General features: G+C 68.6%; 221 protein-coding genes, 2 pseudogenes and 1 riboswitch (2 of these 224 running past the window's edge). Of the genes and pseudogenes, 115 read left to right on the top strand and 108 right to left on the bottom strand.

The annotated features are described in order from the left end of the window. The 7 genes from ACLJOO_RS24500 to ACLJOO_RS24530 form a co-directional block, all read left to right on the top strand. Positions 1-609, top strand: the 3' portion of a protein-coding gene (locus ACLJOO_RS24500; protein WP_410789692.1) for an ABC transporter permease. It extends 348 nt beyond the left edge of the window; only the last 609 of its 957 coding nucleotides appear in the window; its start codon lies beyond the left edge, outside the window; it ends in the stop codon at positions 607-609. Further along, positions 606-1,481: a carbohydrate ABC transporter permease gene (locus ACLJOO_RS24505; RefSeq protein WP_410789694.1), complete on the top strand. Its 876-nt coding sequence runs from the start codon at positions 606-608 to the stop codon at positions 1,479-1,481. Before ACLJOO_RS24500 ends, ACLJOO_RS24505 begins: the two co-directional genes overlap by 4 nt. 17 nt (positions 1,482-1,498) lie before the next feature. Beyond that, entirely contained in the window at positions 1,499-2,491 is a 993-nt protein-coding gene (locus ACLJOO_RS24510; RefSeq protein ID WP_410789695.1) for a LacI family DNA-binding transcriptional regulator, read from the top strand. After that, positions 2,488-3,957, top strand: a complete 1,470-nt coding sequence (locus tag ACLJOO_RS24515) for an arylsulfatase (RefSeq protein ID WP_410789697.1) — start codon at positions 2,488-2,490, stop codon at positions 3,955-3,957. Before ACLJOO_RS24510 ends, ACLJOO_RS24515 begins: the two co-directional genes overlap by 4 nt. Then, entirely contained in the window at positions 3,938-4,690 is a 753-nt protein-coding gene (locus ACLJOO_RS24520; RefSeq protein WP_410789699.1) for a phosphotransferase, read from the top strand. Before ACLJOO_RS24515 ends, ACLJOO_RS24520 begins: the two co-directional genes overlap by 20 nt. Before the next feature lie 3 nt (positions 4,691-4,693). Continuing rightward, positions 4,694-5,218 carry an MOSC domain-containing protein gene (locus ACLJOO_RS24525; RefSeq protein ID WP_410789701.1) on the top strand — a complete coding sequence of 175 codons (525 nt, stop codon included), beginning with the start codon at positions 4,694-4,696 and terminating at the stop codon, positions 5,216-5,218. A 328-nt stretch (positions 5,219-5,546) separates the two neighbouring features. After that, positions 5,547-6,035 (top strand): class E sortase, encoded by a 489-nt coding sequence (locus tag ACLJOO_RS24530; RefSeq protein ID WP_410789960.1) that lies wholly within the window; start codon positions 5,547-5,549, stop codon positions 6,033-6,035. A gap of 16 nt (positions 6,036-6,051) precedes the next feature. On the opposite strand, the gene ACLJOO_RS24535 is transcribed toward ACLJOO_RS24530, so the two are convergent. Together ACLJOO_RS24535 and ACLJOO_RS24540 are read right to left on the bottom strand one after the other, a co-directional pair. After that, positions 6,052-6,474: a hypothetical protein gene (locus ACLJOO_RS24535; RefSeq protein ID WP_410789703.1), complete on the bottom strand. Its 423-nt coding sequence runs from the start codon at positions 6,472-6,474 to the stop codon at positions 6,052-6,054. Between the two features lie 21 nt (positions 6,475-6,495). Continuing rightward, on the bottom strand, positions 6,496-7,224 hold the full coding sequence (locus ACLJOO_RS24540) for an SAM-dependent methyltransferase (protein WP_410789705.1): 729 nt from the start codon (positions 7,222-7,224) through the stop codon (positions 6,496-6,498). A gap of 63 nt (positions 7,225-7,287) precedes the next feature. Between ACLJOO_RS24540 and ACLJOO_RS24545 the strand changes: the two genes are divergently transcribed. The 5 genes from ACLJOO_RS24545 to ACLJOO_RS24565 all read left to right on the top strand — a co-directional run bounded on the left by ACLJOO_RS24545 (position 7,288) and on the right by ACLJOO_RS24565 (position 12,592). Then, positions 7,288-8,079 carry a class I SAM-dependent methyltransferase gene (locus tag ACLJOO_RS24545; RefSeq protein ID WP_410789707.1) on the top strand — a complete coding sequence of 264 codons (792 nt, stop codon included), beginning with the start codon at positions 7,288-7,290 and terminating at the stop codon, positions 8,077-8,079. 154 nt (positions 8,080-8,233) lie between these two features. After that, complete coding sequence (locus ACLJOO_RS24550; RefSeq protein WP_410789709.1) at positions 8,234-9,481, top strand: neutral zinc metallopeptidase; 1,248 nt, start codon at positions 8,234-8,236, stop codon at positions 9,479-9,481. An 18-nt stretch (positions 9,482-9,499) separates the two neighbouring features. Continuing rightward, a complete protein-coding gene (locus ACLJOO_RS24555) occupies positions 9,500-10,771 on the top strand; it encodes a neutral zinc metallopeptidase (RefSeq protein ID WP_410789711.1) in 1,272 nt (423 codons plus the stop codon). A 203-nt stretch (positions 10,772-10,974) separates the two neighbouring features. Further along, positions 10,975-11,727: a neutral zinc metallopeptidase gene (locus tag ACLJOO_RS24560; RefSeq protein WP_410789713.1), complete on the top strand. Its 753-nt coding sequence runs from the start codon at positions 10,975-10,977 to the stop codon at positions 11,725-11,727. 196 nt (positions 11,728-11,923) lie between these two features. Further along, positions 11,924-12,592: a neutral zinc metallopeptidase gene (locus ACLJOO_RS24565; RefSeq protein ID WP_410789714.1), complete on the top strand. Its 669-nt coding sequence runs from the start codon at positions 11,924-11,926 to the stop codon at positions 12,590-12,592. Here the strand turns inward: ACLJOO_RS24565 and ACLJOO_RS24570 are convergent. After that, positions 12,579-13,034: a GNAT family N-acetyltransferase gene (locus ACLJOO_RS24570; RefSeq protein ID WP_410789715.1), complete on the bottom strand. Its 456-nt coding sequence runs from the start codon at positions 13,032-13,034 to the stop codon at positions 12,579-12,581. The genes ACLJOO_RS24565 and ACLJOO_RS24570 overlap by 14 nt on opposite strands. Before the next feature lie 234 nt (positions 13,035-13,268). Between ACLJOO_RS24570 and ACLJOO_RS24575 the strand changes: the two genes are divergently transcribed. Further along, positions 13,269-14,144 carry a mechanosensitive ion channel family protein gene (locus ACLJOO_RS24575; RefSeq protein ID WP_410789716.1) on the top strand — a complete coding sequence of 292 codons (876 nt, stop codon included), beginning with the start codon at positions 13,269-13,271 and terminating at the stop codon, positions 14,142-14,144. A gap of 211 nt (positions 14,145-14,355) precedes the next feature. On the opposite strand, the gene ACLJOO_RS24580 is transcribed toward ACLJOO_RS24575, so the two are convergent. The 5 genes from ACLJOO_RS24580 to ACLJOO_RS24600 all read right to left on the bottom strand — a co-directional run bounded on the left by ACLJOO_RS24580 (position 14,356) and on the right by ACLJOO_RS24600 (position 19,175). Further along, positions 14,356-14,880: a hypothetical protein gene (locus ACLJOO_RS24580; RefSeq protein ID WP_410789717.1), complete on the bottom strand. Its 525-nt coding sequence runs from the start codon at positions 14,878-14,880 to the stop codon at positions 14,356-14,358. A 40-nt stretch (positions 14,881-14,920) separates the two neighbouring features. Then, positions 14,921-15,634 carry a hypothetical protein gene (locus ACLJOO_RS24585; protein ID WP_410789718.1) on the bottom strand — a complete coding sequence of 238 codons (714 nt, stop codon included), beginning with the start codon at positions 15,632-15,634 and terminating at the stop codon, positions 14,921-14,923. A 90-nt stretch (positions 15,635-15,724) separates the two neighbouring features. Then, the gene (locus ACLJOO_RS24590) at positions 15,725-16,729 is read right to left on the bottom strand and encodes an N-acetylglucosamine kinase (RefSeq protein WP_410789719.1); all 1,005 of its coding nucleotides are present in this window, start codon (positions 16,727-16,729) and stop codon (positions 15,725-15,727) included. Then, a complete protein-coding gene (locus ACLJOO_RS24595; RefSeq protein ID WP_410789720.1) occupies positions 16,717-17,973 on the bottom strand; it encodes a 6-phospho-beta-glucosidase in 1,257 nt (418 codons plus the stop codon). The genes ACLJOO_RS24590 and ACLJOO_RS24595 overlap by 13 nt, the downstream gene beginning before the upstream one ends. Positions 17,974-17,987: 14 nt before the next feature. Continuing rightward, positions 17,988-19,175 (bottom strand): ROK family protein, encoded by a 1,188-nt coding sequence (locus ACLJOO_RS24600; RefSeq protein WP_410789721.1) that lies wholly within the window; start codon positions 19,173-19,175, stop codon positions 17,988-17,990. Positions 19,176-19,320: 145 nt separating this feature from the next. Between ACLJOO_RS24600 and ACLJOO_RS24605 the strand changes: the two genes are divergently transcribed. Both ACLJOO_RS24605 and ACLJOO_RS24610 read left to right on the top strand, forming a co-directional pair. Continuing rightward, a complete protein-coding gene (locus tag ACLJOO_RS24605; RefSeq protein ID WP_410789722.1) occupies positions 19,321-20,589 on the top strand; it encodes an ABC transporter transmembrane domain-containing protein in 1,269 nt (422 codons plus the stop codon). Beyond that, positions 20,586-22,364, top strand: coding sequence for an ABC transporter ATP-binding protein (locus ACLJOO_RS24610; protein WP_410789723.1), 1,779 nt, complete (start codon positions 20,586-20,588; stop codon positions 22,362-22,364). The genes ACLJOO_RS24605 and ACLJOO_RS24610 overlap by 4 nt, the downstream gene beginning before the upstream one ends. Here the strand turns inward: ACLJOO_RS24610 and ACLJOO_RS24615 are convergent. The 8 genes from ACLJOO_RS24615 to ACLJOO_RS24650 all read right to left on the bottom strand — a co-directional run bounded on the left by ACLJOO_RS24615 (position 22,312) and on the right by ACLJOO_RS24650 (position 29,148). Next, positions 22,312-23,277, bottom strand: a complete 966-nt coding sequence (locus ACLJOO_RS24615; protein ID WP_410789724.1) for a DUF2891 domain-containing protein — start codon at positions 23,275-23,277, stop codon at positions 22,312-22,314. The genes ACLJOO_RS24610 and ACLJOO_RS24615 overlap by 53 nt on opposite strands. A gap of 8 nt (positions 23,278-23,285) precedes the next feature. Further along, the gene (locus ACLJOO_RS24620) at positions 23,286-24,257 is read right to left on the bottom strand and encodes a DUF979 domain-containing protein (RefSeq protein ID WP_410789725.1); all 972 of its coding nucleotides are present in this window, start codon (positions 24,255-24,257) and stop codon (positions 23,286-23,288) included. Beyond that, entirely contained in the window at positions 24,254-24,955 is a 702-nt protein-coding gene (locus ACLJOO_RS24625) for a DUF969 domain-containing protein (protein ID WP_410789726.1), read from the bottom strand. Before ACLJOO_RS24625 ends, ACLJOO_RS24620 begins: the two co-directional genes overlap by 4 nt. A gap of 151 nt (positions 24,956-25,106) precedes the next feature. Next, positions 25,107-25,784 carry a uracil-DNA glycosylase gene (locus tag ACLJOO_RS24630; RefSeq protein WP_410789727.1) on the bottom strand — a complete coding sequence of 226 codons (678 nt, stop codon included), beginning with the start codon at positions 25,782-25,784 and terminating at the stop codon, positions 25,107-25,109. A 141-nt stretch (positions 25,785-25,925) separates the two neighbouring features. Further along, positions 25,926-26,471 carry a DUF1990 family protein gene (locus ACLJOO_RS24635; RefSeq protein ID WP_410789728.1) on the bottom strand — a complete coding sequence of 182 codons (546 nt, stop codon included), beginning with the start codon at positions 26,469-26,471 and terminating at the stop codon, positions 25,926-25,928. Continuing rightward, positions 26,468-27,247, bottom strand: a complete 780-nt coding sequence (locus ACLJOO_RS24640) for a YndJ family protein (RefSeq protein WP_410789729.1) — start codon at positions 27,245-27,247, stop codon at positions 26,468-26,470. The genes ACLJOO_RS24635 and ACLJOO_RS24640 overlap by 4 nt, the downstream gene beginning before the upstream one ends. Further along, entirely contained in the window at positions 27,244-28,260 is a 1,017-nt protein-coding gene (locus ACLJOO_RS24645; protein ID WP_410789730.1) for an LCP family protein, read from the bottom strand. Before ACLJOO_RS24645 ends, ACLJOO_RS24640 begins: the two co-directional genes overlap by 4 nt. 84 nt (positions 28,261-28,344) lie before the next feature. Next, the gene (locus tag ACLJOO_RS24650; RefSeq protein WP_410789731.1) at positions 28,345-29,148 is read right to left on the bottom strand and encodes a helix-turn-helix domain-containing protein; all 804 of its coding nucleotides are present in this window, start codon (positions 29,146-29,148) and stop codon (positions 28,345-28,347) included. Positions 29,149-29,240: 92 nt separating this feature from the next. Between ACLJOO_RS24650 and ACLJOO_RS24655 the strand changes: the two genes are divergently transcribed. Together ACLJOO_RS24655 and ACLJOO_RS24660 are read left to right on the top strand one after the other, a co-directional pair. Next, positions 29,241-30,005, top strand: a complete 765-nt coding sequence (locus ACLJOO_RS24655; RefSeq protein ID WP_410789732.1) for a phytanoyl-CoA dioxygenase family protein — start codon at positions 29,241-29,243, stop codon at positions 30,003-30,005. 83 nt (positions 30,006-30,088) lie between these two features. Next, complete coding sequence (locus ACLJOO_RS24660; RefSeq protein ID WP_130383055.1) at positions 30,089-30,382, top strand: HU family DNA-binding protein; 294 nt, start codon at positions 30,089-30,091, stop codon at positions 30,380-30,382. 3 nt (positions 30,383-30,385) lie between these two features. Here ACLJOO_RS24660 and ACLJOO_RS24665 read toward each other — a convergent pair whose 3' ends face one another. Together ACLJOO_RS24665 and ACLJOO_RS24670 are read right to left on the bottom strand one after the other, a co-directional pair. Continuing rightward, positions 30,386-31,405 (bottom strand): SMP-30/gluconolactonase/LRE family protein, encoded by a 1,020-nt coding sequence (locus ACLJOO_RS24665; RefSeq protein ID WP_410789733.1) that lies wholly within the window; start codon positions 31,403-31,405, stop codon positions 30,386-30,388. 52 nt (positions 31,406-31,457) lie between these two features. After that, entirely contained in the window at positions 31,458-32,372 is a 915-nt protein-coding gene (locus tag ACLJOO_RS24670; RefSeq protein ID WP_410789734.1) for an SMP-30/gluconolactonase/LRE family protein, read from the bottom strand. Positions 32,373-32,496: 124 nt separating this feature from the next. Here ACLJOO_RS24670 and ACLJOO_RS24675 point away from each other — a divergent pair, with 124 nt between their 5' ends. From ACLJOO_RS24675 to ACLJOO_RS24690, 4 genes are all read left to right on the top strand, one after another. Further along, complete coding sequence (locus ACLJOO_RS24675) at positions 32,497-34,434, top strand: M13 family metallopeptidase (protein WP_410789735.1); 1,938 nt, start codon at positions 32,497-32,499, stop codon at positions 34,432-34,434. Positions 34,435-34,545: 111 nt separating this feature from the next. Next, on the top strand, positions 34,546-35,250 hold the full coding sequence (locus ACLJOO_RS24680; RefSeq protein ID WP_410789736.1) for a GntR family transcriptional regulator: 705 nt from the start codon (positions 34,546-34,548) through the stop codon (positions 35,248-35,250). Between the two features lie 148 nt (positions 35,251-35,398). After that, complete coding sequence (locus ACLJOO_RS24685) at positions 35,399-36,892, top strand: NCS1 family nucleobase:cation symporter-1 (RefSeq protein ID WP_410789737.1); 1,494 nt, start codon at positions 35,399-35,401, stop codon at positions 36,890-36,892. Between the two features lie 5 nt (positions 36,893-36,897). Next, the gene (locus ACLJOO_RS24690) at positions 36,898-37,605 is read left to right on the top strand and encodes an aspartate/glutamate racemase family protein (RefSeq protein ID WP_410789738.1); all 708 of its coding nucleotides are present in this window, start codon (positions 36,898-36,900) and stop codon (positions 37,603-37,605) included. On the opposite strand, the gene ACLJOO_RS24695 is transcribed toward ACLJOO_RS24690, so the two are convergent. The 10 genes from ACLJOO_RS24695 to ACLJOO_RS24740 all read right to left on the bottom strand — a co-directional run bounded on the left by ACLJOO_RS24695 (position 37,602) and on the right by ACLJOO_RS24740 (position 49,262). Next, the gene (locus ACLJOO_RS24695) at positions 37,602-39,041 is read right to left on the bottom strand and encodes an aminopeptidase P family protein (RefSeq protein WP_410789739.1); all 1,440 of its coding nucleotides are present in this window, start codon (positions 39,039-39,041) and stop codon (positions 37,602-37,604) included. The two genes, ACLJOO_RS24690 and ACLJOO_RS24695, sit on opposite strands and share 4 nt — an antisense overlap. An 18-nt stretch (positions 39,042-39,059) precedes the next feature. Beyond that, positions 39,060-39,482: an aspartate 1-decarboxylase gene (gene panD, locus ACLJOO_RS24700; RefSeq protein ID WP_410789740.1), complete on the bottom strand. Its 423-nt coding sequence runs from the start codon at positions 39,480-39,482 to the stop codon at positions 39,060-39,062. Positions 39,483-39,527: 45 nt separating this feature from the next. After that, positions 39,528-41,702, bottom strand: coding sequence for an MMPL family transporter (locus ACLJOO_RS24705; protein WP_410789741.1), 2,175 nt, complete (start codon positions 41,700-41,702; stop codon positions 39,528-39,530). Between the two features lie 81 nt (positions 41,703-41,783). Then, positions 41,784-42,464: a response regulator transcription factor gene (locus ACLJOO_RS24710; protein WP_410789742.1), complete on the bottom strand. Its 681-nt coding sequence runs from the start codon at positions 42,462-42,464 to the stop codon at positions 41,784-41,786. Then, complete coding sequence (locus ACLJOO_RS24715) at positions 42,367-43,635, bottom strand: sensor histidine kinase (RefSeq protein ID WP_410789743.1); 1,269 nt, start codon at positions 43,633-43,635, stop codon at positions 42,367-42,369. The genes ACLJOO_RS24710 and ACLJOO_RS24715 overlap by 98 nt, the downstream gene beginning before the upstream one ends. A gap of 79 nt (positions 43,636-43,714) precedes the next feature. Further along, positions 43,715-44,047 carry a hypothetical protein gene (locus tag ACLJOO_RS24720; protein WP_410789744.1) on the bottom strand — a complete coding sequence of 111 codons (333 nt, stop codon included), beginning with the start codon at positions 44,045-44,047 and terminating at the stop codon, positions 43,715-43,717. Beyond that, entirely contained in the window at positions 44,047-45,474 is a 1,428-nt protein-coding gene (locus tag ACLJOO_RS24725; RefSeq protein ID WP_410789745.1) for an FGGY family carbohydrate kinase, read from the bottom strand. The genes ACLJOO_RS24720 and ACLJOO_RS24725 overlap by 1 nt, the downstream gene beginning before the upstream one ends. Further along, positions 45,461-46,858 carry a trehalose-6-phosphate synthase gene (locus ACLJOO_RS24730; protein ID WP_410789746.1) on the bottom strand — a complete coding sequence of 466 codons (1,398 nt, stop codon included), beginning with the start codon at positions 46,856-46,858 and terminating at the stop codon, positions 45,461-45,463. The genes ACLJOO_RS24725 and ACLJOO_RS24730 overlap by 14 nt, the downstream gene beginning before the upstream one ends. Positions 46,859-46,866: 8 nt before the next feature. Then, positions 46,867-47,868, bottom strand: coding sequence for a Gfo/Idh/MocA family protein (locus tag ACLJOO_RS24735; protein ID WP_410789747.1), 1,002 nt, complete (start codon positions 47,866-47,868; stop codon positions 46,867-46,869). Continuing rightward, positions 47,859-49,262, bottom strand: coding sequence for an amidase (locus ACLJOO_RS24740; protein WP_410789748.1), 1,404 nt, complete (start codon positions 49,260-49,262; stop codon positions 47,859-47,861). Before ACLJOO_RS24740 ends, ACLJOO_RS24735 begins: the two co-directional genes overlap by 10 nt. Before the next feature lie 149 nt (positions 49,263-49,411). Here ACLJOO_RS24740 and ACLJOO_RS24745 point away from each other — a divergent pair, with 149 nt between their 5' ends. The 3 genes from ACLJOO_RS24745 to otsB all read left to right on the top strand — a co-directional run bounded on the left by ACLJOO_RS24745 (position 49,412) and on the right by otsB (position 51,215). Then, positions 49,412-49,720, top strand: a complete 309-nt coding sequence (locus ACLJOO_RS24745; RefSeq protein ID WP_130443900.1) for a DUF3263 domain-containing protein — start codon at positions 49,412-49,414, stop codon at positions 49,718-49,720. 62 nt (positions 49,721-49,782) lie between these two features. Continuing rightward, positions 49,783-50,385, top strand: coding sequence for a LytR C-terminal domain-containing protein (locus ACLJOO_RS24750; RefSeq protein ID WP_410789749.1), 603 nt, complete (start codon positions 49,783-49,785; stop codon positions 50,383-50,385). Beyond that, on the top strand, positions 50,382-51,215 hold the full coding sequence (gene otsB, locus ACLJOO_RS24755; protein ID WP_410789750.1) for a trehalose-phosphatase: 834 nt from the start codon (positions 50,382-50,384) through the stop codon (positions 51,213-51,215). The genes ACLJOO_RS24750 and otsB overlap by 4 nt, the downstream gene beginning before the upstream one ends. Here otsB and ACLJOO_RS24760 read toward each other — a convergent pair. Next, positions 51,181-51,648: a hypothetical protein gene (locus ACLJOO_RS24760; RefSeq protein ID WP_410789751.1), complete on the bottom strand. Its 468-nt coding sequence runs from the start codon at positions 51,646-51,648 to the stop codon at positions 51,181-51,183. The two genes, otsB and ACLJOO_RS24760, sit on opposite strands and share 35 nt — an antisense overlap. A gap of 228 nt (positions 51,649-51,876) precedes the next feature. Between ACLJOO_RS24760 and ACLJOO_RS24765 the strand changes: the two genes are divergently transcribed. The 8 genes from ACLJOO_RS24765 to ACLJOO_RS24800 all read left to right on the top strand — a co-directional run bounded on the left by ACLJOO_RS24765 (position 51,877) and on the right by ACLJOO_RS24800 (position 59,267). Then, positions 51,877-52,824, top strand: a complete 948-nt coding sequence (locus ACLJOO_RS24765) for a DNA-3-methyladenine glycosylase family protein (RefSeq protein WP_410789752.1) — start codon at positions 51,877-51,879, stop codon at positions 52,822-52,824. A gap of 22 nt (positions 52,825-52,846) precedes the next feature. After that, entirely contained in the window at positions 52,847-54,085 is a 1,239-nt protein-coding gene (locus ACLJOO_RS24770) for a cation:proton antiporter (RefSeq protein WP_410789753.1), read from the top strand. Between the two features lie 155 nt (positions 54,086-54,240). Beyond that, a complete protein-coding gene (locus tag ACLJOO_RS24775) occupies positions 54,241-55,206 on the top strand; it encodes a helix-turn-helix domain-containing protein (protein ID WP_410789754.1) in 966 nt (321 codons plus the stop codon). A gap of 65 nt (positions 55,207-55,271) precedes the next feature. Beyond that, positions 55,272-55,415: riboswitch (SAM riboswitch) on the top strand. 13 nt (positions 55,416-55,428) lie between these two features. Next, complete coding sequence (gene thrC, locus ACLJOO_RS24780) at positions 55,429-56,691, top strand: threonine synthase (protein ID WP_130383009.1); 1,263 nt, start codon at positions 55,429-55,431, stop codon at positions 56,689-56,691. Next, positions 56,688-56,963, top strand: coding sequence for a ubiquitin-like small modifier protein 1 (locus ACLJOO_RS24785; RefSeq protein WP_130383007.1), 276 nt, complete (start codon positions 56,688-56,690; stop codon positions 56,961-56,963). The genes thrC and ACLJOO_RS24785 overlap by 4 nt, the downstream gene beginning before the upstream one ends. Before the next feature lie 55 nt (positions 56,964-57,018). Further along, complete coding sequence (locus ACLJOO_RS24790) at positions 57,019-57,402, top strand: VOC family protein (RefSeq protein ID WP_410789755.1); 384 nt, start codon at positions 57,019-57,021, stop codon at positions 57,400-57,402. A 13-nt stretch (positions 57,403-57,415) separates the two neighbouring features. Next, positions 57,416-58,432: a zinc-dependent alcohol dehydrogenase family protein gene (locus ACLJOO_RS24795; RefSeq protein ID WP_410789756.1), complete on the top strand. Its 1,017-nt coding sequence runs from the start codon at positions 57,416-57,418 to the stop codon at positions 58,430-58,432. A gap of 67 nt (positions 58,433-58,499) precedes the next feature. Next, on the top strand, positions 58,500-59,267 hold the full coding sequence (locus tag ACLJOO_RS24800; RefSeq protein WP_410789757.1) for an alpha/beta hydrolase fold domain-containing protein: 768 nt from the start codon (positions 58,500-58,502) through the stop codon (positions 59,265-59,267). A 55-nt stretch (positions 59,268-59,322) separates the two neighbouring features. On the opposite strand, the gene ACLJOO_RS24805 is transcribed toward ACLJOO_RS24800, so the two are convergent. The 3 genes from ACLJOO_RS24805 to ACLJOO_RS24815 all read right to left on the bottom strand — a co-directional run bounded on the left by ACLJOO_RS24805 (position 59,323) and on the right by ACLJOO_RS24815 (position 62,871). Further along, positions 59,323-60,546: a hypothetical protein gene (locus ACLJOO_RS24805; RefSeq protein ID WP_410789758.1), complete on the bottom strand. Its 1,224-nt coding sequence runs from the start codon at positions 60,544-60,546 to the stop codon at positions 59,323-59,325. Positions 60,547-60,770: 224 nt separating this feature from the next. Beyond that, a complete protein-coding gene (locus tag ACLJOO_RS24810) occupies positions 60,771-61,724 on the bottom strand; it encodes a dihydrodipicolinate synthase family protein (RefSeq protein WP_410789759.1) in 954 nt (317 codons plus the stop codon). Between the two features lie 16 nt (positions 61,725-61,740). Further along, entirely contained in the window at positions 61,741-62,871 is a 1,131-nt protein-coding gene (locus tag ACLJOO_RS24815; RefSeq protein WP_134003779.1) for a mandelate racemase/muconate lactonizing enzyme family protein, read from the bottom strand. A 95-nt stretch (positions 62,872-62,966) separates the two neighbouring features. Between ACLJOO_RS24815 and ACLJOO_RS24820 the strand changes: the two genes are divergently transcribed. Next, complete coding sequence (locus tag ACLJOO_RS24820; RefSeq protein ID WP_410789760.1) at positions 62,967-63,932, top strand: LLM class flavin-dependent oxidoreductase; 966 nt, start codon at positions 62,967-62,969, stop codon at positions 63,930-63,932. A 4-nt stretch (positions 63,933-63,936) separates the two neighbouring features. On the opposite strand, the gene ACLJOO_RS24825 is transcribed toward ACLJOO_RS24820, so the two are convergent. The 9 genes from ACLJOO_RS24825 to ACLJOO_RS24865 form a co-directional block, all read right to left on the bottom strand. Then, a complete protein-coding gene (locus ACLJOO_RS24825) occupies positions 63,937-64,809 on the bottom strand; it encodes a carbohydrate ABC transporter permease (protein ID WP_410789761.1) in 873 nt (290 codons plus the stop codon). Beyond that, on the bottom strand, positions 64,810-65,748 hold the full coding sequence (locus tag ACLJOO_RS24830) for a carbohydrate ABC transporter permease (RefSeq protein ID WP_410789762.1): 939 nt from the start codon (positions 65,746-65,748) through the stop codon (positions 64,810-64,812). Continuing rightward, positions 65,745-67,010 (bottom strand): extracellular solute-binding protein, encoded by a 1,266-nt coding sequence (locus tag ACLJOO_RS24835; protein ID WP_410789763.1) that lies wholly within the window; start codon positions 67,008-67,010, stop codon positions 65,745-65,747. The genes ACLJOO_RS24830 and ACLJOO_RS24835 overlap by 4 nt, the downstream gene beginning before the upstream one ends. 90 nt (positions 67,011-67,100) lie before the next feature. Then, a complete protein-coding gene (locus ACLJOO_RS24840) occupies positions 67,101-69,116 on the bottom strand; it encodes a hypothetical protein (RefSeq protein ID WP_410789764.1) in 2,016 nt (671 codons plus the stop codon). A 129-nt stretch (positions 69,117-69,245) separates the two neighbouring features. Beyond that, on the bottom strand, positions 69,246-69,806 hold the full coding sequence (locus ACLJOO_RS24845) for a hypothetical protein (RefSeq protein ID WP_410789765.1): 561 nt from the start codon (positions 69,804-69,806) through the stop codon (positions 69,246-69,248). Then, positions 69,803-70,951 carry an L-histidine N(alpha)-methyltransferase gene (locus ACLJOO_RS24850; RefSeq protein WP_410789766.1) on the bottom strand — a complete coding sequence of 383 codons (1,149 nt, stop codon included), beginning with the start codon at positions 70,949-70,951 and terminating at the stop codon, positions 69,803-69,805. Before ACLJOO_RS24850 ends, ACLJOO_RS24845 begins: the two co-directional genes overlap by 4 nt. A gap of 57 nt (positions 70,952-71,008) precedes the next feature. Then, positions 71,009-71,209: a cold-shock protein gene (locus tag ACLJOO_RS24855; RefSeq protein WP_130382983.1), complete on the bottom strand. Its 201-nt coding sequence runs from the start codon at positions 71,207-71,209 to the stop codon at positions 71,009-71,011. 27 nt (positions 71,210-71,236) lie between these two features. Then, positions 71,237-72,376, bottom strand: coding sequence for a Cmx/CmrA family chloramphenicol efflux MFS transporter (locus ACLJOO_RS24860; RefSeq protein WP_410789767.1), 1,140 nt, complete (start codon positions 72,374-72,376; stop codon positions 71,237-71,239). 151 nt (positions 72,377-72,527) lie between these two features. Next, positions 72,528-72,707: a hypothetical protein gene (locus tag ACLJOO_RS24865; RefSeq protein WP_410789768.1), complete on the bottom strand. Its 180-nt coding sequence runs from the start codon at positions 72,705-72,707 to the stop codon at positions 72,528-72,530. A gap of 104 nt (positions 72,708-72,811) precedes the next feature. Between ACLJOO_RS24865 and ACLJOO_RS24870 the strand changes: the two genes are divergently transcribed. Further along, positions 72,812-74,008, top strand: coding sequence for an RNA-guided endonuclease InsQ/TnpB family protein (locus tag ACLJOO_RS24870; RefSeq protein ID WP_410789769.1), 1,197 nt, complete (start codon positions 72,812-72,814; stop codon positions 74,006-74,008). Positions 74,009-74,043: 35 nt separating this feature from the next. Here ACLJOO_RS24870 and ACLJOO_RS24875 read toward each other — a convergent pair whose 3' ends face one another. Beyond that, the gene (locus ACLJOO_RS24875; RefSeq protein WP_410789770.1) at positions 74,044-75,333 is read right to left on the bottom strand and encodes a PspC domain-containing protein; all 1,290 of its coding nucleotides are present in this window, start codon (positions 75,331-75,333) and stop codon (positions 74,044-74,046) included. Positions 75,334-75,516: 183 nt separating this feature from the next. Here ACLJOO_RS24875 and ACLJOO_RS24880 point away from each other — a divergent pair, with 183 nt between their 5' ends. The 3 genes from ACLJOO_RS24880 to ACLJOO_RS24890 all read left to right on the top strand — a co-directional run bounded on the left by ACLJOO_RS24880 (position 75,517) and on the right by ACLJOO_RS24890 (position 78,309). Further along, positions 75,517-77,010 (top strand): PspC domain-containing protein, encoded by a 1,494-nt coding sequence (locus ACLJOO_RS24880; protein ID WP_410789771.1) that lies wholly within the window; start codon positions 75,517-75,519, stop codon positions 77,008-77,010. Next, positions 77,007-77,648, top strand: coding sequence for a response regulator (locus ACLJOO_RS24885; protein WP_131286012.1), 642 nt, complete (start codon positions 77,007-77,009; stop codon positions 77,646-77,648). The genes ACLJOO_RS24880 and ACLJOO_RS24885 overlap by 4 nt, the downstream gene beginning before the upstream one ends. A gap of 172 nt (positions 77,649-77,820) precedes the next feature. Then, positions 77,821-78,309, top strand: a complete 489-nt coding sequence (locus ACLJOO_RS24890; protein ID WP_410789772.1) for a GNAT family N-acetyltransferase — start codon at positions 77,821-77,823, stop codon at positions 78,307-78,309. Here ACLJOO_RS24890 and ACLJOO_RS24895 read toward each other — a convergent pair. The 4 genes from ACLJOO_RS24895 to ACLJOO_RS24910 form a co-directional block, all read right to left on the bottom strand. Next, positions 78,287-79,726, bottom strand: a complete 1,440-nt coding sequence (locus tag ACLJOO_RS24895) for an META domain-containing protein (RefSeq protein WP_410789773.1) — start codon at positions 79,724-79,726, stop codon at positions 78,287-78,289. The genes ACLJOO_RS24890 and ACLJOO_RS24895 overlap by 23 nt on opposite strands. A gap of 219 nt (positions 79,727-79,945) precedes the next feature. After that, on the bottom strand, positions 79,946-80,299 hold the full coding sequence (locus ACLJOO_RS24900; protein ID WP_410789774.1) for a TraR/DksA family transcriptional regulator: 354 nt from the start codon (positions 80,297-80,299) through the stop codon (positions 79,946-79,948). A gap of 69 nt (positions 80,300-80,368) precedes the next feature. Beyond that, positions 80,369-80,848 (bottom strand): VOC family protein, encoded by a 480-nt coding sequence (locus tag ACLJOO_RS24905; RefSeq protein ID WP_410789775.1) that lies wholly within the window; start codon positions 80,846-80,848, stop codon positions 80,369-80,371. A gap of 64 nt (positions 80,849-80,912) precedes the next feature. Beyond that, entirely contained in the window at positions 80,913-81,731 is an 819-nt protein-coding gene (locus tag ACLJOO_RS24910; protein ID WP_410789776.1) for an LLM class flavin-dependent oxidoreductase, read from the bottom strand. Between the two features lie 293 nt (positions 81,732-82,024). Between ACLJOO_RS24910 and ACLJOO_RS24915 the strand changes: the two genes are divergently transcribed. Next, positions 82,025-83,008 (top strand): hypothetical protein, encoded by a 984-nt coding sequence (locus ACLJOO_RS24915; protein WP_410789777.1) that lies wholly within the window; start codon positions 82,025-82,027, stop codon positions 83,006-83,008. Between the two features lie 83 nt (positions 83,009-83,091). Here the strand turns inward: ACLJOO_RS24915 and rpsR are convergent, their stop codons facing one another. Next, complete coding sequence (gene rpsR, locus ACLJOO_RS24920) at positions 83,092-83,334, bottom strand: 30S ribosomal protein S18 (RefSeq protein ID WP_130382967.1); 243 nt, start codon at positions 83,332-83,334, stop codon at positions 83,092-83,094. 136 nt (positions 83,335-83,470) lie between these two features. On the opposite strand from rpsR, the gene ACLJOO_RS24925 reads away from it, so the two are divergent. Continuing rightward, positions 83,471-84,799 (top strand): aminopeptidase C, encoded by a 1,329-nt coding sequence (locus tag ACLJOO_RS24925; RefSeq protein ID WP_410789778.1) that lies wholly within the window; start codon positions 83,471-83,473, stop codon positions 84,797-84,799. Here ACLJOO_RS24925 and ACLJOO_RS24930 read toward each other — a convergent pair. After that, complete coding sequence (locus ACLJOO_RS24930; protein WP_410789779.1) at positions 84,782-85,507, bottom strand: alpha/beta fold hydrolase; 726 nt, start codon at positions 85,505-85,507, stop codon at positions 84,782-84,784. The two genes, ACLJOO_RS24925 and ACLJOO_RS24930, sit on opposite strands and share 18 nt — an antisense overlap. Positions 85,508-85,548: 41 nt before the next feature. Further along, a complete protein-coding gene (locus ACLJOO_RS24935; protein WP_410789780.1) occupies positions 85,549-86,268 on the bottom strand; it encodes a PIG-L deacetylase family protein in 720 nt (239 codons plus the stop codon). Positions 86,269-86,317: 49 nt separating this feature from the next. On the opposite strand from ACLJOO_RS24935, the gene ACLJOO_RS24940 reads away from it, so the two are divergent. Next, entirely contained in the window at positions 86,318-87,388 is a 1,071-nt protein-coding gene (locus tag ACLJOO_RS24940; RefSeq protein ID WP_410789781.1) for a serine hydrolase domain-containing protein, read from the top strand. On the opposite strand, the gene ACLJOO_RS24945 is transcribed toward ACLJOO_RS24940, so the two are convergent. Beyond that, positions 87,385-87,993, bottom strand: coding sequence for a ClpP family protease (locus ACLJOO_RS24945; protein ID WP_410789782.1), 609 nt, complete (start codon positions 87,991-87,993; stop codon positions 87,385-87,387). The genes ACLJOO_RS24940 and ACLJOO_RS24945 overlap by 4 nt on opposite strands. Next, a complete protein-coding gene (locus ACLJOO_RS24950) occupies positions 87,990-88,583 on the bottom strand; it encodes a ClpP family protease (RefSeq protein ID WP_131344588.1) in 594 nt (197 codons plus the stop codon). Before ACLJOO_RS24950 ends, ACLJOO_RS24945 begins: the two co-directional genes overlap by 4 nt. Before the next feature lie 97 nt (positions 88,584-88,680). Here ACLJOO_RS24950 and ACLJOO_RS24955 point away from each other — a divergent pair, with 97 nt between their 5' ends. Continuing rightward, entirely contained in the window at positions 88,681-89,037 is a 357-nt protein-coding gene (locus ACLJOO_RS24955) for a hypothetical protein (protein WP_410789783.1), read from the top strand. On the opposite strand, the gene ACLJOO_RS24960 is transcribed toward ACLJOO_RS24955, so the two are convergent. Next, complete coding sequence (locus tag ACLJOO_RS24960) at positions 89,034-89,957, bottom strand: alpha/beta hydrolase (RefSeq protein WP_410789784.1); 924 nt, start codon at positions 89,955-89,957, stop codon at positions 89,034-89,036. The genes ACLJOO_RS24955 and ACLJOO_RS24960 overlap by 4 nt on opposite strands. Before the next feature lie 82 nt (positions 89,958-90,039). Here ACLJOO_RS24960 and pcrA point away from each other — a divergent pair, with 82 nt between their 5' ends. From pcrA to ACLJOO_RS24975, 3 genes are all read left to right on the top strand, one after another. Continuing rightward, positions 90,040-92,358, top strand: coding sequence for a DNA helicase PcrA (gene pcrA, locus ACLJOO_RS24965; RefSeq protein WP_410789785.1), 2,319 nt, complete (start codon positions 90,040-90,042; stop codon positions 92,356-92,358). A gap of 20 nt (positions 92,359-92,378) precedes the next feature. Next, on the top strand, positions 92,379-93,380 hold the full coding sequence (locus ACLJOO_RS24970) for a glycosyltransferase (protein WP_410789786.1): 1,002 nt from the start codon (positions 92,379-92,381) through the stop codon (positions 93,378-93,380). Positions 93,381-93,480: 100 nt separating this feature from the next. Continuing rightward, complete coding sequence (locus ACLJOO_RS24975; RefSeq protein WP_410789787.1) at positions 93,481-94,041, top strand: hypothetical protein; 561 nt, start codon at positions 93,481-93,483, stop codon at positions 94,039-94,041. Here ACLJOO_RS24975 and ACLJOO_RS24980 read toward each other — a convergent pair. The 4 genes from ACLJOO_RS24980 to ACLJOO_RS24995 form a co-directional block, all read right to left on the bottom strand. Continuing rightward, complete coding sequence (locus ACLJOO_RS24980; protein ID WP_410789788.1) at positions 94,013-95,341, bottom strand: lanthionine synthetase LanC family protein; 1,329 nt, start codon at positions 95,339-95,341, stop codon at positions 94,013-94,015. The two genes, ACLJOO_RS24975 and ACLJOO_RS24980, sit on opposite strands and share 29 nt — an antisense overlap. Continuing rightward, entirely contained in the window at positions 95,305-95,823 is a 519-nt protein-coding gene (locus ACLJOO_RS24985; RefSeq protein ID WP_410789789.1) for a DUF6886 family protein, read from the bottom strand. The genes ACLJOO_RS24980 and ACLJOO_RS24985 overlap by 37 nt, the downstream gene beginning before the upstream one ends. A gap of 42 nt (positions 95,824-95,865) precedes the next feature. Beyond that, entirely contained in the window at positions 95,866-96,627 is a 762-nt protein-coding gene (locus ACLJOO_RS24990) for a M23 family metallopeptidase (RefSeq protein ID WP_410789790.1), read from the bottom strand. Between the two features lie 350 nt (positions 96,628-96,977). Continuing rightward, complete coding sequence (locus tag ACLJOO_RS24995) at positions 96,978-97,829, bottom strand: esterase/lipase family protein (protein WP_410789791.1); 852 nt, start codon at positions 97,827-97,829, stop codon at positions 96,978-96,980. A gap of 133 nt (positions 97,830-97,962) precedes the next feature. Between ACLJOO_RS24995 and ACLJOO_RS25000 the strand changes: the two genes are divergently transcribed. The 5 genes from ACLJOO_RS25000 (at position 97,963) to ACLJOO_RS25020 (ending at position 102,226) form a co-directional block, all read left to right on the top strand. Further along, on the top strand, positions 97,963-98,382 hold the full coding sequence (locus ACLJOO_RS25000; RefSeq protein WP_410789792.1) for a cobalamin B12-binding domain-containing protein: 420 nt from the start codon (positions 97,963-97,965) through the stop codon (positions 98,380-98,382). Positions 98,383-98,723: 341 nt separating this feature from the next. Continuing rightward, positions 98,724-100,052, top strand: a complete 1,329-nt coding sequence (locus tag ACLJOO_RS25005) for an ABC transporter substrate-binding protein (protein ID WP_410789793.1) — start codon at positions 98,724-98,726, stop codon at positions 100,050-100,052. A gap of 97 nt (positions 100,053-100,149) precedes the next feature. Next, a complete protein-coding gene (locus ACLJOO_RS25010; RefSeq protein ID WP_410789794.1) occupies positions 100,150-101,196 on the top strand; it encodes a carbohydrate ABC transporter permease in 1,047 nt (348 codons plus the stop codon). Continuing rightward, a complete protein-coding gene (locus tag ACLJOO_RS25015) occupies positions 101,196-102,077 on the top strand; it encodes a carbohydrate ABC transporter permease (RefSeq protein WP_410789795.1) in 882 nt (293 codons plus the stop codon). The genes ACLJOO_RS25010 and ACLJOO_RS25015 overlap by 1 nt, the downstream gene beginning before the upstream one ends. Then, on the top strand, positions 102,074-102,226 hold the full coding sequence (locus ACLJOO_RS25020; protein ID WP_202873766.1) for a hypothetical protein: 153 nt from the start codon (positions 102,074-102,076) through the stop codon (positions 102,224-102,226). The genes ACLJOO_RS25015 and ACLJOO_RS25020 overlap by 4 nt, the downstream gene beginning before the upstream one ends. Before the next feature lie 51 nt (positions 102,227-102,277). On the opposite strand, the gene ACLJOO_RS25025 is transcribed toward ACLJOO_RS25020, so the two are convergent. Then, positions 102,278-103,915 (bottom strand): glycoside hydrolase family 13 protein, encoded by a 1,638-nt coding sequence (locus ACLJOO_RS25025; protein WP_410789796.1) that lies wholly within the window; start codon positions 103,913-103,915, stop codon positions 102,278-102,280. Positions 103,916-104,044: 129 nt separating this feature from the next. Here ACLJOO_RS25025 and sucC point away from each other — a divergent pair, with 129 nt between their 5' ends. Next, the gene (gene sucC, locus ACLJOO_RS25030) at positions 104,045-105,217 is read left to right on the top strand and encodes an ADP-forming succinate--CoA ligase subunit beta (protein ID WP_410789797.1); all 1,173 of its coding nucleotides are present in this window, start codon (positions 104,045-104,047) and stop codon (positions 105,215-105,217) included. A gap of 14 nt (positions 105,218-105,231) precedes the next feature. Further along, a complete protein-coding gene (gene sucD, locus ACLJOO_RS25035; RefSeq protein WP_410789798.1) occupies positions 105,232-106,122 on the top strand; it encodes a succinate--CoA ligase subunit alpha in 891 nt (296 codons plus the stop codon). A gap of 45 nt (positions 106,123-106,167) precedes the next feature. Here the strand turns inward: sucD and ACLJOO_RS25040 are convergent, their stop codons facing one another. Continuing rightward, entirely contained in the window at positions 106,168-107,499 is a 1,332-nt protein-coding gene (locus ACLJOO_RS25040) for a hypothetical protein (protein ID WP_410789799.1), read from the bottom strand. Between the two features lie 175 nt (positions 107,500-107,674). Between ACLJOO_RS25040 and ACLJOO_RS25045 the strand changes: the two genes are divergently transcribed. From ACLJOO_RS25045 to fes, 4 genes are read left to right on the top strand one after another with little or no spacing between them, the layout of a single operon-like run. Beyond that, entirely contained in the window at positions 107,675-108,919 is a 1,245-nt protein-coding gene (locus tag ACLJOO_RS25045; RefSeq protein WP_410789800.1) for a DUF6350 family protein, read from the top strand. Between the two features lie 31 nt (positions 108,920-108,950). Then, complete coding sequence (purN, locus tag ACLJOO_RS25050) at positions 108,951-109,589, top strand: phosphoribosylglycinamide formyltransferase (RefSeq protein ID WP_410789801.1); 639 nt, start codon at positions 108,951-108,953, stop codon at positions 109,587-109,589. Beyond that, entirely contained in the window at positions 109,586-111,145 is a 1,560-nt protein-coding gene (gene purH, locus ACLJOO_RS25055; protein ID WP_410789802.1) for a bifunctional phosphoribosylaminoimidazolecarboxamide formyltransferase/IMP cyclohydrolase, read from the top strand. The genes purN and purH overlap by 4 nt, the downstream gene beginning before the upstream one ends. Before the next feature lie 8 nt (positions 111,146-111,153). Then, a complete protein-coding gene (fes, locus tag ACLJOO_RS25060; RefSeq protein ID WP_410789803.1) occupies positions 111,154-112,374 on the top strand; it encodes an enterochelin esterase in 1,221 nt (406 codons plus the stop codon). Between the two features lie 87 nt (positions 112,375-112,461). On the opposite strand, the gene ACLJOO_RS25065 is transcribed toward fes, so the two are convergent. From ACLJOO_RS25065 to ACLJOO_RS25080, 4 genes and pseudogenes are all read right to left on the bottom strand, one after another. Beyond that, entirely contained in the window at positions 112,462-112,731 is a 270-nt protein-coding gene (locus ACLJOO_RS25065) for a DUF3017 domain-containing protein (protein ID WP_410789804.1), read from the bottom strand. A gap of 46 nt (positions 112,732-112,777) precedes the next feature. After that, the gene (locus ACLJOO_RS25070; RefSeq protein ID WP_410789805.1) at positions 112,778-113,635 is read right to left on the bottom strand and encodes a bifunctional methylenetetrahydrofolate dehydrogenase/methenyltetrahydrofolate cyclohydrolase; all 858 of its coding nucleotides are present in this window, start codon (positions 113,633-113,635) and stop codon (positions 112,778-112,780) included. Positions 113,636-113,762: 127 nt separating this feature from the next. Continuing rightward, a complete protein-coding gene (locus ACLJOO_RS25075) occupies positions 113,763-114,107 on the bottom strand; it encodes a hypothetical protein (RefSeq protein WP_410789964.1) in 345 nt (114 codons plus the stop codon). A gap of 332 nt (positions 114,108-114,439) precedes the next feature. Next, positions 114,440-114,643, bottom strand: a pseudogene (locus tag ACLJOO_RS25080) (glycosyltransferase family 39 protein); the annotation flags it as partial. Positions 114,644-114,816: 173 nt separating this feature from the next. Here ACLJOO_RS25080 and ACLJOO_RS25085 point away from each other — a divergent pair. Together ACLJOO_RS25085 and ACLJOO_RS25090 are read left to right on the top strand one after the other, a co-directional pair. Next, entirely contained in the window at positions 114,817-115,797 is a 981-nt protein-coding gene (locus ACLJOO_RS25085) for a pirin family protein (protein ID WP_410789806.1), read from the top strand. 73 nt (positions 115,798-115,870) lie between these two features. Continuing rightward, positions 115,871-116,812 (top strand): SMP-30/gluconolactonase/LRE family protein, encoded by a 942-nt coding sequence (locus ACLJOO_RS25090; RefSeq protein ID WP_410789807.1) that lies wholly within the window; start codon positions 115,871-115,873, stop codon positions 116,810-116,812. On the opposite strand, the gene ACLJOO_RS25095 is transcribed toward ACLJOO_RS25090, so the two are convergent. Beyond that, positions 116,813-117,124 (bottom strand): cupin domain-containing protein, encoded by a 312-nt coding sequence (locus tag ACLJOO_RS25095; RefSeq protein WP_410789808.1) that lies wholly within the window; start codon positions 117,122-117,124, stop codon positions 116,813-116,815. A gap of 71 nt (positions 117,125-117,195) precedes the next feature. Here ACLJOO_RS25095 and ACLJOO_RS25100 point away from each other — a divergent pair, with 71 nt between their 5' ends. Further along, positions 117,196-118,167 carry a helix-turn-helix domain-containing protein gene (locus ACLJOO_RS25100; protein WP_410789809.1) on the top strand — a complete coding sequence of 324 codons (972 nt, stop codon included), beginning with the start codon at positions 117,196-117,198 and terminating at the stop codon, positions 118,165-118,167. Here the strand turns inward: ACLJOO_RS25100 and ACLJOO_RS25105 are convergent. Together ACLJOO_RS25105 and ACLJOO_RS25110 are read right to left on the bottom strand one after the other, a co-directional pair. Next, a complete protein-coding gene (locus ACLJOO_RS25105; RefSeq protein WP_410789810.1) occupies positions 118,155-118,796 on the bottom strand; it encodes a phosphotransferase in 642 nt (213 codons plus the stop codon). The two genes, ACLJOO_RS25100 and ACLJOO_RS25105, sit on opposite strands and share 13 nt — an antisense overlap. Further along, complete coding sequence (locus ACLJOO_RS25110) at positions 118,797-120,059, bottom strand: glycoside hydrolase family 18 protein (RefSeq protein WP_410789811.1); 1,263 nt, start codon at positions 120,057-120,059, stop codon at positions 118,797-118,799. Positions 120,060-120,224: 165 nt separating this feature from the next. Between ACLJOO_RS25110 and ACLJOO_RS25115 the strand changes: the two genes are divergently transcribed. The 3 genes and pseudogenes from ACLJOO_RS25115 to ACLJOO_RS25125 all read left to right on the top strand — a co-directional run bounded on the left by ACLJOO_RS25115 (position 120,225) and on the right by ACLJOO_RS25125 (position 127,693). Next, positions 120,225-120,935, top strand: coding sequence for a transporter substrate-binding domain-containing protein (locus ACLJOO_RS25115; RefSeq protein ID WP_410789812.1), 711 nt, complete (start codon positions 120,225-120,227; stop codon positions 120,933-120,935). A gap of 376 nt (positions 120,936-121,311) precedes the next feature. Further along, positions 121,312-124,394, top strand: a pseudogene (locus ACLJOO_RS25120) (S8 family serine peptidase). A 71-nt stretch (positions 124,395-124,465) separates the two neighbouring features. Beyond that, positions 124,466-127,693 (top strand): S8 family serine peptidase, encoded by a 3,228-nt coding sequence (locus ACLJOO_RS25125; RefSeq protein ID WP_410789813.1) that lies wholly within the window; start codon positions 124,466-124,468, stop codon positions 127,691-127,693. A 54-nt stretch (positions 127,694-127,747) separates the two neighbouring features. Here ACLJOO_RS25125 and ACLJOO_RS25130 read toward each other — a convergent pair whose 3' ends face one another. Further along, complete coding sequence (locus ACLJOO_RS25130) at positions 127,748-128,740, bottom strand: malate dehydrogenase (RefSeq protein ID WP_410789814.1); 993 nt, start codon at positions 128,738-128,740, stop codon at positions 127,748-127,750. A 192-nt stretch (positions 128,741-128,932) separates the two neighbouring features. Here ACLJOO_RS25130 and ACLJOO_RS25135 point away from each other — a divergent pair, with 192 nt between their 5' ends. After that, positions 128,933-130,072, top strand: coding sequence for a glycerophosphodiester phosphodiesterase (locus ACLJOO_RS25135; protein WP_410789815.1), 1,140 nt, complete (start codon positions 128,933-128,935; stop codon positions 130,070-130,072). Between the two features lie 16 nt (positions 130,073-130,088). After that, positions 130,089-130,895, top strand: a complete 807-nt coding sequence (locus ACLJOO_RS25140; RefSeq protein WP_410789816.1) for a spermidine synthase — start codon at positions 130,089-130,091, stop codon at positions 130,893-130,895. Here the strand turns inward: ACLJOO_RS25140 and ACLJOO_RS25145 are convergent. Next, positions 130,858-131,376, bottom strand: coding sequence for a helix-turn-helix domain-containing protein (locus tag ACLJOO_RS25145; protein ID WP_410789817.1), 519 nt, complete (start codon positions 131,374-131,376; stop codon positions 130,858-130,860). The two genes, ACLJOO_RS25140 and ACLJOO_RS25145, sit on opposite strands and share 38 nt — an antisense overlap. 56 nt (positions 131,377-131,432) lie before the next feature. Between ACLJOO_RS25145 and ACLJOO_RS25150 the strand changes: the two genes are divergently transcribed. Next, positions 131,433-132,293, top strand: a complete 861-nt coding sequence (locus ACLJOO_RS25150) for an MOSC domain-containing protein (protein ID WP_410789818.1) — start codon at positions 131,433-131,435, stop codon at positions 132,291-132,293. Here the strand turns inward: ACLJOO_RS25150 and ACLJOO_RS25155 are convergent. Next, positions 132,290-132,760, bottom strand: coding sequence for a lamin tail domain-containing protein (locus tag ACLJOO_RS25155; protein WP_410789819.1), 471 nt, complete (start codon positions 132,758-132,760; stop codon positions 132,290-132,292). The two genes, ACLJOO_RS25150 and ACLJOO_RS25155, sit on opposite strands and share 4 nt — an antisense overlap. 112 nt (positions 132,761-132,872) lie before the next feature. Further along, positions 132,873-133,634, bottom strand: a complete 762-nt coding sequence (locus ACLJOO_RS25160; RefSeq protein ID WP_410789820.1) for an MBL fold metallo-hydrolase — start codon at positions 133,632-133,634, stop codon at positions 132,873-132,875. An 82-nt stretch (positions 133,635-133,716) separates the two neighbouring features. On the opposite strand from ACLJOO_RS25160, the gene ACLJOO_RS25165 reads away from it, so the two are divergent. Next, entirely contained in the window at positions 133,717-134,667 is a 951-nt protein-coding gene (locus tag ACLJOO_RS25165) for a GlxA family transcriptional regulator (protein WP_410789821.1), read from the top strand. On the opposite strand, the gene ACLJOO_RS25170 is transcribed toward ACLJOO_RS25165, so the two are convergent. The 5 genes from ACLJOO_RS25170 to ACLJOO_RS25190 all read right to left on the bottom strand — a co-directional run bounded on the left by ACLJOO_RS25170 (position 134,646) and on the right by ACLJOO_RS25190 (position 138,644). After that, on the bottom strand, positions 134,646-134,900 hold the full coding sequence (locus ACLJOO_RS25170) for a hypothetical protein (protein WP_410789822.1): 255 nt from the start codon (positions 134,898-134,900) through the stop codon (positions 134,646-134,648). The genes ACLJOO_RS25165 and ACLJOO_RS25170 overlap by 22 nt on opposite strands. Positions 134,901-135,028: 128 nt before the next feature. Then, positions 135,029-135,799 carry a hypothetical protein gene (locus ACLJOO_RS25175; protein ID WP_410789823.1) on the bottom strand — a complete coding sequence of 257 codons (771 nt, stop codon included), beginning with the start codon at positions 135,797-135,799 and terminating at the stop codon, positions 135,029-135,031. A gap of 14 nt (positions 135,800-135,813) precedes the next feature. Continuing rightward, positions 135,814-136,023 carry a hypothetical protein gene (locus ACLJOO_RS25180; RefSeq protein WP_410789824.1) on the bottom strand — a complete coding sequence of 70 codons (210 nt, stop codon included), beginning with the start codon at positions 136,021-136,023 and terminating at the stop codon, positions 135,814-135,816. A gap of 1,077 nt (positions 136,024-137,100) precedes the next feature. Beyond that, entirely contained in the window at positions 137,101-138,084 is a 984-nt protein-coding gene (locus tag ACLJOO_RS25185; RefSeq protein WP_410789825.1) for a CAP domain-containing protein, read from the bottom strand. Positions 138,085-138,272: 188 nt separating this feature from the next. Further along, on the bottom strand, positions 138,273-138,644 hold the full coding sequence (locus ACLJOO_RS25190) for a CAP domain-containing protein (protein ID WP_410789961.1): 372 nt from the start codon (positions 138,642-138,644) through the stop codon (positions 138,273-138,275). 25 nt (positions 138,645-138,669) lie between these two features. Between ACLJOO_RS25190 and ACLJOO_RS25195 the strand changes: the two genes are divergently transcribed. Beyond that, on the top strand, positions 138,670-138,975 hold the full coding sequence (locus tag ACLJOO_RS25195; RefSeq protein WP_410789965.1) for a hypothetical protein: 306 nt from the start codon (positions 138,670-138,672) through the stop codon (positions 138,973-138,975). Positions 138,976-139,177: 202 nt separating this feature from the next. On the opposite strand, the gene ACLJOO_RS25200 is transcribed toward ACLJOO_RS25195, so the two are convergent. Both ACLJOO_RS25200 and ACLJOO_RS25205 read right to left on the bottom strand, forming a co-directional pair. Further along, entirely contained in the window at positions 139,178-139,840 is a 663-nt protein-coding gene (locus ACLJOO_RS25200) for a GNAT family N-acetyltransferase (RefSeq protein WP_410789826.1), read from the bottom strand. 109 nt (positions 139,841-139,949) lie between these two features. After that, entirely contained in the window at positions 139,950-141,080 is a 1,131-nt protein-coding gene (locus ACLJOO_RS25205) for a GNAT family N-acetyltransferase (protein ID WP_410789827.1), read from the bottom strand. Positions 141,081-141,148: 68 nt separating this feature from the next. On the opposite strand from ACLJOO_RS25205, the gene ACLJOO_RS25210 reads away from it, so the two are divergent. Further along, positions 141,149-141,961 carry a DeoR/GlpR family DNA-binding transcription regulator gene (locus ACLJOO_RS25210; RefSeq protein ID WP_130382873.1) on the top strand — a complete coding sequence of 271 codons (813 nt, stop codon included), beginning with the start codon at positions 141,149-141,151 and terminating at the stop codon, positions 141,959-141,961. Between the two features lie 21 nt (positions 141,962-141,982). On the opposite strand, the gene galK is transcribed toward ACLJOO_RS25210, so the two are convergent. Then, positions 141,983-143,110 (bottom strand): galactokinase, encoded by a 1,128-nt coding sequence (gene galK / locus ACLJOO_RS25215; RefSeq protein ID WP_410789828.1) that lies wholly within the window; start codon positions 143,108-143,110, stop codon positions 141,983-141,985. After that, complete coding sequence (gene galT, locus ACLJOO_RS25220) at positions 143,107-144,153, bottom strand: galactose-1-phosphate uridylyltransferase (protein ID WP_410789829.1); 1,047 nt, start codon at positions 144,151-144,153, stop codon at positions 143,107-143,109. The genes galK and galT overlap by 4 nt, the downstream gene beginning before the upstream one ends. 166 nt (positions 144,154-144,319) lie before the next feature. Here galT and ACLJOO_RS25225 point away from each other — a divergent pair, with 166 nt between their 5' ends. Continuing rightward, positions 144,320-145,642 carry a hemolysin family protein gene (locus ACLJOO_RS25225; protein ID WP_410789830.1) on the top strand — a complete coding sequence of 441 codons (1,323 nt, stop codon included), beginning with the start codon at positions 144,320-144,322 and terminating at the stop codon, positions 145,640-145,642. Here ACLJOO_RS25225 and ACLJOO_RS25230 read toward each other — a convergent pair. Together ACLJOO_RS25230 and ACLJOO_RS25235 are read right to left on the bottom strand one after the other, a co-directional pair. Beyond that, positions 145,590-146,846, bottom strand: a complete 1,257-nt coding sequence (locus tag ACLJOO_RS25230; protein ID WP_410789831.1) for an MFS transporter — start codon at positions 146,844-146,846, stop codon at positions 145,590-145,592. The two genes, ACLJOO_RS25225 and ACLJOO_RS25230, sit on opposite strands and share 53 nt — an antisense overlap. 4 nt (positions 146,847-146,850) lie before the next feature. After that, positions 146,851-147,447 carry an ArsR/SmtB family transcription factor gene (locus ACLJOO_RS25235; protein ID WP_410789832.1) on the bottom strand — a complete coding sequence of 199 codons (597 nt, stop codon included), beginning with the start codon at positions 147,445-147,447 and terminating at the stop codon, positions 146,851-146,853. Between the two features lie 318 nt (positions 147,448-147,765). Here ACLJOO_RS25235 and ACLJOO_RS25240 point away from each other — a divergent pair, with 318 nt between their 5' ends. Continuing rightward, positions 147,766-148,149: a YciI family protein gene (locus ACLJOO_RS25240; RefSeq protein ID WP_410789833.1), complete on the top strand. Its 384-nt coding sequence runs from the start codon at positions 147,766-147,768 to the stop codon at positions 148,147-148,149. A 3-nt stretch (positions 148,150-148,152) separates the two neighbouring features. Here the strand turns inward: ACLJOO_RS25240 and ACLJOO_RS25245 are convergent, their stop codons facing one another. Beyond that, on the bottom strand, positions 148,153-149,193 hold the full coding sequence (locus ACLJOO_RS25245) for an N-acetylglucosamine kinase (protein ID WP_410789834.1): 1,041 nt from the start codon (positions 149,191-149,193) through the stop codon (positions 148,153-148,155). A gap of 208 nt (positions 149,194-149,401) precedes the next feature. On the opposite strand from ACLJOO_RS25245, the gene ACLJOO_RS25250 reads away from it, so the two are divergent. The 10 genes from ACLJOO_RS25250 (at position 149,402) to ACLJOO_RS25295 (ending at position 159,378) form a co-directional block, all read left to right on the top strand. After that, a complete protein-coding gene (locus ACLJOO_RS25250; protein ID WP_410789835.1) occupies positions 149,402-150,184 on the top strand; it encodes a sugar isomerase domain-containing protein in 783 nt (260 codons plus the stop codon). Positions 150,185-150,206: 22 nt separating this feature from the next. Beyond that, entirely contained in the window at positions 150,207-151,625 is a 1,419-nt protein-coding gene (gene ngcE, locus ACLJOO_RS25255) for an N-acetylglucosamine/diacetylchitobiose ABC transporter substrate-binding protein (RefSeq protein ID WP_410789836.1), read from the top strand. A 2-nt stretch (positions 151,626-151,627) separates the two neighbouring features. Next, a complete protein-coding gene (locus ACLJOO_RS25260) occupies positions 151,628-152,626 on the top strand; it encodes a carbohydrate ABC transporter permease (RefSeq protein ID WP_410789837.1) in 999 nt (332 codons plus the stop codon). Then, on the top strand, positions 152,623-153,516 hold the full coding sequence (locus tag ACLJOO_RS25265; protein WP_410789838.1) for a carbohydrate ABC transporter permease: 894 nt from the start codon (positions 152,623-152,625) through the stop codon (positions 153,514-153,516). The genes ACLJOO_RS25260 and ACLJOO_RS25265 overlap by 4 nt, the downstream gene beginning before the upstream one ends. A gap of 12 nt (positions 153,517-153,528) precedes the next feature. After that, the gene (ngcE, locus tag ACLJOO_RS25270; RefSeq protein WP_410789839.1) at positions 153,529-154,872 is read left to right on the top strand and encodes an N-acetylglucosamine/diacetylchitobiose ABC transporter substrate-binding protein; all 1,344 of its coding nucleotides are present in this window, start codon (positions 153,529-153,531) and stop codon (positions 154,870-154,872) included. A 48-nt stretch (positions 154,873-154,920) separates the two neighbouring features. Then, the gene (locus ACLJOO_RS25275) at positions 154,921-155,928 is read left to right on the top strand and encodes an iron-siderophore ABC transporter substrate-binding protein (protein ID WP_410789840.1); all 1,008 of its coding nucleotides are present in this window, start codon (positions 154,921-154,923) and stop codon (positions 155,926-155,928) included. Between the two features lie 213 nt (positions 155,929-156,141). Beyond that, entirely contained in the window at positions 156,142-156,546 is a 405-nt protein-coding gene (locus ACLJOO_RS25280) for a hypothetical protein (protein WP_410789841.1), read from the top strand. 172 nt (positions 156,547-156,718) lie between these two features. Further along, positions 156,719-157,774 (top strand): tryptophan--tRNA ligase, encoded by a 1,056-nt coding sequence (gene trpS, locus ACLJOO_RS25285; protein WP_410789842.1) that lies wholly within the window; start codon positions 156,719-156,721, stop codon positions 157,772-157,774. Between the two features lie 7 nt (positions 157,775-157,781). Next, the gene (locus ACLJOO_RS25290) at positions 157,782-158,294 is read left to right on the top strand and encodes a 2'-5' RNA ligase family protein (RefSeq protein WP_327640230.1); all 513 of its coding nucleotides are present in this window, start codon (positions 157,782-157,784) and stop codon (positions 158,292-158,294) included. A gap of 28 nt (positions 158,295-158,322) precedes the next feature. Next, complete coding sequence (locus ACLJOO_RS25295) at positions 158,323-159,378, top strand: YihY/virulence factor BrkB family protein (protein ID WP_410789843.1); 1,056 nt, start codon at positions 158,323-158,325, stop codon at positions 159,376-159,378. Here the strand turns inward: ACLJOO_RS25295 and ACLJOO_RS25300 are convergent. Next, positions 159,372-160,502 (bottom strand): D-alanyl-D-alanine carboxypeptidase family protein, encoded by a 1,131-nt coding sequence (locus ACLJOO_RS25300; protein WP_410789844.1) that lies wholly within the window; start codon positions 160,500-160,502, stop codon positions 159,372-159,374. The two genes, ACLJOO_RS25295 and ACLJOO_RS25300, sit on opposite strands and share 7 nt — an antisense overlap. Before the next feature lie 58 nt (positions 160,503-160,560). Then, positions 160,561-161,505, bottom strand: coding sequence for a zinc metalloprotease (locus ACLJOO_RS25305; protein WP_410789845.1), 945 nt, complete (start codon positions 161,503-161,505; stop codon positions 160,561-160,563). A 181-nt stretch (positions 161,506-161,686) separates the two neighbouring features. Between ACLJOO_RS25305 and ACLJOO_RS25310 the strand changes: the two genes are divergently transcribed. From ACLJOO_RS25310 to ACLJOO_RS25345, 8 genes are all read left to right on the top strand, one after another. Beyond that, a complete protein-coding gene (locus ACLJOO_RS25310) occupies positions 161,687-163,039 on the top strand; it encodes a glutamine synthetase family protein (RefSeq protein ID WP_410789846.1) in 1,353 nt (450 codons plus the stop codon). After that, complete coding sequence (locus tag ACLJOO_RS25315) at positions 163,020-163,739, top strand: gamma-glutamyl-gamma-aminobutyrate hydrolase family protein (RefSeq protein ID WP_410789847.1); 720 nt, start codon at positions 163,020-163,022, stop codon at positions 163,737-163,739. The genes ACLJOO_RS25310 and ACLJOO_RS25315 overlap by 20 nt, the downstream gene beginning before the upstream one ends. Beyond that, positions 163,736-165,082 (top strand): aldehyde dehydrogenase family protein, encoded by a 1,347-nt coding sequence (locus tag ACLJOO_RS25320; protein ID WP_410789848.1) that lies wholly within the window; start codon positions 163,736-163,738, stop codon positions 165,080-165,082. Before ACLJOO_RS25315 ends, ACLJOO_RS25320 begins: the two co-directional genes overlap by 4 nt. After that, positions 165,083-165,871, top strand: coding sequence for a 3-oxoacyl-ACP reductase (locus tag ACLJOO_RS25325; protein ID WP_410789849.1), 789 nt, complete (start codon positions 165,083-165,085; stop codon positions 165,869-165,871). A 9-nt stretch (positions 165,872-165,880) separates the two neighbouring features. Further along, positions 165,881-166,600 (top strand): FadR/GntR family transcriptional regulator, encoded by a 720-nt coding sequence (locus ACLJOO_RS25330; RefSeq protein WP_410789850.1) that lies wholly within the window; start codon positions 165,881-165,883, stop codon positions 166,598-166,600. A gap of 95 nt (positions 166,601-166,695) precedes the next feature. Beyond that, on the top strand, positions 166,696-168,231 hold the full coding sequence (locus tag ACLJOO_RS25335; protein ID WP_410789851.1) for an amino acid permease: 1,536 nt from the start codon (positions 166,696-166,698) through the stop codon (positions 168,229-168,231). A gap of 232 nt (positions 168,232-168,463) precedes the next feature. Next, positions 168,464-171,226, top strand: a complete 2,763-nt coding sequence (locus ACLJOO_RS25340) for an AAA family ATPase (RefSeq protein WP_410789852.1) — start codon at positions 168,464-168,466, stop codon at positions 171,224-171,226. After that, the gene (locus ACLJOO_RS25345) at positions 171,227-171,457 is read left to right on the top strand and encodes an SCO4848 family membrane protein (protein WP_410789853.1); all 231 of its coding nucleotides are present in this window, start codon (positions 171,227-171,229) and stop codon (positions 171,455-171,457) included. Here the strand turns inward: ACLJOO_RS25345 and ACLJOO_RS25350 are convergent. Beyond that, on the bottom strand, positions 171,429-172,220 hold the full coding sequence (locus ACLJOO_RS25350; RefSeq protein ID WP_410789854.1) for an AraC family transcriptional regulator: 792 nt from the start codon (positions 172,218-172,220) through the stop codon (positions 171,429-171,431). The genes ACLJOO_RS25345 and ACLJOO_RS25350 overlap by 29 nt on opposite strands. Before the next feature lie 23 nt (positions 172,221-172,243). On the opposite strand from ACLJOO_RS25350, the gene ACLJOO_RS25355 reads away from it, so the two are divergent. Continuing rightward, a complete protein-coding gene (locus ACLJOO_RS25355; RefSeq protein WP_410789855.1) occupies positions 172,244-173,071 on the top strand; it encodes a M55 family metallopeptidase in 828 nt (275 codons plus the stop codon). A gap of 45 nt (positions 173,072-173,116) precedes the next feature. Further along, positions 173,117-173,530, top strand: a complete 414-nt coding sequence (locus ACLJOO_RS25360; protein WP_410789856.1) for a DUF2000 family protein — start codon at positions 173,117-173,119, stop codon at positions 173,528-173,530. On the opposite strand, the gene ACLJOO_RS25365 is transcribed toward ACLJOO_RS25360, so the two are convergent. The 4 genes from ACLJOO_RS25365 to ACLJOO_RS25380 are packed head-to-tail and all read right to left on the bottom strand — an operon-like array spanning position 173,505 to position 177,170. Further along, positions 173,505-174,752, bottom strand: coding sequence for an NAD(P)/FAD-dependent oxidoreductase (locus tag ACLJOO_RS25365; RefSeq protein ID WP_410789857.1), 1,248 nt, complete (start codon positions 174,750-174,752; stop codon positions 173,505-173,507). The two genes, ACLJOO_RS25360 and ACLJOO_RS25365, sit on opposite strands and share 26 nt — an antisense overlap. Positions 174,753-174,755: 3 nt before the next feature. After that, positions 174,756-175,523, bottom strand: coding sequence for an amino acid ABC transporter ATP-binding protein (locus tag ACLJOO_RS25370; RefSeq protein WP_410789858.1), 768 nt, complete (start codon positions 175,521-175,523; stop codon positions 174,756-174,758). Beyond that, positions 175,520-176,236: an amino acid ABC transporter permease gene (locus ACLJOO_RS25375; protein ID WP_410789859.1), complete on the bottom strand. Its 717-nt coding sequence runs from the start codon at positions 176,234-176,236 to the stop codon at positions 175,520-175,522. The genes ACLJOO_RS25370 and ACLJOO_RS25375 overlap by 4 nt, the downstream gene beginning before the upstream one ends. Before the next feature lie 10 nt (positions 176,237-176,246). Then, a complete protein-coding gene (locus ACLJOO_RS25380; RefSeq protein WP_410789860.1) occupies positions 176,247-177,170 on the bottom strand; it encodes a substrate-binding periplasmic protein in 924 nt (307 codons plus the stop codon). A gap of 128 nt (positions 177,171-177,298) precedes the next feature. On the opposite strand from ACLJOO_RS25380, the gene ACLJOO_RS25385 reads away from it, so the two are divergent. Next, positions 177,299-178,450: a CdaR family transcriptional regulator gene (locus tag ACLJOO_RS25385; RefSeq protein ID WP_410789861.1), complete on the top strand. Its 1,152-nt coding sequence runs from the start codon at positions 177,299-177,301 to the stop codon at positions 178,448-178,450. Here ACLJOO_RS25385 and ACLJOO_RS25390 read toward each other — a convergent pair. The 5 genes from ACLJOO_RS25390 to sdhC all read right to left on the bottom strand — a co-directional run bounded on the left by ACLJOO_RS25390 (position 178,447) and on the right by sdhC (position 182,930). Next, a complete protein-coding gene (locus ACLJOO_RS25390) occupies positions 178,447-179,559 on the bottom strand; it encodes a WD40/YVTN/BNR-like repeat-containing protein (protein WP_410789862.1) in 1,113 nt (370 codons plus the stop codon). The two genes, ACLJOO_RS25385 and ACLJOO_RS25390, sit on opposite strands and share 4 nt — an antisense overlap. 127 nt (positions 179,560-179,686) lie before the next feature. Then, positions 179,687-180,391 (bottom strand): succinate dehydrogenase iron-sulfur subunit, encoded by a 705-nt coding sequence (locus ACLJOO_RS25395; RefSeq protein WP_131344446.1) that lies wholly within the window; start codon positions 180,389-180,391, stop codon positions 179,687-179,689. Beyond that, a complete protein-coding gene (sdhA, locus tag ACLJOO_RS25400; RefSeq protein ID WP_410789863.1) occupies positions 180,391-182,133 on the bottom strand; it encodes a succinate dehydrogenase flavoprotein subunit in 1,743 nt (580 codons plus the stop codon). The genes ACLJOO_RS25395 and sdhA overlap by 1 nt, the downstream gene beginning before the upstream one ends. Positions 182,134-182,140: 7 nt before the next feature. Then, positions 182,141-182,596, bottom strand: coding sequence for a succinate dehydrogenase hydrophobic membrane anchor subunit (locus ACLJOO_RS25405; RefSeq protein WP_410789864.1), 456 nt, complete (start codon positions 182,594-182,596; stop codon positions 182,141-182,143). A gap of 1 nt (position 182,597) precedes the next feature. Next, the gene (sdhC, locus tag ACLJOO_RS25410) at positions 182,598-182,930 is read right to left on the bottom strand and encodes a succinate dehydrogenase, cytochrome b556 subunit (protein WP_410789962.1); all 333 of its coding nucleotides are present in this window, start codon (positions 182,928-182,930) and stop codon (positions 182,598-182,600) included. A gap of 186 nt (positions 182,931-183,116) precedes the next feature. Here sdhC and ACLJOO_RS25415 point away from each other — a divergent pair, with 186 nt between their 5' ends. After that, positions 183,117-183,932: an MBL fold metallo-hydrolase gene (locus ACLJOO_RS25415; RefSeq protein WP_410789865.1), complete on the top strand. Its 816-nt coding sequence runs from the start codon at positions 183,117-183,119 to the stop codon at positions 183,930-183,932. Between the two features lie 105 nt (positions 183,933-184,037). Here ACLJOO_RS25415 and ACLJOO_RS25420 read toward each other — a convergent pair whose 3' ends face one another. The 3 genes from ACLJOO_RS25420 to ACLJOO_RS25430 form a co-directional block, all read right to left on the bottom strand. Next, on the bottom strand, positions 184,038-187,052 hold the full coding sequence (locus tag ACLJOO_RS25420; protein WP_410789866.1) for a hypothetical protein: 3,015 nt from the start codon (positions 187,050-187,052) through the stop codon (positions 184,038-184,040). Between the two features lie 136 nt (positions 187,053-187,188). Continuing rightward, a complete protein-coding gene (locus ACLJOO_RS25425; protein ID WP_410789867.1) occupies positions 187,189-188,430 on the bottom strand; it encodes a glycosyltransferase in 1,242 nt (413 codons plus the stop codon). Then, positions 188,427-189,551 (bottom strand): glycosyltransferase family 4 protein, encoded by a 1,125-nt coding sequence (locus ACLJOO_RS25430; RefSeq protein WP_410789868.1) that lies wholly within the window; start codon positions 189,549-189,551, stop codon positions 188,427-188,429. Before ACLJOO_RS25430 ends, ACLJOO_RS25425 begins: the two co-directional genes overlap by 4 nt. A 130-nt stretch (positions 189,552-189,681) precedes the next feature. Between ACLJOO_RS25430 and ACLJOO_RS25435 the strand changes: the two genes are divergently transcribed. Then, positions 189,682-190,188, top strand: coding sequence for a hypothetical protein (locus ACLJOO_RS25435; RefSeq protein ID WP_410789869.1), 507 nt, complete (start codon positions 189,682-189,684; stop codon positions 190,186-190,188). Between the two features lie 149 nt (positions 190,189-190,337). Here ACLJOO_RS25435 and ACLJOO_RS25440 read toward each other — a convergent pair whose 3' ends face one another. Further along, positions 190,338-193,427, bottom strand: a complete 3,090-nt coding sequence (locus ACLJOO_RS25440) for a M14 family zinc carboxypeptidase (protein ID WP_410789870.1) — start codon at positions 193,425-193,427, stop codon at positions 190,338-190,340. A 154-nt stretch (positions 193,428-193,581) separates the two neighbouring features. Here ACLJOO_RS25440 and ACLJOO_RS25445 point away from each other — a divergent pair, with 154 nt between their 5' ends. After that, positions 193,582-195,156, top strand: coding sequence for a methylmalonyl-CoA mutase (locus ACLJOO_RS25445; protein ID WP_410789871.1), 1,575 nt, complete (start codon positions 193,582-193,584; stop codon positions 195,154-195,156). A gap of 66 nt (positions 195,157-195,222) precedes the next feature. After that, complete coding sequence (locus ACLJOO_RS25450; RefSeq protein ID WP_410789872.1) at positions 195,223-195,882, top strand: hypothetical protein; 660 nt, start codon at positions 195,223-195,225, stop codon at positions 195,880-195,882. Between the two features lie 257 nt (positions 195,883-196,139). On the opposite strand, the gene ACLJOO_RS25455 is transcribed toward ACLJOO_RS25450, so the two are convergent. After that, positions 196,140-197,321, bottom strand: coding sequence for an amidohydrolase (locus tag ACLJOO_RS25455; RefSeq protein WP_410789873.1), 1,182 nt, complete (start codon positions 197,319-197,321; stop codon positions 196,140-196,142). A gap of 303 nt (positions 197,322-197,624) precedes the next feature. Here ACLJOO_RS25455 and ACLJOO_RS25460 point away from each other — a divergent pair, with 303 nt between their 5' ends. The 7 genes from ACLJOO_RS25460 to ACLJOO_RS25490 all read left to right on the top strand — a co-directional run bounded on the left by ACLJOO_RS25460 (position 197,625) and on the right by ACLJOO_RS25490 (position 204,927). Then, on the top strand, positions 197,625-198,713 hold the full coding sequence (locus ACLJOO_RS25460; protein WP_410789874.1) for a BMP family lipoprotein: 1,089 nt from the start codon (positions 197,625-197,627) through the stop codon (positions 198,711-198,713). A gap of 116 nt (positions 198,714-198,829) precedes the next feature. Next, positions 198,830-200,380 (top strand): ABC transporter ATP-binding protein, encoded by a 1,551-nt coding sequence (locus tag ACLJOO_RS25465; RefSeq protein WP_410789875.1) that lies wholly within the window; start codon positions 198,830-198,832, stop codon positions 200,378-200,380. Beyond that, a complete protein-coding gene (locus ACLJOO_RS25470) occupies positions 200,380-201,585 on the top strand; it encodes an ABC transporter permease (protein ID WP_410789876.1) in 1,206 nt (401 codons plus the stop codon). Before ACLJOO_RS25465 ends, ACLJOO_RS25470 begins: the two co-directional genes overlap by 1 nt. Further along, a complete protein-coding gene (locus ACLJOO_RS25475; protein ID WP_410789877.1) occupies positions 201,582-202,871 on the top strand; it encodes an ABC transporter permease in 1,290 nt (429 codons plus the stop codon). Before ACLJOO_RS25470 ends, ACLJOO_RS25475 begins: the two co-directional genes overlap by 4 nt. Beyond that, positions 202,849-203,256 (top strand): cytidine deaminase, encoded by a 408-nt coding sequence (locus ACLJOO_RS25480; protein WP_410789878.1) that lies wholly within the window; start codon positions 202,849-202,851, stop codon positions 203,254-203,256. Before ACLJOO_RS25475 ends, ACLJOO_RS25480 begins: the two co-directional genes overlap by 23 nt. Next, positions 203,253-204,530, top strand: a complete 1,278-nt coding sequence (locus tag ACLJOO_RS25485) for a thymidine phosphorylase (RefSeq protein ID WP_410789879.1) — start codon at positions 203,253-203,255, stop codon at positions 204,528-204,530. Before ACLJOO_RS25480 ends, ACLJOO_RS25485 begins: the two co-directional genes overlap by 4 nt. A gap of 40 nt (positions 204,531-204,570) precedes the next feature. Beyond that, on the top strand, positions 204,571-204,927 hold the full coding sequence (locus ACLJOO_RS25490) for a hypothetical protein (RefSeq protein WP_410789880.1): 357 nt from the start codon (positions 204,571-204,573) through the stop codon (positions 204,925-204,927). Positions 204,928-204,941: 14 nt separating this feature from the next. On the opposite strand, the gene ACLJOO_RS25495 is transcribed toward ACLJOO_RS25490, so the two are convergent. Then, a complete protein-coding gene (locus ACLJOO_RS25495) occupies positions 204,942-205,562 on the bottom strand; it encodes a hypothetical protein (RefSeq protein WP_410789881.1) in 621 nt (206 codons plus the stop codon). A 139-nt stretch (positions 205,563-205,701) separates the two neighbouring features. Beyond that, positions 205,702-206,301 (bottom strand): uridine kinase, encoded by a 600-nt coding sequence (locus ACLJOO_RS25500; RefSeq protein ID WP_410789882.1) that lies wholly within the window; start codon positions 206,299-206,301, stop codon positions 205,702-205,704. 59 nt (positions 206,302-206,360) lie between these two features. On the opposite strand from ACLJOO_RS25500, the gene ACLJOO_RS25505 reads away from it, so the two are divergent. Further along, a complete protein-coding gene (locus tag ACLJOO_RS25505) occupies positions 206,361-206,795 on the top strand; it encodes a hypothetical protein (RefSeq protein WP_410789883.1) in 435 nt (144 codons plus the stop codon). Here the strand turns inward: ACLJOO_RS25505 and ACLJOO_RS25510 are convergent. Both ACLJOO_RS25510 and ACLJOO_RS25515 read right to left on the bottom strand, forming a co-directional pair. Next, positions 206,752-207,540, bottom strand: a complete 789-nt coding sequence (locus ACLJOO_RS25510; RefSeq protein ID WP_410789884.1) for a phosphotransferase enzyme family protein — start codon at positions 207,538-207,540, stop codon at positions 206,752-206,754. The genes ACLJOO_RS25505 and ACLJOO_RS25510 overlap by 44 nt on opposite strands. Before the next feature lie 6 nt (positions 207,541-207,546). Then, a complete protein-coding gene (locus ACLJOO_RS25515) occupies positions 207,547-208,494 on the bottom strand; it encodes a sugar-binding transcriptional regulator (RefSeq protein ID WP_410789885.1) in 948 nt (315 codons plus the stop codon). A gap of 182 nt (positions 208,495-208,676) precedes the next feature. Between ACLJOO_RS25515 and ACLJOO_RS25520 the strand changes: the two genes are divergently transcribed. The 7 genes from ACLJOO_RS25520 to ACLJOO_RS25550 are packed head-to-tail and all read left to right on the top strand — an operon-like array spanning position 208,677 to position 215,665. Beyond that, positions 208,677-209,987, top strand: a complete 1,311-nt coding sequence (locus ACLJOO_RS25520; protein ID WP_410789886.1) for an ABC transporter substrate-binding protein — start codon at positions 208,677-208,679, stop codon at positions 209,985-209,987. Positions 209,988-209,998: 11 nt separating this feature from the next. After that, positions 209,999-210,964, top strand: coding sequence for a carbohydrate ABC transporter permease (locus ACLJOO_RS25525; protein WP_410789887.1), 966 nt, complete (start codon positions 209,999-210,001; stop codon positions 210,962-210,964). Continuing rightward, complete coding sequence (locus ACLJOO_RS25530) at positions 210,961-211,806, top strand: carbohydrate ABC transporter permease (protein WP_410789888.1); 846 nt, start codon at positions 210,961-210,963, stop codon at positions 211,804-211,806. The genes ACLJOO_RS25525 and ACLJOO_RS25530 overlap by 4 nt, the downstream gene beginning before the upstream one ends. After that, positions 211,803-213,269, top strand: a complete 1,467-nt coding sequence (locus tag ACLJOO_RS25535; RefSeq protein ID WP_410789889.1) for a mannitol dehydrogenase family protein — start codon at positions 211,803-211,805, stop codon at positions 213,267-213,269. Before ACLJOO_RS25530 ends, ACLJOO_RS25535 begins: the two co-directional genes overlap by 4 nt. A gap of 10 nt (positions 213,270-213,279) precedes the next feature. After that, complete coding sequence (xylB, locus tag ACLJOO_RS25540) at positions 213,280-214,728, top strand: xylulokinase (RefSeq protein WP_410789890.1); 1,449 nt, start codon at positions 213,280-213,282, stop codon at positions 214,726-214,728. Beyond that, complete coding sequence (locus tag ACLJOO_RS25545; RefSeq protein WP_410789891.1) at positions 214,729-215,145, top strand: DUF3592 domain-containing protein; 417 nt, start codon at positions 214,729-214,731, stop codon at positions 215,143-215,145. It begins immediately after the preceding gene. 22 nt (positions 215,146-215,167) lie between these two features. Next, positions 215,168-215,665, top strand: coding sequence for a YkvA family protein (locus ACLJOO_RS25550; RefSeq protein ID WP_410789892.1), 498 nt, complete (start codon positions 215,168-215,170; stop codon positions 215,663-215,665). Here the strand turns inward: ACLJOO_RS25550 and ACLJOO_RS25555 are convergent. After that, entirely contained in the window at positions 215,649-215,906 is a 258-nt protein-coding gene (locus ACLJOO_RS25555; protein WP_410789893.1) for a hypothetical protein, read from the bottom strand. The two genes, ACLJOO_RS25550 and ACLJOO_RS25555, sit on opposite strands and share 17 nt — an antisense overlap. After that, complete coding sequence (locus ACLJOO_RS25560; RefSeq protein ID WP_410789894.1) at positions 215,903-216,646, bottom strand: sulfite exporter TauE/SafE family protein; 744 nt, start codon at positions 216,644-216,646, stop codon at positions 215,903-215,905. Before ACLJOO_RS25560 ends, ACLJOO_RS25555 begins: the two co-directional genes overlap by 4 nt. Positions 216,647-216,728: 82 nt before the next feature. On the opposite strand from ACLJOO_RS25560, the gene ACLJOO_RS25565 reads away from it, so the two are divergent. After that, positions 216,729-217,604 carry a LysR family transcriptional regulator gene (locus ACLJOO_RS25565; RefSeq protein WP_410789895.1) on the top strand — a complete coding sequence of 292 codons (876 nt, stop codon included), beginning with the start codon at positions 216,729-216,731 and terminating at the stop codon, positions 217,602-217,604. On the opposite strand, the gene ACLJOO_RS25570 is transcribed toward ACLJOO_RS25565, so the two are convergent. Continuing rightward, positions 217,601-218,305, bottom strand: coding sequence for a TetR/AcrR family transcriptional regulator (locus ACLJOO_RS25570; protein WP_410789896.1), 705 nt, complete (start codon positions 218,303-218,305; stop codon positions 217,601-217,603). The two genes, ACLJOO_RS25565 and ACLJOO_RS25570, sit on opposite strands and share 4 nt — an antisense overlap. A gap of 71 nt (positions 218,306-218,376) precedes the next feature. Between ACLJOO_RS25570 and ACLJOO_RS25575 the strand changes: the two genes are divergently transcribed. The 3 genes from ACLJOO_RS25575 to pepN are packed head-to-tail and all read left to right on the top strand — an operon-like array spanning position 218,377 to position 222,332. Beyond that, positions 218,377-219,477, top strand: a complete 1,101-nt coding sequence (locus ACLJOO_RS25575; RefSeq protein WP_410789897.1) for an FAD-dependent oxidoreductase — start codon at positions 218,377-218,379, stop codon at positions 219,475-219,477. A 10-nt stretch (positions 219,478-219,487) separates the two neighbouring features. Next, positions 219,488-219,871 carry a hypothetical protein gene (locus ACLJOO_RS25580; RefSeq protein ID WP_410789898.1) on the top strand — a complete coding sequence of 128 codons (384 nt, stop codon included), beginning with the start codon at positions 219,488-219,490 and terminating at the stop codon, positions 219,869-219,871. A 16-nt stretch (positions 219,872-219,887) separates the two neighbouring features. After that, positions 219,888-222,332, top strand: coding sequence for an aminopeptidase N (gene pepN / locus ACLJOO_RS25585; protein ID WP_410789899.1), 2,445 nt, complete (start codon positions 219,888-219,890; stop codon positions 222,330-222,332). On the opposite strand, the gene ACLJOO_RS25590 is transcribed toward pepN, so the two are convergent. Continuing rightward, positions 222,322-222,861: an RNA polymerase sigma factor gene (locus ACLJOO_RS25590; protein ID WP_410789900.1), complete on the bottom strand. Its 540-nt coding sequence runs from the start codon at positions 222,859-222,861 to the stop codon at positions 222,322-222,324. The genes pepN and ACLJOO_RS25590 overlap by 11 nt on opposite strands. A gap of 41 nt (positions 222,862-222,902) precedes the next feature. On the opposite strand from ACLJOO_RS25590, the gene ACLJOO_RS25595 reads away from it, so the two are divergent. Both ACLJOO_RS25595 and ACLJOO_RS25600 read left to right on the top strand, forming a co-directional pair. Continuing rightward, positions 222,903-223,913 carry a serine/threonine-protein kinase gene (locus tag ACLJOO_RS25595; RefSeq protein ID WP_410789901.1) on the top strand — a complete coding sequence of 337 codons (1,011 nt, stop codon included), beginning with the start codon at positions 222,903-222,905 and terminating at the stop codon, positions 223,911-223,913. Positions 223,914-223,930: 17 nt separating this feature from the next. Beyond that, positions 223,931-224,530, top strand: coding sequence for a hypothetical protein (locus tag ACLJOO_RS25600; protein WP_410789902.1), 600 nt, complete (start codon positions 223,931-223,933; stop codon positions 224,528-224,530). On the opposite strand, the gene ACLJOO_RS25605 is transcribed toward ACLJOO_RS25600, so the two are convergent. Continuing rightward, entirely contained in the window at positions 224,520-225,533 is a 1,014-nt protein-coding gene (locus tag ACLJOO_RS25605; RefSeq protein ID WP_410789903.1) for a S66 peptidase family protein, read from the bottom strand. The two genes, ACLJOO_RS25600 and ACLJOO_RS25605, sit on opposite strands and share 11 nt — an antisense overlap. Further along, positions 225,534-225,946, bottom strand: the 3' end of a protein-coding gene (locus tag ACLJOO_RS25610) for an aldehyde dehydrogenase family protein (RefSeq protein ID WP_131344378.1). The gene runs 460 nt beyond the window's last position; only the last 413 of its 873 coding nucleotides appear in the window; its start codon lies beyond the right edge, outside the window — the gene reads right to left on this strand; its stop codon occupies positions 225,534-225,536.

Raw genomic sequence — 225,946 nt, forward strand, 5'->3', positions numbered from 1 at the left:
AACCGTTTTCGGCGCTGGTTCCAGACGATCGCGTACCTGCCGCACTTCCTGTCCTGGGTGCTGGTCGTGACGTTGTTCCAGCAGTCGCTCGGCGGGGCGGGGTTCGTCAACAACCTGCTCCGGCAGGCCGGCCTGGACCCGATCCCGTTCATGACCAACCCGGACACCTTCCCGCTGCTCGTCGTCGCGCAGCTGATCTGGAAGGACGCCGGGTGGGCGATGATCATCTTCCTCGCGGCACTCACCACGGTCGATGTGTCTTTGTACGAAGCGGCCGCGGCGGACGGCGCCGGGCGCTGGCGGCGGCTGTGGCACATCACGCTGCCGTCGCTGCGGACGGTCATCGTGCTGCTGCTGATCCTGCGGATCGGCGACATCCTCAGCGTCGGGTTCGAGCAGTTCATCCTGCAACGCGACTCGGTCGGTCCAGGTGCTGCCGAAGTACTGGACACGTTCACGTACTACGCCGGCGTGGTCGGCGGCGACTGGAGCAGCGGGGCCGCGGCCGGGCTGGCCAAGGGCGTCGTTGGAGCCCTCCTGTTGTGGGGCGCCAACTCGCTTGCCCACCGCTTGGGTGAGCCCGGGATCTTTCAAAGGCGAGGCGCATGAGACCGATCTGGAAAGAGAACCCATCTCCGGGGTACCAGGCAATCAAAGCGGTCATCCTGGGCGGATTCGCACTCGTCATCGTCATCCCGATCCTGGTCGTCATCTCGACCTCGCTCGCCAGTGACAAGGACATCATCGACGCGGGCGGGTACGTGCTGTGGCCGTCACATCCGACGGTGAAGGCGTACCAGACGCTCTTCTCCGGCGGGCTGATGGGACGGGCGATCCTCGTCAGCGTGTTCGTGACGCTGGTCGGTACGGCGATTGCGCTGGCTGTCACCATCGCGCTCGCGTACGCGACGTCGCGGCCGGTGCTGTTCGGGCGGCCGGTGCTGCTGATGGTGCTGTTCACGTTGCTGTTCGCGCCGGGCATCATCCCGATGTTCCTGGTGGTGAAGCAGCTCGGGCTGCTCGACAGCCTGTGGTCGCTGATCCTGCCGGGCGCGTTGGGGGCCTTCAACTTCGTCGTACTGCGCACGTTCTTCATGAACGTGCCGGGCGAGTTGCTGGAGAGCGCCCGGATCGACGGCGCGAGTGACTTCACCATCCTGCGCCGGATCATCATGCCGCTGTCGAAGGCGGTGATCGCGGTCGTCGGGCTGTTCTACGCGGTCGGTTTCTGGAACGCGTTCTTCAACGCTTTGCTGTACCTGAACGACACGTCGAAGTGGCCGGTCCAGGTGATCCTGCGGACCTACGTCCTGCAGGGCAAGTCGCTGTCCGCCGACCAACTCGGCGTCCACCCGCCGCCGCAACCCCAGTCCCTGCAGATGGCCGTCGTCGTGGTCGCGCTGGTACCGATCGCCATGGTGTACCCGTTCCTCCAACGCCACTTCACCAAGGGTGTAATCACCGGCGCGGTTAAAGGCTGATCTGCAAGAATCGATATATGTCCTCACCTTTGGCTGAGCGGCCGACGCTGCGGATGGTGGCGAAGGAGGCCGGTGTCTCCGTCGCGACCGTGTCGTACGTGCTGTCCGGACGGCACCGCAGCCACACGATCAAGGACTCGACCGCGGACCGGGTCCGCGAGGCCGCGTCGCGCTTGGGGTACCGGCGCAACGATGCGGCCCGCGCAATCCGGACCGGCAAGTCCGATCTCGTACTGCTCTCGCTGAACGTGCTCGCGGACCCGTGGTCGCAGGCGGTCGCGGCCACGGTCAGTGCGGCGGTGAGCCCGCTCGGAAAGACCGCGCTGATCGTCGCGGACGGCGACTGGCGGACCGTGCTGTCCAACCGGACGCCGGACGTGATCTTCATCGACAGCATCAAACCGGACCCGGAACAGATCGCCGAGCTGGAGGCGTTCGCGGCGCAGGGCGTGCAGATCGTGGCGTTCAGCGAAACCCTGGAACCGCAGGGCTTCGACGTGATCCGGTCCGGCGCCGAGCCGCGCTGTCACCTCGCGGTGGAGCATCTGCTGGAGCACCACGACCGGGTCGGCGCACTCACCTCGCGGATCACGGGATTCGCGCGTTTCGATGCCTATGTCAACACGTTGCGCGCAGCCGGCAAGCCGATTAGCAGCGACCACATCGAGGTCTTCGAGCAGCACCCGGAGGGCGCGTACCGGGCCGCGATGGCGCTGCTGTCCAAGCCCGATCGGCCGACCGGGCTCTACTGCACCACCGATTTCGCAGCGATCGCGGCCGTCCGGGCGGCGCACCGGCTGCGCATCGACGTACCGGGGGATCTGGCGATCGTGGGGGTCGGGAACACGCCCGAAGGCGAGCACCTGGACCCGTCACTGTCCACCGTCGGACCGGTCGGGTTCAACGAGGCGCTCGCCCGGATCATCGTGAGCAGGCTGACCGACCGGGAGGGCGCACCCGGTGAGGTGTTCGACTTCCCCTGGCAACTGATCGTCCGGGAGTCTTCTTGAGGCCTAACGTCGTACTGATCTGTGTCGACGAGTGGCGGGGTGACGCGATGTCGTGCGCCGGTCATCCGTACGTCGAGACGCCGCATCTGGACGAACTGGCGCGGAACGGGGTGCGGTTCAGCCGTGGGTACTCCGCGACGCCGACGTGTGTTCCGGCTCGGGTGGCGTTGTTCACCGGGCAGTCGCAGGAGCGGCACGGGCGCGTCGGGTACACGGACGGCGTACCGTTCGACGCGGCGCATCCGGTGACGGTGCAGGGTGAATTCCGGCGGGCGGGGTACCACACGCAGGCGATCGGGAAGATGCACGTGTGGCCGGAGCGGGCGCGGCTCGGGTTCGACGACGTGATCCTGCATGACGGGTTCCTGCACCACTCGCGGCGTGCTTACCGGCAGCAGTTCGGGTTCTTCGACGACTATGTGCCGTGGTTGCGGCGGCAGCCGGGCGTCTCGCCGGACGCGGAGTACTTCGACCACGGGGTGAACTGCAACTCGGTGGTCGCGCGGCCGTGGGACAAGGCGGAGGAGTTGCATCCGACGCACTGGATCGGCACGCAGACGATCGACCGGCTGTACCGGCGGGATCCGACGCGGCCGTTCTTTCTGTACTTGTCGTTCCATCGGCCGCATCCGCCGTACGACCCGCCGGCGTGGGCCTACGACCAGTACAACGCGTTGCCGCCGTACGAACGTCGTCTGGGTGATTGGGAGGACGACTGGGACGAGTTCCGGCGGGACGGGGACTATCAGGCGGCGATCGGGGACCTGCCGGATCGCGTCGTGCATCGCGCGCGGGCCGGGTACTACGGGCTGATGGCGCAGATCGACCTGCAGATCAACCGGATCCGTGAGGCGCTCGTCGACTTCGGGGTGTACGACGACACGATCATCGCGTTCACGTCCGACCACGGCGAGATGATGGGAGACCACCGGATGTTCCGGAAGTCGGTGCCGTACGAGGGATCGGCGCGGGTGCCGTTCATCGTTGCGGATCGCGCTGCGGCCGATGGTGCTGTGCGCGGCGGGGTCGTGGATCAAGTGGTCGAGTTGCGGGACGTGATGCCTACATTGCTGGATCTCGCTGGGGTGCCGATCCCGTCGTCGGTGGACGGGGTGTCGCTGGCGCCGTTCCTGCGTGGCGAGTCGGTGCCGGTGCGGGAGTGGTTGCACGGTGAGCATCTGCATTTCGGGCAGTCGATCCAGTGGGTGACGGACGGGAAGATCAAGTACGTCTGGGGTTCTTCGCTTGGCGTGGAGCAGTTGTTCGATCTCGTCGAGGATCCGGGGGAGTTGCGGAACCTGGTGCAGTCCGAGCCCGAGCTTCGGGCGTTGTGGCGGTCGCGGTTGATCCAGGACCTGACCGGGCGCGAGGAAGGGTTCGTTGCTGACGGCAAGCTGGTGACCGGGCGTCCGGTGACCGCGATCCTCAACCACACCAGGGAACGCCTTGCACGCGCCGCCGTCTGACGACTGGGAGCCGGTCGACATCGGCGAATCCGACACGTCTGTCTACCGCCTGGCCAACACCTTCGCCAAGTGCTGCGCGCCATCCGGCATCGCCGACCTGGCCGCCGAGCGCGACCGCATCACCTGGTTCGCAGCAACAGGCTTCCCCGGCGCAACAGTCATGGACTGGCTCGAGTCTGCCTCGGGTGGGGCGTGTTTGGTTACTTCGGCGGTGGCGGGGGTTCCTGGGGACAGTCTCCCGCCGGCGTCCCGCGATCGTGCGATGCGGCGGCTCGGGGCGATCCTGCGTGAGCTGCATTCGCTCACCGACTGCCCGTTCGAGCGGCCGCTGGCGGACGTGATCGCGACGGCGGCTGACGTCGTACGGCGTGGTGCTGTGAACCCGGCATACCTCACCGACGAATGGCGCCGGCTGCAGCCGACCGAGCTGCTCGCCCAAGTGGTTGCCGAGCGCCCCTATGTCGAGAGCGTGCTGGACCCGGTCGTCTGTCACGGCGACGCCTGCCTGCCGAACATCTTCTTCGACCCCGACACCCTCGAAGTCACCGGCCTCATCGACCTCGGACGCCTCGGAATCGCCGACCGGTACAGCGACCTCGCGCTCACCACGATCCAGCTCCACGACGAGTGGTCCGCCGACCCGGCGCCGTTCCACCAGGCGTACGGCGTACCGAACCCGGACCCGCGCCGCCTGTACTTCTTCCGCCTCCTCGACCCGCTCACCTGGGGCTGAACCATGAGAGTCGAACTCGTCGCCCTGGTCGTCTCCCGCGAACACGCCTACGAAGGACGCCCGCAGGACGGCCCGCGCCCCGACCCCGAACCGGTCGCGCGCACCGAGATCGAGGTCCGCGCAGGCCTCGGCATCGTCGGCGACCGCTACTACGCCCAAGCAATCCACAAGGACGCCGCCGTCACCCTCATCGACGCCGCCTCCCTCGACGAGGTCGAGCGCCGCCTCGACCTGGACGCGCCGCTGGACCCGCACCTCACCCGGCGCAACATCGCCCTGCGTGGCTTCCCGATCGACGAACTCGCCGCCCACCGCGCCGCCGACGGCACCCGCGTACTCGGCCGTCGCTTCACCCTCGGGTCGATCATGTTCCAGGCGAACCGCCCGGCGAACCCGTGCGCGTGGATGGACGAGGTCCTGGCCCCCGGTGCGATGAAGGCATTGCGCGGGCACGGCGGCATCCGCGCAACCCCACTGACCTCCGGCGTACTCCGCCTAGGCCCCACCGAACTCACCATCCTGACCTGATCCCCAGGACTTGGGGAGGATCTTGTGCCCGAAAGGGCATGAAATCCTCCCCAGCCGGCACTGAACGAGGGGAGGCGGTTTTCGGGTCTCTTTCGGTCGGGGCGTTTAGCGTTGAGGTGTGAGGCTGGTGGGCGCTCTCGTCGTGTTGGCGGCGCTGGCCGGATGCAGCGACACGGCTCCGACCAGTGGCTCAGCCGTGCCATCCAACCGAACCAGCCCAACCTCACCCACAGGACCCGCCGCGACCCCCTCGCCCACCCGCACCACGACCCGCCCGATCCCCTCGCCCACGCCCCGCCAGACGCCTACCGTGTCCGGGCCGGTGAGTATGTCGATCCCCGCGATCGGCGTGCGGAACCTGCGGGTCGTCGCCTACACCGGCACCGCCGACGACCGGCCAGGCACCCGGATCCAGGACCGCGGCGTCGCGGCGAGCCCCCGTGGCAGCGCCGGCGGCGTCGGACCCGGCGAGATCGGGAACTTCATCGTGACCGGCCACCGCGTCAGCCACGGACGACCGCTGGTGCGCGCGCCGGAGTTGAAGAACGGCGACCACGTCCTGATCAGGGCCGGCGGAACGGTGTACGACTACGTGATCACCCGGACGATGACGATCTCCTTCCGAAAGCCCGCCGAGAAGGCCCAACAGAACGCCGCCGTACCCGGAAACCCCGGCGCCACGCCGACCCAGCCGATGCTCACCATCTCCACCTGCGCCACCCTCGAAGACCACGCAGCCGGCAACTACTGGCACGACGAACTAGGCAACCCCGAACACCGAATCAACAAAATCGGCACCCTGGTCACCACCAGCTAACCTCCCGCCAGTGGCGCTACTTGCGGCCGAATTTCCACCACTTGGGTTTGTTCATCTTGATTTCGTCGGGCTCCATCGGCGGTGGGACCGGGGGGCGGGACTCCTCGGTGAGGAAGTTGCCGGATTCGGTGTCGTACGGCGTGACGCCGAGGAGGCGGCTGATCTCCATCACGATCGGGATCGACCGCGGGCCGTCGTTCAGGTAGAAGGTGATGTCGCGGACCTCGACGCCCTTGCCGATCGTCATCTCGACGTCGTACTCCGGACTTCGCAGCGCCAGCCAGGACGGTTTGCTCGTGTCCACGTCCGGCACCACTTCCCGGACCTTGTCCACCACGTCGGTCGCCAAACCGACGGCCGGCGGCTCGTAGTCCACCGGAATATCGTCAAGGCGCCGTACGCCTCCTGGCCCGCGCATCGCATAGACAGCCCAACTCATGCCCCCAGCATGCCAGGCGGCCTAGTGCTTGCGGGCGGCGAGGATGGCGAAGGTCAGGTATTGGCCGTTGTCGGCCTCGAGCATGTCGAGGTGGCCGTCGCGTTCGCCGCGGTACTCCGAGAGCGCGCGGGACCACTTGATCCAGTCGGACCAGCCGTTCTCCTGCAGGCGCGCGGCGGTGACGTCGACGAGTTCGGTGATCTCCCACTGGAACCGCCACCAGTCCGCGGTGTGCCAGGCGAGCGCCTCCCAGCCGACCATTTTCTTGATGTGCTCCGGGATGTGGCCGAGCTCGCGGACCTCCTGGGTCATCGCCGGTGTCGCGACGCCGAGCTGCCCGCCGGGTTTGAGGAAGCTCGTGATGTAGGGCAGGTAGTTGTCCGCGGTGCCGAAGTACTCGTACGCGTCGACGCAGACGATCGCGTCGAAGAACCCTTTCGCGAACGGCAGTGTATGGGCCTCCGCCTTCAGGGTCACGACGTCCGGGTTGCCGATGTTGGCGGCCGCGTCCGTGGGGTCTACCCACAGGTCGGCGGCCCAGACCTGTACGCCGTACTCCTTCGCCAGGAAGACCGCGGTGGCGCCCTTGCCGGAACCGAGGTCGAGCACCCGCATCCCCGGCCGCAGATCGAGGTCACGGGCGAGATCCTCCAGCAACCACAGGGGATTCGGGCCCATGTCCCCGGCCAGGATCCAGTTCGCGTCGTACTCGTTGGCCCGCGGGTAGTCGTCGTGCTTCAGGTCCGCCACTGGCACAGGGTAGCGAGATCAAAACGGGATGTGCCTGGGATTTTTGTCGAGCACAGTGAGGGGATGACTGAACTTGATCCGGTGATTCGCTCCTTCTATCGGGACCGGTACGTCGAGGACGATCGGCTGGTCGTCCGCGGGCACGGCCGGCTCGAGTTCCTGCGTACCCAGGAGTTGCTGCGGCGCTGGCTGCCGCCCGCGTCCGACGTACTGGATGTCGGTGGTGCGACTGGCGTCCATGCGCGATGGCTTGCGGCGGACGGGCATCGGGTCACGCTGGTGGATCCGGTTCCGGAGCATGTGGAGCAGGCGGCGACGGTCGGAACCTTCGCGGCGGAGGAGGGCGATGCGCGGGCGCTCCAGCAGGCGGATGCGAGCGTGGACGTGACGCTGCTGCTCGGTCCGCTCTACCACCTGGTCGATGCGGCAGATCGTGCGCGGGCGTTGGCGGAGGCGGTACGGGTGACGCGTCCCGGTGGGGTGGTGGTCGCCGCGGGCATCAATCGGTACGGCGGCCTGCTCGAGGCCGGCAGCAACGGCACCCTCACCGAGGAGCGACTGCCCCTGTTCCTCGACGCCTTCGCGTCCGGCAGCATCGACGGCTCCAGCGGCTTCACTGTCGCCTACTTCCACCACGCCGACGAACTCGCCACCGAACTCACCACCGCCGGCCTCACCGACGTAGAGGTCCTCGGCGTCGAGGGCCCCGCCAGCAACATCCTCGAGAACGCCGCTCCCGGCACCATCGAAACCCTCCTCCCGTCCGCCGTCCTCCTCGCCCGCCATGTCGAATCCGACCCCAACCTCCGAGCCGCCAGCCCGCACTTCCTCGCCCACGGCCGCGTAGTCGACTGAACACGGTGTGTATCCGGCCGGTTCCGGGCGAGTCGCGGAATGATGTCAATAGCTGCAATCCGGTTCACCGGGTGGCGGTCCAGGCCGTAATATCATCCGGCGGCCGGCACTGGGGGTGTTCCGGCCCTTCTGATGCATCGGGGTGGGACCGGCGATGACCGGTACTGGGGAGAAGCGGGAAGTTATGGCGGACAAGCCGGCACCCAAGCCTGGGCACTTCCTGCCGGGCGGCGACGGTGACCAGATCTCGAGCGACGACCGGAAACCGGGGGTTTCCGCACCGTCGGCGGCGCCGTCGGGCGCACCGTTGGCGGCACCCACGCCGCGGCTCGGTGGGGAAGCACCGCCGACACCGCCGCAGTTGAGCGGGTCCCGGATCGACTCCCGCCGTACGACGCTTTCCGGCAGCCGGCTCGGCCCGCCGCCGGCCGACGACCGCGCCGCCGCGGCGTACCGGGAGGTGTTCCACCCGGAGCCGGTGCCGTTCGTGCCGAAGAAGCGGTCCAAGGGCCTCATCGCGCTGATGGTCGCCGCGGTGCTGCTGTTCCTCGGTGGCGGCGCGACGTTCGCGGTCAAGGTGCTCTCGTCGCCCAGCTTCAACCTGCCGAGCCCGAACGGCACGCCGTCCGCGAAGCCGAGCGGCGGGCCGACGACCAAGCCACCCGTCGGCAAGGGCACCCCGGACACCGACATCGTCGGCAAGAACGCGATCTACTCCGCCGGGGCGCTGGCCGCGGCGAACTGCCCGGAACCCGCCTTCCGTCCGACGTCCAAGGAAAACGTCCGCTCGTACTACCAGGCGCTGACCGCGTGCATGGACAAGGCCTGGGAGCCGATCGTCACCAAGGCCGGGTTCGAGTTCCGGTCCCCGAACCTGATCATCTTCGACGACGGCGACGAGACAGCGTGCGGCGTCCAGCAGGACCTCGCCCTGTACTGCCAGGACGAGCACGGCGGCAGCGCGACGATGCCGTGGCAGACGATCGTCGAGGACTACCCGAAGAACAAGGCCGCGGTGCGCGCGGAGATGGCGCAGTCCTTCGGCTTCGTGTACGGCGTACACGTGCAGAACCTGACCGGGATGGCCGAGGCCTCCGACAACCTCGCCGACACCGCGGCGAGCAAGACCGCGCAGCTCGAGGTGAACCGGCGCGCCGCGCTGCAGGCCTACTGCTTCGGCGCGGTGTTCTTCGGCGCGGCCAAGGCGAGCTTCCCGTTGCGCGGCGAACTGCTCCGGCAGTGGAACGGACTGATCCAGCGTCGCGGCGACGAGTTCACCAAGGACAAGGTCCGCGACCACGGTTCCAGCAAGAGCCTCGCGCTGTGGATGAACCAGGGCCTCGCGACAACCAACCCCGGCTCCTGCAACACTTTCGTCGCAGCATCCGCCAAGGTCAGCTGAGCGAGATGGGAACAATCGATGCCTGACTCCGAGGAAGGTGTGCCGGGGCCCGGGCACTTCGCGTCCGGTGAACCGGCAGCCGGCACACGCCCGCTGACCCTGAAGAGCGCGCAGCCCGGCGGCCTGGGCCGAGCCCGCTCGGTGTCGCTCGACGACACCCCGGTACGCCGCAAGGCACGTCCGCTACCGACCGAACCGGGTACGACGAGTGAGTACAGCGGCCCGCCCGTCGCACCGCAGACCGGCGTACCGCTGACACCGCTGACCGGCACCCGTCGCGTCGGCGGCCCCCGCCCGAGCGGCTGGCACTCGAACCCGTCCCGCTCCGGCGCCCAGTTCACGACCGAACCACCACCGGCCGCCCCGCCGCGCCAGTACTCCCGCCCGGTCATCGCCGGCCTGTCGATCCTGGTCATCCTGCTGCTCACCGGCGCCACCATCGCCGGCTTCCGCCTCGTCGACTCCTACGGCAACGTGGAAAACCCCCTCGCCCAACCCTCGGTGCGGAAGTCCCAGGCCCCGCTCCCGGTCCCGCCCAACCCCACCGTCACCGTCACGGCCTCGGTGGTACCGGACCTCGTCCGCCTCCGCCAGAACGAGATCTACGCCGCCGGCAAGGTGGCGAGCGTCAGCTGCAAGGAGCCGGCGATCAAGCCGGACTCCCAGTCGGCGATCCTCAGGTACTACCGGGCTCTGCTGCCTTGTCTGGACAAGGCATGGGCGCCGGTGCTGAAGAAGGCGCACTACCCGTTCCGCTCGCCGAAGGTGGTGCTGCAGACGAACCAGACCACCGCCGCGAGCTGCACCGGTGAGAAGAACGTCGCGTACTACTGCCCGTCCGACGAGAGCATCTACGTCAGCTGGAAGGCGGATCTCAAGGACTACAAGGACGATCCGCTGTCGGCACGGGTGTGGATGATCGACACGATGGCGCACGAGTACGGCCACCACGTGCAGAACCTCACCGAGATGCTCACCGCTTCCTGGTCCCGCGAGGGCTGGGCGAAGACGAAGGCCGAGGAACTCGAGTGGAGCCGGCGTACCGAGCTGCAGGCGAGCTGCTTCGGCGCGGCCTTCCTCGGCGCGAACCGGAAGGCCCTCGGCCTGAGCGGCCGGAAGCTGGAGCTCTGGGAGTGGCAGACCCAGCACAGCGGCGACGAGTACAACCCGAAGAAGATCCGCGACCACGGCTCCCGCAAGAACCACTGGCTCTGGTCCGAACCCGCCTTCAAATCCGCCGACCCCAAACTCTGCAACACCTTCACCGCCCCCGCCGCCAAGGTGAGTTGACCGTGCGCCGGGCGGCTCTGGTCGGGGTCGCAGGCGTGCTCGTTGCACTTACCGCTGGGTGCGAGCGGACGGATGGAGCGCTTCCGGACCCGGCGACGTCCAGTGTGACACCGACGCCGAGTCCGAGCCCGACACCGAGTCCGACACCGAGTCCGACACCGAGTCCGACACCGAGTCCGAAAGTGAGTCCGAAGCCGCGAGTTGTGCCGAGCAAGGCTCCGGTGACTCCGACGTACAACCAGCGGGGACAGAAGCAGCTGGTGCGCAACAAGATCTACTCGGCGGGAGAGGTGCCGGCCGTGGCGTGCGTACTGCCGGACGTTGCGTTGCGATCGCAGAAGGCGGTGCAGCAGTACTTGAACGCGTTCCAGGGCTGTCTGCAGCGAGCATGGAAGCCAGTGGTCGTGCGTGCGGGCGTCAAGTTCCGAACGTCGGCCGTGTACGCCGTCCGCGAGGGATCGAAGACGGCCTGCGGCACCTTCGCCAAGAAGGACCACGCGTACTACTGCCCCGAGGACTCAGGGATCTACTTCGACTGGGCCGAGCTCGTCGACTGGGAGGAGTACGGCCACGTGGCGGCGCAGCTGTACACCCAGGTCACGATGGCGCACGAGTTCGGGCACCACGTGCAGCAGCTCGTCGGGATCTCGACGTACTACGACGATCGATGGGGCGAGGTCACCGGCGCGGCTCACCTCGAGCCGATGCGCCGCCACGAACTGCAGGCGTCCTGCTTCGGCTCCGCCTTCCTCGGCGCCAACCAGACCTCGCTCGACCTGTACGGCGCCAGGTACGAGGCGTACCGGTCGGAGGCGTCGTACGGTGACCACCCGCCGGCGACCGAACGGGATCACGGATCGCCCCAAAGCAACGCCGAGTGGGCCTCGGCCGCTTTCGGCGCCGAGTCGCCGGCCGCCTGCAACACGTGGGTCGCACCCGCGGAGTGGGTGAGCTGAGATGCGTCGTACGGCATGTGTAGTGGCGGTGTTCGTCGCCGTGGTGTTGGCCGCCGGCTGCACTCGACAGGTTGCCGCGCCGGAGACGACCCCCACCTCGACTCCGACTGCGACCACGGCTCCGGTACGTGCGCCGGTCGGGCGGGTGGTGCAGGCTCCGGAGCCGGTCAAGGATGGGTTTTTGCTCGATAACCAGATGTACAGGTCGGGGCAGATTGCGGCGGTCAGTTGCTCGCTGCCGACAGCGAAGCTGGCGAACAAGCAGGCGATGATCCGCTACGCGAACGCCTTTGTGGCCTGCTTGGACAGGGCTTGGGCCCCGGTGATCACCCGCGCGGGATTCGACTTCGTCCGGCCGTCCGCCGTGTACTCGTCGCCGGCGGGAACGAAAACGGACTGCACGGTGATGGACAAGGAGTACTACGGTCTCTACTGCTCCTCCAACCACGGCATCTACTTCAACTGGCCGGAGTACGTCGTCGAGGGAGCGTCTCAGGAAGCCACGCGGGCGTCGGTGCAGTGGCTGATCGCGCACGAGTACGGCCACCATGTGCAGGAATTGACGGGCATCCTGGACCAGTACGGCGAGCGCTACTCCTCGGCTCGGGATGCAGCGCAGGAGAAGGTGGAGGAGAACCGCAGCGAGATGCAGGCGCACTGTTTCGCGGCGGCGTTCTTCGGCGCCAACCGGGAGACGTTCCGGATCCGGGGTGAGCGGCTCGAGCACTACGGCCACCCAGGGTACGACCGGCGCGACGACGACATGGTCAACTTCGACCGGTGGTTGCGGCAGGCGTTCAAGGCGAAGGGCCCGAGCGGCTGCAACACCTGGGCGGCGCCGGCGGGCAGTGTTACCGGAGTTTGAGCTTGAAGCCCTCGTGGGTGTTGGCGAAACCCAGGTTCGTGTAGAAGCGGTGGGCGTTGGTGCGGGACTTGTCCGAGGTGAGTTGGACGAGGGTGCAGCCGCGGGTGCGGGATTCTTCGACGGCCCACTGGACGAGGGTGGTGCCGAGGCCGGAGCCGCGGGCGGGGGCGGCGACGCGGACGGCCTCGATCAGGCCGCGGGTGGAGCCGCGCCGGGACAGGCCGGGGATGATCGTGAGCTGGAGCGTGCCGATCACCTCGTCGTTGCGATCAGCAACTACCAGCAGCTGGTTGGGGTCGGCATCGATCTGCTCGAACGCCGCCAGGTACGGCGTCAGGTCGTCGAGCGACTCGCGGGTGGCGCCGAGCTGGTCGTCGGCGATCATCGCGACGATCGCGGCGACGTCGGAAGCGGTGGCGCGGCGGATCACGACATCGTTCATGCGTACAGGATCGCAAACGCCTGAAGCGGTTCAGTCGGCAGGGTAAGCACCGAAGTACCGCCACGGTGATTGCCTTATGCAAACACTTTTCGTTGCCCGCCGCGCCTGGAACGCTGTTTGCCCAAGGCATCTGAGGGTACGAGTGATACTGGACACCACTGCATCCGCCCGTGCCGGGGTTGGTGCAGGCATGTGCCGACAGCGGATGCGGGCCCAGTCCGGAAGGAACATCCGATGTCAGCGTTAGCTATCGACTTCACTCAGCCGTTCGAGGATGCGTTCAGCAAACTGCTGTCGTTCATCCCGAACCTGCTGGGCGGCCTGGTCATCCTGGTCGTCGGCTACTTCGTCGCCAAGGTTCTCGGCAATCTCGTCGGCCGGCTGCTCGGCAAGGTCGGCTTCGACGGCTGGATGGAACGGGCCGGCGTCTCCGGTGTGCTGCAACGGTCGGGCACGGGGCTGACCGCTTCGGCGATGCTGGGCAAGGTCGTGTTCTGGTTCGTCTTCCTGATCAGCTTCACGATGTTCGCCTCCGCACTCGGCGTACCGGAGATCTCGAACTTCATGAGCGACATGCTCGGCTACATCCCGCGGATCTTCGCCGCGATCGTGATCGTCTGCCTGGCGGCGCTGTTCGCCAACTTCCTGGCCGCGGTCATCCGCGGTGCGACCGGCAACGAGACCCTGGCCAAGGTGGCCCGGTACGCCGTCCTCGTGTACGCCGCGTTCGCCGCGCTGACCCAGCTCGGTGTGGCGGTCCAGCTCACCGGCAACACGCTGCTGATCGTCCTCGCGGGCGCCGCGCTGGCTCTCGGTCTCGCTTTCGGCCTCGGGGGCCGCGAGATGGCCGGCCGGGCCCTGGGCAACCTGTTCGACAAGGACAAGATGGTCAAGCCGGCCGCGCAGAACGGCATGGACAACGGTACGGCGGCGTACCCGCAGCAGGGCGGCTACCAGGGCAACTACGAGGGCGGCTACCAGCAGCCCACCCAGCCCACGCCCACGCAGCCCATGCCGACCCAGCCCGAGCAGCACCCGGCCGCGCACAGTGCGCCCGGCACCTGGTCCAACGGCACCCCGCAGAACGGCAACTGGCAGCAGGGCCAGTAACCGAGCAGCTCTGGTTTCTCCTCAGGCGGGCGGCAATCCAACAGGGTTGCCGCCCGCTGGTGTGCAGCTGGACAGGATGTGTCAGGTGGCCGGCTAGTGCACCTGAGCGTGAACGTGCCCGCGCGTACAGCGTCTCACCGGTGCTCTACCTGTCGAGCTGCAGATCGCGAGCCGGACCCTTTCCCTCGAACCCGTTGTAGGTGGGCACCTGTTAGTTGTTGTCGGGGCCGGCCTTGCGGACCTCTTCGACCTTGGTCATGGCGTCGCGGAGGTCGGCCAGCCAGGTCTCGCTGTGCTGGGCGACGAGTTTGACGCACCAGCCGAGGGCGTCGCTGCGGGAGCGGGCCACGCCGGCGTCGACGAGGGTGTCGAGGACCTGGCGTTCGGGCTGGCGGAGGCGGGTCATGACCGGCGCGGACAGCGAGGTGAAGACGGTACGGGTCTCGCCGCAGCGCACACCCCAGGCGACCTTCCGGCGGGTGGCGTGCTCGAGTTCGCGGGCGATCTCGATCCGGCGCTCGCGGGTGTCCTCGCGGAACTGCTTGATCCGGCCGTCCTCGGCGGCGGAGCGCTCGGCCGCGCTCACGTCCTTGTTCTGCTCGGGTGCGGGGATCCGGCCGACGATCAGGATCTCGTCCCGGTCGATCTCCAGCTCGGTCTCACCCTCGAACCAGTCGCCCGGCAACCGTCCGGTCAGCCAGCCCCGCACCTTCTCCTGCTCGGTCTGCGTACTCATGTAATCATGATTACACCGAAACAGGTCGAGCTCAAGGCGGTCAGTGGTACCGCACCGTGTACGCCGCGTGTGCGTCGCCCTGTGACAGGCCCATATTCGACACCCCGATCACCAGCGTGTGCCGGGTGACGTCGTTCCGGTAAGTCACGAACGTCGTACCGGCCGCGCCTTCGGTCGCGATCCGGGTCCAGTGCGGTCCGCCCTTCGCGGCGACCTTGTGCAGCTCCCGTACGGCGGTCGGCGTCGCGTAGTACGCCGTCCACTTCGCGTCGCCGCGTCCCCAGGCCCGGACGAGATTGTCCGACCACTGCACCGCGTTCCACGCCTTCGGTTCACCGCTGAACTTCGCGGCGTACGCCGCGTGCCAGCCGTCCGCCGCGCGCAGGCCGACGTTCTGTACGCCGATCGTGAGGTTCCCGCCGCGTGCGTCGTCGTGGTACGTCACGTAGATCGTCCCCGCGGCGCCTTCGGTGGAGACGCGCCGCCAGTGGATCCCTCCGGGCAGAGCCTGTCCGTAGAGCGTGCGCGCGGTCGCTGTCGTCGCGTAGCAGTTGGCGGTCGCGGTGGCACCGCTACCCCACGCCCGGACGAGCCGGTCGGCGTACGTGGCCGCCGAGATGTTGGTTGCGGATGCCAGTTTGCTGCAACTAGCGGTGGTGCCGGCGTTGGCCGGCGTGGCGCCGGTGAGAAGCAGCGGTGCGGTGACCGCGAGTGCTGTCGTACTACCTAGACCAATGATCCTGCGAATCATCATCGACCTCCCGAGTGGATGTGGTCCTACTGATGGGACGCCACACCGCACTCGGGAGTTTGCATCGGACTCCAATGAAACAGGTCTGCAATATCAAGCAGCCGGTGGCGGAGCGAACGCGGCGCGTAACCGTTCCTGAGCGCTCGTTCCAGCGGCCGTATGGTCAAGACCGAGCAGGGCCGCGCCAACGACCGGCGGTACGTCGACCACGCGCGGGATCGCCTTCGGGGCAACGTCGGCGAGCAGTTTCGTGACCCGGTCGAGAAGGACCGAGTGTCCTGCCGTCAGCACGCCGCCGCCGAGGACCACGGTGACCCGTTCGCCGAGCAGGTCGAGCCGCCGCAACGCACTCAGGGCCATCGCGACGATCTCCTCGGCCTGCTGCTGAATGATGCCCAGGGCAACGACGTCGCCGGCGGCCGCGACCTGGAACAGCACCGGCGCCGCCTCCAACTGCCGCTCGGCCGGCAGCTCACCGAGATGGAACGCCTCGATCACCGCGGTCAGCGACGGCCGTCCGTAGTGCATCGGCAATGCGGTGAGCAGTGCGGTGGCCGGACCACGACCGTCGTCGGCTCGCGACGCCGACCAGAACGCCTCCTCGGCCAGCTGTGCGCCACCGCCCCAGTCGCCGGTCAGCTTCCCAAGTGCCGGGAATCGTGCGGTCCGCCCGTCCGGCAGCATTCCGGAGCAGTTGATGCCCGCGCCGCACACGACAGCGACACCACGCGGCTCGTCCACTCCGGAGCGCAGTAGCGCGAAGGTGTCGTTGGTGACGTACACCGACTCGGCCCAGCCGCGGTCCTCGAAGACAGCGGTCAGTTGCTCGACCTCGATGGGCAGGTCGGCGTTGGCCAGGCACGCCGAGATCTGCTGCACCAGCGGTACGTCGCCAACGCGCAGCCCGGCCGCCGCCGCCGCGGCTCGGACCAGTGGCTCCAGTCCGTCCACAGCGGCCGCGGCGCCGATCCGCTGCGGTTCGAACCCGCCGCCACGCGCCGTACCGAGTACTGTCCCGTCGGCTGCGACGAGAGCGACGTCGGTCTTGCTGTTGCCGGCGTCGAAGGCGAGAACACCGCCTGGGACTAGCGCGCCCACGGGAGGTAGTCCTTGTTGTGCGCCAGCAGCTTGTCCGTCAGCTCCTGTGCGATGGAGATCTGCCCGACCAGGGGATGCGCCAGCAGAGCTTGGAACACACGCTCGGATCCGCCCTTCACGGCAGCCTCCAAGGCCAGGTCCTCGTACGCCGTTACGTGGGCGACCAGTCCGGCGTACAAGGGCTCCAGTGGGGACACCGGCTCCGGCTTCGTGCCCTGTGCGTTGACCGTGGCCGGTACTTCGATGACAGCGTCATCAGGCAGGAACGGGAAGGTGCCGTTGTTGAGAGTGTTCACGACCTGCACGTCGCCGGTGTCGTTCAGCAGAGAGGATGCGAGTGCGACGGCTGCCTCCGAGTAGTACGCGCCGCCGCGCTTCTCGAGTAGTGCGGGCTTCTCGTCGAGCTGCGGGTCGGCGTACATGTCCAGCAGCTCTTTCTCGAGTGCAGCGACCTCAGCGGCTCGGGACGGCTTTGTCAGCAGCTCCTGCACCACGGCGTCGTGTGCGTAGTAGTAGCGCAGGTAGTACGACGGCACGACGCCCAGCTGTCGCACCAGGTCCGGCGGGAGGTGCAGGTCATCCGACAGCTCGCCCAGGTGCTTGGAAAGCAATTGAGGCAGCATGTCGTCCCCGTTGACGCGGACCCCGCGCTCCCAGGTGAGGTGGTTCAGCCCGACGTGGTCGAGCGACACCTCCTCCGGCGTGACTCCCAGCATCGCGGCGAACCGGCGCTGGAACCCGATAGCCACGTTGCACAGCCCGACAGCCTTGTGCCCGTGGGACAGCAGGGCCCGCGTCACGATCCCGACCGGGTTGGTGAAGTCAATGATCCACGCGTTCGGGTTGGTACGCCGTACTCGCTCGGCAATGTCCAGCACGACAGGTACCGTCCGCAGCGCCTTCGCGAGACCGCCGGCACCTGTGGTCTCCTGACCGACGCAACCGCACTCCAGCGGCCATGTCTCGTCCTCGTTGCGTGCAGCCTGCCCACCGACGCGCAGCTGCAGCAGTACGGCGTCCGCGCCGTCGATCCCCGCGTCCAGGTCGGACGTGGTGATCACCCGGCCGGCATGTCCTTGTTTCGCGAAGATGCGCCGCGCCAGACCGCCGACCAGTTCGAGCCGGTCGGCCATCGGGTCGACCAGCACCAGTTCCGACACCGGCAACGTGTCCCGCAACCGCGCGAACCCGTCGACGAGCTCTGGCGTGTAGGTGGATCCGCCACCAACGACTGTGAGTTTCACGCTGCAGGCTCCTACTAGGTAATTGGTGGACCCGCCGTGTCGAAGACCTCGTCGCGGGTGGTGCTCAGGGCGGACTGCAGTGCTCCGGAGAGCACGGGGTCGGTGCTGATCGCGGTCATCAACAGCTGCGGCCGCGGTACGGCGAGATCGGCGAGCTCGTCCTGGACCAGGCCGCGCAGGCGTTCGCCGCCCGCGGTGATCACGCCACCGGCCAGCACGATCAGCTCCGGGTCGACGACCGCGACGATCGCGGCCAGGCCGACCGCGAGCCGGTGCGCGAACTCGTTCAGTACGGCGTCGCCCGCGCCCTCGGTCTGGAGCGCGGTCGCGATCGCGGCCTCCGGCGTACGGGCCTTGAGGCCGTGCGCACGGGCGAGCTCCAGGACCGGTTCGCCGCCGGCGAGTTCCTGGAAACCGCCGGCGTTGTTGCGGCCGACGTTGCGGACCAGCGGCGTACCCGGAAGTGGCAGGAACGCCACCTCACCGGCGCCGCCGGTCGCGCCGCGGTGCAGGCGGCCGTTGATGACGATCGCGGCGCCGATGCCTTCCTCGCCCCAGAGCAGCACGAAGTTGTCGTGCTCCTGGGCGTGGCCGACCCGTTGCTCCGCGATCGCGGCCAGGTTGACGTCGTTCTCGACCTCGAGCGGTACGGCGATCGCCGCCGCCAGCTCCTCGAGCAGGTGCGGGGCGTGCCAACCGGGCAGGTGGGTCGCGTACCGCAGCCGGCCGGTCGTCGGGTCGAAACCGCCAGGTGTGCCGATCGAGACCCGGTGCAGGCGCTCACGGCTCAGGCCCGCCTCGCCGGCCGCGCCCTCGATCGCCTTGACGACCCGGTCGACCGTGCCCTTGGCGCTGCGGCCCGGGGTCGCCAGCTCGTAGTGGCCGACCACCGTGCCGGTCAGGTCGGCGACCGCGGCACGGATCCGGGCCGGCGTGACGTCCAGCCCGCCGACGTACGCGATGCCGCCGTTGATCTCGTACAGCTGCGCATTCGGACCGGGACGGCCCGCCGTGGTGCCGCTCGGGCGGACCAGGTGGGCGGCCTCCAGCCGCGCGAGCAGCTGGGACGCGGTCGGCTTGGACAGCCCGGTCAGGTTGCCCAGCGTGGTGCGGGAGAGCGGGCCCTGGCTGAGCAGCAGGTCCAGGGCGGCGCGGTCGTTCATCGCGCGCAGCAGGCGCGGCGTTCCGGGTGTTGTTGCCATGAGCCAACCCTGCCTCCCTTCGCCGCCCGCGGGTACTCGCCGCGCTGGTGATCTCAACTGTTAGGAAAGTTTCCTATTAGCCCGAGACCGTACGGCGGACGGGCTCGGGTGTCAATCACTGCGATTGAGTTAGGGTTGCCTAACTATGTCCACTGGGGAGCTGTTGAGGCGGGCGATTCGGCGGCATCGGGGCCGCATGGTGGCGGGGGTGCTGGTGCTGTCGTTGCACCAGGCGACCGAGGCGGCGGTGCCGGTCGCGATCGGGTTCTTCGTGGACCGCGCGGTGGCGACCGGCCGGGTCCAGCCGCTGCTCTGGTGCGTGCTGATGATGGTCGTGCTGTTCGCCGTACTGTCGAATGCCTGGAAGACCGGTGCGCGCCAGGTGGTGTGGGCGATCGAGTACGAGACGCACCTGCTCCGGCTGGAGATCGCGCAGCGCGTGCTGGACCCACGTGGTCACCGGACCGGGCTGCGGTCCGGGGAGCTGTTGTCGATCGCCACCTCGGACGCCGAGAAGGCTGCGCTGGTCATGCGGGCCGTCTCGATGGGAGCGGCGGCGTGTACGGCGTTGATCGTGTCGTCGGTGTCGTTGCTCTTGGTCGACGTACCGCTGGGGCTCGGGGTGCTGATCGGCGTACCGCTGCTGGTGCTGGGGATTCAGGCGCTGTCGCCGTTGCTGACACGTCGTACGTCGAGCCAGCAGGAGGCGGTCGCTCAGACGACCGCACTGGCGACTGATCTGGTCAGCGGGCTGCGGACGTTGCGGGGGATCGGAGCGCAGCACAACGCGGCCGCGCGGTACCGGCGATCGAGTCAGGCGACGCTGCGGGCCACACTGCGCGCTGCGTCGACGAACGGCGCCCTGCTCGCGGTGGTTGGTGGCCGCGCACCTGAGCACACCGGCTCAGTGCTGGTCGGTGGCACTCGTCTCGAAGAGCTGGACGTCGATGCGGTACGCCGGACCGTGTTGCTGGAGCAGCACGAGACGGACCTGTTCGAGGGATCGCTGCGCAGCAACCTCCTTGCGGACGCAGGGCTGGAGCGCGTGATGACGGCTGCCGGTGCGGCCGACCTGATCGAAGAACTCGACCGGCCGTTGGCCGACCGGGGGCAGACGTTGTCCGGCGGCCAGCGGCAGCGGCTCGGACTGGCGCGTGCGCTGCTGGCTGAGCCACCACTGCTAGTGCTGCACGATCCGAGTACGGCCGTGGACGCCGTGACCGAGGAGTTGCTGGCGGAGGGACTTGCCGATGAGCGGGCCGGCCGGACCACGATGGTGTTGACGAGCAGTCCAGCACTGCTGGGAAAGATGGACCGCGTGGTCGTCATCGCCGACGGGTCGGTGGTTGCTGAGGGCATCCACTCCGAGCTGGCCGCGTCAGACCCGGCCTACCAGGAGGCGGTCCTGCGATGAACCTGTTGCCGATCGCGGGCCCGCGCGCGACGTGGGCCGTTCTGTGGCGAGAGCTACGGCGGCTGCCGGTGCTGTCGATTGTCGCGGCTGTGGTGATCACGGGTGCCAGCACGGCCGGTCTGGTCGCGCCGTGGGCACTAGGTGTGCTGATTGACAACATCGGCGACAAGTCGGCCATTGTGCGCGTGGTCGTGCTGATCGGGCTGGCGGCGGTGTTGGCCGGCGTACTGACGGCTCTCGGCGTGACGCTGGTGGCACGGGTCGGTGAGACCGTGCTGGCGCGGATCCGTGAGCAGGTCCTCGACCGGGTGCTGCAACTGCCCGCGCCGGTGCTGGAGAAGGTGCGTACCGGTGACCTGCTCTCGCGGGTCGGTGACGATGTGGCGTCGGTGGCGTCCGCACTGACCGAGGTCGGGCCGTCGGTACTCGGTGCGGCGTTGACGATCGTGCTGACTGTCGGCGGGATGTTCGCGCTCGACTGGCGGCTCGGTCTGGCCGGTCTGCTCGCCGTACCCATGTACTACCTGGCGCTGCGGTGGTACCTGCGGCGGTCCGCGCCGTACTACAAGCAGGAACGGGTGGCGATGGGCGAGCGGTCCGAGGCGATCATCGCGTCGCTGCGGGGCAGCGCGACGGTCCGGGCGTACCGGCTGGAGGATCGGCAGCTCGCGACCATCGGGGAGACCTCCGGTACGGCGCGGGACATCTCGATCACGGTGTTCCGCTTGTTCAGCTTCTTCTCGTCGCGGATCAACCATGCCGAGTTCACCGGGCTCACGGCGATCCTGGTCACCGGGTTCTACCTGGTCCGGGAGGACTCGGTGAGCGTCGGTGCGGTGACGGCGGCAGCCCTGTACTTCCACCGGTTGTTCAACCCGGTGAACGTCGTACTGATGGAGTTCGACCAGATCCAGACGGCCGCGGCCGGGATGTCGCGGCTGGCCGGCGTACTGGAGATCGAGCCGGCTCCGGAGCCACCCGCGAGCCCAGACCCGGCTGACGCGTCACTGGAACTGCGCCACATCACCCACCACTACGACGGTCCTGAGGTCCTCACTGAAGTCTCGTTGCGGCTGGAGCCAGGAGAACGGGTCGCACTGGTCGGTGCGAGTGGTGCTGGGAAGACCACGTTGGCGGCGATCGCGGCTGGTGTTCTCGCGCCGTCGGCCGGTGTTGTGAAGCTCGGTGGCGTCGACATCCGTGACCTGGGTGAGGACCGGACGCGCGCACAGGTCGCTCTGCTCAGCCAAGAGGTGCATGTCTTCTCCGGAACGCTGCTGGAGGATGTGCAGCTGGCGTGTCCTCGGTCGGCGGCGGCCGATGTGGAAGCAGCCCTGGACCGCGTCGGGGCGTTGGCGTGGGTACGTGCGCTGCCGGACGGGCTGGACACCGTCGTGGGGGAGAGTGGCCATCCGTTGACAGGTGCGCAGGCGCAGCAGCTCGCCTTCGCCAGACTGGTGCTTGCTGACCCGCCGGTCGCCGTACTGGACGAAGCGACGGCTGAGGCGGGTAGTGCCGGTGCGCGTGAGCTTGAGCGTGCCAGTGCGGCGGCCACGACCGGACGGACCACGCTCGTCGTCGCACATCGGTTGACTCAAGCTGAGCAGGCGGACCGGATCGTCGTACTCGACCATGGGCGAGTGGCCGAGTCAGGGACGCATGAGGCGTTGCTGGCAAGCGGTGGTCGCTATGCGCAGCTCTGGCGTAGCTGGACTGGTACGTCTACGCCTGGTCGGCCAGGAGGGCGAACGACACCAGCCAGTGCGTCGACATGAAGTCCCCGTCGGTGACCGTCGGCAGCACCGCGTCGACCTGACGGTCCGCACCAGCCCGCAGTACGTCGGCCACATCCGGCAGCGCCGGCGCGATCGTCCGCAGCTGCCATGCCCTACTCAGCGCCAGACCGGACAGGTGCGCCAACTGCCCGTCGCCTGAGTCGTCGGTCACCGGCACCTCGAGCAGATGCTGATGCGCGTCTCCACCCAGTCCCGGGAGGAACGCGGACAGCCAGCTGACGAACTCGGCGTCCAGCAGCACCCGGCGCATCAACTCCGCCTCGGACAGCGCGGGTGACAAGAAGTCGGTTCCCGACGGCTCGAACCGAGTGTCGTACGCCGTGTCGCTGCCGAACCACTGCAGTGCGCGAGCCCGGATCGCCTCCACTACATCAGCGCGACCCAGCTCGCCGTACGCCTCGTGGAGCAAGGCGAGAGCGAACGCCGAGTTGAGGTGTACGCCGTGCCGCACCGGGTACGCCTGCTTCGGCAACCAGGCGAGGACGAGGTCTGCGATCACATCGCCGAGCGGAGTGAGTGCGTCTGCCCACTGGGTCTTCCGGGTGGCGGCGACCAGCATGGCCGCCCAGGCCCAGCCGTACGGGCGTTCGTACGACGGCCGCTCCCGCAGATACGCGGCCTCGGTGGCGATCGCTTCGGGCGTCAAGCGCTGGTCGAGGACCTCGATCGGGCGGCGGCCGACCTGGTCCGGCGCCAGCGTCAGCAACCGGACCAGGGACCACTGCATGTGTGCGCTGGAGTGCCAGTCGTACGAACCGTGGAACGCCGGGTGCAGGCGATCCGGGGTCACGTCGACGTCGTCCGGGCCCTTCGACGCGTGGGCCGTGCCGTACGGGTACGGCGTCTCGAGCACCTCGCAGGCGATGTCTGCCCAGGCGGCGGCGTACTTCATGGAACTCCTTAGAATGCGAAGAAATACATGATCAGGATGTTGCAGCCCAGCAGCGGGATCGCGGTCGGGATCTGCGCCTTGATCGGCCCGTACTGGTCCTTCATCTCCAGCAGTGCTGCCGGCACCAGGTTGAAGTTGGCCGCCATCGGCGTGCACAAGGTGCCGCAGAAGCCGGCCAGCATGCCGACTGCGAACACGACCGCCGGGTTGCCGTCGAACTGCTGCACCAGCAGCGGCCAGCCGACCGCGGCCGTCATCACCGGGAACGCGGCGAACGCGTTGCCCATGATGATCGTGAAGATCGCCATACCGATGCAGTACAGCGCGACCGCGGCGATCAACGAGCCCTTCGGTACCAGGTGATCCGTGACCCGGCCGACGGCCTTGCCGACGCCGGATGTGTTGAAAAGCAGGCCGAGTGTGGCGAGCATCTGCGGCAGGATCGCCGCCCAGCCGATGTGCTCGAGCAGTCGCCGGCCCTCATGCAGTGGGACACCCGGGTTCTTCGGCTTGAGGAGCACCATGCCGACGACCAGTGCGAGGATCGACGCGACGCCGAGCCCGATGATCGTGGCGGATCCGGTCTGCAGCAGCAGCTTGCCGTCGCCAAGTTTCACCTTCGCGAGCCAGGCCCCGAAGATCGCCGCGACCACCGGGATCACCAACGCCGGCAGGAACAGCTTGTTGCCGAACCGGTCGGCGAAGTGCACGCGCTCGGCGGGTGTCGTCGTACGCTCCTGGCCCTTGCCTGGGAAGCCCGAGCCGGCCAGGACCGCCAGGCCGATCACCGCGATCCCGAGCAGCCAGGACGGCGCCTGCTTGTTCACCACGAACGTGCCGTAGCCGAACGAGAGGCCGAGGATGCCCCAGAACGCCGCGCTGCCGACCCGCTTCGGGTTGCTGCGGTCGTTGAGCACCTGCAGCGCGATCAGGACGAAGAAGATGCCGCACAGCCAGTAGAACCACTCGACCTTGATCATCGCGCGGCCTCCTTCGCGGCGGCCTTGTCCTCGGCCGCGAGCTTGTCCAGCTGGCGATCGAGGAGCAGCAGCCGGGTGCCGTGGATGAGCAGCGCACAGATACCGGTCGGGATCGCCCAGAGCGCGATGTCGATCGCCTCCAGGTGCAGGCCGTACGTCGTGTCGACGAAGCCGGTGATCAGCAGGATCGAGCCGATCGCGACGAAGATGTCCTCACCGAAGAACAGCCCGATGGTGTCGGCGCTGGCCGCGAAGCCCTTGATCTTCTCCTGGAGCTTCTCCGGCAGCTTGCCGTAGCGGCGTTCCGCGGCGCCGGCGGCCATCGGGTGGATGAGCGGCCGGACCGCCTGCGCGGGACCGCCGATGCTGGTCAGGCCGAGGGCCGCGGTGCCTTGCCGGATCAGCAGGTAGATAGCCAGCAAGCGGCCGGTCGTGACGACCTTGAGCTTGCCGATCAGCTTGCGGGCCTGGTGTTGCAGGCCGTAGCGCTCGATCAGCCCGATGACGGGCAGCGTGACGATGAAGACGGTGACGGACCGGCTGCCGGCGAAGCCGTCGCCGAACGCGTTCAGGATCTTGACCGGAGACAATCCGCCGATCAGGCCGGCCACGACACCGGCCGCCGTGACGACCAGCATCGAGTTGATCCGGAGGGCGAACCCGACGACCACCACCGCGATGGCGAGCAGAACCCACATGGTTCCTCCCGGGAGGGACAGGGCGATTCCGCTCACCATAGGAGATTGTTGAACGATCCTGCAATGGATCATTCGAACAAATCTTTCGAAACATGACAACGCGCCGTGACCACATGGGCCCGGCGCGTCGTCGTACTGCTGGAAAGTGGGGTTAGGGCAGGCGCCAGTCGACCGGCTCGGCGCCCTGCTCGGCCAGGAGAGCGTTGACGCGGCTGAACGGGCGGGAGCCGAAGAAGCCGCGGTCGGCGGACATCGGGCTCGGGTGCGCGCTCTCGACGTACGGCGTGCTGCCCAGCATCGGCTTGAGCGTCTGGGCGTCGCGGCCCCAGAGGATCGCGACCAACGGGCCGCCGCGGTTCACCAGCGCGTGGATCGCCTGCTCGGTGACGATCTCCCAGCCCTTGCCGCGGTGCGCACCGGACTTGCCCGGCTGCACGGTCAGCACTCTGTTGAGCATCAGCACGCCCTGGTCGGCCCAGGGAGTCAGGTCGCCGTTGGACGGCGCCGGTACGCCGACGTCCGCCATCAGCTCGCGGTAGATGTTCGCGAGGCTGCGTGGAATCGGCCGTACGTCGGGGGCCACCGAGAAGCTGAGCCCGACCGGGTGACCCGGTGTCGGGTACGGGTCCTGCCCGACGACGAGCACCTTCACCTGTTGCAGCGGCCGGTGGAACGCCCGCAGCACGTTCTCCCCGGCGGGCAGATAGGCCCGGCCTGCGGTGATCTCCCCACGGAGGAACTCACCCATCTGCGTCACAGTGCCTTCGACCGGAGCCAACGCCTCAGCCCAGTCCGGCGCCACCAGATCCGACAACGTCTTAGGACTCACCCGCCACAGTCTCGCAGTACTGCGGCTCGCAGTGCACCCCGGGTTGTCGCCGGTTGTTTGCGTGTCGCTCAAACGCTGGTGTGGCTACAGACGGTACAAAGGTCGCGGCCCCGCATAGGTATGAGCTCTGCGGGGCCTTTGCTATGCGGCGAGGCGGCGGAGGGCTGCGGTGTAGCGCGTGGCGGCGTAGTGCTGGGCCTTGCGGGTGATGGGGCCTGCCAGGTGGGTGTACCAGGTGGCAGGGCGGCTGTAGGCGCGGACGGTGGCGTGGATGCCGTCCGGGTCGCGGGTGATGAGGAAGGACTCCTCGCCGGCCTCGGGGTGGCCCTCCAAGGTGCCGTACGCGAAGCCGATGCGGTCCGGTTCGTTGACGACCCAGACAACCCGGCACGGGACCGGAAGCCCTACCTGCGTCCGGAGGCGACGGATCAGCATGCCAGGTCCGAGGCGGGCCAGCGAGTCGGTGCCGACCTGCGGTGGTGTAGCGGTCGCTGTCACCGGGATGCCGGCGCCGCGGTGCATGCGCCACGTCAGCAACGCATCAGCAGCCCGCTGAAACACCTCGTCTCCCTCGCCGATCCGCTCCCGGTACTCCAGTCGGTGGTAGCCCTCGGGCGTCTCGTCGTACTGCGTCGAGCCCACGTCGTCGTACGTGAACCGCAACCCCGCCAGGTCTTCCAGCTTCATCGGGCCCCTTCCCGTCGCATCGCCAGTACGCCGCACAGCGCAAAGCCAACCGCATTCGCCACACCGTGCGTGGCGACCATCCACTCCAACGGTAGGTACGGCGTGTCCACCACATGTCCCAACGCCCAGCTGACGGCGAGCAGCATCGTGACCACCAGCACTGATCCCGAGATGACTAGGAGTGCCGCAGTACCTCGGTCTGTGTGCCGCGACCGCTTCCACAGGTTCCAGCCGACCAGCCACATACCTGTGGTCAGTACGACCGCTCCTGCGAGCTCCACCGGGTCACCTAGGAAGAACCCGAGCAGAACGATCGCAGTACCCAGCGGAACGCTCACTGCTGCTAAGCCGTCCGCAGCCAGGTAGGCCATCAGTGCGGCAGCGAAGCCCGCGAAATGGAAGTGGGCGACCGTCAGCGACAGCACGGTCAGGTTGAAGCCGAACAGCTCGTACGACGAACGCTCGGCGACCAGTGCGAGCGCTGCGATCGACGGCGTGGCCAGCGCGGTGTAGAGCGCCACCTGTCGCGTGCTGACGGTCCTGTGCTGAAAGAAGTGCCGTGCGGCCAGTGCGATGAGGACGAGCGTGCCGACGAAGTAGACCGACGCCAGCACGATCGACACCGCACCACGTGGCAGCCACAGAGCCGCCGCACCAGGAACGGCAAACGCGAACCACCAGCGATTGCTGGCGGTTCGCGTCGGCAGGAGAGTGAGTCCGAGAGGTACGACGATGAGCATCCCCAGGCTCACCACCGCGTGGACGAGGACGGTCAACTGCTCTTCAGGCCGCTGGTGTTGTCTTCCTTGAGCGCGTCGAAGAGCGCCTTCGCCTTCTTGGTGTCCCACTTCACCGCGTCACCGCGGTCGCAGCACAGCTGGAAGTTGTCGTCGCTGGTCGGCACGCTCAGCGCGACGCCGCCGCTGCCGGAGATCGCCTGCATGCCGCGGGCGAACCGGATGAAGTCGAACAGGCTCATGTCCTTGTCCACGGTCAGCGCGTCGACGCCCTTGGTCGCGACGTTGTAGTACCGCACCGGGTTCAGGAACGTCGACGGCGAGGCCGCCTTCTTCGCGACCGCGCCGACCATTTGCCGCTGCCGCTCGGTCCGGCCGAAGTCGTTCTGGCCGTCGGCCTTCCGGGACCGCACGTAGCCGAGCGCGTTGACGCCGTCCAGCTCCTGGCAGCCGGCCGGCAGATCGATGTGCGCGTCCTTGTCCTTCATTGCCTTGGGCAAACACATCTTGATGCCGCCGACACTGTCGATGACGCTGGCGAAACCGCCGAAGCCGACCTCGACGTAGTGGTCGATGCGCAGCCCGGTGTTGTTCTCGATCGTCTGGATCAGGGCCGCCGGGCCCCTGTTGAAGGCGGCGTTGATCTTCTGCTTGCCCTCGACGCCGGGAATGTTCACCGCGCTGTCGCGCGGGATGCTGATCAGCACCGTCGGCCCGGACTTCGGGACGTGCATCAGCATGATCGAGTCGGTCCGCGGCGGGCCGGCGTCGCCGCCGGTGTGCAGCCGGGCGCGCTCGGCCCGGCTGAGGTCCTCGCGGGCGTCCGATCCGACCATCAGGTACGTCGTACCCGGGGTCTCGGCCGGCCGCTCGCCGGTGGGCATCGCGTCGAGCTTGTCGATCCGGCTCCAGGCGTAGAGCGGGACCGCGATCAGCATCAGAACGAACAGCAGGACGATCAGTCCGACGGTCCGGAGGAACCAGTTGCGGCGCTTCTTCGGGCGTCGCGCCGGGTTCGCCTGTCGCGGGTCGATGGGCTGCGTTTCACTCATAGCCATGACCGTATCGGTGACCGGCCCTCGAACACGTCACCCCAGTGAATGGTTTTACACGTCGGAAAGTCGATGGCGCCTCCTTCAAAGGGAGGAAATCGGCCCGGAGATCGAACCGGATCGCCGGAACGCGATCGGCGACATCCCAACTCTGGCGGCGAACAGGCGGCTGAAGTACGCCGGGTCGTCGTAGCCGACCCTCCGTGCGACAGCGGCCACGGACAGGTCCTCCTCGGCGAGCAAAACCTTTGCAGAGCTGAGTCTGGCGCTCAGAACGAGCTCCTGCGGTGTTGAACCCGTCGTACGGCGTACTGCGTCGCGTAACTCGTTCACGGTGAGTCCTAGCTCACTGGCGTAGTCCTGAATGCTCATCGGTGTACACGCGAGCTCAGCGAGCCGTGCGGCGACTCCGTCACCAGAATTCGTTCCAGCCTGACCGATCAGGTCGTAGAGCGCTCCCGTGAGCTGTACGGCGTTGTGCTGCGTGCTGATGCGGAGGAGCCGGGTGAACGCGCGGTCGATCGGACGCGGGTCGCCGTACCGGCGGACTGGTTGGCTGGGATCGAGGTGTCCGAGTGAGGTGAGTGCTGCGGTCGCAGGTCCGCTGAACAGGGTCCATGCCTGACGCCAGCGTGTTGCGGGGCGGTAGCCGTGCAGAACGCCGGGGAAGAGCCAGAGCATCGCAGGTGCGCGTACCTCGTGCAGTTGACGATCCGGACCGTGCAGCAGGTGGCCGCGGCCTTCTCTCAGCCAGACGAGAGCGTGACAGCCGAGCGCCCGGTCCGGTGCGGGCTCGGCGCCATGCGTCTGTTCGCCGGCGCCGAGACAGAAGAGTCCAAGTTGGCTCTCGACAGCGCCTGGTGTCAGGTAGGTCGACCAGTTCTGCACGGCTACAAGAGTCCAAGAAGCCGGAGCGGGTGTCCATTCCGTTGAGCGCCGTACGCCGGTGGAATGGCGGTGTGCTGACGTCTAACGGATACGTGCTCGATGAACGACGGTTGGGTGAACTGGTTGCGGTGCCCGCCGGGGAGCGGGGAGATCGGTCGCTGCTGCGGAAGCGGTTGCAGCGGGACGGGTATCTGTTCCTGACCGGTCTGCTGGACCCTGCGGTGGTACGGGCGTTCCGGGAGTACTACCTCGGGTTGACGGGGGCTGCTGCGGACAGAGCGTCGTACCGGAAGGTGCTGTTCGAGGAGATCGTGCCGGGGCCCGAGTACGCGGCCTTCTGCGCGCAGCCGGCGTTGAAGGGCTGGTTCGAGTGGTTCCTCGGTGGTGAGCCGTTCCTGCACCGCCGGAAGATCATCCGGCAGACAGCGCCGGGTGAGAACGGCATCGGTACGGCGACACAGGCCCACTACGACCTCGTCTACCTGCGCGGCGGCAGTGACCAGGTGCTGTCCGCGTGGATCCCACTGGGTGACTGTCCGGTCAGCCGCGGCGGACTGACCTACCTGGAGGGCAGCCACCACAAGGTGCTCGAGGAAGAGGCTGCCGGCCGGCTGAAGCGCCCGGCTGCGTCCATCACCGCGGACCTGCCCGCTCTGGCCACGCAGTACGACGCCAACTGGCTGGTCACGGACTACGCGGCCGGAGACGTCGTCGTGCACACCGCGCACACCGTCCACGCGGCGCTCGACAACGTGTCGACGGAACTGCGCCTGTCGACCGACATCCGCTACCAGCGCGCCGACGACGCGATCGACGACCGCTGGCAGAACCACTGGCATGACCGCGACGGTTTGTGACCGGTATGCGGATGCTTCTCGCTAACGACAATCATTTCGGTTAAGGTGCGGTTCGGAAGGTTGAACCGAGTCTGAGGAGAGCCGTGAACCGGAACGAACTGATCGCCGGCGTGGCGCAGAAGGCGGGTATCCCGCGGGGGCAGGCCGAGAAGGTCATCGACGCGCTGGGTGACGTCGTCACCGAGGCCGTGCAGCGCGGCGACAAAGTGTCGCTGACCGGCCTGCTCAGCATCGAGCGCGTCATGCGCGCCCCGCGCACCGGCCGCAACCCGCAGACCGGCGAGCCGCTGAACATCCCGGCCGGCTATTCCGTGCGCCTGTCGTGCGGAAGCCGCCTCAAGGCTGCAGCCCGAGGCGACCTCCGCACCGTTCGCTGACCCTCAGCGGCGTACCGCCGTTGCCCAATAGGGCGTCGTGGGCGTCGGCGGGGTGCTGAACCGGGCGTTGGCCAGGTAGAGCCGGTTCCCGAACGCGGCCGCGGTCGTCGGGATGTCGAAGCCCGGATCGGTGATGGTCCGGATCTGCGTGCCCGTCGTCCCGGCCCGGTTCAGCTGCACCACCGCGACCTGGTTGAGGAAGTTCTGCACGACGTACAGCGTGCGGCCGAGCAGCAGCATGCCGTCGCCGTTCGTCATCAGCGTGCCGCCGAGGTCGACGCGCTGGGTGACGCCGGTCCGCGGATCGACCCGGAACAGGAACCCGGTCGACGACTGCACAATGATCACCGCGCGGCCGTCCGGCGTCAGCGTGATGCCGTTGCCGTTGAACCCGGTCGGATCGTGCACGTAGTCGCCGGTCAGCGGCACGGTCCGCACCTGGTTCAGCAGCCGGCCGTGGCGGCCGATCGGCACCTGGTAGACGACGGGCCGGCTGGAGTCCGTGAACCACGCACTGGTCTTACTCAGCACGACATCGTTCACGAACGTCGCCGGCTCGGTGGTCAGCGGGTAGCTCTTCAGGATCTTCCCGGTGCGGATGTCGACGACGCGCGCCGTACCGCTCGAGCCTCCGGCGATCCAGAGCCGCCCGCGGTTGTCCGCTTTCAGGCCGACCGACGGCGTACCGGGTCCCTGGCTGATCACCTTGCCGCGGCCGGTGCGCAGTGCGGCGGCGTAGATGTCGCCGTCGGCCAGCGAACCGAAGTACGCCGTACTGCCGCTGATCGCGATGCCTTCCGGCTGGAATCCGTCCGGCAGCTTGATCCGTGCCGGGAACACCCTGGACTGCTTGTCCGAGGCTGATCCGAACCGGATGTGATCGCACATGCCGTCGTCGACGGAGTGCTTGACGACAGCCGGACCTTGCGCGGGCGGGGCGGTGGCCTCGGCGGCTGACGTCGTGACGAGCCCCAGCATGAGAGCTGGCAACCCTAGTAGTGCCGTGACGTTGCGGATGTTCATGGTGCCTCCCCTTCGGCACACGGTAGGACGCTCGGTGGCAGCCGGGAACGGTTCAGCGTTCGACTGCTGTGACCCAGTACTCCGTGGTGGGAGTCGGTGACGTTGTGAAGCGGGCGTTCGGCAGGTAGAGGCGGTTGCCGAACGCCGCGACGGTCGTCGGTACGTCGAAGGTCGGGCTGGTCAGCTCGCCGACCACCTCGCCCCTCGTGCCGGTGTGGTTCAGGTTGAGTACTGCGATCTTGTTCAGCCGGTTCTGGACGACGTACAGCGTGCGGCCGAGAAGGAGCAGGCCGTCGCCGTTGGTCATCAGCGCGTCGCCGAGATCGATCCGCCGGGCCACACCCGTGTGTGGGTCGACCCGGAGAAGGAAGCCGGTCGACGACTGCACCATGATCAGCGCGCGGCCGTCCGGGGTCAGCGAGATGCCGTTCGCGTTGTTGCCGGGCAGGTGCTGATAGTCACCGGTGAGCGGGACCGTCTCGGGCTTCGCGCCGGCGACTCGGTAGAAAACGGGCTGTTGCGAGTCGGTGAAGTACGCGCCGTCCTTGGCGAGGATGACGTCGTTCACGAAGGTCGGCGTCGCGGTGGTGAACGTGTAGCTGGCCAGGACCTCGCCGGTGCGGGTGTCGATCACCCGGCCGTTCCCTCCGGCGGCTCCGGCGACGAAGAGGCGGCCGAACCGGTCGACCTTCATCCCGAGCGAACCGGTGCCCGGGCCTTGGCTTATCACCTTGCCCCGGCCGGTCCGCAGGTCGGCGGCGTAGATGTCCCCGTCGGCGCGGGAACCGAAGTACGCCGTACCGCGGGCGATCGCGATGCCTTCCGGCTGGAATCCGTTCGGCAGGGCGAACTTGCTGGGGAACGGTTCAGTGGTCGGTGCGGCGCTTGCTGCCGAGGTGCTCGCCAGGCCCAGCAGTACGGCGGGCAGGCCGGCGAGTGCGGTGCGGCGACGTACGAGGTGTGACATGGGCGGTGTCCTCCCTGTTCGTTTACTGGGTGAACGGGCCGGTCCTGTGGATAGTTCAAACCGGCGGATTCGCGAACCGGGTATGTTCGCTGGCAGCAACTCGACTTGGGACAAGGGGTCAGGGATGACAGCAGGAATCGACGACTCGGCGGCGGTTCGCCCACAGGACGATCTGTACCGGTTCGTGAACGGGACGTGGCTGGCGGAGCACGAGATTCCCGCGGACAAGGCGATCCACGGTGCGTTCCACGCGCTCTGGGACACCGCCGAGCAGGACGTCCGCGCGATCGTCGAGAAGACCGTGGCGGCCGGGCATCCGGAAGGCAGCGAGCCGCGGAAGATCGCCGACCTCTACAGCAGCTTCATGGACACCGAGACGGTCGAGCGGCTGGGCGCCGAGCCGATCGCCGAGCAGCTCGCCCTCGTCGCGGGCGTGACCGACCTGGCCGGGCTGACGTCCGTCCTCGGGCAGCTCGAACTGCAGGGTGTGCCGGGGGTCTTCCACTACTGGGTCGACGCCGACGCGAAGAAGTCCGACGAGAACATCGTCCACCTGACCCAGGGCGGCCTCAGCCTGCCCGACGAGTCGTACTACCGCGAGGACAGCTTCGCCGCGATCCGGACGGCGTACGTCGAGCACGTGCGGACCCTGCTCGAGCTCGCCGGGTTGTCCGACGGGACCGCCGCCGCCGAGCGGATCCTCGAGCTGGAGACCCGGATCGCCGGCGCGCACTGGGACCGGGTGAAGGAGCGCGACGTCCAGCTCACGTACAACAAGCTCGACCGGGCCGGGCTCGAGGAGTTGACGCCCGGGTTCGACTGGGCGACGTGGCTGGCCGGTGCCGGCGTACCGGAGAGTGCGTTCGCGGAGGTCGTCGTCCGCGAGCCGGACTTCCTGACCGCCGCCGCGGCCGCGCTGCAGGAGGTCGACATCGACCGGTGGAAGGAGTGGCTGAGCTGGCGGGTCGTGCACAGCGCCGCGCCGCTGCTGAGCCAGGCGTTCGTCAACGAGAACTTCGCGTTCTACGGCAAGACCCTGACCGGTGCGCCCGAGCTGCGCGAGCGCTGGAAGCGCGCCGTGGGCGCGGTCGAGTCGGCGCTTGGTGAGGCCCTCGGCAAGCTGTATGTCGCCGAGCACTTCCCGCCGGACGCCAAGGCCCGCATGGTCGAGCTCGTGCAGAACCTGGTCGCCGCCTACCGGCAGCGGATCGAGGCGCTGGACTGGATGGGCCCGGACACGCGGCAGCGGGCGCTCGAGAAGCTCGGCACCTTCGTCCCGAAGATCGGGTACCCGGACGAGTGGAAGGACTACTCGGCCCTCGAGATCGACCCGGCCGACCTGTTCGGCAACGTCCGCCGCTCGGTCGCGGTGGAGACCGCGCGGGACCTCGCCAAACTCGGCAAGCCGGTCGACCGGAAAGAGTGGCGGATGACGCCGCAGACCGTCAACGCGTACTACAACCCGCGGATGAACGAGATCGTCTTCCCGGCCGGCATCCTGCAGCCGCCGTTCTTCGACCTGGTCGCCGACGACGCCACCAACTACGGCGCGATCGGCGCGGTGATCGGCCACGAGATCGGTCACGGCTTCGACGACCAGGGATCGCGGTACGACGCCGACGGCAACCTGAACGACTGGTGGACCGACGCGGACCGCGCCGCCTTCGAGCAGCGCACCGACAAACTCGTCGCGCAGTACGACGCGCTCGAGCCGGGCGAAACTCCCGGCCAGCACGTCAACGGCAAACTCACCCTCGGCGAGAACATCGGCGACCTCGGCGGACTGTCCATCGCGTACGTCGCCTACCAGCTGTCCCTGGACGGCGCCGACACCGACGACCAGTCCGGCAGCGAACGCTTCTTCGCCGCCTGGGCCCACGCCTGGGCCACCAAAACCCGCCCCGAAGAAGCCGCCCGCCGCCTCACCATCGACCCCCACTCACCCCCCGAGTTCCGCTGCAACGCGGTGGTGAAGAACATCGACGAATTCCACAACACCTTCAATACCGCCGAGTCCGACGGCATGTGGCTGGCCCCCGAGGACCGCGTCCGCATTTGGTAGCTCAGGTCACCGATCAGCCGCCGACGGGCCTCGCGCCAGGGCCCGGGCGGCGGCTGTTCGAGGCGTCGCGGCTCCTCGACAGGCGGTTCGAGCGGGGCTTATCGTCCGGAGATGCGTAGACCGTCGGACTTCACTTCGCGGTTGGTGCGGACTGCCGCTGCTGCGGGGGAGATGCCGCCGGTTGAGAGTGATCTGCGGCATGCGATTCTGACCGGGGATCAGCCGCCGGGGACGGCGGTGCCGATCGACGAGGTGGCGGCGTTCTTCGGGGTCAGTGCTATTCCGGTGCGTGAGGCGTTGAAGACCTTGTTCGGGGAAGGGCTGGTCGAGCATCGTCCGCACGTCGGGTACCGGGTGGCCAAGCTGACGTTTCTGGAGTTCCGCGAGCTGTACGACGTACGCCAGGCGCTGGAGTCCGCGGCGCTGCGTGCGGCGGCTGTCAACGCGACCGCGATCGACCACGACCGGATCCGGGACGCCCACGGATCGCTGGCCGATGCGGGGGCCGCCGGTGACCGTGAGTACGCTGCCGCGACCCGCCGGTTCCACTTCGCGCTGATCGAGCCGTCGGGGATGCACCGGCTGATCCGGATGTACGAAACCGCGTGGAACATCACCGAGCCGGCCAGGCCGATGTCGCGGGTCCGGGCGCACGAGCGGGCCGGGTTCCATGCGGACCACGAGCGGCTGATCGCGGCGTACGTCGCGCGCGACACCGAGACGCTGATCGCCGAGTCGGAGCGGCACTACGCGCATCTGAAGAGCGCGATCTCGGAGTTCGCCGACGACCCGGAATGCTTCGCCGACCCCGCCTGACGCGGCTTTCCTATATTTGCGCCGCTTTTCCTATATTTGAACGGAAACCGGCCGTTCACCATGGACGTCATTCCGCGAAACACGTTATTCCTAGCTTCGGTTCACTGGTCGCGCGATCCGCCCGCGGCCCAGGCCGGAGGAGTACAGCATGGTGACCGAACTCGTGCAGCGTGACTACCATCCACGGTTGACGAACGAGGATCTCGCGCCGCTGAAGCAGCAGACCTGGCGCAGCTACAACATCTTCGCGTTCTGGATGTCCGACGTGCACAGTGTCGGCGGCTATCTCACCGCGGGCAGTTTGTTCGCGCTCGGCCTGACCAGCTGGCAAGTATTCGTCTGCCTGATCGCCGGTATCTGCATCGTGCAATTCTTCTGCAACCTGGTCGCAAAACCGAGCCAGCTCGCGGGCGTTCCGTACCCGGTCATCAGCCGGGTCTCCTTCGGCGTACTGGGCGCGAATATCCCCGCCATCATTCGCGGCCTGATCGCCGTCGCCTGGTACGGCGTCCAGACCTTCCTGGCAGCCGAGTCGCTGAACATCGTGTTCCTCAAGCTCTGGCCCGGACTGGGTCCTTGGGCGGATGCGGATGTGCACGGTTTCGCCGGTCTGTCGGTGCTCGGCTACGTCAGCTTCGCGATCCTGTGGGTCGCGCAGGCCGCCCTGTTCTGGCGCGGGATGGAGAGCATCCGGAAGTTCATCGACCTGGCCGGTCCGGCCGTCTACGTGACGATGCTGCTGCTCTGCGCCTACCTGCTGGTCAAGTCCGACTTCACCATCGACCTCAACCTGTCCAACCACAGCCTGTCCGGGTGGGCCACGATCGGCACGATGCTGAGCGCGATCGCCCTGGTCGTCTCGTACTTCTCCGGCCCGATGCTGAACTTCGGCGACTTCGCCCGCTACGGCCGCAGCTTCCAGAGCGTACGGAAGGGCAACTTCTGGGGCCTGCCGATCAACTTCATCTTCTTCTCGCTGCTGACCGTGCTCACCGCGGGCGCCACGGTTCCGGTGTACGGCGAACTTCTGACGGACCCGATCAAGACGGTGGAGCGGATCGACAACACGTTCGCGATCCTGCTGGGCGCGGCCACCTTCGTCACGGCGACCGTGGGCATCAACATCGTCGCGAACTTCATCTCGCCGGCGTTCGACTTCTCGCACGTCAGCCCGCAGAAGATCAGCTGGCGGATGGGCGGCATGATCGCCGCGGTCGGCTCGGTGCTCCTGACGCCGTGGAACTGGTACAACAACGACACGGCGATCCACTACACACTGGGCATCCTCGGCGCGCTGATCGGCCCGCTGTTCGGCATCCTGATCGCGGACTTCTACCTGATCCGCCGGCAGAAAGTCGTTGTGGACGACCTGTTCACGCTCGACAAGGACGGCGCGTACTACTACCGCAAGGGCTACAACCCGGTCGCCGTCCAATCCGTGATCGCCGCTGGCGTGGTCTCGGTCGCGTCGGTTCTCGTGCCCCGCTGGGTGGGCGCCGGGCTCTGGATCAGCGACTACAGCTGGTTCATCGGCTGCGGCGTCGGCTTCGCCCTCTACACGGTCCTCGCGAGGCGGGCCGGAGTCGCGTCCGAGCAGTCCGAGCAGGCTGAGCAGGCTGAGCAGTCCGAGGAGATGGTCTGACACCAATGCGCATCAAGGTCATCAACCCCAACACCACCGCGTCGATGACCGCCATGATCGGCGAGTGCGCCCGGGCCGTCGCGGGTCCGGGTGTCACCGTCGACGCGGTGAGTCCGCGCCACGGGCCCGCCGCCATCGAGAGTCATGTCGACGACGCCCTCGCCGTACCAGGCCTGCTCCAGGAGATCGCCGACGGCGAATCGGCCGGGTACGACGGGTACGTCATCGCGTGCTTCGGTGATCCGGGGTTGAAGGCGGCGCGGGAGCTCGCCCGCGGGCCGGTCGTCGGCATCGCGGAGGCCGGGATGCGTACGGCGTCGTACCTGGGCCGCGGGTTCAGCGTCGTCACGACCTTGGCCCGGACCGTCGGCCATGCGCACGACCTGACCGAGGAGTACGGCGTCGCGAGGCAGTGCCGGGGGATCCACGCGTGCGAGATCCCGGTCCTTGCGCTGGAGACGGATCCGCACGCCCGGGCCACCATCCTCCGCGCCTGCGAGGAGGCACTAGCGCTGGACGGTTCGGACGCCATCGTGCTGGGCTGCGCGGGCATGGCCGACCTGTGTCACGACCTGTCGGCCGCGCTCGGGGTGAGTGTGATCGACGGTGTGGCGGCGGCGACCGCCACGGTCGAAATGCTGGTCCGGATGCGGCTCAGAACCGGCAAACTGGGTGAGTTCGCCCCACACCACCGCCACGAGCGCGTGGGCTAGGAGGACATCCAGTCCTGGATGCCCTCGACCGTGCGGGGCATGGCTTCGGAGAGGTTTTCCGGGGCGCCGTCGGTGATGAGGATGTCGTCCTCGATGCGGATGCCGATGCCGCGGAGGTCCTCGGGGACAGTGAGGTCGTCGGACTGGAAGTAGAGGCCGGGCTCGACGGTGAGGACGTAGCCGGGCTGGACGGGGCCCTTGCGGTAGTTCTCGTCGCGGGCCGCGGAGCAGTCGTGGACGTCGAGGCCGAGCATGTGGCTGACGCCGTGCAGGGTGTAGCGCTGGTACAGGCGGCTCTCGGGGTCGAGCGCCTCCTCGGCCGACACCGGCAGCAGCTCCATCGCGTCCAGGCCGCGCACGATGAGCTCCATCGCCGCCTCGTGCCCGGCGCGGAACGTCGCACCCGGCGTGAGGGCCGCGATCCCGGCGTTCTGAGCGTCCAGCACCAGCTGGTACAGGTCCCGCTGGCGTGGCGTGAACTCACCGTTCACGGGCAGCGTCCGCGTGATGTCCGCGGTGTACAGCTGCCGGTTCTCGACGCCCATGTCGAGCAGCATCAGCGTGCCGTCGTTCACCGGGCCGTCGTTCTCGATCCAGTGCAGCGTGGTCGCGTGCGGACCTGCCGCGGCGATCGACGTGTACCCGACGTCGTTGCCCTCGGCACGGGCCCGGCGCCAGAACGTGCCCTCGATCCAGCGTTCGCCGTACTGCCGGACCTTGTCCATCTCGGCGAGTACGTCGGAGAAACCGCGGTGCGTGATCGCGACGGCGTCCCGCAACTGCTCGAGCTCGTACGCGTCCTTGACCAGCCGGAGCTCGGACAGCGTCGCCGCGAACTCGCCGTCCTTGAGCTGCTCCGTCCGGGCGCCGCTCAGCAGGGATGCGATCGACTCGTCCTCGCCGCGCCGTACCCGCGTGGGTACGTCGCTCTTCAGCGCGTCGGCCAACTGGTCGACATGCCGCGTCTCGATCCCGAACTCCTTGGCGGTCTCGGTCAGCGACGGACGCCGCCCGGCCCACAGCTCGCCGTACATCCGGTCGCGCCAGAACTCCTCGCCCTGCGAGCGGTCGGCGCGCGGGCGGAAATACAGCACCGAGTCGTGGCCGGTGGTGCCGTTCGGCTCCAGGACGAGCACCGCGTCGGAGGTCTGGTTGCCGGTCAGCCACACGTAGTCGGTGTGCGGCCGGAAGACGTAGTCGGTGTCGTTCGAGCGGACCTTGTAGGTGCCGGCCGGGATCACGAGCCGCTCGCCGGGGAACGCCTGCGACAGCGCGTCGCGGCGCTTCGCCGCCCACACGCCGACGTCGCTCAGCGACAGGTCGTGCCGCTCGGAGTCCGCCCAGCCGGAGTTCATGAACGCACGCAGCTTCGCGCTCGGCTCGTTGTCGTGCGACGCGGTCTTGGGTGCGACGGTGTCAGCAGTGTTCTCGGTCATCCTCGACCTGTCCTCGTCTCAACGCGGGGTGTGCAGTTGGTCGCCGCGAAGCGTGCCGCTGTCGGGCAGCGCCTCGGCGGGGTCGGAACCGATGCGGGTGATCGCATTGTCCTCGTCCACGAAGACTACGCTCGGCTCGAAGACCTTCGCCTCGGCGGTGTCGAACATCCCGTACGCGATCAGGATCACCAGGTCACCTGGGTGGATCAGGTGCGCCGCGGCCCCGTTGATCCCGACGATCCCGGACCCGCGCGGTCCTTCGATCAGGTACGTCGACAGCCGCTGACCGTTGGTGATGTCGACGATGTCCACCTTCTCGCCGGGCAACAGGTCGGCCGCCTCCATCAAGGCCGCGTCCAGCGTGCACGACCCGACATAATCCAGATCCGCCTGCGTCACCGTCGCCCGGTGCACCTTCGACTTCATCATTTCCCGGATCATGGCGGCCATGATCCGGGCCGATCCGGTCCCTGTCAGTGGCCGCGATCACCCAACCGGTTCAGTTTCCCGTTCGACCGCCGGCTGCCGGCGGAGGGAGTCGCCTTCGACGTCGACGTTCGGGAGGAGGCGGTTCAGCCAGGCGGGGAGATACCAGGCGTGCCGCCCGAGAAGCGCCATCACCGCCGGTACGACGGTCATCCGTACGACGAACGCGTCGAGAGCGACCGCGAGGGCCAGCCCGAAGCCCATCTCGCGGATCAGCGTCTCGCCGGACAGGATGAACCCGGAGAACACCGCGGTCATGATCACGGCCGCCGCGGTCACCACCCGCGCCCCGTGCGCGAACCCGTCGACCACCGCCGCCCGCGGCGCGGCGCCGTGGACGTGCTCCTCGCGCATCCGCGTCACCAGGAAGATCTGGTAGTCCATCGCGAGCCCGAACACGACCCCGATCAGGAAGATCGGCAGCATGCTGATCACCGGCCCGGTCTGTCCCGAGATACCGAACAACCCGGCCAGCCAGCCCCACTGGAACACCGCGACGAGGGCGCCGAACGTCGCCACGACGGTGAGCAGGAACCCGAGCGTCGCCTTCAACGGCACCAGGATCGAGCGGAACACCAGCATCAGCAGCAGGAACGCGAGCCCGATGATGAGCGACAGGTACGGCAGCAGCGCGCCGCCGAGCTTGTCCGAGATGTCGATGCTGACCGCGGTCGCGCCGGTGACCGCCACCTCGGCGCGATCGTTGTCGGGCATCGCCCGGATCGCCTCGACCAGGTCCTTGGTCTGTTGCGTACTCGGACCGCTCGACGGGATCACGGTCAGCAACGCCGTGTTTCCGGCCGGGTTGAAGACCGGCGGCGTCACCATCGTCACGTCAGGCAGCCCGCGTACGGCGGCTGCGGTCGCGGTGGCCGCCGTACGCGGATCGGAGGACGCGCCGGCGTCCACGACCACCATCAGCGGCCCGTTGAACCCGGGCCCGAAGCCCTCGGAGAGCATTTCGTACGCCTTGCGCTGCGTGGAGTCGGGCGCCGCGGTGCTGTCGTCGGGCAGCCCGAGTTCGAGGTCGGTCGCCGGGATCGCGAGCGTGCCGAGACCGATCACGGTCACCACCAGCACCGCCAACGGACGCCGGGTGATGAAGCCTGCCCACCGGCGCCCGATCGTCGTCCGACCGGCCGCTTCCGGATCGCCGCCACGCAGACCAGGGATCCGGCCGCCGAGCACCCGCCGCCCGGCGAACCCGAGCAGCGCCGGCAGCAGGGTGAGTGCGATCGCGACCGCGATGACCACGGTGAACGCGGCGGCCAGGCCCATCTGGGTGAGGAACGGGATGTCGACCACGAACAGTCCGGCCAGCGCGATCACCACGGTCAGACCGGCGAAGACCACCGCTGAGCCGGCGGTACCGACCGCGCGGCCGACCGCCTCCTCGGGCTCCAGCCCGGTGCTCAGCTCATGCCGGTAGCGGGACATGATGAAGAGCGCGTAGTCGATGGAGACCGCGAGGCCGATCATCAGCGCGAGGATCGGCGTTCCGGATCCGATGTCGACGAAACCGCTGATGGTCGAGATCGCGGTCACCCCGAGGCCGACCCCGATGATTGCCGACAGCAACGGCAGGCCGGCCGCGATCAACGAGCCGAAGGTGATCAGCAGTACGACGGCAGCCACGCCGATACCGATCACCTCGGTGAGCTGCTGCTCGCCCTGCGGTTGCAGCGCGTCCCCGCCGAACTCGACGGTGAGGCCGGCCGCGCGGGCGGGTGCGACCGCATCGGCGACTGCCTGCTGCGCCTCGGGGGTGACCTCCTGCGCGGTGACCTTGTAGGTGACCTGCGCGTAGCCGGTGCGGCCGTCGGGAGAGATCGCCTTGGCGGTAAAGGGATCCACGACGCGGGCGACCTGTGGCGCGGCCGCGAGGCGGTCCAACGTCTGCTGGACCGGTGGCGTGTCGGTGAGCTTCTGGCCGGCTGGCGCCTCGAACACGATCCGGGCGGTCGCGGCGTCGGCGCCGGCCTGCGGGAAGCGGTCGTTGAGCAGGTCCGCGGCACGCTGCGACTCGGTGCCGGGGATCGAGAAGCCGTTGGCGGTCGGGCCGGACAGCGTGCCGGCGCCGACTGCTCCGGCAGCCAGCAGTCCCAGCCAGATCAGGAGTACGAACCGGCGGCGGCGGAACGCGAATCGGCCGAGCCGATAGAGGTACGTAGCCATGCGACCGATGCTCCCGGCGCGCGGCCGTCGCTCGCGTCTGCTCCCGGTGGGCTTCTCGCTGTACCGCGTTCGCCGTACCGGCTACTGCGTCTGCGGTACGCCGGGACGCACGAGGCCGGTCTGGTATGCCAGTACGACGAGCTGCGCGCGGTCGCGGCAGTCGAGTTTCACCATCGCGCGGTTCACGTGGGTCTTGGCCGTCGACGGGGAGAGCACGAGGCGGTCGGCGATCTCGTCGTTGGACAGGCCGAGGGCGACCAGGCCGACGATCTCGCGTTCGCGGTCGGTGAGGACGTCGAGGACCGTGGGACCGATCGGGTTGCCGGGGCTGGGTTCGGCGAGGAAGCGGTTCATCAGGCCGCGGACGGCCTTCGGGGACAGCAGCGCGTCGCCGCGGGCGACCACGCGGATGGCGTCGATCAGCTCGGCCGGTTCGACGCTCTTGCCGAGGAAGCCGCTGGCGCCGGCGCGGATCGCGTCGAACACGTACTCGTCCACCTCGAACGTGGTCAGGATCAGCACCTTCACGCCCGCGAGCGCCTCGTCCGCGGTGATCATCCGGGTCGCCGCGAGGCCGTCGACCTCGGGCATCCGGATATCCATCAGCACCACATCGGCCCGCTCGGACCGCGCCAGCTCGACCGCTTCCCGCCCGTTGGACGCCTCAGCAACGACCTCCAGATCGGGTACTGAGCTCACCAGCACCCGGAACCCGCTCCGGATCAACGTCTGATCGTCCGCCAGCAACACCCTGATCGTCACCCACAACTCCCGTCTCCAGAGGAAGCACAGCATGTACGGCGAACCCGCCCGACGGGCCCGGCCCGGTGTGCAGCGTGCCGCCGACGGCGGCGACGCGCTCTCGCATCCCGATCAGCCCGTGGCCGCCACCCGGTTGAGCGGTGGACCCGACCGTGGCACCGGTATCGGTGACTTCGACAGTCAGGCCGTCCGCGCCGCGAGTGATGCGGACGCGGGCGGACGCACCAGGTGCGTGTTTGAGGACGTTGGTGAGGGACTCCTGGACGATGCGGTACGCCGTGAGTTCTATGACGTCCGGGAGTGCGCCCGGGGACACAAGTGGTGTCCAGTCGACCTTCATGCCGGCTGCGGTGAAGGAGTGGATGAGGGTGTCCAGTTCTTGCAGGGACGGTGCGGGGGCCGTGGGCAACGGCGAGCCGGACCGCCGCAGTACGCCGAGGAGCACTGTCAGCTCCTGGAGCACGGTGCGGCCGCCGGAGCGCACCAGGGCCAGGGCTTGTTCCGCCTCCTCGGGCTGAGTCCGAAGTACATGGGCCGCGACGCCGGACTGCACGTTCATCAGTGCGATGTGGTGCGCGATCACGTCGTGGAGCTCGTGTGCGATCCGCAGCCGCTCCTCGATGACCCGCCGCTGCGCCTCCTCGTCCCGCGACCGCTCCGCCCGCAGCGCGCGCTCCTCGAGTTCCTGCAGGTACGCCCGGCGGTTCCGCACCGCCTCGCCGATCGCGCCCGAGAACAGCACGAAGAAGACCAGACCGAGGTTGTCGAGGACATCACCGCCGACGAACAAGACCTCGACGGTCAGCGTGACCAGGGCGGTGCCGATCACCGCGACCGAGCGGGTCAGCCGGTCCTTCGACATCACGACCGTGTAGACCGCGACGCCCATGAACACCACGATCGGGCTCTTGGCCTGCTCGGCGATCACGAAAGCAGCCGCGACACCCGTGGTGACCACCAGTACCGCGAGCGGCGCCAGCCGCCGGAACGTGAGCGCGACCGCACCCGCGACGGCCAGAATCACCACCGTCGCGTTCAGCTCGATCCGCTCACCGACGTGCTTGCCGCCCGGCACCAGCAGATTGATCAGCAGGATCGCGAGGGCAAGAGCGAGGTCCAGCGCCAGCGGGTGCCGCCTGCAGGCACGGCAGAACCTGATGAGCCGTTCCATTCCTTCACAGTACGTGTCCGCCCGAAGGATCGCGTCGTCCTGCGGCCGTATGCCCGCCGTACCGCAAGCGCAGTACAGGTCAGAGGAACTCGCGGAGTGCGGCGACCGGGTCGGGTGTGGTGAGGAGGCGGCTGCCGCGCGGGAGGAGGAGCAGGGGGCCGCCGTAGGTGCGGCCCGCTACCAGCGCGCGTTCCCACAGCAGGATGGTCTGGAGAACCACGGCGTCGTAGACCTCGCCGTCCGGGTCGGACCACCGCGGGTTGCCGAACCGGGCGCGGAGCTCTTTACGAACCTTGCCGGACGCGACCTGGCCACCGAGCTTGACACCTGCGAAGACCGCGGCGAAGAGGCTGCCGCCGATCTGTACGGGGTCGGTGTCGAGCATCAGCTCCATGTCGGTTGTGTACGGCATCAGCGGACCTCCTGTGACGCTTGGACAGCAAGCTCGCGTAGCCGCTCGTAGCGTGGTCGCTGTGCTGCGACCCGGTCGGCCGCGGCGGGGTCTGGAGTGAGATGCTCACCACCCGGCTCGGGGGACAGGCCGAGGGCTACGGCCGCAGCGCCCCGCGCGCCGACCTCGGCCTCGGCACAAACCGTCGTCGGGCGGGCGAAGGTCGCGGTCAGGCAGCGGCGCCACCACTCGGAGGCGTCGATCCCGCCGCCGCCAAGGACAACGTCCAGCTCCTGCCCGAACAACGAGTCGAGGATCCGCAGCCCGCGGTCGATCTCGAGCGACGCGCCTTGGAGCGCGGCCGCGAGCAGGTCGGCGGGGCTGTCGTCGAACGACAGGCCGAAGTACACGCCGGATCCGCCGGGCACCACGGCGGGCGGCCTGGTGCCGGCCATGAACGGGATCGCGATCGCGTGCGTCGCGCCGATCTCGACGTCGGTCGGTTCGTCGGACTCCAGCCGCAGTACGCCGGTCAGCCAGGCGTGCAGGTTCCCGGCGGCGGAGAACGCCATACCGGTCACGGCCCGCTTGTCGTCGACCCGGTACCGCCACAGCTCCCACGGCAGCTCAGGCGCGTTCTCGATCGGATGCACGACGCGTACGGCGGCCGACGTACCAACGGTCACCGCTGCGACGCCGGCGTCGTACCCGCCCGTGCCGACGTTGGATGCTGCGCCGTCACCGGTCGGCGGATGCACGGGTACGCCGACCAGCCCGGGCCAGCGGCGTTCGTACTCTTTGGACAACGTGCCCGTCCAACCGGTCGGCACGATCGGCGGCAACCGGTCGGCCGTCACGCCCGCGATCTCCAGCGCCTCGGCGTCGTACGCACCGGTCGCGAGATCCAGCGTGCCGGTCCCGGACGCGATCGAGACGGACGTGACGCGTTCGCCGGTCAGGCGCTCCAGCACCAGGTCGGGCAGGCCGGCGAAGGCGGCCGGGGAGTCGTCCGAGAGGAGCCACGGGATCCGGCGGGTCCAGTACAGCCGGTGCAGCCAGGTGCCGGTGCGCGCGTGGAACGCCTGCTCGTCGAACGACGGACCGAGACCGAGGTCGACCGAGCGCGTGTCGGCCCACGTGATCACCGGCGTGCGCGCGCCGCCCTTGTTGTCAAGAGCAACGATCGAGTGCCATTGCGAGGACAGCACGATCGCGCCGATGCCGTCCAGGTGACCGTTCTGCTCGAGCTCGTCCAGGCACCCGAGCAGGCCTTCGACGTACTCGTGCAGGTCGAGCGTCGCCGAGCCGTCGTGGCCGTACGTCGGTGAGATCTTGTGCCTCGCCAGCGCGCCGGGGATCGGTGCCGCGTCTTCCGAGGAGAGGACGAGTGCCCGCGCCGACGACGTACCGAGGTCGAGCGCAAGGACGCGCTCGTCAGTCTTCGTCATGCAATGCCTTGAGGAAGTTCTGGGCCCAGATGTTCACGTCGTGCGCCGCGAGGTGCTTGCGCATCGCCTTCATCCGCCGGCCGAGCTGCCGGTCGTCGGTGTTCATCGCGTCGACGATCGTGTCCTTCATCCCGTTGATGTCGTGCGGGTTCACCAGGAACGCCTGCCGGAACTCGTCCGCCGCCCCGGCGAACTCGCTCAGCACCAGCGCGCCGGTGTCGTCGTACCGCGTCGACACGTACTCCTTCGCGACCAGGTTCATCCCGTCCCGCAACGGCGTCACGACCGCAACGTCCGCGGCCCGGAACAGCGCGGCCATCTCGGTCCGCGAGTACGACGTGTGCAGGTAGTTGATCGCCGGCGTACCGATCCGGCCGTGCTCGCCGTTGATCCGCCCGACCAGCAGCTCGATCTCGTCGCGCAGTACGCGGTACTGCTCGACGCGTTCCCGGGACGGCGTCGCGACCTGGATGAACACCGCGTCGTCGACCGAGATCCGCTTCTCGTCCAGCAGTTCGCCGAAAGCCCGCAGCCGTTGCCGGATGCCTTTGGTGTAGTCGAGCCGGTCGACGCCGAGCAGGATGTGCGTCGGGTTGCCGACTTCCTGCCGCATCTCGGCCGCGCGGGCCGTCGTCTCCGGCTGCCGGGCGAGCTTCTCCAGCTCGTTGACGTCGATCGAGATCGGGAACGCCTTCGCCCGGACGATCCGGTCGTCGGGCAGATGGATCCGGTCGCCGCGGGTGCGCAGGCCCATCCGGTTGCGGGCCAGTCGGGCGAAGTTCGACGCCGCGCCGGGCCGCTGGAAACCGACCAGGTCCGCGCCCATCAGCCCGTCCAGGATCTGCCGCCGCCACGGCATCTGCGCAAACAGCTCGGTCGGCGGGAACGGGATGTGCAGGAAGAACCCGATCCGTACGTCGGGACGCAGCCGGCGGAGCATGGCGGGAACGAGCTGCAGCTGGTAGTCGTGCACCCAGACGTCGGCGTTGTCGTCGGCGGCTTCCGCGGCGGCCTCCGCGAACCGCCGGTTCACCGCGACGTACGACTCCCACCACTCGCGGTGGAACTCCGGCGCCACGATCACGTCGTGGTACAGCGGCCAGAGCGTCGCGTTGGAGAAACCCTCGTAGTACAGCTGCACGTCCTCGGCCGACAGCATCACCGGGACCAGGTGCATCCCATCGTTGTCGAAGGGGTCCACCTTCTCGTCCGGGCTCCCGGTCCAGCCGATCCAGGCCCCGTGGTGTCCCTGCATCACCGGCGCCAGCGCCGTGACGAGTCCGCCTGGACTCCGGCGCCACGCCGTACTGCCGTCGGGCATCTCGGTCCGGTCGACCGGCAGCCGGTTGGCCACCACTACGAAGGAACTCCTACCGTTCGGCATGTTCAGCGTCATCCACTCAGGTCGTCGTCGTCACCGGGGTAGCGCACCCCGATCTGGCTCCGGGTCTCGTCGAGCAGTTCGAGAATCTCGAGCGTGCCGGCGTGGGGAAGAGCCGGAATCTCGATCAGTCCCTGGCGCAGTGCACGCATCACTTCTGCCGCCTCATAGTGGTACCCACGGCCATGCGTCGGTACGTCGATCCGCTCCGCTCCGGAAGCGGTCGTGCGCACGTAGTACTCGGGATGGTGGAAACGGTGCGGAAGCTGCAGGTTGCCGTCCGGGCCGCTGATCGACGCGACCCACGGGTTCTGGGACCGCAGGCCGCAGGTCAGCGCGGCGACCGCGCCGGACTCGTACCGCCAAGCCATCGCGACGTTCAGGTCGACGCCGTCGTCGTTGAGCGCACCGACTGCCTTCACCTCCGCCGGACGGCCGAGCGCCAGATACGCGAACGTCATCGGGTAGATGCCGCCGTCCATCAGCGAGCCTCCCCCGAGCGCCGGGTCGAGCAGGCGAACCGGCAATGAAGGTTTGTGGAACGCGAAGTCCGCAACGACTTGCTGCGGCTCGCCGATCACGCCGCTTTCCAGGTCCTTGAAGAGCGCCTGGATCACCGGATTGGTGCGCATCCACATCGCCTCGGCGAACAGCGTGTTGTGCTCGGCGGCGACCGCGATCAGGTCCCGGGCCTGTGAGGCGGTCAGCGTGACGGGTTTTTCGCACAGTACGGCGATGCCGGCCTGCAACGCCGTACGGGCGATGGCGTAGTGCTGCGGATGCGGCGTACCGATGTAGATCACGTCGACCTCGCCGGAGTCGATCAGCCGGCGGTAGTCGTCGTACGCGTGCGGGATGCCGAACTCGGCGGCGAACTTGTTGGCGCTGTCCTGAGAACGGGACGCCACCGCGGTCGCGACGGCGTCGTCCGGGAGCAGCCCGAGATCGTGTGTGAACTGGGTCGATATGTTGCCGGTCGCAACGATTCCCCACCTGACGCGATCTATACCCACTGTCTGAACTCCGGGGTCGGGAACGGTCCGTCTGCTGCGATTCTCGCGGTTTCGAAGGCGTGCGCCAAGCGAATGAGCGTGACCTCACTTCGCGCCGTACCGCTGATCGTGAGCCCGACGGGTAGTCCAGAGACCATTCCGGACGGGACCGACAGCAGCGGATAACCGGCCAGAGCCGCGTGCGACGAGGAGCTGCCGAGCACGTGATCGCCGTTCACCAGGTCGATCGCCCAGGCCGGTGAGTACGCCGGGGACACCAGAGCGTCGAGCTGGTTGTCGTGGAGCAGGTTGTCGATGCCGTCGCGGCCGGCGCGCAGTGCGGTCAGGCGCGCGGCGACGTACACGGGGGAGCTGAGGCCGTCGGTGGCAGCGGCACGTTCGAACAGCTCCTGCCCGAACCACTGCAGCTCCTGGTCCGCATGCTTCTTGTTGAACTCGATGAGATCGTCCAGCGTCTGCGGGCCGCCGGGCGCGCGGGTAGCGAGGTACGCCGCCATGTCGACCTTCAGCTCGTGTGAGAGGACCTGTAGCTGGTCCTCGTCGCCGCCTGGTGTCGGCAACGACAGGTGGTCGACCAGCGTGGCTCCGCACTGGCTGAGGAGCTCCAGCGCTCTCTCGGTGACCTGGTCCAGGCCGGTCGAGTAGCCCCACAGGGGACCGCGCGGTACGCCGATGCGCACGTTGCTGAGGTCCGTGCCGCGGCAGGCCTCGGTGTAGTCCGTCTGGCCGCCGGTGAGGACCGAGAGCAGTGCAGCCGCCTGGGTAACCGTCTTGGTCATCGGCCCGGCGGTGTCCTGCGAGTGCGAGATCGGGACGATGCCCTGCTGCGGGACCAGTCCGACCGTGGGCTTGACGCCGACGACGCCGTTCAGCGCGGCCGGGCAAACGATGGAGCCGTTGGTCTCGGTACCGATCGCGTAGTCCGCCAGTCCCGCCGCGACGGCTGCGCCCGAGCCGGACGAGGAGCCGCCGGCCGAGCGGTTCAGCGCGTACGGGTTGCGGGTGAGGCCGCCGTACGCGCTCCAGCCGGACGAGGACGCCGAGCCGCGGAAATTCGCCCACTCGCTCAGGTTCGTCTTCCCCAGGATCACGCAGCCCGCCGCGCGCAACCGCCGTACCAGCGGGGCGTCGTCCGGCGGCGGTGGCTGGTCGGCCAGCGCCAGCGAGCCGGCCGTGGTCGGCAGGTCGGCGGTGTCGACGTTGTCCTTGACCAGCACCGGTACGCCGTGCAGCGGCCCACGGACCCGCCCGTCGTCACGCTCGGTATCGAGACGGGCGGCTTCGGTGAGGGCGGCGGGGTTCGGCGTGCAGATGGCGTTGACCGACGGGTCGACCTCACGAATCCGCCCCTGCAGCTCCTCCACCAGCGCCACGCTGGAAAGAGTTGAGCTCACCCCCAAGATCCTGCCAGAGTTGCGGAGGTCCGGTTGTCTCGTCAGCGACACGCTTCGTGTCGTCCGAGCGGTGAATGACATCGCTGTTGTTCAGCACGTAGAGTGGCAGGCGGACGGACGATCACCGACCGCACAGGAGTCAGCTGCACATGGACAGCGCCAACGCCAGCTCTTCCGGCCCCGCCGAAGCTGCGCCGCCGGCCGTTGCCGGACTCTCTGAGAGGGACGGCCAGATCCTGGCTTTTGAGCGTCACTGGTGGAAGTACGCCGGCGCGAAGGAACAGGCGATCCGGGACCAGTTCCAGATGTCGGCCACCCGGTACTACCAGGTCCTGAACGCGCTCATCGACCGCCCTGAGGCCCTCGCGCACGACCCGCTGCTGGTCAAGCGCCTGCGCCGCCTCCGCGCGGCCCGTCAGCGCGCCCGCTCCGCTCGCCGACTGGGCATCGAGGTCTGACCATGTCCCGCCGCCTCAGGGCGTGCCTCGCTGCCCCACGCCCGCGGGGCGAGCAGGGGCAGGTGCTGTCTTCGCTCGTCGCTGTGGCTGCCGTCGTCGCGATCGTGGCCGGGCTGCTGGTGCTGTTCGGGACCCGCGGGAGCGACAGCAAGGCCGACGAGCCGACCGGCGCTTCGCCCAAGCCGTCGGCGAAGCCCTCCTCGGGGCCGTCGACCGTCGGCGCCAGCGTGCCGAGACCGTCGACGAAGCCTTCTACCGAGGAGACCAGCGCGCCGCCGCCTCCGCCTAGCACCCAGCCGCCGTCGACCGCGCCGCCCCAGACCTCGCAGCCGCCGGCAACGACACAGCCGACCCAGCCGACGCAGCAGCCGGTGACGATCCCGGCCGAGGAGCGCCCGGCGATCGAGGTCTACAACAACACGCCGCGCAAGGGGCTCGCCGACACCGTCGCGAGCCGCGCCCGGCAGGCCGGCTGGACCGTGTCCGGGTCGCCGGACAACTGGCACGGCAAGGTCGCCGAGAGCACGGTGTACTACCCGCCCGGCATGCTCGACGCCGCCAACCAGCTCGCCCACGACCTCGGCATCGGCCGGTCCAAGGGCGCACTGGACAACATGAAGAAGGATCGCCTGACCGTGATCCTGACGTCGGACTACACCGGATGAGCACTCCGGTCATCCAGACCGACGCGGGACGAGAAGGCTGGGAAGCCATCGTCTCCGACCCGTCGACCGCGGTGATCTCGTCCGACTTCGACGGCGTACTCTCGCCGCTCGTCGAGGACCCGGCGCGGTCCCGCCCGGTCGAAGGCGCCCTGGACGCGCTGGCCCGGCTCGCCCGGACCGTGAACCAGGTCGCGATCGTCACCGGTCGGCCTGCACTGGTCGCCACCGAGCTGTCCGGGGTGAGCGGTCACCCGGGGCTCGGGAGTCTCGTCGTACTCGGGCACTACGGGCTGGAGCGCTGGGAGGCCTCGACCGGCAAGGTGACGAGCGAGCCGGTGCCGGAGGGCGTCACGACGGCTCGGGACCGGTTGCCGGGGCTGCTGCGCGAGGTCGGCGTACCGGACGCGTTCGTGGAGGACAAGGAAAGCTCGCTGGCTGTGCACACGCGTCGGCTGGAGGATCCCGTCGGGGCTCTCGAACTGCTGCGGGCGCCGTTGACCGCGTTGGCTCAGGAGACCGGGCTGCGGTTGGAGCCGGGCAACCTGGTGCTCGAGCTGCGGCCGCCCGGCATCGACAAGGGCGTCGCGCTCAGCCGCCTGATCGAGTCGACCGGCGCGCGGTCGATCCTGTACGCCGGGGACGACCTGGGCGACCTGTCGGCGTACCGGGCGATCCAGGCGCAGCGGGTGACCGGACTGCGCGGCGTACTGCTCGCGACGCGGTCCTCGAACGCGACCGAGCTGATCGAGGCCGCGGACATCGTCGTCGACGACCCGAGCGGCGTGGTGACCGTCCTCACGGCCCTTTCGGACGCGATCTCAGCACGCTGAACGCCTGCGTCACGGTCTTCCCGATCGGCTGGATCGGGCGCTCGACGTACCCGCCTTCCTTCAGGTCGGCGAGCCGCTCGAACGGATTCCGCGACGCCGGATCCCCGGTGAGCAGGAACGAGACGACCACGGCCACGACGTACATCGGGAGCATCGGCAGCCCGATCAGGCAGAAGTACTGCCACGAATGCCGCTCCTCGTGCCGGACGAGCGCCGGGTTGTCGAAGTAAGTCCGCTCGTGCTTGCTCAGCACGACATTCCCGATCGTGAACGCCCCCGCCACCGGAAACCCGAGCTTGTACCCGTTCGCAAAGAACAACCCCCGAGGCCCCCGACTGAACGTCGCCCGCCCCAGAACCCCGACCACCGCCCCGGCGAGGGTCGACAGGTTCAGGAAGTTGCCCACGAGCTTCATCCACTGCCAGGCGGTCATACCGCTCAGTATCGAGCCGATGTCCCAATGTCTCAATTCTTAGGACATGGCCCGCACCAGGTGTTCGTGCAGGCAGGCAGAACCCCGAAAACCGGGCCGAAACACCCTCGGAGGGTGGGTTCTGCCTGCGTGGAGGTTCACCAGACGACACCGACGCGGCCGGCGAAACCCACCATCGCGTACCCGGTCCCGTGCCTGGTTGTCGGTGGGGTGGGTCAGACTGGGGCGGTGAGTTCGGTGGTGCGGGTTTGGCGGGCTGGGCGGGTGGTGGATCCGCACTCGGTGATCGGGGGATTGCGGAAGGGGCCTGGGGATCCGGCGTATGTGTTCGATGCGAGGCGGCGGACTGTGTGGCGGGCTACGCGGACTCCGGACGGGGCGGTGTTGTTGCGGTTGACGCCGTACGCCGGGTTTGTCGAGGCGGAGGCTTGGGGGCCGGGGGCGGACTGGGCGCTCGACGGGGTGCCGGAGTTGCTGGGGGAGCGGGACAGCTGGGACGGGTTCGAGCCGTTGCCGGAGCATCGGGCGCTGGTGGACGCGGCGCGGCGGTTCCCGCATGTGCGGGTGCCGCGGACGCGGGCGGTGTTCGAGGCGATGGCGGCGGCCGGGATCGAGCAGGTGGTGACCGGCAAGGAGGCGTTCCGGGCGTGGCGGTTGTTGCTGCGTGAGTACGGCGAGCCTGCGCCGGGGCCGAATCAGCAAGGCGGCCGGGTGATGATGGTGCCGCCGGCGCCCGAGGAGTGGCGGCAGATCCCGTCGTGGCAGTGGCTGCGGGCGGGTGTCGAGGGCCGGCGGTCGCGGGTGGTGATCACGGCGGCGACGCGGGCCCGCGCTTTGGAGCGGACGCTGGAGCTGACCGAGTCCGAGGCCATCGAGCGCGCGCTGCGGTCGCTGCCCGGGGTCGGGGTGTGGACGGCGGCCGAGGTACGGCAGCGGGCTCACGGGGACGCGGACGCGTTCTCGTTCGCGGACTATCACGTGTCGCGGAACGTGTCGTACGCGCTGATCGGCGAGGAGCTCGACGACGACGGCTGCGCCGAACTGATCGAGCCGTACCGCGGCCACCGCTTCCGCGTCCAGCGCCTGCTGGAGCTCACCGGCATCGGCCACCCGCGCTACGGCCCCCGCAAGTCGCTTCCCACCCATACGCCGGGCGCAACGCATCGCTTGAGGTAGCCCGGGGCACTGGTCCAGCACCATGACAATCAACGGGGACGGCCTGTACCTTGTGGCCGGCCTGGCACTGCTGCTCGGTGCCGTCCTGCCGCGCCTGCTCCGCCGGTATGCCGTCTCCGCGCCGATCGCGTTCCTCGGTGCCGGTCTGCTGCTGGGCCTGGCGGTCGACCGCCACCGGTTGAGTCCGATCGCCGAGCCAGGCCTCACGAAGCACTTTGCCGAGCTGACGATCCTGGTCGCGTTGATGGGCGTCGGGCTGGCGATCGACCGGCCGATCGGATGGCGCCGATGGACGGTGACGTGGCGCCTGCTGCTGGTCGCGATGCCGGCCTGTATCGCCGCGATCGCCGGCGCCGGATGGTTGCTCGGGCTGGCGCCTGCGACCGCTCTGTTGCTCGCCGCCGTCCTCGCCCCGACCGATCCGGTGCTGGCCTCGGACGTTCAGGTCCAGGGGCCGACGACCGGCGCGGGCGCCGAGCCGGAGGAAGACGACGAGGTTCGTTTTGCCCTCACCTCAGAGGCCGGTCTGAACGACGGCCTTGCCTTCCCGTTCGTGTACGCCGCGGTGTTCCTGGCCACCAAGGGCGCGGTGGGTCACTGGGCGTTCGAGTGGTTCGCCTGGGACTTGGTCGGCCGGACGGTGATCGGCGTTGCCGTCGGCGTCGGCGTGGGGTGGTTGCTCGGCAAGATGACGTTCGACGCACCGTCGCGAACCTTCCGGCTGGCTGACTCGCGGGAGCCCGTACTGGCGCTCGCGATGACGCTCGGCGTCTACGGTCTGGCGCAGGTGCTGCACGGCTATGGATTCATCGCGGTCTTCGTCGCGGCGCTGACACTGCGTGCAGCCGAGCGAAGTCACGACTTCCACGAGGAGCTGCACGGGTTCGTCGAGCAGCTCGAGCACATCCTCACCTGGGGGATCCTGCTGCTGCTCGGAGTGGCGATCACGGCCGGCCTGCTCGCGCCGCTGACCTTCGCCGGCGTCGCGCTCGGGTCGCTGCTGGTGCTGGTGGTTCGTCCGGTGACCGCGTGGATCTCGTTGGCCCGAACCCCGCTGCGCCGCTCCGAGCGTTGGGTGACGGCCGCGTTCGGGGTCCGTGGGGTCGGGTCGGTGTTCTATCTCGCGTACGCCGGCGCCGACTTCCGCACCGATCTGCCGTGGCTGTGGGCGACTGTCGGTTTCACCGTCGTCCTGAGTGTGCTCGTGCACGGCGTTGCCGCGACCCCGCTGATGCGGATGCTCGACGACCGGCGTTCGTGAGCGCTGCATCCGGCGGCTCGAGGCCGTGGCGGATCGCGGCGGCGGCGTGGACTCCGGCGGCGAATTCCTTCAGCTTTTCGAACATGCCTCCATCGTCCGAGCCGGAGCGTCGCCACAGAAGTGGCGCTGACGACGACTATCGCTAAGATTTTGACATGCCTCAGTCCACCGTTTCGGTCCTCGCGTACGACGGTATGACCGCGTTCGAGGCCGGCATCGTCATCGAGGTGTTCGGGCTGGTGTGGCCCGACATCGACCAGCCCTGGTACGAGCTGAAGGTCTGCACCGAGACGCCCGACCCGATCCGCGTGATCGGCGGTGCCACGCTCAGCAGCCCGCACGGTCTCGAGGAGTTCGCCGCCGCCGATACGGTCGTCGTACCGAGCGTCGTGGATCCGCGGGCCGAGACCTCTCCTGGTCTGATCGAGGCGCTCCGGCACGCGCACGCGCGCGGCGCCCGGATCGTGTCGATCTGCTCCGGTGCGTTCGCGCTCGCGGCCGCCGGTCTCCTCGACGGCCGCCGCGCGACCACCCATTGGCGGTACGCCGACCTCCTGCGCGAGCGCTATCCGGAGATCCTCGTGGATCCGGAGCCGCTGTACACCGACGACGGACAGGTGCTGACGAGCGCGGGCTGTGCCGCCGGACTGGATCTGGCGATGCACCTGGTCCGCAAGGATCACGGTGCCGCGGTGGCGAACGCGGTCGCGCGCAGGTTGGTGATCCAGCCGTACCGGGCCGGCGGGCAGGCGCAGTACATCGAGTCCCCGGTTCCGCCGGACCCCGATGACGCCTCGGTCGCGCGGAGTCTCGGCTGGGCGCTCGAGCGGCTCGCCGAGCCCATCGGCGTACCCGATCTGGCCCGGCAGGCCGGGTTGTCGCCACGAACGTATCTGCGGCACTTCGTCAAGGCGACCGGGACGACGCCGGGCAAGTGGTTGATCGCGCAGCGCGTGCAGGCGGCGCTGACCATGCTGGAGACCGGGGACGCGCCGGTGGAGGAGATCGCGGTGGCGGCCGGCTTCGCTACCCCGGTGACGCTCCGGCACCACTTCGCGAAGCAGCTCCGAACGTCGCCGTCGGCGTACCGTCGTACTTTCCGTGAGCGCCGCCACAGCTGAGATCGGCGGTCTCGGATGGTGGGATCACAGGACACAATATGGACCCGATTGGGTAATCTCGGGGGAGCTCATCCAGAGGGACTGAGGGAAACGGCCCGTTGAAGTCCCGGCAACCCTCCCCGTCGAGCCCCCGCCCGGGGCGTCTCGCGGTGGAACGGTGCCAAATCCGTCCCGCCGCCGAGATCCGGTGTTCGCGGGGAAGATGAGAGGGGAACCTCACTCATGAGCCTGACCGCCGCCACCCACACGATCCGTGAAGGTGCCTTCGGCAACGGTACGCACCTGAGCTGTCGCGCCTGTGGGGCGAAGTCGCCGCTCGGCCCGTTCTATGCCTGTATGGAGTGCTTCGGTCCGCTCGAGGTCGGGTACGAGTACCCGACCATCACCCGCGAGCAGATCGAGGCCGGTCCCAAGAACATCTGGCGGTACCAGCCGCTGCTGCCCGTCCCCGTGGACGTGGCCAGCTTCCCGAACACCGAGCCCGGCTACACCCGGCTCGTCGACGCGCAGAACCTGGCCCGCGAGCTCGGGCTCAAGAAGCTCTGGGTGAAGGACGACTCCGGTAACCCGACGCACTCGTTCAAGGACCGAGTGGTCGCCTCCGCGCTGAGCGCGACCCGCGAGCTGGGCATGAAGGTCTTCGCCTGCCCCTCCACCGGCAACCTGGCCAACGCGGTCGCCGCGGCCGCGGCCCGCGCCGGCATCCGCTCGGTCGTCTTCATCCCGAAGGACCTCGAGCGCGCCAAGATCATCACCACCGCCGTGTACGGCGGGACGCTGGTCGCCGTCGACGGCAACTACGACGACGTGAACAAGCTGGCCTCCGAGATCGCCGGTGAGGAGGAGGGCTGGGCGTTCGTGAACGTGAACGTCCGCCCGTACTACTCCGAAGGCTCCAAGACCCTCGCGTTCGAGATCGCCGAGCAACTCGGCTGGCGGATTCCGCAGCAGGTCGTGATCCCGGTCGCGTCGGGTTCGCAGCTGACCAAGATCGACAAGGGCTTCACGGAGCTCGGCAAGCTCGGTCTCGTCGACGCGACCGACTACAAGATCTACGGCGCGCAGGCGACCGGCTGCTCGCCCGTCGCACAGGCGTTCCGCGACGGCCACGACGTGGTCAAGCCGGTGAAGCCGGACACGATCGCGAAGTCGCTGGCGATCGGCAACCCGGCCGACGGGCCCTATGTCCTGGACGTCGCCCGCCGTACCGGTGGCGCGATCGAGGACGTCAGTGACGAAGAGGTCGTCGAGGGCATCCAGTTGCTGGCCCGGACCGAGGGCATCTTCGCCGAGACCGCGGGCGGGGTGACCGTCGCGACGCTGAAGAAGCTGATCGCGACCGGGCAGCTCGACCCCGAGGCCGAGACCGTCATCATCAACTCCGGCGACGGGCTCAAGACGCTCGACGCCGTGGCCGACCGGGTCGGCCCCAAGGTGACCATCCCCGCGTCGTACGACGCCTTCGTGAAGGCAGGCCTGCAGTGAGTGTGAGCGTTCGCGTCCCGACCATCCTGCGGCCCTACACCCAGGGCGTGTCCGAGGTGTCCGCCGAGGGCGCGACCCTCACCGAGGTGCTCGACTCGCTCGACGCGTCGTACCCGGGGATCAAGGGCCGCGTGCTGGACGACTCGGGTGAGCTGCGCCGGTTCGTGAACGTGTACGTCGACGATGACGACGTACGGTTCGCCGACGGCCTGCAGACCACGATCAAGGACGGCGGCCAGGTCTCGATCATCCCCGCGGTCGCCGGCGGCTGAGCCGTCCCCGGTTCCGGTCGTCGTTCGTCCGGAACCGGGTCTAGGGTCGCCTGTCATGGCGACGAAATGGACGATCAGCGGCGTTGCGGCCGATCCGCTGCGGCTTGCCGAATTCTGGGCCGCCGCGCTCGGCTACATCCTCGAACCTGGGTACGACAACGACGAGCACGGTGCCTCGATCGTGGATCCCGATGACCTCGGCCCCGCGATCGGCTTCCTGCACGTCCCGGAACCCAAGACCGCCAAGAACCGCCTGCACCTCGACATCCGGGTGGCCGGGCGCGGTCCGCGGGACGCCGCGTCCGCCGACCGCATGCGGACGAAGGCCGCCGCGCTGGTCGACCTCGGCGCGGTTCAGATCCGCGAGGACTTCTACGGTCCCGAGTTGGGCCACATCGTGATGCAGGATCCCGAGGGCAACGAGTTCTGCGTCGGCTGATTAAGCTGCTGCGATGCGTGCTGTTGTCATCTCGGAGTACGGGGTACTGCCTGAGGTTCGTGAGGTTGCGGAGCCTGCGGTTGCGGACGGTTCGGTGGTTTTGAAGGTCGAGGCCACCGGGCTGTGTCGTAGCGACTGGCATGGGTGGATGGGGCACGACTCCGACATCGTGCTGCCGCATGTCCCGGGGCATGAGCTTGCTGGGACAATCGCCGCGGTCGGCTCCGGCGTCACTGGGTGGGCGGTCGGGGACCGAGTCACGACGCCGTTCATCTGCGCGTGCGGTGCGTGCGAGCAATGCCTGGAGGGCAATCAGCAGGTCTGTCCCAACCAGCTCCAGCCTGGGTTCAACTACTGGGGTTCGTTCGCCGAGTACGTCGCTGTGCCGTACGCCGCTGTGAACCTGGTGCGACTGCCCGACGACATGGACTTCGCTAGTGCCGCGGGCCTGGGCTGCCGCTTCGCCACGTCGTTCCGCGCTGTGCACCAGGTAGGACAGGTCGTGGCGGGCGAACGCGTGGCCGTGTTCGGCTGCGGTGGCGTAGGTCTATCAGCGGTCATGATCGCGTCGGCCCTCGGCGCCGAGGTGATCGCGATCGACACCAACTCCGAGGCGTTGAACCTGGCCCGCGAGTACGGCGCCGTACACGCGATCCACGCGTCGGCAGAAACCGTCGCGCAGATCCATGACCTGGGCGGCGCGCATGTCACCATCGACGCGCTCGGCTCCAACGACGTCGTCCAGCAAGCGCTCCAATCCCTCCGCCCCCGCGGACGCCACGTCCAGATCGGGCTTCTCCCCTCCGGCGTCAACCTCGACGTAGGCCGCCTCATCGGCCAGGAACTCACCTGGCTCGGCAGCCACGGCATGCCCGCCCACGCCTACCCCGAGATGCTCGCCCTAGTTGCCACCGGCAACCTCAACCCCCAGCAACTCATCACCCGAACCATCACCCTCGAAGAAACCCCAGCCGCCCTGGCAGCCCTCACCAACGGCACCCCCGCCGGAGTCACCGTCATCACCCCATAACGCTCTGGACCCGGCCCCCAGGAAATGCGACGGTCCAACTCGTCGGATTCCCGAAGGAGGGCGTGAGATGTCTTCAGAGTTCATTCAACTGCGCGACATCCGCTACTGCAGCCCCGGCGGCGTCGCCCTCTGCCTGGACGTACTCGGACCCGCATCCACAACCCCGTTGGCAACCGTCGTACGGATCGACGGCTGCCCAGGCTGGGGCCCCGGCGATCGCTCGTCCGCGCAACTGCCGTTCGCGAACCCGGCGCTCGCCAGCGCGGGCTTCCTGACCGTCGCGATCTCCGTCCGCCACAGCGGACAAGCAGTCTTCCCCGCCCAGTTGCACGACATCCAGGCCGCCTTGAGTTGGCTACGACGCAATCCACTCGGTCTGCCGGTCGATCCCGATCGCATCGGCATCTGGGGGCAGTCCGCAGGCGGACACCTCGCAGCGCTGGCAGGTCTCACCGCATCCCCGCGTACGACGGCAGCTGACGTCCACGCCGTGGTGACGATCAGCGGCCCGAGCGACCTCACCCGCCCCGGCGGCGCCATGCGCATCGACCGCCCCTCGCCGGTCACCGCCTTGGTCGGGGGTGACCTCGAACAGCTGCCCGCGGCCAGCCCGGTAACGCACGTCAGCGCCGGCGCGCCGCCCTTCCTCATCATCCACGGCACCGCCGACGAGACCGTCCCGTACGAGCAGGCCGAAGCACTCCACCGCGCACTGCTGGCCGTCGGCGCGCGGTCGCGGCTGTTGCCGATCGCCGGTGGGCCGCACGACCTGCGGGGCGATCAGTACGCCGTCGCGGACGAAGCCGCGCGCTTCTTCCAGGAGAGTCTGGGCTGACCTTTGCGGAACATTTCTCGCAGCAGGCGCAAACTTCTTACCGGAAAGCCGGCCGCTACAGCCTGATCAGGTAGACGGTGGGTGGGCGGCCGGTGCGGCCGTGTTGTTGGGTGCCGGTGGGGGCGGCTAGGCCGGCTCGTTCGAGGCGTTTGAGGACTCGGCGGGCGGTGCGGAGCTGGACGGCGAGGTGGTCGGCGACGTCCTGGGTGGTGAGGCCGTCCGGGAGGGTAGCGGTGAGTTCGCGCATCCGGGCGAGGGTTTGGGTGTTGAGGCCGACCCGGCGGGCGAGGAGCGGGAGGCTCTCGGTGCCGCGGGCGCCGGACGGCTGGTCGCCGGAGGGTTCGATGACGATCTCGACGTCGTCGGACATCGAGACGACCCCGGCGACCGAACCGATCGAGGCGGCGCGGCCCACGGCGCGACGGGCGAGCGCCTCGGCTTCAGCCGCCGTACGGCCGACGCCGAAACCGACGTACGCCGTGCTGTGCCGGGCCGCTAGGTGATCGAGCAGGGGCATCCGGGAGAACTGTTCCGTGGCCTGCTCCAGGAGCCCGCGGGTGGTGACGACCAGGTGTCGGCCGTCGGGGAGGGCGGCGAGGCTGCCGCCGAGCGTGATGAGGTCGGCGGCGAGGGCGTCGTCAGGTTCGGGAAGATCGATGACGCCGAGCGCGACCTGGGCGTCGCCGACGTGCTGGCCGGTCGTGGTGAGGATCAGGGCCTGCAGGGTGGAGCGGATCGAGTACCGCGACGGCGCGAGTCGCACCGACGGCATCTCGTTCTCGATCAGGTGGAACGCCGAACCCAGGCAGCTGATCGCGACCTTCGTGTCGTGCTTCTCGCGGGCCGTGCGGTGGAACTCGACGATGTCGTCCGAGGTCAGGCCCGGCCGGTACGGCAGCACCTGGATCTGGTCGGTCGGCAGCTTCGCCTCGATCAGCGTCTCCAGCACCTCGGACCGCCGCAGCGTGTCGATCGAGAACTGGGTGACGTTGTGGCCGAGCCGCAGGAGCTCGACGAGAGCGCGCAGCAGGGTCGCCCCGTCGTACGAGACGTACATCGCGGGGCGGTCGATCACCCCGGCTTCGGTGGCGATCGTGTACGGGACGACGCCGGTGAACAGGAACGCGTCGACACTGGACTGCGCCTGCTCGACGAGCTCGACCGCCTCGGTCTCGTGCCGGTACGCCAGCGGCACGAGCACGGTCCCGCTCGGCGCGCCGACCACCGTCACCCGCTGGACCAGGTCCTCGGGTCCGACGACCCCGACCGCCAGCGCCATCAGTCAACCCCGCCGATACCTGAGCTGATCCTCACGGCAGTCCTCCGACGACTTCTGGTCTGGCCCTCAAGTCGCAGAATAGCGCAGCGGGCGCCGAGATCTTGACGTTCAGGCCTTGCTCTCCTAGTTTCGGTCAAGACCACAATTACCGCCACCCCCTGAGGCGGATCCAGGGAGCGTCGGTGTGGTGGAGCGAAGGAGGGAGCGCGCCACCTCACTGTCCGCTACCGGTGTAATTCCTCCAGGCAGCGGATCACCAGATCGCGCTCGCCTGGCGGCAGTTCCGGTCCGTACGGATCGTGTGCGGCCGCGGCCGAGACCAGTCCTTCCCACTCGGCCGCCCAGAGCATCCGCTGCACATAGCCCTCGATCGGCGCGTAGAACGTCGCCGCCGCGAACCGGTCCAGCCGGTCCGACGCGGTCAGGAACTCCGAGTGGTTGCCGGCCGTCCAGGCCCGCAGTACGGCGGCCGACAACTCGACCTGCGCCGACGCGATCCCGACGAGCGCCGTGTCCGCGCCCCACATGAACGACGGCCCGTACATCCGGTCCTCGCCGGTGATCAGCAGTTTCCCGCTGTCGCGCCCGGCCCAGATCGCGTCCTGGCACCCGATCGCGCGGTCCAGCGTCGCCGTCTTCACGCCTAGCATCGCGTCCAGCGAGAGCAAATCGCGGATCAGTTCAGGTGAGTACGGATACCCGCCGGCCTCGCCGTGCAGGTAGAAGCCGACCAGCGGCAGCCCGCTCTCGGCCGCCACCCGCTCGTGCAACGCGACCGCCTGTGCATGCCCGTCCGGCAGCTCGCCTAGCACTGCTAGCGGATAGACCATCACCGCATCAGCCCCGCCGGCCGCGGCCGCCCGCGCCATCTCCACGGTCGCGTCCGCTGCGTCCTGCAGGGTCTGCGCCGAGGACGACTTCGGTACGCCGACACCGGCGACGATCGGTACGTCGGTCGCGGACCGCCACGTCTCGAGCACCTTCGCGCGATCTCCCGGGGACAGGTAGAGCCCGCGCCCGGTGTGCGCCCACACCGCGACACCGCCGACAGCGTGCTTCGTGAGCGAGACGGCGTACGCGGACAAAGCGTCGTACGCGACGACGCCGTCGGAGTCCATCGGGGTGACGACCGCGGGGAGCAGCGTGCCGCGGAGGCGTTCGACGAGTGGATGCATCATGACCTCTCAGACCCTGTTAGACGTCGTGCCCGAGACCGGGGCGCTTCGGTACGTCGATCCAGCCGTCGCAATCGGCGAACACGGTCGGGGCCAGCGGGTCCTCGTCGACCATCAACGGCCCCACCAGGTCCGCCGCGACGGTCGCTCCGGGTACGGCGGCGGCCAGGTGTACGGCGGCCAGCGTCGCGACACCCAGCTCAGGCATCGACCCTACCTTCACCGCGAGCCCCGCGGCCTCGGCCACCGCGGCGATCTGCAGTGCGCGATGGAGCCCGCCGACCTTGAGGATCTTGATGTTCAGTACGTCGGCCGCGCCGCGTCGCGCGATCTCCAGAGCGTCGTGCAGCGAGTGCATGCTCTCGTCGACCATCACGCGGACGTCGAGGCGGTCCCGCAGCCGGACGAGCCCGGTCAGGTCCCAGCGCGGAAGGGGCTGCTCGAGGAGCGTGAGGCCCGCAGCGCTCATCTTGGCGAGGTACGGGAGGGCCGTGGTGGCGTCGTACCCCTCGTTGGCGTCCAGGCACAGCTCGGCGTCGGCGGGGATCGCGGCGCGGACGGCGCGGATCAGCTCGAGGTCCTTGGCCGGGTCGTGGCCGCCCTTGACCTTCAGGTGCATGAACCCGCGGTCGGCGTACTCCGCGGCCTCGGCGGCCATCTCGTCGAGGGTGCCGAGCCCCACCACCCACGTGGTCTGCACGCGGTCGCGGACGCTGCCGCCGAGGAGCGCGTGGACCGGCCAGCCGCTGATCCGTCCGGCGAGGTCGAACAGGGCGATGTCGAGGCCGGCCTTGGCGACCTGCTGGCCGCGCAGTACGCCGTCCATCGTGACGTGAGCGCCCGCGCGGTCGAGCGGGTCGCGGCCGATCAGCGCCGGCGCGAGATGCTCCTCGATCGCCGCCTGGACTCCGGCCAGCGTCTCACCGGTGTACGCCGTCATCGGCGAGGTCTCGCCGATCCCGACGTCGCCGTCGGCGGTGTGCACCTCGACGACCAGGCTGATCAACTCGTTGCTCACGCCGCTGCTGATCTGGAACGGCCGGCGGTACGGCGCGCTCACCACGCGGGTCTTGATCGCACTGATCGGCGCGGCCCCGAAGGCCTCCGATCCCCCACCCGGCAACCCGGCCGGTTCTGCTGCAAGACTCATAACCGGCTCCTAGGGTCGCAATCTGGGCGGAAAGCATTTACGGTCAAGACCGTAAATACCCTGAGCGCTCCCTGTCAACGGAAGGTGGCACCCCGATGCGGCTGGGTCTCTATCTGAACCTCTACGGCACCCCGGACGAGCGGCCCCAGCTGGCCGACGCCGTCGAGCAGGCGCGGCTGGCCGAGCAGGCCGGATTCGAGTGGGTCGTGCTGGGCGAGCGGCACCTGCACCGGCCCGGGTACCACGAGATCCTGACGTCGATGACGTGGCTGGCCGCGCACACCTCGCGGATCGGGATCGCCACGGCCGGGATCGTGGCGCCGCTGTACGACCCCGTCGTACTCGCGGAGACGCTGGCGCATATCGACGTACTGTCGGGTGGGCGGCTGACGGCCGGATTCGTGCTCGGGTACCGGCCGGAGGAGTTCGCGCTGTACGGCGTGACGCAGGCGGAGCGGGTCGCGCGGTTCGAGGAAGGGCTGGAGATCCTCACCCGGTTGTGGACGTCCGACGAGGTCACGTACGACGGCAAGTTCACGTCCATCCAGGAGGCGTACCTGTCGCCGCGTCCCGTGCAGACGCCGCGGCCGCGGCTGTGGAACGGCGGGCGGGTGTCGGCCGTTCTGGAGCGTACGGCGCGGATGTGCGACGGGTGGACCACATCGTTCAACGAACTCGACGCGGACCTGCCGGCGAAGATCGCCGAGTACCTGTCGTATCCCCAAGGCGCCGGATCGCTCGGCCAGGAGGTCATCCTCTGCCGCGAGGGCTACTGCGCCCCCACGTCCCAGGACGCGCGGCAGGCACTGGAGGAGCCGCTACGCGACCTGTACGACGCCTACACCGGCTGGAAGCGCACGTCGACAGACGCAGCCCGCTACACCCAAGGCTGGGACGAAATCGCCGACCGCAGCGTCATAGGCTCCCCCTCCCAATGCGCCGACCGCCTAGCCCACTACGAGTCCCTGGGCGCCGACGGCATCATCCTCCGCATCCAACCCCCCAACATGCCCCAATCCGACGCGCTCAAGGCGATCGAGTCCTTCGGTGAACTGCTGTAGCGGTTCAGGCCTTCAGGCCCGACATCGCGATGGAGTCGGTTAGGTAGCGTTGGAGGAGGCCGAAGACCAGGAGGCTGGGGACTACCGTGATGGTGGCGCCGGCCATGACCTGGTTGATGGGGACTGCTTGGGTTTGGAGGGTGGCCAGGCCGACGGTGAGGGTTTGCATCTGGCCGGACTGGCCGATGACGAGCGGCCACAGGAAGTCGTTCCAGTGCCAGAGGAAGACGAAGATGCCTAGCGTCGCCAGGACGGGACGGACCAGGGGCAGGACGATCATCGTGAAGATCCGCCACTCGGGGGCGCCGTCGATCTCGGCGGCCTCGAAGAGCTCGTCGGGGAGTTGCATGATGAACTGGCGCATCAGGAACACCGCCTGCGAGTTCGCCAGCGTCGGCACGATCAGGCCCCAGTAGCTGTCCACCCAGTCCAGTTTCGCGACCAGGATGTACGACGGGATCAGCGTCGCCTGGAACGGGACCATCAGCGTGGCGAGGAACGCCCAGAACATGATCTCCCGGCCGGGGAACTTCTTCTTCGCGAACGCGTACCCGGCCATCGACGCGAACAGCAGCACGCACGCCACGGACACCAGCGAGTAGAGCAGCGAGTTCACCGTCCACCGCGGGATGTCCGAGCTGGACAGCACCTTCGAGAAGTTCTCCAGCGTGAAGTTCGCCGGGTTCAGCGCGTCCGGGAACGTCCGCCCGCTCGGCGGCGCGAACGCGACCAGCACCATCGCCGCGAACGGCACGATGGTCACGATCGCCGTCAGCGCCAGCAAGGTCGGCAACGTCAGCCGGCCCGCCGTACGCCGTCCTGCCGCCGGTGTCTCCACTACCGGCCGGACCGGTGGACGGTCGAGTACCTGAGCCATCTAGTCGTCCCTCCCGACGAGCCGGCGCTGTACGAGCGAGACGATCAGCACGATCAGGAACAGCACCAGACCGATCGCACTGGCGTAACCGAAGTCGAAGTACTTGAAACCGCTGTCGTACAGGAAGTACACGAGCGAATAGCTGGACCGCACCGGTCCGCCGCCAGTCATCACGAACATCGCGTCGAAGACCTGGAAGGCGCCGATGGTCTCGATCACCAGCACGAAGAACAGCACCGGCCGCAGCTGCGGCAGCGTCACGTACCGGAACCGCTGCCAAGTCCCCGCGCCGTCGATCATCGCGGCCTCGAGGTACGACTTCGGCACCGCCTGCAGACCCGCGAGCAGGATCAGCATCGAGTACCCGAAACCCTTCCACGCCGACGTGACCGCAATCGACGGCAGCACGGTGTTCGACTGGCTGAGGAAGTCGATCGGGCCGATGTTCACCAGCCCGAGGACCGAGTTCAGCAGCCCGTCCTGCGCGTCGTAGATCCACTTCCAGATCACCGCGGCCAGCACGATGCTGGTCACGTACGGCAGGAAGAACACACCGCGGAAGAAGCCGCGCTTCCACACCACCTGGTGGAGCAGTACGGCGGTACCGAGCGAGAGCAGGACCGTCAGCGGGACGAAGATCACGGTGTAGGTGATCGTCACCAGCAGCGCCTCGTGGAACACCTTGTCCGACAACAGCCGCGTGTAGTTGTCGAGCGCGATGAAGTCCCACTTGCCGCTGATCCGGTAGTCGGTCAGCGAGAGCAGGAACGCCCCGATCGCCGGCAGGAACCGGAACGCCAGGAAGAGGACGAGCATCGGGGCGACGAACAGCAGACCGACCCACGGCCGGCGACGGGGGCCGCCTCGAGAACGAAAAGCCTTCCGGCCGGCCGCGGGTCCCGCCCGACCCGCGACCGTGTCCGGAGGGGTGTTCGTCAACGCTGCCTCGACAGGAGGTCGTTGGCCTGCTTGGCGGCGTCGTCCAGGGCCTGCTGCGGCTGCTTCTTACCGGTCAGCACGGCCTGGATCTCGGGGCTCAGGAACGACATGATCTGCCGCGCCGCCGGGTTCGGCTCACCCGGGATCGCGTACTGCAACGCGTCCCGGAACTTCGCCGCGTTCGGGTCGGTCGACTCGGACTTGGCGTCGCTGCGCGGCGAGTAGAACCCGGACGCCTTGCTGAGCGCGTCCAGCTGCGCCGCCTGGGTCATGAACCCCAGGAACTTCTTCGCGCCGTCGACGTTCTCCGAGGCCGCGTTCACGACCAGGCCGCCCGGGAGCCCGAAACCGACCTGCTTCTTGCCGGTCAGCGGCGTACCGAGCTCGACGTTCGCCGCGCCCCAGGTCTTCGACACGGTGGCGACGTCGGCCGGAACGCTGGTCATCGCCATCGCGACCTGCCCCTTGCCGAACGGCGAGTCGGCGACCACGTTGCCCGCGGTGAGCGCGGTCTTCGGGATCGCGCCCTCGTCCCACAGGCTCTTCAGGAAGGTCAGCGCCTCCAGGCCGGGGGCCTGGTTGAAGGTGACGCTCTTGCCGTCGTCGGCGAACACCTTCCCGCCGGCCTGCCACAGCAGCGGGTAGAAGTTCAGGTTCAGCGTCGCCTCCGGCGAGGCCGAGTAGTCCAGCGTGGAGAACCCGGCGGCCTTGAGCTTCGGCGCGGCCGCCTTGATCTCGTCCCAGGTCTCCGGCGGCTTGCTGATCCCGGCCTTGGTCAGCACGGTCTTGTTGTACATCGTGGTCGTGACCGTGTGGTAGATCGGGGCGCCGTACACCTTGCCGTCGACCGTCAGGCCGGGGATCGCGGCCGGCAGGAACTTGTCCTTCTCCGGCGCGACCACGTCGTCGACCGGCTCCAGCGAGCCGCTCTTCACGTACTGCGGGATCTGGTCCGGGATCATCAGCAGGACGTCCGGACCCTTCTTGCCGGAGAACGCGGCCGCGACCTTCTCCTCGCGGTTCGCCCACGGCTGAGCCTCGATCTTGAGGTCGATCCCGGAGTTCGCCGCCTCGAAGTCGGTCTCGACCTTCTTCCAGTAGGCGTCGCTGGCCGCCTGATCGGCGATCACCGGGTACATCCAGAGCGTGACGCTCTTCTTGCTGGCGGAGCCGCCGTCGTCGCCTCCGCCGCACGAGCTGAGCGCGGCGGCGAGGACGAGCGCGGTTAGTGGTGCCGCGATGCGGCGGACGCTGGATTTCATCGCACCCCCAGGGTGTCCGGAAGTCAGGGCCGGAAGTAATGGAACCGAATAACGGTCAGGACCGAAAGTAGCTGGGTGCAATTTCGGCTGTCAACGGCTGATATCAATCCGGAACAGCTCGGAGCCGCTCGTCATCAGCAGTTGGTGGTCTCCCCGGACGCCGAGCCGCCGGTGGGCGTGCGCGACGAACACGGTCGGGACGGCGTTCTTCCCGGGCGCGATCCGGTAGATCTTGTTCAGGTCGATGCTCACGTAGACGGCCTCCGAGGTGGCGACGATGTCGCCGCTGGAGTTCGTCGTCCCGAGCGTGAAGGACTTCTTCAGCTTGCCGCTGTCCGGGGCCACCGCGAACACGGTCTTGCCGGCCACACCCCAGAGCAGCCCGTCCGGCCCGATCGTGACCGCCGAGACCGTCGCGCGGCCCGGCACCGGCACGGTTTCCCAGAGTTTCTTCTTCTTGGCCACGTCCCACGCGAATACTGTGCCCGCTTCCCGGGTCGGCGGGGTGGTGGCCAGGCCGCCGGCGATCGACGTACCGCCGTACACGATGCCGCAGTGCGAGGTGAGGCCGAACACCGACTCGTCCTGGACGACGTTGCGGTACTTCTCCGCGGTGTTCGTCGTCGGGTCGTAGATCACCAGCGCGCCGCCCAGCCGGTCGCCGTCGGGGACGGTGCCGACCGCGATCTTGCCGTTCACCTCGGTCAGCGCGCGGGCGCGGGTCTGCAGCAGGTCGGGCTTCAGGTTGAGCCGCTGAACCGGGTTGTCCGGGGTGCCGGGCGGCCCCGGGGAGTACTCCGGACTGCTCCAGGGCTTGCTCAGGTCGTAGTCGTAGAGCCTTGCCTCGGGGTAGGCGCCGATCCAGAGCTTGCCGTCGGAGCCTTCCATCAGGGCCTCGACCTGGGAGAACCGGTTGAACGTCGCCGCACCGGTGGTCGGGTTGACCACGGAGACCCCGCCGTTCAGGAACCCGCCGGCGTAGATGTTGTTCTTGCCGCCCGCGACGGACAGGATCTCGATCGGCTCCCGGCGGACCTTGGTGGTGAAGATCTCGGACTTGCCGGTCTGCGGGTTGTACCGGAACTCCTCGCCGCGCCACAGCGTGCCGACCACGCTGGTGCCCGGGTAGTCGGGGAGGTTCAGGTCGGCGTACCCGATCGAGCGGGCGTTCTGGATCCGGCCGGTGAACGTCAGGCCGGTTCCGGTCAGGGTCTTGGTGGCCGGGTCGTACTTCTTCAGTTCGCTGCTCTGGATCAGGTACAGCGAGCCGTCCGCGCCGACCGGGGAGATGTCCAGGCCGTGCGCGTTCGGGATCTCGTCGACCCAGGTCCGCGACGCGATGTCCCACACGTACAGCGGGCCGGGGAAGGCCGTGCTGATCCGGGCGTACACGCGCCCGCCGCGGGCGTTCAGGTCGTACACGACCTTGTCGGACGGGTCCCCGAGACCGGGCGGCGACGGGAGTTCGGTGACCGCGCCGGAGGTCACGTCGAGTTCCATGATGTGCGCGTCGGGCATCGTGCCGGCGTACACCTTGCCGCCCGCGTAGTCGATGCTCTTGACGTACGTCTGACCCGCCAGGACGGTGCCGTAGTCGCGGATCGCGCCGGTCTTGTCGTCGTACCGGAACACCTTGCCGTTCGGGAACGTCCCGCCGTACACGTTGCCCTGGTCGTCGGTGGTGATCCGCCAGATGAACGACTCGGACGCGATCGGCCGGCCGAGATCCTCGACGCTGCCACCCGGCCGCAGCCGGTACAGGTGGCCGTTGTTGTAGGTGCCGACGTAGATCGTGCCGTCCGGCGTCGCGGCGACCGCGTAGCTGCCGTCCGCGCCGGGCAGCGCCGCGGAGAGCAGGCTGTCGCCGGTGGCCGGGTCGATGGCGTTCAGGTACGCCGGACTTCCGGTGGACACGTTCCAGATCGCGGTCTTGCCGTTCGGGCCGGGCGCGACGGTGCCGCCGATGAGCAGTACGTCGGACAGCGGCGTACCGAGTGAGACGACCGTGCCGACCGGTGGTTGGGGACCGGCCTGCGCCGGTGTGTTCAGGGTTGTGCCGAGCAGAGCGACGAGGGCCAGTGCGAGAAGGGAGCGGACTGATCGCATGCGAGTTGCCTCCGGGGTGCCGTATTTACGGTCCTGTCCGAAAGTGAAGCTCTCGCGGCGTGGCCAAGTCAACGGCTCGGGACAATTTGCAGCTACTGACAGCAACGGGTCCGGTTACGGCCTCGGCCGTTAAAGCTCGGGTAGCGCGTCGAGCAGGTTCTGCAGCTTCTCGCGCGTCGCCGCGAAGTAGCTGTTCTCGCGGTGCAGCGCGCGATGGAACGCGGCCAGCTCGGCCGCGGAGATGGTGTTCGAGAACGTGCTGATCTCGGTCAGGTCGAGCCGCCGGTTGAACAGGTGCACGGTGTCCCGCCAGCGGTGCAGCAGGCCGACGAGCTCGGCGTCCCTGTGCAGGCCGAGCGCACCGGACACCAGCGCGAGGTCGACCGCGGACACCACGAGTCGCGGGTACACCTGCCGGGTGCTCGGCGCATCGGGCGAGAACCGCTCGTCGTTCAGGAGCCTGGTGTTCTCGTGCAGCTCGTTCGCGACGGCCCGCAGAACCTCGGTACGGCGTTCCGCCTCGGCCGTCAGCCGCTCGACGAAGATGCCGGTCAGCCCGGCGACCAGGGTGAGTGAGTTGACCGCCGGCTCCCAGCGCGAGCCATTCGGCCAGAAGAACCACAGGACACCGAGAACGAACGCCAGCGCGAGCAGACCGTACGTCACGAAACTGACGACGGTCCGCCTCATGTAGACCAGATGTCGTCGGCGAGGGTGCGTGCGGTCTCGCCGGACCCCTCCGGTGCGAGCAGCAGCAGTTCCAGGCCGAACGGGTTCGGGCGGCGGGCGTACCGGAACTGGGACTGGATCGCCTCGACCGGCGTCAGCTGACAGGCTTCGGTGAGCCGCTTCAGCCGGTTCGTGGAGTACTTGCGGGTGGTGTAGAGCCGGATCGTGTCGCCGATCGGCAGCACCGCCTCGGTGTGGTCCGGCAGCTCCATCCGGACCTCTTCGCCGGTGTCGTTCTGCCAGAAGATCTTCACCAGCAGCGCGTCCTCGTCCTCGACCTCGCCGACGAACTTGACCAGGTCGTTGTTGATCTTGAGGTCGGTGTTGTACCGCAGGGTGCTGGTGACGAACTCCGCGAACGCGCGGGTCTGGTGGTACTCGTCCGCGGCCGCGTCGGCGCTCTCCTGGTCGAGTCGCGTCGTACTGGCCACCTCGAGCAGCAGCCGGTCCTGCGGCCGCAGCCCGCGGGTGAGGGTGGCGAGCAGCTCTTCGTCGCTCTCGAAGTTCGCCAGCGTGTTGCCGGTCAGGGTGAACAGGATGGGCTCGTCGCCGACCAGCCGGGCCAGCATCTGCGCCAGCTCTTCCATGTTGTCGGCGATCGAGAAGTCCAGTTGCACCGGAAGCACCTGGGCCACCGGGAACCGGGCGTCGCGAGCGGGCTGCGTGCCCATCCGCAGCATCTCGGAGCTCATGTCGACCGGGATGTAGTACATGTTCCGGTTCTGCCGGCGCATGTCGCTGAGGATCGTGCGGTCCTTCACACCGGTGCCGACCCCGAGGCTGACCAGGTGGAAGCCGCCGTTCTCGACGTGCGGCCGGACCTTGCGCCAGTGCCGCAGGAACGACTCCGCACCGGCCTTCATCACCAGGTAGAACGGGTCGTTCGTCGCGTTCGCCCACGCGATCGTCGGGCCGATGCCCCAGTACGAGAAACCGGAGGTGATCTGCTTGCCGTCACCGGTCGTCGAGAACGGCCCGCGCAGGTCGCCGGTCAGCGTCGCGAGCTTGTCCGTCTGGTCCTCGCCGGTCAGCACCAGTGACCACGCGAAGTCGTCGTCGGCCAGCGCATGCTCGAGCTTCCGGATCACGGGTACCGGATCGGCCACGTCTCACCCCTCACACGATGAGAGGTCAGGTTATCGGTTACCGCCGACTACCGTCGGTCAAACAGGAGTGACCGCGTCGGCCTCGCGGCCCTTGGGCCCGTCGACGATCTGGAACTCGACGTGCTGGCCGTCCTCGAGCGTCTTGTACCCGTCGGAGACGATCTTGCTCCAGTGCACGAACACGTCGTCCTGCCCGTCGACGGCCAGAAAACCGTAGCCCTTGTCGGCGTTGAACCACTTCACGGTGCCGCGCACCATCGGAACTCCTAGACCACGGGACCCGCTTCACCCGGGCCCCTCGCGATCCACAAGCTTAATGGAGGCCACTCCCACGACGATCGCAGTGCCCACGAGTGCCGCGCTGACCCAGAGCGGGCCGCGGAAGCTTCCGGACCCGATCGCGAGCCCGCCCAGGAGCGGTCCGGCGGCGGCGCCGACGTTCAGCGCGGCGGTGGCCAGTCCGCCGGTCAGGACGGGAGACTCGGTGCCGGCGTACAGGGCGTACGAGATCAGCGTCGAGCCGACCGCGAAGGACAGTGCGCCCTGCACGAGGACGAGGGCAACGGTCGGTACGACGTACGCCGTGGTCAGGGCGAACGCGCACCACCCGAGCAGCAAGATGCCGCCGGCAACGAGTACGAGGCGGTCGTCGCGACGGTCGGCGTACCGGCCGGCGACGGTGACGCCCGCGAACGAGCCGAGCCCGAAGAGCGCGAGCATGACCGGGACCCATCCCACCCCGAGCCCGGTGATCTCGGTGAGCACCGGCGAGAGGTAGGTGAACGAGCAGAACGTCGCGCCGTTCACGAGGGCGCCGAGGAGCAGCAGTACGGCGAGCCTCGGTGTCACCATGAACCGCCCGACGGTCGCCGGGCCGGTCGTTCGGTCCGGCACCGAGCGCAGGATCCCGAGCAGCGCTGCGAGCGAGATGATCGCGACGGCCCAGAACGCGGATCGCCAGCCGAGGTACCGGCCGAGCACGGCTCCCGCCGGTACGCCGACGATGCAGGCGAGCGTCGCACCGCCGAGAAGGACGGACGTCGCGCGGCCCTTCGCGTCCGGGCCGACGAGGGAGGCGGCGGTGGCGAGTGCGATGGCCAGGAAGCCCGCGTTCGCGAGGGCCGCGAGGACCCGGGTGACCAGCAGAACGGTGAAGTCGCTGGTCAGCGCGCCGACCACGTGGACCGCGAGGAACACGGTCAACGTCACGAGCAGCGTCCGGCGGCGCGGCCAGCGGGCGCCGAGTACGGCGACTGCCGGGGCGCCGACGATCATCCCGAGCGCGAACCCGGACGTCAGCCAGCCGGTCGAGGGGATCGACACGCCCAGGTCCTGGGCGATGTCCGGGCCGAGCCCGGAGAGCATGAATTCAGAGGTCGCCTGGGCGAAAACGGCCAGGCCAAGCAGGTACAGCACGAAAGGCATGGAAATGCTCCGCAACCATGAGAAGACGGGTATGAGTCGTCTCCGGCGGTTCCGGGCGAGTTACACGGAACGGCCGGTGGTTACGGTTTGTCTGCCTCCGGGCTGGTCACGCAGGGGAGCTTAGAGAACGGCGCGCCGCGCGTCCACCTAGTTAGACGCGGCGCGACGCGGCCAGACCGAGGAGGCCCGCGGTGACCAGCAGGAGAGCGCTGGTCACGCCGAGGTCGTCGGTCTGCAGTACGCCGTTGTCGGTGAGCATCCAGATCGTGGCAGCGCCGGTCAGCACCGTGCCGGCCACCACGCCGGGCACGTCCGGCTTGGTCTTCTTCATCGAGTAGGCCGCGGAGTCGCCTCGCAACGCATGGCGAGGAAGTGCCGCGACTGCCTCCCTTCGGAGATCGGGAATTGTCGGTCCTGGGTGATTGGATTTGTGCTGTGTCGCGATTCCGCTTGTACCCGACTCCAGCGCAGGAGGCTGCCTTGCTGGAGCAGTGCCGGCATGCGCGATACCTGTGGAATTTGGCGCTTGAGCAGTGGTCGATGTGGCGCCGCGACCGAGGTCCGACACCGGCGTACGTCGAACAGGCGCGCCAATTGACCGAAGCCCGAGCCGCGTTCGGTTGGTTGCGGTCGGGCTCTCAGACCGTGCAGCAACAAGCTCTGCGGGACTTCGACCAGGCCGTAAGGAACTTCTACGGAGGCACTCACCGGCGGCCGACCTGGCGCAAGGCTGAGCATCACGAGGGATTCCGCATCGTCGGTGGTCAAGCATCGCGGATCATGAAGCTGAGCAGGAAGTGGGCGCAGGTGCTCGTCCCGAAGGTCGGCTGGGTGCGGTTCCGACTGTCCTGGGCAGTATCTGGAGCGAAGTCGTATCGCATCACTCGCGATCGTTCGGGTCGCTGGCACATCGCCTTCGCCGTCGTCCCTCAGCCGATCCCCGCGCCGGCTACGGGCGAGGTCGTCGGTGTCGACCGAGGCATTGCGGTATCGGCCGCATTGAGTACTGGCGAACTTCTCTCCTGCCCAGGCCTGTCGGCGCGCGAGCAAACACGGCTCAAGTACTTGCAACGCCGTCTGGCCGGATGCCGCCGTGGATCGAACCGGCGTCGGCGAGTGAAGTCTGCGATCGCGAAGCTGCACGCCCGAGCCGCTGATCGTCGCAAGAATTGGGTGGAGAAGACCAGCACCGACCTCGCCCGACGATTTGCCGTGATCCGGGTGGAAGACCTTCGGATCACCCAGATGATCAGGCGACCCAAAGTCAAACCCGACCTCGAACGTCCAGGTGCTTACCTGCCGAATCGGCGCGGTGCCAAGGCGGGGCTCCACCGTGGCATTGTGGTCAATGCCTGGGGTGCGCTGGTACGTCGTCTGGAGCACAAGGCAACCGGGCGGGTCGAGAAGGTCAACCCCGCGTACACGTCGCAGACCTGCAGCGTCTGTGGGCATCGCGCGCCGGAGAACCGCGAGAGCCAAGCGGTCTTCCGATGCGTCGCCTGCGGGCATCGGGCGCACGCGGACGTCAACGCGGCGATCAACATTGCGGCCGGACGGGCCGTCAACGCACGCAGAGAGACGCCGCCACGGGTCTCGCCGAAGCGTGAACCTCAACTCGCTACCTCCGCGTAGTAGTTGGAATCCCCGCCTGACAGGTGAGGAGGACGTCAACCGCGCTCCACCTTGATGCTGCCCAGCCTGAGGTCCAGGTCCAGGGTGACCTGTTGCGGGCCGGCCTTGCCGTCCGTGCCGAGGTCGTTGAGCTTCAGTTCGGCATTATGGCCGCCCTTGTGGTCGTTGAGGAAGGCAACGTCTCCCATTTCGGTCGACAGCGTGCCCTGCACGTCCACGTCCTGCGGGAGCTTCACGATCACCTCGCCGAGGCCGCCGTGCACCTCGACCTTGGCGCCCGGGCCGAACTTCGCCTGGGTCAGGTCCAGGTGCACCGACCCGGCGTCGAACTGGTAGCTCGTCCCGGTCGCGGTGATGGTCTGGCTGGCCGGCGCGACGTAGTTGGTGTCGGCGAAGTTGCGCGGCACGCCGGCGAACACCGTGCTCGCGGTGGCGCCGAGGGCCAGCAGGATGCCGAGCGGCAGCAAGGCCAGCGTGCGGCCGACGAATCCGCCGAGCAGCATGCCGCCGCCGAGCGTAGCCAGGCCGATGATCAGCATGGTCGCCGTGGGGGCGCCGGCCAGTGCGGCGATGCCGATCGCGATGCCGGTCAGTACGACGATGATCGACTTGATCCCGCGCATGCCCTTGGCGGGCGGTCCGGCGGGGGTGCTCGCGACCGGCGGGGTGGTGCCGGCGGGCTCGTCGACGTACAGGCCGAGGGGGTCGTCCTCGGTCCACACAGGCTGGACCGGTTCGACGGTGCGGTCCTGGGGTCGCTGTGGGGCCGAGGACGACGGACCCGCCGGGGGAGCCGACGGGCCGGTCTGAGGAGACATGTACGCCGAGGTCTGCTGCTGACCGGAGTACGCCGGCGGCACCGTGTCCTGCGGGCGCTGGCCGGGCGTGTTGGGCCTGCTGCTCTTGCGCTGCTTCGCGATCAGCCAGATGACACCGACGACGATCAGCGGGCCGGGGATGAAGCGGCCGAAGTTGAACGACGACATCATCGCGATCGCGATGAACACGCAGGCGCCGATCACGACCGGCCAGAACCACGGGTGGTCGGTCCGGACCCGGTCGCCGAGCACGCCCTGCGCGGCGGAGCGGTCACTGCCCTCGTCGGGCATCAGGACCCAGGCGGCGATGTAGAAGATCACGCCCGGACCGCTGATGATCAGTACGGCCATCACCACGCGGACCAGCACCGGGTCGATGTTCAGCGCGCGGCCGATGCCGCCGCAGACACCCGCGACCCAGCGGTCCGACCTGCTGCGCCGCCAGCTCTGGGGGTTCTGCAGGCGGTTGCGGTCGAACCCGGCGGGTCCACTCTGGTTCTGCTCCATGTCACCGATACTCACACCAACCTCGGGCGTGCAACATCGGGGATGCACCCTGATGGCCCCCCGAATCGGCTGAATTTCGGGGTTCTCCCCGAGCGGACCCTGAGCGCGGCGGGCAGGCGCTGAGGAGGCGGCCGGGGGTTAGCCTGCTGGTGTCGGGCCGGTCCACATGTGACGATCGTTGTGATGAGCCAGCCAGCAGCCGCGCCCCCGGGCGGGTCCTCCGCGAACGGAGCCCCACCCGAGCCGCCGCCTGGCCAGAACCAGGACCAGTGGCGCTACAAAGGCTGGGGCCCGCAAGGCCCGGGGCAGTACCAAGGCCCGTACGCCGCCTACGCCGCGCGGATGCGCAACCAGGCCGGATCAGGCTCGGGCGGTCCGACGTACACCTCGACGCCGCCCCGGCCGGCCGCAGAGCCGACCCGCCGGGCGTACCGGCGTACCGAGGGGCGGGTCGTTGCCGGTGTCGCCGGTGGGATCGCCGACCACCTCGGCGTGTCGGACACCGTCGTACGGCTGGTGCTGATCGCGACCACGGTGTCCGGCGGCTTCGGCGTACTGATCTATGCGGCGCTGTGGTTCCTGATGCCACTCGCGCCGGAGACCGTGCCGGACGCGCCTGGGCTGGCCGCGCACACACGTAAAGGACTGCGTACCGACGAGCCGGCGCCGCCGGTCGCGGAGGCGAAGCAACGGAAGCGGGAGAAGAGCCGCGGGCAGCTGCCCGCGCTTGTGGCCATCGGAATCGGCCTGGTCCTGCTGCTGCAGGTCGCCGGGCTCGGTATCGCGGGCAAGCTGTTCTGGCCGCTGGTCTTCGCCGCGACCGGTCTGGCGCTGATCTGGCGGCAGGCGGACGAGAGCCAGAAAGACAAGTGGGCGCGCGACGTCCGGGTCCCGATCATCGGCCTGGTGCTCGGCAAGGGCGGCTGGAAGTCGCTGATCCGGATCGCCGTCGGGCTGGTCCTGCTCGGCACCGCAGTCACCTTGTTCCTGGTGCAGAACGGCCGGCTCTCGATGGTCGGCGACGTACTGATCGCGCTCCTGCTCGCGGTGGTCGGGATCGGGGTCATCGCCGGGCCGTGGGTGCACCGGCTGACCCGGGACCTGAACTCCGAGCGCGCGGAGCGGGTTCGCTCCCAGGAGCGCGCCGACATGGCCGCGCACCTGCACGACTCGGTGCTGCAGACGCTGGCGCTGATCCAGAAGCAGGCCGAGGACCCGAAGGCGGTGGCCCGGCTGGCGCGCTCGCAGGAGCGCGAGCTGCGGTCCTGGCTGTACGACGAGGAACACGACGCCGACCAGACGATCGCCGGTGCCGCGAAGCAGGCGGCCGCCGAGGTCGAGGACTCGCACGGCGTACCGATCGAGGTGGTCACGGTCGGCGACTGCGATCTGACCGAGCCGCTGGCCTCGATGGTCCGGGCCGCCCGCGAGTCGATGGTGAACGCGGCCAAGCACTCCGGCGCGGCGAAGATCGACGTGTTCGTCGAGGTGGACGGCGACCGGGTGGAGATGTTCGTCCGCGATCGCGGCAAGGGCTTCGACGTGGACGAGGTACCGGACGACCGGCTCGGCTTGCGGCACAGTGTGATGGGCAGAATGGAACGGCACGGCGGACACGCGACGGTGCGGTCCGATCCCGAGACAGGCACCGAAGTGCGACTGGAGATGGACAGATGAGCAGCAGGCGCGTTGTCGTCATCGACGATCACGACATGTTCCGGGCCGGGGTACGCAGCGAGATCGGCACCTCGGTCGACATCGTCGGCGAAGGAGCCGACGTCGACAGCGCCGTCAAGGCGATCGTCGGCGCCGAGCCGGACGTCGTCCTGCTCGACGTCCACCTGCCGGGCGGCGGCGGCACCGAGGTGATGAAGCAGGTCCACCAGCGGCACCCGGACATCAAGTTCCTCGCGCTGTCGGTGTCCGACGCCGCCGAGGACGTGATCGGCGTGATCCGGGCCGGCGCCCGCGGGTACGTCACCAAGAACATCTCCGGCACCGAACTGGTCGACGCCATCAACCGGGTCGCCGAGGGCGACGCGGTCTTCTCCCCGCGGCTGGCCGGCTTCGTGCTGGACGCCTTCTCCGGCGCCATCGACATCGCCTCGGTCGACGAGGACCTCGACCGCTTGTCCCAGCGCGAACGCGAAGTACTGCGGTTGATCGCCCGCGGCTACGCGTACAAGGAAGTCGCCCGCGAGCTGTTCATCTCCGTGAAGACCGTCGAAACCCACGTCTCCTCGGTCCTCCGCAAACTCCAACTCTCCAACCGCCACGAACTAACCCGCTGGGCCACCGACCGCCGCCTGGTGTAATTCACCCCGACGCGGTGCTACGCGCGGTTCCCGGCTGTCGCCGGGGCGACCACACCATGGTGTCGCATGCCCGTTCCACCTGAGTTTGATGGGCGCAGGCAACCGTCGGCGTGAGAGCGATCCGCGCTAAATCGTTGGCGGTCGCGGGCGCTCACCTGCGACGGTGGCCGATATGGCCGAGGTCGTCGTACCGCTGACCGTTCGCGATCTGACCGAAGCCGACCTGCCCGCCTGCGGCTGGTACGGGACAGTGACGGATGTCGCGTACGTAGCCGAAGCGATCCGACGTGCCCGCCGCGGCGAGGTCGACTACTTGGCGGTCTGTCCGCCTTCCGGTCTGCCAGTTGCGGTCGGTGGGGTCGACTACACCAAACCGCCCGGTGGGGCGACCCTCTGGCAGCTGTCGGTCCGGGCAGAGCTGCGCTCATGCGGGATCGGCTCAGTCCTGATCGAGGCGTTGGAGCAGCGAGCTCGAGGCCGCGGACTCCGCTGGGTCGAGTTGGGCGTGGACGACAACAGATCGCGGCCGCGCGGCTTGTACGAGCGGTTGGGCTACGTGGTGAGCGGCCACGAGATCGGCTCGTGGGACGAGGGGGCTGCGGACGGATCCACGACCCGCTACGAAACGCGGATCACTCTCATGCGTAAGCAACTGGCTTAGCCGCTTTCAGGTCGAGGCCGATGCCGGAGGGGGCCAGAAGGGTTAGCTGGTTGTGGTCGATGGTGTAGGCGACCGCGGGGCCGAGGGTGGCCAGGATCGCGGCCTCTACCTCGGCGGTTTCGGCTGCGCAGGCGCGGTCGGGGATGGCGACCTGGCTGAAGGTCAGTTCTGTGTTGTTGCGGGTGACGACGCCGGAGTGTTCGTTGCATCCGCTCCAGCCGGTCAGGTGCCCGCCGTCGAAGCTGATCCACGCCTGCTCGGCGTGATAGCGGTGATGGCGCAGGTCGGCGTTCGTGATGGTGGTGACGACCTTCCACCTGATCCCGTCGAGCGGGAAGTCTGGTTCGGCGATCTTCCGGTCCAGCAGCGTGATCGTCGTACCACCTGAGGCGAGGGCGAGCTCGTCACCGTTCAGCCGCCAGGAGGGCTTGCTCGTCAGGAACGTCTTCAACCAGTCCTCCTGCTCCCGAAGCGGCGGCAGGCAGCCGACCTGGGTGCCGCCGAGCCCAGGGATCGACAGACGTCCGTCGGTCAGCAGTTCGCCGGCCGCGACGGATGTGCCCAGGCTGTTGCAACCGACGTCCGCTCGCACGACGTCGTACACCCGTGGACCGTCCGCGTTCTTGTTGGGCACTCGCGCGAACCCGAGCCGGATCCGCGTGTTCGGCGCCAACTGCTTGGGTACGCCGTCCTCAACCACCGCCGTCGACAGATAGGTCTTGCCCAGCGGCGTACTGATCGATCCGTCCAGGACCGCGAGCGCGGATGTGAACTCGCGCAGTCGGTCCAGGAGTACCTCGGGTCCACCCGCCGCCTGGTCCTGGATGCCCGGTCGATGCAGCGTCAGCCCACCGTCCGGGGCGACGCGGATGATCGTGCGGGCTCCGTAGGCGGCGGCCGGCGTACGTCGATCGTCGGCGTCGATGATCATGGTGTCGGCCGGAAACTGCGCGCGGGCTTCGGCGGCGGAGGTGACCGGGGCCTCGCTGGTTCGGTTGGCGCTACTTCCGTACAGGAAGGGGTGGCTCTCCCACAGGTACGCCATTGGACCCCAGTATCCGTCGAAGAACAGCACCCAGCCGTCCTTGATGGCCGGCGCCAGCCACTCGGGCATCGTCGGGTCGGACCGGATCGGCGCCAGTACGGAGATTCGCTCGGCGAGCGCGAAGTCGATCGTGGCGAGGACGTCGGTCGGGAGGTCGAGGTAATGGAACAGCTGATCGTGCGCGGCTTCCGAGTGGACCGAGATCGCGACCGGCTGGTCAACAGGGCGTCCTCTCAGGAGATTCACAGCACGGGCATCGCGCGCCACCACGCCGTACGTCAGCGGACTGGGATTGGTCACGACAACAGCCCCACCCCCGCGCAGCACCTCGACCGCGTGCAACAGCGCGCGATCGAACTCAGGCAGATCCATCTCCGACACTCCCCAAGTATCAGCCGGGTGCCGATCGGTCCGTCCAGGTTGGACGGGCGAAGCACCGCGTGAGGCTTACCGGCCGGAGGACGTGCGCTGCTCACTCGGTGCCTGCCGCGCGAGAATCCGGCTGCCGCCGGTTTGCGCCGAGTGGACGCCGACCTCACGCTGGCCCGGCCCTTCTGCAATCCCTGATCAGCCGGACGCACGCGCAGTAGATCACGCCCCTGGGGGACCGCCAGATGCACAGCTGATGCAGGTGCGGACCGCGGGACGTGCCCGGAGCCGGTCTTTCGAGATCGGTCGGCCGCAGCGCTCACAGGTTGTGTAGGTTCCAGCCGCAAGGCGGGCGAGTGCGGCATCGATCTCCGTCAGGGTCCTCCGGGCCTGCTCGGCCAGCGCGCCGAGCTGGGACCGCTCGAACGCGATCGTTGAACCCTCGGGATCGTGCTCGTCGTCGGCGTTGCTGTCGCGCGAGGCAGCCACGACCTTGTCGAAGTCCTCGGTCAGGTTCGCCAGGCGGTCGATCGTCTTCTGCCGCTCACGCTCGAGTTGAGCACGCGGATCATCCATCCATCAATTCTGACTCGACCGCTCACCGGACGCGGGACAGCCAGAACGTCGGGTTCCCGGGTTCCTCCTTCAGTCCAGCTGTAGGCGTGGGGTTGTGTAGAAGGTGGGCGCCCCGTCGGGCCCGAACTCGACGCCGGTGAACGGTGCGTGCTGCCCGAACGGCGACAGGATCCGGATCACCGTGCCGTCGGGATCCGGTACGTCGAGTTGCACGCCACCTCCCGGCCCACGGTCGAACAGTGGGCCGTGCTCCACGCCGAGTTCGTCGAAACGCTCGGCCAGCGCCTTCAGTACGTCGACCGACGGCACGCCGAGGCTGACGACGTCGAAGCCGGCCAGTGACGGCTCGCCGGGCACGGTGTCGAGCCGTCGCAGGCCGATGAGAAACCGCTCGGCGTCATCGGTCAGGACCGCGCCGGTGACGACGCCGGGCTCGCCGAACTCCCAGGCCAGCCGCAGCCCGAACACCCGCCGGTACCAGTTGACGCTGCGCTGGAGATCCGTCACCGGGATCTTCACCTGCAGGATCCGCTCGAAGCCCAGGTCCATTGCGATTCCCCTCGAAGTAGGCCTCCCCCGAGGATGACGGCCACCCGTCCGACCCGTCCACCGCCTACTCGCCGGCCAGCTTGGCTACGACCGGCGCGAGTGCGTCGGCGAAGTCGGCGCCGATGACGAAATAGGAGAAGCCGATCTCTTCGCGTCGGCGTTCGATTTCGTCGGCGGCTGCCGCGGGGTCACTCGGCAGTATGACGAGCGAGTCGGCCGCGCGGAGTGCTGCGGTGTCGAGGTCGGGCGGCGCCATGAACGGAGCGACACGGTCGCCGACGGCGGCGACGTGCTGGGCGAGTTCGATGTCCCGGTGGCCGGCGAAGTCACGGACCCGCTTCGTGGTTTCGACCCGATCGTCGTCCGTCGGGAGTACGAATGTGACTGCGTCAGCGACTTCGAGCGCCAGCGCCTGCGACTTCGGTCCGCTCACTGCCATGACCACCGGTGTATGCAGATCGGGACCGTCGAACGTACGCAGGGCCGCCACGGTCTCGCGCATTCGGGTACGACGCTCAGCCGGGGAGACGGCAGGCCGCCCGAGCTCGACTTCGATCCCGGGTCGGCCCGCGCCGATGCCCATTTCGAAGCGGCCTTCTGTGAGTACTGAGAGTGAGTGAGCTTCCCATGCTGTGCTCCATGGTTCGCGCAGCGCGGCGGCATAGACCCAGGAGCCGATCCGCAGGTCAGCGAGCGCGGCCGCGGTTGCCAGCGTGGGGCCAAGTGCTGGTTGCCAGGTAGGAACATCGGGCATCAGCAACGTTGAGTAACCGCTGTCGGCGATGCGGCGCACGCGGTCTCGCCACGTCGGCAGGTCAGAAGTGAGCGGGGCAACGACCCCGAAGCGGAATGGTCTGGTGGCTCGGCTGGCCTGGTCGGGCATCGTGGTTCTCCTTGAGTCTGGGGACCTTTGTTCGATCTTCTTGCCCTCTCCACGAACCGGCCAGCCAGAATCCGACAGCACCCGCACACGACACGGAGAAACGTGATCTCGTCGCGTCCGGTGCGATCAACAGGGCAGATCGGGATTCTCCCTCGTCCGAGCCGTTGATCGGCCGCTATAGTGGCGCATCCGTCGTGGAGGGGTGGGGACAAATAGTGCCTTCAGTGCGCCGTTTTCGATGCTTACCGAAGTTCGCCGGTCTCGTTGCCGGTCTGGCTGTGACGGTGGTGCAGATGTCGCCGCCGGCCATGGCGGCTGAGCAGTTGAGCACTCTGGACGACACCGGCTGCACCTGGGTGATCAACGAGCTCCCGATGCCGGCTGGATGGAGCTCCGGGACCGTGTACAACGGCGATCGCCACGACTCGTTTGCCGGCTCCGGCGTCGATGCGGACGGCAGGACTCGCGCCTTGGTGTGGCACGACGGCGAGGTGGCAGTGCTCGACGCTCCCAGCGGTGTGGGCGCGGTCGCGCAGGACGTGAACAGCCAAGGCGACGTGGTCGGCGTCGTTTACGGTGAGGACATGTCGTCGCGCGGAGTCCTTTGGCGCGATGGCCAGCTGATCGACCTCCCGACGCTGACCGGCGGCGGCTTCGCCGTACCGACGGCGATCAACAACGCGGGCCTGATCGTCGGCTACGCGGCGGGTGAGGACACCAGCCACGCGGTCGCCTGGTCCGCGCACTCCCCGCAGTCGATCCAGGATCTCGGTGTGGTGGCAGGCTCGGCGTACCTCACTGACGTGTCCGATCAGGGCACCGTCGTGGGGTGGACCGAGACGGTCGGTGAGTTCAGGCAGGAGGCCATCGCGGGCACGGTCCGCGAAGGGCTGACGACGCTGCCCGGCCCGGTCCCCGGAACCAACTCGATCGCTCGCGCAGCCGCGGGTCCGTACGTCGTCGGCAGTGCCGTCCTGACCAGCGGATCCGGGGATCTGGGTGGACCGGTCGTGTGGGCGCCGACCGGTCCACGTGCCTTGCCGGGGAACCAGGCCACGCCGTACGCCGTGAACGGCCACGGAACGGTGGTGGGGTTCGATCCTGACTTCGGTGCGGTGATCTGGATCGGTGACCAGGAGCAAAAGCTCCCCACGCTCGCGGCCGGCGACACCTTCTCCACGGCTGCCACGGTGGCGACCGACGACGACACAGCTGCGGGCACCAGCGCAGACGCAGCGGGCCGTTCCCGTCCGGTGACCTGGTCCTGCACATCGTGACCACCTAAGCCCTCCCGGTCACTTGCCCAGAGCGAGGACGTCTTGAAGCGGGATGACCAGGTCCGGGGCGGATCGCAGGGCTCTTACCGGCCGGATGACGTGTAGGGGAGCAGGGCCATCTCGCGGGCGTTCTTGATGGCTCGCGCGACCTGCTTCTGCTGCTGCACCGACAGGCCGGTGACGCGGCGGGAGCGGATCTTGCCGCGGTCGGAGATGAACTTTCGCAGCAGCGCGGTGTCCTTGTAGTCGATGAAGGTGATGCCGTCGCGGTCCAGCGGATTCTGCTTCGGCTTGCGCTTGCCGGTCGGCACCGGGCGTCGGGCCATGACGGCCTCCTTTGTTGAATGTCGTTTTCAACTAGCGTAGCGCAAGGTCTCACCGGTGGCGCGTTTCGGCCAGGGCATCGATACGCCACTCCGATCCTTCGGTCCGGGCTTGGCGGCTGTTATACCGTCGACTCTTATGGAGCGGAATCTCACAGCCGATCAGCTCGCGCTCTTCGAGAAGGAGTTCGCGTCGAACCCGCAGTACCGGGTGATGCAGAACGCCGTCACGCAGACGCCGGTCAACAGCATCGCCCTGGATCGCCAGGTCGTCACGTCGATGGACCACTCGGTGTCCAATCTGCTGGACGACTGGAAGGTCACCAATCAGAAGAAGAGCGGTCGGTGCTGGCTGTTCGCCGGGCTGAACCTGCTCCGCGCCGGCGCGGCCGAGAAGCTCGGGGTCAAGGACTTCGAGTTCTCCCAGAACTACCTGCTGTTCTGGGACAAGTTCGAGCGCTCGAACTTCTTCCTCGAGGCGATCATCGAGACCTCCGAGCGGGATGTCGACGACCGGACGGTCGCGCACCTGCTGTCGGACCCGATCGGTGACGGCGGCCAGTGGAACATGTTCGTCGCGCTGGTCCGCAAGCACGGCCTGGTGCCGAAGTCGGCGATGCCGGAGACCGAGAGCTCGTCTGCGACCGCGCAGCTGAACGATGCCCTCCGCAAGCTGCTCCGCCAGGGCGCGCGCGACCTGCGGGCGCTCGACACCGACGACGCCCGCCGCGACCGCAAGCGGGAGATCCTGACCACCGTGCACCGGGTGCTGAGCATCCACCTCGGTACGCCGCCGCAGAAGTTCCTGTGGCAGTGGAAGGACACCGACAAGGGCTTCCACCGCGACGGCTGGACCACTCCGACCGAGTTCGCGGCGGCATACGTGCAGTTGCCGGTCGACGAGTACGTCTGTCTCGTGCACGACCCGCGGGAGAGCAGCCCGGTCGGCCGGACCTTCACCGTCGACTTCCTCGGCAACGTCATCGACGCCCCGCCGGTGGTGTACCTGAACGTCGAGATCGACCTGATCAAGCAGCTCACCCAGGACGCGATCGTCGGCGGCGAGCCGGTCTGGTTCGGCTGCGACGTCGGCAAGCAGATGAACTCCGACCTCGGCTTCTGGGACGCCAAGCTGTACGACTACGGCGCCGTCTACGACACCGAGTTCACGCTGGACAAGGCCGAGCGGCTGGTGCACCACGAGACGCTGATGACGCACGCGATGCTGTTCACCGGCGTCGACGTGGTGGACGGCAAGCCGCGCCGCTGGCGGGTCGAGAACAGCTGGGGCGACGAGAAGGCCGACAGCGGCTTCTGGACCATGAACGACTCGTGGTTCGGCGAGCACGTCTTCGAGGTCGCCGTACGCCGCTCCGCACTGCCCGCCGAACTGCAGGCCCGCCTGGACGACGCCCCGATCGTCCTCCCCGCCTGGGACCCGATGGGCGCCCTAGCCGATCAGGCCTAATGTGTCGGCAGGCCTCTCGAGGGTCGGCAGGTGGCCGGCCCACGGGAGGTGGAGGCGCTCGGCGGTCGGGAGCCGTTCTGCCAGGTAGTCCGCGCTGTCGGTGAAGAACTTGAAATCGTGCGCGCCGGTGATCAATCGCACCGGCGCGTCGATCTTTTCGGGTTCGACCGGCCATTCTTCGTTGTCCACGTCACCGGCGGCCAGTTGTACGTCGTACGCGCGCTTCTGCATCACCCGTAGCAGTTCGCGGGCTTCGTCGTCTGCGTCGGGGCCGATCCAGCGCCGTACGGTGAGATCGGTTGCCCCGTCGACGTCGCCGGCCTCGAGCAGCTTGTTCTCCTCGGCCCACAGCGCCCGCAGTTCGTCGTCGGGCTGCACGTTGTCGGTCGGTGCACAGAGCAGCACCAGCCGGGAGAACAGCTCCGGCTTCCGGCTCGCCACCTGCTGTACGACGTACCCGCCGTACGACGCTCCGACCGCCGCCACGTCCCGCGCGCCGACCTCTTCGAGGAGTGCGAGCACATCACCCGCGTCGGAGTACTTCGGGTCGAGCGGCGTCTCGCCGTACCCGCGGAGGTCCAGCGTGATCACCCGATGGCTCGACTTGAGCTCTTCCACCTGCCGGGCCCACATCCGGGCATCGGCCACTCCTGCGTGCACGAGCAGGAGATCCGGGCCGTCCCCGGTCACGTCATAGGAAATCGTCATGGCTGCACCTTCCACGGCGAGCCCTCCTGCAAGCAAACCGATTAGAGGCGGATGACGGTGAAGGCCTCGGCGTAGTGGTTGGCGGGGAGGCCGGCGGCGGTCGCGACGCGGGCGAAGTTGGCGCGGATGCTGGTGCGGAGGCCGTCCGGGTCGCGGTGCTGGCTGGTGTGGGACATCAGGGCCGCCATCTTCTGGTCGAAGGTGTCGGTGATGTCGACGTAGTGGTTCGCGACCGGGTGGTCCATCATCCACAGCTCGCCGACCTCCCACGCCTCCTCGGTCAGGTCCGGGTACGCGTACGGGTTCCCGGCGGCCGGATAGAACGCGCGGACCGTCGCCTCCGCGGCGGCCATGTGGTCGGGGTGGGAGACCTGCAGGCGATGCCACGAACGCTCGGGTGACTGCGTGAGCAGCCGCTGCGGGCGCACCTTGCGGATCACCTGGCTGATGTCGCGGACGAGCTCCGCGGTCGGCTCGACGTACCCGTCCTGGTACCCGAGGAAGTGCAGGTCGCGGACCCCGACGTGCTGAGCGGCGGCGGCCTGCTCGGCCCGTCGTACGGCGGGAATCTCGGCGCGGTCCCGATCCGGTTCGAAGCCGCCGGCCTGCCCGTCGGTGACGATGCAGTACTGGACCTCGATACCGGCCTTGGTCCACAGCGCGACCGTGCCGGCGCCGCCGAAGTCGATGTCGTCCGGGTGCGCGACGACCACGAGGATCCGCTCGATCTCGTCGTCCGGTCGCGGTTTTGTCTCGGGCACGCTCACTCCCAGACCTTAGCTGTTTGCCCAGGCAGGCACAGTGGAACCCATGGAGTTCGGTGGGGTCTGCGACCCCCAGGACACCGGCTTCGACCCCGATCGGCTCGCGGAGGCGATCGGTCTGATCGAGGCACGTGGTGGGGTCGCGCAGTTGTGCGTCGTCCGGGACGGCCGGACGGTGGTCGACCGCTCCTTCGGGTGTTCACCGAACGCGTTGTTCTGGCTCTTCTCCGCAAGCAAGCCGTACCTCGCGATCGTGATCCACCAGCTCGTCGAGTCCGGCCGGCTGCATCTCGACGATGCCGTCGCTGCGTACTGGCCGGAGTTCGCGCACAACGGCAAACGTGAGATCACCGTCCGCGAGGTCCTGCGGCACCGGTCCGGCGTCACCAACGCGGGCTCGTACGTCGGCGAGGTCCGTGCGATGACCGACTGGGACCGCGCGCTGCGCCGGATCGAGGAGGCGAAGCCGCGCTATCCGATTGGGACCGTCGCGTACAGCCCGCTGGCGTTCGGTTTCATTCTCGGTGAGGTTGTACAGCGCTGCACCGGGACGCCGATCGACGAGCTGGTACGCCGTACGGTCCTCGAACCGCTCGGCGTCGCGGACACGTACCTCGGGCTCCCCGACGAGCTCTGGGACCGGCACGTGCCGATCCGCGCGTGGGGTCCAGTCGGCCCGTTCATCCAGTCCGTCGTGAACCGCCGCAGTACGCGCGAGGCCGTCGTACCCGCTGCCGGGATCTCGACGACCGCGCCCGACCTGGCGGAGCTCTACCAGGCGTTGCTCGAGGGTCGGTTGCTGCGGCCGGAGTCGCTCGCGATCGCGCTCGAGCCGACCAGTGAAGGTGAGTACGACCCGGTGGCGCGGGCACCGGTCCGGTGGTCTCAGGGCTTCCAGCTCGGCGGGCCGCGGTGGATGGAGGGTGCCGTTTCGTCCTTGGGCTCGTTGAGCAGTCCGCGGACGTTCGGTCACAACGGAAGCAACTGCTGTATCGGGTGGGCCGACCCGGATCGCAGGATCGCGTACGCGTACCTGACCAACCGGGTCGGCCGCCCCCAGCCCGACCTCCTGCACCACGCCGCCGTCGCCGACAAGGTCCTCGCAGCCGCCGACTAGGTGAGCACGGGAGCCGGGGTCCGCTCGTTGATCACAAGGTCGACGATGCCGTACTCCTTGGCGCCGGCCGCGGTCAGCACGTGGTCGCGGTCGGTGTCGTGCCGCAACCGCTCGACGGACTGGCCAGTGTGCCGAGCCAGGATCTCCTCGACCTGGCCGCGCACCCGTACCACCTCGTCCGCCTGCAGGATCAGGTCCGGGATCGTGCCCTGACCACGGCCGGCCGGCTGGTGCAGTACGACGCGCGCGTGCGGCAGGATCGCGCGACGCCCCGCCGTACCGGCCGCGAGCAGCACCGCACCGGCGGAGATCGCCTGCCCGACGCCGTACGTCGCGATCGGCGACTGGATGTACTGCATCGTGTCGTAGATCGCAAGCATCGCGGACATGTCGCCGCCCTCGCAGTTGATGTAGAGGTTGATCTCCGCCTCGGGATTGTCCGTCTCCAGGTGCAGCAGCTGCGCGATGATCGCGTTCGCGACACCGGAGTCGATCCCGGTCCCGAGGTAGATGACGCGCTCGGTCAGCAGATGCGAGTAGACGTCCATGATCCGCTCGCCGCGCGGGTGCTGAGCGATGACGTTCGGGATCGTGTAGCTGCTCATGCTGCCGCCTTCCTGGGCATGACCTGGTCGAAGGACTCGACGATGTGGTCGATGAAGCCGTACTCGCGGGCCTGGTCGGCGGTGTACCAGTGGTCGTGCAGCGAGTCCTCGTGCACGATGTCGAACGGCTGCCCGGTGTCCTCGGCGATCAGCCCGAGTACGGTGTCGCGGATGTGCCGCAGGTCGTTGGCCTGGATCTCGATCTCGACCGCGGATCCGCCGATACCGGCCGAGCCCTGGTGCATCAGGACGCGGGCGTGCCGCAACGCGTAGCGCTTCCCCGGCGTACCGGCCGACAGCAGGAACTGCCCCGCGCTGCAGGCCAGCCCGATCGCCAGCGTCGACACGTCGCACGGCACCAGCCGCATCACGTCCCGGATCGCCAGCATCGACGGCACCGAACCGCCGAGCGAGTGGATCCAGAACGCGATGTCGGTGTCCGGGTCCTCGGCCGCCAGCGTGAGGATCTGGGTGGCCAGCAAGGTCCCGTTGTCGTCGTCGAGGACTCCGTCCAGTACGACGATCCGCTGCCCGAGCAGCCGCTGCCGGGCGGACTCGTTGAACATCGGCGGTTTCATGTCTTCTGCCATGTCATCCACAGTGACCGCGCGAACGGCGTCATCCCAGCTTTTCTGCTGACGGCAAGTCTGCCCACAGCAAAGCTGTTCCTATGGCAATGTCCTGCGAGTGATTTTGAGCGACGACCTGTCAGAGCGGGAGCGCACCCTGCTGGAACTGACGGCCACCCCGGCCGCGACGCTGCTCGGCGCGGTGTCGATGATTCTGCGTACGACGTTGTTCAGCGAGGATCCGGCCGCCTGGGTCGACATGTGGCAGGCGCGCCCCGACCTCGCCCGCATCGAGTGGATGGACGGCCCCGAACTCGCCGACGTCGTTGCCTACCTGGCCGCGAAGGACTACGAGGGCACCATCGAAGGCGTCCCCGGCCTGCGCATCACGTCGTACGACGACCACAACGCCAAGATGCACTGGCTCGGCACGACCACCCCGGTGACCCTGCACCTCACCCGCCAGCAGTCCTAGAGAACGCCGGCCAGCAGTTCGTCGAAGGCGGCCGGGAACGCGTGACCGAGTCCCGGTAGCCGCTCGATGCTGCAGCCGAACCCGGTGAGCTGTTCGGCCGCACCGTCCACGACTTCGAGCAGGTCGTCGTCGGTCCCGATCCAGATCGTTGCCGGCGACAACTTCCCGCCCGCGTACGCCGGAAGCTCACGCAACGCGGGCGCCAACGCGAGCACACCAGCAACAGCCGTCGGCCGGCCGGTCAGCGCCCAGTCCAGAGCCACACGCCCACCGGCCGAGAACCCCGCTGCGACCACCGGCAGCCGGCCCGCGGCATCCGTACCAGCGACGTCGGCGATCGCGGCGGGTAGTTCGGCGAGGGCACGGGCGATGTCTGCGCGTGCTTGCTCGGGGTCGGGCCAGGTGCGATACCTCGGCGACATCCGGTACGACGACTGCACACAAACCAAGGCATACCCGAGCTCCACCACCCCGCCCCAGTCCCGCCGAGCATGCCCCGCCGTCTGCCCCGCCCCATGCAGCGCCACCACAACCCCACGCAAGCCCCCATCAACTGCCTGACCGGGTAGCGCCATCAGGGGTGGGACCGGATCATCGACCACCCGGGACTCCGACAGCTCGATCAGTTCCAAGAACGCAGGGCGGTCCTGCAGTGCGGCCAAGTCGTCGTCCTCGGTCAGGATCGACCGCCGCCACCACGCACCCGCCGTACTCGCGTCCTGCAATACCCGCAGTGCCCCGTCGGCGTCGCCGTCCGCACCTAGCAGGCAGGCCTTCAGATGAGCGAGTTCGGCCGCCCACACCTCCAGCCCGTCGCGCTCCGCGTTCAGCAGGTCAGTGGCGGCGCGGTAGCGGTGGTCGTTGTAGAGGACCTCGATCCGGTCCACCAGGTCGTCGTACCGCAGCTCGGAGGCGTCCATGAGGCTGATCCTCGCAGCCCCGGACGCGCGGTTCGAACCCGTTTTCGGAAAGTGTCCGGTGGAGCGCCTAAGGTGGTCGGTGATGACTACGCTGTTTTCGCCTGATGAGCTCCCGGTGCCGCTGGAGGAGTCGAAGACGTCTCGGGCCGACCCGGATGCGCTGCTCGAGGGACTGAACCCGCAGCAGCGCGCCGCCGTGGTGCATGCCGGCAAGCCACTGCTGGTGGTGGCCGGTGCCGGGTCCGGTAAGACGCGGGTGCTGACCCGCCGGATCGCCTACCTGCTGGCGGCCCGCGACGCGCACCCCGGCTCGATCCTCGCGATCACGTTCACCAACAAGGCCGCCGCCGAGATGCGCGAACGGGTGGTGGACCTGGTCGGCCCGCGGGCGAAGCTGATGTGGGTCTCGACGTTCCACTCGTCCTGTGTGCGGATCCTCCGCCGCGACATCAAGCGGTTCGGGATCAACTCGACGTTCTCGATCTACGACGACACCGACTCGCGGCGGCTGATGACGCTGGTCTGCCGCGAGCTCGACCTGGACGTCAAGCGCTACAACCCGCGCGCCGTGCTGAACTGGATCAGCACCCAGAAGAACGAGCTGATCGACCACGAGACCTCCGCCGCGAAGGCGGAGAATCATCTCGAGGAGACGTACGCCGAGTGCTACCGGATCTACCAGGAGCGGCTCGCCCAGGCGAACGCCCTCGACTTCGACGACCTGCTGATGACCACGGTCAACCTGCTGCAGGCCTTCCCTGAGGTCCGTGAGTACTACCGGCGCCGTTTCCGCCACGTGCTCGTCGACGAGTACCAGGACACGAACCACGCGCAGTACACGCTGATCCGCGAGCTCTGCGGTGAGGACGCCCCGGATCACAACGGCCCGACGGCGCCGCCCGCCGAGCTGATGGTGGTGGGCGACTCCGACCAGTCGATCTACGCGTTCCGCGGGGCGACGATCCGCAACATCCTCGCGTTCGAGGAGGACTTCGCCGGCGCCGAGACGATCCTGCTGGAGCAGAACTACCGCTCCACCCAGACCATCCTGACCGCGGCCAACGCGGTGATCAGCCGGAACGAGGGCCGCAAGGCGAAGAACCTCTGGTCCGACCAGGGTCAGGGCGAGCAGATCGCGGTGTACGTCGCGGACAACGAGCACGACGAGGCGCAGTTCGTCGCCGACGAGATCGACCGGCTCGCCGACGCCGACAGTGTGAAGCCGTCCGACGTCGCGGTGTTCTACCGGACCAACGCGCAGTCCCGGGTGTTCGAGGAAGTCTTCATCCGGACCGGCCATCCGTACAAGGTGGTCGGCGGCGTCCGGTTCTACGAGCGCAAGGAGGTCCGCGACGCGCTCGCGTACCTGCGGGTGCTGGTGAACCCGGAGGACACCGTCTCGCTGCGCCGGATCATGAACGAGCCGAAGCGCGGGATCGGCGACCGGGCCGAGGCCGCGATCGAGGCGCTCGCCCAGCGGGACCGGATCTCGTTCGCGGCCGCGATGCGCCGGGCCGACGAGGCGCCGGCGATGGCGTCGCGCTCGGTGAACGCGGTCCAGGCGTTCGTCGACATCCTCGACGAGCTGACCGCGATGGTTGACTCGGGAGCCCCGCCGGACGACATCCTGGACGTCGCCCTGCACCGCTCCGGGTACTACGAGACGCTGCAGAAGTCCCCGGATCCGCAGGACGAGACCCGCCTGGAGAACCTGGACGAGTTCATCTCCGTGGCACGTGAGTTCGTCGAGGAGCGCACCGCCGCCGGCGAGGCCGCCGATCTGCAGGCGTTCCTGGAGCGGGTCGCGCTGGTCGCCGACGCCGACCAGATCCCGGACGCGGCCGACGACGGCGGTGTGGTCACGCTGATGACTCTGCACACCGCGAAGGGCCTGGAGTTCCCGGTCGTGTTCCTGACCGGCATGGAGGACGGCGTCTTCCCGCACTCCCGGTCGCTGACCGATCTGAAGGAGCTCGAGGAAGAGCGCCGGCTCGCGTATGTCGGCATCACGCGGGCCCGGCAACGCCTGGCGATCTCCCGTGCCGCGGTGCGTTCGGCGTACGGCGCTCCGCAGCACAACCCGCCGTCGCGGTTCCTGGAGGAGATCCCGGCCGAGCTGCTCGACTGGCGTCGCGACGAGTCCGCGATCACGCGATGGTCCGGCACCGGGACGACCCGCGGCAGCGGCATCCCGAGCCGCTACGAGCCGGCCCGCCGGACGGCCTCCGACAAGCCCGTCGTCAGCCTGAACCCGGGCGACCGGGTGGTGCACGACAGCTTCGGGATGGGCACCGTCGTGGTGGTCCGCGGCGAGGGCCAACAGGCCCAAGCAGACATAGATTTCGGCTCGGAAGGCGTCAAGCGCCTGCTGCTGCGCTACGCACCGGTGGAGAAGATCTGAGCCCCCGGGTCATCTATGCGGTGAAGGAGCCCGACTCGCCCGGCGGTGGGATCCGGGTCCAAGCCCGCCACGTCGAGCTGCTGCGCGCCGCCGGGATCGACGCCGCCCTGTGGTTCCGTACGCCGGGTTACCGGCTGCCGTGGTTCGAGACGACCGCGCCGATCCTCGGGAACGATCAGCTCGAGCTAACCGCCGACGACCTGCTCGTCGTACCGGAGCTGTACCTGCTGCCAGGAGTCGATCCGGCGCCCGGCGTACGGAAGGTGATCTTCAACCAGAACCACTTCCTGACCTTCTGGTCGTGGCGTGACACCGACGGGTATCCCGGCTGGGACCCGGCGCCGGAGGTCTGGGCGGTGTCGCGGGAGAGCACCGACGTGCTCGGCCGGCTGCACCCCGAGCTGCCGGTTCATCTCGTGCCGAATCCGATCGACACCGACCTGTTCCGGCCTGGCCCCGAACGCACGCGGCAGATCGCTTGGATGCCACGGCGCCGTCCGCTCGAGGCGGCTGTGCTGGAGAGACTGCTGCGGAACGACTCGCGTGCGGACGGGGTCGACCTGGCCGTTCTCGCGGAGCTCAGCGAGAGCCAGGTGGTCGAGGCGCTCGGCCGGACCTCCGTGTTCGTCGCCCTGGGGATCTCCGAAGGATTCGGCCTCCCGGTTGCGGAGGCCCTCGCTGCCGGTTGCCTGGTGGTCGGGTACCCGGCCGGTGGCGGCGAGGAGTTGTTCGAGGCTCCCGGGACCTTCCGGATCGACGATGCGCGGCCGCACCTGCTCGCGGATCGGGCGCTGGAGCTGGTCGACGTACCGGCGGATGATCCCGTGCGCGGCGCGGCGCGGGAGTGGATCACGCAGCGTTATTCCGCGGAGTCGACCGCTGCGGCCCTGCTTGCTGCCGTCGAGTCGGCACGGGCCTTGCCGGGCCGCTCCGGCACTGCGACCCACCCGATCGTGTGGCCGGATGATCCGGTCGCCGCGGCCGAACGTGGCCATCCGTGGCGGCCCGGCGGCGGCCGGTAAACGCAAGTCCGCGTCAACCTTTCGGGCGTTTGCGTTGCATCTGAGCCGGAGATTGAGACAATCAAGGATCTTCGGCCCCCTCCCGGAAGCGTCCTCGCTCATGTCCAAGTCGTCTGGCAACAACCGCCGGATCATTCTGGCGGGGGCCAATCCTGGGCTGCGGCTGTTCGACGAGAACGGCAAGGTGACGGCCTACGCGTCGATCTGGATGGTCGACTGGTCGATCCGCGGCTCGGGTACGGCGGTGGTGCTGTGGTTCGACGGGATCGTCCGCGTGGTGTCCGAGGACGTCGACCTCGCCTCCTGGTTGGAGAGCTATTTCGTCCGCTCGTTCCTCGAGGTCCAGGGCCTGCCGTGGCACGAGCCGGCCGTCGAGCGGGACCTGGTGCAGGTCTCGATGAACCTGGCCGACGGGTTGAGCGCGAAGGCCGCGGACATCCAGATCGAGATGGGCGGCGTACTGGACCGGCGGTTGTTCGCGACCGACAACTTCCAGCTTGCCGACGGCAACCACAGCCTCAGCCTGGTGATCGCCCCGGTCCGCTCCGCGACCGTCTCGATCGGCGGGGCCTCGGTGCCCGGTTTCGTTCAGGTCGACGGCTCACCGGACAAACCCGGCTCCTCCGCGTTCCTCACGACCGCCGAGGTCTGGCAGCGCTGAACCAGTTCTCCATCCGCTCGACGACGCGCTGATCGCCGCCGAGCACCCGCTCGAGCCTGAACAGGTACGCCGCGATCCCGGCCGCGCCCTGCATCCAGCCGACGCCCGGCCGCAGCAGCGGATCCTCGTTGCGGTGCTCGACGAACCGCCAGTACCCCTCCGGGTAGGCGTGGTCGAGCAACGTGTCACCCATTCGTACGGCGAATTCCAGGTCCTGCTCGTCGCCGTCGCGGCGCCACGCGTCGAGGAACGCGTCGCCGACCCCCGCCGTACCGCAGCAGCGGCCGTCGTTGTCCCAGAAACCCGGATGCAGGCGCTCGGGGATGCCGGAGTACCGCACGCCGTCCAGACACCGTCGACGCCACGTCTGCGGCGTCTCACCGGCGATCTCCGGTACGTCGGCGTACTCGAGCGCACTGAACGTCAACGCGGTCCCTGCACCGCCGTGGCACCAGTTGAACGTGTATTCGTCGCCGTGCCGCTCCGCCCACGGAATCACCCGTGGCACCCGAAAGCCTTTGTCGTCGTTGATTCCGAGCGTCACGAGGTGCTCGGCCCCGCGTCGCGCCACGCCGACCAGCTCGGGGCGCCCGAGCTCCACGCCGGCCACCGCGAGCACCGCGGCGATCCCCGCGAGGCCGTGCGAGAAGTTCGGCATCTCGGTCGGCTCGTCGGTGCGGAACCGCCGGGACACGAACTGCCAGTTGACCCCGGCGGGCGTCTTCTCCTGTTCGCCGAGCAGCAGGTCCGCAGCCCGGTTGGCCAGCGCAGAGGCGTCGTCACCGCGTCGCGTCGCCCACAGGGCGCCGAGCAGGATCGCGCCGGTGCCGAGGGTGGCGTCGTTGGCGACCGCGCCGGGGGCGTACCGCGGTTCGTCGAGGAAGCTCTCCGGCCACCCGTCCTCGGTCGCCAACGCCTGCAGCCGTGCCAACGCGGCACCTGTGCCGGGCTGATCGAGCGCGGTGAGCACGCCGATCGAGCTGACCAGTCCGTCGAAGAACGTGGTGCACGTGGCCGTCGGGATCCCCGCGCGAAGCCGATCGGCGATCCCGACGGCCAACGACTGCTCGGCGGGCGTCCACTGTCGCGTCAGCCGGATCTCTGCGAGCACATGCGCCAGACCACCGACGCCGCTGTGCATCCCTTCGGGGTACTTGTCCGGTGTGTCGTTGTCGCCGAAGTCGGGGATCCACGGGCCGTCGTCGTCCCACCGGACCTGGCCCATGACCCAGCCCCAGGCCGTTTCGCCGATCTCGCCGTACGTCATGGCTGGGCGTTCCGGAGCCGGATGCCGCTCCACTCGAGGGTGCTGGCGGTGGCCGCGGCCCAGAAGTCGTGCAGCCGCTTGAGGACACGCAACTGAATCCCGGCCTCCTCGTGCAGTGCGAACAGATCGCCGACCCGCTCCGGCGCTCCGAGAGGTCGTACGTCGGTGGTCGCGACGACGGCGGCGTCGTGCTCGACGAAGGCGTCGGCGGGGAGGCGGTACCCGTACAGCTCGACGGAGCGCATCGCGTCCAGCCAACCGTACTCGACGGCGTGCACGCGGGTGCCGGAGCCGGCGCCGATGATCCGGTCGCGGTCCTCAGGAGTGGTGCCGGGGCCGACCCACGCGAGCGCGCGGGGGCACTGCCGGGGAAACCAGTAGTCGGGGGCTCGATCGTGGCCGACGGCCCACACATAGGGAGTGACCTTCCCCGCCGTCTTCGCGACGTGCGGCCGGAAGATCTCGATGGTCGGATCCTCGGAGAAATGCAGAACCTCACCAGCCACCGGACGCATGCGCGGCAGCTTAGCCAGAGGCGGTGGTGCGGTGCGCGGGAATTACGGGTTCAGGCCGCAGTGGTCGCGCAGCCACGGCATCGGGTTGATCGGCTCGCCGCCGTCCGGCCGGACCTCGAAGTGCAGGTGCGGGCCGGTGGTGTTACCGGTCATCCCGACCGCGCCGACCTGGTCACCGGCGTACACGGTCTCGCCGACCTCGACGCTGAACTTCGACATGTGGTTGTACCAGGTGACGGTGCCGTCCTCGTGCCGGACCTGGACCTGGCGCCCGTACGCGCCGGCCCAGTCGGCGAAGATCACGACGCCCTTCATCACGGCCCCGATCCGGGTGCCTACCGGGGCGGCGAAGTCGGTGCCGGTGTGGTTGCGGGCCCAGCGGCTGCCGCCCTGCCCGAACGTCGCGGTGATGTGGTAGCCGGAGACCATCATCTCGCAGCGGGTGGCCGACTCACGGGCCTTCTGCTCGGCGGCTTCCTGCTTCGCCTTCGCGGTGGCCAGGGCGCTCGCGCGCTTCGCGGTGAGGGCCTGGGTGGCGTTCAGCTTCGCGGCGCGGGCCTGGGCCAGCTTGGCGGCGGCGGACTGCTTCTTGGTGGTCGTCGTGTCGGCCAGCTGAACCCGGGAGGAGTCACGGGTGGCGAGCTGGCGCGCCTGGATACGTGCCGTGGTGATCCCCGACAGCTGCTGCCCGCTGTCCAGGCTGAGCGCGGCGAGGTTCACCGCGGAGTTCGCCTGGGTCGGTGACGCCAGCGAGCTGTGGCTGAAGCCGACAGCTCCGGCTGCCGCGGCGAGCGCAGCGGTCAAACCGACGATCTGGGAGCTGGTGGGGGTATTACGCCTGGCGACGCGATGCTTGGCACTGTGACGTCCTGCGCCGGGTTTGCGCGCAGCGTTGCCGGGCGTGACGCGGTCTCCCGCGGCACGGTGCTGGGACACAACGTGGCCTTTCGGTCACAGGGGAGGGGCTAGGGGAAAGCGAGGGGGAAGCTCTCTCCTCCTCTCGGGGGGTTTATTCCCCGGGAGGACTCACAGACCATAACGGAAGGGTCACGGGGTGACAAACCCCGCCACCCACTTTTCCGCACGTCCTTCACGAAACTTTTGCATGAGCCGCTGCACGTGCATCGGCCCGAATCGCCCAGAAAGCTGCCCGGTCAGGCAGTTTTGGGTTCTTCGTCCAGGTGGGCCAGTACGCCGGTGATGCGGTGCACGACCTCGCCGTGGAACGGCAAGGACAGGTGGCCCACGCCGTGGACCCGGACGTTACTCGCTTGCAGGTCGGGGTGCCTGATCCGGGCCCTCCGCTGCGGCACGATCAACTGGTCGACGTCGCTGTAGAACGCGACGAACCGGGTCCGGCAGTCCGGCGCCGGCTCGTCCAGCTCCGCCATCAGGTCGCTGTCCGGCCGGACCTGCTTGACCAGCGGCCATGGCAGCAGCTTGGCCGCGGCCGTGCCCTGGTGCGGCGTCCCGAGCGTCACACAGGTGTGCACATGCGCGTCGCCGCCGAGGCGCTGGACGTAGTACCGCGCGATCAGCCCGCCGAGGCTGTGCCCGATCACATGGATCTGGTCGGATCCGGACGCCTCGCAGATCGCTTCGATCTCACGGCCCATCCGTTCCGCGGTACGGCGTACGTCCAGCGTCAGGGGCGAGTACGAGAACGTGTGGATGCTGCTGAACCCGCGCCGCACCAGGTGCCGGCGCATCATCGCGAAGACCGTGTGGTTGTCGATGATCCCGTGCGCGAGCAGGATCGGCGTACCGGCGGCCCGGATGTCGCTGACCAGCAGGCCGCGCTGGGCCGGGCCGAGGCCGGCCAGGTTCAGCCGCGCGGGAAGAGCGGGCGTGCCGCTGACCAGGCCGAGCGGGTACATCGCCAGGTGCGTGGTCAGCCAGCCGAGCTCGACCGCCGCGCCGTGCAGCACGGTGGGCGAGAGTGCGGAGCGGGCGCCGTACGCGAGTCCGTCCAGTGCGCCGCGGACATCGTCCTGCCAGGAGCCCATGCGCGCCTCCTCACCAAACCAGACCCCCCGGTGGTCCGATCACTTTCAACGGTAACCGGTTCCCGTTCGCCGTGTGGGGGAACACACGCCGCCGTGTCTTATCCGTGAGGAACGCAGCGGTTAGCCTGCCCACATGTCTGCTACGAGCCCGTTGCGCGTTGTCGTCGCCAAGCCCGGTCTGGACGGTCATGACCGTGGCGCCAAGGTCGTCGCCCGTGCCCTGCGGGACGCCGGCATGGAGGTCATCTACACCGGGCTGCACCAGACCCCGGAGCAGATCGTCGAGACCGCGATCGCCGAGGACGCCGACGCGATCGGGCTGTCGGTGCTGTCCGGCGCGCACATGACGCTGTTCAAGCGGGTCCGTGAGCTGCTGACCGAGCGGGAGGCCGACGACATCGTGGTGTTCGGCGGCGGCATCATCCCGGACGCCGACCTGCAGCCGCTGGCCGAGCTCGGCGTCCACAAGATCTTCACCCCGGGCGCGACGACCACCGAGATCGTCGAGTGGGTCCGCGGCAACGTCGGCGACGCGTCGGCCTCCCCGGCCTGAGAACTGCCCCAGGTGCTACCGGAGTCGCGAATCCGCTCCGGAGCGTGATGACGACTGCCCGGAGTCGTTCTGAACGGTCCTGCCCGATTCAGCAAGGTTACTAATCGGTAATACCGAATCGTTAGGAAATGCCCGGTTGTGCGGGCTTCCCAAACGCGGTCGCATACAGCCATGCGGCTGTCCGTTTCAGAGACCGTCGAGAGGGAACATGTGTGTGGCTCAGAACACATCGGCCCCGATCTCGGTTACTGTCCGGACATGGCGGATCGCAGCGTGGTGGGGGACTGTGATCGGCCGCCGCAGGACCAAGCGATGTCCCATCGGGAGAGGGCAGGTAAACGATGAGGTTTGAACGATCACACGCACGCAGGACGGCATTCGTTGCCGTCGCAAGCAGCTTCGCGCTGCTCGCCACGGCGTGTGGTAGTGGCGACGACGGAAGCAGCGGCGGCGGGGGCAGCTCGGCCGGAGCTCTTGAGGGCCGGGGGCCGATCACCCTTGCCAGCGGCAAGGACACGTCCGGAAACCTGCAGAACCAGCTCAACGCCTGGAACGCGTCGCACCCGAACGAGAAGGTGGAGCTCAAGGAGCTCCCCGAGGACGCCAACGCGCAGCGGCAGCAGATGATCCAGAACGCGCAGGCGCAGTCCGACGCGTACAGCGTGCTGTCGATGGATGTTGTCTGGACGTCGGAGTTCGCGGCGAACCAGTGGGTCACCCAGATTCCTGAGGACAAGGTCCCCGACCTGGGCAAGCTGATCCCGGCGACGGTGGAGACGGCGAAGTACCGCGACAAGCTGTACGGCGTGCCGGTGACCTCCGACGGCGGTCTGCTCTACTACCGCAAGGACCTGCTGACCAAGGCCGGCATCACGGAGGCTCCGAAGACCTGGGCCGACATGCTCGCCGCCTGCCTCAAGGTGCAGGCGCTGCCTGAGGCCAAGGGCATGAGCTGCTACTCCGGTCAGTTCGAGAAGTACGAGGGCCTGACCGTCAACTTCGCCGAGGCGATCAACTCGGCCGGCGGCGTGATCGTCGACAAGGACGGCAAGCCGAACGTCAACACCCCGGAGGCCAAGGCCGGTCTCGAGGAGCTGGTGAACGGGTTCAAGACCGGCGCCATCCCGAAGGCCGCGATCACCTACAAGGAGGAGGAGAGCCGGCGCGCGTTCCAGGAGGGCAAGCTGCTCTTCCTGCGCAACTGGCCGTACGTGTACGCGAAGGCCCAGGCGACCGACGGGTCCTCGAAGGTGGCCGGCAAGTTCGCGGTCGCGCCGCTGCCGGGCAAGGACGGCCCGGGCGTCTCGTCGCTCGGCGGTCACGACTACGCGATCAGCTCGTTCGCCAAGAACAAGGCGACCGCGCTCGACTTCATCAACTTCATGGCGAGCCAAGAGCGCCAGAAGGCGAACATCGAGAAGACGTCGCAGGCGCCGACCTGGGCCTCGCTGTACGACGACCCGGCGCTGACCAAGCAGTTCCCGTACCTGGCGCCGCTGAAGGCCTCGATCCTCGGTGCGCAGCCGCGGCCGCGGGTGGTCAAGTACGGCGACGTGACGGCCGCGATCCAGGCAGCCGCGTACGACGCCCTGAAGCCGGGTTCGGCGGTGACGCCGGACAAGGCGCTGGCCGACCTGCAGACGAAGCTGCAGTCGCTGATCACGAACTGACCGTCGTGCCGGGGCCGGTGAGTGGTGACGTTGTGACCACGCACCGGCCCCGGCCAGTCCCTGCCCGGGTTCTGCCCGGGAAACAAAGGAGGCACAGGTGACTGCAACCGCGCCGGTCACGGAACGACCGGCCAAGAAACCGAAGCGGGAGCAACGGTTCGACGAGGGCACCGGCCGGCTGGCCGCGACGCTGCTCTCCCCGACGCTGCTCGTGCTAGCCGTGGTGGTGCTGTTCCCGATCATCTCGGCGCTGCGCGAATCGCTGTTCACGAGCGGGACGCGGCTCGACGAGAACGGCTTCATCGTCAAGGGCTCGACCTTCGTCGGGCTCGACAACTACCTGGACATCTTCCGCGGCGAGACCGGCGACCGGTTCTGGAACGCGTTCTACAACACGACGTTCTTCACCGTGGTGTGTGTGGTCCTGGAGACCGTCCTCGGCGTCGCGATGGCGCTGATCATGCACAAGGCCTTCAAGGGCCGGGGACTCGTCCGCGCCAGCATCCTGGTCCCGTGGGCGATCCCGACCGTCATCTCGGCGCTGCTCTGGAAGTGGATCTTCCAGGCCGACGGCATCGCCAACACCCTGCTCGGTTCCCAGATACTGTGGTCGACGGAGGGCTGGCAGTCGAAGCTCTCGGTGGTGATCGCGGACACCTGGAAGACCGCGCCCTTCATCGGCCTCCTGGTCCTGGCCGGGCTGCAGACCATCCCGGCCGAGGTCTACGAGGCCGCGAAGGTTGACGGGGCGAACGCCTGGAAGACCTTCACCCGGATCACGCTGCCGTTGGTGAAGCCGGCGCTGCTGGTGGCAGTGCTGTTCCGGATCCTCGACACGCTGCGGATCTTCGACCTGCCGTTCGTGCTGGTCGGCCAGCACAAGAACTCGGTCGAGACGCTCTCGATGCTCGCGTACGACGAAGCGTCCAATGTCCGCTTCGGTCCAGCGGCGGCCTATGCGACGGTGTTGTTCGTCTATGTCGCAGTGGTCGCCTATCTGTTCGTGAAGATCCTCGGCGCCGACGTGATCGGTGAGGCCCGAGTCAAGAAGCCCGGTGGTGGTGGCGGACGACGGAAGAAGCGTGAGGTTCAGCAAGCACCGGGTGTCGCGATCGGTGTCACGGCTTCGGGTGGAGGTAACTGATGGCTACCGCAACTGCACAGCCCCGCGGCGACCTGGCCAAGGTCCGGGCCGCAGAGGTCGGGCCGCTGAGGCGGTGGGCGCCGCTGCTCGGCGTGCTGCTCATCGTCCTGTACTGCCTGGCGCCGTTCTACTGGATGGTGGTCTCGGCGTTCCGCCGGCCGTCCGACCAGTTCTCGAACGAGATCATCCCGGCGCCGTTCTCGTTCCAGAACTTCCGGGACGTGTTCGCCGGCGCCAACGGCTTCGGACGGGGTCTGCTGAACAGCCTGATCGTGGCCGGGTCGGTGACGATCCTGACGCTGATCATCGGCATGATCGCGGCGTACACGCTGGCGCGGCTGGACTTCAAGTTCAAGAACCTCGTACTGGCGATCATCATCACCACGTCGATGTTCCCGGGCATCTCGCTGGTGGTGCCGCTGCTGAAGCTGTTCGTCGACATCAAGTGGATCAACACCTACCAGGCGATGATCGTGCCGAGCCTGTCGTTCGCACTGCCGCTGGCGGTGTGGAACCTGACGTCGTTCTTCCGGCAGATGCCGCAGGAGCTCGAGCAGGCGGCGATGGTGGACGGCTGTACGCCGGCCCAGGCGTTCCGCAAGGTCATCATCCCGCTGGCGGCGCCCGGTGTGTTCACCACCGCCATCATCACGTTCATCGCGGCCTGGAACGAGTTCCTGATCGCGCTGAGCATGACCAACAAGAAGTCGATCCAGACGGCGAACGTGATCGTCTCGCAGTTCACCGGTACGACGGGCCGCGACCAACCGTTCGGCAGCCAGATGGCCGCCGGTGTGGTGGTCACGATCCCGCTCGTGATCGCCGTACTGCTGTTCCAGCGCCGTATCGTCGCCGGCCTCACGGCAGGTGGCGTGAAGTGAGCTGGCGGGACCGGCGGGAACGTGACCGCCGGGACCGGGAGGATCGGGACCGGCGGGATCGGGAGGACCGCGACCGCCGGGACCGCGAGGATCGGGACCGGCGCGATCAGGAAGACCGCGACCGCCGCGACCGCGAGCGGTACCGCTAGAAACGAGAAACGGCCGGAGCCTTGCGCTCCGGCCGTTTCTCTCGTGCTGGGTCAGATTTCGAGCCAAACGGTTGTGTCCGCTGGAAGGACGCCGTCGGCCAGTGGCTCGCTGGCCAGCAGTACTTGCTGGTGTGGTGGCAGGGTGACTGGTGCGTCGCTGAGGTTGACCACGCAGCGGAAGCCTGGCTCGCGGGTGAAGGAGAGGACGTCGTCTGGGGCGTCGGCGTCCCAGACCAGGCGGCCTTCACCGAGTGCCGGGTGGTCGTGGCGGATCCGGAGTGCCGCCTTGTAGAGGCTCAGGTGGCTGTCAGGGTCGCCGGCCTCGGCCTCGGCAGTCAGATCGGACCAGTCCGCGGGCTGGGGAAGCCAGGGCTGGGCGGTGCCGGGGCCAAAGCCGTACGGCGGCTTGGAGCCGGACCATGGGATCGGGACCCGGCAGCCGTCGCGGCCGCGGACGGTGTGGCCGGAGCGCTCCCAGGTGGGGTCGTCGAGCACGTCTTCGGGCAGGTCCTCGACCTCGGGCAGCCCGAGCTCGTCACCCTGGTAGATGTACGCGCCACCGGGCAGCGCCAGCTCCAGCAGTGCAGCGGCCCGCGCCCGGCGCAGCCCGAGCTCCAGATCCGTCGGTACGACGCCCGCACCCTCCAACGCGTCCCGATGGTCGCGGCCGTACCGCGTGCGGTGCCGGATCGTGTCGTGGTTGCTCAGCACCCACGTCGCCGGCGCCCCGACCGCCCACAGGTTGTCCGTGGTGTGGTCGATGACCTCGCGCAGCTCCTTCGCGTCCCACGCCGCGCGCAGGGCGTCGAAGTTGAACGCGGAGTGCAGCTCGTTCGGCCGCACGTACTGCGCCAGCCGCTCGGCCGGCGACAACCACGCCTCCGCCACGAAGACCCGGGGCCCCTGCGGCGTATCGGCGTACTCGTCGGCGATCGCGCGCCAGCGCTGGTGGATGGTGTGCACACCGGGCTGGTCGTAGAACGGGTTCCCGACGTACTTCTCCCGCGTCGGCTCACCGTTGTGCAGCGGTACGTCGGGCAACGCCGGGTCCTTCGCCATCGAGTCGGCGACGTCGATCCGGAACCCGTCGACGCCGCGGTCGAACCAGAACCGCAGGATCGCGTCGAACTCCTCGATGACCTTCGGGTGGTCCCAGTTCCAGTCCGGCTGGGAGATGTCGAACAGGTGCAGGTACCACTGCCCATCGTCGATCTGCTGCCAGGCGGGGCCACCGAACGCGGCGGGCCAGTTCGTCGGCGGTTTGCCGTCCTCGGAGTCCCGGAACCAGAACAGGTCCCGCTCCGGAGAACCCTTGCCCGCCGCCAGCGCGGCCTTGAACCACGGGTGGTCCCAGGAGCAGTGGTTCGGCACCAGGTCGATCAGGATCCGCAGGCCCAGCGCGTGCGCCTCGGCGATCAGCGCGTCCGCGTCGGCGAGGGTGCCGAACTCCGGGTTGATGTCGCGGTAGTCGGACACGTCGTACCCGCCGTCGAGCAGCGGGGACGGGTACCACGGGCTGATCCAGATCGCGTCGACGCCGAGGTCGGCGAGGTACGGCAGCCGGGCGCGGATCCCGTTCACGTCGCCGGTCCCGTCGCCGTCGGCGTCGGCGAACGAGCGCGGATACACCTGGTAGACGACGGCGCTACGCCACCAGTCGTCAGCTGGTCTGGTCGCTGGGTCACTCATATCGCCTAGCCTGACATGAGACGCCCGCCGGGCTGTGACGGTCGTCTCAGCCGGGACCCCGCCTGTTGCTCCCGGCACGAGGGTGGCTACTGTCAGAAGCCCCGTACAGGCGAGAGAGGGACCACACTCGTGGATCTGATGGAATTCCAGGCGAAGACGGTCTTCGCCAAGCACGGAGTGCGGACGACCGTGGGTGCGGTCGTCACGACTCCGGAGGAAGCCCGCGCAGCGGCCGAGAAGATCGGCGGCCGGGTGGTCGTGAAGGCCCAGGTCAAGACCGGTGGGCGCGGCAAGGCCGGCGGCGTCAAGCTGGCGAGCAGCCCGGACGAGGCCGAGGAGAAGGCCCGCGAGATCCTCGGGCTGGACATCAAGGGTCACGTCGTCAAGATCCTGAACATCGTCCCGGCCGCGGCGATCGGCGAGGAGTACTACTTCTCGTTCCTGATCGACCGGGCCAACCGCAACTACCTCTGCATCGCCTCCGCCGCCGGCGGCATGGAGATCGAGGAGGTCGCGCACACCAACCCGGATGCGGTCGCGCAGATCTCGATCGACCCGGCGACCGGCGTGGACGAGGCGAAGGCCCGGGAGATCGCGGTCGCCGCGAAGTACCCGGCCGACGTGATCGACGCCGTCGTACCGGAGATCGTCAAGCTGTACGACGTCTTCATCGCCGAGGACGCCTCGCTCGTCGAGGTGAACCCGCTGGTCAAGCTCGAGGACGGCAACGTCGAGGCGCTGGACGGCAAGGTCACGCTGGACGAGAACGCGGACTTCCGGCACCCGGATCACGCCGAGTTCGAGGACGTCTCGGCGGCCGACCCGCTGGAGGCGGCGGCCAAGGCCAAGGGCCTGAACTACGTGAAGCTGGACGGCTCGGTCGGCATCATCGGCAACGGCGCGGGACTCGTCATGAGCACCCTGGACGTCGTCGCGTACGCCGGTGAGGAGTTCGGCGGCCAGAAGCCGGCCAACTTCCTCGACATCGGCGGCGGCGCGTCGGCCGAGGTGATGGCGAACGGGCTGGAGATCATCATCTCCGACCCGCAGGTGGAGAGCGTGTTCGTGAACGTCTTCGGCGGCATCACCGCCTGTGACGCGGTCGCGAACGGCATCGTGCAGGCGTTCGAGCTGCTGTCGAGCCGCGGCGAGGCCGTCACCAAGCCGCTGGTCGTCCGGCTGGACGGCAACAACGCCGAGGAGGGCCGCCGGATCCTCGACGAGGCCGGCCTGGCCGGTCTGGAGCGGGTCGACACGATGGACGGCGCCGCCAAGCGCGCCGCCGAGCTGGCTGCGAAGTAAGGGATCGCCGAACAATGTCTATCTTCCTGACCAAGGACAGCAAGGTCATCGTCCAGGGCATGACCGGCTCCGAGGGCACCAAGCACACCACCCGGATGCTCGCCTCGGGCACCACCATCGTCGGCGGCGTGAACCCGCGTAAGGCGGGCCAGAGCCAGGACTTCGACGGCAAGTCGGTCCCGGTGTTCGGCACCGTCGCGGACGCGGTCAAGGAGACCGGCGCGAACGTGTCGGTCATCTTCGTCCCGCCGAAGTTCACCAAGGACGCCGTACTGGAGGCCGTCGAGGCCGAGGTGCCGCTGGTCGTGGTGATCACCGAGGGCGTGCCGGTGCACGACACCGCCGCGTTCTTCGCCGCCGCGCAGGCGTCCGGCAAGACCCGGATCATCGGCCCGAACTGCCCCGGCATCATCACCCCGGGTTCGTCGAACGCGGGCATCATTCCGGCCGACATCGCCGGCCAGGGCCGGATCGGTCTGGTGTCGAAGTCCGGCACGCTGACCTACCAGATGATGTACGAGCTGCGGGACTTCGGGTTCTCGACCGCGATCGGGATCGGCGGCGACCCGATCATCGGGACCACGCACATCGACGCGCTGCGGGCGTTCCAGGACGACCCGGACACCGACGCGATCGTGATGATCGGTGAGATCGGCGGTGACGCGGAGGAGCGGGCGGCCGCGTTCATCAAGGAGAACGTGACCAAGCCGGTCGTCGGGTACGTCGCAGGCTTCACCGCACCGGAGGGCAAGACGATGGGCCACGCCGGCGCGATCGTCTCCGGCTCGTCCGGCACGGCGGCCGCGAAGCAGGAGGCCCTCGAGGCCGTCGGCGTGAAGGTCGGCAAGACGCCGTCCGAGACCGCCAACCTGATGCGCGAGATCATGCAGGGCCTGAGCAAGTAAGGCTTCGCCGAAGCGGGACCTGCCCCTGTGGGGTGGGTCCCGTTTCTACTTGTAGGTGGCGGAGCGGTCGACCGCGCGGGTCAGCGTCTCGTTGAACGCCGCGTCGGTGAGGTCCAGCTCCTTGAGCACCGGGAACAGGATGTAGACCACCCGGTTCCCGGATCCGGCGATCCCGATCCGGTAGACGAACTTCTTCCCGTCTCCGGTGTCGTAGGTCGCCTTCCAGCTCTTGCCGGTGAGCGTGTTGGTCTTGACCGTGCCGGTCGACTCGACCTTCGCGTTCGAGACGTTCTTCTCGCAGGCGTCGACGTTCTTCTTGATCTGGCTGACGAAACTCGCCGCCGCCGTCGGGGTGGCGAACTTGATCACCGTGTCGTCGAACCCGAACTCGGTCGGGACCTTCGCCTCCGGCGTCACGTACGTGACCGTGCCGTACTTCGTCGCCTTCGACTTCTTCAGGCTGAGCTTCTCGCAGCCGGTGCCGTCGTTGCTCGTCGCGGCGGCACTCACCCACGGCTTGTCGATCTCGTCCAGCAGCGGCAGGTCGACCGACGCCATGAAGCCCGGGGTGTCGGTGTTCGGCAACAGGGCCGGTTTCGCGATCGGCGCCCCGGTCGCGCAGCCGCCGGTCTGGGCGCAGATCTTCTTCGCCGCCGCGCTCGCGGTGGCCAGCACCACGTCCGGCCGGGGCGGCGTTGCCGCCATCGTGTCGTGCTCGATGACCATGGTCGCCTGCCCGGCGAGTGTGACCGCGACGGTCTTGTACTTCGTCTTCGCGCCGGGGACCTGCCCGAAGACGGCGATCACGCCGCGGTCGCCGACGCCGGTGGTCACGTAACCGGCCGACAACCGGGTCTGCGGCGTCGTGCACTGGCTGAGCCAGTGGACGACCGTGGCGTAGGTCTTCGCGGCGGTGGCCTTGTCGTTCGACACGTCGACGTACTGGACGGCCGTGTCCTTGGTGGCCGAGTTCTGCAGGGTGCGGACCCAGGTCCGGAGTCCGGACGGGTCGGCGAACCGCTGCGACTGGCAGGCGAACGCGCTGTCCGGGGCCGAGTCGCCGTCGGCGGTCTTGGTTACCGCCCAGGTGCCGGTCGCGCCGAGCGTCTTCGCGCCCGCGGCGTCCAGCAGCGCCTTGTCGTCGGCGAGTACGTCGGAATTGGACGGCTTGTCGTCCGACGGGCCGTTGCCGGCCTTCGCGCCGGGCTCCTTGTCGCCGCCGAACGCGTTCAGCGCGGCGACACCGCCGCCGCCGACCAGCACCACGACCGCGACCCCGGCTGCGATCGTCTGGTTCCGCTTGCGCGCCTTCTGCCGACGCGCCTCCCGGGCAGCGGCGCGACCGCCGCCGCGTGATGCACGGTGGGAACCGGCCAAAGCTCGTCCTCCTGACTGATTCCACCCGACAGTACCGGGTGAACCCACGCTGCTCCCACTCAGCTACCAACAGGCGAACAGGTGTGAACTGAGCGTGAGCAGGCGGGCTGAAGTCTCCCACATCCGGCGTGTCAGGACGAGTGGCGTCCTTGCCCGGGGAGACGATGGGAGTCAGATGACCGACATGCTGAGCCGCCCCGGGGCCCGGGACGGCGAGACGAGCGTTCCGCCCACGTCGGAGATCGCGGCCCAGACCAAGCCCTTGCTGGTGTCGGCCGTGATCTCCGCCGGAGCGTGTCTGCTGACCGGTCTGCTCACCTGCGCCGCGGTCGCCGTCGTCGGCTGGCTGGGCGCGACGTTCGGCGGCGCGTCCGGCGCGGTCCGGGCCGGAGCGTCGGCCTGGCTGATCGCGCACAAGGCCGACGTCACCATTGGCAGCAGCACGATCGGCACCGGCCGGATCAGCATCGCGCCGCTCGGCCTGACATTCTTCTTCGCCTGGTGCCTGTACCGCGGCGGCAAGTCGGCTGCCCGGTCCAGCGCGGCCGACCGGACCAGGGATCTGATCGCACTGGCCGGAGCGTTCGCGCTCGTCTACGGACTAGGGGCGCTGGTCGTGGGGTTGCTCACGGCGGAGGGCCCGCTCAAGGTGTCGCCGCTGTCCGCGTTCCTGGGTGCGTTCTCGCTGGCGATGGTGGCCGGGCTCGCGGGGATCGTCGTCGAGTCCGGAGCCGGCGAGGACATCGTGGACGCCACACCGGCCGGTCTGCGGGACGTCGTACCGGCCGCGATCGCCGCCGTCCTGACCGTGATTGCGATCGCCTCGCTGCTGTACGGCGTACTGCTCGCGATCCACTTCTCCCGGATCACCGGGATGCTCGAGCTTCTGGACGCCGGCGTGATCGGGTCGGTGGTGCTGTTCGCGATCTGCCTGATGCTGGTGCCGAACATGGTGCTGTACGTCGTCGCGTTCCTCGCCGGGCCCGGGTTCCAGTTGGGGGTCGGTACGACGATCGCGCCGACCGGCGTGGACGTGGGGAACCTGCCGGCGCTCCCGCTCCTGGCCGCGGTGCCTGCCGACGGCGCGACCCCGTCGTACCTGCTGGTCCTGACGGCCGTGGTGCCGCTGGTGGCCGGTGCGGTCGCGGGGTTGGTCGTCGTACGGCGAGGGCTCGCGGAGGAGGACGCCGACGCGCTGGGGTGGGACGCGTTCGCGCTGCGCGGTGCGATGGCGGCGCTCGTCGCGGGCGTGATCGTGTTCGCGCTGCTGGCGCTGTCGGGCGGATCGGCGGGACCCGGGCGGATGTCCGCGGTCGGGGTTCCGGGGGCGTTGCCGGCCGCCGGCGTGTTGGCGGCGGGCATGGCGATCGGGGCCGCGATCACGGCCGCTGTGGTCTCGGCGCGGCGACCGGCTGACTGAGAGGCCGACAGCGGGCGATAGGCTTCCCGCCGTGACTGCTTCAGACCCGGCTGCGTTTGATCATGGGCAGGCGCGCCTCGTCGTGCTCGTGTCGGGCTCGGGGTCGAACCTGCAGGCCTTGCTGGACGCCTGCGCCGACCCGGCGTACGGCGCTCAGGTCGTCGCCGTCGGCGCCGACCGCGACGGCATCGCCGGCCTGGACCGGGCCGCGGCCGCCGGGGTGCCGACCTTCGTGCACAAGGTCAAGGAGTACCCGTCACGCCCGGACTGGGATCGTGCGCTGACCGCGTCCGTCTCGCAGTACAAGCCTGATCTGGTCGTGTCCGCTGGGTTCCTGAAGCTGGTCGGCGACGACTTCCTGGAGTCGTTCGGCGATCGGTACATCAACACCCACAACGCGCTGCTGCCGGCGTTCCCCGGGATCCACGGTCCCCGGGACGCGCTGGAGTACGGCGTGAAGGTCGCCGGCGCGACGCTGTTCTTCGTGGACGGCGGCGTCGACACCGGGCCGATCATCGCGCAGGTCGTCGTACCCGTTCTCGACGACGACACCGAAGAAGCCCTGACCGAACGGATCAAGGACGTCGAACGCCGCCAGCTGGTGGAGTGGGTCGGCCGCCTCGTCCGGGAGGGCTGGACTATCACTGGACGAAAGGTTCGACTGAAGTGAGCACCGACCGCAGGCCGATCCGCCGCGCGCTGATCAGCGTGTACGACAAGACCGGTCTGGAGGAGCTCGCTTCCGCGCTGCACGCCACCGGTGTCCAGCTCGTGTCGACCGGTTCCACCGCGGCGCGGATCGCGGCGGCCGGGGTTCCGGTGACCAAGGTCGAGGAGCTGACCGGGTTCCCGGAGTGCCTGGACGGGCGGGTCAAGACGCTGCACCCGCTCGTGCACGCCGGGCTGCTCGCCGATCTGCGGAAGCCCGATCACGTCGAGCAGTTGCAGGAGATGCGGGTCGAGCCGTTCGACCTGCTGGTGAGCAACCTGTACCCGTTCAGCGAGACGGTCGCGTCCGGCGCGTCCGTGGACGAGTGCATCGAGCAGATCGACATCGGCGGGCCGTCGATGGTGCGCGGCGCGGCGAAGAACCACGCCAACGTTGCTGTTGTGACGTCCGCTTCGCAGTATGAGGCGCTGTACGCGGCGTTGAAGGAGGGCGGCTTCTCGCTCGAGGAGCGGCAGCGCCTGGCGGCGGCGGCCTTCGTACACACCGCCGAGTACGACATCGCGGTCGCGTCCTGGATGGGCAGCGTGCTCACCGACTCTTCGCAGGGCTCAGGTTTCCCGGCGTGGGTCGGTGCATCGTGGGAGAAGTCCGCGGTACTGCGGTACGGCGAGAACCCGCACCAGCCGGCCGCGCTGTACCTGAACGGGCGGGGCGGGCTGGCCGCGGCGGAGCAGCTGCACGGCAAGGAGATGTCGTACAACAACTACGTCGACGCCGACGCGGCCCGGCGTACCGCCTATGACTTCAGCGAGCCGGCGGTCGCGATCATCAAGCACGCCAACCCGTGTGGCATTGCTGTGGGCAAGGACATCGCGGAGGCCCACCGGCGCGCGCACGAGTGCGACCCGGTGTCGGCGTACGGCGGTGTGATCGCGACGAACCGCCCGGTCTCGGTCGACCTCGCGAAGCAGGTCGCGGAGATCTTCACCGAGGTGCTGGTGGCGCCCGCCTTCGAGGACGGCGCCGTCGAGATCCTGCAGGCGAAGAAGAACATCCGGCTGCTCGTGGCGCCGGCCGTCTCCGCCGACGAGACCGTCGAGCTGCGCGCGATCAGCGGCGGCCTGCTGCTGCAGCACCGCGACCGCTTCCAGGCCGAAGGCGACGACCCTGCTGCCTGGACGCTCGCTGCCGGCTCACCTGCCTCGCCTGAGGTCCTGGCCGACCTGGCCTTCGCCTGGAAGGCCTGCCGCGCGGTCAAGTCCAACGCGATCCTGCTGGCAGCCGACGGCGCCTCGGTCGGCGTCGGCATGGGCCAGGTCAACCGCGTCGACTCCTGCCGCCTGGCAGTCTCCCGCGCCGGAGACCGCGCCACCGGCTCCGTCGCCGCCTCCGACGCCTTCTTCCCCTTCCCCGACGGCCTCGAGGTCCTCATCGCGGGCGGCGTCAAAGCAGTAGTCCAGCCAGGCGGCTCCATCCGAGACGAAGCCGCCATCGAAGCCGCCACCAAGGCCGGCATCACCATGTACTTCACCGGAACCCGCCACTTCTTCCACTGAGGGACGCCTTGTCCGACCGGATCGACAGTCCACGCCTGCAGCAACTCGATCCGAGTCGGACAGACGAGTTGTGGGCCGAAGTCGCGGAGCACGGTACGCCGCTGGTCGAACCGGTCGCGGAGGACGACGTCTGGCTGACGTTCCTCTACAGGGCGCGCGAGCCGGTGAAGAGCGTCTCGGTGTTCGGCGGACCGGCCGGCTGGGATCCGCCGGCGAACGTGATGCACCACCTGCCCGGCACCGACGTCTGGTATCTCACGTTCCGGGTCCGTGCAGATCTTCGCTGCACATACAGTCTGGCCGTCGACGACGTGGACAGTCCGGCGGCCAAGGCAGAGGACTGGTACGAGCGGACGGCGCACTGGTTCGCCGATCCGCTCAACCCGACCACGTTCGTCTTTCCGAAGGACGAACTCGTCGGCAGCCCCGGGATCGTGGTCTCGGTGGCCGAACTGCCGGGCGCACCTGCGCAGCCGTGGATCACTCCGCGCACCGGCGGTCCGCGCGGCGAGCTCGAGCAGTACGCGCACCGCAGCGACGTCCTCGGCAACGAGCGCCGCATCTGGATCTACACGCCGCCCGGGTACCAGCCCGACGCCGAGCCGTTGCCGCTGCTCGTGCTGTTCGACGGCGACGTCGTACGCGGCCCGATCCCGTTCCCCACGATCCTCGACAACCTCATCGCGGACGGCCGGATCCCGCCGCTGATCGCCGTACTCGTCGACAGCCTGACCCAGGAGGTCCGCGACCGCGAACTCCCTTGCGGAGCGCCGTTCCTCGAGTACCTCACGGACGAGCTCCTGCCCTGGGTCCGCGAGCGCCACATCATCACGACCGATCCCGCGCGCACGATCGCGGCCGGCCAGAGCCACGGCGGTCAGGCCGCCGCCTTCGCCGGGCTGCGACGCCCGGACGTCTTCGGCAACGTGCTCTCGCAGTCGGGATCGTTCTGGTGGAGCCCCGATGGCGACGACGAGCACGAGTGGCTGACGCGCCAGTACGCCGAGTCCGAGCGGCAACCGGTGCGGTTCTACGTCGAGGCCGGACTCCAGGAACGCGGGCAGACGCCCGATCACGGCCCGTCCATCCTGGTCGCGAACCGTCACCTCCGAACCATCCTGCGCAGCAAGGGCTACGAGGTCGAGTACGCCGAGTACAACGGCGGCCACGACTACGCCTGCTGGCGCGGCTCCCTGGCCGACGGCCTGATCGCCCTCACAACTCCCTGATCCTGCGGCGGCACGCGTTGGCAAGTGTCTCGGACCAGCGCGCGATCCGCCGTCGTCCAGCCCCCGCGGCTCTTCGCAGCTGAGTTGTCAGTTGGGGACGATGATGGCGAGGACTGCGATGGCGGCGGCGGTGAGGAGGAGGAAGGTGGTGTCGAACATGCGGCTGCGGACGTGGAGGAGGCCCGCGGCTGTGTCGGAGAGGATCGCTCGGAGGAGGCCGGCGAGGCCTACTGCTCCGGCGAAGACGAAGATGCCGTTGCGCCAGTTGTAGAACCAGAGCACGACCATGCCGGCGAGTGCGACCAGGAGCGTCAACGCCAGGGGCCATTGGCTCCGGCGCTGGGCCTCACCCGCCATCAGCACGCCACACCCAGCTCGACCGCGTACGCCGTACCGCCCGGGATCACTGGGGGAGGCTCGATTCGGCGGCTTCCACCACGTTGGTGAGGAGCATCGCGCGGGTCATCGGGCCGATACCGCCGGGCATCGGCGCGATCCAGGCGGCCTGCTCGCGGGCCGCGGTCTCGATGTCGCCGACGATCTTGCCTTCGGCGTTCCGGCTGGTGCCGACGTCGAGGAGGACGGCGCCGGGCTTCACCATGTCCGCGGTGATCAGGCCGGCCGAACCCGCGGCGGCGATCACGATGTCACCGGTACGGACGACGGCGGCGAGGTCCTTCGTGCCGGTGTGGCACTGCGTCACGGTCGCGTTCTCGCTGCGCCGGGTGAACAGCAGCCCCATCGGCCGTCCCGCGGTCACCCCGCGGCCGACGACGACCACGTGCGCGCCGGCGATCGGTACGTCGTACCGCCGGAGGAGCTCCACGCAGCCCTTCGGGGTGCACGGCAGCGGGCCGTCCTGGCCGAGGACGAGCTTGCCGAGGCTGACCGGGTGCAGGCCGTCGGCGTCCTTGGCCGGGTCGATCAGGCCGAGGATCGTGTTCGTGTCGACGTGCTTGGGGAGCGGGAGCTGGACGATGAAGCCGGTGCATTCCGGCTTGTCGTTGAGCTCCTGCACCTTGGCGGCGATCTCGTCCTGGGTCGCGGTGTCCGGCAGCTCGACCTGGATCGAGGAGATCCCGACCGCCGCGCAGTCGCGGTGCTTACCCGCCACGTACGCCCGGCTGCCCGGGTCGTCACCCACCAGGATCGTGCCGAGCCCGGGCACCACGCCCTGCTCGGCGAGCTTCGCGACCCGGACCTTCAACTCGTCCTTGATCGCCGCCGCCGTCGCCTTACCATCCAGAATCTGCGCCGTCACGACCCCAGAGTCTGCCACGCACCCACTCCGGCCCCCTACCCGGATCGCCAGGCCATCACAAATGGTGCTCGGCCGGGCGGCCACGTGGGCCGCCCGGCCGAGGCGGGCGATTGTGATGGGCTGGGGGTCAGCTCACCAGCTTGTAGACGGTGGTGCTGCCTACGGTGGTCGCCGTGTAGTTGGACTCGACCCAGGACTGGATCTCGCTGGCCGCGGAGGAGCCGCTGCGACCGCCGCCGCCCTGGCTGCCGGAGATGTAGTACGAGATCTTGCCTTCGGCCACCCACTGCTTGAACTGGGCGAGGGTGGGTGCGTCGTCGGTGCCGCTGAAGCCGCCGATGGCGATGACGGACTTGCCGGTGGCGAGCTCGAGCGAGGCTGCGGACTGGGAGCCGCTGGTTGCGGCGGCCCAGGTCGTGGTGGTCTTCGACAGCAGAGCAGGCAGCTCACTGCTGGCCGACGCGTCAGCCACAGTCCGCCGACCAGCGCGATCAATGCCGCAGGCAACAACCAGGAGATCTCGGTGCCGAACGCGGACCCGAACATCCTGGTGATCCCGGTGCTTCCACCGAACCCCGTGTTCGCACTTCCACCGCCACCACCGCCATTACCCGAACCACCCAGCAGCCGCCCGAGGCCGTTGTAGCCAAGGGCAAGTTCGAGCAGCGAGTTGTTGGTCGACCCACCGATATAGGGGCGGCTCGATGCGGGCCACAGTTCGACGAGTGCGACGTACCAACCGGCACTCACGATCAGCGCACCGAGCGCGCCGAGCAGATGCAGCAACCGCCGGCGGAACGACGTCGGCGCCGCGATCAGGTACACCAGCGTGAAGGCCGGCAGCACCAGCAGCGCCTGCCCCATCTTGGTCAGGAACGCGAACCCGATCGCCACCCCGGCCAGCATCAACCACCGCGCCGAAGCGTGCGACAGCGACCGTACGACGAAGTACGCCGCGGCCACCATCAGCAGCACGAGCAACGCATCCGGGTTGTTGAACCGGAACATCAGTACGGCGACCGGCGTCAACGCCAGCGCACTACCCGCGATCGGTGCCAACTGCGTCTCCGGCAACCCTGGACGTTCCCTGGAAGCTTCCTGTGAGCCGGGAATGCCTGGGCTCTTGCCGTGGTTCGGGGAGGTAGTTTATTGTTGAACTACCAATCAGCGAGGAGCACATCATGCCCGCCGTGACCGTCAGTGACATCACTGTTCTGCCCCGCATCGGTGCGCAGGAGTCGGTGAACGAGCGTTCGGTGAAGTCGGTGACGTCTGCGCCGAGCGGGTATGAGGGCGAGGGCTTTCCGGTACGGCGGGCGTTCGCGGGCGTCGATCTCCGTGACCTGGACCCGTTCATTCACATGGACCAGATGGGTGAGGTCGAGTACGCGCCGGGTGAGCCGAAGGGCACGCCGTGGCACCCGCACCGCGGCTTCGAGACCGTCACGTACATGCTCGACGGGATCATGGAGCACCAGGACTCCAACGGTGGCGGCGGTGTCATCTCCAACGGCGACACGCAGTGGATGACCGCGGGCAGCGGCCTGCTGCACATCGAGACGCCGCCCGAGCACCTGGTGATGAGCGGTGGCCTGTTCCACGGCATCCAGCTCTGGGTGAACCTGCCGAAGGCGCTCAAGTGGGCTCCGCCGCGCTACCAGGACATCCGCGGCGGTGACTCCGCGCTGCTGTCCACGCCGGACGGCGGTTCGCTGATCCGCGTGATCGCCGGCTCGGTTGACGGTCACAACGGGCCTGGTTCGACCCACACCCCGATCACGTTGGTGCACGCGACGGTCAGCCCCGGCGCGGAGATGGTGCTCCCGTGGCAGCCGGAGTACAACGCGCTCGTCTACGTGCTGGCCGGTCAGGGCACCGTCGGCGCCGAGCGGCGCCCGATCCGCAAGGGTCAGCTGGCCGTCTTCGGTCCCGGTGACACGATCCGTACGGCGGCGGGTACGACGCAGCCGCAAGCGGAGCCGAACCTCGACGTACTGGTGATCGGCGGCCGCCCGATCCGCGAGCCGGTCGCGATGGCCGGTCCGTTCGTGATGAACACCCGCGCCGAGGTCATCCAGGCCTTCGAGGACTTCCAGGCCGGCAAGCTCGGCAGCATCCCCGCGGTCCACGGCGCCCCGACGGAACTCCGCAGTACCGAATAGTCCCGCCCTGGACACCGGCAACCCCCGGATCTACCTTCGCAGCAAGGGGATTCGGGAAGTTGCAGGGGGCATCATGTCGTACTTGCGGAAACTTGCGCTGATCGTGTCCGCGGTAGCACTGACGGTCGCCGCGGCCGCACCGTTCCCGGCATCGATTCCGTTGCCGGTGGACTTCCAGCCGGAGGGCATCGCCACCGGCCCGGAGAGCACGTTCTACGCCGGTTCGCTGCGCAGCGGTGACATCTATCGCGGCAGCCTGCGGACCGGCGAGGGCGCGATCTTCGTCGACGCGCCGCCGGGCCGGATCGCCGCCGGGATGAAGGTCGAGCGAGCCGCACAGCGGCTCTGGGTCGCGGGCGGGCCTACCGGTCACGGCTACGTCTACAGCACCCGCGACGGGTCGACGGTCGCCGACCTCGTGCTCAGTTCGGTGGCCGGCACTCTGATCAACGACGTCGTAGTCACCCACGACGCGGCGTACTTCACCGACACCTTCAGCCCGGTGTTCTACAAGGTCCCGATCGGGCCCGGCGGCCGGATCGGCGCCCCGCAGACCATCCCCTACAGCGGTCCGGCAGCCGTCATAGGGGACTTCCCGAACTGGAACGGCATCGACGCCACCCGGGACGGCAAGCACCTGATCGTCGGTCACTCCTCGCGCGCGACGATGTACCTGGTCGATCCCGAGAGCGGCGCGAGCCGGGCCATCGCGATCACCGGTGGCGCGATCACACCCGGTACGCCGGACGGCATCCTGCTCGACGGCAGGAACCTGTGGGTGGTGGAGAACTTCGCCAACCGCCTCGTCAAGATCGAGCTGAGTGCGGATCTGACCAGCGGCGAGATCGTTGCCGCCGTCACCAATTCGCTGTTCCGGGTGCCGACCACCGTCGCCGAGGACGGCAACCGGCTGGCGCTGGTCAACGGCCGCTTCGACCTCGGCTTCCCGCCGCCGTTCGGGCCCGGGGCGCCGCCCGGGACGGACTTCGACGTGGTGCAGCTCGACAAGCCCTGATCAGCCCTCGGGGTAGAACAGGAACAACGTGCAGCCCTGCGCGGACTGCGGAACGTGCGACGACCCGGCTGGGGCGTGGATGAACGAACCGGCCGGGTAGTCGCGGTCACCGTCGTTGAACACGCCGTCGACGACGAAGACTTCCTCCGGACCGGGATCGTGTACGTCGATGCCTTGCCAGCTCGATCCCGGATCCATCTGCAGCACGAACGCCTTGGCGACCGCTCCCGACCACAGCGGCCGCAATCTGATGCCGGGAAACAGTTCGCGGACTGGTGCGTCGTCGACCGACGCCCACTCGTAGTTCTCCATGCCTCCGATCGTCGCGCCGTGCACCGGCTTGTCCCAGTGTCAGGAAAGTCCCGATCAGGTACTTTTCTGCCATGCACCGCGTCGTCGCATTGGTGACCGCGCCGCAGGCCAGCTTCGAGCTCGGGTGTGCGGCGGCGGTCTTCCGCGATCCGCCGTACCGCTTCGGCGTCTGCACCGAACACCCCGGAAACCTCCGCACCACCGAGGGTTTCGACATGGTGGTCAGGTCCGGCATGCGAGCACTCGACCGCGCCGACACGATCGTCGTGCCAGGTTGGCTGCCGATCAATCGCGAGCCGTCCGAGCAGGTACTGCGTGCGCTCACGCGAGCCCATCGGCGCGGGGCGCGACTCGTCAGCATCTGCTCGGGTGCGTACCTGCTGGCCGCGACCGGGGTGCTCGACGGGCGCCGGGTCGCGACGCATTGGCGGTACGCCGACGAACTGCAGCGCCGATTCCCCGCGGTCCAAGTGGATCCGGACGTGCTGTACGTCGACCACGGGGATGTGGCGACGAGTGGCGGGTCAGGGACCGGGATCGATCTGTGTCTGCATCTGGTGCGCCGCGATCACGGAGCGTCCTATGCGTCGTGGGTCGCTCGACGGATGGTGATGCCGCCGCATCGCGAAGGTGGTCAGTTGCAGTACCGCTCCGAGGGCCCAGAACTGATGAACAGAGGTGCGGAGGGGTTTCCGGCCGGGAGACGGGGCGCGGCGGCGGGTGAGTCGTTGGGTGCGGTTCTGGATTGGGCTGTTGAGCGCCTGCACAAGCCGATCACGGTCGAGGATCTCGCTCGGCGGGTGAACGTCTCGCCGCGGACGCTGGCGCGGCGGTTCGAGGAGCAGTTGGGTGCGGCGCCGGGGCAGTGGTTGCTGGCCCAGCGGATCGCCAGAACACGTGTTCTGCTGGAGGAAACGGAACTTTCCGTCGACGCCATCGCCACCCGGGTCGGCCTCTCGTCCGCGACCAATCTACGCAGAAGATTCCGTGCCGCACTCAACACCACCCCGAGCGCCTACCGCCGTGCCTATCAGGGCAAGTAGTCGCCGGTGTCGTCGAGCGTGATGTAGTGCTCGATGCGCGGGTCGTCCGGATCCCCGCCGTACAGCTCGACGAAACGTCGCGCCGCGGGCGGTCCGCCGTACTGCGGGTTGAGTGTGCCGCGCAGGCTCTTGAACATCAACGAAAGATCGACGTACCGGTCGCCGGCACCGAGTCGACTGAGATCCAGGACGCCGGTGAAGCGCAGTGTCGTCGGGTCGATGAAGACGTTCGGCACCGCGTAGTCCCCGTGGGTCACGGCGGTGCCGGATCCGGGGAAGGGCGAGACGAACGGGCAACCAGTCAACTCGTCCAGAGCCCGCAGGCCCAAAGCGATCGCCGCGAGTACGGCGGGACGGTCGCGCGCCGGCCACGGTTGGGACGCGTCGCGGCCGGACAGCTCCGTGGTCAGCAGCCAGTTGTTGCCTTGGTCAACGATGCGCGGGCAGGGGAAGCCGGTCGCGCCGAGCCATGCCAGTCGGTCCGCCTCGTCGGAGACGCCGGGGCCGGCCTTGTAGTAGAGGCGTTCCGGCCCGCGCTCGAGCCGGACGACCGTCGCCCCGGAGCAACCGACGTGGACCGGTTCGGCGCCGTCGGCGCCGAACCGATCCTGGAGAAGATTCAGATCCACTCAGCGAAGGTTACGGTGCAACGCTGAAATCAGCTCCCCATTTGCGGTGTCGCCGTCGAGTGACCAGATCATCGCGCCGCCCAGGTCGCGGTGCGAGATGTACTGCGCTTTGCGTTTCATCTCGACCGGGTCGTCCCAGGTCCAGAACGTCGTACCGTCGAACAGCCAGGCGAAACCGGCGCGGTTGTCGCGGTAGACCGTGTAGTTCGCCAACTGGGCCTTCAGGTAGCGGTAGTCCTCGGTGCCGGCGTCGAACGTCGAGGGCGCCGGACCGGTCGACGGTTGGAAGAGACCATGGTTCTGGTCTGTCACGCCGGTCCAGCCGTGCGAGTAGAACGGCACGCCCATCACCAGCTTGCTCCGTGGTGCGCCGCGGGCCAGATAGGCGTCGATCGTCACCTGTGAGCTGAACTCCGGGGTCGTCGGATCGCCTGCCGGTCCGTCGATCGCGGACTGCTGGTTGGTGAGCGTCTCCCACGGACCGTGGTAGTCGTACCCCTGCGTCGTACCGAACGTCAGGTCCTTGAACAGCTGACGGACCTCGAAGCCGCGGTCGATCATCGCCGGGTTCGCAGGCAGGAACGCGGTCAGGTCGTGCCTGCCCGGCAACCGGTCGAGTTGCTTGCGGTACTCGTGCACCAGCGCGGTGAAGTTCTGCTTGTCCTCCGGCCGGATCACGTTGCCCGGGTTGCCTTCGCTGGCAGGCCATTCCCAGTCCAGGTCGATGCCGGTGAAGATGCCCTTCGCGGTGCCGGCAGGAAGATCCGGGAGGTTGCCCTTCAGCCACAGGTCGAGGCACGACTTCACGTGCGCGGCCCGCGAGGCCGGTGTGAGCGCCGCGTCGGAGAAGTGCGCCGAGCCGGTCCAGCCGCCGAGCGAGATGCTGATCCGGAGCTTCGGGTACTTCTGCTTCAGCTGCTTGAGCTGATTGAGGTTGCCGTTGAGCACCTGTCCGGGCTCGTCGGCCTTGCCGTTGACGCTCTGCTCGGCGGTGAACGGTCGCTGGTAGTCGGCCCACGGGTCGCTGCTGAGGCAGTTCCCCTGGGCGTCGACGAATCCGAACGCGTAGTTGATCTGGGTCAGCCGGGCCGCGGACCCGTTCTTCACCAGATCGCTGACCAGAAAGTTCCGGCCGTACCCACTCCAGTTGGTGTAGTACCCCACCACTCTTTTGGTGCTGCCGTGCGCTTCCGCAGGTACGGCGGCAGTCGTTGGTACGACCATCGCAGCCGCCATCAGCAGCCCCACACTCCGACGCCTCATAACACCCCCATCGGACGGTTCCTGCGCACACAGTAGGACCACCGACCGACTTAAGCAATGTCTCTGCAAAAACTAGGGCGTGACCAGGATCCTCCGGGATCACGACTGACGAGATTCGTCAGTCGTCGGCTGGTTCGGCCGCAGGGCATGGATAGGGTCGGCGGTATGACGACTGTGGCTGCGGATCTGGCATCGGATGGGGTTCTGAGGGCCTCGATCAATCTGGGGAATCCGGTGTTGGCGCAGGGGACGGTGGAGGCACCGGGTGGGGTGACTGTTGATGTTGCGCGGGAGTTGGCGCGGCGGTTGGGGGTGTCGTTGGAGTTGGTGTGTTTCGATGCGGCGCGGAAGTCGTTCGAGGCGATGACGACCGGGCAGGCGGATCTCTGCTTTCTCGCGATCGACCCGGCGCGGGCGGCCGAGGTGGCGTTCACGGCGCCGTACGTCGTGATCGAGGGCGTGTTCGCCGTACCACAGGACTCCAAGCTGACCGCGGTCGCCGAGGTGGATGCGCCGAGGGTGCGGATCGGGGTGAAGCAGGGGTCGGCGTACGACCTCTACCTGACCAGGACGTTGCAGCAGGCAACGGTTGTCCGCGGGGCGGAGGGTGTCGACGTGTTCCGCGACGAGGGTCTCGAGGTCGCCGCCGGCATCCGGCAGCCGATCACCCGGTACGTCGCCGAGCACCCGGAGCTGCGCCTGATCGACGAGCGGTTCATGCAGATCCAGCAGGCCGTCGGCACCGCGAAGTCCAAGCACCCGGACACGGTCGCCTACCTGCACGACCTGATCGAGGATCTGAAGTCCTCAGGCTTCATCGCCGCGTCCCTCGCCGCCTCCGGCCAGGCCGACGCCACGGTTGCCCCGCCCGCCTGAACCCGCCGCCTGACCCGCCTGCCCTTACGGGCAGTGACGAGGCAACAACCTGCCGTGGCAAGTGGTTCTGGCAACCATTCGATAGGGTCCGGACATCTATCGGTGAGTGGCCGCGCGACTCCGCTCTGTGAGTGGTCTAGTGCGGCCCGCTGTGAGGACAACCGATCGGGAGGGACTCATCGTGGTATCCACACCACGATCGAGGCGCCTCGGCGTTGCCGCCGTCGCCTTGATCGCCGCCTTCGGGCTCACTACCCCGGGCCAGGCAGTAGCCGGCCCGCAAGCCAATCCAGCCCCCGTGCAGGGCAAAGACCAGAGCGTCACGCTGATCACCGGCGACCGGGTCACCCTGCGCGGCGGCGACCCCGCCCGCGCCATGATCCGGCCCGGCAAGGGCCGGACCGACGTCGCGTTCAGCTCGTACCGGCTGAAAGACCACTTGTACGTCGTACCGTCCGACGTCAGCGCGCGCCTGGCCGGCGGGAAGCTCGACAGCCGCCTGTTCGACGTGACAGCGCTGCTCAAAGACGGGTACGACGAGACGCTGCCGCTGATCGTCACGTACGGCGGCAAGGCGCAGAAGCGTGCCGCCATACCGGGAGCGACTGTCGCGCGTCAGCTGCCCGTCATCAACGGCGCCGCGCTGAAGGTCACCAAGGACTCCAAGGTGCTGGACGCGGCTGGCATCGACAAGATCTGGCTCGACGGCAAGCGCAAGGTCACGCTGGACCAGTCGGTCCCGCAGATCGGCGCGCCGACCGCCTGGCAGGCGGGCTACACCGGCCAGGGCATCCCGGTCGCGGTCCTCGACACCGGGATCGACAAGTCGCACCCCGACCTCGCCGCCCAGGTGGTCGGCGGCAAGAACTTCACCGACGCACCTGACGGCGACCACTTCGGTCACGGTACGCACGTCGCCTCAACGATCGCCGGTACGGCGGCCGCGTCGAGCGGCAAGTACAAGGGCGTGGCCCCGGACGCGAGGCTGTACGACGGCAAGGTCTGCGACGACTTCGGCAGCTGCCCGGACTCCGCGATCCTGGCCGGGATGGAGTGGGCCGCGACCGAGGTCAAGGCCAAGGTCGTCAACTGAGCCTCGGCGGCACCGACACCCCAGGGATCGACCCGCTCGAGGAGGCCGTGAACCGGCTCACCGCGCAGACCGGCACCCTGTTCGTGATTGCCGCCGGCAACGACGGCCCGGGTGAGCAGACCATCGGATCGCCGGGCAGCGCGGACGCCGCGCTCACCGTCGGCGCGGTCGACAAGCAGAACCAGCTGGCCGACTTCTCCAGCCGCGGCCCGCGCGTCGGCGACGGCGCGGTGAAGCCGGACATCAGCGCGCCGGGGGTTTCGATCGTCGCCGCGAAGGCGAAGGACTCGATCATCGGCGAGCCGGTCGGCGACGACTACCTGCGTCTCGACGGTACGTCGATGGCGACGCCGCACGTGGTGGGATCGGCCGCGATCCTCGCGCAGGAGCACCCGAACTGGAAGGCCGCCGAGCTCAAGGGCGCGCTGATGGGTTCGGCCAAGCCGGCCGCGGACCAGACCGCGTTCGAGCAGGGCGCCGGCCGGGTGGATGTTGCCAAGGGCATCAAGCAGACCGTGATCGCCGAACCCGGCAACATCTCGTTCGGTACGGCGGTCTGGCCGCACGACGACGACGCCCCGGTCACCAAGACCGTGACGTACCGGAACCTCGGCGACCAGGCGGTGACGCTCAACCTGGCCGCGTCGTTGAACGGACCGGACGGCAGCCCCGCTCCGGCGGACGCCCTCAAGCTGAGTGCGACGACGGTCACCGTCCCGGCGGGCGGCACCGCCACGGTCCAGGCGACCTCGAACACCAAGCACGACGGTCCGGACGGCACGTACTCCGGCCGCCTCACCGCGGCCGCGGGCGACGTCAGCGTCACGTCGGCGATCGGCGTGGACAAGGAGAAGGAGAGCTACAACCTCACCCTGAAGGCGATCGGCGCGGACGGAAAGCCGACCGAGTTCGCGGGCGCCCTGTCCGCGATGGACCGGAACCTGTTCCAGTTCCTGGGCGACGGTACCGACACGCTCACGCTGCGGTTGCTGAAGGGCGAGTACCTGGTGCAGAGCAACCAGTTCGTCGAGCTGCCGAACGGCGACTTCGCCAGCTACGGGCTGCTGCAGCCGTCGGTCGAGCTCACCGAGGACACCACGGTGGTGTTCGACGCGCGGACGACGAAGCCGGTCAAGGTGACCGTGCCGCAGGCCGGCGCGGAGGCCGCGCTCGCCGACGTCGGGTTCGACCGGAAGTCTGCAGACGGTCAGTTCGGACTGAGCTACGCCAGTCTGTCGTTCGGATTCGGGGCGATGTATTCCGCGCAGGTGGGATCGTCGGTGTTCCCGCCCGAGCAGTTGACCGGCCATGTCGCGTCGCAGTGGGCGAAGCCGGACGCGGACGGGACGTTCAACAACTCGCCGTACATCGTCGGTCAGCTCGACACGTTCCCGGGAGTGTTCCCGACGGGGTTCGTGCGGGCCGTCAAGGCGAAGGAGCAGGCCACGCTCCGGCAGACCGTCAACGCCACCAGCGACCGCGATCACGAACGGGTCGTGTTCGGCAACGCGCCGGGGATGGGCGGCGGTTGGGCGGTCGGGCTGACGTACGGCAAGGCGCCGCTGACCACGACGGCGTACGTCGACGGCAAGCCGGCCACCTGGCAGACAGAGGTCGACGAGATCATCCCGAGCACCGACCCGGAGGACCCGTTCCCGCAGACGATCAGCCGGCTGATCTCGCCGTCGAAGGCGTACCGGGCCGGGAAGTCGTACGACGAGCGGTTCAACGCGGCGGCCTTCTCGATTGCGCCGGACGCGGCGGTCCGACTCGAGAACAACCTGTTCCTGTCCGCCTTCGGTCTCGGTGACGCGGACGGGAACGGTGGGTTCGTCGCCACCGACTCCGAGTCCAGCAAGCTGATCCAGGACGGGAAGGTCGTCGCCGAGTCGCCGTACTTCGGGTACGTCGAAGCGTCCGACCTGCCTGCGGCGAAGACGACGTACACGCTGGAGTCGACGCAGACGCAGTCGAAGAGCCCGTTCGCGACCCGGACGGATCTGCGGTGGACGTTCAGTTCGGCGGCCACGTCCGAGGAGACCAGGCTGCCGCTGCTGGGCATCCGCTACCAGCCCACGGTGGACGATCACAACGTGGCCGAGCGCAAGCCGGTGACTGTGCTGCCCGTCGTGGTGAGCCCGCAGGCTGGGCAGCAGCTGCCGGTGATTCGCAAGCTGACGGTCCAGGTGTCCGGCGACGACGGTAAGACCTGGAAGAACGCCGCGGTCGCGCCGATGGGTCACGGCCGGTACAAGGCGATCTTCCAGACGCCGGCCGGAAAGTCCGTCTCGCTGCGGTCGCACCTGGTCGACGGCGCCGGCAACGTTACGGACCTCACCGTTATCAGGTCCTACGCGATGCGCTGACGACGCAACCCCGGAGACCGGTTGCCGCGTTCTAGGTGTTGCGCAGACAACCGACTTTTTGGGGTGAGGCTGTGAGTTCGAGATCCACGCGCAGAGGAAAGCCCGCGATCGCCGTCCTGGCGGTCGCGGGCCTTGCCGTCGGGGTGCTGACACCCACTGCGGCCGCAGCGGTCAGGACAGAGGGGAACAAACAGGGCAAGGACGTCAGCGTCACGCTGATCACCGGCGACCGGGTGCTGCTGCCCGGCGGAGACGTGACCAAGGCGACCGTCGAGCCCGGCGCCGGCCGTGAACACGTCGGCTTCAACACCTACCGCGTCCGGGGTCACGCCTACGTGATCCCGGCCGACGTCTACAAGGCAGTCGGGAACGGCCGGATCGACCGCCGGCTCTTCGATGTCGCCGAGTTGGTGAAGGACGGGTACGACGACGCGTCGACGAGCACCATCCCGGTGCTGACGACGTACGCCGGCACTGCGAAGCGCGCCGTACCGGCCGGAGCGCGGGTCACGCGGCAGTTGCCGTCGATCAGCGGCACGGCGATGAAGGTCAGCAAGAGCAACACCAAGGCGTTCATGAGTTCGGCCGGGTTCAGCAAGTTGTGGCTGGACGGTAAGCGGAAGTTGCTGCTGGACCAGTCGGTGCCGCAGATCGGCGGACCGGTCGCGTGGCAGGCCGGGTACACCGGCAAGGGCGTGTCGGTCGCGGTGCTCGACTCCGGTGTCGACGCGACCCACCCGGACCTCGCGACGCAGATCGCGGGGGAGAAGAACTTCACCACGGAGTCGGCCGACGACCTGGTCGGCCACGGTACGCACGTCGCGTCGACGATCGCCGGCACCGGTGCCGCGTCGGACGGGCGCTACAAAGGCGTGGCGCCGGACGCGCGCATCTACGACGGCAAGATCTGCGAGGTCTGGGGCTGCGACGAGTCCGCGATCCTCGCCGGGATGGAATGGGCCGCGAACGAGGTCAAGGCGAAGATCGTCAACCTCAGCATCGGCGGCCAGGACACGCCGGAGCTCGACCCGGTCGAGGAGGCCGTGAACCGGCTGACCGCGCAGTCCGGCACCTTGTTTGTGATTGCCGCCGGCAACGAAGGTCCGGGGGACGGGACGATCAGCTCGCCGGGCAGTGCGGACGCGGCGCTGACGGTCGGCAACGTGACCAAGCAGGACCAGCTCAACGAGACGTCGAGCCGCGGGCCGCGGGTCGGCGACAGCGCGCTGAAGCCGGACGTGACCGCGCCGGGCACGGACATCGTGGCGGCGAAGTCGAAGGACTCGTCGATCGGTGAACCGGTCGGCGACCAGTACCTGCGGCTCTCCGGTACGTCGATGGCGACGCCTCACACCGCCGGCGCTGCAGCGATTCTGCTGCAGGAGCACCCGTCCTGGACGCCGGCCGAGGTGAAGGCGGCGTTGATGGGATCGGCGAAGGTCGCGGCCGATCAGACGGCATTCCAGCAGGGCGCGGGGCGGATCGACCTGACCACGGCGATCAAGCAGAGCGTGGTAGCCGAGTCCGGCAACGTGTCCTTCGGGAAGGCGTCGTACCCGCACTCCGATGACCAGCCGGTCACGCGCGACCTGACGTTCCGCAACCTGGGCGACGCGGCCGTCACGCTGTCGCTGACGTCGGTGCTGAACGGTCCCGACGGCGCGGCGGCTCCTGCCGGTGCGCTGAAGCTGAGCGCCGACTCGGTGACCGTCCCGGCGGGTGGTACGGCGTCCGTACAGGCGACGTCGGACACCGCGCTCGGCGGGGCGGATGGGCTGTACAGCGGTCGGATCATGGCCACCGGGGGCGGCCAGACGGTCGTCGTACCGGTGGGTGTGGACAAGGAAGGTCCGACGTACAACCTGACCGTCAAGCTGATCCGGCCCGACGGTGCACCGGACCCGGACTACCCGATGACGCTGACCGGCATCGACAATGACCAGCACGACATGTACTCGCCGGACGAGACCGGGACGGTGACGCTCAGGCTGCCGCAGGGCGAGTACACGGTCGACCAGTTCCAGGAGTTCGAGCGCGGACCGGAGGACTGGATCTTCTTCATCCTGACCGCGCCCAGTGTGAAGCTCACCTCGGACCAGACGGTCGTCCTCGATGCGCGGAAGGCGAAGCCGGTCACCACGTCGGTGCCGAAGGCCGACGCGAAGCAGGCCAACTCGGACATCGGCTTCGACCGGAAGACCAAGGACGGCACGTACATCTACTCCGCGGGCGGGTTCCTGTCCGGGACGATGTACACGTACAGCGCCGGCCCGCGGCTGTCCGCGGCCGAGCTGACCGGGCACGTCACGTCGCAGTGGGGTGTGCGGGGTGCGGACGGGTTGTTCACGAACACGCCGTACCTGTACGGGATCGCGAACTACTTCCCGGGCGAGTTCCCCACCGGATTCGACCGGCAGGTGAAGCAGTCCGACCTCGCGACGGTGGACAGCACGGTCAACGCGACCGCGGATCCCCGGGTGTTCAGGATGCTGCACCCGGTGATGCCGGACGGCGGCGGTGGCTGGGCCCGCGTGATCCGTCTCGACGTACCGCGGACCATCCGGTACTACCTCGACGACACGCAGTACGGCTGGTCCGGCCGGGTCGAGGAGGACACGGACGGTTCGGACCTCCCGTTCCCGAAGTGGCGCCTGGAGGGGAAGCCGGTGCTGTACAAGGCCGGCCGGTACTACCAGGAGCGGTGGAACGCGGCCACGTTCGTGCCGTCGCTGTACGCCGCGACGCGGTCGGGAAATGCGCTGAACATCGCGCTGTACGGCCTCACCGACGCGGACGGGCATGTCGGCTCCATCACCAGGACGTCGGCGAGTACGAAGCTCTACCGCGACGGGACCGAGATCGCGTCCACGCCGTACTTCGGCAACGTCGACGTCGCGGACCTGCCCGCCGGTAAGGCGTCGTACAAGCTGGTCACGACCGGCACGCAGGCGCTGTGGCCGTTCTCGACGCGGACCGATCTGGAGGCGACGTTCACGTCGTCGGCGGACCGGACGAGCGTCCCGATCTACACCGTCACATTCCGGCCGGAGGTGGACGGGAGCAACACCATGACACGCAAGCCGGTCACGGTGTTGCCGTACGAGGTCAAGGGCGTGACAAAGGTGAAGATCGAGTACTCCGACGACGCCGGAGCGACCTGGCGTCAGGCACCGGTCGCCGGCGGCAAGGCGATCTTCCCGACGCCGGCCGGCAAGACCGTCTCGCTGCGCGCCACCGCGACGGACGCGGCCGGGAACAGCACGACGCAAACCGTGATCGCCGCCTACAACCTGCGGTGATCAGCAGAACGGCCCTCGGAGCACATCCCGGGGGCCGTTCTGTCAGGCGAGCTGTCAGCCGATCAGGCCGAGGTCCTTCACGGCGGCGCGCTCCTCGCCGAGCTCGGCGGTCGAGGCGTCGATCTTGCCGCGGGAGAACTCGTTGATCTCCAGGCCCTGGACGATCTCCCAGTTGCCGTCCTTGGCGGTCACCGGGAACGACGAGATCAGGCCTTCCGGTACGTCGTACGAACCGTCGGAGACGACCGCCATCGACAGCCAGTCACCCTCGGCCGAGCCCTTCAGCCAGTCGCGGGTGTGGTCGATGGTGGCGGCCGCCGCGGAGGCCGCCGACGACGCGCCGCGGGCCTCGATGATCGCGGCGCCGCGCTTCTGCGTGGTTGGGAGGAAGTCGTTCTCCACCCAGTCCTGGTCGTTGATCACCTCGACCGCGCTCTTCCCGGCGATCTCGGCGTGGAAGATGTCCGGGTACTGGGTGGAGGAGTGGTTGCCCCAGATCGTCAGCTTCTTGATGTCGGTGACCGGGCTGCCGGTCTTCTTCGCCAGCTGCGCCAGCGCCCGGTTGTGGTCCAGCCGGGTCAGCGCCGAGAACCGCTCGGCCGGGATGTCCGGCGCGTTGCTCTTCGCGATCAGCGCGTTGGTGTTCGCCGGGTTGCCGGTGACGGTGATCCGGATGTCGTCGGCGGCGTGGTCGTTCAGCGCCTTGCCCTGGACGGTGAAGATCGCGCCGTTCGCCTCCAGCAGGTCGCCGCGCTCCATCCCCTTGGTCCGCGGCCGCGCGCCCACCAGCAGCGCGACGTTGACACCGTCGAAGACGACGTTCGGGTCGTCGCCGATCTCGATCCCGGCGAGCGTCGGGAACGCGCTGTCGTCGAGCTCCATCACGACGCCCTCGAGCGCCTTCAGCGCCGGGGTGATCTCCAGCAGCCGCAGCTCCACCGGCGTGTCCGGCCCGAGCAGCGCGCCGCTCGCGATCCGGAACAGCAGGCTGTAACCGATATTCCCTGCGGCCCCGGTAACGGCCACCTTCACCGGTGTAGTGCTCACGACAGGCTCCTAGCTCATCCGATTGTGTGCTTGGGACGCTAGCAAGCCAGGTGTCTCAGCCCAACGCTGGGGCAGGGCGTAATACCTCACATCTCGATGGATCATTCACCGGCCGGTCATCCGGCGTACGTCGGTCCGCCGCAGCGGTGCCCGAGGGTAGCTCCCAGTTCCTGACCCGTAAGGAGAATCATCATGAAGCTGTCCGCCCGGCTGGTGCCGGTCGCCGTCTCGGCGCTCGCCGTGACCGCGTCGGTGCTCGTCCCGCAGACCGTGCACTCGGCGCATTCAGAGCAGTCGGCGCAGACGGAGCAGTCGGTGCAGACGGACAAGCGCGACGACTTCGTGATCGTCGGGCACCGCGGTGCGTCCGGGTACCGGCCCGAGCACACGCTCGCGTCGTACGAGCTGGCCGCCCGGATGGGCGCCGACTTCATCGAGCCCGACCTGGTCACCACCAAGGACCGGGTGCTGGTCGCGCGGCACGAGCCGGAGATCGGCGGTACGACGGACGTCGCGAACCACCCCGAGTTCGTGGGCCGGAAGAAGACCAAGCTGCTCGACGGGGTCGCGGTCACCGGCTGGTTCACCGAGGACTTCACGCTGGCCGAGCTGAAGACGCTGCGCGCGGTCGAGCGGATCCCGGCGGTCCGGCAGCACAACACCGTGTTCAACGGGCACTACCAGATCCCGACCTTCCAGGAAGTGATCGACCTCAGCAAGCGGCTCTCCAAGGAACTCGGCCGCCCGATCGGCATCTACCCGGAGACCAAGCACCCGACGTACTTCCGTCAGCAGGGTCTCGCGCTCGAGCCCGAGCTGGTGCGGACGCTGAACCGCAACGGCCTGAACCGCCCCGGAGCGAAGGTGTTCGTGCAATCCTTCGAGGTCTCGAACCTGAAGGCGCTGCACAAGGAGCTCCGCGTCCCGCTGGTGCAGCTGACCAGCTCGAGCGGTGCGCCGTACGACTTCGTGGTCTCCGGTGACAAGCGCACGTACGCCGACATCGTCAGCGCCACCGGCTTGCGCGAGGTGGCGACGTACGCCGAGGGAGTTGGGCCGAGCAAGGACCAGGTGATTCCGCTCGACGCGACCGGCAAGCTCGGGAAGCCGACCGCGCTGGTCGCCGACGCGCACAAGGCCGGTCTGGTCGTGCACCCGTACACGTTCCGGGTCGAGAACACGTTCCTGCCGGCCGAGTTCGACAGCTCGGCGGTGCCGGCGGACTCGGGCAACCTGTTCGGCGAGATCGCGGCGTACCGCAAGGCCGGGATCGACGGGCTCTTCACCGACAACACCGACGTCGCGGTGGCGGAGGAACGTGAATCCAAGTAGCTGACAGGATGGGCGGGTGGAACGTAGGACCGCCTCCGGGATCGCGAGCGTCGAGGCTCAGGCCGATGGGACGTTCGTGCTGCGGGTCGACGGGTCGCCGCAGTCGCAGGTGGATCTGGCCGACCCGGGGAACCTGTCGTTCGAGTACATGCGCCGGATCGGCGACGTTGTGGACGCGGTCGCGCCACGGCGTCAGCCGGTCGCGGTCGCGCATGTCGGCGGGGCCGCGCTGAGCTTGCCGCGGTACGTCGCCGTGACGCGGCCGCGGTCCCGGCAGATCGTGCTCGAGCCCGATGAGGATCTGACCGAGTTCGTGCGTGAGGCGCTGCCGTTGCCGAAGCGGTCCGGGATCAAGGTTCGCCCGGTCACCGGGCGGGCGGGGATCACCGAGTTGTACGACGACTCGATGGATCTGGTGATCCTGGATGCCTTCGAGCACGAGGCGGTTCCTTCGAATCTCGTGACGGCGGAGTTCTTTGGTGAGTGCGCTCGGGTGCTGCGACCTACCGGCGTATTGATTGCGAACCTGATCGACGGGAAGGCCGGGCTGCCGTTCATCCGGCGTACGGCGGCGACGGTGCTGGACGTGATTGGCGCGGGCGTCGTACTCGCTGAGCGGAAGATCCTGCGGGGCAAGGGTTTTGGGAACGTCATCATGGTGGCGTCACCGCAACCCGTACCGGATCTGACGGATGCGGGCAGGCGGGCGCAACCGCCGTACGACGTGATGCCTTTGCAGGAGCTCGCCGGCAAAGCGGCCCCGCTGACCGACGCGGAAGGCTTCATCACGCCGCGGGCGCCGGCCTCAGTCTTCCGGAGCTGAGACGTTCCACGGCTTCGGAAACTGCGGCGCGTTCGGTCGAGGTTGCGCCGATCATCCGGACGAGGTGGTCGAGGCGATCGCGACTGGGGAGTCGGGTGCCGCGCAACCACGCCTGGATCGTCGCTCGCGGGATCCCGGTGTGCTGCTCCAGCGTTCGCAAGGAGCGGGGTCGGGCTAGCGCTGCTAGCGCGACTCCCAGGTCTTCGAGGTTCTCCGCGTTCTGCAGCAGGCCGACGATATCGCGCGGGTCGCGGCTCGCCTGCTGCCATCGCCGGTGCCAGACCGGCAGCAGATCCGCCGGGACTCCACAGCCGGTCAGATAGGCGGCCGCCACGTCCCAGGCCGGAAGGTGCTCGCCGCTCGTCGCGCGGATCAGATGCGCATGCGAGTAGTGCGCACGATCAGCCAATTGGCGGTAGCTCAGGCCCGCCTGACGACGTACCCGATCCAAGGCGGCGGCGAAAGCTGCGACATCCTCCACGTGTTCAAACATAACTCAACATGTTTCAACAGATCAAGCCGGTTAGGCTGGTGCCTGTGTCTGTCGCAAAGGTTGCCGCCCTGGCCTACTACCCGGTGAAAGGTCTTGCCGGGATCCCCGTCGAGTCCGCCGACGTCGGACCGACCGGTCTGCTGAACGACCGGCTGTTCATGCTGGTCCAGCCGGACGGGACGTTCCTGAGCCAACGCAAGCTGCCCGCGATGGCCACGCTGCGCGCCGAACCCGCCGGTGACGAGCTCCGACTGTCCGCGCCCGGCGCGCCCGACCTCGAGATCGAGATCAGGTACGACGGGAAGCGGCGGGACGTCAGCCTGTTCGAGAAATGGTTCGGGCAAGGCATCGTGCAGGACCCGGCCGCGGACGAGTGGTTCACCGCGCGACTCGGTGCGCCGACCGCCCTGGTTCGCGTGACGCCCGAGCATGAGCGGCCCGGGTGGGGCGTGAACCGCGGGCTGACCGGGTTCGGCGACGCGCACGCGTTGATGATCACGTCGCAGGCCTCACTCGATGGGCTGAATGCACGCATTCTCGAACACGGCGGCGGTGCGATTCCGATGAACCGCTTCCGGCCGAACCTGGTCGTTTCCGGGTGGACCGAACCGCACACCGAGGACAAGGTGCTCCGGATGACCGCGGGTGCGGTGGAGATCGGGTACTCCGCGCGCGGGATCCGGTGCGCGGTGCCGACCGTGGATCAGGCCACCGGCGCCAAGTCCGGGCCGGAACCGACCCGGACGCTGGCGACGTACCGGCGAGAACCCGCCTACGGCGGCGGCGTGAGCTTCGGCGTCAAGGGCGCAGTACTTGCCCCCGGCAACATCACCGTCGGCGACGAGATCACCGTCCACGAATGGATCCCGGACGGCACCGACCCCGCCCCGGCAACCCGCGCCTAGCAGCCGACGCGGTAGCGGCCCGTTACTGCTTTGTAGGTGCAGGTGTCGAAGGTCTTGCCGGCCGGGGTCTGGAAGCGGGCGGTGTCGCCGGTGTTGTTCCAGATGTACCAGCTCTGGTTCCAGTACAGCGTGAGCGCGCGGTTCCGGTTCTGGCCGGTGCGGACAATGACGGTCGACCGGCCCGGAAGCACGTAGCCGCGCGGGAACACGAACAGGTGGTTGGCGGCGTCCAGGACGCGGAATCCGGACAGGTTGATCGGCCGCGAGCTGATGTTGCGCACCGTGAAGAATTCGTTGTTCAGTTGCGCGTTGGTGCGGACATCCGCGCCCGGCGGGTCGTACTGGATCCCGCTCAGGACGACGGTGATCGCCGCATCGGCCGGCAGTGGTGCGAGCGCCGCCGTACCGGCCAGCACCACGGCGGCCGTGGCAGCGGAAAAGAGCGTGCGGAAGCGTCGTACGAACACAGGAATGTCCCCCTTGGCAGTGGGCCGAATTCCCCCCGGCCCGATGAATGCAAGCTGCCGGTTCCCCCCGGCGGACGCACGCTATCCGTCACGCTCCGTACTCGTCAAGCCCTCAATCAAGGGTCGTCGCGACGCCGTGCTCCAGCAGCCTGACGTGGTCCTCCAGCCCGGCGTCACGGAACGCAGCGACGAGCTGCTCCGGGCCTTCGCTGAAGTGGGCCCAGCCCTCGGTGTGGACGGGGACGATCGTCGCCCGGTCGAGGATCCGCGCGGCCTCGACCGCGTCCGTCGACGTGAGGGTCAGGTTGGCGTTGCCGAGCAGCCCTGTCCGCGCGGCTCCGGCGAAGAGGACGGCAACGTCGATCGGGGCGAACCGGTCGGCGATCTCCTTCACCAGGCCGAGTGACGCGTTGTCGCCGGAGACGTAGACGGTCGGAAGACCCTCGCCCTGCAGGACGAAGCCGGTGACGAAACCGACCACGGCCTCGGCGCCTTCCGGGCCGTGCAGCGCGGGTACGCCGGTCACCGTGATCACGCCGCCGTCCGGCCGGGGCAGGTCGATCGACTCCCAGTTCTTCAGCCCGCGGATGCCGGGGATGCGGACGGCCGCGCCCGGGGTGGAGAGGACGGTCGGGATGGACGGGAGCAGTGCGCGGCCGGCGTCGTCGAGGTTGTCCTTGTGCTCGTCGTGCGAGACCAGCGCGACGTCGATCGGGCCGAGCTCCGCGGCCGGGATCGCCGGGCCGGTCAGCTTCGTCATCACCCGGCCCGGGAGCTGGTAGTCGCGGGGCTCGTCGAAGGCCGGGTCGATCAGGAACGTGAGGCCGCCGAGGTTCAGGACGGCGGTCGGGCCGCCGATGTGCGTGATCTTCATGACCACGATCCTCCGGCCGGGCGGCCCGTCTCACCATTGGCCCGCGAGTCACAGTTCCTGAAGATCGGGCCATACTGTCTTCATGCGTACTGTGGCGGTCCTCGCGTATCCCGGGATGAGCCCGTTCCACCTGTCCGTACCGTGCCTGGTGCTCGGCGAACGCCGCGGGCTGCCGTCCCGGTACGACGTACTCGTCTGTGCGGAGGAACCGGGATCGTTCGCCACCAGCGCCGGTTTCGGGATCACGGTGGACCACGGGCTCGAGGCGATGGAGCGGGCCGATGTCGTGGTGCTGCCGAGTTGGGAGCCCGGTTTGGTCGCGTCCGACGTACTGCTGGACGCGATCCGGCGGGCGCACGGGCGTGGTGCGACCGTGGTTGCGCTGTGCGTCGGGGCGTTCCTGGTGGCGGAGAGCGGGCTCGCCGAAGGGCGTGAGGTGGTGACGCACTGGCGCTTCGCCGACGAGCTGCGGTCGCGGTATCCGGACCTGAAGGTGCGCGCCGACGTGCTGTGGTCGGATCAGGGGGATCTCGTCACATCTGCCGGTACGGCGGCCTCGCTGGATTGCTGCCTGCACTTGGTGCGCACGCACCACGGGGTCGAGGTGGCGGAGAAGGTTGCCCGGGACATCGTGGTAGCGCCGCATCGGAGTGGATCGCAGGCGCAGTACATCCCGGTGCCGGTGCCGCCGGACCCCGCCGACGACGTGATCGAGAAGGCGATGGTGTGGGCGCGGGCGCGGCTCGACCAGCCGGTGTCGCTGGACGAGTGGGCCGGGGCGGTGGCGATGTCACGACGTACGTTCACCCGGCAGTTCCGGGCGCGGACCGGGAGCTCGGGACAGGCGTGGTTGCTGCGGCAGCGGCTGGACCGGGCACGGTTGTTGCTGGAGACAACGGACCTGTCGGTCGAGCGGGTGGCCACGGAGAGCGGGTTCGGGAGCAGCGACGCGCTGCGGCACCACTTCCACGGGTTGCTCGGTACGACGCCGCAGCGGCATCGGCAGGAGTTCTACAGCACGAGCAGGATGTAGATCACCGGCGCCGCGAACGTGATCAGCAGGATCCAGGCCATCATCCGGTGCGCGGGCTTGCCGCGGTCGAGCGAGGACGCGAAGTACAGCACGGCGCCTTCCTCGGTATGACGGCTCAACCCCATCCGCTTGGCCTCCTCAGGCCGCGGATCCAGCCGCTCCTCCGCGAACGCATCCGGATGAATCCCCAAATGCGCCGGCTCCACCCGATCCACATCATCCCGCTCGAACATCCAACCTCCCGGTGGACCAGGTCGTCACCCCATGGTCCCACTGCTCGAACCGCCACGCAGGCAAAACCCCCACTTCGAGCGCCCAAAGGCCCGCCAGAGGGGGGTTATGCCTGCGTACAGCTCCGCACCTACGAGAAGTTCGCCACCCACGCGTTGCGGTCGGTGGAGCTGAGACAGATGCCCAGCAGCTTGGCTGTGCATCGCGGCGCCGTGCCGAAGCCGACACCGAGCGTCTTCAGGCCGCAGCTCAGAACGGTGCTGCGGCTGGTCGACATCAGCCTGTCGTAGGCCTGCTGTGCGGTCATCTTGTCGCCGCCGGCGCCCACCTGGGACCCGCTGGAGTCGTCAATGCCGCTGCCGGTCTTGGCGCGGCTACCTGCGGTCCCCTCGGCGCTGTTGGTGAGGCTCGGGTCTTCCTTCAGGCGTGCACAACCGTTGTCCACCCGGGCGTTGTCGATCAGGTCGAACAGTTGCTGCTCGTTCGCGTCCATGCCGCCGTCTACCGGTGGTGGAGGGGTGGTTGTGGTGGTCTGGGTCGGCGTGGGGACTGTGCGGCCCGGTGAGGTTGGTGCTGTGGTGGGCTGCGTCGTCGGGGCCGAGGTTGGTGCGGTGGTGGGGGTCTTGGAGGACAGGGTGGTTGGGGTGTCTGTCGGTGTGTTTGTCGGGCTGTTCGTCGGGGTTTCCGAGGGGGTTGCCGACGGGGTGTTGGTGGGGGTGGCCGTGGGGGTCGCCGTTGGCGGGACGGTGACTCGGGCCGAGGGGGTTGCGACGGCCGGCTTGGCGGTCGGGGTGATGTAGGTGTCGTCGGTGCGGGTGACGATCGGGATGGATGCGTCCGCCTCGTCGTTCTGCGGCTGGTGCAGCAGGATCCACGAGATCGGCGTGATCACCAGCAGCACAGAAGCAATCGCAATCACCGTACGACGGCCACGAGCAGACCGCCCAGCCGCCGCGGACCGAGCCGCAGTACGCCGTCCCGGCCCACTACCGCCAGGACCGCCAGACCCAGGCCGACCCGTCCCAGACCCCCCACGCCCGCCAGCACCAGCAGCAACGTGCTCGGCCCCAGCGTCGGCCCCACCGACCTCAGACCCAGCAGCGGCGTACGCCGCCGCACCAACACCAGCCGCACCTGCGCCCGTGCGATCCGCGCCGAACGCGCTCTCGCCGGAAGTGCTTGTGCCGGTGCTGGATGTGCTCGTGCGGGGTGTGTCCAGGCCGGATTCGCCGAGACCGTACGCGCTCGCGGCTGCTCCGGTGCTGAATGCACCTGCGGCCGCTGTGGTGCCTGGTTCGGGGCGGGTGGTTGAGCGGCGGGTGGCGGCTGCGGCTAGGTCGTCTGCGGCGCCCGTCAGCCCGGCGGTGCCGGCGGATGGTGTCTGCCCGGCGGTGCTGCTTGAGCGCGAAGTGCTGTCGGTGCCTGAGGTAGTCGCGGAGCCTAGGGAGGCCCAGTCGTCGGCGGCTCGGCGGGAGGACCAGGTGCCGGCGGTTTCGCCGAGCGGGGCCGGGGCCGGATCAGGGGTCTCCGTGCGCGCGGCGCGGCGGGCTCGGGTCGGTGGTTCGGGGTCCGTGCCCGCGATCGACTGGTCGACCCACGACGGCGTACCACCAGCAGGCCGCCGGCTCCCGAGACCCGCAGCCGGCTCTTCGGTGGGTCGAGTCGGCAGCCCGGAGTCGGTGTCGGGCGCGGTGTAGCTGGGCAGCGCGCCGCGCGGGGCGTACTGCGGCGTGGCGGGGCGTGACTGGTTGCCGCCGGCCCAGAACGGGGACTCGCTGGACGTGGCGCCCTTCGGCGCGCTCGCCCAGAACGGGGACTCGTCGCTGGTCCGCGGCGCGTAGCGCGGCGGCTCGGGCGGTGCGGGCGGGGTGGTTTCCGCGGGCGGAGTGGGCCGGTTGCCGGACCGCGACGAACGGGAGGCCGCTCGCGTCGCTTTCCTGCGTGGTTTGTACCGGCCGTTGCCGGACTCGGACATTATTTCGTTGTTCCCTTCAAAGTCGCGCCCCCAAGACGTGCCTCGCCAGATCGAGACGCCTCACACGTCGTCTCACCGGAACCCCCCAGGACCGTCCGGCAACATGACAAGGCAGGACCTACCCGCCGCGACCGACCGTGAATCGGCCGGACATTGTGGCCCTGGAACAACGTTCTGGCCACTTTCGGTGTTCTAGACACGATGACAACCACGATGGCTACCCGGTCTCAGCTTCTGCCGAAGTCCTGGACCCAGCTGCCCGGTCCCCAGTCCGACCGCACCTGGCCTGGGTCGTACCCGACGCCGATCGTGGTGAACCGGCAGTTCAGGATGTTCTTGCGGTGCCCGTCGCTCTGCATCCAGGCCGCGACGACCTTCTGTGCGCTGTCGTAGCCGGCCGCGATGTTTTCGCCCCAGCCCGACCCGCGGTACCCGGCGGCCGCCATCCGATCGCCCGGGTCTTGTCCATCAGGGTTCGTGTGGTCCATGTAGTGCCGGCGGACCATGTCCGACGCGTGCTTGCCGGCGGCCTCGACGAGTGCACTGTCCAGCCGGAGCGGGCCGCAGCCCTGCTGTTCACGGATCTGGTTGGTGTATTGGAGGACCTGCCGCTCCTGCGTGTTCGTCCCGCCGCCACCGGTCGGCGGCTGCGTGGTCTCGCTCGGCGTCGGGTCGGTGGACCGCGTCTTGGTCGGCGTACGCGTAGGCGTCTTGGTCGGCGTCGTACTCGCGGTCCTCGTCGGCTTGCTCGTCTTGGTCGGCGTACGCCGTGGCGTGGTCGGCGACACGGTCACGGTGGTCACGCCGACGGTCGGCGACGTCGGTGTGGTGAGCACGGTGCTCGGCGTATCGCTCGACGTACCCGGGCTGGCCGGAGTTGCGGAGGACGACGCGGCCGCGCCGAAAGCCGGCGTACCGAGGACTGCTGTCGTCGTGCGGCCGTTCGGCAAGGTCTTGGTAATGGTGATCAGCGGCGTGCCGGCCGTCGTACCCTCGACCGCCGATCGGCCGTCGACACGGGTGTCCTCGTTGACGTACTGCACGTTGGTGGCGTCGTTGACCTGGTTGGTGTCGCGAGACATCAACCAGACCACAGGTCCGATCGCGACCAGGACCGAGAGCGCGCTGACGACCGGGGCGACGAGGCCACGGCTCCGCCGGGGCGCTCTTCTGCTGCCGCGGTGCCGCCGGGGGGTAGGCGAATCCGTCATGGGATGGGCGAATCCTCTTCGTTTTTTCGTCGTACCGAGTTGCGCGTCGTTTCCCCGTGGTCCAGCCAGGTCCCCCCTGGTCTCACCGAACAGCGACCTTAACCGACGTGCAAGGTCATCGTTACGAAGGCGAATGCCCTCTTAACGAATCCTGAAGAAAACGATTGACTGAACGCCGTGGTAACCGGTCAGCCGCCGAAGTCCTGCACCCAGCTGCCGTTGCCCCAGTCCGGCTTCACCTGGCCGCCGTCGTACCCGATCCCGATCATCGTGTAGCTGCAGTTGAGGATGTTCGCGCGGTGTCCCGGGCTGTTCATCCAGCCCTTCACGACCGAGGCCGCGCTCGTGTAGCCGACGGCAATGTTCTCAGCCATCGCGCCGCCCCGGAAACCGGCCGCCTTCATCCGGTCGAACGGGCTGCGGCCGTCCAGGCTGTCGTGCGCGAAGTAGTGCTCGGCAACCATGTCGGCGGCATGCGCCTCGGCGGCCTGCGTCAGCGACTTGTTGGTCCGCAACGGTCCGCAGCCGGCCTTCGCACGTTCCTGGTTGGTCAGGTCCAGGACCTGCGCCTCGGCAGGTCCTGAGGTGGGCTTGGAGGTCTTCGTCGTCCTGGTCGGCGTTGGCGTCGGGGTCGCGGAGTGGGTCGGCTTCGGCGATGTCGTCGACGTGGTGGGCTTGGGCGTCCGCGTGCTGCCCCGGCTCGGCGACGTCGTCCGAGCCGGCTTCGGCGTCACGCTCTTCGCCGTCGAGGGGGTCGTGGAAGGAGTACGGCGAGGTGTGTACGACGGACTCGTCGGACGGACCGGTGTGGCCGACGACGCGTCGTCGCTCGCGGTAGCCATCGACGTGATCGGATCCGCCTGGCTCGTCACCTTGCTGCTGTCCGACTGACGCAGTACGAACCACCCGATGCCGGCCAGCAACACGAGAGCCGACAGTGACGCGATGAGAGGACCGGCCACGCCGTTACCGGGGGGCCGTCTGTGGTTCGTCATGATCTGCAGCCTTGCCCAGGGCAGCGTTTGCCCACGCGGCAGGCGTCAGCACTTCACGAACCTTTGACTATCGCAAGCGTTTCAAACGTCCGCGAGAATCACCGGGATCGGGCGATGACGATGTCGGCGATCACCTTCCAGCCCAGACTCCGGTAGAGCCGCAGGCCGTCGATCGACGCGATCAGGATGCCGCGTTTCGCGCCCTTCGCCGCAGCGGCCTCGACCAGCGACGCCATCACCGCGCTGCCGAGTCCGCGCCGGCGGTGGGCCGGGTCGGTCTCGATCCGGTCCGCGACCGCGTCCTCGCCGACGACCGCCATCCGGCCGCTCGACACCACTCCGCCGTGCATCGTGGCGCGGGTGATGATCAGGTCGTCCTCGAGTTCGGTGTGCAACGTATATCGCTCGTGCAGCTTCAGCGCCGGCTGCTCCGAGAGCTGGATCGTCATCAGCCAGTCCTGGTCCTGCTGGACCTCGAGGCCGAGCTGCTCCAGTTGCTCGATCCTGGCTTCCTTGTCGTCGGTGGCCAGCGTGATCCAGCCCGAGCCGCGCCCGCCGCCGTCGGCGAGGGCCAGCTGGGCGGCGCGTTCCACCCGCTCCGGTTTGTCGTCGGCATCCAGTACGACGTACTCCGTCGGCCGGCTCTCCTCACCCGCCCGGACGATCAGGATGCCGTCGTTGTCGTCCTCAACCGTGGTCCAGCCCCGCGAGACGGACCACCCGGCCTGCCAACGGCGGACGAGTTCCTCACGATCTCTCACCCGTCGATTCAAGCAGCCCGGCAGCGCGACGGCGAGGGGAACCGGTGTCGTTTGACACCAACTCGCCGTAAACCACTGCCTGCAGCCGGTCACCACGGCCCGTGAAGTGTCAGCCGGCGGGGTGCTCGGCGGCGAGCAGGTCGTAGGTGAGGAGGTTGTTGTACGTGCCGTCGCGGCGGGGGTCGGCGAGGCGCTCGTCGGCGACCCGCGTGAAGCCGTTGGCCTCGGCAACGTGCGCGGATGCCGTGTTCACGTCGGCACACCGCAGCACCAGCCGACGCCGGCCCAGACCGCCGTCCTCGACCGGCCGGAACGCGTGCTCGATCACCAACTGGACCGCCGTCGACATCACCTTGCGGCCGCGCGCGTCCGGGTGCATCCAGTACCCGATCTCGCCGATCGTGTTGTCGATCCGGTTGTTCAGGCCGAAGATGCTGACGTTGCCGAGCAACTCGTCGGCCGCCGGGTCGGTGATCGCCCAGGCCACGGCCTCACCGCTCGCCGCCGCATCCGAACGGCTGTTGATGAATCCCTTGGCGTCGTCGAGTCCGTACGGCGACGGCATACCCGTCAACCACTGCTGCGTCCGCTCGTCGCCGCAGGCCTCCATCACCCGTTGCGCGTCCGATGCGCGGAGCGGCCGCAGCCGGATCGCGCCGCCGTCGAGCACGGGCACCGTCCACCAGTTGCCCTTCGGCTCGAGCTCGTCGTCGCGCCCGATCGTCGCGACCCACTCGTCCTTCCGGACGCCGCGCGACCGGCCGCCGCCCGGAATTGTCACCAGACCACGGAATCCGGTCTTCCACGCGACCCGGCGGCTCGCGTAGTTGCCGACGTACGCACGCCAGATCACGCGCTTCCAGTCGAGGCCGTCGAACGCGTACCGCACCACGAGTTGCAGCGCGCGCGTCATCACCCCGTTGCCGCGGACGTCCGCCGATACCGCGAACCCGACCTCGCCGACACCGCCCTCGCCGTCGTGCAGGTCGACGGTGCCGACGTAGTTCCCGTCGTACTCGATCGCCCAGGCCCAGGCGGTGTTCGCGCGCCAGCCGGCCGGGACCACCTCGGTGAGGAAGTTCACCGCGTGCTCGTGCAGGTACGGGACCGGGATCGTGGTCCATTCCTGCATCACCGGGTCCTGGCACATCCGGTACGCCGGGTCGACGTCGGCGGCTGTGTGCGCACGCAGGGTCACCACGCCGTCGGTCAGCACCGGGACGTCCTCGGGAAATCGCATGCTTCAGGGTGACGCGCTGCCACCGGCCGGGCAACACATTTCCATGCCACGGAGACTATTCTGTGGACGTGAACGCAGCCGGAGCAGAACCGCCACGCGGCCGCGGCGGCCAGCTCGCCGCCCAGCGGCAGGCCACGATCGTTGCCGAGGTCAACAGCCGGGGCGCGATCACGGTGGCCGAACTGGTCGACCGGTTCGGGGTCTCGGACATGACGATCCGGCGCGACCTGGACGCCCTGGACTCCAGCGGCCTGCTGCACAAGGTGCACGGCGGCGCGACCTCCGTGGGCCTGCGCAGTGCGCACGAGCCGGGCTTCGACGCCAAGCTGACCCAGGAGTCCGCGGCCAAGCAGGCGATCGCGGCCGAGGCCGCCACCCGGGTGCAGCCCGACAGCGCGATCGGCATCGGCGCCGGTACGACGACGTACGCGCTGGCCCGTCAGCTGTTGCGGGTGGAAAACTTGACGGTTGTCACGAACTCGGCGCGGATCGCCGACGTGTTCCACGGCAACGGGCGTTCGGACCGCACCGTCGTACTGATCGGCGGCATCCGGACGCCGTCGGACGCACTGGTCGGCCCGATCGCGACCGCTGCGCTGGCGTCACTGCATCTGGACCTGCTGTTCCTCGGCGCGCACGGTGTCGACGCCGAGCACGGGCTGAGCACGCCGAACCTGATGGAGGCCGAGACCAACCGGTCGTTCATCGCCGCGAGTCGTGAGGTGGTCGTGGTCGCGGATCACACCAAGTGGGGGACCGTCGGCCTGAGTACGTTCGCGACCTGGTCCGACCTGGACGTGATCGTCACCGACAACGGCCTGACGCCCGCCGCCCGCAAGGCCATGCGCGACACGGGATGCGACCTCGTCATCGCTTCCTGAACCCCGGCGCGCGTTCGCGCGTCAGCTGACCCGGGAGGCGCCGGCTGACGGCGTCGCGGCCAGCGAGCTCGGGGCCGAGAAACCGTGTTCCGCAAAGGCTTTCTCGATCGCGGACAGGACGGCGTCGGCGGCCGGGGCCTCGACCAGCGCGATGATGCAACCGCCGAAACCGCCGCCGGTCATCCGCGCACCGAGTGCACCCGCCTCGAGCGCGGTGTCGACGGCGACATCGAGCTCCGGCACGGTGATCTCGAAGTCGTCGCGCAGCGAGGCGTGCGACGCGGTGAACAGCGGACCCACGTCGCGCAGCTTGCCGGCCCGCATCAACGCGACCGCGTCCTCGACCCGGCGGATCTCGGTCACCACGTGCCGCACACGCCGCCGTACGACGTCGTCCGACAACCGTGCGAGCGCGTCGTCGAGGTCCTCGAACGCGATCGACCGCAGCGCCGGTACGCCGAGCTCGGCCGCTGCCTGCTCGCAGCTCTTCCGGCGCGCGGCGTACTCGCCGTCGACGTGCCGATGCGGTGCCTTCACGTCGACGACCAGCAGCGTGAGATCGTCGGCCGGCGGGTTGAACGGGATCTGGTCGGTGGACATCGCGCGGATGTCGAAGAACAGCGCGTGGCCCTCGGTGCAGCACATCGAGGCCATCTGGTCCATCAGTCCGACGGGTGCGCCGACGTACTGGTTCTCGGCCTTCTGCGCCAGCCGCGCGATCTCGGCCGGGTCGACCTGGAGGTCGCGCAGGCCCAGCAGCGCCACGAACGTCGCGCACAGCAGGGCGGCCGACGACGACAGCCCGGCGCCGGACGGGAGGTCCGAGTCGACCAGCAGGTTCGCCCCGCCGATCGGGTAGCCGGACTCGCGCAGGATCCAGGCGGCACCGGCCGGGTACGCCGCCCAGTCGCCGACCGAACCCGGGGCCAGGTCGTCGATCGCGAACTCGGTGACGCCCCGGTGCCCGCTCGACGCGACGGCGATCCGGCCGTCGTCCCGTTTCGAGGCGGTGACCAGGATGCGGTTCGGCAGCGCGATCGGGAGTACCAGGCCGTCGTTGTAGTCGGTGTGCTCGCCGATCAGGTTGACCCGGCCCGGGGCGCGCCAGCTGCCGTCGGGCGACGTACCGAAAACCTTCTGGAAGCTCACTGGCCGGCCTTTCGCAGGGTGTCGGCCACATCCTCGGGCCGGGTGTCGCTGATGAACGCGCCCATGCCGGACTCGGAGCCGGCCAGGTACTTGATCTTGTCCTTGGCCCGCCGGATCGACAACAGCTCCAGGTGCAGGTAGCCGAGCTCGCGATCGATCCGGACCGGGGCCTGGTGCCAGGCGGCGATGTACGGCAGCGGCTCGCCGTACAGGCCGTCGAAGCGGCTGAGGACGTCGAGGTACAGCTCGGCGAAGTCGTCGCGCTCGCCGACCGACAGCTCGTCGATACCGCCGACCTGGCGGTGCGGGTACAGGTGCACCTCGACCGGCCAGCGGGCGGCCTCCGGGACGAACGCGGTCCAGTTGCCGTTCTCGGCGACGACCCGGGTGCCCTCCTTGCGCTCCGCGGCCAGGACGTCGGCGAACAGGTTGCTACCGGCAACTTCCTGGTGCTTGCGGGCCTGCCGCAACAGGTTCTGCATCCGCGGCGGGATGAACGGGTAGGCGTAGATCTGGCCGTGCGGGTGGCTGAGCGTGACGCCGATCTCGCGGCCGCGGTTCTCGAACGGGAACACCAGCTCGACGTCCTCGCGGGCGCCGAGCTCGGCGGTCCGGTCGGCCCAGGTGTCGACGACCAGCCGGGCCTGCCCCTGGGACAGATCGGTGAACGAGCGGTTGTGGTCGCTGGTGAAGCACACCACCTCGGTCCGGCCCGGGCCGGCGAAGGAGGGAAACCGGTTCTCGAACACGGCGACGTTGTAGTCGTGGTCCGGGATCTCGGTCGGGTTGCCCGGCTTGCTCGCGCACAGCGGGCACTGGTCCGCCGGCGGCAGGTACGTCCGGGTGTTGCGGTGGGTGGCGTAGGTGATCACGTCGCCGGTGAGCGGATCGGTGCGCAGCTCGACCTGCGGCTGCGGGGCGGGCAGGCCGCGGGTGTCCTCGAGCGGCACCCGGGCCGGCGCGTCGGCCGGGTCGTAGTAGATCAGCTCGCGGCCGTCCGACAGTCTGGTGTCGGTACGGCGTACACCGCGCGGTGTGTTCATCGTGTGACCCTCCCGGCCGTACGACGCGTCCGGCCAGGAATCATCGTAAACCAACAAACTCGAACATGCACGGTAGGACCGCCCACCGCTAGAGTTGGTAGATGGACGACTACGCCCAACGCCCGCCCTCTCGCGTATCGACGAGAGGGCGCTAGGAAACCCACCCATGAACGACACCCTGCTCAACATCGTCCTGATTCTGGTCTTCGTGCTGATCGGCGGGGTCTTCGCCGCGGCCGAGATGGCCCTCGTCTCGCTCCGGGAGAGTCAGCTCAAGGCACTCTCGCACCGCGGGCGACGCGGCGAGATCGTCGCCAAGGTGGCCGCCAACCCGAACCGGTTCCTGTCCGCCGTGCAGATCGGCGTGACCCTGATGGGCTTCCTGTCCGCCGCCTTCGGTGGCGCGACCCTCGCCGACGGCCTCTCGCCGCACCTGCAGAAGCTCGGCATCCCCGAGGGCGTCGCCGGCACTGTTGCGCTGGTCCTGATCACGATCCTGATCTCGTACGTCTCGATCGTGCTCGGCGAGCTCGCGGCCAAGCGGCTCGCGCTGCAGCGGGCCGAGACGTTCGCGCTCGGACTGGCGCCCCTGGTCGACAGGATCGCCTCCGGCGCGCGGCCGGTGATCTGGCTGCTGTCGAAGTCCACCGACCTGGTGGTGCGCGCGCTCGGCGGCGACCCGAACGCGAACCGCGAGGTGATGACCGACGAGGAGCTGCGCGACGTCATCTCCGCGCACGAGTCGCTCGGTGAGGAAGAGCGCAAGATCGTCGACGACGTCTTCGAGGCCGGCAGCCGGCAGTTGCGCGAGCTGATGCTGCCGCGTACCGAGGTGGATTTCGTCGACGCCGAGATGCCGGCGTACAAGGCGGTCAAGTTCGCCGCCGAGCGGCCGCACTCGCGGTACCCGGTGATGAACGGCTCGGCCGACGACATCGTCGGCTTCGTGCACGTCCGGGACCTGTTCGACCCGGCGGTCGCGACTCGCTCGGTGCGGGTCGGCGACCTGGCGCGCGAGGTCCTGATGCTGCCGGACACCGCGAAGCTGCTGCCGACGCTGACCGAGATGCGCCGCCGTTCGACACACTTGGCCATCGTGTTGGACGAGTACGGCGGCACCGCGGGCATCGTCACGCTCGAGGACCTGGTCGAGGAACTGATCGGCGACATCACGGACGAGTACGACGAGGAGCAGGCCGAGACCACCCGGCTGGGCAGCGGCGACATCGAGGTCGACGGGCTGCTGAACCTGGACGACTTCGCCGACGCGACCACGATCGAGCTCCCCGACGGACCCTACGAGACCGTCGGCGGCTTCCTCGCCGCCCGCCTCGGAAAGGTGCCGTCGACCGGTGACGAAGTACCGTTCGACACCCACACCCTCACGGTCACCGAGATGGACGGCCGCCGGGTCGCCCGCGTCCGGCTGCACCTGGTCAAACCGTCAGAGCAGGCTCCGCTCGGGGAACCAGAACCCGCCGCCGACTGAGGACCACGAGCCCGCCGACGACGTACCCGAGGCCCTGGAAGACCAGGATCGGGATGATGCCGACGGCGTCGCCGAGGAGGCCGGCCGCGGCGATGCCGATCAGGACCGCGACGCTTTCGGCGGCTCCGACCGCGCCGAAGATGCGGCCGCGGGTGCCGTCGACGGTGAGGTTCTGGAACACCGTCATCATCCCGGCGATGGTGAGCGCACCGGGCAGGCCGACGACGATCATGCAGACGAACGCCGGGATCACGCTGTCAGACGCCAACGGGTAGAGGAACAGGGCGGTATCGATCAGGCCGAACGCGAAGGCGCCGATTCCCCACAGGGTCGCGGCCGGCCAGCGGGAGCCGATCGCGGCGGCGATCAGGCCGCCGACGATCCCGCCGATGGCCTGCGACGACACGATCAGGCCGTACACCTTTTCGTCGCCGCCGACCTCGGCGCTGACGAACGGCGCGAACAGCGTGCTCATGATCCCTTCGCCGACGCCGGTGACCATGCTGAACACGAAGAACAGCCGAATCGCCGGACCCGCGACGCAGAGCCGCAGCCCCTCGGTCCACTCTTCCTTCAGCCGCTTGATCGCACCGCCGGCCGTCTGTTCCTTGGATTCGGGGCGTTCCTGACGGTGTCGCATCGCGGCGACGAGCACGACCGCGGCCAGGAAGGTCACGGCATCGCCGATGGCGAGCAGTGTGAGCCCGCCGGCGGCCGCGAGTACACCGCCGAGCGCCGCGCCGACCAGTCGGGCGAGGTCGCGGATCTGACTGTTCAGTGCGTTCGCCGTGACGAGTTGCTCCTCGTGCACCAGAACCGGGACCAGCGATTGCTCGGCCGGCTGGAAGAACTGCTGCAAACAGCTCTGCGCCAGTACGACGCCGTACACGATCCAGATCATGCTGGCGTCGTGGACGGCGATCAGCGGCAACAGCACCACAGCGTTGAGGATGTTCGTCACGATCATCGTGGTCCGCTGGTTCCAGCGGTCGACGAAGACGCCGGCCAGCGATCCGAGTAGGACGGCCGGCAGGAACGACGCCAGCAGCAGGCCACCTGACGCCAGCGTCGACCCGGTCAGTACGTACACCTGGAACGCGAGCCCGGTCCGCAGCAGCCAGTCGCCGATCAGCGAGATCAGGCCGGCGCTCAACATCAAGCGGTAGTCGCGCTGCTTGGCGAGGACGCCCCACAAGTCCTTCATCTGCCTACCCCTCCGGCTCCGGCGAGATCGTGACGATCTGCGTGAACGAGACATGCCGGCTGCCCGGCGGACGGGTGGACTTGTCGTCGATCGGCCGCTCGTCGACCCAGCGCTGCAGCAACGCGTCGACCTGGCCGACGAGCTCGGTCAGCTCCTCGGCCGTCAGGTAGAACCCGCTCTGCCCGATCCCCGAGCTGTCCCGCCAGACCGCGTCCTCGGACTTCCGTTGCTGCTGCCACTGGCTCAACCGCTCGAGCGCCCGCTCGGCCAGCAACTGCTCGAGTACGTCGGCCGCGGCCGCACCTTCCGGGGTCGCGGCCGCATCCCGCCACGACTGCGACGTCGACACCAGCCGCCACGGGCGCTCCCGGTTGTCCTTGCCCGGCGCCGGCTCGACGAAGTCGTACTTCGCCAACTGCCGCAAGTGATGCGACGCCAACGCCTGACTGATCCCCAGCCGCCGCGCCGCATCGGCCGCCGTCAGCGGCCCCTCCCGACCCAGCAACGACTGCAGATCCAGCCGCACCGGATGCGCCATCGCCCGAATAGCCAGCGGATCGTCCAGCAACCGCGACCGCCGCGGATCCTTTTCCAAAGACATGCTTGGAATATGCGACAGCCTGGATCCAATGTCAAGCCATTGCTTGGAATATTGGGCGCCGTACCGAAGAACGGGTAGAGGTCAGCCGGCGATGTGCAGCTGGACAGGAGGTGTCAGGCGGCGGGGTAGTGCACCTGAGCGTCGTGGTGCTTGATGTGTACGGTGTCTCGGGGTGCTCTACCTGTCGTTAGCGCACATCCGGCCAACCACTACCCGTTCTTCGGTACGGTCAGCCGGTTTGGTCGCAATGTCGAGTACGGCCGGGTGCTTCCGACCTCTGCTGCGAAGATCCAGTACCTGCCCGAAAGGACAAGAAACATGAAGTACCTGCTGATGATTCACAGCAACCCGATCACCTGGGGTCACCCGTCGTTCCTGCACACCGAGGAGGGCAAGGCCCTGCCGAAGAAGGCCCGGGACGCGCTCGCCGCGCAGCTCGACAACCTGCTGAACGAACTCGACGCCAGCGGCGAGCTGATCAACGCCGTCCCGCTCGACCCGCCAACGAAGACCCGGGTGGTCCGGGTCCGCGAAGGCGTCCGAGCAACCACCGACGGCCCGTACTCCGAGGCCAAGGAACAACTCGCCGGCGTCTTCCTCATCGACGTCACCACCCAGGCCCGAGCCGAAGAAATCGCCGCCACCATCCCCGAAGCAGGCTTCTACGCCGTCGAAGTCCGCCCGGTCTCAGTCTTCGACTGAACCTCAGTGTTCGACTAGGCGTTGGTGGTTTTTGGTGGTGGCGAGGGCGGGGTCGAGGGTGCCTAGGGCTAGCCAGGTGGCGCCTCCGACTCCGTCCCGGGCGGTGAGGACTTCGCCGGCGAAATGCTGCCGGATGAGTTGTCCGACAGGTGAAGACTCACCGGCGACGCTGCCTGCGAGCACCATCGGGCCCTTGTCCGACGTTGTCTTGAGGCGTGCGGCGGTTTCTGTGAGCAACTCGGCTGCGCGTTTCACCAGGGACCGCGCGGTCTCATCGTCCTGGGCGTACGCCGCCATCACCGCCGGCGCCAGCTCCGCAAGCAGGACCGGAGGCCGGCTGTTCACCGTCCTCACCAGGTCGTCACGCAAGGCGTCGTATCCTTCACGATGTGCAGTCGCATGCTCGTCCCGATCGGGCAGGATTGTTTGTACGACGGCCTGCCCGAGCAGCCCGAGTGGCTCGCGCAGGTCCAGTGCCTGGAGCACGCTGCGGACCGCCTCGCGGCCGAGCCAGAACCCGGACCCGTCGTCGCCCAGGAGCCAGCCGTGCCCACCCGCGGTGCGCAGCAGTTGATGGTTGCGCACCAGGCCGGCGTTGCTCCCGGTGCCCGCGATCAGCACGGTTCCGTCCGGTTCCGGCGTACCTGAGGCGAAGGCGACCTCGAGGTCGCCGATGTAGTCGGGGGCGACGGTGAGGCCGGCGCCGGTCCACGCGGCCTCGAACTGGGCCGCCACGTCCGGGCGGGCGAGCGCAACGCCGCCGGCCATCCCGACCACTCCGGCCCTGACGGCGGCGGGGTCCACTCCGGACAGCGCGGCGTGAAGGGCCTGGCCGAAGTTGGCCGCCGCACTTGCCGGGTGACTGGTCGGATTTCCTCCCGCTGCGGCTCCGCGACCGACTACGTTGCCCTCAGAGTCCGCGATCACGATCCGGGTGGAAGTGCCGCCGAGGTCGCCGCCGAGGACCAGTGGTCCGGCAGGTATCAGGACCACCTGGTCGACAGGTGCGGCGTCAGCGTCCGGAAGCGGGCGTTCGACCGACATCGCAATGCTCCAAACTGCTCGAAAGAGCCTATTAGTAAGCACAAGTAAGCAAGGTTACGCAACGGTCCCGATCTGGGGAGATCACACGGATGAGCCTTGACTTTAGCTACGAGTTGAGAAAAGTTCTGTCCAGCAAACAGCAAACTTGCGCATTTGTCGGCACTTGGAGTGTCGCTGGCGAGCAGATTAGTCGAGGGGTGGGCCGTTGATGGCCAGCAGTGACACGGGGGAATCCAGCGGCGTGAGCGCGCAGGCGTATGTTCAAACCCTGATGCCGATCCTGGCCGCGGTCACCACCCAGATCGACGGGCCGATCCAGCAGGCCGCCGACCTGATGGTCACGTCGCTGCGGGCGAACGGCGTCATCCAGGCCTTCGGCTCCGGGCACTCCGAGGCCCTCGCGATGGAGATCGCGGGCCGGGCCGGCGGGCTGATCGCCTCCAACCGGATCGCGTTGCGCGACCTCGTGCTGCTCGGCGGCGAGCCGCCCGAGCTGCTGCGCAGCGCGGAGCTCGAGCGCGACCCGGCGTACTCCCGGAAGCTCTACGAGCTGTCCGCGGCCCGTGAGGGCGACCTGTTCGTCATCGCCTCCAACTCAGGTGTGAACGGCTCGATCGTCGAGCTCGCGAGCGTGGTCAAGGAGCACGGTCACCCGCTGATCGCGATCACCTCGCTGCAGCACACCGGCGGCATGGACTCGCGGCACCCGTCCGGCAAGAAGCTGATCGACTTCGCCGACCTGGTGCTCGACAACCAGGCGCCGTACGGCGATTCCGTGCTCGACCTGCCCGATGGTGCGGGCAAGGTCTGTGCCGTGTCCTCCATCACCGCGGCCCTGATTGCGCAGATGCTGGTGGCCGAGGTACTGCGCCGGATGACAGCGGCCGGCGAGACGCCGCCGGTCTACCTGTCCGCGAACATCCCCGGTGGCGACGAACACAACCACGCCCTTGAAGCAAGGTACGCCGGTCGTATCCGGCGTACTGCCTGAAACACACTCGGAAGGCGGGACCATGACCACTCCCAACAACCTGTCGCGGCGGCTGTTCCTGCAGCGCGCGGCGGTCGGCACCTTGCTGGCGACCGGCGGCAGCACGCTGCTGGCCGCCTGTGCCACCGGCGGCGGCAACGACAGCGGTTCCGACGGCGGGGGCGCCGACAAGACCGCGGACAACCCGTTCGGCATGGCGGACAAGGCGACTGTCGACGCGGTGATCTTCAACGGCGGCTACGGCTACGACTACGTGACGTTCGCGGCCAACATCGCGCAGAAGAAGTTCGCGGGCTCGACGTTCAAGGTCGCCCCGTCCACCCAGATCGCCCAGCAGCTGCAGCCACGCTTCGTCGGCGGCAACCCGCCGGACCTGATCGACAACTCCGGCGCGAACCAGATCGGCTTCAACACGATCCTGGACCAGCTGGCGACGCTGGACGACGTCTTCGAGGCCAACAACTACGAGGGCACGAAGATCGCCGACACCCTGTACCCGGGCGCCAAGCTCCCCGGCACGTACGACGGCAAGTTCGTCGCCATGAACTACGTGCTCACCCTGTACGGCCTGTGGTACTCCGACAGCCTGTTCAAGGAGAACGGCTGGGAGCCGCCGAAGACGTACGACGCGCTGCTCGACCTCGGCGCCAAGGCCAAGGCGAAGGGCAAGTACCTGTTCGTCTGGGGCAAGGAGGCCGCGACGTACTACCACACCCTGGCCGTCGACTCCGCGATCAAGGAGGGCGGCGACGAGGTCCGGCTGGCGCTGGAGAACCTGAAGGAGAACTGCTGGTCGCTGCCGCAGCTCCAGAGCGTCTTCAAGGCCATGGAGACCATGGTCAAGAACGGGTACTTCGTCCCGGGCGGCGCCGGCACCCAGTTCACCGCCGCGCAGGCGAAGTGGAGCAGCGACCAGCAGGCCATCCTCTACCCCTCGGGCTCGTGGATCGAGAACGAGATGAAGAAGGCCACCAAGAGCGGGTTCCAGATGAAGGGCATCCCGGAGCCCACGCTCACCGACGCCCCGAAGCTGCCGTACGAGGCGCTGCGCAGTGCGGCCGGCGAGCCGTTCATCGTTCCGTCGAAGGGCAAGAACGTTGCCGGCGGCAAGGAGCTCCTACGGGCCATGCTGTCCAAGGAGGCGGCGACCAACTTCGCCAAGACGCGGCTGGCGCCGACGATCGTCAAGGGTCTCGTTCCCGCGGACGGTTTCGGTTCGACCGCGCTGCAGTCGCAGACCGCGATGCTGGACGCCGCCGGCACGAACATCTTCGACTACCAGTTCGTCGGCCTGTACGGCATGAACACCGACAACCTGGTGGTCTGGAACTCGTTCCTGTCCGGGCAACTCGACGCGGCCGGCCTGACGAAGGGCCTGCAGCAGATCACCGACAAGGTGCGTAACGACAGCTCCGTCAAGAAGATCCCGGTCACGAAGTGACCATGACGCAACAAGAGGCTGTGCCGGGAGGCGGACCCAAGCGGTCCGTCACCCGGCGCCGCCGGCCGCTGACCTTCGACCGGGCGAGCTTCATGGTCGTGTTCCTCGGCCTGCCGCTGGCGGTCTTCGTGATCTTCGTGGTCTCCCCGTTCGTCCAGGCGCTGTACTACTCGCTGACCGACTGGTCCGGGTTCAGCTCGGGGATGAACTTCGTCGGCTTCGACAACTACGTCAAGCTGTTCCACGACGACATCTTCCTGAAGGCCGTGCGCAACAACGTCCTGCTCGCGATCGTCGTACCGATCGTGACGATCGTGCTGGCGCTGACCCTCGCCACGCTGGTGACGATCGGCGGCTCGGGCACCGGGACCGTCCGCGGACTGAAGTACGCCGGCTTCTACCGGATCGTCTCGTTCTTCCCGTACGTGATCCCCGCGATCGTGATCGGCCTGATCTGGGCCCAGGTGTTCACGCCGAGCTCGGGCGTGCTGGACGCGGTGCTGTCGAAGATCGGGCTGCACCAGTTCGAGAACTACGCGTGGCTCGGTGATGCGCGGACCGCCATGCCGGCGTCGATGTTCGTGATGATCTGGGGATTCGTCGGTTTCTACATGGTGCTGTTCATCGCAGCCATCCGGGGCATCGAGCCCGAGGTGTTCGAGGCCGCCCGGATCGACGGCGCCGGCCGGTTCCGCAGCGCGGTGTCGATCACGGTGCCGCTGATCCGGGACAACGTGCAGACGGCGTACATCTATCTCGGTATCGCCGCTCTCGACGCCTTCGTCTACATGCAGGCGCTGAACCCCGGCGGCGGGCCGCAGAACTCGACCCTGGTCATGCCCCAGCAGTTGTTCACCACGGCCTTCACCAAGGGGCAGTTCGGTTACTCGACGGCCATGGGCGTGATCCTGGCCGCGGTGACGATGCTGTTCGCGCTCCTGGTCTTCACGGTGAACGCCCTGACCGGCGGACGTGAGCGGAAAGTGAAGGTACGCCGATGACAACCACCGCCGCCGACCGGGCCGACGTCGTCGCCGGTTCCCGCGCGCCCGGCCACCGGGCCCCGGAGGGCAGGGGCGTGGCCACGACCGCCCACATCGCGCTGATCCTGTGGTCGCTGCTGGTGATCCTGCCGCTGGTCTGGACGCTGCTGTCCTCGTTCAAGTCCACGCAGGAGGTCCTGGGCAACCCGCTGTCGCTGCCGGGCAAGCTGCGATTCGAGAACTACTCCAACGCCTGGACGACGGCCGGCATCGGCCGCTATTTCGCGAACACGGTGATCGTCGTCGGCGTCGCGCTGGTGCTGGTGATGATCCTCGGCGCGATGTGCGCGTACGTGCTGGCCAGGTTCACGTTCCCCGGCAACCGGCTGATCTACTACTCGATGCTGGCCGGGCTGACGTTCCCGGTCTTCCTGGCGATCGTCCCGCTGTTCTTCGTGCTGAAGAACCTCGCACTGCTCAACACCCTGCCAGGGTTGATCATCACGTACGTCGCGTTCGCGCTGCCGTTCACGGTCTTCTTCCTGCACAGCTTCTTCAAGGCGCTGCCGGGCGAGATCTACGAGGCGGCGCAGATCGACGGCGCAGGGGAGTGGCGCACGTTCTTCTCGGTGATGTTGCCGATGGCGCGGCCGGGGATGGCGTCGGTCGCCATCTTCAACTTCCTGGGGTTGTGGAACCAGTTCCTGCTCCCGGTCGCCCTGAACACGGACTCGAAGAACTACGTGCTCTCGCAGGGCATGGCCTCGTTCGCATCGCAAGCCGGTTATGCGGTGGACTTCGGCGCCTTGTTCGCGGCCGTGGTGATCACGGTGGCGCCGGTTCTGGTCGTCTACATCATCTTCCAGCGTCAGTTGCAGGTCTCCGTCACCGCCGGAGGCGTGAAGTAATAGCCTGCGGTGATGCTGAGACGGCGGACGTTGTTACAGGGGGCGCTGGCCGGTGCGGTCCTGAGCGGCTGCACCAGCAAGCCGGTCGCCCCGCCGGTGTCGAAGGACAACCCGTTCACGGTGGACGGGAACGCTCCGGTCGACCTGGTCATCGGTGAGGAGTACGGCGGATTCGCGGCGGCGGCGTACCGGAAGAAGTACGCGGCCGCCGTGGTCACGCCGAAGGTCACCACGCAACTGTCCGCCCAGTTGCTGCCCCGGTTCGCCGCGGGCAACCCACCCGACCTGGTGCTCAGCACCGGCGACGACGCGCTGAAGGTCGGCCGCCTGGTCAAGGAAGGTCAGCTGACCGACCTGCAGCAGTTGCTGGACGCACCGTCCTGGGACAACCAGGACGCGACGGTCAAGGACCAACTCTTGCCGGACATGCTGAACTTCGGCCGGTACGACGGGGCGCAGCGCACCGTCAACTACATCGCGAGCGTGTACGGGATCTGGTACTCGGCCAGCCTGTTCCAGCGCAACGGCTGGGACGTACCGCGCTCTTGGCCCGATCTGCTTGCCCTCGGCACCGATATGAAGGCGGCCGGTCTCGGCCCGTTCATGTACGCCGGTACGCATCCGTACTACCTGCTGGAACTGGTGCTCACGCTGGCCGCCAAGACCGGCGGCCCGGACGTGGTGAAGCGGATCGACAATCTCGACGCCGGCGCCTGGAAGGACGCGAGCGTCACCAAGGCGATCAACGCGGTCGGTGAGCTGACCAAGCGCGGCCTGCTCGCCGCCGGGACCGCGGACTACGACCACATCGGGTCGCAGAAACGCCTCCTCGCCTCGAAGGTCGGGATGCTGCCGTGCGGCAACTGGCTCGAGAACGAGATGAAGGGCCTGATCCCGCAGGACTTCGCGCTGACGATGTTCGCCGTACCGCCGCTGGACACGTCGCCCGCACTGGCCAGTGGGCTGCACGTCGCGGCGACCGCGCCGGTCCTCGTGCCGGAGAAGGCGAAGAACAAGGCCGGCGGGCTCGAGTACCTGCGGGCGATGCTGTCGGCCGATGTCGCGGCGCAGGTCACCTCGGAGTCGAGTCAGCTCACCATCGTTCGTGGTGCGGCCGACGGGCTGGAGATGAGTACGGCGCTCAGCTCGGCGCGGGACCTGCTTGCGTCGGCCGGCGATCAGCTCATCACGTGGTACTTCGACGACTGGTACCCGGAGTTCGCGAACGCGGCCGCCGCAGCCACCGGGCAGTTCATGGCCGGCGGACTGCAGCAGTCCGAGTGGACCGCGCGGATCCAGGCGGCAGCCGACAAGCTCAAACAGGACAAGGCGGTCACGAAGTACCACCGGGACTGAGATCTGAGTTAGGTTAGGGCAACCTAACCCAGTCCCTGTGAGGTTCCCATGCGCCGCCTGCTGGTGTTCCTGGCCGTACTCCTGCTCGCCCTGACCGGGTGCGGAGGCGGGAACGACGACGCGCCCCAGGCAGCGAGTGCGCAGGGCGGCGCCTTCCCGGTGACGATCAAGAACAAGTACGGCGCCACCGTCGTCAAACAGGCCCCGCAGCGGGTCGTGACGGTCGGCCTGGTCGAGCAGGACGCGCTGCTCGCGCTCGGCGTCGTACCGGTGGCGACGACCGAGTGGTTCGGGGAGAAGCCGGGCGCGTTGTTCCCGTGGGCGAAGGCGAAACTCGGCGACGGCGCCGTACCTCAGGTGCTGAGTGACAAGGACGGGATCCAGTTCGAGAAGATCGCGGCGCTGCAGCCGGATCTGATCATCGGGCTGTACTCCGGAATCTCGGCGGACGACTACAAGAAGCTGACCGCGATCGCGCCGACGGTCGCGCAACCGGCTGGCGTACCGGACTACGGGGTGTCCTGGCAGGTCGTGGCGCGGACCGTCGGGCAGGCGGTGGGGAAGCCGGCGCAGGCCGACGAGCTCGTGAAGGGGATCGAGGCGCGGTTCTCCGAGGTACGCGCGCAGCATCCCGAGTTCAAGGGCAAGCCGGCGTTGATGGCGACGCCGTACGAGGGCTACTTCATCTACGGCACGCAGGATCCGCGGTCACGGCTGCTGACCGACTTCGGGTTCGTGCTGCCGGCCGGGCTGGACAAGGCGATCGGCGACAAGTTCGGCGCGAACATCAGCGCGGAGCGGATCTCGCTGCTCGACCAGCAGGCGCTGGTCTGGTTCCCGACCAAGGGCGGTACGGCGAAGCTGAAGGCCGACCCGCTCTACAAGAACCTGAAGGTGCGCACCGAGGGGCGGGACGTGTTCGTCGAGGAGAACTACGACAACCAGCTGTACGGCGCGACCAGCTTCGTGTCCGTGCTCAGCCTGCCGATCGTGCTCGACGAGCTGGTCCCGAAGCTGGCGGCCGCGGTGGACGGGAACCCCGCAACTAACGGGTAGCTGAGCGGCGTCGCGCCGCCGTACGCTCTAAGAGGGTGTCTGAGAACCCTGCGCCGTAGCGAGGAGGTGCTCGGTGCGGTGCATCGGCGTGCGGGGGCGAAGGTCTCGATGCGGAGCATCGTGGCCTTTGCACCCGTGCGGCGAGGTGCCGTGCCGAGTGCCCCGCAGTAGGCGCAGGGTCCTCAGACACCCTCTGAGTGGGGAGTGAGAGCGATGGCATGGCTGGGTGCGGTGATCCTGTTCTTGATGCTGTGCGTCCTGCTGAGCCTCCTGCTGCCGAATCCGCCGCCGTCGCGGTGGCGGCGTAGCCTCCAGCGGCGTACGGCGCGGGTAAGGGCCCGGCTGCACCGGCATCAGGTCCCGGACCCGGATCCGTTCGACACGCTCCGGCTGCAGACCCGCCTGGGGCACCTGTCCACCAAGATCCGGAGCATCGAGTCCACGCCCCACATCTACGCCCGCGCGCATCGGCTGATGGCCCTCGAAGCGGCGTACGACGACCTTCTCGACGAGGCCTGCCGGCTGGCCGGCTGCCCGGGGGAGGCGGAGCAGAAACGCTCCGAGGAGAAACGCTGGCAGGAAGAGCAGGAACTGGCCGCCCGCGGCTGGTCCTGGTGACTCGGAGGGCGTCTGAGAACCCTGCGCCTACTGCGCGGCACTCGGTACGGCACCTCGCCGAGCACCTGCTCGCGACGGCGCAGGTTTCTCAGACGCCCTCATAGTTTTTGAAATATGACTGATAACCCGCCCGGGTGTGGGTTGGACTGAGACCGCTGGCAGAATCGGGCTCATGTCCCAAGCTGCGTCTGACCCCTCCGCAGCCGGTTCCCAGCGACGCCCCCGCGTGCTCTCCGGGATCCAGCCGACGGCGGACTCTTTCCACTTCGGCAACTACCTCGGCGCGGTGCGGCAGTGGGTGGCCCTGCAGGAAGACCACGAGGCGTTCTACTGCGTCGTCGACCTGCACGCGATCACCGTGGAGTACGACCCCAAGGCGCTCCGCGACCGCACCCGCCGGTCCGCGGCGCAGCTGCTCGCGGCCGGGATCGACCCGGAGCGGTCGACCCTGTTCGTCCAGTCGCACGTGCCCGAGCACGCGCAGCTGGGCTGGGTGATGGGCTGCATCACCGGGTTCGGCGAGGCCAGCCGGATGACGCAGTTCAAGGACAAGACGGCCAAGGGCGGCGCCGACCGCGCCACCGTCGGCCTGTTCACGTACCCGATCCTGCAGGCCGCGGACATCCTGGTCTACCAGGCGGACCGCGTCCCGGTCGGCGAGGACCAGCGCCAGCACGTGGAGCTGACCCGCGACCTGGCACAGCGGTTCAACCACCGGTTCGGCAAGACCTTCCGGGTCCCCGAGGCGCACATCGTCAAGGAGACCGCGAAGATCTTCGACCTGCAGGACCCGACCGCGAAGATGAGCAAGTCCGGCTCGTCGCCGGCCGGCATCATCGACCTGCTGGACGACCCGAAGGCGAGCGCGAAGAAGATCCGGTCCGCGGTCACCGACTCCGGCCGCGACGTGATCTTCGACCAGGAGAACAAACCCGGCGTCGCGAACCTGCTGACCATCTACTCGGCGCTCACCGGCCGCAAGATCAGCGAGCTCGAGGACGAGTACGCCGGCCGCGGGTACGGCGACTTCAAGAAGGACCTGGCCGACGTCGTGGTCGAGTTCGTCACCCCGTTCCGGGAGAAGACGCTGGGCTACCTCGACGACAAGGCGCAGCTGGACGCGATCCTCGCGGCCGGCGCCGAGCGGGCCCGCGCGGTCACCGAGCCGACGTTGGCCCGGGTGTACGACCGGCTCGGCTTCGTTCCCGGCCCCGCGCAGGGCCGGTAGGCCCGGGATGACCACAATCGGTGTCGCGATCCCGATCGCGGAGCCGTACGGCACGGAGTTGCAGAAGTACCGTGCCGACTTCGGTGATCCGATGGCCGCGTCGATCCCGACCCACGTCACGCTGCTGCCGCCGACCGAGATCGAAGCCGGCGACCTGGCGGCGATCGACGAGCACCTGCTCGCGGTCGCGGCCCGGTTCCCGCGGTTCCGGATCCGGCTGCGCGGTACGGCGACCTTCCGGCCGATCTCGCCGGTGGTGTTCGTGCCGCTGGCCGAGGGCATCTCGTCGTGCGAGGTCCTGCAGTCGCAGGTCCGCTCCGGCCCGCTCAAGGTGGACCTGAAGTTCCCGTACCACCCGCACGTCACGGTCGCCCACGACCTGGACAAGGACGCCCTCGACCGCGCGTACGACGCCCTGTCGGAGTACGACTGCGCGTTCGACGTGGAGCACTTCAGCCGCTACGAACACGGCTCCGACGGCGTGTGGCGCCCGCAACGGTCGTTCCCGCTGGCAGGCTGACCCTCGGTCCTCGGGGTACAGGAGAGTCATGGGCGTCATCCAGCGGGGTAAGGCGGTCTGGGCGCGGTTCCAGCGGACGCAGTTGTGGCGGGCGTGGAAGCGGTACGGCGATCGTCGCGGCAACCGGCTGGCCGGAGCGACGAGCTTCTTCGGGTTCCTGTCGCTGTTCCCGCTGATCGTGCTGGCCGCGGCGATCACCGGGCCGCTGCTCGGCCACGACGCGATCGAGGCGTTGAAGGACGCCTTGCGGCAGAACCTGCCCGGTATCGGCGACCGGATCGACATCGACGGGCTGATCGGGCATGCCGGGACCATCGGCCTGGTCTCCGGGGCCTCGCTGCTGCTCACCGGCCTCGGCTGGATCGACTCGCTGCGCGCCTCGATCCGCTCGATGCACGAGCTGGACGACGAGCCGGGCAACGCGATCAAGCTGAAGGGCGTCGACCTCGGCGCACTCGTCGGCCTCGGTCTGATCGGCCTGATCGCCACCGGCGCGTCGTCGGTCCTGACCGGTCTGTCCGAACGGATCGTCGACTGGGCCGACCTCGGTGGCAGCTGGCTGGCGCACTGGGGACTCGGCCTGATCAGCCTCGTGATCGGGGTCGCCGCCGGCGCCGTGCTGTTCCTCTACATGCAGACGGCCCTGCCGCGGATCCTCCTGCCCCGCAAGGTGTCGCTGATCGCCGCGCTCGCCGGCGGCATCGTGTTCTACCTCGCCCAGCGGCTCGGCAACCTCTACGTGAACCACGTGATCGGCGCCAACGCGGCGTACGGCGCGGTCGCGTTGCCGCTCGCGCTGCTGGTGTGGATCTACCTGATGACTCGGGTGATCATGCTGGTCGCAGCCTGGACCAAGGAGGCGACGCTCGACGCCAAGGCCACTGAGCCCGCTGAGCTCCCCTCGGGCCCAGTCGAGGTCGAGCCGCTGCTACTCGGCCCGCCCGGCAAGCGCTACAAGGTCGTCCCAATCCCGGACCGCAAGGCAGACACCGTCGCAGTAGCCGCCGGCGCAGTCCTAGGCGCAACCCTCACCACCCTGGCCGTCCAGGGCCTCCGAGCCGTGCGGTCCGTCCGGCGTCAGTGACGGCGGCGGCGGAGGGCTCGGGGGCGGCGGAGGAAGAGGCCGAGGAGTAGTACGGGCGGGGCGGCGTACGCCCAGTCGGGGACGCGGAGGGCGAGTGACTGGACTGCCTGGCCGGGGGTGAGCGCGGTGCGTGCCTGCGGGCGGTCCGCCGTACCCGAACCGGGCTTGGTGGCGGGTTTGCCTTCCGGCTGGGTCTTCGGCGGCGCGACGGCGGGTTTGACCAGGGTGCCGACCGGCTTGAGCTTGCCGTAGTTGGTGAACGTCCAGGTCAGCAGGTTACTCGCGTCCTCGGTGATGCCGTGCGGCGCGTTCATCATCGTGACCACCAGCGTGTGCCCGTTGCGGCGGGCGGCGCCGATGAACGTGTTCCGCGCCAGCGTGGTGTAGCCGGTCTTCACGCCGAGCGCGCCGTCGTAGTTGAAGAGCAGCTTGTTCTGGTTCGCGACCTGGTACGTGCCCTTGTTGCCGACGTTCGGGAAGGTCGTGTACTTCGTCGACGCGTACTTGGCGAAGTCCTGCCGGGTCAGCCCGGCCTGCGCGAACAGGGCCAGGTCGTAGGCGCTGGAGTACTGCCCGTCGGCGTCCAGGCCGGTCGGGTCGGTGACGTGGGTGTCGAGCGCGCCGAGATCCTTGGCCTTCGCGTTCATCCGCTGGATGGTCGCGGGTACGCCGCCCTGGTCGTGGGCGCACAGTGCGTGGACGGCGTCGTTCCCGGAGGCCAGGAACATGCCCTGGAACAGCTGGTCGACGGTGTAGTGCAGGCCGGGGTACACGCCGACCTTGCTGCCGATGATGCCGGCGTCGGCATCCGAACCGATCACCGGATCGGTCTTCTTCAGCCGGGGCAGCAGGACCAGCGCGGTCAGCGTCTTGAGCGTGCTGGCCGGGCGGAGCTGCGCGTGCGGCGCCTTGGCCGCCAGTACCTGGCCGGTGTCCACGTCCGCCACGACGTACGCCGATGCCTGGACTACCGGCGGTGCCGCACCGTTGGCGACCACCGTCGGCTTCGCGGTCAGCAGGTCGCCGCCGACCGGGCCTTGTGGGCCCTGGTCGGCGGCGGTCGCTGTCAGAGGTCCGGCGACCACCAGTGCGGTGGTTGCGCAGGCCGTCAGAAGCAAACGCATCGGCGGCACTCTAGTTGGCCGACGGTGCAGATGTCACAGTCGGGTCTCATGCCCTGAATCAGGCACGGTAGGCAGTCCACATGTTGCTGATGCGGGTTGACTGGCCGGGCGTGAACTGGTTGTAGCAGGAGTCGTACGAGTAGTCCATGTAGTTGTGGATGGGGTCGAGACCCGGCAGCGAGCAGGAGTCCCGGCCGGTCGGGCAGCCGCTGGACGAGCTGCTCTGGGCCGGCGTGTCGGCCACCGAGTCGTTCGTGCTCGTGCAGCCGCCCTGGAACGTGTGGTACAGCCCGAACCAGTGCCCGGCCTCGTGGGACGCGGTCTTGCCGAGGTTGTAGTTGGTCGCCGAGCCGCCGGGCAGCGACGTGTACTGCACCCGGATGCCGTCGATCCCTGGGTTGCTCGCGTAGTCCCACGGGAACGTCGCGATGCCGAGGTACGAGAAATCGACCAGCCAGATGTTCAGGGCGTTCTTGCCGCCCTTGCGCGTTTGTGACCGGTACTGCGTGCTCTGCCGGTCGTTGTGCCACTGGTTGTTCTTGATGCGGTCGGTGCCGGCCAGGTAGAACGTGAAACCGGTGTTCGCGGCCTGCGACGACTCCTGGCCGGCGAAGTCCTGGTTCAGTTCGGCGATCTGCTGGGAGATCTGGCTGTCGGTGACGTCACCGGCGCCGGACGTGCTGAGCATCACGTGCACGTAGACGGGAACACTCGCCGCGGCCAGCGTGCCGGTCTGCGGAGCCAGCCCGCGGGCCGCCTTGGCCTTCAGGATCTGTGCTGTCTTGGCGTCGATGGCCTTCTGCTCGGCCGCCGACAGCTCCCGGTGGTCGGCACCGAAGCCGCCACGCGCGGCGGCACCTTCCTCCGGCGTGAAGCAGGCCGGGTTGCCGGTCGCGTCGACGGGCAACTGGGCAGTCGCCTGTCCACCGAGCGGACTGAACGCAAGCGCCGTACCGGCCAGCAGAACGGCCAGAGCGCGGGGACGGGTAACGAAAGATCGCATAGCGGTCCTCCAGAATCGGGCCGCTTTGGGCGGTGCGGCCGAATCCGGCGATTTTCCCCGCGATCCCGCACCCTGCCTAGCCGTTCCGTGTCCCCCCGGTGCCACGGCACCACAGCGCCGCATTGACAGCTGCGCCTAGGCTTGCGTCAATGGACTGAAGATAGACCAATAGATTCCGGGAGTGGCCGTGTTGGGTGTGGAGGAGTTGCGCAGGCTGGTCGAGGCCGGCGAGGTCGACACGGTGCTGGTGGCGATCACCGATATGCAGGGGCGGTTGCAGGGGAAGCGGTGCGGTGCGCGGTACTTCCTCGAGGAGGTGCTGAAGCACGGGACCGAGGGCTGCAACTACCTGCTGGCGGTCGACGTCGACATGAACACCGTCGACGGCTACGCGATGTCCTCCTGGGAGCGCGGGTACGGCGACATGGTGATGGCGCCCGATCTGGACACGCTGCGTCTGGTGCCGTGGCTCGAGGGCACGGCGCTCGTGCTGTGCGACGTCCAGTGGCTGGACGGTACGCCGGTGGTCGCGTCGCCGCGGCAGGTGCTGCGGGCCCAGCTGGACCGCCTCGCGGAGCGGGGACTCAAGGCGTACGTCGGGACCGAGCTCGAGTTCATCGTGTTCGACGACACCTACGAAGCCGCCTGGAACAAGCGGTACCTCGGCCTCACCCCGTCGAACCAGTACAACGTCGACTACTCCCTCGTCGGCACCTCCCGGATCGAGCCGCTGCTGCGCGACATCCGCAACGGCATGACCGGCGCCGGCCTGTACGTCGAGTCCGCGAAGGGCGAGTGCAACTTCGGGCAGCACGAGATCGCGTTCCGGTACGACGAGGCGCTCGCGACCTGCGACAACCACTCGATCTACAAGACCGGCGCGAAGGAGATCGCCTCCAAGCACGGCAAGAGCCTGACGTTCATGGCGAAGTACGACGAACGCGAGGGCAACTCGTGCCACATCCACCTGAGCTTCCGCGCCGACGACGGCGATCCGGTGCTCGCGGGTGACGGCGACCACGGCTTCTCCCGGCTGATGGAGCACTTCATCGCCGGTCAGCTCGCGTGCCTGTCCGAGTTCACGTACCTGCTGGCCCCGAACATCAACTCCTACAAGCGGTTCGTCCGCGGCAGCTTCGCGCCGACCGCGATCGCCTGGGGTCTCGACAATCGCACCTGCTCGTTGCGCGTGGTCGGTCATGGCGATTCTTTGAGGGTTGAGAACCGCCTGCCCGGCGGCGACGTGAACCCGTACCTCGCGGTCGCCGCGATCATCGCCTCCGGCCTGCACGGCATCGAGAACGAGCTGGAGCTCGAGCCGCTGCTGGAGGGCAACGCGTACGAGTCCGACAAGGAGCATGTCCCGGCCACGCTCCGCGAAGCCGCCGCGCTCTTCACCGGTTCGAAGATCGCCCGTACGGCGTTCGGCGACGAGATGGTCGACCACTACAGCAACGCCGCACGCGTCGAGCTGGACGCGTACGACGCCGCCGTCACCGACTGGGAGCGGGTCCGTGGGTTCGAACGCCTCTAGCCGGCTCCTTAGGCGCCCGCGCATCGGGATCACGACGTACCTGGAGCGGGCGAGCTGGGGGATCTGGAACCGGGAGGCCGCGCTCGTTCCGCAGATGTACCTGGATGCGGTGGTGGCGGCCGGAGGGGTGCCGCTGCTACTGCCGCCGGTCGGTACGGATCCGTCCGTCCTGGAGATCCTCGACGGACTCGTGATCGCCGGCGGGTGCGACGTCGATCCCGGCTCCTACCGGGCGACTCCGCATCCGGAGACCGTCGACACCCGGCCGGGACGCGACGACCACGAAGCCGTCCTCATCCGCGCAGCGCTCGACCGGGATCTGCCGTTGCTCGCGATCTGCCGCGGTCTGCAGATGCTCAACGTGACGCTCGGCGGCACCCTGCACCAGCACCTGCCGGACGTCGTCGCGCACGACGCGCATCGCCCCGAGCCGGCGACCTTCGGCGCCGTCGAGGTGAAGATCGAGCCCAGCACCCTCACCGCGCGCATCCTCGGCGACCGCGCCGAGGGCAGCTGCTACCACCACCAGGCCCTCGACATCGTCGCACCGGGGTTGAAGGTCACCGCCCGCGCCGGCGACGGAACGGTCGAGGCGGCCGAGGTGGAAGGGCGCGACTTCGCACTAGGGGTGCAGTGGCATCCGGAGGAGAACCCCGAGGACCTGCGGCTGTTCACCGCACTGATCAGGAGCACGCAATGACGTACGACGTACTGAACCCGGCCACCGAGAAGGTGATTCGGACGATCTCGCTGGCCACGCAGGACGATGCGGACGCCGCGATCGCGCGGGCCGCGAAGGCCTTCGAGACCTGGCGGGACGTGACGCCGGCCGATCGCGGGCGGCTGTTGCGGCGGTTCGCCGACGCGGTCGACGCCGACCTGGAGAACCTGGCCGCACTGGAGGTCGAGAACGCCGGCCACACGATCGGCAACGCGCGCTGGGAAGCGGGCAACGTCCGGGACGTGCTCACCTACTACTCGGCCGCCCCGGAACGCCTTTTCGGACAACAGATTCCGGTTGCCGGCGGCATCGATGTCACGTTCCAGGAACCGCTCGGTGTGGTCGGCGTGATCGTTCCGTGGAACTTTCCGATGCCGATCGCCGGCTGGGGTTTCGCGCCTGCGCTGGCCGCCGGAAACACCGTTGTCCTGAAGCCCGCCGAGCTGACCCCGTTGACGGCGATCCGGCTTGGTGAGCTCGCGCTGGAGGCCGGTCTCCCGCCCGGCGTCTTCGAGGTCGTGCCCGGTAAGGGAACCGTTGTCGGAAACCGTTTCGTCACGCATTCCGCGGTCCGGAAAATCGTCTTCACCGGCTCGACCACGGTCGGCAAGCAGATCATGGCCGGCTGCGCGGACCAGGTGAAACGGGTGACCCTCGAGCTGGGCGGCAAGTCGGCGAACATCGTCTTCGCGGACGCGGATCTGGAGAAGGCGGCCGCGCAGGCGCCGTACGGCGTGTTCGACAACGCGGGGCAGGACTGCTGCGCGCGTTCCAGGATCCTCGTCGAGCGTTCGGCGTACGACCGGTTCCTGGAGTTGCTGGAGCCGGCGGTGAAGAACTTCAAGGTCGGTGACCCGAGTGATCCGGCGACCGAGATGGGGCCGTTGATCTCCGCGGGGCAGCGTGAGCAGGTCGCGGCGTACGTCGAGAACCCCGCCTTCCAGGGGACTGCGCCGAGCGGGCCTGGGTTCTGGTTCCCGCCGACGGTGCTGGCGCCCGCGAGCGAGCGGGCGGTGCGGGAGGAGATCTTCGGGCCGGTGGTCGCGGTGATCCCGTTCGCGGATGAGGCCGATGCGCTGCGGATCGCGAACGACAGCGAGTACGGACTGTCCGGCTCGATCTGGACCCGGGACGTCGGCCGCGCGCTGCGGGTCAGTCGTGGTGTCGAGGCCGGGAACCTGTCGGTGAACTCGAACTCGTCGGTGCGGTACACGACGCCGTTCGGCGGTTACAAGCAGTCCGGCCTCGGCCGGGAGCTCGGCCCGGACGCGCTGGCCGCGTTCACCGAGACCAAGAACATCTTCATCAGTACGGAGGACTGAATGACTGTTGACATCGGTGGCAAGGCGCATCGGCTCGAAGGCCGGGTCGCGGTGGTGACCGGCGGCGCGAGCGGGATCGGTCTGGCCACGGTACGGCGGCTCGCGGCAGAGGGAGCGCACGTCGTGATCGGCGACCTCGACCCGGCCGCGGGCAAGGACGCCGCGGACGAGGTCGGAGGGCTGTACGTGCCGACCGACGTCACCGACCCGGCCGCGGTCGAGAACCTGTTCAAGCAGGCCTTCGACACGTACGGCGCCGTGGACATCGCGTTCAACAACGCCGGCATCTCGCCGCCCGACGACGCGTCGATCCTGGACACCGGGCTGGAGGCGTGGCGCAAGGTGCAGGAGGTCAACCTGACGTCCGTGTACCTGTGCTGCAAGGCCGTGATCCCTTACATGCAACGGCAAGGCCGCGGGTCGATCATCAACACCGCGTCCTTCGTCGCCGTGATGGGCGCGGCGACCTCGCAGATCTCCTACTCCGCGTCGAAGGGCGGCGTCCTGGCGATGAGCCGCGAGCTGGGCGTCGAGTTCGCGCGGCAGGGGATCCGGGTGAACGCGCTTTGCCCGGGGCCGGTGAACACGCCGCTGCTCACCGAGCTGTTCGCGAAGGACCCCGAGCGGGCCGAGCGCCGGCTGGTCCACGTCCCGATGGGCCGCTTCGGCGAGCCGGAGGAGATCGCCGCCGCGGTCGCGTTCCTGGCCAGCGACGACTCCTCCTTCATCACCGCCAACACGTTCCTCGTCGACGGCGGAATCTCGGGCGCTTATGTGACACCGATCTAGTCTGAGGACATGGTCGTTCAGGCAGATGACGCGGTGTTCCGGCCGGTGCGGGCCGGGAACCCGTTCGAGGAGACGGTCGAGCGGTTGCTGCAGGCAATCAAGCTCGGCGTCGTCGTGCCCGGCGACCGGTTGCCGCCCGAGCGCGAGCTCGCGACCCGGCTGAACGTCAGCCGGGTCACGCTCCGCGAGGCGATCCACGCCCTCATCGAGGCCGGCTACGTCGAGTCCCGCCGCGGCCGGTACGGCGGGACGTTCGTCAACGAGCAACTCCCGAAACCCCGCCGTACGCCGGCCAAACGCCTCGCCCGCGACCTCGCCGGCGGCCTCGACGACGCCCTCACGCTCCGGTTCGTCCTGGAAACCGGCGCCGCGGAAGCCGCCGCCTCGCGTGACCTGAGCGCCGCCGAACGCGAGCACCTCGAACACTGCCTCGCCGACACGTCCGCGGCCCGCCTCGCCGACTACCGCCGGCTGGATTCCCGCCTGCACCTGGCGATCGCCGAGGTCACCGGCTCCCCGTCCCTGACGTCGGCGATGGCGGACGTCCGCATGCGCCTCAACGAACTCCTCGACGCGATCCCGCTGCTGGAACGCAACATCGAGCACTCGAACGAACAGCACACGGCCATCGTCGACGCGATCCTCACCGGGGACGCTCCGGCCGCCAGGCGGGCGATGCAGGAGCACCTGTCGGGTACCGCCGTACTGCTGCACGGCTTTCTCGACTGACTCCTTGACACACGGCCCGCCCGGCTGCCTCAATGAGCTAAAGGTCTGGGGGGAGACCATTGAGGCCACGGCTGATGTGTCTTAGGAGGCCCGCAGTGAGCAACGATCGTTCCGAGTCCGCCGCCCCGATGACCGACGACGAGAAACGCCTGCATCAGTTGGGTTACGCGCAGGAGCTGTCCCGGACGATGTCCGGGTTCTCGAACTTCGCGGTGTCCTTCACGATCATCTCGATCCTGTCCGGCTGCCTGACCCTGTACGGGTTCGGGATGAACACCGGCGGCCCGGTGATGATCGTCTGGGGCTGGCCGTTCGTCGGCCTGATGACGTTGTTCGTCGGCCTCGCGATGGCGGAGGTCTGCTCGAGCTTCCCGACCGCCGGCGGGCTGTACTACTGGTCCGCCAAACTCGCGCCGTCGAACGGCGCGGCCTGGTCCTGGTTCACCGGCTGGTTCAACTTCCTCGGCCAGGTCGCGGTGACCGCCGGGATCGACTTCGGTGCCGCGTTCTTCCTGAACGCGTTCCTGGACCTGCAGTTCGGCTTCAGTACGACGCCAGGCCACACGATCCTGCTGTTCGCGATCATCCTGCTGGTGCACGGATTGCTGAACTCGTTCGGCGTGAAGCTGGTCGCCAGGCTCAACGACATCAGCGTGTGGTGGCACATCGTCGGCGTGGTCTTCATCGTCGGCGCGCTCGTGATCGTGCCGGACAAGCACCAGTCGGCCGGCTTCGTCTTCGGTCACTTCGTCAACAACACCGGCTGGGGCTCCACCTTCTACGTCGCCCTGCTCGGCCTGCTGCTCGCGCAGTACACCTTCACCGGGTACGACGCGTCCGCGCACATGACCGAGGAGACCCACGACGCGGCCCGGTCGGGTCCGCGCGGGATCGTGATGTCGATCCTGGTCTCGCTGGCGGCCGGGTGGGTGCTGCTGATCGGCCTGACCTTCGCGATCCAGAGCTACGACGGCGCCCTCGAGGGCGAGATCGGCGTACCGCCGGCCCAGATCTTCATCGACGCGGTCGGCGCGGGGCTGGCCAAGGTCCTGCTGCTGGTGGTGATCGGCGCGCAGCTGTTCTGCGGGATGTCGTCGGTGACCGCGAACTCGCGGATGATCTACGCGTTCTCCCGGGACGGAGCGTTGCCGGGGTCGAAGTTCTGGCACAAGATCAACGGCAAGACCAGGACGCCGACCAACGCGATCTGGCTCGCCGCGGGCGGGGCATTCCTCCTCGGACTGCCGTACCTCTGGAACGCGACGGCGTACGCCGCTGTCACGTCGATCGCGGTGATCGGCCTGTACATCGCCTACGTGCTGCCGACCCTGCTGCGGTTGCTGCAGGGCAAGGACTTCCAGCCCGGCCCGTGGCACCTCGGCCGCTGGAGCCGCCCGATCGGCATCATCGCGATCGTCTGGGTCGCGTTCATCACGATCCTGTTCATGCTGCCGCAGGTCAGCCCGGTCACTGGTAGCACCTTCAACTACACGCCGATCGCCGTACTGGTCGTACTCGGCTTCGCAGCGGCGTACTGGTTCCTCTCCGCCCGCCGCTGGTTCACCGGCCCCAAGGTCCAAGGCACAGAAGAGGAGTTGGCCGCCATAGAACGCGACCTAGAGTCGATCTGACCCCTCTTTGGGCCCCCACCAACCGTTTTCGCCGCCGCGAAACGGTTGGTGGGGGCCCAAAGTCGTCGAAAGACCATCCGGTGCCCCGGCACGATCGTGCCGTCGCGACTGCTCGGAACTGGGCAGTAATGGGTGACAGGATGGTGGCCAGCAAATTTCCTCATGTGACACTCGCCGTGTCGAACGGTCATTGACTGTGATAATCGGCGAGGGTAATCCTTCGAGGAGTTGGATGACTGACGACGAGCTGGTCGGGCGTGCCGGACTGGTCGAGCGTGCTACCAAGCAGCTCGAGACCAGCGGCAGCGTGCTGCTCTACGGCCCGACCGGCATCGGCAAGTCGGCCCTCGGCCGGGCGCTCGTCGCGGAGCGTGGCCGCAAGGGCTGCCGGATCCTCAGTGCGGCCCCGTCCAACTCCGAGGCCGGCCTGCCGTACGTCACGCTCCTCGATCTGCTCTCCAACCAGCTCGAATTCGCCTGGCAGGTGCTGCCGGACCACCTCCGGCAGCCACTTGAGGTCGCTCTGCTCAAGGCGAGTGCGCCGGATACGGTGCGTGACGAGCTGGCTGTGCGCCTCGCCGTACTGCACGTTCTCCGCCGCCTCGCCACGACCGGCCCGGTGCTGATCGTCGTCGACGACATCCAATGGGTGGACCCGTCCAGCCTCGAGGTGCTCACGTTCTGTGCTCGTCGGCTGTCCGAGGGCGTGCACCTGCTCGCCACCGAGCAGGTGGCCGACGGCGATCTGCCGGTGATGGCCGACGCCTGCCCCGAGCCCGTCCTGCAGCTCGAGGTCCCGCCGCTCACGGAGCCCGACGTACTCGGTCTGCTCCGGCAGCGCCTGTCCAGCCCGCTCCCGGTCCGGACGGCGCGTCGCATCTTCACCGCGAGCGCCGGCAACCCGTTCATGGCGCTCGAGCTCGGTCGCGCCGTACTGCGGCATCCGAAGAGCGTCTCGCCCAATGATCCGCTCCCGGTCTCCAGCCGCCTGAAGACGCTGCTCGGTGAGCGGCTCGGTGACCTGTCCACCGACACCCATGAGCTGCTTCTGCACGCCGCGTCGTCGCCGCGCCCGACCACGACGCAGCTCGCCCGGTCCCTCGACCGCCCGATCGACGTCGACCTCGCCGAGGCGGAAACCCTCGGACTGATCGACGTTTCGGCTGAGCGGCTCCGCTTCACGCACCCCCTGCTGAGGGAGTTCGTGTACGCCGAAGCCACGTCGGCCGCCCGTCGTCAGGCTCACGCCAAACTCGCCGCCGTGGTCGACGAACCGGTCGAGAACGCGACCCACCGCGCCCTCGCCACTCAGGAGGCCGATCCGGAGCTGGCCGCGACGATCGAGGAGGCCGCCACGGTCGCCGCCGGTCGTGGAGCGCCTGGCGCCGCCGCGAACCTGTGGCGGCTGAGCGCGGACCGGACACCGAGCACCCAGCCCGACGAACGCGCCCGCCGTCTCACCCGGGCCGCCGACGACGCCGCGGCCGCTGGTCACCTGGCGGAGTCGGCCGATATGGCGCAGCTCGCCGTACAGGCAGCTACTACGCCCGAGACCAGGGTGCCCGCGCTGTTGCTGTGTGCCGATGCGGTCTGGCCGGAGCGGGATCGCCGGGTCGAGTTGCTTGCGGAGGCGTTCGCCGCGGCCGAGGGCAACAAGCGGTTCGAGGCGCGGGTGCGGATCGAGCGCAGCCACAGCCACTACTTCGATCGCAGCCTGGACGACGCGCAGGAGGACGCGCGGATCGCCGAGGCGCTGGCGCGCGAGGCCGGCGACACCGAGGCGGTCGTCGACGCCCTGAGCGCGGCGAGTTCGGTGCTGATGGCCCGCGACGCCGACGAGACCTCGGACGCCGTGCTGGAGCAGGCGGCCGAGCTGGCCAAGGGCTTGCCGCTCACCAGGACCGTGGTGAACGCCCGCCAGATGGCCGCGATGCGCGAGCTGTTCCGCGGCCGAACCGACGAGGCGATCACCGCGATCACCGCGTTGGCCGACGAGGTCCGCGACCACGGCGCGATGCGCTGGCTGGCGTCCGTACTGATCTCCGCGACGGCGATCTACGAGCGCAGCGGCCGCGGCGCCGACGCGCTGGCCGCCGGGCACGAGTGCTACCAGCTGATGCAGGACATCGGTGACGAGGCCGAGGTCGGTATGGTCATCGCCAGCCGCGCGGAGTGGGTCGGCGGTTCGGCGGCCATGGGCCGGCAGCTCGCCGAGGCCGCGCTGGACGCTGTCCACCTGGTCGGGAACGACGAATGGACCGGCCCGGCGCTGGTCAGCCTCGGGCTGATCGGCGTACTGACGGGCGATCCGCAGCGGGCCGTCGAGGCGTTCGACGCGATCGCAGGGTCGGGCGAGGCCGCGATGCCGTACGACCCGGCCGTGATCCCGTGGCACGCGGACTACGCCGAGGCCCTGGTCGCGGCCGGCCGGCTGGACGACGCGGCCGCCCTGATCGCCGAGATCCGCACCCGTGCCGAGAACCTGGACCGCGGCGTGGTGAAGCTCGGCCTGGATCGCGCCGAGGCGCTGCTCGTCGCCAAGCAGGGCGACCCAGCCGCGGCCCTGGAGCTGCTGGAGAAGACGGTCAGTACGGCGGGAGACCGGGTCTACCCGCTCGATCTCGCGCGTTGCGAGCTGACCCGCGGCCGGATCGCCCGGCAGGCCCGTCGCCGGTCGGTCGCCAGGACCGCGTTCCTGGACGCGATCGAGCAGTTCGAGGCGTACGGCGCGCCCGCCTGGCGCGAGGTCGCGGAGATGGAGCTGGCGCGCCTCGACGTACCGAGTCGAAGCCGGCAGCCGTCGGAGCTGACCGACAACGAGCAGCAGATCGTCTCGATGGTCCGCGACGGCTCCACGAACCGCGAGATCGCTGCCGCGTTGTACCTGTCGGTCAAGGCCGTGGAGTCGCAGCTGACCCGCCTGTACCGCCGCTTCGGAGTCGCTAACCGCACCCAGCTGCTCAGGATGGTCGACAGGCCAAGTCAGAATGGCTGAGTGAAGCTCGAACGGAAACACGCCTTCGTCCTGCTGGCCATCGCCGCTTGGAACGTCATCACCTACCTGCGCTTCATCAAGGCGCTCGTGGACACCGAGGACCGCCCGACCGGGTACTACGTCGCGCACACGATCCTGATCATCGTGAACCTGCTGATCGCGGCGCTGCTCGGCACCTGGGGCGTCCGCGCGTACAAGGCCTCTAAGGCCGCACAAAACTCGAAGGTGTGACCCCGAGCAGTTTCCGGAAGTGCCGGTTGAGGTGCGACTGGTCGTAGAACCCGGCCAGCGTCGCCACCTCTGCGGTCGGACGCCCGTCGAGCAGGTACCGCCGGGCGAGATCGACCCGTCGCCCGGTCAGGTACCGGTGTGGCGGCATCCCGTACTCCCGGCTGAACGCCCGCACCAGATGCGCCGGATGTGCGTGCACCAGCTTCGACGCGTCCTCGAGCGTGATCCCGTCCGGCACGTGCGCGTCGAGCAGATCGCGCAGCTGCGCGGCCACGCCCGCGTCCGACCGGTCCGGTGGCTCGACCACTTGCCGCCGCAGATGCTGCCCGAGACGCTCCTCGATCAGCGTCAAGCGGCTCTGCGCCTCCAGGTCCTCCACACCGTCTTCCAGTACGCCGTGCAACTGGTGGATCCGGCGCCGCAGCAGCGGGTCGACGTACTCCGGCTGGTCGACCGCCGCGCCGATCAAACCCTCACCAAGCCGATCGGGCTCGAGATAGAGGACCCGCTTACGGAACCCCTCCGGCAGCACCGAGCGGCCGTCGTGGGGGACATGCGGCGGGAGGAGCGAGACCTGCGCCTGCGCGAGACCGTGCTCGTGGCGGTCGAGGTCGTAGCGGACCGCGCCCTCGTCGACGATCAGCACCGTCCACGCGTCGTGCGTGTGGCTCGGGTACGCGTGCGACGGGAAGTGCGCATGCAGCACCTCGACGACCCCGGCCACCCGAGGCCGCCACGCCCGGACCGTGGCGACGCTGCTCATAGTCAGAACATACGCTGCTGCCTGTGAAGGTCTACGTGAGTGCGGACATGGAAGGCGTCACCGGGGTCGTCGACGCGGAGGATGTGCAGCCGCCGGGGCGGGATTACGAGCGTGGCCGGGTGCTGATGACCGAGGACGTGAACGCGGCCGTCCGCGGTGCGTACGCCGCCGGCGCGACCGAGGTCCTGGTGAACGACGCCCACGGCCCGATGCGCAACCTGCTGCCCGACCTCCTCGACCCGCGCGCCGGCCTGATCAAGGGCCGCCCGAAGCCGATGGGGATGATGGAGGGCCTGACCCCGGAGTACGACGCCGTGCTCTGCGTCGGGTACCACGCCCGCGCCGGCGTGCTCGGCGTGTTGAGCCACAGCTTCATGGGCCACGAGATCGAGGACATCTGGCTGGACGAGCAGGTCACCGGCGAGATCGGCCTGTTCCACGCGGCCTCCGCGGCGTACGGCGTACCGCTCGCGCTCCTGACCGGGGACGACACCGCCTGCGACGAGATGAAGGCCTGGGATCCCGCGGTTGCGACCGTCCCGGTCAAGTTCGCCAAGGACCGCTTCGCCGCGCAACTCGTCCCGGTCGCGGAGGCCCGCGAGTCGATCGAAGCGACCACCGCGCAGGCGCTCCGCAGCCTCTCCAAGCCGGACGCGCCAGCCGGCCCTCGAACCCTCGCCGTCCGCTGGCAGTCCGCCTCGGTCGCGTCCCACCTCACGGCGATCCCCGGCGTCACCCGCCGCGACGACCGCACCGTCACCGTCGACGGCGACATGCTCCAGCTCTACCGGATGTTCAACCTGTTCCTCCGCGTCTGCACAGCAGTCACCTCGAACCCGCCATACTGTTAAGAACGTACAAGACCGGGGGTGGGCTCGGGCTTGAGCATTGGGGTTGTGGAAAAGTTCGATACGAAGATTGCTGTGTTGTTGCGGGACGATCTGGCTGTGTGGCAGCGGTTGAATGTGACCGCGTTTCTGGTCAGTGGGATCGCCGGGACGCATCCTGAGGTGGTCGGGGAGCCGTACGAGGATGCCGACGACGTCCTCTATCTGCCGATGTTCCGGCAGCCGGTGATGGTGTTCGAGGGGTCGAAGGAGTTCATGACCATCGCCCACGAGCGCGCGCTGGGCCGGCCGGTCGAGCACTCGGTGTTCACCCAGGATCTCTTTGCCACCGGCAACGACTACGACAACCGGGCCGCGGTGAAGGCCGTCCGGACCGCCGAGCTCGACCTGGTCGGCATCGCCTTCTACGGGCCGAAGAACGCCGTCGACAAGACCCTCAAGGGCGCCACCAAGCACCATTGAGCGGGTACCGTTCGGGCGCGAACGGCCGCAGCTCCGGCGACCGTACGTCGTCCAGTACGAGCGGTACGACGTGCCGCGCGGTGCCCGGCGCGAGCGTCAGCCCGAGCATGCCGTGGCCGGTGGCGACGTACAGCCCGTGCCGGCCGGGGACGGCCCCGATCAGCGGCAGGCTGTCCGGTGTCGCGGGCCGCATGCCGGCGAAGGTCGCCGTCGACGATCCGGGCCGCCAGTCCGCGAAGTACGGCGTGGTGCGGTCGAGGATCGTGGCGAGCCGGCGTTCGGTGATCGGGCCGCCTGATCGACCGAGATCGAGGCGCGCTGCAACCCGGACACCGTCGGTGAACGGCGTCACCGCGATGCTCGGTTCGACCAGCTTGACCGCGACCCGCGGTGCGACCCCGGTGCCGCGCGTGGTGACGCTGTAGCCGGTTGCCGCCAGCAACGGAATCCGTACGCCGAGCACCGCCAGCAACTCGGTCGTCCAAGCGCCCGCGGCCAGCAGCAGGCGGTCTGCGCTGAAGCGTCCCACGCTGGTCTCCACCTCCCAGCCCGGCTGCAAACGGCTGACTGTCGCGTTGACCAGCCGTCCCCCGGCCGCGGCGAGCTGTTCCTGCAAAGCACGCAGTACCTGCTCCGGCCGCACCTGCACCTCGTCGACCGCATGCACGGCCCCTGACACCGCTGGACCCAACGCAGGTTCGCGTGAGCGGGCGGCTGCGCCGTCGAGGATGTCGTAGCCGCCCTTGTAGCCGGCCGCCGTCGTCGCCTCGGCCAGTTGCGCCACCTCGTCCAACCCGGCCTGCGTGACGGCAGCCATCAACAACCCCGTGTGCCGCAGCTCCAGATCGGCCCGGTCGTGCAGCCGTGCGAAGTCGTCGACGCAACCCGCCCCCAGATCGAGTACAGCGCGCAGCCCGGCGGCGTACCGCTCGGCCGAACCGCTCCGCACGAACCCGACGATCCACCGCAACAGCGTGGACGTCAGCCGCGGCGCCACGCTGAACGGCGCCTCCCGATGCAGCGCCTGACGAGCAGAGTGCAGCAGTACGCCGGGACCCGACAACGGCGCCGACAACGCGGGAACGACCCAGCCGGCCGCGGCCGGTGACGCGAACCCGGCCTGCGGGCCGGCGTCCAGCACGGTGACGTCGGCACCCGCCTCGGCCAGCCCCACGGCCGACCACAGGCCGATCACCCCGCCGCCGATCACGAGGACGCGCATCCCTTACTGCCCTGCCGCGTAGGAGGCGAGGAACGTCCGCGTGCGCAGCTCCTGCGGCTTCCCGAGGACATCGGCGGGCGCGCCCTGCTCGACGATCCGGCCACCGTCGACGAACACCACCCAGTCCGCCACGTCCCGCGCGAACGGCAGCTCGTGCGTGACCAGCACCATCGTCATCCCGTCCTCGGCCAGCTCGCGCATCACCCGCAGGACCTCGGTCGTCGACTCCGGGTCGAGCGACGACGTCGGCTCGTCGAACAGCAGCACCGACGGCTTCAACGCCAGCGCCCGCGCGATCGCGACCCGCTGCTGCTCGCCCCCGGACATCTGCTCCGGATATGCGAGCGCGCGGTGTCCCAGCCCGACACGACGGAGCAGCTGCACGGCCTTCTCCAGTGCGTCCTTCTCCGACACACCGGCGCGCAGCTGCGCGAGCATCACGTTCTCGACCGCGGTGAGATGCGGGAACAGGTTGAACTTCTGGAACACCATTCCCACCGACTGCCGCAGCTTCGCCAGATCGCGGCACTGCACGGACGACCCGCTGAAGATCGCCTCGCCGGCCACTTCCAGGAAACCGTGGTCCGGCTGCTCGAGCAGGTTGAGGCAGCGCAGCAGCGTGGTCTTACCGCCGCCGCTCTGGCCGATGATCGCGACGATCTTCCGGTGCCGCACGGTCAGGCTCACATCGTCGAGCACGAGCCTTCCGTCGAACGATTTCCGCAGGTTCCCGATCCGTACGACGACGTCGCTCAACGCGGTGACGCTCATGCCGAGGCTCCTTCCAGGATCGCCCGCGCAGCCTTCAACCGGCGGCGGCGCTTCGGGGTCAACGGGACGCCCGCGCGGATCTTCCGCTCCAGCCACAGCAGGCCCTGCGAGAGCGGGTAGCAGAGCGCGAAGTAGATCGCCGCGATCACCAGGTACACCTCCAGCGCGCGGAACGTCGCCGAGGTGATCAGCCGGCCCTCGGACATCAGTTCCGCCGCCGAGATCGTCACCAGCAGCGACGTCGACTTCAGCAGGTCGACGAGCATCGTGTTCGTCCCCGGCAACGCGGAGCGCAACGCTTGCGGAAACACGACGTACGCGAAGGTGCTGATCTTTCCGAGACCGAGTGCCTCGGACGCCTCCTGCTGACCGCTGTGCACGCCGGAAATCGCGGCGCGGAAAATTTCCGAAAGGTACGCCGCGTAGAACACGATCAGGCTCACGCAGCCCGCGCTGAACACGTCCAGCTTCAGGCCGACCGAGGCGAGTCCGAAGTACGTCACGAAGATGATCGCGAGCAGCGGGATGTTCTTGAACACCTCGGTGTAGATCGCGGCCGGGATCCGCAGCGCGCGGTGCCGGCTGACCCGGAGCAGGGCCAGGGCCAGTCCGAGTACGGCGGCGCCGGCGAAGCTCGCGATCGTGTAGAGGACGGTGCGTTCCAGACCGTCCAGCAGGGCGGGAGCGTAATCTCCCCAGGGGACTTCGAACATCAGGTCCTCCTCAGATGGACGGCGGTTGCCAGTCCGCCGGGCGGTCGACGCCCTGCCGGGTCTTCGCGATCTCCGGTGCGGGCTTCAAGAACTGGCCGGGGTCGCCGCCGTACTTCTTGATCAGCTCGGTCAGCTCGCCGCTGGCGTACATCGCGCGGATCTGCTCGGAGATCGCCTTCTCCAGCGCGGTCGCCTGCTTCGGCAGGTAGAACGCGGTCATGTACTGCTGGAAGTACTGGTACGGCGGGTGTGCCTTCACGTCCGCGGCTGACGGGGCCGTCAGGTACTGCGTCTCGACCTTGAGTTCCGGGCGCTCCTTCTGCGCGGCGAGGACGAGCAGCGGGTCGAGGAACCCGACGTTGATCCGGCCCGCGCCGAGGTCGTCGAACACACCGTTGCCGTCCGGGTACGCGTGCAGTTTCGCGCCCGGCACCGCCTGGATCGACTTGACCCAGACGTAGCCCTCGACGGTGCCGAGATCCTTGCCCTGCAGGTCCTGCACGGTCTGGTAGTGCTCACCGGCCCGGACGGCCATCGCGGGCGGGGAGTAGTACGGCGGATCCGTGAACAGGCCGGCCTTCTGGCGTTCCGCGGTCCAGGCGACGCCGCCGATGGTGATGTCGACGCGGCGGGACTGGACGCCGGCGAGCATGCCCGCGAAGTCGGTCAGCTCCGGTTTCACCTTCAGCCCGAGCTTCCCGGCGACCGCGTTCAGGATGTCGGCGTCCAGGCCGGCCATCTTGTCGCCGACCAGCGAGGTGTACGGCGCGTACGGCTGGATCGCGACCTTGAGCACACCCGGTTCCAGCGTGCCGAGCGCGGCGGCTGCGTCCGAGACTGGTTCCTTCGATCCGCCGCACGCGGTCAACGAGCCGGCCGTGAGCGCGACGGCGGCGAGCAGCGGAGCGATCCGTGCGATGAGAATTCTCGACATGACGCATGCCTTTCCGGTGGCCTCACCCCGATTTCTTCCAGGCTAGGGAGGCGGCACCACGGCGTCATTGGACGAGTTGTCCATGATTCGTTCACGTTTCCGGCATCTCGTCGTACGCTTCGTCCAAGATGCTCTCCGGTCCGTTGGCTCAGCAGATCGCCCGGGACACCTCCGAGGTGATCGGCTACAACGTGCTGATCACCGACGACCACGGGATCGTCATCGGCAGCGGGGATCCGGCACGGGTCGGGTCGTTCCACGAGGCGTCGGTCGAGGTGCTCGCGTCGCAGGAGGCCGCCTGGCACTCGGCCGTGGAGGCGGCCCGGCTGCGCGGGGTGAAGCCGGGGATGACGCTGCCGATCGTGATCGACGGCGAGGCGGTCGGGACGGTCGGGATCACCGGGTCGCCACGGCAGGTGCGGCGCTTCGGGCTCGTCGTACGGCGGCAGACCGAGATCCTGCTGCAGGAGTCGGTCGAACTACGGTCGCGACTGCTGCGGGAACGGGCACTGGAAGAACTGGTCCGGGACATCGGGTCCTTCGACGCGGACGTCGTCGATTCAGCCTTCCTGGTCGCGCGGGCGAAGGAACTCGGGTTCGACCTGACGGTCCCCCGCACCGTGGTCATCGTCGAGGTGGACGAACCTGTCCCGGCGGCGCAGGCGGATGTCGTAGCCGTCCGCCCAGAACTGCTCCGCACGCTCCGGCAGACGTTCGGTCCGCGAGACCTGGTCGCCGCCATGACTGCGGGCCGCTTCGCGGTCCTGCCGACGCTGCGGCGGGGCCGGCCGGGCATGAGTCGGCAGGAGCTCGGGGAGATGGCGGTGAGTGCGATTGCGGCCGACTACGGGTTCGTCGCTCGGGCAGGGGTCGGCGGCACGGCTACCGGCATCGTCGGTCTTCAGGAGGCTTATGCGGATGCGGTTGACGCCCTGCGGCTGGGGAAAGAGTGTGCACCCGGCGCGTCGGCGTACCTGATTGACGAGCTGCGGAGTCATCAGGTGCTGGCCGCGGTCGGGTACCGGGCGCGGGCTCGGTTGCTGAGCCTGGTTGCGGGCGACCTCGCGACGCACTCGGACTGGCCCGAGCTGCGTGACACCCTGATCGCCTGGTGCGAGTCCGGCTTCAACCTCGTCCGTACGGCGGACGCGCTGCACATCCACCGCAACACGCTCATCTACCGCCTGGAGAAGGTGGAGCGCCTCACCGGACAGCCGTGGCGCGACCACCGCGCGACCCTCACGCTCTACCTGGCCTGCTTGGCCTCGCAGCTCGACTAGCGCGGGGCGAACTTGGTCCAAGTAGCGCCTTGGTCAGTGCTCAGGACTACCTCGGTGGTACGGCGTTTCGGGACCTCGGAGCCGTACATGAGCTGTGCGTCGCCGGAGAGGTCGGCCAGGTCACCGGGGTAGCCGCGGTCCAGCTTGGCACCGCCGTCGCGGACCCGGTAGAGGCGCGGGCGGTCACCGGGGCGGCCGCCGAGCATCAGCGCGGTGCCGTCGTCGAACGCGAGCGGCGAGACGGCCAGGCTCTTCGGCGGGTTCTCGACCGTCGTCCAGTTCGCGCCGCGGTCCGTGGAGATCTGCATCTTCGAGACGGTCTGACCGGTCGCGCCCACGGTGACCGAGGTCGACAGCAGCGTCTGGCCGTCCGGGCTGACCGCGAGCCGGCCGAGCTGATTGTGGGTGTCCAGCGACCGCGACCCCCAGGTGCGGCCGCCGTCGTCGGTCCAGACGACGTCCGTGCGGCCGATCCCGGTCAGCATCCAGCAGCGGCCGGACTCGTCGCAGACCGGGGAGCGGGTGCCGCGGGTCCTGAGCATCCGGACCGTCGACTCCTCCGGGTTCACCACGACGATCGAGCCCGGCACGATCCGGTCGGAGAGGATCTCGTTCTTCTGGAACGTCGAGGTGGGCAGCCGGTACTGGAGCTTGGTGAGCACCGGGCCGTCGTACGTCAGCCGGAACATCATCGTCGCGCCACCCGCCAGCGTGCCTTCGAGCGGCGGGGCGACCGCGATCGCCTCCTTGTCGGCCCGCAGGGTCGCGTACGGGACCGGCCACTCGGGGGCGGTGGCGCGGGCGCCGTCGCGGTCGATCACCGCGGCGAACTTGCAGTTCGGGCCGGTGGTGCAGTCGGACCAGCCGGCCGCCCAGCGGTTCCGGGTGACCATCGTGATCGACAGCACCTGCGCGCGCTCGGAATTCACCACTGCGCTGCCCGACCGCCCCGCGGCGGCCGGCTCGATGGCGATCGGCGGATCGGCCGGCGACCGGTGCGAGGCCAGATGCACCACCGCGAGAACGATGGACGTCGTGGCCGCGAGCACCCCGAGAACGAGGAACGGCGGCATGCTGCGGGGTAGGCCACAGCGCTCCAACAGCTCCACCAGGCGACGGTAGTAGCGGTCGGACAACTCGCGCAGGCGCGGCTCCACAGTCACCCCCCAAGGCGCAGGTGTCCCCGCGATGGGGGTCAGGTCGGCGGTGGAATCTTATGCGAAAGAGGGCGCACGCTCACACTCGGCGGAAGATCAGCGCCCGCTTCACTTCCTGGATGGCCTTGGTGACCTCGATACCGCGCGGGCAGGCATCGGTGCAGTTGAAGGTGGTCCGGCAGCGCCAGACGCCTTCCTTGTCGTTCAGGATCTCCAGCCGCTGCTCGGTGCCCTCGTCGCGGCTGTCGAAGATGAACCGGTGCGCGCCGACGATCGCCTGTGGGCCGAAGTACTGCCCGTCGGACCAGAACACCGGGCAGGACGTCGTACACGCTGCGCACAGGATGCACTTCGTGGTGTCGTCGAACCGGTCCCGGTCGGCCTGCGACTGGATCCGCTCCCGGGTCGGCTCGTGGCCGCTGGTGACCAGGAACGGCATCACCGAGCGGTACGCGTCGAAGAACGGCTCCATGTCGACGACCAGGTCCTTGAGCACCGGCAGGCCCTTGATGGGCTCGACGGTGATCTCCTTGTCCGGGCTCAGGTCCTTGATCAGGGTCTTGCAGGCCAGCCGGTTGCGGCCGTTGATCCGCATCGCGTCCGAGCCGCAGACACCGTGCGCGCAGGACCGCCGGAACGTCAGGGTGCCGTCCTGCTCCCACTTGATCTTGTGCAGCGCGTCCAGGACCCGGTCGGTCGGCTGCAGCGTGACGGCGTACGTCTTCCACTCGGCCTCGTCGACGACCTCGGGGTTGTACCGGAGGATCTTGACCTTGACGTCCATCAGTACTTGCGCTCCATCGGCTTGTAGCGGGTCTGCACGACCGGCTTGTAGTCGAGCCGGATCGTCTCGTTGCCGTCGGCATCGACCTCGCGGTACGCCATCGTGTGCCGCATGAAGTTGACGTCGTCGCGGGTGGCGTAGTCCTCGCGGAAGTGCCCGCCGCGGGACTCCTTGCGCTCCAGCGCCGACACCACCAGCACCTCGGCCAGGTCGAGCAGGAACCCGAGCTCGACGGCCTCCAGCAGGTCGGTGTTGAACCGCTTGCCCTTGTCCTGTACGCCGACGCTCTTGAACCGCTCCTTCAACGCCGCGATGTCGACCAGCGCCTGCTTGAGCGAGCCCTCGGTGCGGTACACCTGCGCGTTCAGGTCCATGGTGGCCTGCAGGTCGGACCGGATCGCGGCGATGCGCTCGTCACCCGTCGAGTTGCGCAGGCCCTCGACCAGCTCGACGACGTACGCCTCCGGATCGGCCGGCAGCTCCTCGAAGGTGGCCGTCGCGGCGTACTCCGCGGCGGCGATCCCGGCGCGGCGGCCGAACACGTTGATGTCGAGCAGCGAGTTGGTGCCCAGCCGGTTCGCACCGTGCACCGAGACGCAGGCGACCTCACCGGCGGCGTACAGGCCCGGGATCACGTCGTCGTTGTTGGCCAGCGCCTCGCCCTTGATGTTGGTCGGGATGCCGCCCATCGCGTAGTGCGCGGTCGGGAAGACCGGGATCTGCTCGGTGTACGGCTCCACACCCAGGTAGGTCCGGGCGAACTCGGTGATGTCCGGCAGCTTCGCGTCGATGTGCGCCGGCTCCAGGTGGGTCAGGTCGAGCATCACGTACGCGCCGTCCGGACCGCAGCCGCGTCCCTCACGGACCTCGTTCGCCATCGCGCGGGCGACCATGTCCCGCGGCGCCAGGTCCTTCACGGTCGGCGCGTAGCGCTCCATGAAGCGCTCGTTGTCCTTGTTCCGCAGGATGCCGCCCTCACCACGGGCCGCCTCCGACAGCAGTACGCCGAGACCCGCGAGGCCGGTCGGGTGGAACTGGAAGAACTCCATGTCCTCGAGCGGTAGGCCCTTGCGCCACACAATGCCCATCCCGTCGCCGGTCAGGGTGTGCGCGTTGGACGTCGTACGGAAGACCTTGCCGAAACCGCCGGACGCGAAGATCACCGACTTGGCGGAGAAGACGTGCAGCTCGCCGGTGGCCAGCTCGTACGCGACCACGCCGCTCGCCTTGCCGTCGGTCATCAGCAGGTCGAGAACGTAGTACTCGTTGAAGAACTCGACGTTCTGCTTGATGCACTGCTGGTACAGCGTCTGCAGGATCATGTGACCGGTACGGTCGGCCGCGAAGCAGGACCGCCGTACGACGGCCTCACCGTGGTTGCGGGTGTGTCCGCCGAAGAACCGCTGGTCGATCTTGCCCTCGGCGGTCCGGTTGAACGGCAGGCCCATCTTCTCCAGGTCGAGAACCGCGTCGACGGCCTCGCGGCACATCACCTCGGCCGCGTCCTGGTCGACCAGGAAGTCGCCGCCCTTGACCGTGTCGAAGGTGTGCCACTCCCAGTTGTCCTCCTCGACGTTCGCCAGCGCGGCGCACATACCGCCCTGGGCGGCGCCGGTGTGCGAACGGGTCGGGTAGAGCTTGGTGAGTACGGCGGTACGGGTCCGCTTGCTCGACTCCAGAGCGGCCCGCATTCCTGCGCCGCCCGCGCCGACGATGATGACGTCGTACTGATGCTGCTGCATAACTTCCTTACTTGCAGACCGTCAACGTGCTGTTGGGGTCGAGGCAGGGGTCGAACGTGAAGATCACCAGGGTGCCCAGTACGACGATCACGATCGAGGCCGTGATCAGCAAGGCCTTGAGCCAGAACCGGGTCTGGTCCTTCTCGGCGTAGTCGTTGATGATCGTGCGCAGCCCGTTGGTGCCGTGCAGCATCGCCAGCCACAGCATCAGCAGGTCCCAGACCTGCCACAGCGGGTTGGCCCACTTGCCGGCCACGAAGCCGAAGTCCAGCGCGGTGATCCCGCCGCCGAGCATCAGGTTCACGAACAGGTGCCCGAGCACCAGGATGACGAGGGCGAGCCCGGACAGCCGCATGAAGAGCCAGCTGTACAGCTCGAAGTTGGTCTGCCCGGAACGGTTCCGGCCGCCACCCTTCAGCTTGCGGGCGCGGGAGCTGGACCGGGGCGCGGCAATGTCGCTCATCTCAGCCTCCGAACACGTGGGTCAGATGCCGGATGACGAATGGCACGAACAGGACGACCCAGATCACGCCGACGCCGATCATCAGCTGCCGCTGGTAGCGCGGGCCCTTGGCCCAGAAGTCCACCAGGATCAGCCGCACGCCGTTGAACGCGTGGAACAGGATCGCCGCCACCAGACCGACCTCGAGCAGGCCGACGATCGGGTTCTTGTAGGTGCCGATGACCTCGTTGTAGGCCTCCGGCGAGACCCGGACCAGTGCGGTGTCCAGCACGTGCACCAGCAGGAAGAAGAAGATCCCGACACCGGTGATCCGGTGCGCGACCCATGACCACATGCCCTCCCGGCCGCGATAGAGCGTGCCGGCTGGTTTGCTGGGCACCAGATCCTCCTCGAACGAGTTCACCAGAATCGTCTTGATGCTAGACCCGCTGCGTGAGGTGAAATGTCCTGACAGATGTGACATCGATCGCGATCCGTGTGAGATCGGTCGCGTCGGTGCCCGACGGAGGGGAGAACGACCATGAGTTTCTGGATCTGTGCGACCTGTGCGGTGGAGCACGCGGAGCAGGTCGAGGTGTGTGCGATCTGCGCCGACGAGCGGCAGTGGGTGCCCGCTGACGGGCAGCACTGGACCACGCTCGAGGAGCTGGCCGCGGCGGGCACCGAGGTCACGGTCGACGAGGTCGAGCCGGGCCTGTACGGCGTCCGCTCGAAGCCGCCGGTGGGGATCGGGCAGCAGTCGATGCTGCTGACAACGTCCGAGGGCAACCTGCTCTGGGACCCGATCGGGTACCTGGACGGCGACGCCGTACGCCGGATCCGCGAGCTGGGCGATGTGGTGGGGATCATCGCCAGCCACCCGCACATGTACGGCGTCCAGGTCGAGTGGAGCCACCGCCTCGGCGACGTACCGGTGTATGTCTCGGAGCTCGACAAGGAGTGGGTCGCGCGCCCCGACGCGGTGATCCAGACCTGGTCCGGGCAGCTCACACCGCTACCCGGAGTGACCGTCATCCAGCCCGGCGGCCACTTCCCCGGCAGCGCGGTCGTGCACTGGGCGAACGGTGCCGAGGGCAAGGGAGTGATCCTGTCCGGCGACACCATCTTCGCGAACCCCGACCGCGTCTCGGTCAGCTTCATGCGCAGCTACCCCAACCGCATCCCGCTGTCCGGCGCCGTCGTCGACCGAGTAGCCCGCTCCCTCGACCCCTTCGACTACGACCGCCTCTACAACAACTTCGGCTCCGTCATCCCGGTAGACGCCAAAGCCGTAGTACGCCGCTCCGCCGACCGCCACGCCGCCTGGGTCCGCGGCGACTACGACCACCTCACCTGATGTCTGCAGCTCGACAGTACGTATACGTCTGCTAGGCCGGTGGCTCACGCTCAGCCAGGCGCCTCCCGGCGCCGGGCTGAGCGACACCTCCTGTCGAGCTGCAGATCAGCTCCGGCCGACCGCGAGCCCGTCGATCTGGACGAGCTTGCCGGTCGACGCGCTGACCAACTTGAGGGTGCCGTTGAAGAGCGTGCTCTGGACCGGAAGGCCGAGCAGCACCTGCTTGTGGGTCGTCGGGTAGGCGAGGTTCACCGTCGTCAGGTACCTGTTCCCGGCGTACACCGCGACCGACCCGCAGGTCGGGCACCGCGTCGCCACCAGGAAGAACCGCTTCCCCTGCACGGCGCGAGTGAGCGCCTTCCCGTACGCCGTCGTCTGCGTCGTGGTTCCGTAGTAGAACGTCGACCCGGTCGCCCGCGTCCAGCCGGTCGTTGCCAGCGACATCGACCGGTCGTCCAACGGCCGCGAGAAACACCGTTCCGCACTCCACTGGCCGACGTTCCCGAGCCTGTCCGTCGCCCGCACCGAAACGCAGTACTCGTACCCGGCCGCGACCGCGAGGTTCATGGACGTCGCCGTCGTCTTCGTCCACGGCTGCACGTAGGCGCCGTACGCGCCGGCAGACGTGGCCCGGCGGTACTGCACGTCGTACGACGCGAGTCCGTTGGCATCTGTGGCCGACACGGTCAAGGTCGCCGTCGCGGCCACCGAGGACTGGTACGCCGGCGCCACCATCCGCGCCACCGGTCCCTCCGCGTCGACGGTGATGTCCCGGTACGCGACAGCACCCGACCCGCTGACGATGACCTGGTACTTCCCGGACCGTAGTTCGGTCCCCGTGAAGGGCGACGTGCACGCCTTGGCCGGCACGAACGATCCCTTGACCTCGCAAGAGAACCTGGTGCCTGCCGGGAAGGCGGAACTGTCGAACGGAATGGAGATGTTCGGCCCCATCACCACCGGGGTCGGCTTGATCGTCACCCCAGGCCGCTGCCAGGCGACGTCGGCTCGATGGTTCGTCGCCCTGGCCAGCTCGTTGTACACATACAGGCGGTCGCTGATGCCGATCTGGTAGAGACGGCCGCTGGCGGTCAGCGCCAGGATCCAGGTGCCGGACGGATCCCAGGTGATCGCCCGCACTTCCGAGTCGAGCGACGGACTGACTCGCTCCGTCGTCCCGGCCAGTCGCACCGTCGAACCGTCGCCGAAGGCGATGGCCTGGCCGTTGGCCGAAGCGCGAACCGGCCGTCCGTCCGCCACCTCGGTCTCGCCTGCCAGCGTGGCGGTCCGGCTGCCGCCGGCCGTTGCCTCGATCGTCGCGAGCCGGCTCGGCGTGAGGCGGTGGTCCGACACCACCAAGGTGCGGGCGTCCGGCATCCAGCTCGGGCTGGACACCTGGCAGGCGACCTTCAGCGGCGTACCACCGGTGGCCGCGATCACATACACGCATGGGGTGGCGTTCTCGGGCGCCTGGAACGCGATACGGGTGCCGTCAGGCGACCAGGACAGGTGGGTGATCGGGGCCGTGGAGCTCCACAGCTTCACCGGTACGCCGACCTCGCCCGGGACAACCGTCTGCGTCCACAGGGCACGCTCCGTGGTGCCGCTCACGTAGGCGAGCGACCGCCCGTCCGGAGAGGTGGTGACGGCTTCCTTCGGCTTGACCGAGTTCGGGTCCGCCGGGAACGGCACGACGTTGCCGAACTCGTCCGCGGCAGCAAAGTCCCGGCTGTCCGGCTCGCCCTGCGTGACCACGACCTGCTCGGTCGCCCGCGGGACGAGCTTGTGGGCGCCGACCGGGCCCTCACCGACCTCGTTGACGACCGAGACGCCGTACTCGATGCCAGGCTTTGTGCTGGGCTCGGTGACCGCGAAGTCAACCGTCGACGTCTTCACCGGGAACCACTCGACGGTCTCCGCCCCGTTCAGGTAGCGGTGCAGGTTGTAGCCACGAACGGCCGTGCCTCCTGCTGTCGGCCGCGACTGCCAGCTCACCGTGTGGCCGTTGTACGTCGGCCGCACAGTAACCTCCTGGGCCTCGGGCACGTCGACGCCGTACCCGGTCAAGGCGACCGTGTGACGTTCCAAGGCGGTGGAGTCCCAGATGGTCAGGGTGTCCGAGTCCGGGCCGGTCGACTGGGGCAAGTACCGAACGCTCACGGTGCAGGTCGCCGCGGGCGGCAACGTCTGCGAGCAGTCGTGCGGAGCGTCCGGGTTCATCCGAAAGGCGATGCCTATGTGGGTCAGGTCGACCCCGGAGATCCGGACAGGATCGGTACCGGTGTTTTTCACGATGAACGAGGCGTCCGCGCCCACGCCGTACTTGACGTTGCCGTAGTCGTACTGCTCCGGTGTGACCGACAGCGCCTGGTACCCGAAGGTGCTGTGGTAGCGCAGGTCGATCGCCCGGACGACGGCGCTGCCGTCGCAGTCGTACAGGCGCAGGCCGGCGGCGAGGGTGTCGAGCTCGAGCGTGGCGGTGTAGGCGACAGCGCTGACGGACAGGGTTCCGCTCGCGGTGCAGCTGTGGTCGCCTTGGGTGAACTCGAGCTCCGACGGCGTGAGCGAGTAGTTGCCAGGGCCGGTGATGAATGCCGGAAGCCGCACCTTCATCGTGCCCGCGGACAGCGTGCGAGATCCGTCGGCCGGCGCGGATGCCGTGACCGCGCCGGCGCTCTCGTCGTGCGGCCACGTGGTGCCGGGGTCCACGTCGAGAGCGAGCCGGTCGATATCGCCGACGGCTGGTGTCGTGGTGTTGCGGGTGGTCGTGACCGGGGCGCTCGTGGCGGTCTCGGCGTCGGTGGTCGCGACGACCCGGTACGAGGCCGTGGTGCCGGGGGCGATGAGGTCGTCGACCCAGCTGACGCTCTCGGCGCTCAGCGGGCCGCTGACGTTGCCCCAGTCGGCATTGCCCTCCTTGCGCTCGACGCGGTAGTTGGACGCGTCGACGGGGTTCCAGGTGACGCCGAGGCCGGTGCGGGTCGGGAAGAGCTGCGCGGTCGGTGTGCTGAGGGCGGATTCCTCGCCGGAGGCGGCGTGGGCGATGAAGGGGATTGTGATGGCTGCTAGGGCGGTGGCCAGGGCAGCGCGGAACAGGGCGGGTTTGAGGGCGCGGCGCATCGAATCTCCAGGGCAGGGGACTCCGGCGCACCCCGAGCGACACCGGCGAAAGGGAAAGAACTACAGCCTTACCGGACCTGACCGCAACTCTCTTGCTACTTCGTGCAATCCAGATCAGCAGGCTGTTGCGGTGCGCTCACGCAGCGATGCGCATCTGGGCCAGGCGGGTGTGGAGGGCGAGCATGTGGTTGATGCAGGTTTGCCAGTTGTAGAGCTCGGCGCGTCGGCGGGCGGCTTGGCGGCGGTTGGGGTGGGCGGCCAGGGCGAGGGTGGCGTCGGCGAGGGCTGCGGGGTTCGCGGGGGCCCAGCGGGCGCAGGTTTCGTCGACCAGTTCGCGGGCGCCGCCGGTGTTCGCGGTGACGACGGGAGTGCCGGCGGCGAGGGCTTCGAGGACGGCCAGGCCGAAGGTTTCGCCGGGGCAGACGGACAGGGCGATGTCGGCCTCGGCGAGGTGTTTGGCGAGGGTACGGCGGCCGTCGACGTACCCGTGGAAGGTGACGGGTGCGTCCCCCGCGATCTCGATCAGCTCGTCGAGGTGCGGGCCGGTGCCGTAGACGTCCATCCGCACGTTCACGCCGCGGCGGTGCAGTTCGGCGGCGGTGGCGACCGCGAGGTGCGGGCTCTTCTCGCGGGACAGGCGGCCGGCGTGCACCAGTTTGAGTACGCCGTCATCGGCCGGTGCGCCCAGCGACGGGTGGAACGTGTCGAGGTCGACGCCGAGCGGGATCCGGACGAGTGGCGTCGTCACTTCGTCGAACTCGGCCGCCGCGTAGCGCGAGGTCACTACTACAGCGTCGTACGTGCGGCCGAGGATCTTGTACAGCGCCGCGACGGTGGCGACCATGCCGAGCTGGCTGTATTTCACCCCGTCGGCGCCCCACCACACCGGGCGCAGGGTGCTGTCGCCGGCCCAGCGGCTGGGGCGTTGGGTGGCCTCGCCGAGCATCCGGCCGGGGCGCAGTACGTCGTTGCCGCCGAGCTGACCCGGGCGGGCCGCGCCGAGCGCCAGCATCGCGTCCAGCCGCTCGTGGCTGAACAACACAGTGCCGATGTCGTTCTTGCGCGCCCAGCGTGCCACCGGGAGCAGCGTCGACTTGTCGGAGATCTCGACCGTGGTCGGCCGGAACCGTTTCAGTACGTCGATCACGGTCCACGGCGTCGTGATCAGCCGGTAGCCGCCGCTCACCTTCGGCGCCTTGACCCGGACGATCGTGCCCAGCTCGGTCTCGACGACGGAGTCCTTCTCGCCCGGCGTGATCACGATCCGCTCGGCGCCGGCCGCGACGTACCCCTGGCCGATGTGCTCGATCGCGGTCCGCATCCCACCGGACGTCGGCCCGACGAAGTTGGCCAGCTGAGCTATGCGGAGTCCACTCATGCGACCCGCCGTACGGCCGCGGCTTCCTGGAGTACTTCGGCGTAGTGGCGGTCGACGAGGTCGTTGACGACGGCCGGCCAGGTGCGCGACTGCACGCGCTGCAGCCCGCTCGCGGCCATCCGCCCGCGGGCCGTCGGGTGGTCCAGCAGGGTCTTCACGGCGTCCCGCAGCGACCCGGGCTTGCCGGGTTCGAACAGCAGGCCGTTCTCGCCCGGGTGGATCAGGTCGAGCGGTCCGCCCGCGGCCGGGCCGACGGTCGCGACGCCGGACGCCTGCGCCTCCTGGATCGTCTGGCAGAACGTCTCGTGCTCACCGGTGTGCACGAACACGTCCAGCCCGGCGAAGATCGACGCCAGGTCGGCGCCCCGGCGCATCCCGAGGAAGGTTGCCGTCGGCAACGCGTGCTCCAGCGCGGCGCGGTCCGGGCCGTCGCCGACGATCACGATCCGGCAGTCCAGGTCGGTCAGCTCCGCGAGCCGCCGTACCTTCTTCTCGGCCGCCAGTCGCCCGACGTACCCGACGATCGGCCGCCCGTCCGGGGACATCTGCCGGCGCCAGTCCTCGTCGCGGTGCTTGGGATCGAACAGGTCCAGGTTCACGCCGCGGCCCCACAGGTGCACCCGCGGTACGCCGCGCTGCACCAGTGCGTCGACGGCCGAGGACGAGGGGGCGAGGGTGCGGTCGGCGCGGGAATGCGTCCGGGTTACCCAGCGCCAGATCCCGCGGTCCGCGGCGGCGTACCAGGGGTACTGGCGGGCGAAGCCGGCGATGTCGGTCTGGAAGATCGCGACCGTCGGTACGCCGAGCTTGCGGGCCGCACGCAGTCCGTACGCGCCGATGATGAACGGCGAGGCGAGATGCACCAGGTCGGGCCGGAACTCGGCCATTGCACGCTCGATCGACGGATCCGGCAGGCCGACCGGGTACTCCTTGTAGCCCGGCGTACGGAAACTCCGGGCCCGGAGGACCGGGACGTCTCCGTAGCTGTCGGGACCCGGACCGGGGGCGATGATCAGCAACTCGTGCCCGCGGGCACGCAGCCGGTCGGCGACGTGGCGAGCCGTGTTCGCCACGCCATTGATCTGCGGCAGGAAGGTCTCGGCCACCATCACGATTCGCACACTTCGAAGGTTCCTCACCGACCATGAACCCTGGGCGACACTCTCGTGACACGGCGTCGATGCCCTGTCGACAGGTGCGAGGCCTTGAAGTGTCCTTCAGGTTGCCACCGGGCTGTGCTTGGTTAGTCGCATGCGAACTCTGGGGATCGTCGTCGCGGTGGTCGAGTTGCCGACTGCGTTGCCCGCTGTGTCCGTACGGCGGTCCGCTCTCGGCGGAGGTATCGACTTCGAGAGCGGCCGGTTCAACGAGGCGTTCCGGGTCGAGAGTGCGGACCTGAAGTTCGCGCACGACGTGGTGAATCCGCGGGTGATGGAGCTGCTGCTGGACGACCCGGCGGCGCCGCCGTTCCGGATCGAGGGTCCGACGTTGGTCGTCTGGCGGGACGGGAAGGTGACCGATGCCAAGGTCCTCCGCGAACTGGACGAGTTCGCGGGGCGCCTCCTGGAACTGATCCCCTCGTTCGCGCTCGAAGCGGGATCGCCTGGTGACGGGCCGATCTCGACGATGCCGCCCGAACTGCTCGGTGAGCCGCCGGCCGGGGCGATCGCGTTCTTGCAGAAACTCGAGCACCGCGGGCACCAGATCGAGCGGTACGAGCACGTCTCGGAGCTGTGGCAGCAGAAGAACTGTGCGTGATGACGCACGGCCGCCTCGCCGACCAGGAACTGGCCGACACGCTGACCGATCTGGTGTGCGACGTGCGTGAGCGGTTGCCCGCGGAAACGCTCACTTTCCGCTGGTAGGAACCGGCCGCCCTGGTCACGTGGACCAGGGCGGCCGATCTGCTACGGCGTACTGAACAGGTGAATCATCGACCGGCGGACCAGGTCGGTGCGCATCGCCTGCGTGGTGAGGCCTTCAGCGCCGAATCCGACGTACACGGTGTCGCTGGTCGTGACGCCCGCTCCTTCGAGGAAGGCGGTGGTGGTGCGGATCCAGTCGTTCGGGTTCGCCGCCGAGCCAGGAGGCGGACCGGCCACGGTCCAACCGCCGAAGTCGGTCTCGAACGACGTCGTCACGGTCGAGCCGGCCGTGACCGTGGTGTCGTCGACGAAGGCGCCGAGACCCTGGGTTCCCCAGTCACTGACGTAGCTGATCGAGAGTTCGACCTGCTTCCCGGCATACGGCGTCAGGTCGACGTTCCAGTCCTGCCAGCCTGCGCTGGAACCGGTTGCCGCATACCAGCCTCCGGTGGTGCCGCCCGGTGAACAGTCCGCGCCCTGGTAGTGCAGGAGCTGCGGATGCAGAGTCGCCCAACCGGCCGGACAGCTCTGGCCGGTGTCCTGTGACGTGTGGCCGTTCGTGTCCGGCAATGTCGTCCAGTCGTCCTGGCCGACGGTGTGGGCCTCGACGAAGACGTAGTCCCAGTCGGCTTCGGTGTCGTAGGAGATCTTGAACCCCAGCGAACCGCTCGTCACGCCGTTCAGGTCGACCGTGCGGGTCAGCCGTTTGTAGCTGATGTCGCCTCGCTGGCTGTACACGTACTGCGAACCCGTGAACGGCTCGAACGGCGCAGCGCCGGGCCGATCCCACTTCAGCGGCGCCGAGCTGGCGAACTGCGGGAACTGTGCCGTGGGCAACACACTCGACGTCAGAACGAACGCCGCCGTGTGGTCCTGGTTGTTCGCCGAGTCGCCGCCGTTGAGAGTCGCGGCGTACCCGTCGAAGGCGCCGGACACTCCGCGGATCGGGAACGGGTCCCCGTTGACGTCGCTACCGCTGTTGTCGACATAGCTGTAGGCACCGAGCCAGTACTGCTCGAAGTCGTTCAGCAGTGGGAGGCACGGGTACAGCGTGGGCGTGGTGCATTCAGTCTGCTGCTCCTCGAACGGGTTGTACCAGTACGCGCCGTCCTGGCTGCTCGCGTAGCTGGCGTACTTCCCTGTGTGGAGAAGCTTTCCGCCCTCGTTGAGGTAGTCGCGGACCGACAGTTCGACGTCCAGGGCGAGTTCGGCCGCCGTACCGCCGACCTGGCCGACCTCTCGCGTGATGATGTCGTCTCCGGTCTCCCAGACGACGGCCTTGTAGTGCGAGAGGACGCCGAGGTGGTGCGGCGCGGTCCGGTTGTTCGCGTCCACGTCGTACACGTCCGAAGAGATCCCGTTCGCGGCGAGGGCCGCGGCGTACTCGTCGGCGTACTTGGCGGTGGAGACGCCCTGCACCGGGCTGAGGCCGGTGGTGTCCTCGGCGGCCAGGATCAGGACGTTCCCGCCGATGTCGGTGGACACCTTGTAGGTGAAGTGATCGCTGGCGACCGTGCCCTTGCCCGGTTTGTAGCCGCTGAACCAGACCTCGACCGAGTCGCCGGGCTTGGTACGCCGTACTGTGCCGCGGAACTCGGCGTAGTAGTGGTCGTCGGAGTTGCCGTAGCGCTCGCCGCCGTTCCACTCCGACACCGAGTCGCTGACGGTGCGGCCACCGTTGACCTTGTAGTTGATCTGCAGGCTCTTCAAGGCCCGCTTGGCCGTCACCGCGACCGGCTGGGTGGTGCCGTACGAGACCGCGAACGGGTCGGCAACCAGGTCGGCGGCCGTCGTACCGACCACGGAGACCGGGTCGTCGGGATCGTGCGAGGACTCCGCGACCGACAGCGCGAACGGGATGTTCTTGGCGAACTCGGCCTGGATCAGGCCCTCGTCGTCGGGGAACGTGAAGACGCTGACGCAGTCCTCGGGCTTCCATTGGTCGTTGGGATCCGCGGCTGACACGGTCTGGCAGGTCGACATCTCCGGCGTGAACGCGAGCGTGCCGTACCTGTTCGTCGCGTGTCCGTCGGTCTCGCCGTTGGTGGTGTAGAGCTCGGCGGAGATGTCCGGGTCGTAGCCGGGGACGGCCGGGTTCGCGTCGTCGCCGGCCATCGCCTCGGAGATGAGGTCGTCCGGCGAAGGGGTGCTCACCTGCCAGCCGACGCCGTACAGGATGAGCTCTGCCGCCGAGTGGTAGTTGATCAGCTCGGTGAAGCGGATGCGGTTGAACAGCCCGTCGAGGGCCTTGGTCTCCGGCTCGGAGTTCGGGCCGGTGCCGCGGTAGGTGTCACTGATCGGATCCGGGGACGAGCCCTCGTTGTCGTAACCCCACTTGGTCGCGAGGTTGCGGTTCAGGTCGACGCCGTCGCCGGGGGCGATGGTCCCGTCGCCGTTGTTGTCGTGCAGGTTCTTCCGCCACAGCCGGTCCCCGGTGAACGTGTAGTCGTAACCGTCGGGGTTGGCCACCGGCAGGAACCACAGCTCGGTGGTGTTGACCAGCTTGGTGATCTCGGCGTTGCTGCCGTAGTTGTCGAGGACGTGGTGCAGCAGCCGGCGGACCATCTCGGGGGTGATCCACTCGCGCGCGTGCTGGGCGCCCATGTACAGCACCGAGGGACGCGTGCCGTCCTTGAGCTGACGGGCGCTCTTGGTCACCTTGACGGCGAGTATCGGCTTGCCCTGCACCGTCGTACCGATCTGGACCAACTTGGCCAGCGCCGGATTGGCGGCCGCTGTCGTGCTCAGCTCCTCAGCGATGCCACCGGGCCCGCTGTACGGACGGAACACCGTCGGGCCGACCAAGGCGAGTCGGGCGGCCTCGTCGGAGGCGTCCCGGCCCTTCACCTTCTTGACCTTGAGGTCCACGCCGTCGGAGCGGAGCTTGTCGGCCTGCCGGTCGGTGATGACGACCTCGACCTTGGCCTTGCCGTCGGCCGTCCGGCCGGTGGTCAGGCCCTCGCGATCCACGCCGATATCCGCCAGCTTCTGCAGCTGCTGCGGATCCAGTTCGCCGACGTAGACCTCCAGGCCGTCACCCCCTGGCCCTGGTGCTGCGGTCGCTGCCGGTCCTGCGGCCAGTGCACCCGCTACGACGGCCATTACTGCGATGAGAACAGCGGATCTACGCATGTCGCCCCTCCCCGGTCGACGGTGCATACTCTGTCGCAGCCTCCTGTGACCCAGGTCACAAGTCAACAGCCCATGGTTCGCGATCACCTGGCGTGCTCGATCTCACCCAGTCTGTGCATACCAGTGGGACTGTGGTTCGGCCTACCGTTGGAGGATGAGTCATCGGAGCGAGTCGGGGTTCGAGTTCGCGCCGGTGTACGGGCCGCTGGACGGGTTCGACGCCGACGCGAAGCTGGGGGAGCCGGGGCAGTTCCCGTACACCCGGGGCGTCTACCCGACGATGTACACCCAGCGGCCATGGACGATGCGGCAGTACGCCGGGTTCGGTACGGCGGCCGAGTCGAACCAGCGGTACCACCAGCTGATCGACCACGGGACCATGGGCCTGTCGGTCGCGTTCGACCTGCCGACCCAGATGGGGTACGACTCCGACGCGCCGATCGCCCACGGCGAGGTCGGCAAGGTCGGGGTGGCGATCGACTCGATCGACGACATGCGGGTGCTGTTCGACAAGATCCCGCTGGACCAGGTGTCCACCTCGATGACGATTAACGCGCCCGGGTCGGTGCTGCTCCTGCTCTACCAGTTGGTGGCCGAGGAGCAGGGGGTCTCCGGTGACAAGCTCACCGGCACGATCCAGAACGACGTACTGAAGGAGTACATCGCCCGCGGCACCTACATCTACCCGCCGAAGGAGTCGCTGCGGCTGATCAGCGACATCTTCGCGTACTGCCAGTCCGAGCTGCCGCGCTGGAACACGATCTCGATCTCGGGCTACCACATGGCCGAGGCCGGGGCGACGCCCGCGCAGGAGATCGCTTTTACGTTGGCGAACGGGATCGAGTACGTCCGGGCCGCGGTCGCATCCGGGCTGGATGTCGACGAGTTCGCGCCGCGATTGTCGTTCTTCTTCGTCGCCCGTACGACGTTGCTCGAGGAGGTCGCGAAGTTCCGCGCGGCGCGGCGGATCTGGGCGCGGGTGATGCGGGACTCCTTCGGCGCTCGCAACCCGAAGTCGTTGATGTTGCGCTTCCATACGCAGACCGCCGGCGTGCAGTTGACCGCGCAGCAGCCTGAAGTGAACCTGGTGCGGGTCGCCATCCAGGGCCTGGCCGCCGTACTCGGCGGAACCCAGTCCCTGCACACCAACTCGTACGACGAAGCGATCGCGCTCCCGACCGAGAAGGCCGCTCGCCTCGCGCTGCGCACGCAGCAGGTCCTCGCCTACGAGACCGACATCACCGCGACGGTCGACCCCTTCGCCGGCTCGTACGTCGTCGAGTCGCTCACCGACGAGGTCGAGGAGGCTGCGGTCTCGTTGATGGAGCAGGTGGAGGAGTACGGCGGCGCCGTCGCCGCGATCGAGAAGGGCTACCAGAAGCAGGAGATCGAGCGCTCGGCGTACCAGATCGCCCAGGAGATCGACGCCGTCGACCGCGTCGTCGTCGGCATGAACAAGTTCAAGATCACTGACGAGGAGCCGTACGAACCCCTCCGAGTGGACCCCACCATCGAGGCCCAGCAGATAGCCCGCCTCGCCACCCTCCGCGCCACCCGCGACCAGACCGCGGTCGACGAGGCCCTGGCCGCCCTCAAAAAAGCCGCCGAAGGCAACGACAACTGCCTCCACCCCATGAAAGACGCCCTAAAAGCCCGAGCCACGGTCGGCGAAGTCTGCAACACCCTCAGAGACGTCTGGGGCATCTACATCCCCGCCGACACCTTCTGATCGTCGACCGGTCTGGACCGCTCGCTCGTTACTGTGTCCTCGACAACCGTCGAGGAGGCTGCACCGATGAGACAGTCCGTTGCCATGGGCATCAGTGCACTGGGGATGGTGCTGCTGACCGCGGCCTGCGGTGGTGAGAGCGGCGCCGGTCCTGCACCAGCCGCGACGCCGTCGACCTCCCCGCCAGCCGCGACGGCGACTCCGACCGCCGCGCCGAGCACTCCGGAACAGGCACCTGCGTCCTCGGTCCCATGGGTCACCGGCGGCCCGACTTCACCACCGGCAGGCCCACCGTCGAAGGTGGCCCGGGTGCACAGCCGGAAGATCGCGGCGGTGTCGGCGGAGCAGCGGGCCGTCGCCGATGCCTTCCTGACGTACACGGTGCTGCGACTGAAGGCGTACAACCAGGCCACGGTCGACCTCGCCGCGCTCCAGAAGGTCGCCTCCGGGCAGCCGGTCACAGCGGTCACCGGCCAGGTCGCCCTGTTGCAGCAGAGGAAACACCACACGATCGGCGAGGTGTGGGTGGACATCCCGACCATCACAGTGACGGGATCGACCGCCACGCTCAGATCCTGTGTGGACAACACGACGATCGATGTGGACCGATCGGGGAAGTGGGTCGAGATGCCCACCCCGTACCTAACCGCAACCGCCACACTGGCAAAGGCCGGAGCCACCTGGCGCCTCACCAAGATCAAGTTCGCCGACGCCCGCTGCCGCTGACCCACCGTGGTTGGGTGATGCGTGGTCGCCGCGAATCGGACACCGCTTCGCGGCGGCTGTCTGTCGACAGCTTCTGATCAGACGCCCAGCAGATCCAGAGCCGCCCTACTCAAGTGTCGGACGATCTGCAGCTCGACAGGACGTATCCGTCGATCGGGGCGTGGCGTTTGGTTGCCCCTCGAAACCGCGAGTCGTGAATCGAGGCTGCAGAAGACCGCCAAACCCACGACTCGACGGCACCGGTTGGCGGGGTCCGGTCAGTCGAGGAGGGCGGTGGTGGTTAGGAGGGTGGTGCCTACGGTGATGGCTTCTTCGGAGGGGTCGAAGCCGGGGGTGTGGAGGTCGGCGGCGGTTGCTTGGGTGGGTGGGCGGACGCCTAGGCGGGCCATGGCGCCGGGGACGTGTTCGAGGTACCAGGCGAAGTCTTCGCCGCCGAGGCTCTGGTCGGTGGGGGCGATGGCGCTGGAGCCCAGGGTTTGGTGGACGGCGTTCTGCAGGACGTTGATCGCGAGATGGTCGTTCACCACGGGCGGTACGCCGCGGGTGACCTCGGTGTCGACCTCGACGCCGTACGGCGTGACGATCTGGGCGGCGAGTGACGGGATGAGTTCTTCGGCGAGTCGCCACGCGTTGGCGTCCAGGCAGCGCAGGGTGCCCTCGGCCTCGCCGCGGGACGGGATGGCGTTGGCGGCGGAGCCGGACGTGATGCGGCCCCAGACCAGGGACATGCCGGCGCGCGGGTCCACGCGGCGGGAGAGAGCAGCGGGGAGCTCCGTGACCAGGATCGCCAGCGCGTAGACCAGATCGGCGGTCAGGTGCGGCCGGGAGGTGTGGCCGCCGGGTCCGGTGAGCCGGACGAGCAGCCGGTCAGCGGCGGCGGTCAGCGCGCCGACGCGCAGGCCGACCTCGCCGACCTGCAGTCGCGGATCACAGTGCACACCATAAATACGCCGTACGCCGTCCAGACCGCCCGCTGCGATCACCCCGAGCGCACCGCCGGGCATGACCTCCTCGGCCGGCTGGAAGATCACCCGGACTCGCCGGTCCAGCTGCCCGTCGCGCGCCATCCCGGCCAGCACCAGCGCCGCACCGAGCAATGCCGACGTGTGTACGTCGTGACCGCACGCATGAGCCACCCCGTCGAGGGTCGACCGCCACGGCGCCTGCACGCCGTCCGGCACCGGTAGGGCGTCGATGTCGGCGCGCAGCGCGACGCACGTGTCGCCGGACCCGATGTCGCAGATCAGCCCGGTCCCGGTCGGCAACACCCGCGGCGACAGCCCGGCCTCGACCAGCCGCTTCTCGAGCAGCTCCGTCGTCCGCACCTCGTGCCACCCGAGTTCCGGGTGCGCATGCAGATCGCGCCGTACGTCGACCATGTCCTCACGGACCGCCTCGACCCGCGCCAGCACGTCTGCGACCAGTAACTGATGACTCATCCGGAGATTGTGACATCAGCCGTACGCCGCGACATGCCAAGCCCCGGCCGCGCCGCTCACCGGCCGTGACCGCCACGCTCGGTGAGGGCGACCACGGAGCGTGCACGCTGTGACCTGGGAAGCGCGGGCGGTGACCACGCCGGAGAAGTTGTCGAAATGTGACGCGGATGCCGGTCACTTTCCGGTATCGAGGCCTGCTTGACGTTCAAAGAAACACTGACCGCGCCCTATAGTCTGCGGATGCGGCACGTGGGGGAAGGCGTGCGGCGCGTAAACGTATCTGGTCGACGAAGGAGACTTCCGGTGAAGAAGTACGTGCGGGGAACGGCGATCGTGGGCGTGCTGACGCTCGCCGTCGCCGCGTGTGGCAGCAAGCCGACCGAGGACAACGCAGGCGGCAGCGCCAACAAGGACTTCAAGGCCTGCATGGTCTCCGACTCCGGGGGCTTCGACGACAAGTCGTTCAACCAGACGTCGTACAAGGGTCTGCAGGACGCGGTGAAGGAAAAGGGCCTGACCGAGGTCAAGGCGGAGTCGAAGTCGGACAACGACTACCCGACCAACATGACCGCGATGGTGAACGCCAAGTGCAACGTGATCGTTGCCGTCGGCTTCAAGCTCGAGGACGCCACCGAGAAGGCGGCCAAGGCGAACACCGGCATCAAGTTCGCGATCGTCGACTCGGCTCCGGACACCGCCAAGGTCGGCGAGATCCCGAACCTGAAGCCGCTGCTGTTCAATACCGCGCAGTCCAGCTTCCAGGCCGGCTACCTGGCCGCGGCGATGTCGAAGTCCGGCAAGGTCGGCACTTTCGGCGGTCTGAAGATCCCGACCGTGACCATCTTCATGGACGGCTTCGCCGAGGGCGTGCGGTACTACAACACGCAGAAGAGCAAGAACGTCCAGGTGCTCGGCTGGGACGACGCCAAGCAGGCGGGTCTGTTCACCGGTGACTTCGAGGACAAGGCCAAGGGCCAGAACAACGCGCAGAACCTGATCACCCAGGGTGCCGACGTGATCTTCCCGGTGGCCGGCCCGGCCGGTCTGGGCGGTCTGCAGGCGGCCAAGGCCAGCAACGGCAAGGTGAACGCGATCTGGGTCGACACCGACGGCTGCGTGAGCGCCGCGGAGTACTGCTCCGTGCTGCTCAGCAGCGTGGAGAAGGGTATGGACGTGGCCGTGAAGGACGCGATCGTCTCTGCCGTCGACAACAAGTTCGACAACACCCAGTTCACCGGCACGCTGGAGAACGGCGGTACGTCGCTGGCGCCGTTCCACGAGTTCGACAGCAAGATCCCGGCGGACGTGAAGTCCGAGCTGGACCAGATCAAGACCGACATCATCGGCGGCAAGATCACCGTGCAGTCGAAGGTTCAGCCGAAGGCATCCTGAACCATCGCTTAGTCGCGTAGTACGGTGCGAGCCAGGAAGGCAGACCTACAGGTCGTCGCCCTCCTGGCTCGCGGTATGACGAGCCTGGCTCGCCGTCTGAAGGGGAGGCTGCCCGCATGCACCTCGAGCTGTCAGGCCTGACCAAGAGCTTCGGCTCGCTGGTCGCCAACGACCACATCGACCTGGTCATCGAGCCGGGTGAGATCCACTGCCTGCTCGGTGAGAACGGGGCCGGCAAGAGCACCTTGATGAACATGCTCTACGGGCTCCTGCAGCCCGACTCGGGCGAGATCGTGATCGACGGCGAGAAGGTGCAGATCACCTCGCCGAGCGACGCGATCAAGCACGGTATCGGCATGGTCCACCAGCACTTCATGCTGGTCCCGGTGTTCACGGTCGCCGAGAACATCATGCTCGGCCGGGAGAACACCCGGGCCGGCGGCGTACTGGACCGGAAGAAGGCGCACGCGCTGGTCACCGAGCTGTCCGACCGGTACGGGTTCGAGGTCGACCCCGAGGCGCTGGTGGAGGACATCCCGGTCGGGGTCCAGCAGCGGGTGGAGATCATCAAGGCGCTCACCAACGACGCCCGGGTGCTGATCCTGGACGAGCCGACCGCGGTGCTCACGCCGGCCGAGATCGACGAGCTGATCGGCGTCATGCGCCAGCTCAAGGAGAACGGCACCTCGATCGTCTTCATCACCCACAAGCTCAAAGAGGTCAAGGCGATCGCGGACAAGATCACCGTGATCCGCCGCGGCAAGGTGGTCGGGCAGGCCGAGCCGTCCGCGTCCGAGGAGGAGCTCGCCGAGCTGATGGTCGGCCGCGCGGTCGACCTGGTCGTGGACAAGGAGCCGGCCGAGCCGCAGGACGCCGTACTGCGGGTCCAGGGGCTGACCGTGATCGACGAGCGCGGGTTCACCGCCGTCGACGACGTCGACCTCGAGGTGCGCGCGGGCGAGATCCTCGCCGTGGCCGGTGTCCAGGGCAACGGTCAGACCGAGCTCGCCGAGGCGCTGCTCGGGCTGACGCCGATCGCGGCCGGGACCATCTCGCTGGCCGGCCAGGACCTGACCGGGAAGTCGACCCGGCATCGCCTCGACGCCGGGATCGGGTACGTCCCGGAGGACCGCGCGCACGACGGCTTCGTCGGCTCGTTCTCGGTCGCCGAGAACCTGGTCCTGGACTTGTTCCGGAAGGCGCCGTTCGGCAACGGGCCGGTGCTGCGTACCGACGAGATCGACAAGAACGCGACCGCCCGGGTCGAGGAGTTCGACATCCGTACCCAGGGCATCGACCAGTCGGTGTCGTCGCTGTCCGGCGGCAACCAGCAGAAGGTCGTGCTGGCCCGGGAGCTGTCCCGCCCGCTGAAGCTGCTGGTCGCCTCGCAGCCGACCCGTGGGGTGGACGTCGGCTCGATCGAGTTCCTGCACACCCGGATCGTGAAGGAGCGCGACAACGGTACGGCGGTTCTGATCGTGTCCACCGAGCTGGACGAGATCGCCGCGCTGGCGGACCGGGTCGCGGTGATGTACCGCGGGAAGGTCGTCGGCGTCGTACCGGCGGACACCCCGCGCGACGAACTGGGCCTGATGATGGCCGGCGCCTCGAAGTCGGAGGCGCACGAAGTGGCGATCGAGAACCCGACGACCTTGGGAACCATCTGATGAGCACTGAGACAGAGGCCGCTCCGGCGCCCGTGCCGCCGGCCAAGGAGCCGCAGCGCTGGTCCTCGGGCCTGCCGTCGTGGGCGGTCCAGGGCCTGGTCTCGCTGAGCGCGATCGTGCTGGCCCTGCTGGTCGGGGCGATCCTGATCATCGTCGGCGACGACCAGGTGCAGCGGGCGGTCGGGTACTTCGGCGCCGCGCCGATGGACACCTTCTCCGCCGCCTTGAGCGCGGTCGGCGAGGCGTACAAGTCGCTCGCGGTCGGCGCGCTGGGCGGCTGGACGCCGATCAGCGAGTCGTTGACCCAGGCAACACCGCTGATCTGCGGCGGCCTCGCGGTCTCGCTGGCGTTCCGCACCGGGCTGTTCAACATCGGCGCCCAGGGGCAGCTGATCGCCGGCGCGATCCTCGCGTCGTACGTCGGCTTCGCGTGGAACCTGCCGCCCGTGCTGCACCTGATCGTGGCGATCGTCGCCGGTCTGGTCGGCGGCGCGCTCTGGGGAGGCGTGGTCGGCCTGCTGAAGGCCCGTACCGGCGCGCATGAAGTGATCGTGACGATCATGCTGAACTACGTTGCGATCTACCTGCTCGCCTGGCTGCTGACCACCAAGACGTTCCAGCGGCCGGGGCGGACCGACCCGATCTCCCCGATCGTCGACGGCGACGCGCAGTACCCGAAGTTCGGCGACACCCGGTTGCACGTCGGCTTCCTGGTGGCGCTGGTGGCCGCGGTCTTCGTCTGGTGGCTGCTGAACCGCTCGACGATCGGCTTCGAGCTCCGCGCGGTCGGCGCGAACGCGGACGCCTCCCGGACGGCCGGTATGTCGGTCGGCCGCGCGTACGTGATCGCGATGGTCGTAGCCGGCGCGCTCGCCGGTCTGGCCGGGACCCAGCAGGTGCTCGGCACCGACCTGCCGCTGACCGACGGGGTCGCGGCCTCGGTCGGATTCGACGCGATCACGGTCGCGCTGCTCGGCCGCGGTACCCCGCTCGGCACCGTGCTGGCCGGTCTGCTCTTCGGCGCGCTGAACGCGGGCGGTCTGCAGATGCAGCTGATCACGCAGACGCCGCTGACCCTGACCACTGTCCTGCAGGCCGTGATCGTGCTGTTCGTCGCGGCCCCGGCGCTGGTGCGCTCGATCTTCCGCTTCTTGCCGAAGGAACGCGGAGCGGGCGCGGTTCTCGCGAAAGGCTGGAACGGATGACCGAGACAACGCCGGACGCCGTACCGGCCGCACCTGCGAAACCGCAGGTCATCGAGGGCCCGGCCGACCGCACCCGCCGGCTGCGGGTCGGTGGCGTGATGCTGGTGTTCGCCCTGATCGGCCTCGGCCTGGCGATCTTCACCAAGGGCGGCACAGCGACGTTCCAGCTGGTGTCCGGCGACCTGCAGGACAACCTGCTCGGACTGCCCGCGCAACCGGTCGCCCTGATCCTGGCGGTTCTCGGCGTCGGCGCCGCGGTCGCGTACGTCCTGCGCCAGGTCCCGCAGCGGTACGCCGGCTGGCTGGCCGCCGTACTGGGCGTCGCCTTCATCGGCGCGTTCCTGTGCTGGGCGTCCGCGGGCAAGACGTTCCCGCTCGCCAACCAGTTCCAGGGCACGCTGAACTTCGCGACGCCGCTGATCCTCGGCGCCCTCGCCGGTGTGCTGTGTGAGCGGGCCGGTGTCATCAACATCGCGATCGAGGGCCAGTTCCTGGTCGGCGCGTTCACCGCGGCCCTGGTGTCGAGTACGACGAACAGTGCGACCGCCGCGCTGATCGCGGCGGCTGCGAGCGGCGTGGTGATGGCCGCGCTGCTGGCGGTGTTCTCGATCAAGTACCTGGTCAACCAGGTCGTCCTCGGTGTCGTCCTGGTGGTGTTCGCGACCGGCATCACCGGCTTCCTCTTCGACCAGTTCATGCAGCCGGAAGCGGAGAAGCTGAACACGCCGAACGTGTTGTCGGCGGTGAAGATCCCGGGCCTGGCCGACATCCCGTTCATCGGTCCGATCCTGTTCAACCAGACGATCCTGGTCTACCTGACCTACATCGCGGTCGCCGTCGTCACGTTCGTGCTGTTCCAGACCCGCTGGGGCCTGCGGGTCCGCGCGGTCGGCGAACACCCGAAGGCGGCCGACACGGTAGGCATCAAGGTCAAGCGGGTCCGGTACTCCGCCGTCCTCACGGCCGGCATCCTGGCCGGCCTCGGCGGCGCGTTCTTCACCGTCGGGTACGCCGGTTCGTTCAGCAAGGAGATGACCGCGGGCAACGGGTTCATCGCGCTGGCCGCGCTGATCATGGGCCGCTGGCACCCGATCGGCGCGACGGTCGCGGCGCTGTTCTTCGGTTTCGCGACCCAGCTGCAGTCCCAGCTCCAGATCATCCAGACGCCGATCCCGGGCGAGCTGCTGCTGATGGCGCCGTACCTGGCCACCATCATCGCGGTCGCCGGTCTGGTCGGCCGCGTCCGAGCACCGAAGGCGGACGGTGAGCCCTACGTCACCGAGTGAGGTCGACTGGCCGGCGTTGCGCGCGGTTGCCGTCGACATGATGCACCGCGCGTACGCGCCGTACTCGCACTTCCCGGTGGGCGCCGCGGCGTACGCCGACGACGGGCGGATCGTTGCCGGGTGCAACGTGGAGAACGCGTCGTACGGCTTGACGTTGTGCGCCGAGTGCGGGCTGGTGTCGGACCTGTACCGGACCGGGGGCGGACGGCTGGTCGCGTTCACCTGCGTGGATCAGCACGAGCACCTGCTGACGCCGTGCGGACGGTGCCGGCAGCTATTGCACGAGAACGGCGGCCCGGGGCTGCTGATCGAGACTGCGACCGGGGTCCGGCCGCTGCGCGAACTGCTGCCGGACGCGTTCGGGCCCGAGTTTCTGGAGGAATGATGAGTTTCGACGCGGTGGATGTCATCCGGGCCAAGCGCGACAAGGGCGAGCTGAGCGACGGGCAGATCGACTGGGTGATCGACGCCTACACCAAGGGCGACGTCGCCGACGAGCAGATGTCCGCGCTGGCGATGGCGATCCTGCTGAACGGGATGAACCGGCGTGAGATCGCCCGCTGGACGGCGGCGATGATCGCGTCCGGCGAGCGGATGGACTTCGGCAAGCTGTCCCGGCCGACCGCGGACAAGCACTCGACCGGCGGCGTCGGCGACAAGATCACGTTGCCGTTGGCCCCGTTGGTGGCGGCCTGCGGGGTCGCCGTACCGCAGCTGTCCGGCCGCGGGCTCGGGCACACCGGCGGCACACTGGACAAGCTGGAGTCGATCCCGGGCTGGCGGGCGTCGCTGTCGAACGACGAGCTGATGCAGCAGCTCGAGGACGTCGGTGCGGTGATCTGCGCGGCCGGTGACGGTCTGGCGCCGGCGGACAAGAAGCTGTATGCGCTGCGTGACGTGACCGGCACGGTCGAGGCGATTCCGCTGATCGCCAGCTCGATCATGAGCAAGAAGATCGCCGAAGGCACCGGCGCGCTGGTGCTGGACGTGAAGGTCGGCTCGGGCGCGTTCATGAAGGACCTTAAGGACGCCCGTGAGCTCGCGGAGACCATGGTTGCCCTGGGCACCGATGCCGGTGTGAAGACCGTTGCCCTGCTCACCGACATGTCCGTCCCGCTCGGGCTGACCGCCGGAAACGCTTTGGAGGTTCGCGAATCGGTCGAGGTACTGGCCGGTGGCGGACCCGCCGACGTGATCGAGCTGACCATTGCCCTGGCCAACGAGATGCTCGCCGCGGCCGGGGTCACCGGCGTCGACCCGGCCGAGAAGCTTCAGGACGGTACGGCGATGGACGCCTGGCGGGCGATGATCTCGGCCCAGGGCGGCGACCCGTCCGCCGAGCTCCCGGTCGCCCCCGAGCAGCACGTCGTACCGGCCCCGTCGTCCGGCGTGCTCTCCAAGCTCGACGCTCTCGCGGTGGGTGTCGCAGCGTGGCGCCTCGGCGCGGGCCGCGCGCGCAAGGAGGACCCGGTGTCGCCGGTCGCCGGCGTCGAACTCCACGCCAAGCCAGGCGACCAGATCCAGGAGGGCCAGCCTCTCCTCACCCTGCACACCGACGACCCGGCCCGCATCGAGCGGGCCCTGGAGTCGCTGGCTGAGGCAGTCGAGGTCTCGGCGTCGTACGAACCTGGCCCGCTGGTGATCGATCGCATCGAGTGACTGAGCTCAGGGTGAGCCGTCGGGTTGATACGAAGGCACCATGCGAAGGCTGATAGCGGTTCTGACTCTGGGGAGCACAGTGCTGCTCGGCGCGACCGCGTGCGACTCGGCCGACGCCGACCACCCGAGCGATTCCTTCACCACCCCGGCCGACGGGTCGGTCCGGGTCTCCCAGGGGACCGTGACGTCCGGGCCGGCAGGCGTCGAGGTGGGTGTGGGCGGAGTGCTGAAGGACCCCGACCGGGCGATGCTGTCGGTGCTGAAGAGCGGAGCGGAGTCCGTGCAGCTCACGCTCGCGGTGGGAGATCACGGCACTGCGTTCGGCCACACGGTGGCCGTGTCGGCGATCGAGTTCGGCGACCACGACTATGTCTGGCTGAAGATCTCGCCGAGCTGAGCTCACCGGACGGCTCAGCTGGAGGTTGTGGTCAGGCGGGTGTGCTGCTCTTTGGCGAGGGTGGTGATGAGGGCGGTGTCCGGCGTGAGGTTGGTGCCTAGGGCGCCGGTCTCACGGATGGTGAGTTCTACGACGATCGGGCCTACGGCGAGGCTGGCTTCGGCTACGGCGATCGACTGATCGGTGCTGCCGTCGTACTCGACGCTGGCGTCGGAGAGCGCGTTCGGGATCGTGATCGGGTGATCGTGGACGTCCTGGTTCCACAGGCCCTTCTGCAGCGCCTGCGCCTTGGCGGCCGAGCCGGTCTTGAACAGCTGCACGGTGTAGCGCTTCTTCTTGTCGGGGCTGAGCCGGGTCGCCCGGTACCCCTCGACGAAGCTCGCGTTCAGCAGCAGCGCGCGGTCCAGCGCCGGGTCGGCGGACCAGGTGTTCAGGTACGCCGTCGCAGTGAACGGACCGGTGACGTTGCGCGGATCCGCGACGTACCCGCGGGGGAGCGCAACGAGGCCGGCGAGCAGGCTCTTCGCCGACTTGTCCGCCGTACCCGAGAGCGCGGAGTGCTTCGCCGCCGGGGTCTGGGCAGCACTCGCCGACGCGCCGTCCTCACTCCCACAGGCGGTCACACTCAGCAGCATTGCGCTCACTACAACGGCAACGCCTGACGCATTCCGTCTCACGGGTCCCTCTCCGTCCGGCCACTCGCCCCCCGAGTGCATCCGATGGTCGGCACCGATACCAACAGAACTTGGTGAACTTCAGGCGAACAACCTTGTCTTATTGAGACGTCGCCTGCGTGAGAAGCGTCTCGATCCGGGCGCGGGCGGCCTTCGGATGCATCGGTTCGCAGCCCGCGGCGACACAGCGGCGGACCACCTGCGGGTCGTCGCGGAGCAGCAGCAGGCCTCGGCGGAGCAGCGTCAGCGGGGGCTTGCGGTGCTCGCGGAGGTCCCGCTGGAACCGCCGGACGAACGTGACGACGCGGTGGTGGTACACGCAGATCGCGGTCGCCAGCAGGTCGCGATCACGGAGCGCTCCGGTGATCTGGTCGGCGAAGATGCCTTCAGCAACGATCAGCGGCGAATCGCCAGTAGTGACGGGGCGGTGACCGACAGTGCCGTCGGCCGCGATGTCGTAGATCGGGAGGTCGGCGGTTCCCGTCGTACACAACTGTTCCAGCGCCGCGACCGCGCGGTCGCCGTCCCAGGAGCGTGGGTCGTCCCAATCGACGATGCCGAGCGGCGACCGCGGCATCGCCTCGTCGTGGCCGTCCCGGTAGAAGTCGTCCAGCCGTACGACGGGCAGCCCGACCTGCTCCGCCAGGCGCGACTTCCCCGCCCCCGAAGGCCCCGCCAGCAGCACCACCCGTGAACGCACCGGCACATTCTCTTCCACTTCCTGCAGTAACGGCCAATCCCCACCTGCGATAGTCAGGTATGCCGAAGATGAAGCTGGGGGCCGCGTTCTACGGGCTGATCGCCGTCGTGGGGGTCGTCTCCGCGGTGGTGACATTTCGCGGATACGGCAGGTATGCCGGTGCCGACCAGTGGTACCTGATCGCGCGGGGGATGCTGTACCTGCTGATCGGGTTGATGTTCGCCGTCGGGGCGGTCACTCGGCGCGGGCTCATGTCCGGCGACGGGCCACGAATCTGCCGGAGCGGCTGGATCGTGGTGATCGCCCTGCTCTGTGCGGAGTTCGTGGTGTACGCGCTGGGCGACGACGGCTGGGGTACCTTCCCGAGCATCGCGACGGCCTTCATCCCGCCGTGGATCCAGCGGCTGCACGTGAAGTACTACGAGGGCCGGGAAGAGGCCGAGCGGGAGCTCAACCCAGAAGAGCCTGACGGAGTGCGGCGTCCGACTGTTTGAACCAGCGGTTGGTGCGGTCGGTGAGCTCTGCCTCGCCGGTGGTCCAGCGTTGGTGGAACCACGGGTGGCCGGCTTCGGAGCCCCGTCGCACGTAGTCCATGCACCAGATGTGGTTGTCGGCGGCGGCGTCGACCAGGCGAAGGCGGTCGGCGTCGGTCAGGCCGTAGGCGTTCGCGAAGCGGCGGAGGCGAGCGAGCGACTGCCCGCGCCGTACGTCGTGGATGTCCGCGTCCGGGCGCAATGGAGCCCACAGCCGTACTGCGGTGGCGACGTCCCACAGGGCCGACCCGGGTCCGGCGAGATCGAAGTCGATGAGTGCGACCGCGACACCGTCCCGGAACACCACGTTGTCGAGATTCGGATCGTTGTGGCTGATCAACCCGGTCACGTAACTGGCGGGCACCGGCTCGGCCCACTCGAGCCCGGCAGGCCGGAAGTCCGCAACCGCCTGGTGGTACGACCGCAGCAGCACCGCCACGCTGTCGAGCGCCTCGTCCGTCATCGACCAGGAGGGGTACGGCGCTGTCACGGTCTCCCCGGGCAGGTAGGAGAGCACCTCCCGCCCCTGCGAGTCCACCCCGAGGAGCGCCGGCGCGCCCTTGAATCCGACGCTTTCCAGGTGCTGCAGCAGCGCATGCGTCGCCGCACTACTGGCGCGCAGCGGCCGCCGGACGGTATCTCCGACCCGCACCACCAACCCGCGGTTCGCCGTACCCCCGACCAACTCGACCTCAGCAGCAGGCATCGCCGGTCAGTCTGACTGTTGCAGGAGGGCCTTCGCCAGGGGTGCGTGGGTAACGATCGCGTTCACCAGCCCGCTGCGTACGGCGGCCCGCACCGCCGCGACCTTCGCGAGTCCGTACGGGATCGCGATCACCTCGTCGATCTGGTCCATCTGGTCGGCGTTGATCGCGATCACCCGATCGGTGACCCGGCTCTGCACCGGTACGCCGTCCGCGTCCACGAAAACGCCCGAGATGTCCGCCACGACGCCGCGGCGCAGCAACTGTTCGCAGGCCTTCTCGTCCATCGCGTCGTACAGCGTCGACTGGCCGGCCGACCACGACCCGAGCCCGACGACCGCCTTCGTCACCGAGTCGAAATGGCTGATCGCCTCCGCGACCTCCGGCTGCTGCCGCAACGCGCGCGCCGTCGCGGCATCCGGCACCACGAGCGGCGCATAGAACAGGTACGCCGGTCCGCCCGACAGGCGCGCGGTGTGACGGACGAGCTCGACCGAGTTTGCCTCGACGTCCGGGCGGGTCAGCGCGCCGGTCAGCTGCACGACCGGCACCGGGGCGAGTGACGTCAGCTGCTCGGTCATCGCGGTCACCGCACGCGCCCACGCCAGCCCGAGCACGTCCTCGGGCGTGACGATCTCTGACAGCAGGTCAGCCGCTGCCTTCCCGAGTTGCGTGCGCAAGGCGGGCTCGTCGATCTCGGGGGTGTCCACGACGATCGCGCGGCGCAGACCGAGAGTCTCCTGCAGACGGGCGGAGAGGTCGAGATCGATGGCGCCGGGATGGCTGATCTCGATCCGCACCAGCCCACTGCTGCGCGCCTGGTCGAGCAATCGCGCGACTTTGAACCGGCTGAGCCGGAACTCGTCCGCGATCTCCACCTTCGACCGGCCGTCGACGTAGTACCGCCGCGCGATCGACGCCGTCAGCACCAGCTGTGCCGGCCCGAACGTCTCCATCAACGCCTCCCCGCTCATATGAGCACACGTGTCCCCAAGTGTTGCACAGACCCTTGACAGGTCAAGCCCCTTCCCGGTTCACTCTTGGTGTGAGCGGAGGCGTGCTCAAATGAGCGGAGGCAGAGGTGCTGACTAGGCGCAAACGCATCGGAGCGGTTGCTGTCGCATTCCTGGTGAGTGCGGTGAGTGGCTGTGCGGGCTGGGGAGGCGGTGGAGGCGGCGGCGGTGGTGACGACAGCATCAACGTGCTGATGGTGAACAACCCGCAGATGGTCGATCTGCAGAAGCTCACCGCCGACAACTTCACCAAGCAGACCGGCATCAAGGTGAACTTCACCGTGCTGCCGGAGAACGACGTCCGGGACAAGATCAGCCAGGAGTTCTCCAGCCAGGCCGGTCAGTACGACGTGGCGTCGGTGAGCAACTTCGAGATCCCGATCTATGCCAAGAGCAAGTGGATCGCACCGTTGTCGGACTACATCGACAAGGATCCGTCGTTCGACCAGGACGACGTCCTGAAGCCGATGACGCAGTCGATGACCGCGGACGACGGCAAGATCTACGGCGAACCGTTCTACGGCGAGTCGTCGTTCCTCATGTACCGCAAGGACATCCTGGCGGCCAAGGGCGTGACGATGCCGGCGAAGCCGACCTGGCAGGAGGTCGCGGACATCGCGGCCAAGGTGGACAACGCGCAGCCGGGGATGCGCGGTATCTGTCTGCGCGGCCAGCCGGGCTGGGGTCAGCTGTTCGCTCCGCTCACGACGGTGGTGAACACGTTCGGCGGCACCTGGTTCACGCAGGACTGGCAGGCGCAGGTCAACTCGCCGGAGTTCACCGAGGCGACCAAGTTCTACGTCGACCTGGTCCGTGCGCACGGTGAGGCGGGTGCGCCGCAGGCGGGCTTCACCGAGTGCCTGAACAACACCATCCAGAGCAACGTCGCGATGTGGTACGACGCCACGTCGGCGGCCGGTTCGCTCGAGGCGCCGAACTCGCCGGTCAAGGGCAAGATGGGCTACGCGCCCGCACCGGTCGTCAAGACCGACAGCTCCGGCTGGCTGTACGCGTGGGCGTGGGGCATCCAGGAAGCCTCGAAGAAGAAGGACAACGCTTGGAAGTTCATCTCCTGGGCGTCCGGCAAGGACTACGAGAAGCTCGTCGGCGAGAAGGTTGGCTGGTCCAACGTTCCGGCCGGTAAGCGGGCGTCGACGTACGAGCTCCCGGAGTACGTCAAGGAGGCGTCGGCGTTCGCGGAGCCGACCAAGAGCGCGATCGAGAACGCGGACCCGAAGGACCCGGGCACCCAGCCGCGGCCGGCGCCGGGTATCCAGTTCATCGACATCCCGGAGTTCCCGGACCTCGGGACCCAGGTCAGTCAGGACGTGAGTTCGGCGATCGCCGGACGGATGAGCGTCGACGAGGCACTGAAACGCGGGCAAGTGCTCGCCGACGACGTCGCCGAGCGATACCGCTCGCGGCAAGCGAAGTGAGGGGTGGGGTCATGTCTGTCGAAGCAAAACCTGACACCAAGACGCCCCGGCGCCGTCACGCGACGCCGCCGCCGGGTTCCGAAGGCACGTTGATGCGCAGGACCGGCGACTGGGCGCGGCGCGGTCCGCTGCTGCCCGCGCTGGTGTTCATGATCATCGTGACCCAGCTGCCGTTCGTGGTCACGATCGTCGTGTCCTTCATGGACTGGAACGCGTACTACCCCGACGAGCGCGGCTTCGCCGGGATCGACAACTTCCGCCGCGTGATCACCGACGCGAACACCCGGCACGCGATCTGGGTGACGATCCTGCTGACCGCGGGCGTCGTCCTCATCAGCCTGGTGCTCGGGCTGCTGATCGCCCTGCTGCTGGACCGGAAGTTCCGCGGCCGGGGCGTGGTCCGGACAATGATGATCACGCCGTTCCTGGTCGTGCCGGTGGCCGCGGCCCTGCTGTGGAAGCACGCGCTCTACAACCCGACGTACGGGCTGTTCAACGGCGTGCTGAAGTGGTTGTTCGGCGACAACGCGCCGCAGCCGGACTGGATCAGCAACCAGCCGTTGTGGTCGATCATCTTCGCGCTGGTCTGGCAGTGGACGCCGTTCATGATGCTGATCCTGCTGGCCGGTCTGCAGAGCCGTCCGCTGGACGTCATCGAGGCGGCCGGGATCGACGGCGCGAACCAGTGGGAGATCTTCCGCTACATGACGCTGCCGCACCTGCGCCAGTACCTGGAGCTGTCGGCGCTGCTCGGGTCGATCTACGTCGTACAGAACTTCGACGCGGTCTTCACGATCACGTCCGGCGGCCTCGGTACGGCGAACCTCCCGTACACGATCTACCAGACCTTCTACACCGCGCACGACTACGGCCGGGCGTCCGCGGCCGGTGTGATCGTGGTGATCGGCACGATCGCCATCGCCACCTTCGCGCTGCGCTCGGTGTCCACGCTGTTCCGAGAGGAGACGGGTCGATGAGCGGCCAGGTCACGATCGTGACGGGCAAGAAGAGCCGCGGTGGCGGGTTCTTCCTGGGCGGGCTGGCGTGGATCGTCGGGATCCTGTTCGTACTGCCGGTGCTGTGGATGCTGCTGACCTCGTTCCATACCGAGGAGGACGCGGCGAAGAACCCGCCCGACCTGGGCGCGCCGCTGACGCTGGACGGGTACAGGTCGTTCTTCGACACCGGCCCGTGGCCGTCGATCGCGAACTCGCTGACCGCGAGCATCCTGTCCACGGTGCTGGTCATCCTGCTCGCGTTCCCGGCGGCGTACGCGCTGTCGATCCGGCCGGTGAAGAAGTGGACGGACGTGCTGTTCTTCTTCCTGTCCACCAAGATGCTGCCCGTGGTCGCCGGCCTGCTGCCGATCTACCTGTTCGCGCAGTCGGTCGGGTTCCTGGACAACATCTGGCTGCTGATCATCCTGTACACCTCGATGAACCTGCCGATCGCGGTCTGGATGCTGCGCAGCTTCCTGTCCGAGGTGCCGGTGGAGATCCTCGAAGCGGCCTCGGTCGACGGGGCGAACCTGGTCCGCACGCTGCGCTCTGTGGTGGCGCCGATCGTCACGCCGGGGATCGCCTCGGCCGCGCTGATCTGCTTCATCTTCAGCTGGAACGAACTGCTGTTCGCCCGGGTGCTGACCGGCACCGTGGCGCAGACGGCTCCGGTGTTCTTGACTGGGTTCGTGACCAGCCAAGGATTGTTCCTCGCCAAAGTCTGTGCCGCGTCCATCGTGGTGTCGCTGCCGGTGCTGATCGCCGGGTTCGCGGCCCAGGACAAGCTCGTCCAGGGCCTGTCACTGGGGGCGGTCAAGTGACCGCACTGGACACCGCGTCGTTGGGTGCGCTCGGCAACGAGGTCGCCGTCCCGTCGTACGACCGTACGGCGGTGACGCCGGGGATCGTGCACTTCGGCGTCGGCGGGTTCCACCGGGCGCACCAGGCGATGTACCTGGACCGGCTGATGAACGAAGGCAAGGCGCTGGACTGGGGGATCGTCGGCGTCGGCGTGCTCCCGCACGACCGGCGGATGGCCGACGTCATGGCCGCCCAGGACACGTTGTACACGCTGGTGATCAAGTCTCCGGACGGGACGCTCGAGCCGCGGGTGATCGGGTCGATCGTCGACTACCTGTTCGCGCCGGACGATCCGAACGCCGTGCTGGCTCGGATGGTCGACCCGGCGACGCGGATCGTGTCCCTGACGATCACCGAGGGCGGGTACCACGTGAACCAGGTGACCGGGGAGCTCGACGCCTCGGATCCGGCGCTGGCCGCGGACCTCGAGCCGGGCGCGACGCCGGGGAGCGCGTTCGGCTTCATCGTCGAGGCGTTGCGTCGGCGGCGCGAGGCCGGCGTACCGCCGTTCACCGTGATGTCGTGCGACAACATCCCGGGCAACGGGCACGTCGCGCGGAAGATGCTGGCGTCGTTCGCGCGCCTGAAGGACCCGGAGCTCGCCGAGTTCCTGGAGAGCGAGGTGCGGTTCCCGAACTGCATGGTCGACCGGATCACGCCGGTCACCGCGGACGCCGACCGGGAGGCGCTGGCGTCGCGGTTCGGCGTGGACGACGGCTGGCCGGTGGTGTGCGAGCCGTTCACGCAGTGGGTGCTCGAGGACGACTTCGGCGGCGAGCGGCCGCCGTACGAGGAGGTCGGCGTCCAGATCGTCGAGGACGTCGAGCCGTACGAGTTCATGAAGCTGCGACTGCTGAACGCCTCGCATCAGGCGTTGTGCTACCTCGGGTACCTGGACGGGTACCGGTACGCGCACGAGGTCTGCCAGGACAAGTTGTACGTCGACTTCCTGCTCGGCTACATGGACCACGAAGGTACGCCGACGTTGCCGCCGGTGCCCGGGGTCGATCTGGACCGGTACAAGCACCAACTGATCGAGCGGTTCGCGAATCCCGAAGTACGGGACACGCTGGCGCGGCTGTGCGCGGAGAGCTCGGACCGGATCCCGAAGTGGCTGCTGCCGGTGGTGCGCGAGCAACTCGCGGCCGGGCGGGAGATCAAGCGGTCGGTGCTCGTGGTCGCGTCCTGGGCGCGGTACGCCGAGGGCGTCGACGAGCAGGGCCGGCCGATCGAGGTCGTCGACCGGCTCCGCGACAAGCTCGTCGAGCGGGCGCAGCACAACCGGGAGGACCCGCTGGTGTTCATCTCGGACCCGGACCTGTTCGGGGACCTGGCGTCGGACGAGCGCTTCGTCACGCCGTACAAGGCCGCCCTGAGGTCGCTCCACGAGATCGGCGCCCGCGCCACTCTCGAAGCCCTCTAGTCTGGACGCCATGACTGAGCTGAGGCTGGTTGCCGGGGTGGACTGCTCCACCCAGGCGACCAAAGTTCTGGTGTGCGACGCAGAGACCGGAGCGGTCGTTCGCGAGGGCCGGGCACCGCACCCGGATGCCACCCAGGTGGACCCGGCCGAGTGGTGGAAGGCCTGGGAGACCGCGTCCGACGGCCTGCTGGACGGCGTCCAGGCGGTCGCGATCGGCGGGCAGCAGCACGGGATGGTGCTGCTGGACGACTCTGGTGAGGTCGTCCACCCGGCCGTCCTCTGGAACGACACCAGTTCCGCCGACGCCACCACCGAACTAGTCGCCGAACTCGGCGGCGCCCAAGCCTGGGCAGAAGCAGTCGGCTCCGTCCCAGTCCCATCTTTCACAGTCACCAAGCTGCGCTGGCTAAGAGACGAAGCCGCCCGCGACGCCGGCGCGATGCGGCGGGAGGCGGTGCGTCGAGCGGCGGCCGTCGTGCTGCCGCACGACTGGATGACGCATCGGCTGGCTGCTGACCGTTCCGGGATCGATGGGATCACCACCGATCGTGGGGATGCGTCCGGGACCGGGTGGTGGTCGCCGGCGACCAATACCTATCGGACTGATCTGGTGGAGCTGGCCTTCGGTCGGCAACTTGCTCTGCCGCGCGTTGCGGGCCCGGCAGAGATCGTCGGGCAGACGGCGTTCGGTGCGGCGATCGCGGCCGGCACCGGCGACAACGCCGCGGCTGCGCTCGGACTCGACCTCCAGCCCGGCGACGTCGCGGTGTCGTTGGGCACCAGCGGTACGGCGTTCGCCCGCTCGACGCACCCGACCGCCGACCCGACCGGTCTGGTGGCCGGGTTCGCGGACGCCACCGGCGAATACCTGCCGCTCGTCTGCACGCTGAACGCGGCCCGCGTGATGTCCGCGACCGCGCAGATGCTCGGCCTGGAACTGTCCGCCTTCGACGAGGCCGCGATCACCTCACCGGGCAGCGACGGCCTGGTCCTGCTTCCGTTCCTGGACGGCGAACGTACGCCGGACCTCCCGCACTCGACCGGCCTGATCTATGGCCTGACCCGCGCGACCATGCAGCCCGCCACGATGGCCCGCGCCGCGGTCGAGGGCCTGCTCTGCGGTCTCGCCGACGCCGTCGACGCGCTCCGCGACCAGGGCCTGCCGGTCCACCGCGTCCTGCTCCTCGGCGGCGGCGCCCGCTCCCGCGCCGTACAGGCTCTCGCCCCGGCCCTCCTCGGTGCCGAGGTCGTCCTCCCCGAGCCGGCCGAGTACGTCGCCCTGGGCGCCGCCCGCCAAGCCGCCTGGGCCCTCTCCGGCGCCGCCACCCCGCCGACCTGGCAGGTCCCCGTCGGCAAACCCGAGCCCGCCATCACCGTCGACGCCGCCACCATCCGAGCCAACTACGAACAGGTCCTCACCAAGACCCGCCCTCTGCTGGCCGAGTCGTACAACCGGTAGGTGAGCAAGTCTCGGCCGCACCGCGGCAAGCACCGCGGCGACGACCGGATCGAAGCCGCCCTGAGCCTGGTCGCCGCGGTCGTGTTCGTCGGGATCCTGTACTTCGAGGTCCACGACCTGTACCTGCTGAAGCACCGCGGTGAAGTGGTCAGTGCGACCGTCCTGGACGAGTCCAACGGCAAGTCGTCGTCCATCACGGTCAGGTACCGCACGCTCGCCGGGGAAACGGTCACCGAGGACACCTCGAACTATGAGGACGCCGACCCAGGGGACACGATCCAGGTCGTGTACGACCCGAAGAAGCCGAGCCGGATGCAGGCCGCCGACTGGGGATTCGACTACTGGATCCCCGGCGTCATCCTCGGACTGATCGCCGCCGGGTTCCTCGCCTACGGCATCGTCGGCCTCTGGCCGTAACGCCTGCCTCTACCCTGGGTGGATGGTGTACTTCGGTGGGTTGCTCGGGGTGATCGGGCTGTTGACGTTGCTGTTCCGGGACGGTGACGTTGTCGGGCTGCCTGCCGTTGCTGTCGGGATCGGGTTGCTCGTGATCGGCGCCGGGGTCGGGGCGCTGGGTGTGGTGCGCCGGCGGGTGGTCCGGCGGCGGAAGATCGCCAACGGCGAGCCGGTGCCGGTCGGGAACGTGATCGAGCGCGCGCAGGCGCTGCCGCGGCTGCTGCGGGACGTACGCCGGGGCGCGTACGCCGACCTGCCGAAGAGCCGGACTTTCCTTTGGCTGCTGGCCCTCGTCTACCTGGTCTCGCCGATCGACATCCTCCCGGACCTGCTGCCGGTCATTGGCGTCACCGACGATGCGGGAGTCGTGGTCTGGCTGCTCACCAGCGTCTCGACCGCGGCAGGCCTGTATCTGCGGAAGGAGCGCGAGCAACTCCCGCACCAACCGCCGACCGGTCGGCGGGCTACGGACGGCGGCTGATCCAGTCGGCCACGTCGTCGGCCGCCTCCTCGGGATGCTCGTAGGCGAACAGCTGGAGAGGATCTCCGGGCATCTCACACGAGCCGATACGGTTGGCGGCGGCAACCAGTTGCTGGGCCGCCGCCAGTACCCGGGCCGCCTGCGACGCCGCCTCCACCGGATCGTGCAGCTCGACCGCCGCAGCAGCCAGGTCCGCGACCTCACAGGCCTGGTAGGCCATTGCCAGTTGCGCGGGCTTCATCCGAACGCCCGCACGAAGAACAGCCCGGTCATCAGGACAGCCGTGGTGAGGACCAGCCCGCGGAGCATCGTTGGCGGCAGTCGCCGGACGAGATGCGCCCCGCCGTACCCGCCGATCACCGCACCCGCGAGCAGGGCGACCAGGTGCGACGGCTGCGTGAGTACGTCGGCTGCGAACACGAAGATCACCGCCGCGGTCAGGTAGACCGCCGCCACCTGGATGACCCGCAGCGGGTTCCCGCGGGCCGGGTCGAGGGTGGTCGTCGCCGTCCAGAACGCGAGCATCATCAGCCCGACCGCGCCGCCGAAGTACCCGCCGTAGATCGCCAGCAGGAACTGCCCGGCCAGGATGACCGCCGGCCCCGGCCGTCCGAGCCGGAGTGCCGCCGTGAGCCGTTTGCCGAAGGCCAGCACGACGGTCGCGAACGCCAGCAACCACGGGACCGCCGCGTCGAAAGAGGCCGCGGGCAACAACAGCAGCAGGCCCGCTCCGATCGCTCCGCCGGTGATGCTGGCGAGGGTGAGCCGGGTCGGCGACGGCTGGGTGAGGCCTTCGAGCTCGCGGCGGTAGACCCACGCGCTGGTCGCGTTCCCGGGGAGCAGGGCGACGGTCGTGGTCGCGTTCGCGGTGACCGGCGGCATCCCGGCGGCGACCAGGGCGGCGAGTGCCACGAAACTCCCGCCACCGCCGACGGCATTCAGCGCGCCGGCTGCGACACCGGCCAGGAGGATCAGCAGCACCCTTCGAGGATCCGGGTTCGGCGCGTACTCCACAATGCGCGATCCCCGTAGCCAGCCTTAGCCTGAGCCGTAGGCTGGTCCCATGCGGTACGACCTCGACGACCTCCGGCTCTTCACCCACGTCGCTGCGGAAGGCTCGATCACCGGCGGCGCGCGCCTGATGCACCTCAGTCTGCCTTCGGCGAGTGCGCGGGTCAGAGCGCTCGAAGCGCAGGCCGGCGTACCCCTGCTGGTGCGCGAGCGCCGTGGTGTCCGGCTGACCCCGGCCGGCGCGACCCTGGCCCGCCACGCCCGCGAGGTCCTCGCCGAGACCACCCGTTTGGACAGCGCGGTCGCGTCGTACGCCGTGTCGCGATCAGCACCGATCCGCCTGGTCGCCGGCGGGTCCGCGATGCACCAGCTCGTCCCGGCCGCCCTCGCCACGTTCCTCCGCGACCATCCGGAGTACGACGTGAACGTGAGCGAGCGCCGTACGATCCGCAGTGTCCGTCTGCTCGCGGCCGGTGAGGCGGACCTCGGCGTGATCCTCGACGACGAGCCGACCCAGTTGCGGACCGAACCGCTGGCCGACGACTCGCTGGTCGTGATCGGCCAGGCCGGCGGTACCCTCTCCGGACGGGCCTCGATCGCGTACGCCGAGGTTGCCGAGCATCCCCTCGTCGGCCTCGTCCCGAACTCGCCGCTCAGTCAGTGGATGGACGATCGCCTCGGCCCGCACGCGCCGGCACCTCGGTACCGCACCGTCGTACCCACCCTGCATGCCCTGATCACCCTGGCCACCGCGGGAGCAGGGCTTGCGATCGTGCCCCGGCGAGCCGTCGACGCCAGCACGGCCGTCGAGATCTGTCCGCTCCAGGATTCCTGGTCCACCCGCCAGCACTTGCTCTGCTACGCCGCGAACGCGCCCGAGCCGGCCTACCTTCTCGCGACCCACCTGCACGCGGCTGCCGCCGGCTAGTCCGAGAGGCTCTGCTCGATGCCGTCCAGGAGATAGCCCAGCCCCTGCTCGAACCGCTCGGTGGCGGTGCGGTGCTCGGCGTCGTGCATTGCCTCGGAGATCATCGGATAGTCGCCGGTGGCGAACAGCGCGAGCAGGTGCGGCGCCATCGCGTGCTGCCATTCGCGCTCGTCGAGACCGGAGGCGCGTTCGGCGCGCCGCTCGCCGACCTCGGTCCGAACCGCGCCCCGCAGGTAGGTGGAGACGGCCTCGACCGTGCTCATGATCGAGTCGATCTCCTGCAGGCCGGCCGCGCGGAGCGCAGCCAGGGTGGCCTCGGCGTGGGTGACGGCCGCCGGGCCGAAGCGCGGCCGGCCGTCGAGCAGCTCGGCGAGCCACTCGTGCTCCAAGCCGGCTGTGCGGATCCCGTGCGCGTACGACCGGGCCACTTCGCGCCAGCCGGACCCGGACGGTGGCGGAATCTCGGCGTACACGGCGTCGACCATCAGGTCGAGGAGTTCGTCCTTGGTGCCGATGTAGCGGTAGAGCCGCATCGGGCCGGCGTCGAGCTCCGCCGCGACCTTGCGCAGCGAGACGGCCTCGAGGCCTTCGGCGTCGGCCAGCGTCACGGCGGCGCGGACGATCCGCTCCCGGCTCAGCGGGCTGGGGGCCCGCCGCTCGGGCGGCTCGGGCCGTTCCCAGATCGACGGAGTGTCTGCCACCTCTCGCACGATACATTGCCTCATTCGATACGGTGTATATTGACGATACAGTGTATCGAGAGGAGCTGATCATGATCGCGATCATCGGCGGCGGTCCCGGCGGGCTGACGCTCGCGCGGGTCCTGCACGTCCACGGCATCGACGCCGTCGTCTTCGAGCGGGACGCCTCCCGCCAGGCCCGGACCCAGGGCGGCATGCTCGACCTGCATGCCGACACGGGTCAGCTCGCGCTGCGTGCGGCCGGGCTCGAGAGCGAGTTCCTCGCCGCGGCCCGGCGCGAGGGGCAGGACCATCGGATGCTGGACCACACTGGCAAGCTGCTGCTCCAGCGGGACACCCCGGACAATGCGCCGATGGCCCGTCCGGAGATCGACCGCGCCGACCTGCGCGACCTGCTGGTCGACTCGCTCTCGGCCGGCGCGATCAGCTGGGGCCGCGCCTTCAGTCACGCCGAGCCGCGGTCCGCCGGCGGGTACGTCGTACATTTCGCCGACGGCAGTCTGGTGGAGGCCGACCTGCTCGTCGGCGCCGACGGCGCGAACTCCCGGGTGCGCCGGCTGCTGACCGACGCCGAACCCGAGTACGCCGGGACCATCGCGCTGCACAGCACCATCCACGACGCGGATCGAACCCAGCCCGAGCTCGCCGAGATGGTTGGCCGCGGCAACTTCTGGGTCTTCGGTCCCGACCTACGGCTGTCCGCCCAGCGGCACGGTGACGGCAGTATCGGAGTGAGCCTGTCGCAGCAGGGCCCGGAGGACCTCGTCGACGAACGCACGGACGTTGCCCGGCTGGTCGACGGCTGGGATCCCCGGTTCGCGCGGCTGCTGCGTGCCTGCGACGAGCCGTTCGTCGTGCGCAAGATCGCCGTACTGCCGATCGGCCTGACCTGGCCGCGCCGGTCCGGGATCACCCTGCTCGGCGATGCGGCGCATCTAATGCCACCGGTGGGCGAAGGCGCGAACGCGGCCATGCTGGACGCGGCCGAGCTCGCTCTCGCGATCGTCGCGCATCCGAGTGACCTGGACGCCGCAGTGGCGGCCTACGAGCCGGCGATGCTGGCTCGCAGCACCGAGGCGGCGAAGCTCTCCGCGAGGGCGCTGGAGATGATCTCCGGACCGGACGCCGGGGAGAAGGTACTGCGGTTCTTCCAACCGGATCCCGTCGACTAGCGTTTCGGGTATGAATCCGGACGAGGCGATTCCCCTGCAGGCGTTCGGCGCGTTGCTGCACAGCCAGAACCTCGACATGGTGTGCCGGGCGTTGAACATGTACCAGGTGGCCGCGGCGTACACGCAGGTGAGTGGCGGAAACCCGCTCGAGCCGATGGCCGACGAGGTGCGGCAGGTTGCGGTGGGGATCCTGGTGCGGCCGCCCGTCGACGCAGCAGAGGACGTCCCGGCCGGATTCGATCACCTGAGTGCGTTGAACGTGCTGACGACGCTGGCTGAACCGGAAGACGCCGAGCTGATCGCCGAGGTGCTGGAGAGCACGACGAACGACCAGATCCGCGCGGTCGCTTCGCTGGCAGCAGACACCGCACGCCGGAAGGCGACCGGAGCGTAGAGATAGCGTTGCACCCATGCGCGCGTTGACAGTTGAAGAGGCCCGGCAGCGGGCGACAGATCTGGCCCTGCGGTCGTACGAGGTCGCGTTCGACCTGACCGGTGACGGGGACACGTTCGTCACGACCAGCCGGATCCGGTTCGGGTCCACCAGCGGCACGACCTGGGTGGACGTGAAACCCGAGCGGCTGATCAGCGTCGGACTGAACGGCCAGACCCTCGACACCGGCGCGCTCGACGGCGGCCGTTTCCCGCTGACCGGCCTGCAGGCCGAGAACGACCTCGTCGTCACCGCGGAGCTGAAGTACGCCGCCGACGGCGAAGGCCTGCAGCGATCCGTCGACGCCGCGGACGGCCGCGTCTACACCTACGGCATGTCGTCCCTGGAGTCCGCGCCGCGGTACTTCCCCTGCTTCGACCAGCCCGACCTCAAGGCGCCGTACACGATCACGGTGAAGTGCCCGGAGGACTGGATCGTCCTCGGCAACGGCGCGGCCACTCGGACCGCACCGGGGGAGTGGACGCTCGCCGAGACCAAGCCGCTGTCGACGTACTTCGTCACGCTGGTCGCCGGTCCGTACCACCAGCTCCGCAGCGAGTACGACGGGATTCCGCTCGGACTCGCCTGCCGGCAGTCGCTGAAGGAGCACCTCGAGCGCGACGCCGAGGATCTGTTCCGGACCACGCGGGACGCGTTCGATGCGTACCACCGGATGTTCCGCGAGCGGTACCCGTTCGGCGAGTACTGGCAGGTCTTCACGCCGGACTTCAACCTCGGCGCGATGGAGAACCCGGGCTGCGTCACGGTCTCCGACGATCTGGTGTTCCGCGGGCCGGTGACCGACGCCGAACGCAGTACCCGCTCGCGGATCCTGGTGCACGAAATGGCGCACATGTGGTTCGGTGACCTGGTCACGATGAAGTGGTGGAACGACATGTGGCTGAACGAATCGTTCGCCGAGTACATGGCGCACCGCGTGGCCGAGGACGCGACCAGCTACCGAGGCAACTGGGTCGACTTCGCGTTCGTCCGCAAGTGGTGGGGGCTGCAGACCGACCAGAGCAGCTCGACGCACCCGGTCGCGCCGGACAGCCTGAAGGACGCGCGGCAGTCGCTCGACGACTTCGACGGGATCTCGTACGCGAAGGGCGCGGCGGTCCTCAAGCAGCTGGCGAAGTACCTCGGTGACGACGTCTTCCTCAAGGGTGTGAACGCGCATCTGGAGGCGCACGAGTACGGGAACGCGGACCTGCACGAGTTCATCGCCAAGCTCACCGAGGCCGGCGCGCAGGACCTCGACACGTGGTCGGACCAATGGTTGCGAACGTCGGGGGTGGACACGATCACTGCCGAGCGGACCGGTGCCGGGGCCGTGCTGCACCGGCGCAGTCCGGACGAGTCCCGCCGTCTGCACAAGCTGAGCGTCGGCGCGTACGACGCCGACGGATCGGCCACTTCGGTTGACGTGGTGATCGCCGACGACTCGGCAGAAGTTGTGCTAGGCAACGATGCCGGTGTCGTAGTGCCAGATGCGGGCGACGACACCTGGGCGAAGATCCGGCTGGACGCGACCAGCCTCGCCAACCTGCCGACGGTGCTGCCCGCGATCACGGACGGCACCACGCGCGCGGTGATCTGGAACTCGATCCGGGACGCGGTCGCGGACGCCGAGCTGGATCCGCGGCAGGCGCTGGAACTCTTCACGGCCGCGCTCCCGCACGAGGACAGCGACGTCGCCGTCGGCTCACTGGTCCGCTGGCTCGAGGAGCGGGTCCTCGGCGGCTACCTGGAGTACGACGAGGCGCGCGGACCGCTCGCCGACGCCCTGGGCAGCAAGCTGGCCACGACCGCGCCGGGCAGCAGCCTCCAACTGGTGACCGCTCGCGGCCTGATCTCGACCACGAACGACATCGCGTTGCTGCGGTCGTGGCTCCACGGTTCGGCGGTACCCGACGGTCTCGAGATCGACGCGGACCTGCGGTGGGCGCTGGTGCTGCGGCTCGTCCGGCTCGGGGAGTTCGGCGCGACCGAGATCGACGCCGAGCTGGGCCGGGACAAGTCGACCGAGGGCGTGGTCCAGGCCTCCCGGTGCCGGGCCGCGCTGCCGGACGGCAAGGAGGCGGCGTGGACGCGGATCATGACGGACCCGTCGGTCGGCGTACAGGAACTGCTCGCCGCGGCGGACGGCTTCTGGCACCCGGGGCAGGCGGCGATCACCGCGCCGTACGTCCAGCGGTTCTTCACCGACATCCCGCCGACCGCTGACATCCGGGCCGGCATGGTGGTCGGCCTGACCACCGCCCGGATCGCACCGCGGTACGCCATCGACGCGGCCCTGATCGACCAGGCCGAGACGTTGGTTGCGGACGAGAGCGTGAACTCGGGGATCCGGCGGAAGACGGCCAACTTCCTCGACGACCTCCGCCGCGCACTCGCGGTGCGCAGTACCTTCAGCGGATAGTGAGGCGTTCCGCGACGGCCTTGCGGGCCTGGTGGATGCGGGCCTTGACGGTGCCGAGCGGGACGTCCAGTTCGTCGGCGATCTCGGCGTACGTCATCGCGCCGAGATCGCGCAGGACGAGCGGCTGGACGAGCTGCGGGTGGCTGGACTCCAGCGACTCCAGGGCCTCGAGCAGGTCGAGGCGCGAGCCGGCGATGACCGACGTGGTGCGCGGGTCGATGGATTCCGGCAGCACCTCGGCGGACTGCTCGACTGCGCGGCGCTTCAGCGACCGGTAGGTCTGGCGGGCCTGGTTGGTGGCCACGATCGTCACCCAGCCCGCGAAGCTGCCGGTGCCCTTGAAGGTGTGAACTTTGTTCGCGACCTGCAGCAGCGTGTCCTGGACCGCCTCCTCGGCGTCCTCCCGGTACGGCAGGAACTTGGCCACCCGCCGCTGCACCTGCGGCCGGATGGCCTGAAGAAGTTGTGGAAGCACTGTCAGGTCCCCCGACGCCGCCCGGGCCCCGAGTTCTTCCAACTCCTCGGTCATGCTCCCCCTTTTGAGCTTGGTTGTGGTCGACAATAGCCGGGATGGATGTCATCGGGCGGTACCGGTTACGGGACAAGATCGGCGCGGGCGCGTTCGCGACCGTCTGGCGGGGGTACGACGACGACCTGGATGTCGACGTGGCCGTCAAGGTTCTCGCGGACAACTGGGCGTCGCGCGCCGACGTCCGCGAACGCTTCCTGTCCGAGGCGCGGTTGATGCGGCGGATCTCCAGCGACCGCGTGGTGCGGGTGTTCGACCTGGGCAAGCTCCCGGACGGGCGGCCGTACTTCGTGATGGACTACGTCGGCGGCGGCACGCTGGGCGACGTACTGAAGCAGGGGCGGCTCGACGCCGTGGACGCGCTCTGGTGGGGCGCGGACCTGGCGCGGGCGGTGGCCGCCCTGCACAGCGAGGGCGTCGTGCACCGGGACGTCACTCCGGCGAACCTGCTGCTCCGACCGGGTGACGAGGTCGGCGGCGGAACGCACCGGATCGTGCTCGCGGACCTCGGTCTGGCGAAACGGGCCGCGGAGGCGTCCGGGCTCACGCAGGCCGTCGGTACGCCGTCGTACATGGCGCCCGAGCAGGGTCGCGGCGACGGCGGATTCGACGAGCGGGCGGACATCTACGCGGTCGGCGCGGTCACGTACGCGCTCGTCACCGGGCATCCGCCGTACTCCGCCGGCTCGATCGGCGACGTACTGAACCGGGACCCCGACCTGGCGCCGCCGAGCCTCCGGTCGGTGCTGCACGACTCGGTCGGGCAGCTCGACGATGTGTTCGCGCGGGCGCTGGCGTACCGCGTCACCGACCGCTGGGAGCGCGCGGACACCCTGGCCGAACGCCTGGAGGCGGAGGCGTACCGGCTGGAGCAGGAGGCGCCGCTGCGGGCGGCCGAGCGCACCGAGATCACCGACGACGACCTGGACACGACAGTCGCGACCGATCCACCGATACGGCGACGCCGGCGGAGGCGCGCGTGGTTCCTGCTGGCCCTGCCCGTGGTGTTCGTTGCCGCGGGTGCCGGCGGGTGGTTCCTCTTCGGCCGGTGACTGCATAGAGTAGTCGTATGGCTACTTTCTGCAGTCTTGTGGTCACTCTCGCCTTGCTCGCTCCGGCCAGTGGACCGATCGCCACCTATGCCTGCCGTGCCGACACCAAGTTCGGCCGGCACACCGTCTCGCTCCGGCAGGCCGTCGACGCCCAGGCGCCGGCCGTCGTACCCGCCAACTCCCGTTTCACCGTCGCCGTCCACCTGCAGCCGGGGACGCTCCCGGGCGAGGTCAAGGGCTTCAAGCTGAAGGAGGTCCGCGACCTCACGCTCCGGATGCCGGTCCCGGCGAACTCGTCGTACGTCAGCGCCCGACTGTCCGGCGGCTCCGGCCTGAACTCCACGCCAAGCGTTCAGCTCGAGGGAACCACTGTGGTCGTCAAGGTCGCCGGTCCGATCCCTGGCGGTGCGAGCTACCAGCTTCCGACCCTCAGCGTCCGCCTGAAGTCCGGCCGCCCCGGCACCGCCATCGAAACCAAACTCAAAGGCACCAGCTACGACGACCCCGGCCTCACCTTCCAGGCCAAGATCAAATGGAAGTTCATCACCACCACAGCCCCGGTCGCGTGCTACCCCGACCCGAACCCGGCCCTCACCAGGACCAGCGTCAGTAGGTGACCGTGATCCGTGCCGCTGCCGGGTCGACGTGGACCTGGCCGCCGTACGGGAGGACCTGCTGGGGGTCGGTGTGGCCGATGTCGAGGCCCTTCACGACGACGGCGTTCGGGTTGTACTCCGCGAGCGCACGGTCGACGGCGATGTACTGGTCGGCGACGTAGGCGACGGATTGCTCCGGTGTCAGTTGCTGGTCCAGCGAGGTCGACTTCGGTCGGCCCCAGAGGACCGCGTCGAAGCGTTCGAGCAGGCCGCGTTCGCCCAGGTTGCGGAGGATCCAGTAGACGGCCTCGGACGACGGCATGTCCTCGCTGGTCTCGCAGAACAGCACCCCGCCGTACTCCGAGGTCGGGAGCATCCAGCGGTTGGCGGACAGTTGCCAGTCGAGGATCTCGATGCAACCGCCCCAGAGCTGTCCGCTGACTTCCCGCGATCCGCTCCAGGTCCAGCCGGTGCCGGGGAACAGCGGCGGCTCGGTCTCGAGGTTCTCCGGGACGGCCCAGTCGTGGTCGTGGTCGGTCCAGCCCTTCGCCGGCGTCAGCTCGAACTCGCCGCCGGTGAACATCGCAGCGCGCAACGAGCGCTCGGTGTCCGGGTGCATAGCGCCGCCGCGACCGAACTGGACCATCACGCTGCCGCCGTGGAAGGCCGGCAAACCCAATGAATACAGGAAGTTCAGCAGGTTCGTGTTGTCGCTGTAGCCGAAGAACGGCTTCGGATCCGCCCGGAACACCGCCGGATCCAGATGCTTCAGCACGGTGATCTGGTCGTCGCCGCCGATCGACGCGAACACCGCGCGGATCGACGGGTCCGACCAGGCCGCGTGCAGGTCGGCGGCCCGCTCCTCCGGAGTGCTCGCGAGCTTCCGGGTGGTCGGGTACTCGACCGGTTCGAGCCCGAAGTCGTCGCGCAACCGGCGCAGCCCGAGCTCGTACGGACCGGGAAAGATCTCCGGCAGTCCCCCGGACGGCGAGACGATCGCCACCCGGTCACCTGGCTTCAGCACTCAGACTCCGATCGGGTGCCAGACGGTCTTCAGTTCGAGGTACTGCGTGAGGCGCGACAGGCCCTGGTCCGCGGACCAGTCCTCCTCGGCGGGACGGCGTACCCGCTTGAGGTTGCCGGCTGCGGCGATCTCCAGGTCACGGGCCTCGTCGTCGGACGTGATGCCGCACAGGTCGATCGCGTTGACGTCGTCGTGCGACGCCAGCCACGGCCCGATCTCGGACGCCGACCCGGTGAGCAGGTTGACCACGCCACCCGGTACGTCGGAGGTCGCCATCACCTCGCCCAGCGTCACGGCCGGCAGCGGGCGCTCGTACGACGAGACCGCGACGACCGTGTTGCCGGAGACGATCGCGGGCGCGATCACACTGGTCAGGCCGAGCAGACTGGAGTCCTGCGGGGCCAGTACGGCGA

This window comes from Kribbella sp. C-35, assembly GCF_046549195.1.
GTDB lineage: Bacteria > Actinomycetota > Actinomycetes > Propionibacteriales > Kribbellaceae > Kribbella.

Coding starts and splice junctions, on each gene's coding strand:
- ACLJOO_RS24525 (WP_410789701.1), top strand. CDS start 4,694: ATGAGAGTCGAACTCGTCGCCCTGGTCGTCTCCCGCGAACACGCCTAC.
- ACLJOO_RS24905 (WP_410789775.1), bottom strand. CDS start 80,848: ATGGACCTGGGCTTCGAGCGGATCCTGCAGGTGAAGATCCCGGTGACG.
- ACLJOO_RS24685 (WP_410789737.1), top strand. CDS start 35,399: ATGGTGACCGAACTCGTGCAGCGTGACTACCATCCACGGTTGACGAAC.
- ACLJOO_RS25550 (WP_410789892.1), top strand. CDS start 215,168: ATGGTGTACTTCGGTGGGTTGCTCGGGGTGATCGGGCTGTTGACGTTG.
- ACLJOO_RS25440 (WP_410789870.1), bottom strand. CDS start 193,427: ATGCGTAGATCCGCTGTTCTCATCGCAGTAATGGCCGTCGTAGCGGGT.
- ACLJOO_RS25485 (WP_410789879.1), top strand. CDS start 203,253: ATGATGAGTTTCGACGCGGTGGATGTCATCCGGGCCAAGCGCGACAAG.
- ACLJOO_RS25245 (WP_410789834.1), bottom strand. CDS start 149,193: ATGTCGGTCGAACGCCCGCTTCCGGACGCTGACGCCGCACCTGTCGAC.
- ACLJOO_RS25260 (WP_410789837.1), top strand. CDS start 151,628: ATGACGCAACAAGAGGCTGTGCCGGGAGGCGGACCCAAGCGGTCCGTC.
- ACLJOO_RS25405 (WP_410789864.1), bottom strand. CDS start 182,596: ATGAGCGACATTGCCGCGCCCCGGTCCAGCTCCCGCGCCCGCAAGCTG.
- ACLJOO_RS25450 (WP_410789872.1), top strand. CDS start 195,223: ATGAGACAGTCCGTTGCCATGGGCATCAGTGCACTGGGGATGGTGCTG.
- ACLJOO_RS25375 (WP_410789859.1), bottom strand. CDS start 176,236: ATGTTCGAAGTCCCCTGGGGAGATTACGCTCCCGCCCTGCTGGACGGT.
- ACLJOO_RS24915 (WP_410789777.1), top strand. CDS start 82,025: ATGTCGCCGCCGGCCATGGCGGCTGAGCAGTTGAGCACTCTGGACGAC.
- thrC (WP_130383009.1), top strand. CDS start 55,429: ATGAGCCTGACCGCCGCCACCCACACGATCCGTGAAGGTGCCTTCGGC.
- ACLJOO_RS25425 (WP_410789867.1), bottom strand. CDS start 188,430: ATGAGTGGACTCCGCATAGCTCAGCTGGCCAACTTCGTCGGGCCGACG.
- ACLJOO_RS24695 (WP_410789739.1), bottom strand. CDS start 39,041: ATGACCGAGAACACTGCTGACACCGTCGCACCCAAGACCGCGTCGCAC.
- ACLJOO_RS25395 (WP_131344446.1), bottom strand. CDS start 180,391: ATGGACGTCAAGGTCAAGATCCTCCGGTACAACCCCGAGGTCGTCGAC.
- ACLJOO_RS24690 (WP_410789738.1), top strand. CDS start 36,898: ATGCGCATCAAGGTCATCAACCCCAACACCACCGCGTCGATGACCGCC.
- ACLJOO_RS25240 (WP_410789833.1), top strand. CDS start 147,766: ATGAAGTACCTGCTGATGATTCACAGCAACCCGATCACCTGGGGTCAC.
- galT (WP_410789829.1), bottom strand. CDS start 144,153: ATGAACACACCGCGCGGTGTACGCCGTACCGACACCAGACTGTCGGAC.
- pcrA (WP_410789785.1), top strand. CDS start 90,040: ATGACTACGCTGTTTTCGCCTGATGAGCTCCCGGTGCCGCTGGAGGAG.
- otsB (WP_410789750.1), top strand. CDS start 50,382: ATGAGCACTCCGGTCATCCAGACCGACGCGGGACGAGAAGGCTGGGAA.
- ACLJOO_RS25280 (WP_410789841.1), top strand. CDS start 156,142: ATGGCATGGCTGGGTGCGGTGATCCTGTTCTTGATGCTGTGCGTCCTG.
- ACLJOO_RS24790 (WP_410789755.1), top strand. CDS start 57,019: ATGGCGACGAAATGGACGATCAGCGGCGTTGCGGCCGATCCGCTGCGG.
- ACLJOO_RS24825 (WP_410789761.1), bottom strand. CDS start 64,809: ATGGCTCAGGTACTCGACCGTCCACCGGTCCGGCCGGTAGTGGAGACA.
- ACLJOO_RS25005 (WP_410789793.1), top strand. CDS start 98,724: ATGAGGTTTGAACGATCACACGCACGCAGGACGGCATTCGTTGCCGTC.
- ACLJOO_RS24615 (WP_410789724.1), bottom strand. CDS start 23,277: ATGAAGTACGCCGCCGCCTGGGCAGACATCGCCTGCGAGGTGCTCGAG.
- ACLJOO_RS24810 (WP_410789759.1), bottom strand. CDS start 61,724: ATGATGCATCCACTCGTCGAACGCCTCCGCGGCACGCTGCTCCCCGCG.
- ACLJOO_RS24760 (WP_410789751.1), bottom strand. CDS start 51,648: ATGACCGCCTGGCAGTGGATGAAGCTCGTGGGCAACTTCCTGAACCTG.
- ACLJOO_RS24840 (WP_410789764.1), bottom strand. CDS start 69,116: ATGCGATCAGTCCGCTCCCTTCTCGCACTGGCCCTCGTCGCTCTGCTC.
- ACLJOO_RS25595 (WP_410789901.1), top strand. CDS start 222,903: ATGGATGTCATCGGGCGGTACCGGTTACGGGACAAGATCGGCGCGGGC.
- ACLJOO_RS24815 (WP_134003779.1), bottom strand. CDS start 62,871: ATGAGTCTTGCAGCAGAACCGGCCGGGTTGCCGGGTGGGGGATCGGAG.
- ACLJOO_RS24550 (WP_410789709.1), top strand. CDS start 8,234: ATGACCGGTACTGGGGAGAAGCGGGAAGTTATGGCGGACAAGCCGGCA.
- sucD (WP_410789798.1), top strand. CDS start 105,232: ATGTCTATCTTCCTGACCAAGGACAGCAAGGTCATCGTCCAGGGCATG.
- ACLJOO_RS25320 (WP_410789848.1), top strand. CDS start 163,736: ATGACGTACGACGTACTGAACCCGGCCACCGAGAAGGTGATTCGGACG.
- ACLJOO_RS25515 (WP_410789885.1), bottom strand. CDS start 208,494: ATGGAGACGTTCGGGCCGGCACAGCTGGTGCTGACGGCGTCGATCGCG.
- pepN (WP_410789899.1), top strand. CDS start 219,888: ATGCGCGCGTTGACAGTTGAAGAGGCCCGGCAGCGGGCGACAGATCTG.
- ACLJOO_RS25575 (WP_410789897.1), top strand. CDS start 218,377: ATGATCGCGATCATCGGCGGCGGTCCCGGCGGGCTGACGCTCGCGCGG.
- ACLJOO_RS24855 (WP_130382983.1), bottom strand. CDS start 71,209: ATGGTGCGCGGCACCGTGAAGTGGTTCAACGCCGACAAGGGCTACGGT.
- ACLJOO_RS24820 (WP_410789760.1), top strand. CDS start 62,967: ATGCGGCTGGGTCTCTATCTGAACCTCTACGGCACCCCGGACGAGCGG.
- ACLJOO_RS24845 (WP_410789765.1), bottom strand. CDS start 69,806: ATGAGGCGGACCGTCGTCAGTTTCGTGACGTACGGTCTGCTCGCGCTG.
- ACLJOO_RS24945 (WP_410789782.1), bottom strand. CDS start 87,993: ATGAGCAGCTACACGATCCCGAACGTCATCGCTCAGCACCCGCGCGGC.
- ACLJOO_RS24875 (WP_410789770.1), bottom strand. CDS start 75,333: ATGGAGCAGAACCAGAGTGGACCCGCCGGGTTCGACCGCAACCGCCTG.
- ACLJOO_RS24950 (WP_131344588.1), bottom strand. CDS start 88,583: ATGGCAGAAGACATGAAACCGCCGATGTTCAACGAGTCCGCCCGGCAG.
- ACLJOO_RS24730 (WP_410789746.1), bottom strand. CDS start 46,858: ATGCCGAACGGTAGGAGTTCCTTCGTAGTGGTGGCCAACCGGCTGCCG.
- ACLJOO_RS25370 (WP_410789858.1), bottom strand. CDS start 175,523: ATGAGCGTCACCGCGTTGAGCGACGTCGTCGTACGGATCGGGAACCTG.
- ACLJOO_RS25015 (WP_410789795.1), top strand. CDS start 101,196: ATGGCTACCGCAACTGCACAGCCCCGCGGCGACCTGGCCAAGGTCCGG.
- ACLJOO_RS24835 (WP_410789763.1), bottom strand. CDS start 67,010: ATGAAATCCAGCGTCCGCCGCATCGCGGCACCACTAACCGCGCTCGTC.
- ACLJOO_RS25000 (WP_410789792.1), top strand. CDS start 97,963: ATGTCTGCTACGAGCCCGTTGCGCGTTGTCGTCGCCAAGCCCGGTCTG.
- ACLJOO_RS24555 (WP_410789711.1), top strand. CDS start 9,500: ATGCCTGACTCCGAGGAAGGTGTGCCGGGGCCCGGGCACTTCGCGTCC.
- ACLJOO_RS24635 (WP_410789728.1), bottom strand. CDS start 26,471: ATGAAGCTGGAAGACCTGGCGGGGTTGCGGTTCACGTACGACGACGTG.
- ACLJOO_RS25205 (WP_410789827.1), bottom strand. CDS start 141,080: ATGCGATTTCCCGAGGACGTCCCGGTGCTGACCGACGGCGTGGTGACC.
- ACLJOO_RS24585 (WP_410789718.1), bottom strand. CDS start 15,634: ATGATGATTCGCAGGATCATTGGTCTAGGTAGTACGACAGCACTCGCG.
- ACLJOO_RS25090 (WP_410789807.1), top strand. CDS start 115,871: ATGTCGTACTTGCGGAAACTTGCGCTGATCGTGTCCGCGGTAGCACTG.
- ACLJOO_RS25350 (WP_410789854.1), bottom strand. CDS start 172,220: ATGAGCAGCGTCGCCACGGTCCGGGCGTGGCGGCCTCGGGTGGCCGGG.
- ACLJOO_RS24960 (WP_410789784.1), bottom strand. CDS start 89,957: ATGGACGCCTCCGAGCTGCGGTACGACGACCTGGTGGACCGGATCGAG.
- ACLJOO_RS25455 (WP_410789873.1), bottom strand. CDS start 197,321: ATGAGTCATCAGTTACTGGTCGCAGACGTGCTGGCGCGGGTCGAGGCG.
- ACLJOO_RS24895 (WP_410789773.1), bottom strand. CDS start 79,726: ATGGATCTGCCTGAGTTCGATCGCGCGCTGTTGCACGCGGTCGAGGTG.
- ACLJOO_RS24610 (WP_410789723.1), top strand. CDS start 20,586: ATGAACCTGTTGCCGATCGCGGGCCCGCGCGCGACGTGGGCCGTTCTG.
- ACLJOO_RS24530 (WP_410789960.1), top strand. CDS start 5,547: ATGTCGATCCCCGCGATCGGCGTGCGGAACCTGCGGGTCGTCGCCTAC.
- ACLJOO_RS24705 (WP_410789741.1), bottom strand. CDS start 41,702: ATGGCTACGTACCTCTATCGGCTCGGCCGATTCGCGTTCCGCCGCCGC.
- ACLJOO_RS24575 (WP_410789716.1), top strand. CDS start 13,269: ATGTCAGCGTTAGCTATCGACTTCACTCAGCCGTTCGAGGATGCGTTC.
- ACLJOO_RS25340 (WP_410789852.1), top strand. CDS start 168,464: ATGACTGACGACGAGCTGGTCGGGCGTGCCGGACTGGTCGAGCGTGCT.
- ACLJOO_RS25580 (WP_410789898.1), top strand. CDS start 219,488: ATGAATCCGGACGAGGCGATTCCCCTGCAGGCGTTCGGCGCGTTGCTG.
- ACLJOO_RS24505 (WP_410789694.1), top strand. CDS start 606: ATGAGACCGATCTGGAAAGAGAACCCATCTCCGGGGTACCAGGCAATC.
- ACLJOO_RS25490 (WP_410789880.1), top strand. CDS start 204,571: ATGCGAAGGCTGATAGCGGTTCTGACTCTGGGGAGCACAGTGCTGCTC.
- ACLJOO_RS24890 (WP_410789772.1), top strand. CDS start 77,821: ATGGCCGAGGTCGTCGTACCGCTGACCGTTCGCGATCTGACCGAAGCC.
- ACLJOO_RS25530 (WP_410789888.1), top strand. CDS start 210,961: ATGAGCGGCCAGGTCACGATCGTGACGGGCAAGAAGAGCCGCGGTGGC.
- ACLJOO_RS24865 (WP_410789768.1), bottom strand. CDS start 72,707: ATGAAGAAGACCAAGCCGGACGTGCCCGGCGTGGTGGCCGGCACGGTG.
- ACLJOO_RS25100 (WP_410789809.1), top strand. CDS start 117,196: ATGCACCGCGTCGTCGCATTGGTGACCGCGCCGCAGGCCAGCTTCGAG.
- ACLJOO_RS24720 (WP_410789744.1), bottom strand. CDS start 44,047: ATGCCGTACACAACCGACATGGAGCTGATGCTCGACACCGACCCCGTA.
- ACLJOO_RS24860 (WP_410789767.1), bottom strand. CDS start 72,376: ATGCCTTTCGTGCTGTACCTGCTTGGCCTGGCCGTTTTCGCCCAGGCG.
- ACLJOO_RS25265 (WP_410789838.1), top strand. CDS start 152,623: ATGACAACCACCGCCGCCGACCGGGCCGACGTCGTCGCCGGTTCCCGC.
- ACLJOO_RS25475 (WP_410789877.1), top strand. CDS start 201,582: ATGACCGAGACAACGCCGGACGCCGTACCGGCCGCACCTGCGAAACCG.
- ACLJOO_RS24510 (WP_410789695.1), top strand. CDS start 1,499: ATGTCCTCACCTTTGGCTGAGCGGCCGACGCTGCGGATGGTGGCGAAG.
- ACLJOO_RS25250 (WP_410789835.1), top strand. CDS start 149,402: ATGGCCAGCAGTGACACGGGGGAATCCAGCGGCGTGAGCGCGCAGGCG.
- ACLJOO_RS24800 (WP_410789757.1), top strand. CDS start 58,500: ATGTCTTCAGAGTTCATTCAACTGCGCGACATCCGCTACTGCAGCCCC.
- ACLJOO_RS24725 (WP_410789745.1), bottom strand. CDS start 45,474: ATGACGAAGACTGACGAGCGCGTCCTTGCGCTCGACCTCGGTACGTCG.
- ACLJOO_RS25325 (WP_410789849.1), top strand. CDS start 165,083: ATGACTGTTGACATCGGTGGCAAGGCGCATCGGCTCGAAGGCCGGGTC.
- ACLJOO_RS24930 (WP_410789779.1), bottom strand. CDS start 85,507: ATGACGATTTCCTATGACGTGACCGGGGACGGCCCGGATCTCCTGCTC.
- ACLJOO_RS25295 (WP_410789843.1), top strand. CDS start 158,323: ATGGGCGTCATCCAGCGGGGTAAGGCGGTCTGGGCGCGGTTCCAGCGG.
- ACLJOO_RS24940 (WP_410789781.1), top strand. CDS start 86,318: ATGGAGTTCGGTGGGGTCTGCGACCCCCAGGACACCGGCTTCGACCCC.
- ACLJOO_RS25065 (WP_410789804.1), bottom strand. CDS start 112,731: ATGGCGGGTGAGGCCCAGCGCCGGAGCCAATGGCCCCTGGCGTTGACG.
- ACLJOO_RS24670 (WP_410789734.1), bottom strand. CDS start 32,372: ATGTCACACCTCGTACGTCGCCGCACCGCACTCGCCGGCCTGCCCGCC.
- ACLJOO_RS24620 (WP_410789725.1), bottom strand. CDS start 24,257: ATGATCAAGGTCGAGTGGTTCTACTGGCTGTGCGGCATCTTCTTCGTC.
- ACLJOO_RS25565 (WP_410789895.1), top strand. CDS start 216,729: ATGCGGTACGACCTCGACGACCTCCGGCTCTTCACCCACGTCGCTGCG.
- ACLJOO_RS25380 (WP_410789860.1), bottom strand. CDS start 177,170: ATGTCGAGAATTCTCATCGCACGGATCGCTCCGCTGCTCGCCGCCGTC.
- ACLJOO_RS25300 (WP_410789844.1), bottom strand. CDS start 160,502: ATGCGTTTGCTTCTGACGGCCTGCGCAACCACCGCACTGGTGGTCGCC.
- ACLJOO_RS24900 (WP_410789774.1), bottom strand. CDS start 80,299: ATGGATGATCCGCGTGCTCAACTCGAGCGTGAGCGGCAGAAGACGATC.
- ACLJOO_RS25385 (WP_410789861.1), top strand. CDS start 177,299: ATGCTCTCCGGTCCGTTGGCTCAGCAGATCGCCCGGGACACCTCCGAG.
- sdhC (WP_410789962.1), bottom strand. CDS start 182,930: ATGTGGTCATGGGTCGCGCACCGGATCACCGGTGTCGGGATCTTCTTC.
- ngcE (WP_410789839.1), top strand. CDS start 153,529: ATGCTGAGACGGCGGACGTTGTTACAGGGGGCGCTGGCCGGTGCGGTC.
- ACLJOO_RS25275 (WP_410789840.1), top strand. CDS start 154,921: ATGCGCCGCCTGCTGGTGTTCCTGGCCGTACTCCTGCTCGCCCTGACC.
- ACLJOO_RS25095 (WP_410789808.1), bottom strand. CDS start 117,124: ATGGAGAACTACGAGTGGGCGTCGGTCGACGACGCACCAGTCCGCGAA.
- ACLJOO_RS25230 (WP_410789831.1), bottom strand. CDS start 146,846: ATGAAGGACTTGTGGGGCGTCCTCGCCAAGCAGCGCGACTACCGCTTG.
- ngcE (WP_410789836.1), top strand. CDS start 150,207: ATGACCACTCCCAACAACCTGTCGCGGCGGCTGTTCCTGCAGCGCGCG.
- ACLJOO_RS25225 (WP_410789830.1), top strand. CDS start 144,320: ATGAACGACACCCTGCTCAACATCGTCCTGATTCTGGTCTTCGTGCTG.
- ACLJOO_RS24675 (WP_410789735.1), top strand. CDS start 32,497: ATGACAGCAGGAATCGACGACTCGGCGGCGGTTCGCCCACAGGACGAT.
- ACLJOO_RS25525 (WP_410789887.1), top strand. CDS start 209,999: ATGTCTGTCGAAGCAAAACCTGACACCAAGACGCCCCGGCGCCGTCAC.
- ACLJOO_RS24885 (WP_131286012.1), top strand. CDS start 77,007: ATGAGCAGCAGGCGCGTTGTCGTCATCGACGATCACGACATGTTCCGG.
- ACLJOO_RS25115 (WP_410789812.1), top strand. CDS start 120,225: ATGACGACTGTGGCTGCGGATCTGGCATCGGATGGGGTTCTGAGGGCC.
- ACLJOO_RS25160 (WP_410789820.1), bottom strand. CDS start 133,634: ATGAAGATCACGCACATCGGCGGCCCGACCGCCGTCCTGAACCTCGGC.
- ACLJOO_RS25085 (WP_410789806.1), top strand. CDS start 114,817: ATGCCCGCCGTGACCGTCAGTGACATCACTGTTCTGCCCCGCATCGGT.
- ACLJOO_RS25185 (WP_410789825.1), bottom strand. CDS start 138,084: ATGACGGATTCGCCTACCCCCCGGCGGCACCGCGGCAGCAGAAGAGCG.
- trpS (WP_410789842.1), top strand. CDS start 156,719: ATGTCCCAAGCTGCGTCTGACCCCTCCGCAGCCGGTTCCCAGCGACGC.
- ACLJOO_RS25495 (WP_410789881.1), bottom strand. CDS start 205,562: ATGCTGCTGAGTGTGACCGCCTGTGGGAGTGAGGACGGCGCGTCGGCG.
- ACLJOO_RS25305 (WP_410789845.1), bottom strand. CDS start 161,505: ATGCGATCTTTCGTTACCCGTCCCCGCGCTCTGGCCGTTCTGCTGGCC.
- ACLJOO_RS25555 (WP_410789893.1), bottom strand. CDS start 215,906: ATGAAGCCCGCGCAACTGGCAATGGCCTACCAGGCCTGTGAGGTCGCG.
- ACLJOO_RS24910 (WP_410789776.1), bottom strand. CDS start 81,731: ATGCCCGACCAGGCCAGCCGAGCCACCAGACCATTCCGCTTCGGGGTC.
- ACLJOO_RS25505 (WP_410789883.1), top strand. CDS start 206,361: ATGCCGAAGATGAAGCTGGGGGCCGCGTTCTACGGGCTGATCGCCGTC.
- ACLJOO_RS24570 (WP_410789715.1), bottom strand. CDS start 13,034: ATGAACGATGTCGTGATCCGCCGCGCCACCGCTTCCGACGTCGCCGCG.
- ACLJOO_RS24605 (WP_410789722.1), top strand. CDS start 19,321: ATGTCCACTGGGGAGCTGTTGAGGCGGGCGATTCGGCGGCATCGGGGC.
- ACLJOO_RS24565 (WP_410789714.1), top strand. CDS start 11,924: ATGTACAGGTCGGGGCAGATTGCGGCGGTCAGTTGCTCGCTGCCGACA.
- ACLJOO_RS25600 (WP_410789902.1), top strand. CDS start 223,931: ATGGCTACTTTCTGCAGTCTTGTGGTCACTCTCGCCTTGCTCGCTCCG.
- panD (WP_410789740.1), bottom strand. CDS start 39,482: ATGATCCGGGAAATGATGAAGTCGAAGGTGCACCGGGCGACGGTGACG.
- ACLJOO_RS24645 (WP_410789730.1), bottom strand. CDS start 28,260: ATGAGTGAAACGCAGCCCATCGACCCGCGACAGGCGAACCCGGCGCGA.
- ACLJOO_RS24805 (WP_410789758.1), bottom strand. CDS start 60,546: ATGGCGCTGGCGGTCGGGGTCGTCGGACCCGAGGACCTGGTCCAGCGG.
- xylB (WP_410789890.1), top strand. CDS start 213,280: ATGACTGAGCTGAGGCTGGTTGCCGGGGTGGACTGCTCCACCCAGGCG.
- ACLJOO_RS24715 (WP_410789743.1), bottom strand. CDS start 43,635: ATGGAACGGCTCATCAGGTTCTGCCGTGCCTGCAGGCGGCACCCGCTG.
- ACLJOO_RS24745 (WP_130443900.1), top strand. CDS start 49,412: ATGGACAGCGCCAACGCCAGCTCTTCCGGCCCCGCCGAAGCTGCGCCG.
- ACLJOO_RS25415 (WP_410789865.1), top strand. CDS start 183,117: ATGAGTTTCTGGATCTGTGCGACCTGTGCGGTGGAGCACGCGGAGCAG.
- ACLJOO_RS24625 (WP_410789726.1), bottom strand. CDS start 24,955: ATGTGGGTTCTGCTCGCCATCGCGGTGGTGGTCGTCGGGTTCGCCCTC.
- ACLJOO_RS25110 (WP_410789811.1), bottom strand. CDS start 120,059: ATGAGGCGTCGGAGTGTGGGGCTGCTGATGGCGGCTGCGATGGTCGTA.
- ACLJOO_RS24680 (WP_410789736.1), top strand. CDS start 34,546: ATGCGTAGACCGTCGGACTTCACTTCGCGGTTGGTGCGGACTGCCGCT.
- ACLJOO_RS24580 (WP_410789717.1), bottom strand. CDS start 14,880: ATGAGTACGCAGACCGAGCAGGAGAAGGTGCGGGGCTGGCTGACCGGA.
- ACLJOO_RS25170 (WP_410789822.1), bottom strand. CDS start 134,900: ATGTTCGAGCGGGATGATGTGGATCGGGTGGAGCCGGCGCATTTGGGG.
- sdhA (WP_410789863.1), bottom strand. CDS start 182,133: ATGCAGCAGCATCAGTACGACGTCATCATCGTCGGCGCGGGCGGCGCA.
- ACLJOO_RS25165 (WP_410789821.1), top strand. CDS start 133,717: ATGCGTACTGTGGCGGTCCTCGCGTATCCCGGGATGAGCCCGTTCCAC.
- ACLJOO_RS25045 (WP_410789800.1), top strand. CDS start 107,675: ATGACCGACATGCTGAGCCGCCCCGGGGCCCGGGACGGCGAGACGAGC.
- ACLJOO_RS25290 (WP_327640230.1), top strand. CDS start 157,782: ATGACCACAATCGGTGTCGCGATCCCGATCGCGGAGCCGTACGGCACG.
- ACLJOO_RS24770 (WP_410789753.1), top strand. CDS start 52,847: ATGACAATCAACGGGGACGGCCTGTACCTTGTGGCCGGCCTGGCACTG.
- ACLJOO_RS24665 (WP_410789733.1), bottom strand. CDS start 31,405: ATGAACATCCGCAACGTCACGGCACTACTAGGGTTGCCAGCTCTCATG.
- ACLJOO_RS24985 (WP_410789789.1), bottom strand. CDS start 95,823: ATGCGTCCGGTGGCTGGTGAGGTTCTGCATTTCTCCGAGGATCCGACC.
- ACLJOO_RS25510 (WP_410789884.1), bottom strand. CDS start 207,540: ATGCCTGCTGCTGAGGTCGAGTTGGTCGGGGGTACGGCGAACCGCGGG.
- ACLJOO_RS24535 (WP_410789703.1), bottom strand. CDS start 6,474: ATGAGTTGGGCTGTCTATGCGATGCGCGGGCCAGGAGGCGTACGGCGC.
- ACLJOO_RS25445 (WP_410789871.1), top strand. CDS start 193,582: ATGAGTCATCGGAGCGAGTCGGGGTTCGAGTTCGCGCCGGTGTACGGG.
- ACLJOO_RS25470 (WP_410789876.1), top strand. CDS start 200,380: ATGAGCACTGAGACAGAGGCCGCTCCGGCGCCCGTGCCGCCGGCCAAG.
- ACLJOO_RS25365 (WP_410789857.1), bottom strand. CDS start 174,752: ATGCGCGTCCTCGTGATCGGCGGCGGGGTGATCGGCCTGTGGTCGGCC.
- ACLJOO_RS24975 (WP_410789787.1), top strand. CDS start 93,481: ATGTCCAAGTCGTCTGGCAACAACCGCCGGATCATTCTGGCGGGGGCC.
- ACLJOO_RS24545 (WP_410789707.1), top strand. CDS start 7,288: ATGACTGAACTTGATCCGGTGATTCGCTCCTTCTATCGGGACCGGTAC.
- ACLJOO_RS25235 (WP_410789832.1), bottom strand. CDS start 147,447: ATGTCTTTGGAAAAGGATCCGCGGCGGTCGCGGTTGCTGGACGATCCG.
- ACLJOO_RS25590 (WP_410789900.1), bottom strand. CDS start 222,861: ATGACCGAGGAGTTGGAAGAACTCGGGGCCCGGGCGGCGTCGGGGGAC.
- ACLJOO_RS24795 (WP_410789756.1), top strand. CDS start 57,416: ATGCGTGCTGTTGTCATCTCGGAGTACGGGGTACTGCCTGAGGTTCGT.
- ACLJOO_RS25465 (WP_410789875.1), top strand. CDS start 198,830: ATGCACCTCGAGCTGTCAGGCCTGACCAAGAGCTTCGGCTCGCTGGTC.
- ACLJOO_RS24600 (WP_410789721.1), bottom strand. CDS start 19,175: ATGGCAACAACACCCGGAACGCCGCGCCTGCTGCGCGCGATGAACGAC.
- ACLJOO_RS25420 (WP_410789866.1), bottom strand. CDS start 187,052: ATGCGCCGCGCCCTCAAACCCGCCCTGTTCCGCGCTGCCCTGGCCACC.
- rpsR (WP_130382967.1), bottom strand. CDS start 83,334: ATGGCCCGACGCCCGGTGCCGACCGGCAAGCGCAAGCCGAAGCAGAAT.
- ACLJOO_RS25135 (WP_410789815.1), top strand. CDS start 128,933: ATGAAGCTGTCCGCCCGGCTGGTGCCGGTCGCCGTCTCGGCGCTCGCC.
- ACLJOO_RS25435 (WP_410789869.1), top strand. CDS start 189,682: ATGCGAACTCTGGGGATCGTCGTCGCGGTGGTCGAGTTGCCGACTGCG.
- ACLJOO_RS25330 (WP_410789850.1), top strand. CDS start 165,881: ATGGTCGTTCAGGCAGATGACGCGGTGTTCCGGCCGGTGCGGGCCGGG.
- ACLJOO_RS25025 (WP_410789796.1), bottom strand. CDS start 103,915: ATGAGTGACCCAGCGACCAGACCAGCTGACGACTGGTGGCGTAGCGCC.
- ACLJOO_RS24880 (WP_410789771.1), top strand. CDS start 75,517: ATGAGCCAGCCAGCAGCCGCGCCCCCGGGCGGGTCCTCCGCGAACGGA.
- ACLJOO_RS24775 (WP_410789754.1), top strand. CDS start 54,241: ATGCCTCAGTCCACCGTTTCGGTCCTCGCGTACGACGGTATGACCGCG.
- ACLJOO_RS24995 (WP_410789791.1), bottom strand. CDS start 97,829: ATGGGCTCCTGGCAGGACGATGTCCGCGGCGCACTGGACGGACTCGCG.
- ACLJOO_RS24925 (WP_410789778.1), top strand. CDS start 83,471: ATGGAGCGGAATCTCACAGCCGATCAGCTCGCGCTCTTCGAGAAGGAG.